This window comes from Candidatus Pelagibacter sp. HIMB1695, from assembly GCF_052047655.1.
In the GTDB taxonomy this organism is placed as follows: domain Bacteria; phylum Pseudomonadota; class Alphaproteobacteria; order Pelagibacterales; family Pelagibacteraceae; genus Pelagibacter.
In genome coordinates this window covers 687,049-917,734 of sequence record NZ_JBNAJT010000001.1, presented here as the reverse complement: position 1 = coordinate 917,734, position 230,686 = coordinate 687,049, and the positions used below count along the sequence as shown (strand labels likewise).

Sequence of the window (230,686 nt, the reverse complement as noted above, 5' to 3'; positions counted from 1 at the left end):
CCTGAGAGAGCTTTATTAAAATTAAGAAAAGAATTAAAATTATTTGCAAACTTGAGACCTGCAATATGTTTTGAACAATTAGTTGGTGCATCAACACTTAAACCAGAAGTGGTTTCTGGTTTAGATATAATGATTGTAAGAGAATTGACAGGTGGAATTTATTTTGGTGAACCAAGAGGTATTAAACCAATAGAAAATGGTGAAAGAAAAGGAATAAACACTCATACTTATACTACTAGTGAAATTGCTAGAGTTGCAAGAGTTGCTTTTGATCTTGCTAGAAAAAGATCAAACAAAGTTACCTCTTGTGAGAAATCTAATGTAATGGAAGCTGGACAACTATGGAAAGAAGAAGTTCAGGAACTTCATGAAAAAGAATACAAAGATGTTGAACTAAGTCATATGCTTGCAGATAACTGTGCAATGCAATTACTTAGAAATCCAAAACAATTTGACGTAATTGTTACTGATAATTTATTTGGTGATATGCTTTCAGATCAAGCTTCAATGTTAACAGGATCTTTAGGATTATTACCTTCTGCATCTTTAGGTGCAAAAAATAAAGATGGCGAAATGAGAGCAATGTATGAACCCATACATGGCTCAGCTCCTGATATTGCAGGAAAAGGGCTAGCAAATCCAATAGCAACAGTATTAAGTTTTGCAATGGCTTTAAGATATTCTTTAGATCTTGATAATGAAGCTGATGCTTTAGAAAATGCAGTACAAGCTGTGTTAAATGATGGCCTAAGAACGAAAGATATCCTTTCTGAGGGTATGAAAGAAGTATCTACTTCGCAAATGGGCGACGCGATAATTTCAAAATTGCAATAAACCTCTAAGTATTCTAAGCTTTTCAAATGCCAAGTTATTCTGCACCTGTTAAAGATATGATGTTTCTCTATGAAAAATTAAGAGATAATAAAAATTATAATGATCTTGAAAGATATGATGAAGTTAGCTCAGATTTGGTTAAAGATATTTTAGAAGAAGCAGCTAAAATCAATCAAAATTTAATTTTACCACTTGCTAAAGCAGGCGATGAAAATCCGGCAGTTTTAGAAAATGGTGTAGTCAGAACACCACCAGGATACAAAGAAGCTTATCAAAAATATATTGAGGATGGATGGACTTCATTGTCATGTGATCCAAAATATGGTGGTCAAGGAATGCCAAAAACAGTGAGTGCTTTTTTTGACGAAATGCTGTCTTCAGCTAGTTTATCTTTTAAACTTTATAGTGAATTAAGTATTGGAGCATACAATTGTATTAATCATCACGCTACTGATGAAATAAAAGATAAATATTTACCTAAAATTGTAGAAGGTAAATGGAGTGGCACGATGTGCTTAACAGAACCTGTTTGTGGTACTGATTTAGGTTTACTTAAAACAAAAGCAGTTAGTCAATCCGATGGAACTTATAAAATAACTGGCCAAAAAATTTTTATCACATCAGGTGATCATGACTTAACAGAAAACATTGTTCATTTAGTCTTAGCAAGATCTACCGACTCTCCTCCTGGAACAAAAGGAATAAGTTTATTTTTAGTACCCAAGTTTTTAGTAAATCAAGATGGATCGGTTGGACAAAGAAATGGTATTTCAACAGGATCTATTGAAACAAAAATGGGAATTAAAGGTTCGGCAACTTGTGTCTTAAACTTTGATGATGCAACGGGATACATGATTGGTCCTAAGGACAAAGGTTTAAATGCAATGTTTACCATGATGAATCTTGAGAGAATTGTAGTTGGTATTCAGGGATTGGGTATTTCAGAAATTGCTTACCAAAATTCACTTGCTTATGCAAAAGAGAGAAAACAAGGAAAAACTAATAATTCTAAATCTTCAAATGGTGCAGATTTTATTATTGACCATGCAGACATAAGAAGAACTTTATTAAATATGAAATCTATAATTGAGGGAGAAAGAGCTTTATGCTTTTGGTTGTCTCAACAAACTGAAGTTAGTCTTCATCATCCAGATGAAAAAATTAAACAGGAAGCTTCTGATTATGTTTCTTTGATGACACCTGTAGTTAAATCTTTATTTACTGATTTAGCTATGGAGATTACGAGTGATGCTATGCAGATTCATGGAGGGTACGGTTATACTAAAGACCAGGGTATTGAACAGTTATACAGAGATAACAGAATTACACCGATATACGAAGGAACTAATTCAGTTCAAGCTGCTGATTTAGTATTTAGAAAATTAATAAATAGAAATGGTGATGTAATTTCTAAATTTTTAGAAATGATAAAATCTGAATGTGAAAACAAACATGAAAAGGTAAAATCTTTTACAAAAGATCTTACATATTATCTTGATATTTTATCAAAGTTCACTGGTTGGATTGTAGATAAAAGTAAAATCGAAAAAGATGATGTTTCTGCAGCTGCAAATGACTATTTAAAAACACTTGGTTATATTTCGATTGCTTTTTCATGGATAAAAATCTTAGAAATCAGTTTTAAAGATTATGAAGAAAATAAAGAGTTTTATTCAGACAAAATTAATACAGCTACATTCTACTTTGAAAAAGTGCTACCAAGAGCAGAATATCATTATAAATCTGCAGTTTCAGGTAGCTCAAATATAATGAAATTTAAATTTAATTAGTAATGAACCACTACGATATTAATCTGGATAGAAATAATGCAAATTATGTTCCATTAACACCACTAACATTTTTACAAAGAGCCAAAGATGTTTATCCTGATTATGAGGCTATAGTTTATGAGGATAGAAGCTACACTTGGAATGAAGTTTATAAAAGAGCAGTAAAATTTGCCAGTGCACTTTCTAAAATTGGTATTCAAAAAGGAGACACAGTATCTTTTTTAGCTTTTAATACTCCTGAAATTTTTGAGGCACACTACTCAGTTCCAATGACAGGAGCAGTTTTAAACACAATAAATATAAGATTAGATGCCAATACAATTAATTATATTTTAAATCACAGTGATGCGAAGGTATTAGTTGTAGATAGACAATTACATGTAGAAGTAAAAAAAGCTTTAAAAAATTTAAATAAAAAAATCACTGTTATAGACATTAACGACAAACATGCTGATCAATCGAAATTGGAAAAAATTGGAGATTTAGAATACGAAAGTTTTTTAAATACTGGAGATGAAAATTTTGATTGGAAAATGCCTGATGATGAATGGCAGGCAATATCTTTAAGTTATACTTCAGGTACAACTGGCAATCCCAAAGGTGTTGTTTACCATCATAGAGGTGCGTACTTAATGTCCACGGGAAGTACTGTTGCCTGGAATATGCCTAATCGTTTAAACTTTTTAACAGTTGTGCCTATGTTTCATTGTAATGGCTGGTGCTATCCATGGACAGTTCCAATGTTAAATGGAAGAACAATTTGCTTAAGAAATATTGATGTTAAGAAAATTTTTGAGCTTATTGATAAATATGACATTACTCATTTTGGAGGAGCACCAATAGTTTTAAATATGATAACTGGAGCTCCCGAAAGTGATAGAAAAAAATTAAAGCATAAAGTTTACGTCTTAACTGCTGGAGCACCTCCCCCAAGTATTATTTTTAAAAAAATGAAATCTCTTGGATTTGAAGTTATGCATGTTTACGGTCTTACAGAAACATATGGCCATGTTACACAATGTGCGTGGAATGATGGATGGAATGATTTGGATGAAGATAAACAAAATGAGATTAAAGCAAGACAAGGAGTGAGGTATCCCAATACAGAAGGAGTAACAGTTTTAGATCCAGAGACGATGAAAGAAGTTCCTAAAGATGGAAAAACTATCGGCGAGATTATGATTAGAGGAAACGTAGTAATGAAAGGTTACTTTAAAGATAAAGAAGCTACCGACAAAGCAATGAAAGATGGATGGTTTCATAGTGGTGACTTGGCAGTTATGTTTCCTGATGGATATGTAAAAATCCAAGATAGATCGAAGGATATTATTATCTCAGGGGGAGAAAATATTTCATCAATAGAAATTGAAAATACATTGTCTAAACATCCTTCAGTTTCAATAGCAGCGGTAGTTGCTAAACCAGATGAAAAATGGGGAGAAGTACCTTGTGCTTTCATCGAGATGGTTCAAGATAAGCCTGTTACTGAAAAAGAATTAATTGATTTTTGTAAAGAAACTTTGGCTGGATTTAAAGTTCCCAAAAAGGTCGTTTTTTGCGAACTACCTAAGACATCAACTGGAAAAATACAGAAGTTTGAACTGAGAAAAAAAGTTTAGGAATCTAATTGATATTTGAAATCGAAAATAAAAGTATTTTTGCTTCAGACAATGGCAAAGGTATAGATAAAAACAGAGATACCATTGTTTTTCTTCATGGAAGTGGCTTATCCCATATTGTTTGGTCATTAAGTGAGCAATTTTTTTCAAATAATAATTTCAATGTATTATCAATTGATTTACCAGGACATGGAAATTCTGAGGGGCCATGTTTAAAAACTATTGAGGAAATAGCAGAATGGTTGGAACTTGTATTTGATGCCTTAGATCTTCAAAATTTAATTTTAGTTGGTCATTCACAAGGATGTTTAGAAATACTTGAGTATTCCCATAGATACAAAGATAGACTAAAAAAAATAGTCTTTGTAGGTGGATCCAACAAAATGCCTGTTCATCCTGATTTGATTGAACTTGCGGAAAATGGAGATTCTGATGCAGTAAAGTTAATGATGAAGTGGGGATATGAAGGCTCAAAAAAATTTATAGGTGGAAATCCAGTTGAAAGAATTATTCAATCTCCAAAAGATATAAGTGAAATACTTGCTGTAGATCTTATAGCTTGTAATAATTACAAAAATGGTTCAACCGCAGCTGAATCTATCGAGGTTCCGTCAATGTTTGTTTTTGGTTCTTTAGATAAGATGGTTAATTTAGAATCTGGAAAAAAATTCTCTCAATTGATTAAAAATTCAACTATTCATGTAATCGAAGGATGTGGGCATATGATTATGATTGAAAAAGCATTTGAAATGCGGGACAAGGTTTTAGATTTTTTAAATAAATGAAAAATTATTCAATAGCAAAATCAAGAAGACTTAGAAGTACACCTTATACTTCAAGAATAGAAAAACAAGGTGTAACAGCTTATACAATCTATAACCATATGTTGCTTCCAGCAGCCTTTGGATCTGTAGAAGACTCTTATCATCACTTAAAAGAACATGTTCAAATTTGGGATGTTGCAGCAGAAAGGCAAGTTGAAATTTCAGGAAAAGATTCAGCTAAATTAGTTCAATTAATGACTTGTAGAGATTTATCTAAATCTAAAGATGGTAGATGTTATTATTGTCCTATTATAGATGACCAAGGTGGATTAATTAATGATCCTGTAGTGCTGAGATTAAGTCAGGACAAATGGTGGATATCCATTGCAGACTCTGATGTAATTTTATTTGCAAAAGGATTAGCAATTGGAAATAAATTTGATGTGAAAATCTTTGAACCAAATGTAGACATCATGGCTGTTCAAGGTCCAAAATCATTTAAGTTAATGGAAAAAGTATTTGGCGAAAAAATAACTAAATTGAAATTTTTTGGATTTGATTATTTTAATTTTGAAGGAGTTGACCATTTAATTGCACAATCAGGTTGGTCTAAGCAAGGTGGCTATGAAATTTATGTTCAAAATACTGAGTCTGGTCAAAAGTTATATGATCATTTATTTGAAGCTGGTAAAGAATTTAATGTTAAGCCTGGATGCCCTAATTTAATAGAGAGAATTGAAAGTGCTCTTCTATCATTTGGAAACGATATGGATAACAATGATAACCCGTTTGAGTGTGGTTTTGATAAGTATATTAACTTAGATAGTGATGCAAAGTTTTTGGGTAAGGAAAAATTAATAAAAATAAAAGAAGAAGGAATTACCAAAAAATTGATGGGTATAAAAATTGATATTAATGAAATCAGTGTAACAAGTTCTCTAGATTTGACAGATGAAAACAATAACCTAATTGGAGAATTAAGATCTGCTTGCTATTCACCTCACTTCAAAAAAGTAATTGGTATAGCTATGATGCAAAAAGGATACTGGAATCCTGAGCAAAATGTAAAAGTTGTTGTAAATGGACATAATTGCGCTGGAAAAGTTTGCGATTTACCTTTCATTTAGTATAACAACCCCATCATGAATATAGCTATAGTCGGAGCCACAGGCAATGTTGGAAGAAAAGTACTAGAAGTACTTGAGAGGAAAAATTTGCCTATTTCAGAAATTTTTTTAGTTGCATCTGCAAGAAGTGCTGGTTCAAAAATTAATTTTAAAGGTAAAGACATAGAGGTTGAAAATTTAGAGACTTTTGATTTTTCAAAAGCAAAAATTACTTTTTTTGCGGCAGGTGGAAAAATTTCAGAAGCTTATGCCTCAAAAGCAGCAAGTCACAGTATTGTAATAGATAATTCTAGTTTTTATAGAATGGACCCTGATGTTCCTTTAATTGTACCTCAAGTAAATGCGGATGACTTAAAAAATATAAAAAAAAATATTATTGCTAATCCTAATTGCTCAACTGCACAATTAGTCTTACCATTAAAACCAATCCATGATTTATTTAAAATAAAAAGAGTAGTTGTAGCTACATATCAATCAGTATCTGGTGGTGGGAAAGCACCAATGGATGAATTAGTAGAACAGACTAAGTTAGCACTAGAAAACAAAGCAATTGAATCAAAAAATTTTACAAAACAAATTTCATTTAATTTAATTCCACATATTGATGTATTTGCTGATGACGGATACACAAAAGAGGAATTAAAAATGACCAATGAGACTAAAAAAATTCTAGATCAAAATATTGAATTATCAGCAACTTGTGTAAGAGTACCAGTTTTAGTTTCTCATTCTGAAGCAGTAAATTTAGAATTAGAAAAAGAATTTACAATTGATCAAATTAAAAAATGTCTTGAGAAAATGGAAGGCTGTAAAGTTATTGATGAGAGACAAGATGGTGGATATTCAACACCACTTGAAGCGGCTGGAAAAGATGAGACATTCATTTCAAGAATTAGAGAAGATAAGACTAAAAAGAATTGCTTAAATATGTGGATTGTCTCAGACAATTTACTTAGAGGTGCAGCTTTAAATGCAGTTGAAATTGCCGAAACATTAATAAAAAATAACTTTTATGGAAAGTAAAAGACCCCTTTCTCCTCATATACAAATTTATAGATGGCACATATCCTCACTTGTATCTATTTCTCATAGAATAACTGGAATAATAAATATCTTAGCAATAACTTTAGTTTGTGTCTGGGTTTCTTGGCTAATTTTAGGAGAACCAAAATATGATTTGATAAACTTTTTTTTTAATTCATTTCTTGGAAAATTTGTTGCAATAGGGTTAGCGTGGTCTTTTAGTTTTCAGATACTTAGTGAAATCCGACATATAATAATGGATATGGGTTATGGCTATGAACTGAAGACTACTCGTATAACAGGTTTGATGGTGATCTTTGGTTCATTGATTTTAACTATTTTATTTTACTTAATTGGAAAAAACTTTTTTTAATATGAATTTAGCTACAAAAAAATGGGTGTTTTTAAAATTATCATCAATAATTTTAGTCCCTTTAATGTTTTGGTTTATAATTAATTTCATATCAGTTTATGATGGAGATTATTCCGAAGTAGTTAGTTTTTTTTCAAACAAAATAAATAAGTTTTTATTTAGTATATTTATAATTTTTGCTTATTTTTTTTCTGCCTTAAGTATTAGTGAGGTTTTTGAGGACTATATTTCTAATGAAAAAACCAAATATGTCGCAAACAGACTTCTCTATATTTCTGCTATAATTATTCCATTATTAACAATAATAATTTTACTTAATCTTAAATAATGAGCGCTTATAATATTATAGATCATGAATATGATGTAGTTGTTTTAGGAGCTGGTGGATCTGGCTTGAGAGCCGCTGTTGGATTAAGCGAAGCTGGATTGAAAACAGCTTGTATTTCAAAAGTATTTCCAACTAGAAGCCACACGTCTGCTGCACAAGGAGGTATCTCAGCTGCACTTGGCAACATGGGAGAAGATGACTGGAGATGGCACATGTATGATACGGTTAAAGGTGCAGACTGGTTAGGAGATCAAGATAGTATTGAGTATTTATGTAAAGAAGCTCCAAAAGCTGTTTTAGAATTAGAAAAATATGGAGTTCCATTTAGTAGAACTGAAGAGGGAAAAATATATCAAAGACCTTTTGGTGGAATGACAAAAAATTATGGAAATGGAATTGTACAAAGAACATGTGCTGCTGCGGATAGAACTGGTCATGCAATTCTTCATACACTTTATGGACAAGCCTTAAAACATAACACTGAGTTTTTTATAGAATATTTTGCATTAGATCTTTTAATGAAAGATGGAGCGTGCAAGGGATTAATTGCATGGAATTTAAATGATGGAACAATCCATAGATTTAGAGCACATACTGTAATTATAGCTACAGGTGGATATGGGAAAGTCTATTATTCAGCTACATCTGCGCATACTTGCACTGGAGATGGAAATGCAATGGTATTAAGAGCTGGATTGCCTCTTCAAGATATGGAGTTTGTTCAATTTCATCCAACAGGAATTTATGGTCATGGCACGTTAATAACAGAAGGTGCTAGAGGTGAGGGTGGTTATCTAACTAACTCTAAGGGCGAAAGATTTATGGAAAGATATGCTCCAAATGCAAAAGATTTAGCATCAAGAGATGTTGTTAGTAGATCAATGTCTATTGAAATAAATGAAGGAAGAGGAGTTGGAAAAGATCAAGATCATGTTCATTTAAACTTAAGTCATTTAGATAAAGATATTATTGAAAGTAGACTTCCAGGAATTACTGATGCTGCAAGATTATTTGCAAATGTAGATGTAACTAAAGAGCCTATACCTGTTGTCCCAACAGTTCATTATAATATGGGTGGTATTCCAACAAATTACAAAGCAGAAGTTTTAACTGTTAATGGTTCAGAAAAAACTGTTCCAGGTCTGATGGCTATAGGAGAAGCAGCATGTGTATCTGTTCATGGTGCGAATAGACTTGGCTCTAATTCATTAATTGATTTAGTAGTGTTCGGAAGAGCAGCAGCAAAAAGAGCAGCAGAATTAGTTAAACCCGGAACTCCTCATGAAGAGTTACCTGAGTCTGAGACACAAAAATGTTTAGATAGATTTGATAAATTAAGAAATGCAGATGGAAATAATAGTACCGCAGAACTTAGACTTTCAATGCAAAAAACAATGCAATCTAAATGTGCAGTATTTAGAACAGAAAAAAATTTAAAAGAAGGCGTTGATGATATTAGAAAAGCTTATGATGGAATGGACTCTATTTCTGTTAAAGATAGATCTTTAGTTTTTAACACTGATTTAGTAGAAACTTTAGAATTTGATAATCTAATTAGACAGGCAGTAACAACAGTTGAATCTGCATATCACAGAAAAGAAAGCAGAGGAGCTCATGCAAGAGATGATTATCCAAAAAGAGATGATGAAAAGTTTATGCAACATACACTTGCTTGGTGTGATGGTAAAAATACAAAAATTAGTTACAGACCAGTTCATAAGTCAACCTTGACTAATGAAGTTCAATACTTCCCACCACAAGAGCGGGTATACTAATGGTACAATTAAATTTACCAAAAAATTCTGAAGTCAAAAAAGGTAAATATTTTAAAGACAAAACAGGTTCTAAAAATCTTAGAAAAGTAAATGTTTATAGATGGGATCCGTCTACCGAAGAAAATCCTAGAATTGATACTTACGAAGTTGATATGGATAATTGTCCATCAAAAGTTTTGGATATTTTAAATAAAATTAAAAACGAAATTGACCCAACATTAGCTTATAGAAGATCTTGTGCTCATGGAGTTTGTGGTTCTTGTGCTATGAACATGGGAGGTAAAAATGGTTTAGCTTGCACAACACCTCATTCAGAAATTGATGGAGATATAGACATATATCCACTACCGCACTTGAAAGTTAAAAGAGATTTAATTGGTGATTTAGACGGATTGTATAAACAGTATCAATCTATCGAACCTTGGCTAAAAAATAATTCAAAAAAAGAAACAACAGAAATTTATCAATCCCAAGAAGATAGAGCAAAACTTGATGGCGCTTATGAATGTATTATGTGTGCATGTTGTTCAACATCTTGTCCAAGTTATTGGTGGAATGGAGATAAATACTTAGGTCCAGCAGTCCTTCTACAAGCTTACAGATGGATAGTTGATAGTAGAGATGAAGAAAGAAAAGCAAGATTAAAAAAAGTTGCTGATGAATTAAAACTTTACAGATGTCATACTATTTTAAATTGTACAAATGCTTGTCCCAAAGGCCTAAATCCAGCAAAAGCAATTGCAGAAATTAAAAAAATGTTAGCTACGGCCAATGTTTAAATAGACTATTAAGTTTTTTTGATTTAAAAGACCGTATTCATGAAATTAATAGAGCACTTCGTTAATGGTAAAATAATTCCAGGTTCATCTGATAGAAAAGGAAAAGTATTTAATCCTGCAACAGGAGAACAAGAATCTGAGGTTAGACTTGCAAGTAAATCTGATTTAAATCAAGCTGTAGAAGCAGCCAAAAAAGCATTTGATACTTGGTCTGCAAAACCTCCTTTACAAAGAGCAAGGATAATATTTAAATTTAAAGAACTAATAGAAAAAAACTCTGATGAGTTAACAAAGCTAATAGTATCAGAACATGGAAAAGTTTTTGAGGATGCTAGAGGATCTTTAACAAGAGGGCTTGAGGTAGTTGAGTTTGCTTGTGGAATTCCTCATTTGTTAAAAGGTGAATATTCAGAAAATGTTGGAACAAATGTTGACAGTTGGTCAATGAGGCAACCTTTAGGGGTAGTAGCTGGAATTACTCCATTTAATTTTCCAGCAATGGTACCAATGTGGATGTTTCCAATAGCAATTGCTTGTGGAAATACATTTATATTAAAACCTTCAGAAAAAGATCCTTCATGTCCACTTAGATTAGCAGAGTTACTTAGTGAAGCTGGATTGCCTGAGGGAGTATTTAACGTAGTTAATGGCGACAAAGAAGCTGTTGATGCTATTTTAGAAAATAAAGATATTAAAGCTGTAAGCTTTGTTGGATCCACTCCAATTGCAAAATATATCTACGAAAATTCAGCTAAAAATGAAAAAAGAGTACAAGCACTTGGAGGTGCAAAAAATCACTTAGTAGTTATGCCAGATTGTGACTTGGATGGTGCAGTAAATGGATTGATGGGTGCAGCTTACGGATCTGCAGGTGAGAGATGTATGGCTCAATCTGTTGCTGTTGCTGTAGGAGATATTGGTGATGAACTGGTTTCAAGACTTTCTAAAAAAGCAGAGGCCTTAAAAGTAGGACCTGGTATGGATAAAACCTCTGAAATGGGACCTCTGGTTACAAAAGAGCATTTAGAAAAAGTAAAAAGTTATGTTGATTTAGGAGTTGAAGAAGGTGCTAAATTAATTGTCGATGGAAGAAACTTAAAACTTCAAGGTTATGAAAACGGATTTTATATAGGTGGTTGTTTATTTGATCACGTTAATAAAGACATGAGAATTTATAAAGAAGAAATTTTTGGTCCAGTTCTATCTGTAGTTAGAGTTAAAACTTTTGAAGAGGCTGCACAACTAATCAATGATCATGAATACGGAAACGGAGTAAGCATTTATACTAGAGATGGTGATGCAGGCAGAACATTTGCTAGTAAAATTCAAGTAGGAATGGTTGGTATCAATGTTCCAATCCCAGTTCCTATGGCCTTTCATAGTTTTGGTGGATGGAAAAGATCATTATTTGGAGACAGCGGCATGCATGGCATGGAAGGAATAAAATTCTATACTAAACTTAAAACTGTAACATCACGATGGCCTTCAGGTGTGCGTACAAACGCAGAATTTGTAATGCCAACAATGAAATAAGAGGAAATAAATGAAAAAAATATCTTTAATTGGCGCGGGCCAAATAGGTGGAACACTAGCACATTTAATTGGAATAAAAGAGCTCGTTGATGAGGTTGTTTTATTTGATGTTGCGAGTGGAATAGCTAAAGGAAAGGCTTTAGATATAGCTCAATCATCATCAGTTGATGGATTTAATGTAAAATTATCAGGTACAGACGATTATAAAGATATTAAAGATTCTGATGTTATCATAATTACAGCAGGAGTTCCTAGAAAGCCAGGAATGAGTAGAGATGACCTTCTTGGTATAAATTTAAAAATTATTAAACAGGTAGCTCAAGGGGTAAAAGAAAACGCACCGAACGCCTTCGTAATTTGTATCACCAACCCTTTAGATGTGATGGTTATGGCGTTTCAAAAGTTTTCAGGTTTGCCTGCAAATAAAGTTGTCGGCATGGCAGGAATTTTAGATAGCTCAAGATTTAAACTGTTTTTATCATTAGAGTTTGGTGTGCCTGTAAGAGAGATTGAAGCAATGGTTATGGGTGGTCATGGAGATACTATGGTTCCAATGCCAAGATTTACAAAAGTATCTGGCAAACCTTTATTGGATCTTGTGAAAGAGGGAAAGATTTCTCAAGAGAGAGTTGAAGAAATTAATCAAAGAACTAGAGACGGTGGAGCAGAAATCGTCAAGTATTTAGAAAAAGGTTCTGCTTTTTATGCACCAGCAGCATCGGGAGTTCAAATGGCTGAATCATATTTAAAAGATGAAAAAAAATTATTACCTTGCGCAGTGCAGTTAAATGGTGAGTACGGAGTTGAAAATGTTTATGCTGGAGTACCAGTTGTAATTGGTAAAGACGGAGTTGAGAAAATTGAAGTAGTGGATTTAGATGAAAAAGAAAATAAGGAGTTTATGCACTCTATTGATGCTGTAAAAGCTCTTTGGGAAGCTGCTTCTAAAATAGATCCAGATCTTTCAAAATAATAATGAACATTCACGAGCATCAAGCAAAAGAAATTTTAAAGAAATATGGAGCAATAGTTCCAGCAGGATTTTTTTCAACAAGTGTTGATGACTTGATTGAAAAAGCAAAAAATTTAAAAACTGAAAAGTATGTTTTAAAGGCTCAAATTCATGCTGGTGGTAGAGGTAAAGCTGGAGGAGTTAAAATTCTTAATACACTTGAGGAATTAAAAAATTCAGCAAATGAGTTGCTTGGAAAAACACTTGTAACTCATCAAACTGGACCAGAAGGAAGAGAAGTTAAGCGATTATATGTTGAAGAATCCTCTAATATAGAAAAAGAATTCTATTTATCATGTTTAGTTGATAGAGCGAGCTCAAAGATTGCATTTATTTCAAGTGACCAAGGTGGAATGGATATTGAAGAAGTAGCAAGCTCAAATCCAGAAAAAATTATTACAACTAAAGTTGATATAGCTGAAGAAATATCAGATGCAGATTGTGAGTCAGTGATTAAAATTTTTGATTTAAACAGTGATGCAAAAGATCAAGCAATTTTACTAATCAAATCGATTTATAAAATGTTTATTAGTACAGATGCTAATATGGTTGAGGTAAATCCTTTAATTTTAACAAAAGAGGGAAAGATTGTTTGTTTAGATGCGAAAGTTAATTTCGACTCTAATGCATTATTTAGACACCCTGAAATTCTAGAATTAAGAGATCTAAATGAAGAAGATCCAACTGAGATTGAAGCTAGCAAACATGATTTAGCTTATATTAAGTTAGATGGAAGTATTGGATGTATGGTTAATGGTGCAGGTCTAGCAATGGCAACTATGGATATCATCAAATTATATGGTAAAGAGCCAGCTAATTTCTTAGATGTAGGAGGTGGAGCCTCAAAAGAAAAAGTTTCTGCAGCTTTTAAAATTATTCTTTCAGATAAAAATGTGAAGGGAATTTTGATAAATATTTTTGGGGGAATAATGAGATGTGATGTACTTGCACAAGGAGTAGTGGACGCTGCAAAAGAAATTAATATTAGTGTACCTTTGGTAGTTCGACTTGCAGGGACAAATTTTAAAGAGGGAAAAGAAATTTTAGATAATTCAGGTTTAAAATTAATTTCAGCAGAGAACTTAGATGATGCTGCTAAGAAAATTGTTGAGGCTATTAAATAAATGTCAGTTTTAGTTAACAAAGAAACTAAAGTAATTTGTCAGGGTTTTACAGGTGCACATGGAACTTTCCATTCAGAGCAAGCAATAAAATATGGAACAAATTTAGTAGGAGGTGTTACTCCTAAAAAGGGAGGTCAAAAGCATTTAGACAGACCTGTATTTAATTCTGTAGCTGAAGCTAAAGATGCAGTCGGGGCAGATTCCACTATGATTTATGTGCCAGCAAAATTTGCTGCCGCAGCAATTATAGAAGCAATCGATGCATCTGTTGAATTAATTGTTTGCATTACTGAAGGTATCCCAATTCAAGATATGCTTAAGGTAAGAAAAAAATTAGATGGGTCTAATAGCAGACTCATAGGCCCAAATTGTCCAGGAATTATAACTCCTGATGAATGTAAAATTGGAATTATGCCTGGTAATATTCATAAAAGAGGTTCAGTTGGAATTGTATCTAGATCTGGAACTTTAACCTACGAAGCAGTTGCTCAAACAACTGAAAATGGATTAGGGCAATCAACATGCATTGGAATTGGAGGAGATCCAATAAATGGTACAAATTTTATAGATTGTTTAGATCTGTTTTTAAATGACGAAGAGACACAATCAATTTTAATGATTGGAGAGATAGGAGGTTCTGCAGAAGAGGAAGCAGCAGAGTTTTTGAAAAACCATAAGATTAAAAAACCAACAGTTGGATTTATAGCTGGAATTACTGCGCCACCAGGGAGAAGAATGGGGCATGCAGGTGCAATTATTTCTAGAGGTAAAGGTGGCGCAGAAGATAAAATAAAAAAAATGGAAGAATGTGGAATTACAGTCGCAAAATCACCATCAATAATTGGTAAAACTTTATTTGATAAACTGTCTAATTGAAAAATATTTTTTAGAGGGATATATTAAATAAAAAAGATGTCATCATCAAAAAATCTCGATTTCGAAAAAAATTCATTTTTACATAAATCAAATAGTGCATTTATTGAGCAAATGTACTTAAAATTTATTAACAAAGACAAAGATCTCCCTGAAAGTTGGTTAAATTACTTTGAAGGAATTGGTGATGAAATAAAAGTTATTGCCAATGAAATAAATGGACCGTCATGGGGACCAGAAAAAACAAAAATAAATATTGATGAGCTTCAAAAGAAAATAGATGAAAATGAAATTACTAATTTAAATAATGAAAAAATAGATACTTCAGAAAAATTTAATTTTCAATTACTTGCAGATTCTAACAAAGATTCAATAAGTGCTGTTGCCTTAATCAGAGCCTACAGATTAAGGGGGCATTTATTAGCTGATCTTGATCCTTTGGGAATGAGAGAGTCCGAATATTTAGATGAACTTCATCCAGAGTTTTATGGTTTTAAGAAAGAAAATTATGAAAGAAAAATTTTCTTAAATGGGGTGATTAACAAAAAGTATGCCAATATTAAAGAAATTTTAAAATTTATGAAAAAAACCTATTGTGGAAAAATAGGTTATGAGTTTATGCATATTTCTAATCCTGATGAAAGAAAATGGTTTAGAGATAGAATTGAGCAAGATGATAAAGCTCTTCAGTTTACTAAAAATGGTAAGGAAGCAATTCTAAATAAATTAGTTCAAGCAGAAGGTTTTGAAAAATTTTTAGCAACTAAGTATGTTGGTACAAAAAGATTTGGATTAGATGGAGGAGAAAGTTTAATTCCTGCACTTGAGCAAATAATTAAAATTGGTGGTCAACAACAAATTAAAGAGGTTAAAATTGGAATGTCTCATAGAGGCAGATTAAATGTTTTGGCTAACGTTTTACAAAAATCTTATAAAAGAATATTTAATGAATTTGCTGGTGAATATAGTGATGACTCTGAGGATAGTGCTGGAGATGTAAAATATCATCTTGGTGCATCTTCTGACAGACAATTTGATGGAAATTCTGTTCATGTTAGTTTGACAGATAATCCATCTCACCTTGAAGCAGTAAATCCTGTCGTTTTAGGACAAACTAGAGCAAAACAATTTTTTCATAAAGATAAAGAGAGAAACAAAGTTATCCCAATACTAATTCATGGTGATGCAGCATTTGCTGGACAGGGTGTGGTAGCGGAATGTTTTGCTATGTCAGGACTACCTGGACATAACACTGGTGGAACTATTCATATAATTGTAAATAATCAAATTGGTTTTACAACGAGTCCTCGATTTGCAAGATCGTCACCTTATCCTTCTGATGTTGCTAAAATGGTTGAAGCTCCAATCTTACATGTTAATGGAGATGACCCAGAAGCAGTTGTTTATGCGACTAGAATAGCAACAGAATTCAGATTAAAGTTTAATAGAGATGTTGTAGTTGATTTAATTTGTTACAGAAGGTTTGGTCATAATGAGGGAGACGAGCCTTCGTTTACTCAGCCTTTGATGTATCAAAAAATCAAATCTCACCCAAGTGTATATAAAATTTATGGGAATAAACTTGTTAATGAAAAATCAATTACTCAAGAATTACTAAACCAAAATGTTAAATCATTTAAAGATTTATTAGATGATCAATATAAAAGTGCAAAAGACTACAAGCCTAAAATAGAATGGTTTGAGGGTACATGGTCAAGATATAAACCTGAGAAAGGGAAAGACAAAAGAGGAGTATCAGGTTTTGATGAGGAGAAATTAAAAATAATTTCAAAAAAAATAAATACAGTACCGTCAGAAAAAAATATTCATAAAACTATTAGTAAAATATTAAATGCGAGAAGAGACTCAGTTGAAAAAGGAGCAGGAATTGATTGGTCATCAGCAGAAGCTCTTGCGTTTGGATCCTTGTTAGTTGAAGGATACCCAGTTCGTTTAGTTGGACAAGACTCTGGCAGAGGAACTTTTAGTCAAAGACATTCTGTACTAAGAAATCAAATTGATAATTCGAGATATATTCCACTAAATAATATTGTCAAAGGTCAAAAACAATTTGAAGTGGTAGATAGCTTTTTGTCTGAACTTGCTGTTTTAGGTTTTGAATATGGTTACAGTTTAGTTGAACCAAATACTCTTACAATTTGGGAAGCACAATTTGGAGATTTTGCAAATGGAGCTCAAGTTGTGATTGATCAATTTATAGCTTCAGGTGAAAGAAAATGGAACAGAGCTTCAGGGATTGTAATGCTATTACCCCATGGATATGAAGGTCAAGGTCCTGAACATTCATCAGCTAGATTAGAAAGATTTTTACAGTTATGTTCAAACGATAATATGCAAGTGATGAATTGTACAACTCCAGCTAATTATTATCATGCATTAAGACGTCAAATGCATAGAGATTTTAGAAAACCACTAATTATAATGACTCCAAAATCATTACTCAGAAATAAATACTGTGTTTCTAACTTAGAAGATTTTAATAAACAAAATACTTTTCATAGAATTTTGTGGGATCATGCGATTGACCCAAAATCAAATGGTTTTATTAAACTTAAAGAAAGTTCTGAGATTAAAAAAGTTATTTTGTGCTCAGGCAAAGTTTACTTTGACTTACTTGATGCTAGAGAAAAATTAAAAAGAGATAATGTAATCATGTTTAGAATAGAACAACTTTATCCTTTCCCAGCAAAAGCTTTAGTAAACGAACTTAAACCATATGCCAAAAATGCTGAATTTTTTTGGTGCCAAGAAGAGCCAAAGAATATGGGAGCATGGTTTTCAGTGAGAGATTATATTCAATGGACATTAGATACTTTAAAGGCTAAATATAATAAAATTTCTTATATAGGAAGAAGCCCTGATGCAACTCCAGCAACTGGATATGCAAAGAGGCATAATTCTCAGCAACAAGAAATAATTAATAAGGTGTTTGATTAAATTATAATGAGTGAAAAAATAGTAGTTCCAGTACTTGGTGAGAGTATTACAGAAGCAACGGTTGCAAAATGGTTAAAAAAAGCTGGAGATACGGTTGAAGCTGATGAACCAATTGTAGAACTTGAAACTGATAAAGTTAATTTAGAAGTTCCATCACCAATAACTGGTGTTTTAACAGAAATTAATTCACAAGATGGTTCCACAGTAGAAGTTGGAGCTTTATTAGGTTCTGTTTCAGAAAACGGCTCAGCAAAAGTGACACCAACTGAAAAAAAAGAGGAACCTAAACAAGTCGAAGAAACTCCTCCTGAAAACAATGTCATTCAGTTAGATACAAATAAAAAAGAACCAGAAATTTTTGAAGATAAAAAAACAGAAATTCAAAAACCTAAACCATTAGTTTTGACAGAGGAAGTAGCACCAAGCCCAGAACCAGTAAGGGAGAATAGAAATGATACTTTGTCTCCTGCAGTCAGAAAAATTGTTACTGAAAATAATATTGATATTGGTTCTGTTCAAGGTTCAGGAAAAAATGGTCAGGTTTTAAAAGGAGATTTAATTGGTTTAATGGGAGCAAATCCAAAACCATCAGAGAGAAAAATTCAATATGGTCAAGAAGAACGAATTAAAATGACCAGATTAAGACAGACAATTGCTAAGAGATTAAAACAAGCTCAAGAAAATGCTGCATTACTTACAACTTTTAATGAAGTTGACATGACAAATATCATGGAAATGAGAAAAGAAAATCAACAAGACTTTCAAAGTAGATATGGAATTAAATTAGGCTTCATGTCATTCTTTGTTAAAGCATGTGTGGTAGCCTTAAAGCATTTCCCTGCTGTAAATGCTGAAATTGATGGTGACGAAATTATATACAAAAACTATTACAACATAAGTTTTGCTGTAGGTACAGACAAAGGTTTAGTCGTTCCAGTTTTAAGAAATGCAGACGAACTTTCGTTTGCTGATATTGAAAAAAATATTAAAGATATTTCTGAAAAGGCTAGAGATGGAAAATTAACAATTGAAGATCTACAAGGAGGAACATTTACTATCAGTAATGGTGGTGTGTATGGTTCAATGTTATCAACTCCAATTCTAAACTTACCTCAATCTGGTGTTCTAGGCATGCACAACATTGTAGAGCGACCAGTGGTAGTAGAAGGTGAAATAAAAATAAGACCTATTATGTATTTAGCTCTTTCTTATGATCACAGAATTATTGATGGCAAAGAATCTGTTTCTTTCTTAAAAATGATTAAAGAAAATCTAGAAGATCCTAGAAGACTATTTTTGGATATTTAAATGTCAGAAAAATTTCAAGCTGTAGTTATTGGAGGAGGGCCTGGTGGTTATGTTTGTGCAATTAGGCTTGCACAATTAGGTTTAAAAACAGCGTGTATAGAGTCTAGAGGTTCACTAGGAGGAACTTGCTTAAATGTTGGCTGTATACCATCAAAAAGTTTATTAAATCTCTCTGAAGAATTTCATAAAGTAAAAAATTTATCCAATAAGGGTATCGAGATAGGTGAGGTAAAACTTAATCTTGAAAAGATGATGAAAAGTAAAGATAAAGCTGTAACAATATTGACCAAAGGTGTTGAATTTCTTTTAAAAAAAAACAAAGTTACTTATTTTAAAGGTCACGGAAGTTTTAAATCAAAAAATCAAATCTCAATTAAAGATGACAAGAATAATGAAACAATTATCGAGTCAGAAAAAACAGTAATAGCAACTGGATCTGTGCCAGTTTCATTACCTGGAATTGATATTGATGAAAAAGTAATTGTTTCCTCTACGGGGGCTTTAAAATTAGAAAAAGTACCAAATAAAATGGTTGTAGTAGGAGGTGGCTACATTGGTTTAGAGATGGGTTCCGTTTGGTCTAGATTAGGTTCAGAAGTTCAGGTCGTAGAATTTTTAGATCATATTACACCTGGAATGGATAAAGAAATTTCATCTGAGTTTATGAAAATTTTAAAAAAACAAGGCATCAAATTTAATATGCAAAACAAAGTTGAAACAATTCAGAAAAATAACAACGGAGCAGTTGTTTCAATAGTAGATAAAGATGGTAATAAAAACAATTTTGAATGTGATGTGGTATTAATTTCTGTTGGAAGAAAGCCAAATACTGATGGATTAAATTTAGATGCAGTTGGAATTGATTTAGATGAAAGAAAAAGAATAAAAACTGATAAAACTTTTAAAACAAATGTCGAAAATATTTTTGCTATTGGCGATGTAATAGTAGGACCAATGCTTGCTCATAAAGCCGAAGACGAAGGAATTGCAGTTGCTGAAAATATTGCAGGTCAATCTGGACATGTTAATTATGATACAATACCTGGTGTTGTGTATACAACTCCAGAAGTTGCATCTATAGGAAAAACAGAAGAACAATTAAAAGAACTCAATCAAAAATATAAAGTTGGTAAGTTTTCATTTATGGCAAATTCTAGAGCTAAAGCAATTGATGATGCTGAAGGATTTGTAAAAATTTTAGCAGATGAGCAAACAGATAAAGTATTAGGAGCTCATATTATAGGTCCTCATGCAGGAGAGTTAATCGCTGAAATAGGTGTAGCTATGGAATTTGGTGCAAGTTCTGAAGATATAGCAAGAACATGTCATGCGCACCCAACATTTTCAGAAGCAGTTAAAGAAGCTGCATTATCAGTAGATAAAAGAGCAATACACTCTTAATTTTTTTTCATATTATAAAAATATGAAATTTCCGATTCTTTTACCTAATATTTTTGATCATCCATTTACTTATGAAAGTAGTATTGATCTTAAATTAGGAGACTATGTGGAAGTTCCTTTTGGCAAATCAAAAATTACAGGTGTAGTTTGGGACGAATTTGAAAAAAATAGCAACAAAACATTCAAAATAAAAAAAGTTTTGAGGAAGTTAGATGTGACTCCTCTAAAAAAAAATACTATTAAATTTTTAAACTGGTTTTCAGAGTACAATATTATTCCAAAAGGAATGGCTCTAAAGCTTATTTTGTTAAGTAGTCATGCAATAGAAAATAAGGAGCTAAGTTCTTACAATAATTTTAAAAGTGAGATTAAAAATACATCTATAAAATTAACCAAAGATCAAATCAAAGCATATGAAGAAATGGTAAGCACTAACCAAAATTTTAGAGTGCACGTATTACAAGGGACAACAGGATCAGGTAAAACTCTTGTATATTTTGAAGCTTTAAAAAACCTTATAAAACAAGGATATCAGGGGTTAATTCTCTTACCTGAAATAGGTTTAACAGGTCAATTTGAAAAAAAATTTAATGAATATTTTGGTTTTAACGCAGCAGTGTGGCACTCAGGAGTTTCAAAAAAAAAGAAAGAATTAATTTGGAGTGGAATATCTAATGGCGAAGTTAAAGCAATTATAGGTGCAAGATCGTCATTATTTTTACCTTTTAAAAATCTAGGTATGATAATTGTAGATGAGGAGCACGATCAATCATTCAAACAAGATGAGGGTGTAACTTATAATGCACGAGATATGGCAATCTCAAGAGCTTCATTTGAAAATATACCAGTTAATTTAGTTACAGCGGTTCCATCAATTGAAACTTTTGAAAATATTCAAAAAGGAAAATATTCCTTATCAAGACTTACAGAGAGATATAAAAATGCTTCATTACCAAATTACGAAATTATAGATCTTAATAAAACCAAACTTGAAAAACAATCGTGGTTATCAGATAAAATAATCGAAAAAGTAAATTTTCACCTTGAGAGAAAAGATCAGGTTTTATTTTTTTTAAATAGAAGAGGTTTTTCACCTCATGCGTTGTGCAAAAATTGTTTAACTAGCTATTCTTGTCCAAATTGTACTATCAACCTTGTTTATCATAAAAATAAAAATAATTTATTATGTCACTATTGTGGTTTTAAAACTGATTTAAAAAGAGATTGCTCAAAAGAGAGTGAATGTAATTTTGTCTTTAGTGGACCTGGTGTAGAGAGGATATCCGAGGAAGTTAAAAAAAAATTTCCTAATAAGGAAGTTGAAATTTTTTCAAGTGATACAATGAATAAAAAAGACTCATCAAGCAAATTAGAAAGAATTATAAATAATCAAACTGAAATATTAGTTGGTACACAATTAATTTCTAAAGGATTTCACTTTCCAAGTTTAAATTGTATTGTTGTTGTTGATATTGATTTATCAGCTAACGGAAATGATTTAAGAGGAGCTGAAAAAAATTTGCAGTTATATCATCAGTTATCAGGAAGAGCTGGAAGAACAGGAAAACCTGCAACAGTATATTTTCAAACCTATAACAATAATAAAAATATGATTTTAGAAATTACAAATAAAAATCCTGATATATTTTTAAAAAGAGAACTAGAAATTAGAAAAAAAAATAAACTTCCACCTTATCAAAGATTTATTTCTCTGATTATGACTGGTGAAAATCAAAAAAAATTAGAAAAAGAGGCTTATGACTTTAAAAATTATTTAGAAAATAAAATTGAGGGAAATATATTGGGTCCAGTTGAGGCTCCTATATTTAGACTAAAAAGAAATTTTAGGGTCAGATTTTTAATTAGAGGTTCAAAATCTATGAAACTACAAAATGCTATTGCAAAATCAGTTCCAAAATACAAATTTTCTAAAGGAATAAAACTTTCAGTTGATGTTGATCCAATTAACTTCAATTAGGCCCAAAAAAGAGGACTTTTTCGTCAATCAGTCACTTGAAGACATAAAGGTCATATGCTAATTAGAGCGTGATTTTTAAATAATCTTCAACATTTTAGAGGTATCAAGTTGAGCAAAGACACAGGATTTTCAATTACTTCAGCAGAAAGGTATTCACTTGCGCTTTATGAATTATCTACTGAAAGCAATGTTACATCCCAAATAGAAGAGCAGTCACTTTCAGTTCTAAAATTGTTAGAACAAAGCCAAGATTTTTCAAATTTAATAAAAGATCCAACTACAAGCCAAGATGATTTATTAAAAGTAGTTAATACAATCTCAGAAAATTATAAATTTGATCAATTGTTAAAAAATTTTTTAAGTTTTTTAATTCAAAAGAGAAGGTTCTTTTTTGTAGAAAGAATTCTTAAAAGTTTCATCGAGATCTGTTCAGAAAAAAGGGGAGAACTAAAAGCCGAATTAAGATCTGCTAAACAATTATCTAATGAAGAAATTAAACAAATTACGGAAGAATTAACTAAAAACTTTAGTTCAAAAATAAAATTAAACTACAAACATGATGAAAGTTTAATAGGAGGTTTAGTAGTACAGGTAGGGAGTACTATGGTTGATACCTCAATTAAAAGTAAATTACAACAAATCGAAAATAGAATGATAGAGGCATAAATGGAAATAAATCCTTCAGAAGTTACAAAAATATTAAAAGAACAAATAAAAAATTTTGGAGATAAAGCAGAAGTTACTGAGGTAGGTCAAGTTTTATCAGTTGGTGATGGTATCGCTAGAATTTACGGTCTTGACAATGTTCAGGCTGGAGAGATGGTTGAATTTTCTGATGGCTCTAAAGGTATGGCCCTAAACTTAGAGAGCGAAAACGTTGGTGTTGTAATTTTTGGTGATGACAGAAATGTTAAAGAAGGTGATGTTGTAAAAAGAACTGGAAAAATTGTTGATACGCCAGTTGGAAAAGAGTTACTAGGTAGAGTAGTCGATGGTTTGGGAAATCCAATTGATGGCAAAGGTGCATTAGATAAAAGTGTACAAAAGAGCAGAGTAGAGGTTAAGGCTCCTGGAATTATCCCTAGACAATCAGTTAATGAACCAATGCAAACTGGTTTAAAATCAATTGATAGTTTGGTTCCAATCGGAAGAGGACAAAGGGAATTAATTATTGGTGATAGACAAACAGGAAAAACTGCTGTTGCAGTTGATGCAATCATAAACCAAAAAAAAATTAATGAATCAGGCGATGAAAAACAAAAATTATATTGTATTTATGTTGCTGTAGGTCAGAAAAGATCAACTGTTAGACAAATTCAAAAAACTTTAGAGGAAGCTGGTGCAATGGAATACACAACAATTGTTGCTGCAACAGCATCAGACTCAGCACCGCTTCAGTTTTTAGCTCCATATACTGGTTGTGCTATGGGTGAATATTTCAGAGATAATGGAATGCACGCGTTGATTATTTATGATGATTTATCAAAACAAGCAGTTGCTTATAGACAAATGTCACTTTTACTTAGAAGACCTCCAGGACGTGAGGCTTATCCAGGTGATGTATTCTATTTACATAGTAGATTATTAGAAAGAGCTGCAAAATTGAGTGATGAACATGGAGGAGGATCTTTAACAGCACTTCCAATTATTGAAACTCAAGGTGGAGACGTATCTGCATTTATTCCAACAAATGTAATTTCAATTACGGATGGTCAGATTTTCTTAGAAACTGAATTATTCAACCAAGGAATTAGACCTGCAATTAATGTTGGTTTATCAGTCTCAAGGGTAGGTTCATCTGCACAAACTAAAGCGATGAAAAAAGTTTCAGGATCTATGAAACTTGAGCTTGCTCAATATAGAGAAATGGCAGCATTTGCTCAATTTGGTTCAGATTTAGATGCTTCTACTCAACAGTTATTGAATAGAGGATCAAAATTAACTGAGCTTTTAAAACAAAAGCAATATTCTCCAATGACAGTTGCTGAACAAGTAATTTCGGTTTTCTGTGGTGTTAAAGGATATCTTGATGATATTGATTTAAAAGATGTTGCAGGTTTTGAAAGTAAAATCATTGAGAAATGTAAATCAGAAAAACCTGAGATTATTGAGTCGATACAAAGTTCAGGAAAACTTGAAGAGGATAAAGAAAAGTTATTAGTTGAACTGATTACTCAACTAAAGGAAACCCTTAAATCTTAATTTGATATGGCAAGTTTGGACGACCTAAAAAAAAGAATAGCCAGTGTAAAATCTACACAAAAGATTACTAAGGCTATGAAAATGGTTGCAGCTGCAAAATTAAGAAAAGCACAAGAAAGTGCTGAAAAAGGACGACCTTATTCAGAAAAAATGAACAATGTAATTTTAAACCTTTCTAGTGGAATTTCAGATAAAGAAAATGCACCAAAGTTATTAGCTGGTACAGGACAAGACAAAGTTCATCTTTGTGTTGTTATGACATCAGATAGAGGTCTATGTGGTGGGTTTAATTCCAACATAATTAAGAAAGCAAAAAGTTACTTTTCTAAAATTTTAGATGAGAATAAAGAGCTTAAAATTATCACTGTAGGTTCAAAAGGCAATGACCAGCTTAAGAGAATTTATGGTGACAAAATAATTGAAAATATTTCATTTAAAGAATCTAAAAATGCAAATTATTTTGATGCAGATAAAGTAGGAAAAATTATTATTGAAAAATTTGAAGCAGGTGAATTTGATGTTTGTACAATTTTTTACAATAAATTTAAAAATGTAATTACACAAATTCCACAGGCTCAACAAATAATTCCTTTAAATGATGAGGGAAGTGAAAATAGTTCAGATGAAAGTTACGAATTTGAACCAGATGAAGATGAAATTTTAAGCAATTTGTTGCCAAAAAATATTTCAACACAAATATTTAAGGCAATGTTAGAGAATTCAGCTAGCGAACAAGGATCCAGAATGAGTGCAATGGATAATGCAACCCGAAACGCAGGTGAAATGGTTGACAAACTTACTATCGAATATAATAGAAGTCGTCAGGCAGCAATTACTAAAGAACTAATAGAAATCATATCAGGAGCAGAAAGTTTATAATTATGAGCAAAGGAATAATCACACAAGTTATTGGAGCGGTAGTAGACGTAAAATTTGAAGGAGAATTACCGGAAATTTTAACAGCATTAGAATGTAAAAATGGTGACAATAGACTGGTTTTAGAGGTTGCTCAGCACTTAGGAGAAACAACTGTAAGAACTATTGCAATGGATGCTACTGAAGGATTAAAAAGAGGAGATGAAGTTGTAAATACGAATGCTCCTATCCAGGTACCTGTTGGACCAGAAACACTAGGTAGAATTATTAATGTAATTGGTGAGCCAATTGACGAAAGAGGTGAGGTTAAAACTAAAGAAAGCTGGCCTATTCACAGAGCTGCCCCTGAATTTAATGATCAATCAACTGAAACTGAAATATTAGTTACTGGTATTAAAGTTATCGACTTATTAGCACCATATGCCAAAGGAGGAAAAATTGGACTATTTGGAGGTGCTGGTGTTGGTAAGACAGTTTTAATTATGGAATTGATTAACAACGTTGCGAAAGCACATGGTGGATTTTCAGTTTTTGCTGGAGTTGGAGAAAGAACTAGAGAAGGAAATGATCTTTACCATGAGATGATGGAATCTGGAGTAATCAAGCAAGATGGCCCTGGTTCTAAAGCTGCATTGGTTTATGGACAAATGAACGAACCCCCAGGAGCAAGAGCAAGAGTTGCTTTAACTGGATTAACAGTTGCAGAATATTTTAGAGATCAAGAAGGACAAGACGTTTTATTCTTTGTTGATAATATTTTTAGATTTACTCAAGCTGGTTCAGAGGTATCTGCTTTATTAGGTAGAATTCCTTCAGCTGTAGGATATCAGCCTACATTAGCTACTGATATGGGTAATCTTCAAGAAAGAATTACAACAACAAACAAAGGATCAATTACTTCAGTGCAAGCGATTTATGTTCCAGCTGATGACTTAACTGATCCAGCGCCTGCAACATCATTTGCTCACTTGGATGCTACTACTGTACTTTCAAGACAAATAGCTGAAATTGGTATTTATCCTGCAGTAGACCCATTAGATTCTACTTCAAGAATTTTAGATCCAAGAATAGTTGGTGACGAGCACTATAGAGTTGCGAGAGATGTACAAAGAATTTTACAATCTTATAAATCACTTCAGGATATTATTGCTATCCTTGGTATGGATGAATTATCTGAGGAAGATAAATTAGTTGTAGCAAGAGCTAGAAAGATTCAAAGATTTTTATCTCAACCATTCTTTGTTGCGGAAGTATTTACAGGTTCACCAGGAAAACTAGTTGATCTTGAATCTACAATCAAAGGATTTGATGCAATCTGTAAGGGTGAATATGATCACTTGCCAGAAGCAGCTTTTTACATGGTCGGTACAATTGAAGAGGCTATTGAAAAAGCTCAAAAAATGGAAAAAGAAGCTGCAGCTTAATGAGCGAAGAATTTAAAATTGAGATAGTAAATCCTGAAAAATCTTTTTTGGTCAAAGAAGATGTATCAGAAGTAGTAGTACCTGCTTTTGAGGGAGAAATGGGGATATTAAAAGATCACATTTCAATTATCTCATTTTTAAAACCAGGTATTATCAAAGTTAGTTCAAAATCTGGTGATGAAAATTATTATGTTGAGGATGGTATAGTAGAGTTTAAAAATAATAATTTATCTATTCTAACAAGCTCAATTTATAATTTGTCTGATATGGATAAATCTGTTCAACAAGATTTACTGAGAAAAGCTGAAGAAGAGGCAGGAAAGTCAGATATTAATGATCAAGCTAAATATTTAGTAGATCAAAAAATTGAAGTTTTAAAAACTCTTAATTAAGAATTTTTTTTACTTTATCTTTAACTTCTTTGTACACGTGTAGTTTAAAATCAACCACCAAGTCTGTTATTTTGTCTAGCTCTACCCATTTCCACTCTAAAAACTCAGGGTGTTTAGTTTTGATATTTATTTCAATATCTGACCCAACAAATCTCATTAAAAACCATTTTTGTTTTTGACCTCTGTACTTTCCTTTCCAAATCAAACCAAGCAATCTATCTGGAAGTTCATAAGTTATAGTCCCGTCTAATTCTTTGATCAATTCGACACTCTTAATACTAGTTTCCTCTTCTAATTCCCTGTAAGCAGCTTTTAAAAAATCCTCACCTTCATCCACACCGCCTTGGGGCATTTGCCAAAAATTTTTAGGGTTATCTATTCTTTTGGCAACAAATACTTTGTTATCATTATTTAACACAACAATTCCAACTCCACTTCTTAGTGGAAGATTATACAAATCTTTTTTCATTTTATCCGTTGAGTAATTTAATTGCGTAATTTAACTGATTATCAGTTTCAGTTCTTATTTTAAAATTATCACCCTCTTCATTCACTTCAATGTCTGGACGTACACCAACCTCAGATATAGATTTTCCAGATGGAAGATAATATTTTGCAACAGTTAATCGTATTGCGCCTCTATTTTTAAGAGGAATAATAGATTGAACTGAACCTTTGCCATAACTGTTTTCACCTACAACAATTGCTCTTTTGTGGTCTTTTAAAGCTCCTGCAACAATTTCTGATGCTGAAGCTGATCCATAATTTATCAGTACTAATAATGTTTTTCCGTCAGTTATGTCTCCTTTTTTTGCAAACCATTTTCTATTATCAGATTCTTTTCTACTTTTAGTGGAGACAATTTCACCATTTTCTAAAAAGAAATCAGATATTCTTATTGCTTGGTTTAGTAATCCACCTGGATTATTTCTTAAATCCAAAATAAATGAATTAAGATTTTTATTTTTTTTTAATTTCTTTATTTGTTTTTCTATTTGATCACTACTATTTTCATTAAATGAAGTTAATCTAATATATCCAATATTTTCTTCTAATAACTCTGACTTAACTGATTGAATTTCAATTATCTCTCTAGTGATATTAAATGTTAGTGCTTTTTTTTCTCCTCTTCGTCTAACTGTTAATTCTATACTTGAACCTACTGGGCCTCGCATTAAATCAACAGCTTCACTTAGAGATTTCCCTTGAACTTGGGTATCATTAATTTTCACAATGTAATCACCAGCTTTTAATCCAGCTTTTGACGCTGGTGTGTCGTCAATAGGTGAAATAACTTTAACAACTCCTGCTTCCATGCTAACCTCAATTCCAAGGCCACCAAATTCACCGCTAGTTTCAGTTTGCATCTCCTCCAGAATTTCAGGAGACATATAAGAGGAATAAGGGTCTAAAGATTGAAGTAAGCCATTGATAGCAGAGTCCATGCTTTCAGATTGATTGATCTCATCAATATATTCTCTATTTATTTTTTCTAAAACCTCGCCAAATAAATCTATCTTTTTGTAAATATCTACTTCAGAAGAGTTTGCTGAACTTAAATAAAAAAATGATAAAAAAATAATTGAGTAATATTTAATTATTTTCATATCATTACTTTTTCTTTAGGAATAAATTCTGACCAGATTTTTTCTAATTCATAAAATTTTCTTTTCTCTGGATGAAAAATATGAACGATTAGATCTATACCGTCTACCAATTTCCATTCACCACTTTCTTTACCCTCAATTTTAGAGTCTTTAATTCCATTATCTTTAAGCTTTTCTAACACTTGTTCAGATAAAGATTGTATATGTCTAGATGATGTACCGCTTGCTATTATCATATAATCTGCCATCGAACTTTTATCTTTAAGATCAATAGTTACTATGTCTTCAGCTTTGTTAAGATCTAATGTGGTAATTACAATTTCTTTGAGATCTGAAATTTTATCCATTAATTAAATTTAGACTATCAAATTTTTCTTAATTGAGAAGATGAAATGTTGACTTTATTAAACTCTATAAATTTGAGGGTGGTATTACTGAGAGCCTTAAATGTCTTTGATTTTAATGAGTTTTTTTTATAGCCATGTCTATCGAAAACTAAAATATTACACTTTTGTGAAATAGATTTTGATTTATACCATTTGTGAAAATTTATTAAGTTATCTGCTCCCATTAAAAAATAGATTTCAATATTTCTATTTTTTTTCAAATAATTAATTAAATCGATTGTTTTATTTGAATTAATTTTATTTTCGTAAAATCTCACTTTTATAAATGAATTTTTACCAATAATTTTTTTACAGAATTTTATTCTTTCAGTAACTGAGGTTTTGCTCTGGTTTTTAAATGGATTTTTTTTTGTGATTGCCCAAATAATGTTTTTAAGCTCAAATCTTTTTTTTGCTTCTTTTGAAATTGCTATATGACCTTTATGAGCAGGATCAAATGATCCTCCTAAAATTCCTATTTTTGTCCTATTTGATTTCAAATTAATTTCTTATTTTACCGTTACTTGTAATTTGATATTTGTATGAAACAAGTTGATTAAGTCCTACAGGCCCTCTTGGTGGTAGTACATTGGTAGAAATTCCAACTTCTCCTCCAAACCCAAATTCACCTCCATCTGCAAATTGAGTTGAAGTGTTATGCATAGCAATAGAGCTTTTGACTTCTTTTAGAAATTGATTAGCTGTTTTTTTGTTTTTTGTAATTATTGAGTCTGTATGCATTGTTCCATACTTATTAATATGACTTATAGCTTCATTGAGGTTGTTTACTATTTTAACAGAAACTGCTGAGCTTAAATATTCTGTAGACCAATCTTTTTCAGTAGCTTTAAAAATTTTACCTTTATAAAATTTAGCCAAAGTCTTTTCTCCATAAATTTTACAACCATTTTTTTCTAAATTACCCAGGATTGTATTGCTAAATTTTTTAACAATATTTTTATGTAGAATAATGGTTTCGGTCGCCCCACATATGCTGGTGTTTCTTAATTTTGCGTTAGTAACAACTCTATTTGCCATCTTTAATTCAGCGTCTTTGTCGACATATGTATGACAAATACCCTCAAGATGACCAATTATAGGAACCTTAGAAAGTTCTTGAACTTTTCTTACAAGATTTTTTCCACCACGTGGGATTATAACATCAATATATTCTTTCATTTTGGAAAGCATTACATCAACCATCTTTCTGTTTTTAGAGTCTATAAATTGTATAAAGTTTTCATCTACTTTATTTTTTTTGAGCGCTATTCTAAAAAGTTTTGATAAAATTCTATTTGAATTGATTGCCTCAGAACCTCCTCTTAAGATTACTGCATTACCTGATTTGAAACATAAACCCGCAACATCTGATGTAACATTTGGCCTACTTTCATAAATTACACCAATAACTCCTATTGGAATTGATACTCTACTAATATTTAATCCATTAGGTCTTTTCCACTTTTCTAGAACATGATTAATGGGATCTTTAAATTTAATAATACTAATAATAGAATTTCTGATGTCGTTTATTTTTTTCTCATTTAAATGAAGTCTATTAATTAAATTTTCTTTTAATCCTATTTTTTTTGCGTAATTAATATCTTTAGTATTTTCTTTAATTATTAAACCTTTGTTTATGTTAAGCATTTTAGCATAGTAGGCTAAAACACTATTTTTAACTTTTGTGTCTATTTTATATTGACTTGCTTTTCTTGCTCTTTTACCGATTAAATTCATATAATTATTCATTTACACTTCTACCATATCATCTTTATGAATAACTTCAGATTTTGCAACATACCCAAGTAATTTTTGAATTTCATTCGAATGGTGTCCCATAATTTTTTTTACTTCATCAGAAGAAAAAGAACTTAAACCCCTAGCACATTCATTATTTTTTTTATCTAAAACTTTTATATGATCACCTTTGTTAAATCTTCCTGATACATTTTTAATACCTGCAGCTAGTAAACTTTTTCCAAGCTTTAACGCTTTTTTGGCTCCATCATCAATTACAATATTTCCTTTAGGTGCAATTGAGCTAATTATCCATTTTTTTCTAGCATGAAGTTTAGAGACCTTTGGGCTGAACCATGTACAATTATTTTTTTCAATAATTTTTGAAATAGGATTTGAATACAGTCCGTTTGCAATAATCATACTGCTGCCAGCTAATTGACAAATTTTAGCAGCTTCAATTTTTGTTTGCATTCCTCCACTTCCATATTCATTAATTCCTTTGATATTAATTTCTTTTAAGTCTTTGTTTATATCATTTACTATTTTTATTAGTTTAGCGTCTTTATTTACTTTTGGATTTTTTGTAAAAAGGCCATCTACATCTGAAAGTAAAATTAATGTATCGGCGTTTGTAATTTGAGCTACTCTAGATGCCAATCTATCATTATCTCCATATTTTATTTCAGTTGTTGCAATTGTATCATTCTCGTTAACAACTGGGATAAATCCAAGCTCGAATAAATTTTCGAATGTTCTTTTGGCATTTAAGGATCTTCTTCGTTCCTCCGTATCTTCTAGAGTTAACAAAATTTGTGAAATATTTAATTTGAATTTTGAGAAGGTCTGAGAGAATAAATTCATTAGTTCAATTTGGCCAATAGAGGCAATTGCTTGACTTTTATCTAACTTAATATTTTTTTTGTTAAAATTCATTTTTTTACATCCAAGAGCGATAGCACCTGAACTAACAATGACTATTTTTTGATTTTTATCTTTTAGTTTTTTGATGTCCCTCGCAAAGCTTGAAAGCCATTTTTTTCTAATTTTTTTATTTTCATCAACTAATAAAGATGAACCAATTTTAATAACAATAATTTTCGAGTTTTTAAGATACATAGGATAATAATTTTGCCTTAATTTTTGAAACCGACTCTTTATTTAAAGTTGTCATAGTCATTATCTCACAATTTTTATCTTTAGAGAAATCATCAATTACATCTTTAGCTGTGTCTTCATCAATTAAATCTATTTTGTTAAACACAATTAACTCTCTCTTTTCAAGCATTTTAGAACTGTAATTTTTAAGTTCATTTTTAACCTGATCATAAGATTCGTTAAGATCAAGATTAGTAATATCAATTAAATGTAATAAAGATTTGCATCTTTCTATATGTTTTAAAAACTGTATCCCAAGTCCAACACCCTCATTGGCACCTTCTACTAATCCTGGTATATCGGCTATTGTGATTTCTTTATCATCATAGCTAGCAACACCTAAGTTAGGATTAAGTGTTGTAAATTTATAATTAGCAATTTTAGGATTTGCGTTTGTAAGTGCTGCCAACAAACTTGATTTTCCTGCGTTAGGTAATCCGATAATTCCGATATCAGCTATTGTTTTAAGTTGTAACCAAATTGTAAACTCTTCTCCCAAAGTTCCTTTCGTAAATTTTCTTGGAGCTCTGTTTGTAGAACTTTTAAATCTAGTATTTCCCAAACCACCTTTGCCACCATTAGCTGCAATGTACTCTTCTCCTTTTTTGTTAAAATCAAATAATAGAGTTTTGTTATCTTCTTCAAATACCTGGGTTCCAAGAGGAACTTTTAAAACCAAATCCTCACCACTTTTACCTGTTCGATTTTGACCAGAACCATTCTCTCCACGCTGAGCTTTATGATGTTGTTGATATCTGTAATCAATTAAAGTGTTTAAGTTTTCTTCTGATTTTAAAATGATAGAGCCACCCCTGCCTCCATCACCTCCATCAGGTCCTCCAAACTCAACATACTTTTCTCTTCTAAAACTTGGTGAACCGTCACCGCCGTTTCCAGCCTTAATATAAATTTTAACTTGATCGAGAAATTTCATAATACAACATTTTCTTGGTTGTACTATTAATTGGGTTTTACTGAAACGTAAGTTCTATCTAATTTAGATTTTTTGAATACAACTTTACCTTTGATAACAGAAAAAATTGAATGATCTTTTCCCATTCCAACATTTTCGCCAGGAAAAATTTTTGTTCCTCTTTGTCTAACAATTATATTTCCAGGTATTACAGTTTCTCCACCGTATTTTTTAACACCAAGTCTTCGACCAGCACTATCTCGTCCGTTTCTCGATGATCCACCTGCTTTTTTTGTTGCCATAATTTACCTAATAACTATTTACTTGCAGCTTCCTTAACTTCTTCTTTTTTGGGAGCTGGTTTAATTTTTTCAGCTTCAGATAATACTTTACCATCTTTTGAAAAAATTTTGTTAATTCTTATCAAAGAAAATTGTTGTCTGTGTCCATTTTTTCTTCTTGAATTTTGTCTTCTTCTTTTTTTGAAAATTAGAATTGTTCTATTTTTACTATTTTTAATTAAATCTGCCTCTACCTTAGCACCTTCAACATTAGGAGTTCCAACCTCAATATTTTTATCATCCCCATATGCTAGGATTTCATTAAATTCTATCTTAGTCTCAGGCTTTGAATCTGGTAATTTTTCAATTTTTAATATCTCACCAGATTTAACTTTGTACTGCTTACCACCTGTTTTTATTACTGCGTATGACATAGTATGAATATTAAATTTAAGTAACCGCAATATAGTTACCGGAAGCCTATAGTCAAGCTGAATTAGTTAGAAATTATCCTTTAAATCCCTTAATTTTGAAAAGGATTTTAGGTCATTAGCTCTTAAAAAAATATTACAATCAATTTCATCTTGTAAGGTTGATGGAATAGTAGGTAAATTATTATTTCTTTGTTGTTTTATAAATTCTATTTTTTTTAACAAAGAAGAGTTTTCAGAATCATGTTTCAAGCAGAATTTTGAATTATTTAAAGTATATTCATGGCCACAATAGATTTTTGTTTCTTTAGGTAAAGATTTTAATTTACTTAAAGAGTTATACATTTGTTCATATGTACCCTCAAAAATTCTACCACATCCAAGTGAGAAGAGAGTATCTCCGGTGAATAGTAAGTTTTCTTCAAAAAAATAAAAACAAATATGTCCTGTTGTGTGTCCAGGGATATGAATAATTTTAGCTTTAAAATTTCCGCTATTCCAAATTTCATTATCTTTTAGCAATATATCAATCTCTGGTATCCTTTTTGCATCTCCATTAAATCCTAAAACAACAGATCCAAATTTTTTTTTTAATTCAGTATTACCCCCAACATGATCATAATGATGATGAGTATTTAAGATATATTTTAATTTAATATTTTTATCGTTTAAGTAATTGATTATTGGTTTAGCTTCACTTGGATCAACAACACATGCTTCCTGTTTTTCATTATCAATAATTAAATAACTATAATTATCTTGTAGGCACGGTATAATTTCAACTTTCATTTATTTTTCTATTAAAAATATTCCAAGATCAGCAAATAAATTTTTAGTTCCTAAATTACTATTTGTTATATTTGAAGTGTTGTTACTATTTAAAGCTAAAGTTTTTATCATTTTAATTTCTTTAAATTTTATAAAATTTACAAAATCTTTAATTGTGCACATATGTAAATTAGGTGTACTGTGCCATTGTTCTGGTAAAGATTTTGTTATTGGCATTGTGCCCTTAAATAATAGATGCAATCTAACTTGCCAATTACCAAAATTTGGTATCGTTACAATTGCTTTTTTTCCAACTCTTAAAAGTTCATCTAAAACAATTTCAGGGCTTAAAAATGCTTGGAGTGTTTGACTCAATACTACATAGTCAAACGATTTATCAGGAAATTGTTTTAAGTCTTTCTCTGCGTTACCTTCTATTACAGTTAATCCTTTTGCAATACATTCTTGTACTTTTTCCTTAGAAATTTCTAGCCCTCTTACATTTATATTTTTATGTTCTTTTAAAAATTGCATCAAAGTTCCATCTGCACAACCTACATCTAGAACTTTTTTATTATCTTCAATTAAATCTGATATTACTTTAAATTCATTTTTCATTGTTTAACTCTGTATAAGATTTGTCTAAGAAATTTTTTAGTGCGTTTAAAAAATCAGGAACATCTAATAAAAAAGAGTCGTGACCTTTATCAGATACAATTTCTACAAAACCAACATCTGCTCCAATAGAATTTAAAGCTATAACAATATCTTTATTTTCTTGGGTTGGATAAAGCCAATCAGAAGTAAAAGAAATGACAAAAAATTTAGCTTTTGTATTTTTAAATGCATCAGATAGATTTCCATTAAATTGTTTAACTAAATCAAAATAATCCATGGCCCTAGTTATGTAGAGGTAGCTGTTTGCATCAAATCTATCTACAAATACAGATCCTTGGTATCTCAAATAACTCTCAATTTGAAAATCCGCATCAAAACCGAATTTCAAATCTTCTCTTTCTTGCAATTTTCTTCCAAACTTTTCCTGCAAACCTTTTTTAGAGAGATAAGTTATATGAGCTGCCATTCTTGCAACAGCAAGCCCTTTACCTGGGTTTGTGTTATTAGCTTCATAATTTCCATCTTTCCAATTGCTGTCAGCAGTGATTGCCTGTCTTCCTAGTTCATTGAAAGCAATATTCTGTGCCGAATGACTTGAAGTTGTAGCAATGGGTATAACCGTTTTAGCTTTATCAGGAAAGTTGGTGATAAATTGAAGAACCTGCATACCCCCCATAGAACCTCCGGTAATAGCAAATAGTTTATTAATTCCAAAGTGTTCAAGTAAATTATATTGTGCATTCACCATGTCATTAATTGTAATAACTGGAAAATCGGTTCCAAAAGTTTTCTGTGTTTCAGGATCTTTATGGCTTGGTCCATAAGATCCCATACATCCACCAATTACATTTGAACAAATAACAAAATATTTATTGGTATCTATTGCTTTGTCTGGGCCTACAGCAAAACTCCACCAACCATCTTTTTTAGTAACAGGATTTAAACCAGTTACAAATTGATCTCCAGTTAGTGCATGAAATACTAATATAGCATTGTCCTTATTCTCATTTAAAGACCCATAAGTTTCGAATGCAATTGGAAAATTGTTTATAGTTTTACCGCAATCTAATTTAAGAGGTTTTTTTATAATTAATGTCTTAATATTTTTTTCTGTATTCATTTTAAAGCCTCTGGATGAATTGTGAGAAAAAAAACTATTTTAGCGGTTTTTTTTAAGCGCTCGCAATTCAGTTAAATCAGCGCACAAATTTTGTACAAGAACTTGTAATTTATGTCAATTTTTTAAAATAAGATCATATTCTCTATAAATATTTGTTTTTTTATCTATAAAGAGCTCATAAAAATAAAAAAAATGAGCACACCTAAATTTAAAAAATTTAACATAGAAGCTTATAAGCCTGGCAAATCTAAAATTAACAAAATTAAAAAGGTCATTAAATTGTCAGCTAATGAGTCTGCTTTAGGGATGAGCCCGTTAGCAAAAAAAGCAATATCTCAAAAAAATTTAGTATTAGATAAATATCCAGATGGAAAGTCTACCAATCTTAAAATGGCAATATCTAAAGCGTATAAATGCAATTTCGATAAAATAATATGCGGAGCAGGTTCTGACGAGGTAATTCAAATGTTATGTCAATTATATCTACATCCAAAGGATGAAGTGATTGTTCCTCAATATAGTTTTTTAATGTACAGGATTTATGCAAAAATTGTTGGCGCAAAAGTTGTATTTGCAAAAGAAAATAATTTTAAAGTTTCAATTGAAGAAATATTGAAAAAAGTATCTAAGAAAACCAAAATAGTTTTTATTGCAAATCCAAACAATCCAACAGGAACATATTTAACTAAAAAAGAGACATTAGAACTTAGAAGAAAATTGAATAGAAATATTTTATTAGTAATTGATGATGCGTACTCGGAATATATGAAAAATGATGATTACAGCTCTGGTTTAGAATTATTTAAAAATAAAGATAATGTATTTATATTGAGAACATTTTCTAAAATGTTTGGTTTGGCCTCATTAAGAATTGGTTGGGGATATGGATCGAAACAAATAATTAGAGCGTTAAATGTTATTAAACCACCTTTTAATGTAAATGGTTTGGCCCAAGTTGCGGCCGCAGAGTCTTTGAAGGATAAGCAATTCATTCAAAAGTCCATTCGACATAATTTAAATTATGCAAATAGACTAAAAAAATTTCTCGAAAAATATAATATTTTTTCAAACGCTGTATCAGCAAATTTTTTACTATTAAATTTTGATGACTGTAAATATTCAGCAAATTTTCTTTACCAAAAATTAAAAAATAAAGGAATTATATTAAGATCTACTGAAGATGGTTATCATATTAAAAACAAATTGAGATTAACTATTGGGTCATCTAGAGAAAATTTAATATTCATGAATGCAGTGAGAAAGATTTTTAATTAAATGAAAAATATTTTAATCATAGGTTGTGGTTTACTTGGATCTTCAGTTTTAAGATCTATACACAAAAATAAATTAGCAGATAAGGTATATATTTATGAAAAGTCAAAAAAGAATATATCAAGAATTAAAAATCTTAAATTACCTGGAAAAGTAGTTAGTTCATTAAAAGAAGCTGTAACAAAATCTAATTTTATTATTTTTTGTACACCTATGAGTGAATACAAAAATATTATTATGAAAATAAATAATTATATTTCTCCTAACACATTAATTACTGATGTTGGTTCTTCAAAAATTGAATCATCAAAAATAATAAAAAAATTTTTAAAAAAAGGAATTGCATGGACTTCCAGTCACCCAATTGCTGGTTCTGAAGTAAGTGGACCACAGCACGGAAAGAGCAACATGTTCGAGGGCAGATGGTGTATTTTAATTAAAGAAAAAAATACAATTAAAAAAAATTTAAATTTTCTGAAAAAATTTTGGGAGAAGATTGGATCAAAAGTAACAATCATGTCACCAGAAAAACATGACAAAATTTTTTCAATAACTAGTCATTTGCCTCACTTAATTGCATATAATTTAGTTAAGTCAGCTCAAGATTTTGAGAAAAAACAAAGCTATGATTTAATCAAATATAGCGCAGGAGGACTAAGAGATTTTTCAAGAATAGCAGCTTCTAATGAGATTATGTGGCGAGATATTTTTTTCAATAACAATAAAAATATTTCAAATGCTATTGATTTATTTATTAAAAATTTGAAATCATTTAAATCTGATATTAATTCAAAAGATAATAAATCTATTATAAACAAGCTTATTCAAACTAAAAAAGTCAGATCAAAAATAATTAAACTCAAACAAGATATTAATAAGCCAGATTTTGGAAGAAGCTAAATTTTAATTTTAGCTATTTTTTTAACTTTAAGTTTTGCTGTATTTTCAATTCTTCTAATTGTCTTAATTATAGGCATGATCAATACTTTTTTTTCAGGGCCATAAGCGTGTATCAATTGCTTGGAATTTAAACACATTGCGACATGTCCTTTCCAAAAAATGATATCTCCCTTTTGATAATTTTTTTTTATGTTTCCTTTTAAATATTTAATTTGATCTTTGGTATCTCTAGGAAAAAACTTATTATTATAAAAGTAAAATATTTGCAATAAGGCTGAGCAATCTATTCCTCTATAACTTTTTCCACCCCAGGTATATTTTATGTTCAAAAATTTTTTAAAGATTTTAATGAAGTTTTTTTCTTTATAATTTATTTTTTTAATATCTTTTTTTTTAATCCACTTATTTTTATCAATTCTGGCAAAATTTTTATTAGTTTCTTTAACTGATAACTTTGATCCAAGAGATAGAAAAATATTAGTTTTTAAATTTGGTTTTTTATAGATATTTGCTTTTAAACTACTTACCTTATAATTAGCTTTAAATTCTTTTAAATAATTTTTATTTTGAATGTACCCAGTATAATTATCAAAACTAGATTTTATTTTTATCCAATTTTTAGTTTTAGATAAAATTTTAAATTTCTCTCCATACAATATTTGTGAAGTTACTTCTGAAAATTTAGAGGATTTCTTATAGATATTAGAAAAACTACCTGTAAAATAAAATTTATTTTGCACCAATTTTAATTTTATTTTTTATCATCCATAGACATATTAGTGAAGGAAAAACCATAATAGTTGTTAGGACAAAAAATGTTCCCCAATCTCCGTTCAACCAATCTACCAAAGCTCCTGATGATGATGCTAAAGTTGTCCTCCCAGCAGTCCCTATAGATGCAAGTAAAGCGTATTGTGTTGCTGTATATGTTCGATCAACCAGTAAAGATATAAATGCTACAAATGCAACAGTTGCAAAAGCTGCAGTAATATCGTCAGCAATAACTGCTATTGCAAATAATAGTTCAGATTTACCAGTCCATGCTAAGACAGCAAATAACAAATTTGTAACCGCCATTAAACCTCCTGCAAAGAACATAGTTTTTATAGTTCCAGCTCTCATGGCCATTACGCCACCAATTAAAGTAAATACGACAGTTGTGATCCAACCCAATCCTTTTGAATAGATTGCTATTTGTCCTTTTGAAAAGCCTATTTCTTTATAAAATACAATCGACATTCTACCCATGAATGCTTCTCCAATTTTAAACAAAAAGACAAACCCTAAAATTCCTGCAGCTATGGCAAAACCATTTTTTTTAAAGAAGCTAATAATGGGTCCACCAATTGTTCCAGTTATATAGGCAACAAAAGTTGTAATAATATTGTTAGATCCTAGTTTACCTTTAATTAGTTTATCAGTTTCCTTTTGCTTTGATTGTCTGTCAGTTTCTACTGGTTCATGAACAAACATCAGAGCAATATTCATTAAAATAATTAGAACACCTAATATTAAAAAAGTTGCTTGCCAGTAATCTTGGATACCAATATTTTCAAAGAACTCTGCAGTAAATAAAGCAACCACACCACCTAATTTGTAACCTGTCCACCAACCAACTACAGCCATTGCAGCACCTGCTGCCATTGATTTTCCCTCATTTTCATTAATTTGTTCAATTCTTAATGCATCTACCGTTATGTCTTGAGTTGCTGATGCTATAGCGATGATCAATCCAACTGTAATTATCAACGCTAAATTTTCTGTAGGATTTATGATACTCCAAACTAGTAAACTTAATAGAATTACTAATTGCATTAAAACAATCCATCCTCTTCTGTGACCTAATTTTTTAGTTAGGAAAGGAATTTGAATTCTATCTATAATTGGTGCCCAAAGATAATTAAAAGCATAAACTCCAAAAATAAGTCCTGCCCATCCAATAGTTGATCTACTTAATCCTTCTTCTTTTAACCAAAGACTTAAACTACTTGCGATCAAGACCCATGGAAATCCGCTGATTGCACCAAGTAATAAAATTCTTAGCATCCGGATATCTTTGTAAACTGAAATAGATTCCAACCATGATGTTTTTTTTATTTCAGACACAATTAATTTTTCCAAAATGATGGTAAAAATAATACTAATATTGCAAATAGCTCAAGTCTACCCAAAATCATACCTACTGTTAAAATCCATTTAGAAAGGTCTGGTAATGAAGAAAAATCTCCATTAGGGCCAATTATTGGACCAAGACCAGGCCCAACATTTGAAATAGATGTAGCGGCGCCTGAAATAGCTGTAATAAAATCTAAACCAGTTAATGATAACAATGCAGTAAGAATAAAAAATATTACGATATAAAAATAAATAAATGAAATAATTGAAGCTATAAACTTTTCATCAACTGCACTTTGATCATACTTAATTACAAATACTCCTTTAGGATAAATTATTTTTTTTAATTGGTTTAGAATAAATAGATAAAGAATTTGAATTCTAAATATTTTTACACCACAAGCTGTAGATCCTGCACATCCACCTATAAACATCAGTGCAAGAAACAGAGTTATAGGAAAACTACCCCATCTATCAAATTCTGCGTTTACGTAACCAGTACCACTCAGGATTGATATGGTATTAAAAAATATTGATCTTAAACTAAAGTTTTCTTGGTTAGAAAATAATAAGTAAATAGATAAAATTATAACAGTTAATATTATAATTTTTAAAAAAGTTTTGATTTGAATATCATTTAAAAAAATTTTTTTGTTTCCACTAATAAATTTAATGTAAGCAATAAAAGGAATACTTCCTAATATAATAAAAAACATTGATGAAATTTCAATTGGCAAACTATTAAAGTATCCAATTGACTCGTTGTAGTTAGAAAAGCCCCCAGTAGCAATTGTAGTCATTGAGTGGGTTAAGCTGTCAAATTTACCCATACCAAATATCCAATAAGTGATTGCACAAAGGCCAGTTAATCCTGAGTAAATATAAATTAATCTAAGTGCTATTTCTTTTGACTTGGGGAGTATTTTTTCTGAAGAGTCATTGCTTGAAATTTTAAATAATTGCATACCTCCAACATTCATTATAGGCATTAAAGTAATCGCCATTACAATTATTCCAATTCCACCTAACCATTGCAAAATAGCTCTCCATAAAAGAAGACCCTTTGGTGCGTTCTCTAAATCTGAGATTATTGTAGATCCAGTTGTAGTAATTCCTGACATACTTTCAAAAAAAGAGTCTGTAATTGAAAGTTCAATACTAGAGAATACAAACGGTAAAGATCCAAATACTGCAATACTAATCCAAGATAGTGCAGTTAATAAGAAAGCTTGTTGTAAATTAAGTTTTTTATCGTGATCTAAATTTGACAAAAAAAATAAAGTTCCAAAGATTATGGTTACAATAGATGAGCCAAAGAAAGATGAGTCTATCTCTGAGTAAAAGAATTGTACTATAATTGGGATGAACATTGATACACCCAATATTATTTGCAGAATTCCAAGCGTAAAAAAAACAGTTTTGTAATTAGACATTTTGAAAGAACAATATTTTATGGTAAATAAATTTCAACTCTATAAGAATTAATATAATCACTAGTTTAAGGTTAAAAAGAGCAATTCATGATTAAAAAAGATGTCCTAGAAAAGACAAGTGCTTGGCCTTTTGTTGAAGCTAAAAAAATGCTTCGTGAAAGAAAAGCTTTTATTGAAAAAAAAGGTAAGATTACTCTCCAAACTGGATATGGTCCAAGTGGATTACCTCATATAGGAACTTTCGGAGAAGTTGCACGAACTTCAATGATGGTTAATGCACTTAATCAACTCACAGATTTACCAACAGAAATTATTACATTTTCAGATGACATGGACGGCTTGAGAAAAGTTCCAGATAATGTTCCTAACCAAGAATTGTTGCAACAAAATCTTCATAAACCTTTAACACAAGTGCCTGATCCTTTTCAAAAATTTAATAGTTTTGGAGAACACAATAATGAAATGTTGAAGGATTTTTTAAACAGTTTTAATTTTAAATATAATTTTAAAAGTTCTACATCTTTGTACAAGGCAGGGTTTTTTAATCCTACTTTGAAAATCATTTTAGAAAATTATGAAGGAATAATGAATATTATTTTACCAACACTTGGGAAAGAAAGACAAAAAACATACAGTCCTTTTTTACCTGTATGTCCTGACACAGGTCATGTTTTAGAGATACCTGTTATAGAAATTGATCAATCTAATTCTAAAATAATATTCGATAATAAAGGTAAAAAATTAGAGAGTAGTATTTTAGGTGGTAATTGTAAATTACAGTGGAAAGTAGATTGGGCAATGAGATGGTTTGCTTTAGACATTGATTTTGAAATGTATGGCAAGGATTTGATTGAAAGTGCAATTTTATCTACAAAAATCATTAATTTATTGGGTAAAAAGAATCCATCAGGATTTGCATATGAACTTTTTCTAGATGAAAAGGGTGAGAAAATTTCAAAATCTAAAGGTAATGGAATAACTATTGATCAATGGTTGAAGTATGCTTCACCAGAAAGTTTATCTCTTTATATGTATCAAAATCCAAAAAGAGCTAAAAAACTTTATAAAGAAATAGTTCCAAAAGCAGTAGATGAATATTTAGATAACATTGAAAAATCTAAAAAGCAGAATGAGCAGCAATTAGTAATGAACCCAGTGTGGCATGTCCACAATGGAAGCATTCCAAAAGAAGACATGATTATGAGTTTTTCAATGTTATTGAATTTAGTCGAAACAAGTAATGCAGATAGTAAAGATTTATTATGGAAATTTGTAAAAAAATACAAACCCAATATTCAGGAAACTAATTTTCCTATTTTTGATGGATTAGTTGGTTACGCAATTAAATATTTTAATGATGTAATTAAGTCTCAAAAAAAATACAAAACACCTTCTGAAGATGAAAAAAAAGCTCTTGTGGCTTTAATTTCAACTCTAGAAAAATGCAATGATCAGATGCCACCAGAAGAAATTCAAACTTTGATTTATTCTACTGGAAAAGAAAATGGTTATGCTGAAAATTTAAGAGATTGGTTTAAACTTATTTATGAGGTAGTTTTTGGTGATGAAAATGGACCAAGAATGGGATTTTTTATAAGTTTTTTTGGTGTTAATGAAACAAAAGACCTTATAATGAGTAAACTCAAATAATGTATTCAAATTTAAGATCTTTAATTTTCAAATTAGATCCAGAAAAAGCCCATACTCTAGCAATTCAATCTTTAAAATTTAATCTAGTATCAAATGTATTTGATGAAAATAAAAATGATCCAATTTTTAAAACACAAATATTTGGCAAAGATTTAAATAATCCAATAGGTATAGCAGCCGGTTTTGATAAAAATGCAGAAGTTTACAATCCTTTGTTTAAACTGGGATTTGGTTTTGTTGAAGTTGGAACTATTACTCCTTTAAAACAATATGGCAATGAAAAGCCAAGAGTATTTAGATTAGTTGAAGATCAAGCGCTAATTAATAGATTGGGATTCAACAATCAAGGATCTGAGACTATTTTAAATAGGATAAAATCAAATAAAAAAAATGGAATACTCGGAGTAAATGTTGGACCAAATAAAGACTCTGATAATAGATTGAATGATTATTTAATTGGATTAGAAAAATTTCATGAAGTTGCTGATTATATTACAATAAATATTTCTTCTCCTAATACTGAAAATTTAAGAAACTTTCATGATGAAAATAAATTAAAAGAATTATTAAAATCAATTAAAGACAAGAAAAATGAATTGAAAACTAACATTCCAATCGTAGTTAAAATTTCTCCAGACATTGATTTAAAGCAAATAGAGTTAATATCAGAGATTCTTTTAGAAAATGATATATCTGCAATAATTATTTCAAATACATCAGAAAGTACTAGAGATGATTTAAAGAATATTCAACGTCATCAAAGAGGAGGCTTGTCGGGAAAGCCAATTGAACAAAAATCAAATTTACTTATTAAACAATTCTTTAAAATGCTAAATGGTAGAATTAAAATAATTGGGGTAGGAGGTATAGACTCAGGAAAGTCTGCACATGATAAATTTTTGTCAGGGGCAGATTATATTCAGTTATATACAGGGATGGTATTTCAGGGACCCAACATTGCAGCAAACATTAAAAAAGAGCTAAAAGAATTACTTCTTAGAGATGGAGTGAAAAATATTTCAGAAATTGTTGGAAATAAAACTCTTTCTTAATTTTAATAAACTTGACGCCTTCAATATCTCCCCTTATATAGGCAATGAAATTATGACAAAAAAATGCGAACTAACTGGTAAAATTCCTATGAAGGGTCATAATGTTAGTCATGCTAACAATAAGACTAAAAGAAGATTTTTACCTAATTTAAAAAAAGTGAAATTTACAAGTGAGCTTGCTGGAAGAAGTTTGAAATTAACAGTTAGCAATTCAGGAGTAAGATCAGTTGATAAAAAGGGAAGTTTTGACGAATTCTTAAAAACTGTAAAAAATAAAAATATATCACCAAGATTAAAAAAACTTAAAAAAGTTATTTTATTAAAATCACCATATCAAAAAAAGCCAGTAGCTAGATCTGCTTAATGAATAAATATTTTATCAGCCTATCTCTAATGATGGGTTTGGTTGTTTTATCATCAAACTATCTTGTTCAATTTCCAATCAATTATTATGGATTAAATGAAATTCTTACTTATGGAGCTTTTAGTTATCCAGTAGCTTTTTTGATAACCGATTTAGCAAATAGATCTTATGGAAAGATAATTGCGAGAAAAATAGTTTATTTTGGTTTTTTTATAGGAATTATTTTTACTTTATTTTTTTCAACAAACTTTGAAGATTTAATATCTATTAGAATTGCAGTTGGATCAGGAGTGGCTTTTCTTACAGCACAATTGCTTGATATTCAAATATTTGATCGTTTAAGAAAAAAACAGTGGTTTGTTGCACCTCTAACTTCATCATTAATTGGTTCAACTATTGATACTTTTTTATTTTTCTCAATAGCATTTTATGGAACAGGAGTTCCTTGGGTTACTTTATCTTTGGGTGATTTGGGTGTTAAAATACTAGTAGCATTAATAATGTTAATACCATTTAGAATGTTATTAAAAATATTTAAGCCAATTAAAGTCTAATATAAAAATCTATAAGATAAAATTTTATAAGCTAATTTAGCAACAAGAAAATTATAGGAGTTAAATCCTTTAATTGGAGAAAGTTCATTAATGTCAGCTCCAACTATATTTGAATTTTTTGCGGCAATTCTAATTATCTCTAATGTCTCGTCCCACAACAATCCACCTGGTTCAGGTGTTCCGGTAGCAGGCATAATACTTGAATCTAATCCGTCTACATCAAACGTTAAGTAAACAGTCTTATTTTTTATTAATTTTTTAAATTTATTTAAATTCCATTTTTTTTTATCTTTTGCCCAGAAGATATCTATTCTATTTGAATTTTTTTTCAAAAAAGGAATCTCACTTTCTGATATATTTCTAATTCCAAAAGAGATTAAAGACACATTTTTATAATCTAAACATCTTCTTATTGCAGATGCATGTGAAAATTTTTCACCATTATAACTTTCACGTAAATCTGCATGTGCATCAAAATGTAAAAGACAAATATTTTTATATTTCTTTGTAAAAGGAACAATGCACCCTGGTGTAATTGAATGTTCACCACCAAAAGTCATTGGAAATAGTTTTTTATCTAAAATTTCCCCATTGATTTTAGAAATTTTATTTAATGCCACTTTGATATTTTTATCAATTTTAAATGGTTTTAATGTTTTGATACCTATTTTTTTGTAAGGTTCACAATTTAGTTCCTCATCATAAAGTTCAACTTGGTGAGAAGCTTTGATAATTTCTTTTGGTCCATTTTTTGTTCCACCGCCATAACTAACAGTTTTTTCAAGTCCAAATGGAACCACTACTACTTTTTCTTTGAAGTTGAATGTATTATCAATTCCCAAGAAACCATGTTTGTTTGATAAATATTTCAATTTTATATAAATAATTTTGAGAAGTTTTTTCGTTCTCTATTTTTCCACTCACCTTTATGATAAGCATCGCTAGCTATTAATGGCAATACACTTGTTGCTTCAGCAAATACCATTTGTTCTTTAGTGATATCCACTTTACCCCAAGAACTTGCTTCTTTTAAAGTAGAACTACTACATGCACCATCTCTGCTATCAGCAACTGTAATTTGTACAGCATACTTATGCATATCTACATTTTTACCAAGAAGCTCAGCACAAATAACAGTGTCTTGAATAAAATTTTTAGGAACTCCTCCACCAATCATAAATAAACCAGAACCTTTTGATTTGATTTTAATTTCAGTTAGTTCTCTAAACTCTCTAACAGAGTCTATAGTCATATGTTTTTTTGGATTTTTTTCTTGGTGCATTACAAGACCAAAACCTGCGCTTGAATCTGTGAAAGCTGGACAAAAAATTGGAACATTATTATCGTATGCTGTTTCAATTAAAGAATCTTTCTTTTTTGAATTTTTTTTTAAATATTTTCCCATTTCTGAAATAAACTCTCTTGAAGTATAACTTCTTGGTTCTAAAGTGTCTGCTATTTCGCAAATAATTTTATCACACATTTGAAGCTCTTCTTCGTCGATATATGTGTCGTAAATTCTATCAATATAGTTGTCTCTTAATTCAGTATCATCTTGAAATTGAGATCCCTGATAATGTTTAAATCCAAGAGCTTCAAAAAAATCCATATCTACAATTGATGCCCCTGTTGCTACAATTGCATCAACCATATTATATTTAACAAGATCTTTATAAATATTCATACATCCTGCTGCAGATGTTGATCCTGCTAAAGTAAGAAAAATTGTACATTCCTTATCTTTAAGCATTTCGTTGTAAATGTTCGCTGCATTTGCAGTTTCTCTAGATACAAATGACATTTTCTCCATTGAAGAAATAATTGTTCTAGAGTCAAATGAAGTAATATCTATATGTTCGACAGGATTTTTTAATAAATCTCTTTTACTATTATGTCCTGGATTTTTTTGGTCTGACATTAAGCAACCATATGAGCGCTGTTAACGTCTTTTTCATACATTGACATTATTGGTTTATCTTCAACTTCATAAATTTCATCTGAATAGTAACCATTGAATTGTGTTCTAAAAGTTAATCCATATGCTCCAAGTTGACCAAGTTCTATGTAATCATTTTCCTTAATATTATTTGGTAATACAAAAGGTCCTTTCATATAATCCATGCTATCGCAAGTAGGACCAAAGAAATCAAAAGCAGTCATTTTTTTTGAAATTATTTTATTTGAATTTTCTTTAATCATTTTAGATGGATAAACTATGTTAGGTGTCCCTGCATCAAATAAGGTTCCATATGTTCCATCGTTTATATAAAGTTTTTGTTTTTTTCTTAAATTAACTTTAACAATTGTTGAACCACTTTCTGCAACCAATGCTCTTCCTGGTTCACAAATTATCTCTGGCAACTTTTCTAATTTTAAATTAGATAAACTTTTTTTAATTTCATTGAAGTATTCATCTAATGATTGAGGAATTAAATCTGGATAAATTGTTGGAAATCCACCACCAACATTTATTGTATCAGGTATTATTTTTGTTTTTTTAATTATATTCCCAATCTCATTTATACCTTTGGCGTATGAAATTGGGTGCATACACTGTGATCCAACATGGAAACTTAATCCAATTTTTTTTGCATATTGTTTTACTAATCTTAGCAATCCCACAGCTTCAGATGTTAGTGCTCCAAATTTTTTAGATAAATCAATTTCAGCATGCTCATTTGAAACAGCAACTCTTACAAATAATTCTAAATCTTTTGCATTATTTGTGCTTTCAATAATTTTAATTAACTCTTCTTTTGTATCTAATGAGAAACTTTTTACACCATAATTAAAATAGGCCTCTTTTATACTTTCTCTACTTTTTACTGTATGCATGTAAGAACATTTTGCATTTTGAGTTATTTTTCTTATGGCCTTAATTTCCTCTATCGAGGCAACATCAAATTGGTTTACACCATTATTTAAAATAGTTTGAATAACTTCAGGATGTGGGTTTGTTTTGACTGCATATAATATTTTTCCAGGGAATTTATCTAAGAAAAATTTAACCGAAGATTCTATGGATTTCTTCCTAATACAATAAACAGGCTTTTCAGGTTTCAGCTGATTTATAAGTTCTTCAACTGACTTAAATTTTTGCATTTCATATGCCTCCAAAAAAAAATTTAATAAAAAAAAGTTTTTAATAAAACTTTAATAATTTGAGGCATATAAAGTAAACGTAGGCAATGTAAAGTAAATAATTCAAGCCTGATATGCGTATTTTTCATGTATTGTAATATTAGATTTAGATCCCATATGTGGATCATGAAAAACGAAGCCAAATTACAAAATTTAAGTGATTTTGAAAATAAATCCCTTCTAATTGCAGATGACGATAATCCTTTTAGAGAAAGACTTGCAAGAGCAATGGAAAAAAAGGGCTTTGAAGTTTTTCAAGCTGAGAGTGTAAAAAAAGGTATTGAGTCTGTTAAAAGTAAAAAACCAGGTTTTGCAGTCGTAGACTTAAGACTTGGAGACGGTAATGGTCTTGAGGTTGTTAAGGAAATTCAATCTTCAAATAATGATAGCCGAATTATAATGCTAACTGGTTATGGAAATATTCCCACAGCAGTTGCAGCAATTAAAGAAGGTGCAATTGATTACTTAGCAAAACCAGCAGATGCAGAAGATGTAGAAAAAGCATTGTTGGCAGATCCAGCTAAAAAAGCAGCACCACCAGAAAATCCAATGTCAGCTGATAGAGTTAAATGGGAACATATACATAGAGTATTTGAATTATGTAATAGGAATGTTTCCGAAACAGCTCGAAGATTGAAGATGCATAGAAGAACTCTTCAAAGAATTCTATCTAAAAGATCTCCTAGATAATATTTCTAATTTTAATTATTTGTTTAGTAACTAAAGCTAAAATAATAATTTTAAATAATTCTGCTAATAAAAAAGGTTTTGCACCTAGTGAGAATATTGGTTTATCCCAACCAATCAAAGTACCTAGCCATATTAAACCCAAGATATAAATCGTAGAGGTTGCAATAACTAATTTAGTTAAAATATTTATTAAACTATCTTTTGTATTAATTTTTGATGCTAAATAACAAGCAGTTAAAAAACCAATTAAATATCCCATCGTTGGACCAGTAAAATAGACTATACCAACTCCTTTTTCTGGGGAGTTTGAAAATACTGGTAATCCTGCAATACCCTCTAACAAATACAAACCTACAGAAGCTAAACCAATTTTATAACCTAAGCTTACACCTAAGAATAACACAATAAATGTCTGCATTGTCATTGGAACTGGATAAAATGGAATCTTAATTTTTGCAGAAATAGTTAAAGCAATTGAACCTAGAATTACTGCTAATAGAGATTTTATGATTTTTGTTTGTGTTAAGTTTTTTGTAAGTTCCATATTAAAATAATACTCAAAATATAAAAAATAATCTAGCTATATTAGCCTTAAGATTTAATTTTATTTTTTTATATACAGAAATTGTTAGCAATGTAATATTTGTTAATCCTCATGAATAAAATACAAAAAACAGATCATTTTTATTTAATTGATGGCTCTGGTTATATTTTTAGAGCTTATTATGCCTTACCACCATTAACTAGAAAAAGTGATGGGCTACCTACAGGTGCTGTTAGTGGATTTTGTAGCATGTTGTTTAAATTATTAGAGGATTCAAAATCTGATCAAAATTTACAAAAACCAACTCATTTTGCAGTAATTTTTGACTCAGCCAGAAAGACCTTTAGAAATGAAATTTATAGTGATTATAAAGCAAATCGATCTGAAGCCCCTGATGATTTGGCACCTCAATTTGAATATATTAGAAAATCAGTTTTAGCATTTAATTTACCTTCTGTGGATTTACCAAACTATGAAGCTGACGATCTAATAGCCACATATGTTGATCAAATTCTTAAAAAAGGAGCTAAAGTTACAATCGTTTCATCTGACAAAGATTTAATGCAGCTTTATAGAAAAGGCGTTCGAATTTTTGATCCCATGAAAAATAAATTTATCACAGAGGACGATGTGATTAAAAAGTTTGGTGTTGATGCTTCAAAAGTTATAGATGTTCAATCTTTAGCAGGCGATAGTAGTGACAACGTACCTGGTGTTCCAGGAATAGGAGTGAAAACAGCCGCAGAATTAATTAATAAGTATGGCACTCTAGAAAAATTATTAGACTCTGCCCATGAGATTAAACAGAACAAAAGAAGAGAAACTTTAATAGAGAATAAAGATAAAGCTTTAATTAGTAAAAAACTTGTGACTCTAGACAACAAGTCTCCAGTAAATAAAAACTTAACAGAATTTAAACTCAAAGAGGTTGATAAAGATAAACTGTATAAATTTTTAAGAGAAATGGAATTTAATAGATTATTAAGTTCTGCAATTTCAGCTTATGGTGAACCAAAGTTATCTGGATCTGAAAATAATTTAAAATCTACTGAAAAACAAAAACCAATAAATAATAAAGACTATCATTTAATTACAGATATTGATGAAATTGATGAGTGGATAGAAGAAGCAGAGGAAGCGGGGGAAGTTGCTGTCGATACAGAGACAAGTTCGTTAGACCCTCATCAGGCTGATTTAGTTGGAATTTCACTTTGTTCAAAAATTGGAAAAGCTTGTTATATCCCAGTTGGTCATAAATCTCAGGATTCTTTAAATAAAGATAGTGTTATCAATAAATTAAAAAATTTATTAGAGGATCCAAGTGTTAAAAAAATTGGTCAAAATATTAAATTTGATTTTATAGTTTTTTATAAACTCGGCATTTCACTTTCATCAATGGAAGATACCATGCTTATGTCCTATGTTTTGGATGCTGGAAAGAACAGACATAATATGGACACCCTTTCGGATATCCATCTTGGACATAAAACAATTTCATTTAAAGAAATTGTTGGTACTGGCAAAAAAGAAATAAATTTTAGTGAAGTAGAATTAGAAACAGCAAAAAATTACGCAGCAGAAGATGCAGACGTTACCTTCAGGTTATATAAAAAATTTATCAAAAGTTTAAAATCTGAAAAATTATTTAATATCTATGAGATTTTTGAAAAACCACTAATTAAAATACTTGCATTTATGGAAATCGAAGGTGTTGAAGTAGATAGTAAATTTTTAAATTCTCTTTCTTCTAAATTTGATAAGAAAATTAAAAAAATTGAAAAAGAAGTTTTCAAGATTTCAAAGAAAGAATTTAACATTGCTTCACCTAAACAATTAGGAGAAATTATTTATAATGATCTTAAGATTGCAGGGACAAAAAAAACAAAAAAGGGAAGTTTTGCAACAAGTGCAAGTGTTTTAGAAGATTTAGCCTTCAAAGGTCATAAATTTCCAAAATTAGTATTAGATTGGAGACAGGTTTCAAAATTAAAAAATACTTACTCTGACGCTTTGCCAGAGCATATTAATCCAAATACAAAAAGGGTTCACACATCTTTTTTATTGGCAGCAACAACAACAGGCAGATTAGCTTCAAGTGATCCAAATTTGCAAAATATTCCAATTAAATCTGAAGATGGAAAAGATATAAGAAAAGCGTTTAAGGCTAAAAAAGATCATCTATTAATATCCGCAGATTACAATCAAATTGAGATGAGAATTTTAGCAGATCTTGCAGATGTTAAAGAGCTTAAAAAAGCTTTTAAAAATAACGAGGATATTCACTCATTAACTGCTAGCCAAATATTTAACATTGATATCAAAAAGGTAAATCAAGACCACCGAAGAAAAGCCAAGGCAATAAACTTTGGAATAATTTACGGAATTTCTCAGTATGGTTTAGCCAAACAAATAAATGTTTCTAATTATGAAGCAGAAGAATTTCTTAATGCCTATTTTGCTAAATTTCCTGAAATTAAAGTTTATATGGATAGCACTATTAAGTTTTGTAGAAAAAGTGGCTATGTGAACAATATATTTGGAAGAAGATCTCATTTTAACGGAATAAATGACAAAAATTTTAATGTTAGAAATTTTCAAGAGAGAGCAGCAATTAATGCTCCAATTCAAGGGTCAGCATCTGAAGTTATGAGATTAGCAATGATCAGATTAGACAAAAAATTAAATGAAGAAAAACATTTGAAATCAAAAATACTTCTTCAAATACACGATGAGCTTATTTTTGAAGTCCCAAAAAAAGAGGAAAAGGCAATGGTCAAGTTAATACAGAATGAGATGACCGGTGTTACTCAAAGTGATTATCATTCGTTTTCTACCCCTTTAACAGTTGATGTAAATGTTGGTGATAATTGGGGAATGCTTCATTAACTATATTCAATTGCCTAATTTAGAACAATTTAATATTTTTATATTTAAAATAAAAATGCAAAAACAAACTATAGCTCTAATTGACGATGATAGAAATATATTAACCAGTCTGAGTATTGCTTTAGAAAAAGAGGGTTTCAAAGTTCAGACTTATATTGATGGAGAGAGTGCATTAATTGGTCTTACTAGAATGCCACCTGATTTAGCAGTCATTGATATTAAAATGCCAAAAATGGACGGCGAAGAATTACTTAAAAAATTAAGAAAAAAAACTTCTCTGCCAGTAATATTTTTAACATCCAAGGATGATGAAATTGATGAGTTACTTGGATTAAAATTAGGTGCAGATGATTTTGTTAAAAAATCTGGTGGATTTTCAATTAAAGTTTTAATTGAAAGAATAAGAGTTCAACTAAGAAAAAAAGACTCAAATAATTCATTAGAGGAAAATAAAAGCTTAATATCACATGGTAGATTAAAACTTGATCCATCTCAGCTTGAGTGTGAGTGGAATGGCAAACAATTGCCAGATAAATTAACAACTACTGAATTTTTGATTGTCAAAGAATTGGCAAAAAGGCCTGGGATCATCAAAGAAAGAGCTCAACTAATGGACATTGCTTACAGAGAAGATACAGATATTGAAGACAGAACTATTGATAGTCACGTCAAAAGAATAAGAAAAAAATTCAAAAAAGTAGATCCTGATTTTTCAGCTATTGAAACTAGATATGGTAGTGGATATAGATGGAATGTTAGCTGATGTTTAGTAAATACTTAAAGACACTTTCTATTCTTAAAAAATTTCTATTTATAAACTTTGTAATATTTACAATTATTGGTTTATTTACACTTATTTATCTTACTAATATTGAACCAAGTTTATTAAAAAAAAAATCTGAAGATCATATTAATATTATTAATAATACTACTGATAATATTAAAAGATTGAATATAAAATTTCAGGAAAATGATATTAGAAAATTTTTATTTTCTACAAGATTTATTTTTCAAAATTTAGACAGAGTCATTTTCTTTGACAATAAATTAAAATTAATTGGCGATACTGATACTTTAGATCTTGATCCACGATCTTTTTCAACACGATTAGATAAAATTGAATTTGAAAGTTTGAGTGAAGAAGTCAATGAAGACAAAAGTAAAGAAAATAATTCTTCTCAAAATAATGAAACAAAGGGTTCATTTAAAGATTTGTTAGAAAGGTATAATAATTCAGATAACTATGGAAATTATTATACTTTTACAGAAGATAATTTAAATCAATTTAAAGTTACAACAGTTAAAAATGTAAAAAGTGATGAAAATAATTTAGGTTTTATAGTTATCTCAGAGAACGCCAATGAGATTAAGACAGCTATAGATGAGAGAAGAGCATTTGTAATTAGAACAGCTATATCAGTTGGTTTTGTAATTTTAATTTTTTCTTTTGTACTTAGCAGATATTTTATTAAACCAATTCAAAACCTAGTTGGGTACACAATCAAAGTAAAAGAAAAAAACCCTGGCAAAACAGGAATTGAAAATTTGAAGAATAGAAATGATGAATTAGGATTATTATCAAATTCAATGGAGGATATGACCAATGAATTGCAAAAACGAATTTCTCATGCAGAAAATTTCTCAACAGATTTAGTTCATGAAATAAGAAATCCACTAGCATCTTTAAAAAGTGCATCAGAAATTTTAAAAGATACAAAAGATATAAATCAAAGAACTAAGCTTTTAGATATTCTTACTCATGACGTGCAAAGAATTGAAAGATTAATTACAGATTATTCACAAATGTTGAAAGATGAAGTTGCTCTTAGTAAAGAGCAAATGAAAAAATTAGATATACAACCAATTATCCAATCTGTTGTTGATGATTATAACAACATTTATAAATTCAAGAAAAATATAAGTATAAACTACAAAAATGATGGAAAGTCAGAGTATCTAATTAATGGAATAGAAAATAGGATTGAACAAATCGTTGCTAATTTATTGGATAATTCTATTTCATTTAGTGAGGATGGAGGTGAGGTAATTGTGTATGTCTCAAATGGATTAGAAAAAAAAGTTATAGTTAAAATTTTAGATGAAGGACAAGGATTTAAAGAGAAAGATACTTCAAAAATTTTTAACCGTTTTTACAGTAATAGACCAGAAAATTTTGGTGAGCATTCAGGATTAGGTTTAAATATTGTAAAAAATTTAGTTGATCTTCATGATGGAAAAATTGAGGCATCTAATAGGCTAGATAAGCAAGGAGCATTGATAGAAATACAATTTCCTAGTTTATAATCTTTAGTTGATAAAATAGAACTTAACTGTATAAAGCTCGCTATGGATGATTTTAAAGTAAAAGATATTTCCCAAGCTGAATTTGGAAGAAAAGAAATTTCTATCGCAGAAAGCGAAATGCCAGGTTTAATGGCATTAAGAGAAGAGTATTCAAAAGAAAAACCTTTAAAAGGTGCTAGAATTATTGGATGTCTTCATATGACTATTCAAACAGCAGTCCTAATTGAGACATTGGTAGATCTTGGAGCAGAAGTAAGATGGTCATCTTGTAATATATTTTCTACACAAGACCATGCAGCAGCAGCAATAGCAAAAGCTGGAATTCCTGTTTATGCCTGGAAGGGTGAAACAGAAGAAGAGTACTTATGGTGTATTAAACAAACAATAGTTGGAAAACCTGATTGGAAACCCAACATGTTATTAGATGATGGGGGAGATTTAACTGCCATCATGCACAATGAATACAAAGATTTAATGAAAGATATAAAAGGTGTTTCAGAGGAGACTACAACTGGAATTAAAGCGTTAAATAAAATGGAGAAAGACAATTCTCTATTAGTTCCTGCAATAAACGTTAATGACTCTGTAACTAAATCTAAATTTGATAACCTATATGGATGTAGAGAAAGTTTAGTTGACGGTATCAGAAGAGCTACTGATGTTATGATGTCGGGTAAAATTGCAATAGTTGCTGGTTTTGGCGACGTGGGAAAAGGAAGTGCTGCATCTTTAAGACAAAGTGGTGCTAGAGTTCTTGTTACAGAAGCAGATCCTATATGTGCACTTCAGGCAGCTATGGAAGGTTATGAAGTAGTTTTAATGGAAGAAGCTATTAGTAGAGCAGACATAGTTGTTACAGCAACTGGAAATAAAGATATTGTTACTGCTGATCACATGAGAGATATGAAGGATAGAGCAATCTTATGTAATATTGGACACTTTGATAATGAAATTCAAGTTGAAGCATTGAAAAATTATAAATGGACAGAAGTTAAACCCCAAGTACACGAAATCGAATTACCGAGTGGAAAAAGAATCATTCTTTTAGCTGAGGGAAGATTAGTTAATTTAGGTTGTGCAACTGGACACCCAAGTTTCGTAATGAGCGCATCTTTTACCAATCAAGTAATTGCTCAAATAGAACTTTGGCATAACTATAAAAATTATGAAAATAAAGTTTATGTTTTACCCAAGCACTTAGATGAGAAAGTAGCAACATTACATTTGAAAAAAGTTGGTGCTAAATTAACAAAATTATCAAAAGAACAAGCAGATTACATAAGTGTTGGAACAGAAGGCCCATTCAAACCAGATGCCTATCGCTATTAAAAATAGCAAGATCGATATAAGTTCAGAAGAAACAACAAAAGTTTTAGCAGAAAGTTTTAAAAATTTTTTGCAAGGTGGAGAAATTATATTTTTATACGGTGAAATGGGTGTGGGCAAAACTACATTTATAAAATATTTGATTAATGAATTTCAAAAAAGTTCAGATTTTCCAATTACAGAAGTTTCAAGTCCAACATTTAATTTATTAAATGAATATCAAGTAGGTCCCAAGAAGATAAAACATTACGATTTATTTAGGATTAAAAATAAAAGAGACACTAATGATCTAAACATATTTGAAAAAGATAATAATTTAATTACTTTTGTTGAGTGGCCAGAGTTAGTTAAAGACATTCAGGAAAAAGTTATTGAATTAAGATTTAACTACGAAAATGAGCTAAATAATAGAAGTGTTGAAATCGCAGGCATTGATTAAAAATATACTAGAATGAAAAATTCAAAAGATTTACAAAAAATTAAAGGAGATGCATCAATACGAACATTTTACAGAAGCAAAAAACGTAATTCAATTTTTGTTTATGCAAAAAAAGAAAAAAATAAACATTTGTTAGCTTATGATTCAGTTAATCAAATTTTAAGGAAACATAAAATTTTAGCACCTAATCTAATTAGTCATAAATATGAAAAAAATTTTATTGAAATTGAAGATTTTGGAGACATCTCACTGTTTAAAGTTTTAAAAGATAAAAAAAATAAGAAATATTTATTTTTTAAAAAAATTATTAATATACTTAATAAATTACAAAGTATAAAAACTAAAAAGATAAAAAATTTTTTAAATCAAAATTACAAACTTGAATTATATAAAAATAAAATTTTATATAATGAAGCAAAACTATTTAGTGACTGGTATGTTGAAAAAAAATTAAATAAAAATAAATCTTTATTCAAAAAAAAATTTAAAAACGAGATAAAGAAATTATTATCTAAACTTAATAATAAAAACGTTACTTTTGTACATAGGGATTTTCATGTTTCAAATTTAATGTATTTTAAAAATCAAATTGGTTTAATTGACAATCAAGACGCTCTTATTGGAAATAAAGCTTATGATTTAGCATCATTGATAGATGATGTTAGATTCAAAACTAATAACAGATTAAAAAAAAAGATTTTTGATTATTATATAAAAACCAATAAAAAAATTAACTTAATTAAATTTAAACAAGACTTTGAAATACTGTCAGTTCTAAGAAATTTAAAAATCATTGGTATTTTCACAAGGCTTGCTTATAGAGAAAATAAAAAAAAATATATTCAATTAATCCCTTATGCATGGGAAATGATAGATTACAGATTAAAACAGAATAAGATTTTTAAGGATTTAAAATTATTATTAAAAAATAATTTTCCAGAGTTTATCAATTAAATTATGAAAATAAATACAGCGTTAATATTATGTGCGGGATATGGAAAAAGATTAAACCCAATAACATTAGATACACCCAAACCATTGTTAGAGTTACATAATGTAACAATGTTAGAAAAATGCATCCAATTGATTAAAAGTTTGGGAATCAAGAAAATTTTAATAAATTCATTTTATTTAAGAGATCATTTTCCAAAATTTTTTAAAGATAAAAATTTTGATATTGATATTGAAATTATAGAAGATGGAAAAGAAATTCTAGATACTGGGGGTGGTATATTAAATTTGATTAAGCATTCTAATGAAGATGATTTTATAGTTTTTAATCCTGATACTATTTGGACAAAAGAGTATTTTGGTGAAATTAATAAAATGGAAGAGTTCTATTTTAGTGAAAAATTAAAAAATATTCTTTTATTGGTAAACAAAAATTTAAGTTTTGATAAAAATTTAAAGGGTGATTTCAATTTAGAAAATAATCTTATTACTAAGGAATTAGATAAAAATTATATTTACATCGGCTGTCAGATATTAAGTAAAGAATTGTTTAAAAATGAAACGAATGAAAAGTTTTCAATTTCTAACATTTGGAACAAATTGATTGATACCAAAGATTTACATGGATATGAAAGCAAACAAAATTTTTATCATTTAACTAATTTGGAAATCTTCAAAAAACTAAAAGATCTTTAGCTCTGTCAGAGTCTAAATATTTAGCACTTAAAACTTTTTTATCTCCATTTACTTCAATAAGTAAAGGATTGCCTGTTGGTATTTCTAATTTTGAAATTACATCATTATCCAAATTAAATAAGTACTTACAAAGAGCTCTAATTGAATTTCCATGTGCAGATATTAAAATATTTTTATCATTTATGATTTCAATTTTCTTTTTGTAAAAATCTATTACTCTTTCATAAGTGTCTTTTAGAGACTCTGTACTAGGTATTTTATCTTCAGGAATATTTTTATAAATTTCTATATTACATGGATGATATGGATTTTGTTTATCTAGAGGATCAGGTCTTAAATCCCAAGACCTTCTAAACTGATGTACCTTATCTTCCCCCAATTTTACCTTCATTTCGTCTTTGTTAAGACCGGTAAGTGCACCATAATGTCTTTCGTTTAATTCCCATGCCTCTCTAGGAACTTTATTGTCCTTTAATTCTCCTTGAATTATTTTTAATGTATTTTTGGCTCTTAATTGAACAGATGAGAAATAAAGATCTATTGTTAGGTTGTTTATATTAATTAATTCACCTGCTTTTTTTGCTTCAGATTTGCCATTTTCTGTCAAATCAATATCTACCCATCCTGTGAATTTTTTTTCTAAATTCCAAACACTTTGACCATGTCTTACTAAAACTAAATAACTCATGTTTAATCTTTTAAATTAATTTGATAAATAAAACTACTAGATTAATGAAATATTTTTTTCAAAAATATAAAAATTTTTTTCTGTTATTTAATTTTATTTTACTTTCTGCTTGCTCATCAATTCCATCTAATACCGCAGATGGTTGCTCAATATTTAATGAAAGATACCTTTGGTATAAGCATGCTAAAAAAGCAGAAGCAAAGTGGGGTACACCTGTGTATTTACAATTAGCTATAATAAAGATGGAATCTAGCTTTGATAGGTTGGCAAAACCTCCAAGACAAAAAATATTTAAAGTTATACCTTACAAAAGACCTTCTAGTTCTTTTGGATACTCGCAAGCAGTCAAAGGTACTTGGAAACAATATAAAGAAGAAACAGGAAATAAATTTGCAACAAGAACAAGATTTAAAGACAGCGTTGATTTTATTGGCTGGTATACAAACAAAACTGAGAAAATTTTAAAAGTTTCAAAGAAAGATGCGTTTAGACAATATGTTGCATACCATGAGGGGTGGGGGAATTACAAAAATTATAAAAAAAATAACAAGGTTATTAAGTTAGCCAAAAGAGTAGAAAAACAGTCTAATATTTATAAAAAACAATTATCAGATTGTAAAAATAAATTAACTACAAGTAAGTATATTGTTTTTTAATTTAATTGTTTTTTTAGCTCTATATCTACGGCATCAATCCGCTTAGTATTTTTTGCTAATGCTAAATACATTGTAGGGGTTACATATAGAGTGAAGAATGTTGAAATAATCATTCCACCTAAAATGGTTGCGCCAACTGCTAATCTTGATCCCTCTCCAGCACCAGGACCTATATTTCCAACAACCAAAGGTATCATTGCAATCATGGTACTTAATGATGTCATTATGATAGGTCTAATTCTTAGTTTACAAGCTCTCAATACTGCTTCTTGAATTTTAACACCTTCTGTTCTTATTTGATTAGCATAATCGACTATTAAAATACTATTCTTAGTAGAAATACCAATAAGAATGATTAAGGCAATTTGTGAAAATATATTTACTGAACTATTTAAGAATAAAATAAATACTAGACCACCAAATACGGCTAAAGGAACTGTCAAAATAATTATGAAAGGGTGTATAAAAGAATTGAATGTTGCTGCCATTACCAGATAAGCAGTCAATAAAGCTAAAGCAAAAATTAAATATATTTCATTTGTAGTTTCTTTTAGTTCTTCTGATTTTCCTTTCCAAGTAATTTGGTTCTGAGGTGCAACTTTTAACATTACATCTTCTAAATATTTAACAGCTTCAGTTAGAGTGTAATTTTCTGATAGTGCAGCTGAAATTGTAACTGCTCTTTGTCGATTATATCTTGGTAATACTTCAGCAGTTCCTTTTTCCTCAAATTCTACAAGACTTGCGACAGAAACCAATTTTCCTGTAGTTTCTGATCTTACAAATATTTTTGATAGACCGTCTTGATCACGTCTATCAGCCAAGTATTGCTGTAAAATAATTGGATATTCTCTACCTTCCTTACTAAATGAAGTAACTCTTTTTCCACCATATAGTGTTTCAAGAGTTCTTCCAATATTCTCAGTAGATACTCCTAAGTCTTTAGCTCTATTTTTGTTAGTAATTAATTTTACTTCAGGTTTGTTTTTCGTGTAATCACTCTCAATTCTAGACATGTTTCTATTTTTTCTTAATTCTCTAAGAACATTATTTTGTATTTCCTCTAACTCCTCATAACTTGAACCATAAATAACCATTTGAACTGGTTTATTGTAACTCGAAACTCTTATTCCTTGTGGAGATATTGGAAATGCAAAAGTTTCTGGAACAGAAACCACTTGTCCAATAGCCTCTCTTAATACAGTTTGACTATTTTTTTCTCTATTTTCCCATTCATCAAGCAAAGCAATAATAATGAACGAGTTATAAGATGTTGCGGATCTTCCAAAGCCAGGAACTCTCATGATTAGTCTTTGATATGGGCTATCTTCTGCTTGTAACAGTTTTAGTATTCTACCTTCTATTATTTGAGCTTTTTCTTGAGTGTACTCAAATGAACTACCCTCATCTGTTGATCCTATAATTAAATAAGACCCTCTATCTTCTATAGGTAGTAACTCTTTTTTTGAAAAATTAAATAGATATGCAGATGTTAAAATAATAAAAATAATAAATATTGAAATTGTTTTCTGCTTATTTATCCAATATTTAAGTGAATCAATATAAAACCCAGTAAAAGATTTAAATGAATTATTAAATTTTTTAACTAAGAAATTAATTTTTTCTTTTTTATTTAAAAATTTACTTCCCAGCATAGGTGAAAGAGTTAGTGCAACAAATGATGATACAATAATTGAAAATGATAATGCAATTGCGGTCTCTTTAAATAATGTCCCAGATATTCCTTTTATGAAAATCAGCGGCAAGAATACTGCAACTAAAATTAAAGTTGTTGCAATGATAGCAAAGGTAATTTGTTTTGAACCTTTATAGGCAGCAACTAATGGTGTTTCACCATTTTCTATTCTTATATAAATAGCATCAGTCATAATGACTGAGTCGTCAGTAATTATTCCTATTGCTAGAATAAAACTTAATAATACAAAAATATTTATAGATAGATCAAAAATATATAATCCAAGAAATGAACCAATTAAACTTACAGGCAAAGCTACTGCAGGTACAATAACTGCTTTAAGATTACCAAGAAAAAGATAAATGATTAAAACTACCAAAACAAAAGCAATAATTAAACTTTTGTAAACTTCTTCGATTGCAGCACCAATGTATGTTGCTCTATTAAATGCTATTTCTAAATTTAGTCCATCTGGGAGCGATTTATTTAATTCTTTTATTTTAGCTTTAATTTGATTTGATAACTCTACTGTTGAAGCACCGCTTTTAGCATATATACCAATACCTACAGTTTTTAAGTTAAGTGCATTTTTACTTTGTGCTTTGAATAAAGTTTTCTCTGAAACAGGTCCAAATTCTATATTTGCAACATCAGAAAGTATGACTACTTTGTCTTTATTTTTTCTAAGAGGAAGTTGTTTTATGGTATCTATATTTGAATAAGACTTATCTATATTTAAAGTTAAATCTTTATTATTTGCTTCTAATGTACCAGCAGGAATATTAAGATTTTCATTTCTTAAAGCTCTCTCAACCTCTTGAATTGTAAGGTTATTGGCTGCTAATTTAATAGGGTCTATCCAAACTCTAACACTAAGCTCTCTCAGTCCACCAACTAAGATCCTTCCAACATTTGGAACACTTGAAAAAGCATCTATTAGATACCTTTCAGCATAATCTCCAAGATCAAGATCATCCCATGTAGGTGATGTGAGAGCTACCCACATAGTAGTTGTGAAACCTGCTGCTTGTTTTAGAATTTGGGGTGGATTAGACTCGCTAGGTAAATTATCAACAACACGAGCAACTCTTTCTCTAATATCATTCGCTGCATCGTCTAAATCAATATCTGTATTAAATTGTATGTTAATTCTACTTCTTCCATTTAAAGAACTAGAGTCTATGTTTTTGATACCTTCTGCACCACCTATTACATCTTCAAGTTTTTGAGTTATTTCTTCATCAACAATCTCCGCTGACGCTGATTTATAATCTGTTTGAACTTGAACTACTGGAGGCTGTATTCCATCTGGAAGTTCTCGAACTGGTAGCTCCGCAAAAACAAATATTCCAAAAATAATTAGAATTAAAGACATTACCCAAGCAACAACAGGTCGTTTAATACTAACTTCGGTTATATACATTTAATTATTTTTTTTCTTTTTCAGATTTTTTAAAAATATTTTTTAACCAATCAAATTTACCTTTTTTTTCTTCAGCTTTTTTAGATTCCTTTTTTTTACCCCAACCAGAATTTCCTTGTTTTTTCTTTGCACCTTTTTCTATAGGTCTGATGGTTAAATTTGGCCTTACTTTTTTTGTGCCCTCAGCAACAATTTTATCTCCTTTATTTAATCCATCTAAAATTTCTACAAATCCTAAATATCTATCACCAATAGTCACATTTGTTTTCATTACTTTATTTTTCTCATCCACTTTATAAATAAATATATTTTCACCCTCGACTATTGTGCTTGTATCAGGTGCACTTAAACCATCTCTAACATTGTATTTAATTGAAATTTCCAAAAATGAACCTGGTAATATTTCTCCAGATTTATTATCCATCTTTATTCTTGTAGCTAATGATCTTGTGTCTTCACTTATTCTGCTTGCAAAAGAATCAACTTTACCTTTGTAAATTTTATTTTTGTATCCAGAAAATTTTATATCAACTGGTAAACCAACTTTTATAAATGGTACAAAAATTTCTGGTATATCTACATCACAATATAGCGAGCTAGTATCTTCTAAATTAATTAATAAAGAAGATTTTGATACTTCTAAATCTTCAGAAAATTCTCTTTTTCCAATAACTCCATCAAACTGAGCAATAATTTTTCTATTCTTAAGATTAGCAACAACATCGCCTTTTTTAACTTTTTTATTAAAATCTATCGGCTTTAATATCTCATACTTTTCAACCTTAAATGACTGAGTTTTAACTGGTGCTGCTGTTCCGTATGTACTTATAATATTTTCAAAAGTTCTCTCTTGTGTTGTGGTTACTATTATTCCAGGAGGAGGTCTTTTACTAAATTTTTTCTTAAAATGATTTCCAATCATTGTTCTGCCAATAATCACTATGGCAATAATTAAAAAGAAGATGACGATTATACTCGTGATTTTAGTTGATGTTTTCATAATTTAAATTCTTCCATATTCTGACCAAGATCCGTCATAAATGGTTGGGAGATATTTAGTATTAACTAAAGAATATGCAAGCGCTAAAACACATGCAGTAACACCAGATCCGCAAGAAAAAATTAAATTTTCCTCAAAATTTTTTGATATTTCTTGAAATAATTTATTTAAATCCTCTTTGTTTTTAAAAGTCTTATTTTCATTTATTACCTCTACAAAAGGTAAACATACCGAATTTGGAATAGAACCACTTCTTACATTTTTTCTTGGATCTGGAGCTTTACCTTCAAATCTTTCTCTGCTTCGCGCATCTACTACTTTGAATTCTTTTTTAGAAATATTTTGATCAATTAAGACTTTATTTTTTACGAGTTTAGATAATTCATTACCTTCATAGTTAGATTTATTTAAATTTGTTGAAATATTTGAGGTCTTTTTATTTTCACTTTTCCATTTTTTAAAACCACCATCAAGGACACTTACTAATTTTGGATCATGACCAAAATAAATAAAATTATACCAACCCCTGCATGAACTTATAACATTTGAATTATCATAAATTACAATTTGATCATCATTTGAAATTCCTAAGTCTGAAATTATTTCATTCCAAGCCACTAAGCTTGGAAGCATATGAGGAAGGTCTGTGTTTTGTTTTGAATTTTTATCTAAATCAAAAAAAATAGCATTTGGGATATGTTCTTTATCAAATTCATCTTGAGCATTTCTATTTTCAGCAGGCATATGCCAAGAACAATCAATTATCTTCACTTTGTCGAGATTTTTCTCTAGCCAATCTGTATCAACCAATGACATACTATCTTTTTTCTAGATACTTTTGGTGATACTCTTCTGCTGTACAATAGTTTTTAGTTAATGAAATTTTTGTTACTACTTTGCCAGATAGTTTAATATTTTCTTTTTCTACCATCTTTTGTGCAATAGTTTTTTGATCATCGTTTGTATAAAAAATTTCACTTCTATACTGAGTTCCAAAGTCAGGACCTTGAGAATTTAATGTAGTGGGGTCATGAAATTTAAAAAAATGTTCAAGAATATTTTCGTAAGAAATTATATTTGGATCAAATTCTAACTTAACTACTTCAGCATGATTGGTTGTACCAGAACAAACTTCTTTATAATTTGTTTTGTCAGAGTTACCTCCACAATATCCTACTTCTGTCTTTGCAACACCATCAAGTTTGTTGAACTTTATTTCTGGTCCCCAAAAACATCCTAAACCTAAAATTGCTATTTCCATTGATAAATACCTTAATTAATCTAAGTTAATCACATGTTGTCAAAAAATCAATTGGGCTTTTTTTATATGTTTATATCTGTATGCGCTTTCTCGCTGATGGATTTAATTGTTAAATGGTCTGATGATTATCCAGTTGGGCAAGTTTTGTTTTTTAGAGGCTTTTGTGGAATAATCCCAATTTTATTCCTTATCCCTAAAGATCGGTATTTTGATTTCTATAAAACAACGCGACCTGTGCTTCATTTTAAAAGATGCTTAGCGGGACTTATAGCTTTAGTTTCTATATTTGTTGCACTTAGAAATTTACCTTTGGCAACTGTTGTAAGTATTTCCTTTGCCGCACCAATTTTTATTACAATTTTTTCAATTTTTTTATTAAATGAAAAAGTTGGTTTATATAGATGGATGGCTGTGATAGTTGGATTTTTAGGAATAATATTCATTACAGAGCCAGGATTTAGTGCTTTAAATGTGTATTATATTTATCCAATTATTTTTTGTTTAGGTCTTTCCTATGTAGCAATTGCTATAAGAAAATTATCATCAACGGAACCTGCCTGGTTGATCAGTTTTTTCTTTTCATTCTCGATAATGCTTCTAAGTTTTTTCTCGTTTTATCAGGGATGGATCTTGCCAAGTTTATTTGATTTATTTTTGCTATCAATGGTTGGTATATTAGGTGGTCTTGCAAATTTATGGCTATCACAATCTTATAAATATTCAGAAGTTAGTTTGGTTTCTCCTCTAAAATATCTTGGATTAGTTTTCGCAATAATATTTGGATATTTTATTTGGAATGAAATACCAACTTCTAAAACTTTGTTAGGTGCTTTATTAGTTATTGTTTCATCTATAATTATATTTAGAAGAGAAATGTATTTGAAAAAAAAACTATCCGTTTCACGTCATGAATAAAACCCCATCATATTGGAATAAAGCAAAAAAGTATTTATCAAAAAAAGATAAAACAATGTCTTTTTTGATTAAAAAATATAAGTCACCATCAGAAACTGTTCTTACATCAAGGCAAGATGTTTTCTTTTCTCTTTGTAAAAGTATAATTGGTCAACAAATTAGTGTAGCTGCTGCTAACTCAGTTTTTTTAAAGTTTAAAAAAAAATGTAAAAACAAAATTAATGCAAAAACAGTGAATAAATTATCAAGCTCTCAATTAAAGAGCTGTGGATTAAGCAGACAAAAAGTTAAGGGTATAAAAAGTTTAGCAGAACAAGTATTAAATAAAACATTTAATCCTAAAGTTATTCCAGGTATGTCTGATGAAGAAGCAATTATTTATTTATCTAAACTAAGACAAATAGGAAGATGGTCAGCTGAAATGATTTTATTATTTACCTATAATCGTCCCAATATATGGCCTGTACAAGATATAGGACTTCTAAGAGCTATTTCAAAAAATTATAATAAAAAATATCTTCCACCAGAAAGCTATGTAAATTTATTGCAAAAAAGATTTTCCCCATATTGTTCTGTAGCCACATGGTATCTTTGGAGAAGTATAGATCCTGAGCCTATTCAATATTAAAAGCCTCGACTATCTGTAAGTTTCTTTCGGTAGTATCTTTTGCGAGGGCCCAACCTTCTTGATATTCTTTAGAGTCATGACACTCCATAGCTTTTTCATAACTAGGAAATTCCCAGATTACTGTTCTTGGGTAAGTTTCTCCTTCTAAAGTATTAAACTTTCCTCCTCTTACAAGTGGTACACCCCCATAATTTTTGATTATATCTGTAACTTTAGCTCCATATTTTTTAATATTTTCTTGGCTATCTATCTTTTTATACAAAGCAATCCAGTAAACCTTCATCATTTCTCCTTTTTAAATTTTTTTACTTATGATACTAAACTTCATGGCTGACAAACTCATAATCTCTTTTGATGAATATACAAAAATTGTTGAGAAACTGGCAATACAAATTCACAAGGAATACAGACCTACAGTTTTAATTGGTATTATGAGAGGTGCTGCACCGATCCTTGATATCTTATCGAGGATTTTAAAATTACCAATAGCCTACATTGTTATTCAAAGTTATTCAGGCGAAGGAATGGAAGATAAGCAAGGTGAACTCATGTTTGCTAGAGAAATAAGCTCATTAGCTAATAACGAGGATTTTAGTAAAGTTTTATTGATAGATGATCTTTCTGATACCGGTTTAACTTTAAATAAAAGTATTGAGTGGTTAAAAAATTATCCTCAAACAAAAGATTTTATAAAAGAAGTTAAAACTGCGTGTCTTTGGAAAAAAAAATCATCAACTTTCGAACCAGATTTCTGTCCTGTAAGACTAGATTCTGATCCATGGATTGTTCAGCCAACTGAACATTACGAAGAATTATCTATTGAAGAATTAATTAAAAGAAATTAGTTAACAGGGCTAGTAAACTAGCCCTGTTAAGATCTTATTTAACTTACAGCAAAACTTACAACACTAAGTATTGCAACTACCCATATTGCTGGAGAAGTGCTTGAAAACTTTCCAGTAAATATTTTAATTAATGCGTAAGAAACAAATGCTAGGGCAATTCCATTACTAATACTATATGTTAACGGCATTGCTATCATTGCAAGTATTGCAGGAGCAGACTCAGAAATATCGTTCCACTCAATATCTGTAATATTTCTTACAAAAAGAACAGACACAAAAAGTAGAGCTGCACCATCAATTTGTTTAGGTAAACTAGTTGCTAAAGGAGCAAAAAAGATACATGCTAAAAACAAAATACCTATTACAAGAGATGTCATTCCTGTTTTACCACCTGCTTTTACACCAGCACCAGATTCAACATAACTTGTTACAGTAGTAGTTCCCATCATTGCACCCGCAACTGTTCCAACACTGTCAGATAACATTGCTTTATTGATATCTTGAACTTTTCCATCTTTACCAACTTTACCCGCAACGTTTGCAACAGAAGTTAAAGTTCCAGCTGTATCAAAGAAGTCGATAAACAATAAAGTAAAGATTACTGTAGACATACTAGCAGTCATTGCAGCAGACAGATCAAAATCAAAAAGATATGTCATTGGAGGAGGCGAACTAGCTAAACCATTAAATTTAGCAAGGCCTGCAGCCCAAGCAATGATACTAAATACCAATATCCCTATGATGATGTTACCTTTTACATTCATTTTTTCTAAAACAATTATTGCTATAAAAGTAGCACATCCTAAAAGAACTAATGGATCTCCAAGATTACCTAATTTAACTAAAGTGACAGGATCATCTACAACTACTTCCATAATTTGTAATCCGATAATCGCTAAAAATAATCCTATACCTGCACCAATTCCTAATTTTAAACTTTTTGGAATTGAGTTAATTAGCCATGCTCTTATTGGCGTTAAAGATATTATTAAGAATAATACACCTGCTACCAATACAGCGCCCAGTGCTTCTTGAGGTGAGTATCCCATTCCTGCACATACACCGAATGCAACGAATGCGTTTATACCCATTCCGGGGGCAAGTCCTATTGGCCAAGTCTTTCCGTAAAAAGCCATAATAAAACATGCTAAAGCTGTGGCTAAAATCGTAGCTGTATATACCGCGCCGAAATCAAAGAAACCTTTTTCGGGTCCGGCGAATTCTCCCGATAAGATAAATGGATTTAAAAACATTATATAAGCCATTGTTAAGAACGTTGTAGTTCCTGCTATGACTTCAGTTTTAAAATCTGTTTTGTGTTTTTTATAATTAAAATAATTATCAAGCATTTGTCCTCCTAATGTCAGATAATTATTTGATTCTGTTGAATAATACTTTGAATAAGTCCATTTTATTCACAAAATTCAACCCATAAGTTTATATTTCTGCCTTAATTGTAATGATAATGTAATCATATGAAAAATTTGAAAACTTTATTCACTATATTTTTTATCTTTTTATTTGTTTCTGGTTGCCAAACAGTTAAGCAAAAAACAGACGCAGCCATTGAAAAAGAAAATAAAAAATTGAGTGAATTTATTGGTCAATCATCTAGCAAATTACAAATGGAACTTGGAAAACCTGACGAAGATTTTGAAAATGAAAAGGGTAATTTTATTTTTATTTATAATACCAAGAAGTATGGCTTTCCATGTGAGAGAAGATTTGAGATTAATCCAGATCAGTTAGTAATTGGATTTGCTTCTAATGGATGTTTTTAAATTTTACCTGCGAGGATAAATCCTCGCAAGTAAGGGTAAACTTATTTAATTTCTATAAGTTTTTTCTTTTTGTGTTCTGGTATAATTCTTTCACAAGATATTGTTAAAAGACCATCTTTAAGTTCAGCACCGTTAACTTTTACATCATCAGCTATAGTGAATGATCTTGCAAATTGTCTTTGAGAAATACCTTTGTGAATTATTTCTCCATTAACTTCATTGTTTTCAGATTTATCAACTTGTTTTGTTCTTACTGTTAATAAATTATCTTCAAACTCAACCTCAACATCATTTTTATTAAAACCAGCTAATGCAACTTCAATTGCATAATTATCCTTACCAGTTTTTCTGATGTTGTATGGAGGGTAGTTTGATTGCATTGTCAAACTTCCGTTACCCAACATGTTTTCAAATTGATCAAACATATCGTCAAAACCAATTGAAAAAGGTCTTAGTGAGTTAAATATAGATAGATCCTTACTTGTCATAATATCCTCCTTTTTTAAGCAAGTTTATTTTATGCAAGCCCCATAAGGCGACTTACATTGTATATTTAGGTATGATTAAAACGATTTCAATATCTGAAAAATTAAATTTTTTCTGAAATTTTTAATGCAAATGCATAGTCGAGTGCAATTTCTTCTATTGCTCCATCTCTTCCAGATTTACCTCCATGACCTGCATTCATTTCTGTTTTGAGAAGTAATAAATTATTATCAGTTTTATAGTCTCTAAGTTTAGCTGTAAATTTTGCAGGTTCATCAAACAAAACCCTGTTATCACTTAAACTAGTTGTTATTAGCATATGAGGATAATCCATTTTTTTTATGTTATTATATGGTGCATATGAAAATATGTAATCAAAGTGCTCTTTGTTTTCTTTAGCATTACCAAATTCATCAAATTCACCAACTGTAAGTGGTAAAGAGTGATCTAGATTTGTTGTTAATGAGTCCACAAAAGGAACAGCCATAATTATACCTAAAAATAATTCAGGTGCCTGATTAACAACAGCTCCCATTAATAAACCACCTGCAGATCCACCCATTCCAATAATTTTTCCTTTTGAGGTGTAGTTATTTTCAATCAAATATTTTGCAGCATAAATATAATCTTCAAATGTATTTTTTTTATTTGTTAGCTTTCCCTCTTTCCACCATTTCATTCCTTTTTCCATTCCACCTCTAATGTGTGCAGTCGCCCAAATAATATCTCTATTTATTAAGCTCAGTCTTGTAGAAGAAAAACTTGGACTCATCGAACTACCATACGATCCGTATCCGTATAATAACAAATTTGCTGTTCCGTCTATTTTTGTATTTTTGTGTCTTGTAATCGTAAGTGGTACCATTCTTCCGTCATGGGATCTAAACTCTATTCTTTCAACTATATAATCATCTGTATTATGGCCTGATGGTATTTCTTGCTCTTTTACAAGTGTTTTAGATTTAGTTTTTAAATTGTATTTGTAAACTCTTGAAGGTGTTTTAGGTGAAGAGTATGAAACATAAACCTCATCTGTATCTCTATTTCTTTGCGTTAATGAAACACCAGGAACACATACTTTTTCGTCAGAAAAAATTAATTCTTCTTCATTATTTGATGAAGCATCAATAACAAATAGTTTATCCATGGCTTCTGATGTTTCGGATCTAATTATCCAGTTATTTAAAAATGAAAGTCCACCAATTAAAACTTCTTTTTTCGCAGGAATAAATGTATCCCAATTCTGATTTTCTAAAGTTTCTGAAATATCTATTTTAAAATCCTCTGCATCTTTATTTGTATGATTATAAAATTTTCCATCCCATGAATTTATAGAATAAAGAATTCCCTTTTCTCGTTTGATTATTAATTTTGGATTTGGTTTTACTTCATTAACATGAAAGTAATATTGCTCTGACGTATTATGATCCGAAGTATTTATGAAATAATATTTCTCATCAGAACTTAATCCAATACTAACAGTGAAAGCTTCACTTTTTTCCTCAAAGATTAGTTCATCTTCACTTTCAAAATCTCCAATTTTGTGTCTATAAATTTTTCTAGCTCTATGATTTTCATCTAACTTTGAATAAAAAAGATACTTATCATCTAAGCTGAAAATTATACTTCCTGATGTTTCTTTGATTTCTTTTGAAATTATTTCATTATTATTAATATTTCTTATATAAATTGTATAATATTCTGAGCCCTTGGTATCTAATGAGTATCCAAGATATTGATCATTATTGCTAACTTCTAGATCTCCAACACCGAAATATTCAACATTTAATTTTTCTTTTTCTTTATCTCCATTCCAAATTTCTTCAATTTCTGATGAACCAATTTTTTTTCTTAGTTTTATTGAATAGTTCCCTTTAGCAGTTGTTTTTGTCCAATACTCATATGAATGATCTTTAAAAGGTAAGCTTTCATCATCTAATTTTATTCTTCCTTTAATTTCATCAAATAATTTTTTTTGTACATCTTTTGTATTTCTCAAATGATATTCAGTGTAATTATTTTCATCTTCTAAATATTTTTTAACCTCTGGTAGGAGTTTAGTTTTATCCTGTAGAACCTCTAAAATATTTTCTTGATGTATCCAGCTATAATTATCTTCCCATTCAGTATTGTGACAAGATTTTAACTCTGGTTTTTTTTTTAGATATGGTACTTTCATTATTAATTGGAAATATATGAATTTTATTATTTATACATTATTAATTTTAGTTGGTTTATATTTTTTATTAAGAATTTTCACTCGAGTTGCGTCAAAAAAAATTTCTAAAGGTTTAAGAGTATTTTTATTTATAATCTTAATTATATTTGCAGTTTTATTTGCAATTGGAGGTAAATTTTTACTTACTTTGCCATTTACTCTTGCGAGTCTTGCTCTTTTAAAATTGAAAGGTATGTCTATTTTTCAATTAATTTCCCTATATAGATTGATCCAAACTTTGAGAAATTCAGGAAGATTTTCTTTCAACAATACTGCTTCAAATTTAAATACAATGTCTACTGAAGAAGCATACCGTATACTTAATTTAAGCCCCTCAAAAAATTTAACTAAAGAGGATGTAAATAAAGCCTACATCAAAATACAAAAAAAAATTCATCCAGATATCTCGCCTGAAACTTCTAGGTTATCTACCTTAGTAAATGAGGCTAAAGAAATTGTTATGAATGATATTAGCTAATTTTTTAATTTATTTATTGTTTCAATTACTCTTTCTACAGAAATAAGATTTGGATCTGCATTTGTACCATGTGTTATTTCCTCAATATTGTACCCATCAGGCACTAACCTAAAATGGTTTTTACTATAATCAGTGTAAGCTTTTGGAGCATCTAATAAAAATACAATACTTTTTTTGCCTGATTGAGAAATTACGTGAGAGCCAAAAGAGTCGTTACCTACATACATGTCTGAAGCACATAAATAGGGCAAAACATCATAAATTTTTTTATCACTTAATGTCATAAAATTATCATTTTCTAAATTTGAAGCAATTTCATTTTCAATTTCTTTTTCATTTGGACCGCATAAAATTAGAAAAAAATATTTTCCTGTTTTATTTAAATTGTTTATTAAATTAGAAAAATTTTTTGAACCCCATCTTGTTGTTGGTCCAGAAGATCCCACACCAAGCACTATTTTAAAATAATCATTTTTTATTTCAGATTTAATTTTCTCTAATCTTTCTTTCTTAACATAAAATTTTGTTTCTGTTGGAGAATTTTTGATATTTAGTATTTTTTCAGTAAATAATTTAGCTGTCTTAATTAAATGTAAATTTTTTTTTTTATAAAATTTATAAGAATAAATATTTTTTATACCTGCAATTTTTGCTGCAAGATAAACTCTTAAACTTGGGTAAAAAATTAATAAATTTTCAAAATTAAATTTTCTTAAAATTTTACTAAGTTTAAATATGTCAAAAAATTTTTTAGTAAATTTATCTAAATAAAATACATTTTCAATTAAAGGATCATCAGCTAGTGCCTCTTTTAAATTTTTACAAAGTGTGATAATTGTAACTGGGCCATATTTTTTCGCTACTTGATGGCAGTACGCAAGATGAATTAAATTTGCCCCTAGTCCAGAATAGCTTAAATATATTCCTGTTTTCATAGAGAATTATACATTTTTCTTACAAGCTTTTTACCAACAATATTAAATTTAAAATTGAATTTTTTTTTTAATAATAAAGAGTTTCTGCTATCGCTAGACAATAATTTGTTTTCTTGTTTTCTAAAATACTTTTTATTTATTGAGAAATATTTTTTATAATCAAGTTTGTTTAAATAATAAGCTGTTTTTAATATTTCTTTCCCAGATAATTTTATTCCTGATGAAATAATTAAATCCTTACTTTTAAGATTTGATACTTTTACTATTAATTTTACAACTTCTGTTATCCATGAGTAATCCCTAAATGTATTTATATTGCCAACTTCGATTTTTCTTTTATGTCTTGCAGCTAAGCAAATTTTTTTGATAAAAAAATCATCAGGTCTTAAAGGTGATTCAATCTGCATAAATACTAGGTTAAATAAATTTAACTTATATTTTCTATAATTTTTTATTAACTTGAATACCTCTTTCTGCGTTTGGATATATGGATTTTTGTTTGTTGAGTATTTGCAGTTGAGATTGACCAGTCCTTTTTTTGGTGAAAATATATATCCAGAGTTTGCTTTAAAAAATTTTGTATCTGACTTTTCTTTTTTTAAAATATCTAAGAAATTTTTAGTTCCAACATAATGAGATGAAAAAGTTGCTTTTTTTAATTTGATACTTTTTGGAATTGAGCTTTGTCCACTAAAATAAAAAATTTTTTTAGGATTATATTTATTTAAAATTTGATTAATTTCTTTCTTATTATTTGTATTTAGTTTTTCAAAATCAACTTTTTTTTGTAATTTCAAATATTCATAATTAGTAAATTTTTTATTTAATATCCTTGAAGTTACAACTACTTTTTCTTTTTTCTTTAAAAGTTCTGCTGATAGATATGCTCCTAATACACCCGATCCAATAATTAAGTTTACTTTTTTATTCATTTTTTTTAAATTATTATATTCTTTTAAAAAATATATGAGTTTATTAAAAGGCATTTATGCTGCATCAATGTCTGTGTTAAATGACGATTTGACATTAAACATTGATAAAACAATTGAGCATTCTGAAATGGTGATTGAAAATGGTTGCCATGGAGCTGCAATTTTTGGAAGTACAGGACAAGCTCAGTTGATTCCAGTTGCTGAGAAAATTAAACTCCTAAATAAAATATCAACTAATAAATACAAAGATAATTTTATTATTGGTACAGGGTTAAATTCTTTAGGAGAAACAATAAATTTAATGAGAGTTGCAACTTCATTAAATTTAGAAAATTTTTTAATTATGCCACCTGCATTTTATAAATATAGTGATGAAGATGTTTTTAATTTTTACTCTAAAATCGTCGAGACAATCCCAAATGCTAAGATTGTATTATATAATTTTGAAAAACTTTGTGGATATAAATTCAGTGTAGAATGTGTTGAAAAATTAGCCAAAAATTTTCCAGATCAAATAGTTGGTGTTAAGGATAGTTCATATAATCTTTTTGAAAATTTAAAGATAGATAATTTTTCTGTTATGCCAGGTTCAGAATCAAAATTATTGAAAGGACTAGAATTAGGTTCTTCAGGAATAATCACAGCAACATGTAACGCAACGTCAAAACTTGCTCGAAAAGTATATGATGATTTTAAAGAAGGAAAAGAACAAGAGGTAAATACCAAATTATGTGATGTAAGAGAGACATTTGAAAAATATAATTTAATTTCTGGACTACATACTTTTTATAAACATAAAGACAGTTCCTATAAAAATTTACTTCCACCTTTAAGAATTTTGAATAAAGATGAAGAAAGCGATCTTTTAAGTAATCTAGAAAAATGTAATTTTTCTCTAAAATCATCAATGGCAGCTTAAAATGCAATTAGCACGGTTCTTAAATAGTGTTTTTAAGAAAGATGGTTTTATTTTAGTTGATGCAAACTCAAAAAATTATATCATTGGAAATCCTGAGAGCGAAAATCCTATAAAAGTAAAAATATTAAATAAAAATCTCCATTATAAACTTTTACTTCATCCTGACCTATATTTTGGAGAAGCTTATACTGATGGAGATATAGTCATTGAGAATGGAAGTCTTACAGATTTTTTAGATTTATCTTTGATGAATTTTGGAAGAGGAGAATTAAATTTTTTTAGTTATTTAATTAATAGATTGAGGGGGTCATATAGATATCTAACAAATTTCAATTTTATCAAAAAATCCAAAATGAATGTTTCACATCACTATGATATCAAAGATGAACTTTATGATTTATTTTTAGATCCTAAAAGACAATATTCATGTGCTTATTTTAAAAATGAAAATGATACTTTAGAGGATGCCCAAAATAATAAAATTCAACACATAATTAAGAAATTAAATATAAAGCCAAACCAAAAAGTTCTTGATATTGGATGTGGATGGGGATCTTTAGCAGTTGATATTGCAAAATCAGCTAATTGTGAAGTAACTGGAGTTACATTATCAGAAAATCAATTAAAATATTGTAAACAAAAAGCTAAAGAACTTAATTTAGAAAATCAATTAAGATTTAGGTTAATGGATTATAGGGAGCTCGATGAAAAATTTGACAGGATTGTAAGTGTTGGAATGTTTGAACACGTGGGGAGAAAATTTTATAAAAAATTTTTCTCGCAGGTTGAAAAACTTCTTAAAGATGATGGAGTTTCTTTAATTCATACAATTGGATCAGTAAATCCTCCAAGAGACCCTCATCCATGGATAACAAAATATATATTTCCAGGTGGTTATACACCCAGCTTAAGTGAAGTAACTACCCCAATTGAAAAAGCCGGCTTAATAGTGGCTGATATTGAGGTATTAAGGATGCATTATTCTCATACGTTAAGGCATTGGAAGGAAAATTGTATAAATAATAAAGATAAAATTATTAGTATGTTTGACGAGCGTTTTTTTAGAATGTGGGAATTTTATTTAGCAGGTTGTGAAATGGCTTTTAAATGGGGAGATCAAGTTGTATATCAATTTCAGCTAACTAAAAACTATACCTCTACACCTGTTACAAGAGACTATATTTATCAATAATTTATTGATAAATAATAAATTCCTGTCAATGAAAAAAATAAAAAAAAAACAAAATAAATCTATTAAAAAAAGTAAAAAAAAATCTCAGTTAAAATTCAAAAGATCTAAAAAAATTTCTAAAGTAAAAAAAATAAAACCTAAAATAAATAAAGGAAATAAAATTAAAACTAAAAAAAAAAATAATTTAAAAGTTAAAACAAAAAAAATAATTATCAAAAAACCCAAAGAAAAAAGTTTCCTTTTAAAAATAATTAATTTTCAAAATTCACTTAAACCTGAATTTAAATTCAGAATAAATATTAATATAGAAAAGTATATCCAAGCATTTTTCGATAAAATATCTGAAACAATTAATAATTATAAACTTCTTAAAAAAGATGAGCAGAGAAGAATTAAACTTGAAAAACAGGAACAAGAAAGAAAGGAAAAATTAGCCTTACAGCAAGAGAAGCAGAAAGAACAAGAATTAAAAATAAAACTAAATGAACAGGTATTGAAAGAAGAAATTAGGCTAGAGAAACAAAGAACAAAAGAAATTAAGTTATTTTTAAGAAAAGAACAGGCGTTGTTAAGAATTGAACAGGCTGAAAAGCAGAAGAAATTTTTACAACAATTAAAATTAGAAAAACAGATTGAAAAATTTAGAGTAAGGGAAGTTAAAGAATTAGAAAAATTAGAAAAAATTTCATTAAAAGAAAAAAGAGAAGACTATGCGGGGCTTCAACAAAGAATTGAAAAGTTAAAAGAGAAATATCGAATAATAAGAGATCAAAAAATAAGAGAGAGAGTAGAGGCTTTAGGAGTTAAAATTCAAGGTGATGAAGATAGAGAAACATTATTAAGGAAAGAAAAAGAATATACTTTAGCAAGGCAAAAAATTGAGTTTGCTCTTGAAAGCTTTTATAGGAGTGCCAGTAGTTTGGTTTTCCAATTAAACAAAAGACACATTACAAGACATATGTCTATTTTTCGATGTATCGATAGAAGATTTGAAACAGGTGAGATATTTGTTAAGTGGGATGAAGCTCCTGATGAGGAATGGTTATTATTAATTTATATTAAAAATAATTCTCCTGATGAAGGTATAGTCATTGAAGATAAAACTAATCCTGAGAAAAACATCTCTCATGAATTTAAAAATAATGAAATATTTAAAGCTTCAGACACGATGGTGGATTCTTTAACTCAATTAATTGCAAGAAAAAGAGCCAAAAATAACAATTAATTATTACGTTTAATTTAAGTATTATTAGTTATGTTTTATGGAATAATTGCGATGGCGATTTTATATGCTCTGTTAAGTTATATTCTTGCTTGGATCAGATATTTTAATAGTCAAGACGAAAGGTTAGGACAATCAACTTGGAGATGGAGTTATGATTATGAAGTTGATGGAGAAAGAGATATATCAGATTTGGATGACAAAAATTTTGTAAGATTAAGAAGAAAAAGAAATAAAATTATTACTCTTATGTATTCTGTAGTTTTAATTATGTTTGTACTCTCAATGTCTTTATTGAGTCAAATTTTGATATTTTTTCTTAATTAATTTTTTAATTGTTTTTTATTTTTCAAATACAAAAAATACGCAACTATTTCATATCCATATTTAAAAATTGTAAAGATGATAGGAAGTTTGAAAAAACTATATAAAAATTTATATTTTGGTATTCTTTTCCAGACATAAAGGAAAGCTTCTGCACCTTCAATTACTTGATCGTTTTCTTTAATGTGCAATCTTCTTAAAAGTTCTTTGTCATTTTTAGAAGTTTCTTTTTCTGCTTCTTTGTTATCCGTAATATCTATCCAATCGATATCTTCAATATTTTCTTTTTTATACATATTGATTTCTGATCTGCAAATTTTACAAGAATTATTAAAATATACTTTCATAAAAGATTATATTAACCTCAAAAGTAAGCATGTAAATGTGCCAAATGATTAGTTGAAAATTAATTATAAAGCACTATCTAAATCCTGTGAGTAATTTTTTTAACAAATCTGATTTAACAATAAAAGATGCTGATTCAATAGTATCCGATACATTACAAAATTGTGATGATGGTGAGCTATATTTGGAGGACACTAAATCCGAATCTATTTTATTAGATGATAATAAAATTAAAAGCTCAAGCTATAGTTCAGATTTAGGTTTTGGATTTAGAGCAATTACAGGAGAGGTTGTTGCATATTCTCACTCTAATGAAATATCAAAAGATTCATTAAAAAAATCTTCTGAAAATTTAAAATCTACACTGAAATCTATGAAAGGTACTTACAATCAAGATATTTCAAGATCTAATAAAAAATTTTATCAGGATATTAATCCTATAGAGCAAAAAACATTAAATTCGAAATTAGAAGTATTAAATAAAGTAAATGAGTATTTAAGAAAAAAAGATCAATCGGTAAAACAAGTTACAACGAGTTTTACAGGTGAACAAAAATCTATTGAAATTATAAGATCAGGTGGTGAAGTATTAACAGATGTTCGGCCATTAATTAGATTTAATGTATCTGTGATGCTAGAAAAAGATGGAAGAAAAGAAACTGGCGTTTACGGAATAGGTGGAAGACAATCTTATGATGAATATTTAAAAAATGATAATTGGAAAAATGTATGTGAAGAAGCTTTTAGAATTGCCTCAGTAAATTTAGAGAGTAAACCTGCTCCAGCAGGAGAAATGAAAGTTGTTTTAGGGCCTGGATGGCCAGCGATTTTAATTCATGAAGCTATTGGGCATGGTTTAGAGGGAGACTTTAATAGAAAAAAAACTTCTGCATTTCATGATCTTATGGGTCAAAAAGTTGCCAGTGATGGAGTTACGATTGTTGATGATGGAACAATTGATAATAGAAGAGGTAGCTTAACTATTGATGACGAAGGTACACCGACAGAAAAAACAGTATTGATTGAAAATGGGATATTAAAGAATTTTATGCAAGATAGATTAAATGCTAGATTGATGAATACCAAATCCACTGGCTCAGGAAGAAGAGAAAATTATAGACACGTTGTTTTGCCAAGAATGAGAAATACAATGATGTTGAGTGGAAACCGAACTCAAGAAGAAATGATCAAATCAGTAGACAAAGGAATTTTTGCAGTAAGTTTTGGAGGAGGACAAGTTGATATTACATCTGGAAAATTTGTCTTTAATTGTACTGAGGCATATGAAATTAATAATGGAAAGATTGGTTCACCAATAAAGGGAGCTACACTAATTGGAGATGGTCCTTCAATTTTAAAAGAAGTTTCTATGGTTGGAAATGACATGATGTTAGATCCTGGTATTGGAACTTGTGGTAAAGCTGGACAAGGTGTTCCAGTTGGAGTTGCTCAACCTTCAATCTTAATTGACAAAATGACAGTTGGTGGGACCAAACTTTAAATTATGGTTAAGGATCAAGAATATTTAAGATCAAAAGCATCATTTTGCTTAGATTTAGCTAAAAAATTAGGTGCAACTGGATCAAGTGTAACAGTAGGTCATTCAATTTCTGAAACTGTAAATTTTAGAAATAATACTTTAGACGAGTCTAATAGATCAGATGGATTAGCAATAAGCATTGAGACTTATTTGGGAAAAAAAAGATCATCAATTTCTTCGTCAAACTTATTAGATGATAATATTAAAACATTAATAGAAAAATGTTTTGAAACCACCAAAAATACTCCTGAAGATGAATTTAATTCTTTACCAGATAAAGATCTTTTAGCTAAAGAAATTAAAAATTTAAATTTATATGATGAAACACACTTTGATAATGAAAAAAAAATTGAATATTTAAAAGAACTTGAGAGCGTTGCGTCTTCAGAAGAAAAAATCATAAATACAGAGTCTAGTTTTACTGAAAATAAATCTAACTTTATTTTAGCAAATAGTGATGGATTTTGTGATGGATACAAATCATCTTCATTTAGTGCATCTTGTGTTACTGTTGCTAAAGATGAAAATAGTATGGAAAGAGACTATGAATTTACAAGCAAACGTCATTTATCTGACATTAAGGGCGCAAAAGAACTTGGTCAAAAAGCTTCTGAACAAACTATAAGAAAATTAAGCCCAAATAAAATTGGAAGTGAAAAAATAAGCATTATATTCGATAAAAGAATTGCAAAAGGGATGTTGGGAGCTTTTGCTGGAGCCATATCGTCATCTGCGATTTCTAGAGGAACATCTTTTCTTAAGGACAAAATCGATGAACAAATATTTACAGAAACAATAAATGTTATTGATAAACCCGATATAAACAAAGGTGTTGGGTCTCAAATTTTTGATTCAGAGGGAGTAAAATCAGATACTCTAAATCTTGTACAAAATGGTGTTTTAAAAAATTATTTAGTCGATACTTACAATGGAAAAAAACTTAACTTAAAATCAAATGGAAGATCTGGTGGTACAACAAATTTATATTTCGTTAATGGAAATATTAGTTTTGAAGATTTATTAAAAAGTAATTCAAAACATATTTATGTAACTGAAACAATAGGCCATGGAAGTAATTTGGTTACAGGAGATTATTCAGTGGGTGCAACAGGCTTCCTAATTGAAAATGGCGAATTTAAATTTCCAGTAAATGAGATAACAATTGCAGGAAATTTCAAAGATATGTTTAAAAATATAACCTTAGCCAGTGATTTAGATTTTGAATATTCCATTAACTCACCAACTATGATGATAGAAGGAATGACAGTTGCAGGTAAATGAGCACTTACTGTGTAATTGGATCTGGAATATCTGGTGCTACAATTTCAAATCTATTAAATAAAAAACACTCTGTAGACCTCTATGACAAAGCAAGAGGTCCTGGTGGGAGATCATCATTTAAAAGGTTAGATAAAAAAATAGGCTTTGATCATGGCGTTCAATATATTTCCCCTAAGACTAGTGAGTTTAAAAAATTCACAACAAAACTCATAGCAAAAAAAATATTAAAAAATTGGAAGGGCCAGCATATTTTTCAAAATAAAAAGATAAAAGAAAATAAAAACCATCAAAAAATAATTGGCAGAAAAGGTAATAACGATATTAGCAAGTATTTATTAAAAAAAATTAATTGTAATTTTCAAAAAGAATTAAAAAAAATTGATTATAATAAAAACAAATGGAAACTTACCTTTTCTGATGGTGATAATAAATTTTATGATAATCTAATTTTAACTTGCCCACATCCTCAATTACTTAAATTAGCAAAAAAATTTATTAATCATTCTTTTATTAAAAAAAAATTAAAAATGGATGCAAATATTACTGTCATGATAAAAATGAAAAAAACAAAAAAAAATATAAGTAGTTTTTTGTTTGATGATCAAATTTTAGGTTGGGCTGCTAGAGAAAATAGTAAGTTAAGATTTAAAAGTATTTATGAATTTTGGACACTTCAAAGCACAGCAATATGGGCAAATAAAAAAATTTTGAAAAATAAAGAAAACAAAGATTTAAATTCAAAAATATTAATTAATAAATTTTTTGATCTTACTGGTATTAAAAAAAGCAACGTTCTTTTTTCTTTAAATCATGGATGGATGTATTCATCAAATTCAAAACCTTTAAAAATTAAAAGTTACTGGAATTCAAAAATTAATTTAGGAGTTTGTGCTGATTGGTTTGTTGGACCTAGGCTAGAAGCGGGATGGATAAGTGCTAATGACCTTTTTAGGAAAATAAACAGATAAAATTACTTAATATTTTTAATTCTATACTCCCAACTTCCCATTCTTTCATAGGTAACTTTAACTATCACTGAAGTTTTTTTATCAAGCCAAATATCAAAATTTAATCTTTTGTCTTCTGGAAGTGCCATATCTTTAGAAGTGAGTTTAAAATGATCAGTATCAAATTCTTTTCCATTGATAGTGATTTTTTCCTTACCGATAAATGTAACTAGTTGTTCTTTTATACTTCCAGAAATAGGACTAATTTGGCTTTCTGCCTGTAACAATTTATGGCTCCACCAACTTCCAATTGTACTTTTCAAAGAAGCTTCACCAGAAAAAGAAGAACCTTGAATATCAAATTTATTAGTTTGATTATTTAATATTAAATTTACAAATTTTTCTTTTTTATTCTGACGTGTTTTAGATTTAAAGGAAATTAAATTATCTCCTAAATATTTTTCTTCTCCAAAACCTTCTACTTCAAAAATAGTTGCTCCAAGTAGTTTTACTGTAAATTTATATTTATTATTTACAGTTGTTTCATTGTCTTTCCTAGAAAAAGAATAATTATTATATCCTATAACTTCATTATTTCTTAAGATTTCAAGTTCAATTTTTTTGAAGTTATTATAATGACCAACATGTGCGTTTGAGTTAAAAGTAAATAAAAAAAATATAATAATAGTGTAAAATTTTTTCATGATAATAATATAAATAAAAATTAAATTAAAAGTATCAATATTTAATGTTCCTATCTATAAAAAATATTCCAAAAGTAAATTGGAGCTCAAACGAAAGTTTGAACTTCAAGCCAAAATTTTCAACATCATTTTTTTTAATTTTTGGTTTAACAATTTTTGGTTTGGGAGAAGGTTTGTTAATTTTATCAGCAACTGGAAACTCACCCTGGTCAGTATTAGCTGAAGGAATTTCACTTAACTCCAGTTTATCAATTGGAGCAGCAACTTTTTTTGTAAGTGTAGGAGTACTTTTTTTATGGATTTTTTTAAAACAAAAACCAGGTCTTGGAACAATATTTAATATCATCGTGATTGCTGCTATGATTGATTTCACTCTAAATTATTTTCAACCACCTTCATCTCTTTTTACAAAATACTTATTAGCAGTTCTTTCAGTAATTTTAGTAGGACTTGGTAGTGGTATTTATTTAGTAGCTAATCTTGGTCCAGGTCCACGAGATGGTTTAATGACAGGACTAACAAAAACAACAAATTTACCTATAGCCTTAGTAAGAGCTTTTTTAGAAATTACTGTTGTAATTATTGGTTGGTATTTAGGTGGGACCGTTGGAGTGGGCACACTTATATTTGCTTTTGGAATTGGCCCTTGTGTAGCTTTAGGATTATTTTTAGTTGGAAAAATATTTAACTAAGCAGCTGCGCTAGTTTTCTCACTTCTTTTTCTTTCATGAGGATCAAGAATTGCTTTTCTCAATCTACAAGACTCAGGTGTAATTTCTAATGCTTCATCACTGTTAAGCATACTTAGTTGTTCAGCTATTGACATTTTTCTAACAGGAGTAAGAACGACGTTTTCGTCTGTTCCTTGTGTTCTCATATTTGTTAATTTTTTTCCTTTCATGACATTTATAATCATGTCACCTGGTTTTGGTGATAATCCAACAATCATACCTGGATAAACAGGATCATTGTGAGTAACAAACATTTCTCCTCTCGCTTGAAGGTTAAAGATTGCAAAAGCTACTGCTTTTCCTTGTTCCATTGCAATTAATGCACCATTTCTTCTACCTTCCATTTCACCTTCAAAAGGACCGTAGTCATGGAAAATTCTATTAATTACACCTTCCCCTTTAGTAAGCGTTAGAAATCTACTTGTGTATCCCATCAAACCTCTCGTAGGTGCATGAAATATCAATCTTTTCTTATTTGTACCGGTATCTTTTAGTTCAATTAATTTACCTTTTCTTCTATTCATTGAGTCGATTACTTTTGAAGAGTGTTCTTCATCTAAATCCATAGTAATTTCTTCAATTGGTTCAAGTTTGTTTCCTTGATTATCAGTTTTATATAAAACCTTTGGTGGACTTACCGTCATTTCAAAACCTTCTCTTCTCATTTGAGTAAGAAGTATTTCCAACATTAATTCACCTCGTCCGCTTACAACGAATGAATCTTTTCCATCATTTTCTGAAAAAGTAATTCCTACATTGTTTTGTGCTTCTTGAACTAATCTTTCTCTAATTTGAGTACTTGTAAGTTTTTTACCTTCTGTACCTGCTAATGGAGAAGTATTAACAGTTATTGTAATCGACATTGTTGGAGGATCAATTGGAGTCGCTGGTATAGGATCATTAACTTCCAAATTACAAATTGTATCAGCAACATTTGCTTTTTCTAATCCTGCTACAACGACAATATCTCCTGCTTCACCAACATCAATTGGAACTTTTTTAGTTCCTTCATATCTAAAAATCTTTGTTAATTTTCCTTCATCAACTTTTTCACCATTTAAATTAATAGCTTTGATTGGTTGGTTTGCTTTTGCTGTCCCTTGTGTAATTCTACCTACTAGACTTCTACCTAAAAAACTGTCTGAATAAAGCAATGTTGATAACATTGCAAAAGGTTTGGTTTTATCTAATTCGGCCGGTTTAACGTGCTCCACAATTAAGTCTAATAAAGGATTTAAATTTTCTCTTGGCCCATCTACCTCATGATCAGCCCATCCAGATCTTCCACTTGCATATAAAACAGGAAAATCTAATTGTTCTTCATTTGCATCTAAACTTACAAATAAATCAAAAGTTTCATCTAAGACCTCATTAGCTCTTTGATCTGCTTTATCCAATTTATTAATAACTACAATTGGTTTTAAACCTTGTTTTAATGCTTTCGATAAAACAAATTTTGTTTGAGGCATTACTCCTTCTGCAGAGTCAATTAACAAAAGAGCTCCATCAGCCATGCTTAAAACTCTTTCAACTTCCGCTGCAAAATCTCTGTGGCCAGGTGTATCTATAATATTTATTCTTGAAGCATTCCAGTTTATCGACGCAGGCTTTGCGAGAATTGTAATTCCTCTTTCTTTCTCAAGTTCTCCAGAATCCATTAGTCTTTCATCAACAACCTCATTTTCTCTAAATGATCCACTTTGTTTCATTAAATTATCAATCAAAGTAGTTTTGCCATGGTCGACATGGGCTATGATTGTGATGTTTCTTATATTGTTGCTCATAAATTGTGGCTCTTATACATATTTAATTTGATATTAAAACTTAAAAAAACTCATGACTGGCTTGATTAATTTAAATAACTTGTGATTAATTAGGCTTTTTTTGTTTATCTTTTTTAAGTTTCCTTTTTTCTTTAAAACTTAATTTGGGTTTCTTTTTTACACTCGAATCCTTAAATGACTTTCCACTGTATCTTTTAGACATAATTTAAATTTGCATAAAAAAAAGGCCATCATGTGATGGCCTTTTAAATTTTAGTTTTAGAGTAGTGGGATTACATTTACTTATAAATTACGCCAATACTCACTTATTTAACTATTTTACTAAAAACTTCACTGCAGAATTGCCCCAAATAGAAAGCAAACAGAAAGGTGACTTCATTTTAGAGTTGAGTTAAATTTGAAAAATACAAAAACTTGAATGACTAGAATTATTTATTTTATCCTTTCTTTCTTTATAATGATCGGCGTAACATTCGCTGGTGAGAAATATGCTTTTAATAGTCACCACAAATATAAAATAGGTGATAAGAAAAATGACACGTATGATTTTGAGTTTGATTTAAAAACTAATCATTTATATGTAAAAGTTAAAGAACAAATATCAATGAAAGATACTGGTTTAGTTTCTTACATCTTATTTGAAAACAATAAAATTTTAGTTGATCAAAATAGAAAAAGTAAATACAAAGGACCTTATCCTTCACATTCCATAGGTAAGTCTTTGGTATCTTTAGTTACAGGTTATGCAATATGTGGTGGTTATATTAATCATACCGTTTATGACAGAATAGATTACCCAACGGTTGCAGGCACTTTATATGAAAATCAAAAATTAATTAACTTACTTAATATGCAGGCAGGTGATGATAAAATAGTAGGACAAAGAATTTACGCATGGGATAACCCTTACAAAGGTAAAGGTCCTAATCTTAACACAATACCAATTCACAAAGTTATGAAGAAATACTTTAAAGGTGTTGATGGTTTAGAACCTGGTACTTATTATAACTATAGTGCCATGACAACCAATGTTATTATGAACTATGTTATTTACAAAACTGGTGATGACTGGAACAAGTTATTACATAAGATATTTGTAGAAGACGCTAAAGTTGCTAAAAGAGTTTATTTTCATAAGACTTTAAATGCTGATAAAGGTAACAGAAAATCTGGTGAGTATGGTAGATATTCTTTTTATGCTGACAGATATGATTATTTAAGAATTGCTAACATGATGATGAATCATTGGAACAATGATACTTGCGTTGGTAAGTATTTAAAAACAATGTATGTAAATAGAGTTGATAAACAATTTGGTGAGTATAGTAAGTTTAGAGGTAACCACAGCGCTACACAAACTTACGGTGGTCAGTTTCACTTTGACCCAATCGGATTAGAAGACAGACCTATTTTAATGATGGATGGTGCTCACGGACAACAAGTGGTTATTGATTTTGATAATAACAGAATTATTACTGCTCATTCTGTTGAAAGAAATTATGACTATTATAGTTTAATATATTTACAGTTGGGTTATAAAGTAAAACCTAAAAAATGTGGAGAGAGAGATTCTATGGGTAGAGTAATAGAATGTCCAAATCCTGCTTAAGAAATTAATTACTCTTTGTTGTTAATAATAAACTAGGGTTGCCCTCAGCACCGTTTTTTGTTTCTAAAAACTTCACTGCACATTCACTGCAAACTTCACTGCAGATTTTTGTTTAAGATAAAAAAAAAGGGCAGTAAAAACTGCCCTTTTAGAATTTTTAAATGAGTGAGAACGATTACATTCCCATTCCACCCATTCCACCCATGCCGCCCATACCACCAGGCATACCACCAGGCATTCCGCCACCAGCAGCATCTTTTTCCTCAGGTTTGTCAGCAATCATCGCTTCTGTAGTTACTAATAATCCAGATATTGAAGCAGCATCTTGTAGAGCAGTTCTTACAACTTTAACAGGATCTATAATACCTTTAGCGAACATATCGCAATATTCTTCGCTTTGTGCATCGTATCCGTGAGTTTTTTTACTTTGCTCTAACAATTTACCAACAACTACTGAACCATCTACACCAGCATTCTTTGTAATTTGTCTGATTGGAGCTTCAAGTGCTTTTCTAACAAGCTCTACACCTGCTTTTTGATCATCACCTTTTGCTTTAACTTTATTTAGATCTTGAGCAGCATAAAGTAATGCACAACCACCACCAGTTACAATACCTTCTTCAACTGCAGCTCTTGTAGCGTTTAAAGCATCTTCAACTCTATCTTTTCTCTCTTTAACTTCAACTTCAGTTGCACCACCAACTTTGATTACAGCAACTCCACCCGCTAGTTTTGCAAGTCTTTCTTGAAGTTTCTCTTTGTCATAGTCAGAAGTTGTTTCATCAATTTGTTGTTTAATTGAAGCACATCTTCCTTCGATATCAGATTTTTTACCACTTCCATTAACAATGGTACTGTTATCTTTATCTACTTTAACTTTCTTACATGAACCTAGGTCATCAAGTTTAACATTCTCAAGTTTAATTCCTAAATCTTCAGAAATAACCTGACCTCCAGTTAAGATAGCAATATCTTCAAGCATTGCTTTTCTTCTGTCACCAAAACCAGGTGCTTTTACTGCAACAACTTTTAGACCACCTCTTAGTTTGTTTACCACTAAAGTTGCTAGAGCTTCTCCTTCAACATCTTCAGAAATAATCATTAATGGTCTACCTGCTTGAACAACAGCTTCTAATAGAGGAACCATTGGTTGCAAGTTTGTTAATTTTTTTTCATGTAAAAGAATGAAAGGGTTATCTAACTCAGTAGTCATTTTATCACTATTAGTAATAAAGTATGGTGATAAATAACCTCTGTCGAATTGCATACCTTCAACTACATCAAGTTCAGTTTCAATTCCTTTATTTTCTTCAACTGTGATAACACCTTCGTTTCCAACTTTTTGCATTGCTTTTGCAATCATTGTTCCAATTTCTTTATCACCATTTGCAGAAATAGTTCCAACTTGTGCAATTTCATCACTATCTTTTACTTTTTTAGCAGATGCTACTAAGTTTTCTTTTACAACTTCAACCGCCGCATCAATTCCTCTTTTAACATCCATAGGATTCATGCCAGCAGTTACATATTTTACACCTTCTCTAACTATTGCTTGTGCAAGAATAGTTGCAGTAGTTGTACCGTCACCAGCTTCATCATTTGTTTTGCTAGCAACTTCTTTAACCATCTGCGCACCCATGTTTTCAAACTTATCTTCAAGATCAATTTCTTTAGCAACAGAAACACCATCTTTAGTAATTCTAGGCGCACCATAAGATTTATCCATCACTACGTTTCTTCCTTTAGGACCTAAAGTTACTTTAACAGTATCAGCTAAGATATTTACTCCTCTAATCATAGCTGCTCTCGCTTCAGCATCAAATTTAACAACTTTTGCCATTTTGTTTTCTCCTTTAAATTAAATTACTTACTTGAAATACCCATAATGTCAGACTCTTTCATTATGCTATATTCTTTGCCATCTATTTTGACTTCAGTCCCTGACCATTTGCCAAATAAAACTTTGTCTCCAACTTTAACATCCATTGGAATTGTTTTTCCATCTTCTGTTTTAGCTCCACCACCAACAGCAACAACTTTTCCCTCTTGAGGTTTTTCTTGAGCTGTATCTGGTATAATTATTCCACCAGCAGTTTTTTCGCTGCTATCTAAAACTTCGATTAATACTCTGTCATGTAACGGTTTAAACTTCATAAATCTCCTTTATAATTCTATATAAATATGAGCCTCATATAGATATTTCGTAGCTTATTTCAAGATTAGAGAATCTTTTCAGAGTAATTATGTTAGGAAAATCTAAATATTATGGTTTATAGGTAAAATAATGACTAAAAATTTAGATCTAGACGGCCTTCAGTCAATTGCTGATAATTATGACCTATTTTACATAGATTTATGGGGGGTCATTCATAATGGTATCAAATTACATAACTCGGCAATAGTAACTCTAAATGAGCTAAAGAAAAAAAATAAAAGTTTTGTTCTTTTAACCAATGCTCCAAGACCAAATAATACAGTGAACAAATTTTTAGAAAAAATGGGCATGAGCGAGGATTTGAGAGAGCATGTTTATACCTCAGGAGAGGCAGCTTTGAATTTTTTAAAAACATCTTTTAAATCTAAGAATTTTTTCCATATAGGACCCCCAAGGGATTTTGATTTATTCAATGAATTTATAAATAATAAATCAACTGAACTAAATAAAAGTGAATATTTACTTTGCACAGGCTTGTTCGAGGATCATGAAGTTGATTTAAATTATTATAAAAATCTACTTGAAAAACACACACAAAAAAAAATGATTTGTACCAACCCTGATTTAATTGTTGATCGGGGAAACATTAGAGAATTGTGTGCAGGCTCAGTTGCTATGGTTTTTGAAAAAATGGGTGGAGAAGTAATTTATTTTGGCAAACCTCATGCTGAGGTTTACAATCAATCTATAGATAATGTTGGTAAGAAAGTTTTGGCAATTGGTGATAATTTAAATACAGATATAAAAGGTGCTAATTTATTAAATTACCATTCCTTGTTGGTTTGCAATGGAATTCACAAAGAAGAGATACAAGATAAAGGAGTTACTGAAGTTTCAAAGGAGTATGAAGCTATCGTTAATTTTACTCAAAGAGAATTAAAATGGTAAAGTTATATAAAAATTTCAATATTAATAATCACCATAAAAATTCAATTATATTAATTGGAAATTTTGATGGTCTTCATTTAGGACATCAAAAATTATTTAAATTAGCTCTATCATATAAAAAAAAATATAATTCAAAAATTGGTGTGATTAATTTTGATCCAATGCCTAAAATGTATTTTAACAATTCATTGAAAAATTTTAAAATTTCATCTGTAAATCAAAAATTAGAATTACTTAAAGAATTAAAAGTAGATTTTATAATTACAAAAAAATTTGATAAAAATTTTTCTAAAATAAAATCAGTTAAATTTATAAAAGAAATTTTATATAGAAAACTCAATTGTAAGTTTATATTTGTAAGTAATAATTTTAGATTTGGAAATAAAAGAGAAGGTGATGTTAAATTACTTATACAAAATGAAAGAAATTATAATTATAAAGTTATTAAACCAAGGCCACTTTTAAAAAGTAAAAAAATAGTATCTTCAACGATAATAAGAAACTTGCTTGCAAAAGGTAATTTAAATAGAGCTAATAAATTTTTAGGAAGAGAATGGACCATTGATGGAATAGTTCAAAAAGGCAGACAAGTTGGAAAAAAAATTGGTTTCCCAACATGCAACATAGATATTAAGGATTATGTCTTAGCACAGCCAGGAGTTTATGCGGTAAGAGTATTAAGAAAAAAAAATCAACAAAAATTGAGTGGTATAGCGAATCTTGGCTATAGACCCACATTTAATCAAAAAAAAATCCTACTTGAGGTACATTTGTTTAATTTTTCTGGAAATCTTTATAATAAGCTTTTATCAGTGCAGTTTTTAAAGTTTATAAGAAAAGAAAAAAAATTTAAGAATGTTGATCAACTTAGAAGGCAAATTAAATCTGATTTAAATATTGCAAAGAAAACTAAATGAGTAAATCTGATATAAATCTACCTAAAACAGCTTTCTCAATGAAGGCAAACCTGCCAACTAGAGAACCAGAAATTCTAAATTATTGGCAAAATATAAACCTGTATGATGAATTGAGAAAATCAAGTAAAGGTAAAGAAAAATTTGTCTTACATGATGGCCCTCCATATGCAAATGGCAACATTCATATGGGGACAGCATTAAATAAAATTTTAAAAGACATAATTGTAAAATTCCATCAAATGGATGGTAAAGACTCAATTTATGTACCTGGATGGGATTGCCATGGTTTACCAATCGAATGGAAAATTGAGGAACAATATAAAAAAAATAAAAAAAATAAAAATGAAGTTCCAGTAGTAGAATTTAGAAAAGAATGTAGATCCTTTGCTGAAAAATGGATTGATATACACAAAATTCAATTTAAGAGACTAGGTGTAGTTGGTGATTGGGACAATTATTATTCAACAATGAGTTTTGATGCTGAGGCACAAATTGTCAGAGAGCTAGGCAAGTTTTTAAAAGAAGGAAGTCTTTATAAAGGATTTAAACCTGTTCTTTGGTCAACAGTTGAAAAAACTGCTCTAGCAGACGCAGAGGTTGAATATCAAGATCATAAATCTGATACAATTTATGCATTATTTCAAGTTAAACATTCAGAGATAGAAGATATAATTGGATCAGATATTGTAATTTGGACAACAACTCCTTGGACAATTCCTGCCAATAAAGCTTTAGCTTACAATGAGTCTTTGGATTATGTTTTAGTAGAAATTAATGATGATGGTGATTTTAAAAACAGAAAAATAGTCATAGCAGATGCTTTGTTAGAAAATGTTGTTAAAGAATGTGAAATTAAAAATTATAAAAAAATTAAATCATTCAAAGGAAAAGAATTTAAAAATACCATCTGCAAACATCCATTTGTTCAGCTAGGATATGATAATGATATTCCAATGTTGGAGGCAAGGTTTGTTACTACAGAGCAAGGTACAGGAATTGTTCACTGTGCACCTAGCCATGGTCCTGATGATTTTAATCTATGTTTAAATAATGGAATGAAAGCTATCGAAACAGTTGATGGTGATGGAAAATATACCAATAATGTAAAATTATTTGAAGGAATTCATATTTTTAAGGCAAACCCGATTGTAATTGAAAAATTAAATGAACAAAAAAATCTCTTGGCTAATGGAGAATTAGTCCATTCCTATCCTCATTCATGGAGATCAAAAGCACCTTTGGTTCATAGAGCTACACCACAATGGTTTATATCTATGGAAAGTCATAATTTAAGAGATAAGGCTCTCAAAGCTATTGATGAAACTACTTTTTACCCAAGTAAAGGTAAAGAAAGATTAAAATCAATGATAGAAACTAGGCCTGACTGGTGTGTGTCAAGGCAAAGAGTTTGGGGTGTACCTCTTCCAATTTTTATTAATAAAAAAACAAAAGAAATTTTAATAGATGATGAAGTAAATGAAAATATAGCTTCAATATACGAAAAAGAGGGATCTGATTGTTGGTTTTCAGATGATCCTCAAAGATTTTTAGGAAGTAGATACAAAGCAGAAGAATTTGAAAAACTTAGTGATATTGTGGAGGTATGGTTTGATAGTGGTTCGACGCATTCTTTTGTTTTAGAAAAAAGAGAAGACTTAAAATGGCCAGCTTCTATGTACCTTGAGGGATCGGATCAACACCGGGGATGGTTTCATTCTTCTTTATTAGAGTCATGTGGAACAAGAGGAAGAGCACCCTTTGATTCCATTTTATCTCATGGTTTTGTTGTAGATGGCAAAGGTTTAAAAATGTCAAAATCTTTGGGTAATGTGATCGCACCAGAAGATATTTTAAAAAAATATGGAGCAGATATCCTTAGAATCTGGGTGGCTTCATCAAATTATTCAGAAGATTTAAGAATTGATTATTCTATTTTAGATCAACATGCAGATTCATATAGAAAAATAAGAAATACTTTTAGATATTTGCTTGGGAATCTTAATGATAATTTTGAATATATAGATTTAGAAAAATTAGACTTAAAAGAACTTCCTGAATTAGAGCAGTTTATTTTAAATAAAATTTATATTTTAAACAATAATTTTCAAAATTATTTTAAAAATTATGATTTTCATAATTTATATAAAGATCTTTTAAATTTCTGCACCGTAGATCTTTCAGCTTTTTATTTTGATATTCGTAAAGATACTTTATATTGTGATAGTTTAGAGTCAAAGAAAAGAAAATCAACAATAACAACACTAAATATTATTTTAAATTCTTTACTTAAATGGTTTGCTCCGATTTTATCTTTTACAACTGAAGAAATTTACAGGTTAATTTTAAAAAATAAAAAGAGTATCCATTTAGAAACATTTCAAAAATTTCCAAAAGATTTTCAAAATGAGAAATTAAATCAAAAATGGCTAGAGTTAATTAAAATTAGAAATTTATGTAATATTAGTATTGAAGAAAAAAGAGCGAGCAAAGAGATTGGATCTAGTTTGGAAGCTGAAATCACAATACATCTTAACACAAAGTTAAAAGAACTTACAAATAATATAGATTTTGCCGAGCTTTGTATAACTTCAAAAGCAGAAATTATATATGGGGAAAATTTAGAAACAAAAGTTGATACTAATAAATCAAAAGGATCAAAGTGCCCTTTATGTTGGAAAATTAAGGAAGGATCTTGTGGTAGAGAACTTTGTCCTAAAAATTTTTAATAGTGTTAAAAAATTTTTTTAAAAATCATTTTTTTGAATTGATAGTTTTATCATTCATTTTCTTGTCAGATAGATTTTCTAAAATTTATATAATTTATTTGGATAAAATAAGTAAAACTTCTGAGATCTACATGTCAAAATTTTTAAATATTCATTTGATTTGGAATGAGGGAATTGCTTTTGGTCTTTTTTCTTTTCAAAAAAGTAACTTATATAATTTTTTAACATTTATAATAATAATTGTGATTTTAATAATAATTTTTATGACCTTTAGAAGCAAAGGGTTAAAAAAATATTCTTTTTTAATGATATTGGGAGGAGCAATTGGCAATGTTTTTGATAGAATAATTTACAATGCTGTTCCAGATTTTATTGATTTTCACATTGGAGAATTTCATTGGTTTATATTTAATGTTGCAGACGTATTTATAAGTTTGGGTATTATTTTTATGATATTTTTAGAATTGATTGATAATAATGACACTAGTAGAGTTAAAAAAATATGAAATTTTTAAATGTTTTTATGTTACTAGTTTTATTTTGTAATCTATCATATTGTGGGAGTGCAAAAAAAGCTTTTTCTAATCAAAAAAAAAATAATAGTGATGAATTTTTGGTAGAAAAAAAATCTCCACTTGTAATGCCCCCAGATTATGGTGAGCTCCCTAAGCCAGATCAGAACATTGATAAGTCTGAAAATAACAATGAAAAAATTAAAGAACTGTTTTCAACTGAAAATAAAGATAGTGAGGGGCAAGAAAATCAAAGTTTAGATATCGAGGAAAATATTCTAAAAAAAATTAAAAAAACTAATGCTAACAAATAGTATTAAGTTTATAAATTTTAAATCAAAAAGAAAAAATAAAAAAATTGAATTAATATTAAATACGATTTTAAAAAAAAATAATCATGTAATCCAATCTTTAAGAAAAACCTATAAAGATAGCTATAATTACAAAAATTTAAGTTCAGTAAACAAAAATTTTGATTATAGAATTATAGGTATGGGTGGATCAACACTTGGAGCTCAAGCAATATATGATTTTCTAAAAAAAAAAATTAAAAAAAAATTCTTTTTTGTTGATAATCTTCAATCAAAGACAAAGTTATCAAATCATAAATCATTTAATAATTTAGTTATATCTAAGTCAGGAAACACAATTGAAACTATTGTAAATTTTAATACCCTAATTAAAAAAGAAGATAAAAATCTAATTATAACAGAGAATAAAAATAGTTATTTAAAACAACTAGCTAATAAACTCCAATGCGAAGTAATTGATCATAATAATTACATTGGTGGTAGATATTCTGTTTTGTCTGAGGTTGGAATGCTACCGTCAGAATTGATGGGTCTAAAGCCAGGAAATTTTAGACAATTAAATAACCTTGTTAAAAATAAAAAATATATGGAGGAATTAATAAAAAACGTTTCAAATATTATTTTTTATTTAAAAAATAAGAAGTTTAATTCCGTAATTATAAATTATGATGAATCTTCGTCTAATCTGTTTAACTGGTATCAACAATTAGTAGCTGAAAGCTTAGGTAAAAAAAAACTTGGTATTTTGCCAATAGTATCAAATATGCCTAAAGATAATCATAGTGTTATGCAGCTTTATTTGGATGGATTTAAAAATAATTTTTTTACAATTTTTTTTGTTAAAGAAAAAAATTCAATAAAAATTAATAATAAAACAATTTTACCAGATTATAAATATTTAAAAAATAAAGATATAAATCAAGTCATGTATGCTCAAAAGAAAGCAACAGAGAATGTATTTAGAAAAAAAAATATTCCTTTTAGAAGTTTTGAAATAAATAGGAGAGATGAAACTACTTTAGGAGAACTTTTTTGTTTCTTTATGCTTGAAACAATCTTAATTGGTAAATGTTTAAATCTAAATCCTTTTGATCAACCGGCAGTTGAACTTATTAAAAAAGAAACGAGGAAAATTTTAATTTAAGAAATATTACAAAACAATATTTTTGAAATACCATATTTTTTTTCCTCTAAGATATTAATTTGATCAGGCAAAATATCAATTTGTTTTTTATGTCTATGAAGAATAATTATCCCATCAATTTTTAAAATTTTTTCATCAATTAAGTATAACAAAACATCTTTTAAATTTTTTTCTTTGTAGGGTGGATCTAAAAAAATAATATCAAATTGTTTTTCAAATTCTTTTAAATTTAAATTATCAAAAATATTTTTTTCAATTATTGAATAATTTGAGTCTAATTTTAAGTCAGCTAGATTTTTTTTTAGTATGGACAATATTTCTTTATAATTTTCCACAAAAGTGACAAATTTTGCTCCTCTTGATAAACATTCTATTCCAAAAGAACCAGTGCCAGAAAATAGGTCTAATATTTCTGAATTCTCAAAATTAATTTTAAATTTATTTGAATGTTGAATAATGTTAAAAATTGATTCTTTAGTTAGATCTTTTAATGGTCTGGTATTTAAATCTTTTGGTTCTAATATTTTTTTACCTTTGAATTTTCCTGAAATAATCCTCATTTATTAATAACTTTAAACGCTATATCTCTTCTATAAAAACCTTTATCCCAATTAAGTTTATTTAAATTATTATGAATATTTTGCCTTGCATTAGTTAAATCGTCTGAAAGTGAAATAAAATTTAATACTCTCCCACCTATTGCAACAATATGATTTTCTTCTCTTTCAGTTCCAGCATGAAATAAATAATTATTTTCATTTAAAATTAATTTATCAAAATTGTTAATTTTAATATTTTTTTCATAATTATCTGGATACCCTTTTGAACATAGAACTACACACAAGCTTTTTTTTTCTTTCCAAACAATTTTTGTTCTTTCCAGTTTTTGTTCAACACATGCTTCTACAATTTCTAAAAAATCAGAGTTCAACTTAGGGAGTATGGTCTGGCATTCAGGGTCTCCCATTCTTACATTATATTCAATTAGATATGGCTCACCATTTACAATCATTAGTCCAGCGTATAAAAAACCTTTATAATTTGTACCTAATTCATCAAGACCTTTTAGTGTTGGTTTAATAATTTTATTTAATATTTTAGTTTCCAATTCATCATTTATTAATCGTGATGGTGAATATGCTCCCATTCCACCTGTATTTTTACCAGTATCACCTTCTCCTACACGTTTATGATCTTGGGCTGTGCCAAAGTTTTTTATAGTTTTTCCATCACTAATTATGAAGTAGCTCATTTCTTCGCCATCTAGAAATTCCTCAATTAATAAATTTTTTGCTTTACCAAATTTTCCATTAAAAATTTCTTCAACAGCAATATTTGCCTCTTTTATATTTTTTGATATGTATACTCCTTTTCCTGCAGCTAGATTATCTGCTTTTATAACTATAGGATAATTAACATTTTTTAAAAAATTTTTAGCATCTTCGATTTTTTCAAAAACACCAAAATCTGCTGTTGGGATATTAAATTTTTTACAAAGAGTTTTTGTAAATATTTTTGAACCTTCTAATTGTGAAGCAATTTTATTTGGACCAAATACTTTTATTTGACGTTCTTCTAAAAAATCTACTATACCATTTACTAGTGGCTGTTCAGGTCCAATAATTACTAAATCAACTTCTTCTTTTTTTAAAAATTTATAAACTTCTTCAAAATTATTTATGTTTATTTTAATATTTTTAGCAACATCTGCAGTACCAGCATTACCAGGTAAACAATAAATTTTTTTAATTTTTTTTGATTTAGATATTGTATATGTTAACGAATGTTCTCTTCCACCACTTCCTAAAATTGCAATTTTCATATATTGTTTATATATCTTAAAAATGAAAAATAAATTAGCTAAATTAAAATATTTGCCAAATAATTTTAGTATAATTGAAGATGGTGATCACGTAATTTGTGCTATCTCAGGAAAAAGAATTTTATTAGAAAATTTAAATTATTGGAACGTTGATACTCAAGAACCATATTTTTCTTATAAAGAAGCCTCAATTAAAAGAGAGAGAGAAAGTAAAAAATAACTATTATTTTTTCCACCTGTCATGTGACCATATCCATTGATCTACATTTTTAAGAATCATTTTTTCTAAAACAACATTTAAAAATAAAGTTATTTCTTTAATAGATTTTGTTTTTTTTATTTTAATTGGTTGAGATACGTACATCTTAAAATAATTATTATTATTTCTTTCAATATAAATAGGCACGACATCACAATTATATTTTTTGATTAATTGAGCGGGTATTGTGGTAGTTGTAGCTAAATTACCAAAAAAATTTACCTTTTCCCCTTCTCTTACTCTTTGATCAATCATTAGTGCAATTGATTTTCCATCCTTCAAGTTTTTAATTATCTCTCTTGTTCCAGCTCTTCCTTTTCTAATTTGAGTTTTACAAATATCTCTAATTCTAATTTTTTCCATTAACTTATTTAAAAAAGGATTATTTAAAGGTCTATATAAAGCGGCACATTCAATACCAGAATTTTCAATTTGCATTGCCATAAGTTCAAAATTATTAAAATGACCAGATATAAATACTACTGGTTTCTTAGTTTTTTTAATGCTTTCAAAATGTTCAACACCTTCAATAGAAATATATTTATTTAATTTATTATTTTTAAAGTTTTTAAGGTGAACATATTCTGCAAGTATTCTTCCATAATTGCCCAGAACGTTTGAAGCTATTATGTCTTGATTTTTATTAATACCAGCTTTTTCTAAATTAGTGATTATTGATTTTTTTGATCTAAAAATTGGACCTAAATATTTTCCAATAATATTTCCTAAATTTGAAGATTTTTTAAATCCTAATATTTTGAAAATTAAAAAAAATATATATATGAAAACATATTGAAGGAAATGATTAAATTTTTTCATTTTATATTTAATAAAATTTTCTTTAATTTATCTAAGCTATTTATTTTAAGTTTTGTTTTTAAAAAAGTAATATTTTTTTTTTGTTTATTATGTAATCTAAGATAATCTTTTTCAGTTGTAATAATACCCAGCCCTTCTTTTTTTGCTAACTTTTTCATTTCGTTGATTTCGTTATCTAATATTTGATAATGATCAGGATAGATAAATTTTCTTTTTATTCTAAACTTAAATTTTGATAATGTATTTTCAAATTCATGTGGGTTTCCAATACCACAAAACATAAGAAATTTTTTTTTTCTATTAATTTCTTTTAAATTTGTTGGGAAGTAATTTGTTTCAAAAATATTTACACTTTTGTTTTTAGATTTTATTTTGTTTATAAGTTTATTATTTTTAATTTCTCCATTAATAAAAATTAAATCACAATTTTTAATTTCATCAAAACTTTCTCTTAAGGGACCAGAAGGTAACACCATGCCGTTTCCAATTCCTTTTTTTGAATTAAAGCACAAAATTTTTAAGTCATAATTAATATTTTTTTGCTGAAACCCATCATCTAATATTGCAACTTCATATCCTTTTTTTTCTGCAATTTTTAATGATTTCAGTCTGTTGTTAGTTGAAATAGTTTGGCCTGAATTTTTTAAGAGTTTTATTTCATCTTTCTGATTTACATAACTTTTTTTAATAAAAACCGTTTTATATCTTTTTTTTATAATATTGTGTATTTCGATTGCTAAAGAAGTTTTTCCCGTTCCACCTATATATATGTTGCCAACACAAATTGTATTAATTTTAAATTTTTTTTTAGGAAATAATTTTTTAATAAAGTTAATAATATGAGTAACTAAAGATAATGGTAAAAGAAAAAAGGAAATAAAATTTTTATCTTGCCAAAATTTTGGTGCATTAAAATTCATTTTATAAATTTATTTATGTAAATCATATTTCCATTTAGTATTTTTTCACCAATTTTAATTATTTTGATTTTATTTAGATTTGAAATTTTCTTGTTTAATTTTTTTTCAGTAATTTTTTGAATTTTATCTAAATTAGACGTGGTTATAGACATATTATTTTTAGATAAAAATTCATATATTTCTTTAAAATTTCCAATGTTTGGACCATTTAGAATATAATTTCCTAATCTTGCTGGTTCTAAAGGATTTTGTCCTCCATGATTAATAATTGAACCACCCATAAAACAAACGTTACTTAAATCATAAAAGTTTGACGCTTCTCCATAAGTATCAACTAGATAGATATCTGTATTTTTATTTATATTTTTGTTTGATGAATGTCTAATAACTTCAAGTTGATTTTTATTCATCAATTCTATTATTTTTTCAACTCGATCAATATGTCTTGGGATTATTATTGTTATTAAATTTTTTTGTTTCCTTTTTAAATTTTTATGTACATTTGAAATTAAAATTTCTTCTCCTTCATGAGTACTTGCTGCACACCAAACTTTAAAGTTTTTAAATTTATTTTTTAAAATATTTTTTTTATTATTATTTATTTTACTTAAACCATAATATTTTAAATTTCCAATAAATTTAATTTTATTTGCACCAAGTTTTTTTAAGAAATTTTTTGTTTCTGTGTTAGAAGGAAGAGCTAGTGATATATTTTTAAAAACTAAATTAGAAAAATTTTTTATCAAAAACCATCTTTTAAAACTTTTTTTTGTAATTCTAGCATTTAGCAATATGACAGGAATGTTACTCTTTTTAAGATTTTTAAACATGTTTGGCCAAATTTCAGAATCCACAAAAAAAGCAGCCTTAGGTTTCCAATAGTTTATAAATTTTTTGTTAAGAAAATCAGTATCTATAGGAAAGTATCTATGAACAATCTTTTTAAATTTTTGTTTTTCAAATATTTTTGCTGAACTAATTGTAGAGGATGTAACAATAATTTGATCTATTTGTTTATTTTTTTCTAATATATTTAATATAGGCAAAATACTCATTAACTCACCAACACTAACTGCATGAAACCAAATAGAGTTTAAATTATTTTTTTTAGAGTAAATACATAACTTTTCTTTAAATCTTATCGGATCTTCTTTACCGTTAAACATTCTTACTAAGAAAATAATTGGAGAGAATAAAAAAACTATAAATAAAAATATATTGTAAACAAAATACATTATTATTTTTTTATTTGTCTTTCATAAAAATTTTTATATGCACTTGAGTTTTTCAATAAATTTTCATGATTACCAGAATCTATAATCTTTCCATTATCCACTACATAAATATTATCTGAATTCAGAATAGTTGATAGTCTATGAGCTATAACTATAGTTGTTTTGTTTTGAGTTAGTTCATTTAGAGCTTTTTGAATTTTGTCCTCTGTTTCTGAATCTAAAGATGCTGTAGCTTCATCAAGTAATATTATTTTACTTTTCTTAAGGAACGCCCTAGCAATTGAAAGTCTTTGTTTTTCACCTCCAGATAATTTCACACCATTTTCTCCTATCATTGTTAGATATCCATCTTCTAAATTATCTATAAATTCTTTGCACATTGCTGAATTAGCAGCCTTATAAACCTCTTCATCAGTTGCTTCTGGTTTTGCGTACCTGATGTTATTCATAACTGTATCGTCAAAAAGTGTAGTGTTTTGGTCCACTATCGATATTTCTTTTCTAAGTGATGATAAATTAATTTCAGAAATATCTTGTTCATCTATTTTTATATTTCCACTATTAGGGAAGTATATTCTTGGTATCATGTTTAAAATAGTCGACTTTCCCGAACCACTATGACCAACTAGTGCAGTCATTTTCCCCCCTAAAAGATTTAAAGATACATTTTTAAGTACTTTGTTTTCCAAATTAGATTTGTAAGAAAAATTAACGTCATCAAATATAATATTACCTTCAGTTATATCTAAACTTTTACTATTTAAATTTTCTTTAATTTGGTTTTCAATATCTATAATAGGAATAATTCTATTAGCTGCTGCTAAACCTTGTCCAATTGCAATATTAACTTTTGTGAGCGCCTTAACTGGTTGATAAGCTAACATCATAGCAGCTAAAAATGAAAAAAAATTGTTAATGGCTAATTCCTCATTAAATATTAATTTTCCAGAATAAAAAATTAATATTGCAATCATAATTCCAGTTAGTACTTCCATAACAGGGGTTGATCTAATATATACCGCAGCAATTTTTTCAGATTTTTCTTTTAAATTTGTTACAAAAATCTCAGATCTGTTTTTTTCGAAATTTTCTCTTTGAAAAATTTTAATTATTTTATGATTTTTAAACAAATCAATAAGATATCTATTCAGATCTCCAGATTTTTCTTGTGCTTGAGTTGAAATTTTATTCATTCTTTTGCCAAGAATTTTTGCAGTTATTGAAGCTAAGGGAATCATTATTATAGCTATTAATGATAATTTCCAATTTTGGGTAAACATGACAATCAATAATCCCAATAGAGTAAGGCCATCTTTAAAAATACTTAAAAAAGCATCTGCAAGCATCCTTGTAATTTGAGTTACATCAAAGTTTAGGTTTGAAATGTAATTCCCTGAATGTTTGTTTTCTATAATCTCAGTATCTGCTTTTATGAATGACTTTAACATGTCAATTTGAATTAATTTCTTAACTTCTTCTGAAACATTAATCATTAAAAGCTTAGCAAAATATAGAGATATACCTTTCGTAGCAAAAGCAATTATAATAGCTACAGGTATTATTAATATTAATGTTTTATCCTTGTTTAAAAAAATCTTTTCAATGGCCGGGTCTAGAAGCCAGGCAGTTGCAGATGTACTTATGGCAACTAAAATTGAAAATATCGCAGCCAAAAGTATTTTGCGAATATATTTTTTTGTATAATCTTTATAAAGTCTTTTGAAAGCTATTGTTTTATTCATTATTTAAATCAATTTACCAATCAGGATATTAGTAAAGACAATTAATCCTAAAATATTATTACTTTTGAATTTAGTTAAACAATCTCTTGTGTCTTCAATTTCTAAGTTTTTAATTTGAAATTTTAAAAGATGAAAAATAGGAATTATTAAAAAAATAAAATAAAAAATTTTAAAACTCATAAGTATTCCAGTTAAAATTAATGAAATTATAAAAATTGAATATGAAGTAACCAAAAACTTTTTTGGATTTTTCTTAAATTTTATTGAGGTTGATTTTACTCCTATAATTTCATCATCTTTAATATCTTGGAATCCATAAATTGTGTCGTACCCTAGTGTCCAAAATATGGCTCCTATATAAAAAACTATTGGAATTACAGAAATTTCATTTGAAATTGAAATCCAGGCCAACACAAGGCCATAATTAAAAGTAATACCTAAAAATAATTGAGGCCAATAGGTTATTCGTTTCATTAATGGATAAGTAAATGCCAAAGGCATAGAAAGCATCGCCATTATAATCGTAAAATTATTAAAATTTATAAGCACAAGAAAAGCGATTGCACATAGAGTTAATGCATAAATTAATGCAAGTGAAACGGATATTTGACCTGAAGCAATTGGTCTATTTTTAGTTCTCTCAACTTTTTTATCAAAATTTTTATCAACAATATCATTTACGATGCAACCAGCAGATCTCATTAAAATTGCACCCGCTAAAAAAAGAAAGCTATAAAAAAAATATTTTTTTAAATCTCCATTAAAGTCGTAAACTATTGTTAAGCCCCAAATGCATGGCCAAAATAAAAGCATAAAGCCAATTGGTTTTTTTAACCTTGTTAACTCAATAAATAAATTTAATTGGCTCATAATTTACTTGTAAATAACAAAGGCTAGTTTCATAATCAATTTGATTCGTATGAATATAGATTACACAGTTACAGCATTAATGTTTCCAGCTATTCCATTGCTAATGAGTGTGTACAGCAACAGATTTCATTCTCTTAGTATCTTAATTCGTCAACTTCATGATGAGCATGTTTATGAAAAGCATATACCACCTGAATGGAAGAAGCAGTTTATTAATTTAAGTGGCAGGATAACACTTCTTAGATGGACAATTTTATTTGCCTCATTTGGCTTCCTATTTAATATGCTTACTGTTTTTGCACTTTACTTAGATGAAGTATTTGCAGCGAGGGTAATATTTGGTTCTTGCTGTTTATCCATGATTATATCAATTATTTTTTTTATTAGAGAAATTCAAATTTCAACAAATGCACTAAAACTCCATATGTCTGATATGGATGTAGATGTAAACTAAGGAAATATTATTGCTGGTCCAGTTAGAACCCTAGACTCTAAATCTTTATGTGCTTGTGCAATATCTTTAAGAGAATATTTTTTTGAAATTTTTATTTTTACTTTTCCACTTGAGGCCATTTCAAAAACTTTATTAGTAGCTTCATCTAGCTCTTCCCTAGTTGCAGTGTATTGCATAATGCTTGGTCTAGTTAAATAAAGAGCTTTAGGTTGAATTGATTTTGCAACGTTTACAGGATCTAAAGGACCTGATGCATTTCCAAATGAAACTAACATTCCTCTTAACTTTAAACATTCAATGGAACCATTAAAAGTATTTTTTCCAACACCATCATAAACAACAGACAATCCTCTTCCCTCGGTAATCTCTTTTACTTTTTCTGCAAAATTATCTTTATTGTAATTAATTACATAATCGTAACTATTCTCTTTCGCTTTTTCAATTTTTTCATCTGATCCAACTGTACCAAATACATTGCAACCTAAACTTTTAGCCCATTGACCAAAAATTTGACCAACTCCGCCAGCAGCTGCATGGAATAAAATATCATCTCCAGGTTTTACAGGATAAGTTTTATGTAAAAGATAAAAGGTGGTTATCCCTTTTGTCATTAATGTTGCTGCAGTTTCTAAATCAACACCGTCTGGAACTTTTACTAAGTTCCTTGTGGGATAATTTCTATGAGTTGAATATGCACCAACAGGAGCTGCACAGTATGCAACTTTATCTCCAACTTTAAAATCCTTAACGTCTGGTCCAATTTTAGTTATCTCTCCTGCTCCTTCCAAACCAATTGGCGAGGGTAGAGTTAAAGGATAAAGTCCAGAACGATGATAAGTATCAATATAATTTAAACCAATTGCATGGTTTTTAATTGTTACTTCATCAGCTTTTGGTTCCTCAAGTTTAAGTTCTTTATATTCTAAAACTTCTGGTCCACCTGCTTTTGATATTATTACTGAATTCATAATTTATTTTACAAACGTACCATTATGATAATCTTGAACAGCTTGCAAGATTTCTGCTTTAGTATTCATCACAAAAGGACCACCTCTTGCAATTTCCTCATTTATTGGTTCTCCAGATATCACAAGAAATTTAGCATCTGTTTTTGCTTTTACTGTAAGCTCTTCACCTTTTGTTAATAATATTAAAGTACTATCTTTAACATCATCATGCTTTTCACTGCCAATTTCAATTTCACCATTAATTAAATAAATAAATGTATTGTGAGTTGATGGAATAATAAAATTAAATTCTTTATCTTTATTTAACTCAACATCAAAATAAACTGGTTTTACATTATGACCTTTTACTGGTCCTTCAGCGTTTTCAAATTTACCTGCTATAACTTTAACTTGTTTTTCATCATCTTTATGAACGCTCATTTTGTCTGCATCTATATAAATGTATTCAGGCTTACTCATTTTTAATTTAGCAGGCATGTTAATCCATAATTGAAAGCCATGGAGTCTACCTTCTTTCATTGCTGGCATCTCTGAATGAATAATTCCACTTCCTGTTTTCATCCACTGAACATCACCCGCAGTCATCCTTCCTTCACCACCAGTGCTATCTTTGTGTTCAAAATCTCCCGCTAACATATAAGTAACAGTTTCAATTCCACGATGAGGGTGTGGAGGAAAACCAGCGATATAATCTTCACTATTTTCAGATCCAAATTCATCTAGCATTAAGAAAGGATCAAAGTAATTTGGTTCAACACCAATACTTCTTTTTAATTTTACTCCTGCACCATCAGAAGCTGGAATAGGATCTATAATTTTTGATACTTCAATTAATTTCATAGGAGCTGATATAATTATCTAATTAGTTATATCAAGTAGATCATTTAAGTTTTTAATTTCATTTTGTGGTGAATAATCAAGTTTATCAAAGATATTATTATTTCTATTTACCCAAATAGAATTGTATCCATAGTTTCCTCCACCAGATACATCCCAAGTATTTGCACTTAAAAAAGCAACTTCATTTTTTTCAATTTTATATTTTTTTATTGGCATATCATAAACTTTAGAGTCAGGCTTAAAAATACCGACTTCTTCGATAGAAAAAATATCATCAAATAAATTATCTAATTTATTGCTGTGTACTAATTCATTTAACAAAGAAGGCGTACCATTAGAAAGTATTGCTAGTTTAAAATTTTTTTCTTTTAAAGATTTTAAAACTTCTGGTACTTCTTCAAAAGGAGAGAGTATTTTGTATAGATTTAATAATTCATCCCTCATTGAATTATCTATTTTAAATACACTCATTGATTTATCTAAACTGTCTTCAGTGATTTGCCAAAAATCTTTATGTCTTTTCATTAAGCTTCTAAGCCATGTGTATTCTAATTGTGTGGTTCTCCAATAATTTGCAAAAGCTTCCCACTTATCACCAATTTTATCTTTGCATTTTTCTGCTGCTGAATTTACATCGAATAAAGTGCCGTAAGCGTCAAAAATTATTGCTTTAATATTTTTCATAAACTAATTTAATAATATGAGTAACATTAGATTATATTTTTCTAAAAGTTTATCTAATAATTTAACTGGCACACTTGATAAATCTCAATCCCATTACTTAAACAAAGTAATGAGAGTTAAAGAAAATGAAATTTTTTCTTTATTTAACAGTAGTGGTGAATGGGAAGCAAAAATTTTAACCATCTCAAAAGGTATTGTTGAATTTAATGTTACAAAACAATTAAGACAAAAAGAAAATCAAAAAGAATTGTGGTTGGCATTTTCTCCAATTAAATCAAATTACTTTAACTTTATGATTCAAAAAGCAACTGAGTTAGGAGTTACAAAATTTATTCCAATTATATTTGATAGAACGATTGTTCGTAAAATTAATAAAGAGCGATTAGAGAAAGTAATTATTGAGGCATCAGAACAATCAAATAGAATTAACGTTCCAGATATTGAAGACCCAAAATCATTAGATGATTTTTTAAATAACAACAAAGTTGATTTAATTTTTACTGATCTAAATTCTGAAAATACTAAAATAGATTTAAAAAAGGTTACAGATAAACCTACATGTGTAATTATAGGTCCAGAAGGAGATTTTTCTGAAGAGGAAAGGGCAAAGATTCTAAAATTTAGTGGAGTTCAACCATTGAAAATTAATGAGAATATATTGAGATCTGAAACAGCTGTAATTTCAGCTATATCGATCATAAAATACGCCATAAATTGATATTTTGTCGCGAAAACTAAAGTGTAATTTTTTTGAAGACGTTCTATATAGGATTAAAAAAATGAAAAAAATTTTATTAACAATTCTTTCAATTTTAACTCCTGCAGTTGCGTTTGCTAACCAGCCAAAAGATTGGCAATTAGGTTTTCAAAAAGCAGCATCAGAGTCTATGAGAGATATTGTTAATTTTCATGACAAATTGTTATTACCAATCATAATTGCGATAAGCGTTTTTGTTTTATTTTTGATGGTCTATGCATGTATCAGATTTAGAGCATCAGCAAATCCAGTTCCTTCAAAAAGAACTCACAACGTTGCTGTAGAAGTTTTATGGACATTAATTCCATGTTTGATTTTAATCGTGATGGCAGTTCCATCGTTTAAAATTTTATATAAACAAGATTCAATACCAAAAGCAGATGTAACAGTTAAGGCAATCGGTTATCAGTGGTATTGGGGTTATGAGTATCCAGACGAAAACATTATTTTCGACTCTTACATGATTGAGGATAAAGATTTAAAAGAAAATCAGCCAAGATTATTAGCCGTAGATAATGAGTTGGTTGTTCCTGTAAATAAAGTAGTTAAAGTTTTAATTACTGCAAATGATGTTTTACATGCTTGGGCTTTGCCATCTTTTGGAGTTAAAAGAGATGCCGTTCCTGGAAGAATAAATGAAACATGGTTTAAAGCAGAAAAAGTTGGAACTTATTATGGACAGTGTTCTGAGCTTTGTGGAATTAAACATGCTTTTATGCCTATTACAGTAAGAGTAGTTTCTGAAGAAGAATATCAAGAATGGCTTACTGGAGCTAAAATAAAATTTGCAAAAGAAATTAATGAAGAAGATCAATTTAAAAAACTAGCGAGTAAATAATATGTATACACAAACAGCATCACACGACGATCATCATACACCAACTGGTTGGAAACGTTGGGCGTATTCAACTAATCACAAAGATATCGGTACAATGTACCTTATTTTTGCAATTGTTGCCGGTGTGATAGGAACTGCATTCTCAGTTTTAATGAGAATGGAATTGATGCATCCAGGTGATGGAATTTTAGGTGGAAACTATCATTTATACAATGTCTTAGTAACAGGTCATGGTTTAATCATGATCTTCTTTATGGTTATGCCAGCAATGATTGGTGGTTTTGGAAATTGGTTCGTGCCAATCATGATTGGTGCGCCTGATATGGCATTTCCAAGAATGAATAACATTTCATTTTGGTTATTACCAACTTCATTCATTCTATTAATCATGTCTATATTTATGGATGGTCCTCCAGGTCAAACTGGCGTTGGTGGTGGATGGACAATCTATCCTCCTTTATCATCTACAGCAGGGCAGCCTGGTCCAGCTATGGACTTTGCAATTTTAAGTTTACACTTAGCAGGAGCGTCTTCAATTTTAGGAGCGGTAAACTTTATAACTACAATTTTAAACATGAGAACTCCAGGCATGACATTGCATAAAATGCCTTTATTTGCCTGGTCAATTTTAGTTACAGCGTTCTTATTACTTTTGTCACTTCCAGTATTAGCAGGTGCAATTACGATGCTATTAACTGATAGAAATTTTGGAACTGCATTCTTTGATGCTCAAACAGGTGGAGATCCAGTATTGTTTCAACACTTATTTTGGTTCTTTGGTCATCCTGAAGTTTACATTTTAATTTTACCAGGTTTTGGAATGATCAGTCATATTGTTTCGACATTCTCTAGAAAACCAGTATTTGGATATTTAGGAATGGCATATGCTATGGTAGCTATTGGAATAGTTGGTTTCGTTGTATGGGCTCATCATATGTATACAGTTGGTTTAAGCACAGATACTAAAGCTTATTTCTTAGCAGCGACGATGATCATTGCTGTCCCTACGGGAATTAAAATATTTTCTTGGATAGCAACTATGTGGGGTGGCTCAATATCATTTAAGACACCTATGGTTTGGGCTTTAGGATTTATATTTTTATTTACAGTCGGTGGAGTTACAGGTGTTGTTCTTGCAAATGCAGGTGTAGATACAGCAATGCATGATACTTACTATGTAGTAGCTCATTTCCACTATGTATTATCTTTAGGCGCGGTGTTCGCAATCTTTGCAGGCTTTTATTACTGGTTTGGAAAAATGAGTGGTTATGAATATTCAGAATGGTTAGGTCAATTACACTTCTGGTTAACATTTATTGGTGTAAACTTAATTTTCTTCCCTCAACACTTCTTAGGTTTAGCGGGGATGCCCAGAAGATATGCAGATTATCCAGACGCATTTGCTGGTTGGAACTATATCTCTTCAATTGGATCATATATTTCTGTAATTGGTTTAGGAGTATTTTTCGCAAATCTAATTTATGCATTTTACAAGAAAAAAGCTGCCGCTCAAAACCCTTGGGGTGAGGGGGCAACAACTTTAGAGTGGACAGTGCCGTCTCCTCCAAATTTTCATACTTTTGATGAATTACCAAAGTTTGAAGATGAAGAGACTGCAGAAAAATCTACTACTTAAAAAGTATTTAGATTTTTTGTCTAAAATTAAATGATTAAGTCTAAGTTAAAAAATAGAAATTTAAGTCAGGAAGACGTTTTCAATTTCTCTGAGTTATTTAAACTTATGAAGCCAAGAGTAATGTCTCTTGTAATTTTTACTTGTGCAGTTGGATTATTAATGGCGCCAAATATTATTCCAACAAAAGATGCAATAATTGGAATTATTTTAGTTTCTATTGGAGCTGGTGCCGCTGGAGCTTTAAACATGTGGTACGAGTCTGATTTAGATGCATTAATGACAAGGACTTGTTTAAGACCTATACCAACTGGGAAGGTTAATAAAAACCAAGCTTTGATTTTTGGTATCGCTTTATCAATATTTTCTGTTGTTGCTTTAGATTATTTTGCAAATACAGTTTCAGCAGCTTTGTTGCTATTTACAATTTTGTTTTATGTGTTGATTTATACTGTTTGGCTTAAAAGAAAAACGCCTCAAAATATAGTAATTGGAGGTGCTGCAGGAGCATTACCCCCTGTAATTGGTTGGACTATAGCCACCAATTCACTTTCACTTGAGCCATTAACTTTCTTTCTAATTATATTTTTTTGGACACCATCTCATTTCTGGGCACTAAGCTTATATAAATCTGATGATTATAAAAAAGCAAATATTCCAATGCTTCCATTGACTAATGGTGTTGAAAGCACAAAATTAAATATATTTGTTTATTCGTTAATAATGTTGCCAGTTATTGTTTTCCCATATGCAATTAATTTTGTTGGTCTAGTATTTTTAATTCCATCATTAATTTTGACAATTTATTATAATTACTTATGTTTTGAACTTTACAAATTTAAAAAGAACAAGTTTGATGCAAAAAAAGCAAAAAAAATTTTTGGATACTCGATATTATATTTGTTTTTAGTTTTTGTATTTTTCTTAATAGACAAAATTTTATGATAACACCCGATAAAAAAACAAAGAAAAAAAATATTATTACTGCTTTAGCAATTTTAGCTTTTATGGTTTTTTTGTTTGTTTTTACATTATATAACGTTGGCGTATTTGATAGGCAGATATGATTAAGAGCAAAACATTAACTCCATTACTTCTAGCAGGTATTTTTTGTTTAATGTTAGGTTTATCTTTTGCGGCAGTGCCCTTATATGATCTTTTTTGCCGTGTAACTGGCTTTGGAGGGACAACCCAAGTATCTAAAGAAGCTCCAAAAATAGTATTAGATAAAGTCGTGAGTGTAAGATTTGATACGAATGTAAACAATCTTACTTGGGATTTTAAAGCTAAGTCAAATGTGATTGATGTTAAAGTTGGTCAAGTAAATAGAATTGAGTTTGAGGTTGAGAACTATGGAGATGAAACAACATATGGAGTGGCTAGTTTCAATGTTTCGCCTGCAAGTTTTGGTAAATATTATAGCAAACTAGGCTGTTTTTGCTTTGAAAAACAGGAACTTAAGGCAGGTGAGAAGGTAACTTATATTATGACTTTTTATTTGGACCCAGAATTGGTAAATGATCCAACAGTTAAAAATTTACAGGATGTAACTATGTCGTATACTTTTTTCTCGACAGATTATTATAAACAATCATAATTAAAAAATATGTCAGCAGAAAAAAAACATGATTATCACTTAGTAGACCCAAGTCCTTGGCCTATATTTACATCTTTTGCATGTCTGGTACTAGCTATTGGGGCAATTTTTTACATGCACAATGACGTATCTTGGGGAATGTATTTAGGATTGGCTCTTGTAATTTATGCAGCTTACATGTGGTTCAGGGATGTTGTGATTGAAGCTGAACATCAAGGTCACCATACTCCAGTCGTTCAAATCCATCATAGATATGGAATGACGTTATTTATTGCTTCTGAAGTTATGTTTTTCGTTGCATGGTTTTGGGCTTATTTTGATATAAGTTTGTTTCCAAATGAGTTTGTTGGAAATGTTTGGCCTCCACAAGACATAGAAACTTTTGATCCATGGGACATTCCATTAATCAATACATTAGTTTTATTATTATCAGGTACTACAGTAACTTGGGCTCACCACTCTTTATTAGAAGACGATAGAAAGGGATTTATTCAAGGATTATCAGCAACTGTTGCGTTAGGTTTCTTTTTTACTTTGTTACAGGCTTACGAATATCATCATGCTACATTTGATTATTCAGGACATATTTATGGTGCAGTATTTTATATGGCAACAGGTTTTCATGGTTTCCACGTAATTGTTGGAACTATCTTTCTAGCTGTTTGTTTATGGAGAGGAAGATTGGGTCACTTTACGAAAGAACACCACTTTGGTTTTGAGGCAGCTGCTTGGTACTGGCACTTTGTTGATGTTGTTTGGCTATTCTTGTTTGCAGCTATCTACGTTTGGGGAAGTTAATATTTAATCCTTGAAGAATAAGCTTCTATTTTCAGTTTTTGTTTATTTTATAATTTTAGTTTTGTTGTCATTAGGCTTTTGGCAATTGTATAGATTGAGTTGGAAATTAGATCTAATCAATCAAATTGAAAATTCTTTAAAGATTGATCCTGTTGCACTTAAAAATGTAGAAAAAAAAAATTATTTAAGAATAAAAACATCAGGACAAATTGATTTTGAAAAACAAATTTATCTCTATAATCTTAACGAAACTGGTAAACCTGGATTTGAAGTTATTAACCCAATTAAAATAGGAAATGAAGATTATTTAATTAATAGAGGCTGGATATCTTTTGACCAAAAAAACAAACCAGAGATTAACGTCGTTGATCAAAAAAATATTATTGGTACTTTAATGCTTCAATCAAAATCAAGCTCATTCAAACCTAAGAATGAAGTAGATAAAAATTATTGGTTTACACTAGATAGAGAAGATATTTTAAAATTTACAGGAAAAAACTTTTCAAAATATATAATTTACTTAAATGGTAATTATGAAAACCCAAGACCAAGAGTAATCACTGCTAAAATTTCAAACAATCACAAAAAGTACGCAATTACTTGGTTTTCGATGGCGATTTCAATCCTTTTAATATATCTATATTTTAGAAAAAAAAATTATTAAATGAGATACGTCAGCACTAGAGATACTTCTAAAACTTACGAATTTAAGGATGTTTTTATCAAAGGTCTTGCTGATGATGGGGGATTGTTCATTCCCAGCTCACTTCCAAGCTATAGTGAAAAAGAAATTCAAGAATTAAAATCACTTAATTATTCAGATTTAGCAAAAAAAATTATCTTTCCTTTTATAGGAAATTTTATGGATAAAAATGAATTGTCTAAAATAATTGATAAATCTTATTCTGTTTTTAGGAGAGAAAATGTAATTGATTTCATAAAAATAGGAGATCGATCAGTCTTAGAGTTATTTCATGGCCCAACACTAGCCTTTAAGGATGTTGCTATGCAACTTCTTGGAAATTTTTATGAATTTTATTTAAGCAAGCAAAAAGAAAAAATTAATATTGTAGTTGCCACATCTGGAGATACAGGGGCAGCAGCTATAGATGCAATAAAAGGAAAAGAAAATTTAAATATTTTTGTACTACATCCTGATAATCGAGTTTCTTCTGTTCAGCGAAAAATAATGACTACTGGAAAACATGAAAATGTATTTAATATCGCTATTAAAGGAAATTTTGATGACTGCCAAAACTTAGTTAAATCAATGTTTTCTGACACAAAATTTTCTCAAGATATTAATATGTCAGGTGTAAATTCAATTAACTGGGCAAGAATTATTGCTCAATGTGTTTATTATTTTTACAGCTATTATCTTATTGAAGATCACACTAAACCCACTAATTTTTCTGTTCCCACTGGGAATTTTGGAGATGTATACGCAGGTTACTTAGCCAAAAAAATGGGTTTGCCCATTAATAAATTGATTGTTGCAACAAATCAAAATGACATTCTCCATAGAGCTATTTCAAACGGAAATTACGAGGCTGAAACTGTTTCCGAAACTATTTCTCCTAGTATGGATATACAGATCGCAAGTAACTTTGAGAGACTTATTTTTGATTTGAATAATAAGAATTCAGAACAAACATCAAAAGACATGATGAAAATTAAAGAAGAAGGAAAATATTCAATTGATAAAGAAAAGTTGAATTTAATTAATCAAGATTTCTTATCAGCAAGAATGAGCGAGACCGAAACACTTGATATTATTAAGTCTGTTTATCAAGAATTTAATATGGTTTTAGACCCTCATACTGCAATTGGTTATGGAGCTTTTGATAAACATAATCTCAATGGTAATAATATTGTGCTAGCAACAGCACATCCATGTAAGTTTCCTGATGCAATTAAAAGTGCTATAAATATTAAAGCTGAGTTACCAAATGAACTTCAATTTATATTAAATGAGAAAGAAAATTATGATATTCTTGAAAATGATATTGAAAAAGTAAAAGAACATATTAAAGATAGATCCAAATGAAAATAAAAGAAAACGATAACCTACCAAATTCAGAAATTTTTGTTCTTCAAGATGGAGAGCCTGTAAAAAAAAATATAGAAGATTTTTTTAAAGACAAAAAAGTTGTAATATTTGGACTACCTGGGGCATATACTTCTGTATGTTCTGCTAAACATTTGCCAGGATATATTAAGATGCATGATCAATATAAAGAAAAAGGTATTGATCATATAATTTGTATTTCAGTAAATGATCCCTTTGTGATGAATGCTTGGGGTAAACAAAATGATGTAGGTGAAAAAATTGTTATGATGGGTGATCCATTTCTTAATTTCACAAAAGAAATTGGCGCAGATGTTGATAAAAGTGGCAGAGGGTTAGGAATTAGATCTAATAGATACACGATGTTTGTTGATAACATGAAGGTTATTAAACTTCAGGAAGAAGCAGATACAGGATCTTGTGAAATCTCAGCAGCAGAAAATTTCTTTAAATTAATCTAGACTAGCAGCTTTTTTAGCTAATAAATCAACTTCTTCATTTAGTGGATTTCCGGCATGAGCTTTAACCCAGTTCCACTTAATCTTAGAATTACTATTCAAATCATGTAATTGAACCCATAAATCTTTATTTTTTACATCGTCTTTATTAGATGTTTTCCAATTATTTTTAATCCAATTGTGGATCCAATCAGTAATTCCATTTTTAACATATTTAGAATCTGTATAGATTTCTATCAAATCTTCAGAATTTACTTCTTTTAATGCATTGATTGTCGCCATTAATTCCATTCTATTATTTGTTGTATCTTTTTCACTTCCACTTATTTTTTTCACTTCATTATCAGTGCATATTATTGCTGCCCATCCACCATTTCCTGGATTTTTTAAACATGAGCCATCAGTATAAATTTTAATCATTAAATCAGATAATCTTTAAAACTATTCAAATTGTTATGGGTAATAAGTTTTTGATAATATTCGTTTGGATCCTTAATTTTGATTAATGCTGTTTTTGGAGTATTTGTATAATCATATAGTCTAGTTAACAGATATCTAAGAGCAGCACCTCTACACAAAATATTTATATTGTTTTTTTCATTTAATTTAATTTTTTTAATGCTGTTGTATCCCTTGATCAATTTATCAACTTTCTTTTTATTAATTATAAATTTTTTATTTTTTTCATCAAAACATAGAGCATTAATGCAGATTGCTATTTCATACATGTAGTAATCATTAGCGGCGAAGTAAAAATCAATAATTCCAGACAGTTTATTTTTGTTAAAAAAAATATTATCTACGAATAAATCACCATGTATAATTCCAGAAGGAAGTTTTTTTGGCCAATTTTTTTTAATATCGTTAAAATTATTATATAAAAATTTTTTTAAATTTGATCCTTTATTTGATTTAAATTTAATACTCTGGAGTAAAGGTTTTAAATATTTTACACCCATTGAATTCTTTCTTGTAAATTTTATCTTCTTAGTAACAAGATGCATTTTAGCTATTACTTTTCCAATAGCATAGCAGTCACTTTCGTTAACTTTCTTTTTATCTTTTCCCCTTAAGAAAGTGACAATACAGGCTGTTTTATTTTTTAGTTTAATTAAATAATTTTTGTTTCTAGTTTTAAGTGGTCTTGGGCAATTAATTTTTGAATCATTTAAATGATCCATTAATTTCATAAAAAAAGGAATCTCTTTTGGAAGAACTCTCTTCTCAAAAATTGTGAGAATAAACTTTTTATTTTTAGATTTTAAAATATAATTTGTATTTTCAATTCCCTTAGTAATTCCTTGGAAACTTAAAATTTTTTCAATATTAAACTTGTTGTTTATTATATCGATATCACTCTGATTTATCTTAGTATATACAGCCATTTAATTTAATTTGTTAGGAACTTTAAAGACTACATTTTCTTTTATAATTTCTACTTCCTCAACATTTATAGAAAATTTTTTTTTTAATTCATTAATAAAATTTTCTACGAGAGTTTCCGGTGCTGATGCTCCTGATGATATACCAATAGTATTTGAATTCTGTATTTGATCAAAAGGAATTACACTTTCAGAATGAAAAAGTTGTGAATTTTGACAGCCTGATTTTTTTGCTACTTCAACAAGTCTAACAGAATTCGAAGAGTTTCTACTACCTATTACAAAAAACATATCACACTTTTTTGCAATATTTTTTACCGCCATTTGTCTATTAGTTGTTGCATAACAAATATCCTCTTTTGCTGGTTCTTTAATGTTTGTATATCTATTTTTCAAAATTTTTATGATTTCTTTAGTGTCATCAACAGATAGTGTTGTTTGAGTTATATAAGCCAATTTTTCTTTATGATTGGTTTTATACTCTATTGCTTCAGCTTCATTTTGAACCAAATCAATAGATCCTTTAGGTAATTGGCCCATAGTGCCTATTACTTCTGGATGGTTCTCATGTCCAATCAAAATAATATGATAACCAGCTTTATTTAAGTTTTCCGCTTCTCTATGAACTTTAGAAACTAGTGGACAAGTAGCATCTACATAAGTCATTTTATAATTTTCAGCATCTTCTGGTATTTTTTTTGGAACACCGTGTGCAGAAAAAATAACAGGTCTAGATTTGTCATTAATTTCCTCCAATTCTTCAACAAAGATAGCACCTTTATTTTTTAAATTATCAACAACATGCTTGTTATGAACGATTTCATGTCTAACATAAACTGGCGATCCATATTTTTGAATAGATTTTTCTACAATCTCTATAGCTCTCTCAACACCAGCACAAAAACCTCTTGGGGCAGAAAGTAAAATTTTAATTTGTTTGTTTTTCATTTTTCTCTAAAAAATATTCCAGCAATATATGTGGAAAGGTTAAAGACGCCAAACCAATAAAAATTAGTTTTAAGATTGCATCATCTATATAATTAACGTCATTTAATAAAAAAAATACAATTATTGAAATAAAGATTGTTAAAAGAGTAAGTGGTAAAGCCTTTAAAATAAATAATTTTAGTCCATTTTGGAGATTGTTTTCATCCAGGTCTATCGCAAGTGAAATAGAGTGCCTCACAGAATGTAAAAAACAAAAATAAATTGTAAAAGCTGTTAAAGGAGTAAAGTAATAATTTAAAATTATAATTGAGAAATAATCAAAAAAAATAGTGAATTTTTTTAACTCAAACTTATCAATAAATAAAAATACACTTGATAATGAACTCAAAATAATTGATATCTCGATTATCTTTTTTTCTTCTAAAAATTCTAAGAATAAATAAAAATTTTCATTAACAACAAGTAATGATTTGAATATTTTCACAGTATCATCAAAATGAAAAAAAAGTGGGGCAAGAATTATGAGCGATCCTTTTAAAAGGTATAATAATTGAATTAAGTACGATTTTTTTTTTATTAAAAATTGCGTATCTTCTTTACCAAAATGAAAAGCTGCCACTATAAGAAAAACTAACAGTGTGGTTGCAGGTAAGAGTGACCAAATAATAATGACGCAAACTGCTATAAAAATATAAAAGATATAGAAAATATATATTCTTTCGAAATTGAATAATTTAAGAAGTTTTTTGCCTTTAATATTGTCTAATGCACCGTGTGAAACTCCAATAGTTAAAATTAAAAATAAGCATATTGATGATGAAATATCTAAATAATTAAATTTAAACATCACGACAGAAAATAGATTAATTAACAAAAAAAATATAAATGAATGATTAAGGTTAATTTTTTTAATTAATTGATTAGTCATTTAAAATAATTCTTTTAAAAATTTCCATTTAGGCATTTTTAAAATTATTTCTAAATCTTCAAAAAAATTACTTTTATTAGATAAGAAATTAATAGCAGTCTTAGGTGAACCATTGAACATTTTAAAGAAAATTTCCCCCATATCTGAAGAGTTATTTCTTAAAACTTTCAAAAAAATATTGTCCAAAAAATCATATTTTTTTTTAATTTTAAACAATTTAGCTTTAGAAATATTATCAATGTTTTCTGCTATATATTTACTGTGTTCTTGAATGTTTAAAAAGGTATAACCCGTGCTTAATCTTGTCATATCACCGGCTGATCCAATATATATTTCATTTAATTTTTTAAGATTTTTATTTCTAAACAAAGGTATAGAGCCCTCTTCTTTAAAATTGATTTTATAATTTTTGATATTCAAATGGTTTTTTAAGTATTGATCTATTTGATTATTATAATCTTTTATACTTTCATTACTTAAATTTGATATCCAGGTAGTTTCTACAAGTGCACTTTTTTTTGAAAAAGGCAAAGTGTAAAAAAAATGAACCTCATTTTTTTGATCACACGCAAAGTCCATTAAATTAAATATTTGGTCATCAAAAAAATCTTTTTCAGTTTCTATTTCCACACCACAAAAATGTTGCCACAAATTATTTGGCTTATTTTCAAAATTTGGAACGCTATTAAAAATTATTGAATTTGATAATTCAACATCATTAATATTTTTAAAAGATTTTATATTTTCATTTAATTTAAGTTTTGAAAGAATTTTGTCATAAAATTTTCCACTATCTATAGATTGATAAGGTGTTAGCTTACAATCAATAAACTTTGTATCATTAGGAATGTTTATGGAAAAATTATACCAACTTTTTTTGACACAATCATCAAAATTGTGTGGAAATACTTTCCAAAATGACCAAGTTTTATCTCTTTTATATTCTTCTCTAGGCTCAATTATAGCTAAAGATTTATTTTTTAATTTATCAGAAATTTCAAGTTCATAAGCCAAAGACAAACCTGCACAACCACCACCGATAATTATGTAATCAAAATCTTTCATTTAAATTTATCTCTTCATTAATTAATGAATGATCATGTTCAATGTTATTATCATTTTTATTTGTAAATGTTAAAATTATTAAATCAAAAATTGATAAAAAAGTTTCAATAATTTTTTCAATTTTTGTTACATAAATTTTTCCAGAGTTTTTATAATTTTCTAAATTATTTTTATTAATTATTTTGTGTCCAATTTTTCTGTAGACTCGTCTTGCAACTAAAATAGAGAATCTGAAACTTAAAGGTATTTCTTTAATTGAGTAAAAAGAATTTTCATAAAATCTTTCAGACAAAGAAATGGTAGATTTGATATCGTTGAAATTTTCATTGATATAAATTCTTTTATTATTTTTATCTTCAATTACGTCTCTTGAAATATTGGTAAGCTGCATTGCTATTCCAAGATCGATAGCTGATTTCAAGGAATTTGTCTTATTAACTTTTAAAATTTTTGCCATCATTAAACCAACTGTACCTGCTACTCTATAAGAGTAAATTAATAATTCTTTTTTTGATTTTAATTCCACTCTTTCTTTAATATCTGAATTAATCCCATCAAATAAATCATTAATTACTTTTGTTGAAATATTAAATTCATCTATAAGTTCCCAAATATTTTTAATAACAATGTTTTGAAAATTTTTATTTAAAAAATCTTTCTTAAAGTTTTCAAATTTAATTATTTTGTCTTCTAATTTTCCTGGATCATCTGCAATATTATCTGCTTCTCTACAAAAATCATAAAGCGCAGAACATTTATCATAAGTTTTTTTTGGCAAAAAAAAACCAGCCCAATTAAATGATTTTGCATAAGTTGCTAAATAATTTTTAGTTAACATTCTAAATCAATTTATCTAATACTTTTGCAGATGAAAGTACTCCTGGTACGCCTGCACCTGGGTGAGTTCCAGCACCAACAAAATATAAACCATCATAAATTTCTGATTTATTATGAAATCTAAAATAAGCTGATTGAGTGAATTTAGGCTGAATTGAAAAACCTGATCCATATTTTGTATTTAGTTCTTTCTCAAAATAATCAGGTGTAAGATAAAAGTCAGATACAATATTATTTCTAAGATTTGGCATTAAATCATTTTCCATTTTATCAACTACAAGATTTTTCATTTTTTCTCCTTCTATTTGCCAATCTATATTTGATTGATTGTTTGGAACTGGCACTAATACATAAAAACAATCACTTCCCTCAGGAGCCATACTCTTATCTGTTGCAGAGGGTCTATGGAGATAATAGCTAATATCGTTATTTAATTTTTTATAATCAAAAATATCATCCAGATGTTCTTTATATTTGTTTCCAAATTTAATTGTATGATGCTCAACGTTTTCATAGACTTTTTTTGTTCCAAAATAATAAACAAATAAACCCATTGAGTAATCCATCCTCTTTTGTTTCCAATCAAACAGCATTGAATTTTTTAAGTTTTTACTAGTCATCTTTTCATAAAAAGCAGGAGGGTCTGCATTACAAATAACATTATCAGCTTCGATAATCTCTTCATTACCAACTACAATACCGCTAATTTTATTATTTTTAGTAATGATTTCTTTTACCTCAGTATTTTTTATTATTTCGATTTCTATTTCCTCCATTAACTTTTCAAATCCTTTAATTATATTTCCCGTACCACCCATTGAATAATGAATGCCCCATTTTTTTTCTAAGTAAAGAATTAGCCCGTAAATTGAGGTAGTTGTGAACGGATTACCACCAACCAAAAGTGGATGCATACTAAGCATCCTTCTTAATTTTTCATTTTTTACATAAGACGATACTAATGAATAAACTGATTTATAACTCTTAAGTTTTAATAATGCTGGTAGCTGTTTCATCATAAAAAAGGGTTTATCAAATGGAACATCTGCAAGTTCTAAAAATCCCTTCTCAAAAATTTTTTTGGTAAAATTTACTAAATCTTCATACCCCTTAACATCTTCTTGATTTAAATTTTCAATTTGTTTTTTCATTTCTATTTCATCACCTGAGTAATTAAATTTAGTTTGGTCCTCAAAAACAAATTGATACCAAATTTTAAGTGGTGTTAGTTTTATGTAGTCCTCAGGATTTTTATTAAACAAACTGAATAGTTCGTTAATTAAATATGGAGCTGTTATTACCGTTGGCCCAGCATCATAGGTAAAACCATCTTTTTTGAAAACTCTAGCTCTTCCACCTAGGTCTGAATGTTTTTCTATTAATTTTACTTTATGTCCTTTGGCTCTTAGTCTTATTGCTGCAGCAATACCACCAAATCCAGATCCAATAACTATAGAATTCATGGCTGTAACTTATAGTTTTTTCAGGAAATTGTAACCGTATTATGAGTTTATTTTTTTTAGCTGTTCTTTAGTTTCTTCTAAATTTTTTTGAAATACAGCATCTAGTTTAGATTTATCAACTGATGTAGTTATGATTTTTTTTACTGAGTCTACTGCTATTTTGATTGAAGCATCTTTTATTTCTTTCAATGCAGCCTCTTTCATTTGGCTAATTTTATTTTCAGCCAAACTTTTTTTAATTTCTGATGATTTATGAAATTTATCGTTTAAATCTATTATTAATTTATCAGATTCTTTTTTTGCATTTTCTAAAATTTCATTACTTACAGAAGAAGCTGTATCTAATTTTTTTTGAGCATTATCGAGTAAAGTTTTTGCTTCTGTTCTCAATTTTTCACTTTCATCTATCTCATTTTTGATATCAGAAATCATACCATCAAGCATTTGAGAAACTTTTTGTGGAATTTTAAAGTAAACTAAAACCCCGATGAAGATTACAAATGAAATTGCTACCCAGAAAGTTGCATCAATTGCCATAGTATTTATCTCCATTTCTTCTAGATAGATCGTCAACAATTGCTGATATACTGCTATTATTTACTTCAGCACCAATAAGTTTTTGAAGTAACTCGGATGACGTTTCTATAGCAATTTTATTTATTTTATCAGGCGCATTATCTCTTAAAGCTTGGATTTCTTTTTCCGCTTTAGTTATTTCGTCATCTATTTGTTTATCAAGAACTTCTCTTTTAGCATTTATATCTTTAACTGCTTTTTCTCTTGCCTGATTAAACATAGCGTTAGCTTCAGTTCTGCTTTTTAAAATTATTTGATCATATTCTTTAAGTTTGGTCTCACTATCTTCTCTTTGTTTTTCAGCTGCCTCAATATTTTCTAGAATTTGAGATTTTCTAGACTCTAAGTTGTTACTAATTTTTGGAAGGATTAGTTTAGATAAAACCAAATACATTATCCCAAAAGTAAGTACCAACCAGAAAATCTGAGAAACCCAAAACTCTGGATTTAATTGAGGCATACCTCCACTTTCAGCGGCAAAAGCTTCTTTAATAAAAAAGAAGCTTAAAAATATTAGATGAAGATATATTTTTTTGACCATTAACTTAAAACGCAAATAAAATAATCAATGCAACAACTAATCCAAATAATCCTGTTGCTTCAGCAAGTGCAAAACCTAAAAGTAGGTTAGGAAATTGTTTTTGAGCTGCTGATGGGTTTCTCATAGCACCTGATAAATAATTTCCAAAAATTATTCCAATACCAACACCGGCACCAGCTAAAGCTATTGCTGCTAAACCTGCTCCGATCATTTTTGCTGCTTCTAATTCCATTATATCCTCCTCTGTTATTAATGGTGTAAATTTAATGCATCATTTAAATAGATGCAGGTTAAAATTGCAAAAACATATGCTTGAAGAAAAGCAACTAATATCTCCAAACCAGTTAATGCAACCGAAAAACTTAGTGGAAGCCATCCACCAACTATTCCAAGACTAATTACAAAGCCTCCGAAAACTTTCATCATTGTATGACCAGCCATCATATTTGCAAATAATCTAACTGATAGACTTATTGGTCTACTTAAATAAGAAATAATTTCAATAACTACTATTAAAGGAAGTAATACTGCTGGTACTCCACTTGGTACAAACAATTTTAAATATCCAAAACCATGTTTAATAAATCCAATTACTGTTACGCCAATAAAGATAAATGCAGCAAGAACAAATGTAACGATAATATGACTAGTTACAGTGAATGTGTACGGTATCATTCCAAACATGTTGCAAAATAAAACAAACATGAACAATGAAAAAATAAATGCAAAATATGGTTTTGCTTTAGAACCAGCTGTATCACTAATCATTTTAGAAACAAAGGTGTAGCTAAGTTCCGCTAATAATTGAATTTTATTTGGTAAGATTGAATTTTTCTTAGATCCTAAATTAAAAATTAATAAAATAGAAACTGTACTAATAATCATAAACAAACTTGCGTTTGTAAAAGATATATCAAATGCTCCAACTTTTATTTCAGGTCCAATTCTGTAAACATCGAATTGGGACATAGGGTTTGCTGCCATAGTACTAACTTATTTTTGCATCTTTTTTGCTGATCTGATCACATTTGTTATTCCAGCGATCACCCCAACAAAAAAAAATATTAATATAAACCAGGGTTTAGTACCAAAGGTCTTGTCAAAAATAAACCCAATAATTGTCCCGACGGCCACTGCAGATACAAGTTCTGTGCTCAATTTGAATGCAGTTCCAATAGGTGAGGGGTTATCCTTCTTGTTATAAAGATTTTTCTTGGAAATCTTGTTTTTTGCAATCTCTAAGCGAGTTTTAAAAGGGTCTTTTCCCATTTATACCGGTTAAGCAACCATACTTTCTGCTTTTTGAAGGTCTACAGCAACCAATTGGCTTATACCTTTTTGTGGCATAGTTACTCCATATAACCTGTTCATTTTAGACATTGTTAAGGCGTGGTGAGTAACAATAATAAATTTCGTGTTAGTAATTTTAATTAATTCCTCAAGCAAGTTACAAAATCTTGTTACGTTAGCATCATCAAGGGGGGCGTCTACCTCATCCAAAACACAAATTGGAGAAGGGTTTGTTAAAAATACTGCAAATATTAAAGATAGGGCAGTTAAGGCCTGTTCACCTCCAGATAGCAAAGTTATAGATTGAAGTCGTTTTCCTGGAGGACTGACTAACATTTCTAAACCAGCTTCTAATGGATCATCAGAATCTACTAATTCAAGTTTTGCATTTCCTCCATTAAAAAGTTTTGTATAAACCTCATTAAATTTTCTGTTAACTTTTTCAAATGCTTCAACCAGTCTTTCTCTTCCTTTTTGATTGAGCTCATTAATACTGTCTTTAAGTTTAACTATTGCAGTAACAAGGTCACTACGATCTTGTTCCATTTTTTTTATTTCTTCTTCATATTTACTAGTTTCTTCATCTGCTTTTAAATTAACTGAACCTAATTGATCCCTCTCTTGTTTCTTTTTATCTAAAACATCTTCTTGATCAATATGATTTGGAAGTTCTTCAACTCCAAATAAATTTGAATTTTCTAAAATATTTTCTTCACTTAAATTTAATTCTGTATGAATTCTATCAAGCAAATCATTTTTTCTTTTTTGTAAACCTTCAACAGTTGCACCAGAGCTTGCTTTTCTTTCTCTAATTTGAATAGATTGTTCTTGGATTTCGTTTAATTGTGCTCTTAGCGTTTCAATTTTTTTATCAGTTTCTTCTATTATTTTTTCATTATCAATTTTTTCTTCATCTGAAATTCTCAAATTTTCTGAAATTTGACCTTTTCTTTCCGCTTGAACTCTTGGTTGATTTTCTAAATCATTTAATTGTTTAGACAATTTATTTTTTCTTTCAGTTAATTCATTAACCATTTTTTCTGAATTAGATAAAAGATTTTTCCAGCTTGCCATTTCAGTCTCTATAGTTTTTATTCTTTCATTTCTTTTGACAGATTCATTTTTTATTGATTGATTTTTACTATATGCATCAGCATATTTTTCTTGAAGAACTTTTATTGTCTTTGATTTTTCATTGACATTTAATAGTTCGGTTCTTGATTTTTCATTTTTTAAATCACTAATAAAATTGTCTAATTCCATTGAACATCTATCTAAAAGAGTAAATGCTTGGTTGATTTCATTTGCATCTATTAATTCTTTAACTCTAGAAATAGAGTTTTTTACATTTTTTATGGGGCCAATACTTATTTTAATTGTATCTTCTGCTATATTATTAACAACTTCATCAACTGCATTCTGTTCTCTTTCAAGTTCATTCTTAGCATTTTCTAGATCTTCGTTTGATAACTTTTCTGTTTCAAAATATTTTGAATCTACTTCAATTAAGTCTGACTTTTCTTCCTTTAATCTTTTTTCATTAGAGTTAGCATCAATTATAATTCCTTTTTCTCTTGCTATATCTTCATCTAAAGTTTGGATTGATTTTTTAATACCTTCAATCTCGTCTTGGATCCTAGTATTTTCCTCATCGAGGCTCTGAAGTTCTAAATTTAATCTTTGTATTCTAGATAAATTCTCAATATTTTTTTCTCTTAGTGGTGCAACCTTATCTGTTGAGATTTTTATTAAGTTTTCAAGCTCAGATATCTGGTTGTTAAAACCTTCTACTTCACCTTCCGCTTCAGCATTGATTTCATTCTCAACTTTAATTTCCTTATCAATTTCCAATAATCTCAAATAATATAATCCAGCTTCTATTTTTTTTATTTCTTCTGAAATTAATTTGTATTTTGTAGCTTCCTCTGCTTGCTTTTGAAGATTTGCTAATTGTTTTTCTTGTTGTCTTCGTAATTCATCAGCTCTTTTTAAATTATTTTCGGCTGCGCCAAGTCTAAGTTCAGCTTCATGTCTTCTTACATGTAAACCAGAAATTCCAGCAGCCTCCTCTAGTATTGCTCTTCTATCAGTAGGTTTTGCTGTCACTAAAGCCCCAATTCTTCCTTGACTAATCATAGAAGGAGAATGTGCGCCCGTTGAAAGATCTGCAAAAAACATTTGAGCATCTCTTGCTCTTACCTCTTTGTCATTAATATAAAATTTAGAACCCTTATCTTTTTCAATTTTTCTTCTAACTTGAATGTTTTCTAATTCACGATACTGAATGGGACCTTCTTTATCTTTATTCTCAACTTCTATGGAAACTTCAGCAATATTTTTTGATGCTTTATTAGATGTACCTGAAAAAATTACATCTTCCATTCCTGAACCCCTCATACTTTTTGCAGAGGTTTCTCCCATTACCCATCTTAAAGATTCTACTATGTTTGATTTTCCACAGCCGTTAGGACCAACTATTCCAGTAAGGCCTTCCTCTATTAAGAAATTTGTTTTTTCAGCAAATGATTTAAATCCATTTAATTGGATTTTTTTAAACTCCATGCACTAACTTATATCATTTTTTCTAGTGCTTTTTTCAAATTTTTATAATTAAGTTTTTTTTCAAATTTTTCGTTGTTTATTATTATCGTAGGGGTTGCGTTTACTTTGAAATTTTTTGCACCCTCTATTCGGTCATTTAACACAAAATCCTCAATATTTTTGTTATTCACACAAGACTCAAAATCGATGGAGAAACCTTCATTTTTTAAAAATATTTGAAGATTTTTATTTGCTTCTTCGATAGAGCTTCCTTTAACCCATTTTTGTTGGTTAGCATATAAACTTTCCAAAATATCAGCATTACCATCATTTTTACATTGAGCAATTTTTGAAGCGTTGAAGGCGGCAATATCTAAAGGAAAGTGTCTAAACTCTATTTTAGCAAGCCCTGTGTCCAGATATTCTTTTTTAAGTTCTGGATAAACGTCTTTATGAAAATTTGCACAATGGCTACAAGTTAGCGACTCAAACGCAATTATAGTTATTTTTGCGTCTTTATTTCCAACGATAATTCTTTTTACTTCTTCAGCATTTAAATTTGAAAAGCTTCCCAAAACAATTATGGCAATTAAAATAATTTTTCTCATTTTTCTTTATAAACTTTTGTTAATTCAGTTAATGATTTTTTAATCTTTTCGTTTTTAACATCTTTAATTTTATCTCGATATTTACTAATTGCCACATTATTAGATTTAATTTCATTCAAACTGCTAGTTTTTTGTTCGTCATCAAAGCTAATAAATTTGAGCTTTTCAACGACATCGTAGCCAAAAAAATTATTCATTTTATCTAAAATGTTTTTTTTTGAATATTCTACATCTACTTCATGGCCCCTTTTAACCATTACAACTAAAGTACTCACGCCAAATCGATTTGAGTTTTTGAATGTTTTTGGGAAACAGACTTTAAACAATTCATTCCCGACTAAATATTTCCAATTACTGAGTGTTTCTGAATAAATATAACCTTTTTTATTAATAATTTTTTTTAGATTTTTTGGCAAAGTGTCTTTGAAAGATCTTAATCCTTGAATGCTAGTATTTCTCTGCTTAGTATTATTTTTAAATTGCATATGAAAGATCTAATAATAACAAATAAAATTCTCAATTGGTACGATATAAATAAGAGATCTTTACCTTGGAGAAATAAGGTTTCACAAGAAAAGAAACAATACTTTACATTGGTTAGCGAGTTTATGTTGCAACAAACTCAGGTTGCTACTGTGATACCTTATTTTAATAGATTTATTAAAAATATTCCTAATATTGAAAAGTTATCAAAATATAATGATAGAAAATTAACCAAACTTTGGGAAGGTCTTGGATATTATTCAAGAGTAAGAAATTTAAAAAAAACTGCTCAAATAATTGTTAAAAAATTCAATAAAAAAATACCTAGAGATTTTTATGAATTAAAATCATTACCAGGTATTGGCGATTATACAGCGAGTGCAATTTCAGCAATTGCATTTAACAAACCAATAATTCCTTTGGATGGAAACATTGAAAGAGTATTAAAAAGATACTTATATTTAAAGAAACAAAGTCAAATTAAAAAAGAATTCTTACAAGATCAAAAAAAAATTTTTGGCACATCAACAAAAAGATCAAGCGACTATGCTCAAGCTTTGATGGAACTGGGTGCATTAATTTGTAAACCTACAAACCCTACATGCAATAAATGTCCATTATCTAATAATTGCAAAGCTTTTAAAAATAAAAATTTTGATTTAGTGAAATTTAAGAAAATTAATAAGGAAACATATTATAAATTAAATGTTTATAAAAAAAATAATCAATATTTATTAATCAAAAATAATAAATTTAATTTTTTGAAAAATTTAAATATTTTTCCAATGGATCAATTAAATAATCCTAAAACTTTTGATAAAGATTTAAATTTTAAAATATCTAATATGAATATGAATATTAAAATTGAATATAAAAAGAAGCATAACTTTGACAAAAATATTAATTGGATAAATCCTGCAAAGCTTGAAAATTATGTACTTCCAACATTTACTAAAAAGATAATAAAATTTTTAGAAAGTCAAAAATGAAAAAAATAGCAATTATTGGCGCAGGTATTTCGGGTCTGTTTATAGCTAACTTATTTAAAGGAAATAAAGATTATCAGGTCACAATTTATGAAAAAAAAACTTCATTAGAAATAGGGGAAGGTTATGGCATTCAATTATCTGTTAATAGCGTAAAGTTATTAAACAAATTAGGTTTCTCTTCCTTGTCAGATAAAGAGAAATTTAATCCAAAAAAAATTGACTTTTATCAAATTAAAAATTCAAAGAAAATTTGTGATTTAAATATTTCAGAATTTAATTCTGATGATAGTAAGTATACAACATTGAAAAGATCAAAATTACTTCAGTTCCTAATAAATCGACTGGATAACAATACAATCCAGTTTAACTGTAGTTTAGACAAGATAGAATACAGTAATGATTCAATAAATTTAACTTTTGATAAAGAAAAAATAACATGTGATCATTTAGTTATTTCAGATGGTGTATTTTCAAAAGGAAAGTCATTAATTTCAAATAATAATTCAGAACCAATTTATAATAACACTATCGCTGTTAGAGCCAGTGTATCTAAAGAAAGTCTTGATAATATAAACGAGGAGAATATTTCTTTATTTTTAGGATCAGATTTTCATTATGTATTATATCCACTTAATAATGATAAAAATTTTAATTTTATTGGGATATTGAAGAATAAGTTAAATTCCGATCAGCAAAAAAACTACAATCTTTGTAATGAAAGTACATTTATTGAGAGCATTAAACAAAAATTATCCGAAAAAATTTCATCAAAAGTATTTCAGAGTCTCGAAGATATTAAATTGTTTCCAGTATTTGTAAGTAAAAATCCATTTATTCCTCCCAAAAATATTTATTTAGTTGGAGATGCTTTTTTTGCATTCTCTCCTTCTTTTGCTCAGGGAGCCTCACAATCAATAGAAGGAGCTAATCAATTACATGAAGTTATAATTAACCAAAAAAATGATTTTTATAATTCTAGATTAGAGAGAGTAAAAATGATTAATAGAAGATCTGATTTTAATCAATTTGCTTTTCATTTATCAAATCCGATTATGATCTTTTTTAGAAATATTTTTTTAAAGCTTTTGACAAAAAATAAAAAATTTCTGCAAAGTTATTTAGGTAAAATTTATAAAGATTAATTTTTAGAAATTAATCTTTGTCTCAAATAATCTATTGGGTAGGTTCGCCCATTAATATCACAATGCCAAAATGTCCAACCATTGCAGCTTTCAGCTCCCAATATAGTAGCTGCAACTTTATGAATAGAACCTTCCGCTTGGTTGTGCTTGATGCTACCATCAGCCATTATTCTTGCTGTTATTTTTTTCTTATTATCAAAAATATTTGTTCCAGGCTTAATTATTCCAAGCTCTACCAACGATCCAAATGGAATTCTTGGTTTTGATCTATTATTTTTAAGTGTATCTAATAAATCATCTTCAATTGGTTTGGTAGCCTTTAAACGTTCCTCAGCAGCTTTAAAATAATTCTTTTCTTTTTCTATACCAAAATAATTTCTCCCTAGTTTTTTTGCAACTGCAGCAGAAGTTCCAGAACCTAAAAAAGGATCAAGAACTAGATCATTTTTATTTGATGTAGCTAGTAAAATTCTATGTAAAAGTGATTCTGGTTTTTGAGTAGAGTGAATTTTTTTTCCATTTTTTTTAAGTCGTTCAGAACCACTACAAATAGGAAGACTCCAATTAGATCTCATCTGAATATCATCATTTAAACATTTCAAAGACTGATAATTGAACGTGTATTTTGATTTTTCACTCTTCGAAGCCCAAATTAAAGTCTCATGAGCATTTGTAAATCTTGTGCCTCTAAAGTTAGGCATTGGATTATTTTTATTCCAGATGACATCATTTAGTATCCAGAAACCTAAATTTTGTATTGCAGTTCCTACTCTAAAAATATTATGGTAACTACCTATAACCCAAATAGCTCCATCTTTTTTTAAAATCCTTTTGCATTCGTTAAGCCATTCATACGTGAACTCATCATATTTTTTAAAATTCTCAAATTGATCCCACTTGTCGTTTACAGCGCTGACCTTTGATCTATCTGGCCTAGTCAATTCACCTTTTAATTGCAAATTATATGGAGGGTCAGCAAAAATTAAATCAAAGGTTTCACTCGGAATTTTTTTTAATTCTTCAAGACTGTCTCCGTTAATTATTTTATTTTTAAAATCAGATTTCATTTGTAAAAATTAATTAGACTCCAAATGGATTCTTCGGTCAACCTGTGATTGAAAAAATTGGATTCGATTTGTGTATCGAATTTTAATGACAACTAGATGTGGTATTAAGTTAATCTAGATATAGGAGAGAAAGTTTTTCTATGATGTTTGGTTATGCCTAGTTTTTTTAATGCTTGTAAGTGTTGTTTGGTGCCATAACCAAAATTTTTATCCCAATGATAACCTTTATTTTTTTTTGATAGTGTAGCAACAAATCTATCTCTTGATACCTTTGCTATTATAGAGGCTGCTGAAATTGAAGGAATTTTTCTATCACCCTTTATGATCGATTTTAATTTATAATTTTTTAATTGTGGAATTTTGTTTCCATCTATCAATACAAGAGTTGGTTTTTTTGTTAATTTTAATATAGCTCTTTTCATAGCAAGTAAACTTGCATTTAGTATATTGAGTTTTTCAATCTCACTAACAGAAGCTTTGCCTAATGACCAAATTGAATTTTTTTTTATATAATTAAAAAGGTATTCTCTCTTTTTTTTACTCAACACTTTTGAGTCTTTTAAAATTTTTGGATCCACAGATTTTTTTAGAATGACAGCAGCGGCATAAACAGGACCTATTAAACTACCTCTGCCGACCTCATCAACACCAGCTATTAATTTCATTAAATTGTTAATTTTAACTCTTTAACTTTTTCTCTTATTTTTTTTAAATCTTCCCAAGAATATTTTTTGTTATCGGGATATCTAATTAAATAAGAAGGGTTAAAAGTTATCATTAAAGGATAAGTATTATTATTTAAAATTATTTCCTTCCATTTACCTCTTTCTGAAGATATTTTTTCATTAATCCCAGTAACAGCTTCCATAGCTGTGCTACCCATTAAAATTATAATTTTGGGATCAATAATAGATATATGTTCTTTTAAAAAGTTTGAGTAACGTTTAATTTCTTGTGAAGTTGGTTTTCTATCTTCTGGTGGTCTAAAATTTATTGCATAACTTGTATAAATATTTTGTCTCTTAATATTTATTGCTATTAACATTTTGTCTAAAAGCTCTCCACTTTCTCCTTTAAAAGGGTTTCCAACTTTTTCTTCAATTTCACCTGGAGCTTCTCCGATTAACATTATAGGACTATCAATATTTCCTTCTCCAAGAACAATATTTTTGGAATTATTTCTTAGTTTACAATTTTCAATTGAATTTAATTGTTTCTTTAGATTTTCTAATAAATCGTGTTTATTTTTTTGACTTATGTCACTTTCTTTTTTGACCTCAGAAAACCTATTAATAGGTTTTTTATCAAATACAAAATTGGCTTCTATTGTATTTATTAATTCTTCGTTTAATTTGTCGTTTTGATTTATCAATTTTTTCACCTTACAAGGATTAAATGATATCTAAAATATTTAAAATCATATTATTATTAGCGTTATCCTATCAGACACCCGTTTATTCTAAAAGTACAAGTTTTAATGATTTCAACTCAAGAGATTTATCTAATTATTTTTCAGGTATTATAGCTTATGAAAATAGAGATAATTCAGAAGCTTTAAAATATTTCAATTTAAGTAAAGTTTTACTAAACAGCCATGACAATTATTTAAAAAGATATGTTAATTCGCTTGTATTAGAAAACAAAGTAGCGCAAGCAATAAATGTTGTAAAAAATAATTCAAAAAAAAGTAACGCTGATTTTTTTGATGCATATGTTTTATTAATAATTGATAGTTTGAAAAAAAATGATTTTGATAAAGCTGATATTTATTTAGATCAAAGTTTGAGATTTCAGGAAGAAAATAGAATTAATCTAGTAATTTTTGAGACTTTAAAGCAGTATATTTACACTTTTAAAAATAAAAAACTTTTACCTAATAAGAAAAATTTTGGAAACTTATCATTAATAGCTGAGGCATTTCAAAGATGTCATTATAATGATCAAAGAACCAGCTCTTTCTTTTTAAATTTAATTAATAATCAACAAGGTGATTATTCAAGATATATATTTTTTTATATAAATTATCTTATTCAGAATAAGGAGTTTGATCAGGCAAAGTCAGTAATTGATCAAATTGATTATATTGGCTCAACACTTTTGTTAACTCAAACCAAAAGCTGGATAGATAATAATAAGTTTAAAAGTTTTGAAAAAATTTTCTCATGTGAAAACCACAACGATATAATTAGTGAATTTTTATTTTTGATATCAAACCTTTATTCGTCACAAGATAATTTTGAAAAATCAAATTTTTATTTAAATTTATCAATATACTTAAATCCTAAATTTGAATTTAATTTATCACTCGTTGCAGAAAATTTCTTTGCAGATGGTGAATACAACAAGGTAAAAAAAATAGTAAGAAAATTTAAAGAGACTGATGAGTTTTATTATTGGTTTAGAGTTAAAAAAGAAGCGCAAATAATAGTGAAAGAACAAAATTATGAAAAGGGCACAAGCCATATCGAGTCTAAATTTAAAAATATTGAAAAACCTAATCCAAAGATGATTTTTGATTTAGCAAATTTTTACAAAAACTCTAAAAATTATGAACTTGCAATCGATTATTATTCAAGATTAATCTCCTCACTAGAGGACACTTCTGTAATTAAATCGGATATTTTATATAGAAGAGGTGGGAGTTACGAAAGATTAGGTGAATATCAGAAATCTGATGAAGATTTACTTCATGCATTAAGAATAAGACCTAATGATGCATACGTCCTAAATTATCTTGCTTATTCTTGGTTAGAACGTGATTACAAAATAGATGAAGCGATGGAAATGTTAAAAATAGCATATGATTTAAAAAGTAATGATCCCTACATTATTGACTCAATTGGTTGGGCATATTTCTTGATAGACGAATATAAAGAAGCAGAAAAATATTTAAAAAGAGCTGTAGAATTAATGCCTGATGATCCAATAGTAAATGATCATTATGGAGATATATTGTGGAAGCTAGATCAAAAAATTCAGGCAAGATATTTTTGGAATAGTGTATTGAACTTTGATGATACAGAAGATGATATGCGAGAAAATATAAATAAAAAATTGATTACTGGCTTAAAATCTATTCAATGAAATTAAATTTAAGGTCTCATGCCAAAATCAATTTAGCTCTCAATGTAACTGGAAAAAATAAATTATTACATAAAATTGAAAGTATCATTAGTTTTATTGATTTGTATGATGTTATTTCAATAAAAAAAACAGGAGGTGAAAAACATAATATTTCTTTTCAAGGGAAATTTGCAAAAGGTATTGGCAAAAAAAATACTGTTCAAAAACTCTTTCAAATACTAGATCGAGAAAAATTATTATTAAATCAAAAATTTAGAGTTTCTATAACAAAGAATATTCCCCAAGAAGCTGGACTTGGCGGAGGTTCTATAAATGCTGCAAGTATTTTAAATTTTTTAAATAAAAAAAAGGTAATTAAAATTAGTGAAAAGAAAATTTTGGAGGTTTGCTCTAAAATAGGGTCTGATGTTATTTTAGGTATAAACCCGTCTAGCTCAGTTTTACTTTCAAACAATAAAATTAAAAAATTTTTTAATTGTCCGACTCTAAATATGCTTTTAATAAAGCCTAATTTTGGTTGTGCGACAAAAAAAATTTATTCTAACGTTAAAAATTTTACAAAACCAAAATTTAATAATCCAAAAAAAAATATGTTTGGTTATAAATTTTTAAAAAATCAAAGTAATACTTTAGAAGATGTTGCAATTTCAAAATACCCACAAATAAAAAAGATTAAGTTATTTTTAGAAAAGACTAATAATCCTGAGTTTGTAAGAATGACTGGGTCTGGATCTACAGTTATTGCATACTATAAATCAGTCAAAGACTGTAATTCAGCAAAAGTTCAATTTAAGAGGAAATTTAAAAATTGTTGGTTGTATGTAGCAAAAACTATATAAATTTATTTTTTTTGTGTTATAGGATCTATAATATTGGGGCGTAGCCAAGCGGTAAGGCACGGGTTTTTGGTACCTGCATCCTAGGTTCGAATCCTAGCGCCCCAGCCATATATATGGATAAATTTTTAGATAAAATTTTTTTTAGGTCCAAAAATCTTAATTACATAAGTAAAAATATAAAAAACATATCCCAGAACACTCCTGCAAAAAAAATTTTTGAAGCAATTAACAATTATTCTAAAAATAGTGAATTAAGATTTGTTGGAGGATGTATTAGAAAAATTATAAATCGAGAAGAAGTAGATGACATTGATTTAGCAACTAACATTACACCAGATGAAGTTTGTGATGCACTAAATAAATATCAAATTAAATTTTTTGAGTCAGGTAAAGAACACGGCACGATAACTGCAGTAATAAATGAAAAAAACTATGAAATTACTTCACTTAGAAAAGACGTTGCTACAGACGGAAGACATGCAAAAGTTGAATTTACTTCTGATTGGAAAGAAGATTCAAAAAGAAGAGATTTTACAATTAATGCTATTTACTCTGATAGTTTAGGAAATTTATTTGATCCACAAAATGGTAAGCTAGATTTAAATAAAGGTGTTTTAAAATTTATTGGAGATCCAGAAAAAAGAATTCAAGAGGATTATTTAAGAATATTAAGATACTTTCGTTTTCATATTAATTACTCAACTGAAAATCATAAAACAGAGATAATTAAAATATTTAAAAAAAATATCAAAGGTATTTCGAACTTATCTGCTGAAAGATTATTAGATGAATTTAAAAAGACAGTTAAATCAAAAAATTTTCTCAAATTATTTGAAGATCAACAAAGTTTAGAAATATTAGAAATAGTATTTCCACAATTTAAAAATATTAATCATTTTAAGAAGCTGAATTCATTTAGTTCCAAAGTTATTAGCAACTTTGACTTTATTTTTGTAATTGCATTGCTGATTATTGATGAAACAGACAATACTGACTATTTCATTTATAAATTTAAAATCTCAAAAAAAGATCAAAAGAGGCTTAAATTAATTCATTATTTTTTCAAAGAAAAGGTAAGTATTAAAAGTTTTACAGAAAAAAACTTTAATAAAATATTTTACTATAATGGCAGACAAACTGTAATTGATATAATTAATTTTAAATTGTTCTATTCAAGTAAGGTGGAGAATAAATTATTGAAACTACTTAAAATTTACGAAAATAAAACATTGCCTGAATTAAAAATTGGAGCAAATATTTTAATGTCTAAGTATAAAATTCCTGAGGGTAAAATTTTAGGTAATAAGTTAAAACTTATAGAAGAAACCTGGGTTCAAAATGGATTTCAAATTTCAGATAAACAGGTTGAAAAAATTGCAAAGAGTTAAATATATTTAACGTCTTTAATTTCAAAATTCTTTATCCCAGAAGGGGTACTTATTTCTACAAGATCACTTTTATTTTTACCTATTAATCCTTTTCCAATTGGGGACTGAAAGAAAATTAATTTTTGTTTTAAGTCAGCTTCATCTTTTCCAACAATTTTATAATTTATTTTTTCTCCACTATCTAAATCTTCTAAATATACAGTTGATCCAAAAATTACTTTGCCCTCATTATTTAATTTAGTTACATCAATTACATTAGCTCTGGCTATTATGTCGTTTATTTCAGTAATCCTACCTTCATTATGAGATTGTTCTTCCTTTGCAGCATGATATTCGGCATTTTCTTTTAGATCCCCATGCGATCTTGCTTCAGCAATTGCGGCAACTATCTCAGGTCTTTTCTTTTCTTTTAAAAAAATAAGTTCTTCCTCTAATTTTTTTAAACCATTTAAAGTAATAGGTTCTTTTTCCATTTTTTTATTTCCACTTAGCTAAAGGAGGTAACGACATTAAAATTCCTTCTACATTACCACCAGTTTGTAATCCAAATTTAGTTCCTCTGTCATACAGTAAATTAAATTCTGCGTAACGACCTCTTTTAATATACTGCTTCTCTTTTTCTTTTAAAGACCATTTTTTCTTAATTTTTTTTCTAATAATTTCATTAAAAATCATTTGAAAAGTAATACCAACATCTCTTACAAATTTAAAATCTTTTTCGAAATTATCATCTTTATAATCAAAAAAAATTCCCCCAATTCCTCTAGCTTCTTTTCTGTGGGGTAAATAAAAATATTCATCGCACCATTTTTTATATTTTTTATAATAATTTTTATTATGTTGATCACACATTAACTTTAAAGTTTTATGAAATTTATTCTTTTCATTATCATCTTTGATGGCTGGGGTTACATCCATTCCCCCTCCAAACCAATTTTTTTGAGTGCTGATATATCTTGTATTAAAATGCATAGCTGGAATGTGTGGATTTTGCATATGCATAACTATTGAAATTCCTGAAGCCCAAAATCTAGGATCTTTCTCAGCTCCTGGTATATTTTTTTGAAATTTTTTTGGAAATTTTCCATATACCTTTGAGAAATTTACTCCTACTTTTTCAAAAATTTTTCCATTTTTTAAAATTCTATATTCACCACCTCCTTCATCTTTTTTAGAGTTTCTTTTCCAAGAAGTTGATACAAATTTTATTTTGTTGTTTTCTAATTCAAGTATGTCATTACAAATTGCATTTTGTAATAATTTGAACCAATTGCTAGCTAGGTCTTTTTTAATTGAATTGTCCATATTACATTAAATTATTTTGTCTTAAACTTTCAGCCAAAACTATTGCAACTGAGGATGCAATATTTAGAGATCTAGCATTTTCATTCATTGGAATTTTTAGACGATCACCAATCAGCTTATGAACCTTCTCTGGAACACCAGCGCTCTCTCTTCCAAATAATATTGTGTCATCAGCTTTAAAATTAAATTTAGTATAATTTATAGAACCCTTTGTTGTCATTAAAACAATTCTTTGATTCTTTTTTTCTTCAAAAAAATGTTCTGCACTTTGGTAGAATTTAATTTTACTATAGTCCATGTAGTCCATGACAACTCTTTTAAACCTTTTGTCAGATAATAAAAATCCACAAGGCTCAATAATTTCTAATTCCGCCCCTAAACAGGCACACGTTCGTATAATTGCAGCTGTATTCTGTGGAATATCTGGCTCGTATAGTGAAATTTTAGGTCTAGGTTTCATCCGTAATGTGTCATTCTTTCAGTAGAAAAATTACTGTTATCTTATAAGAAATCGTATATTAAATTAATTTTTTAACAAAAAACTATTTAAAATGTCAGATAAAAAGCCAAAAAAAAGAAGAGATTTTTTATTTACAGCGACCACAGCTGTAGGTGCAGTTGGAGCTGCAGCAGTAGTGTGGCCCATGGTAGATCAAATGAACCCAGATGCTTCAGTTAAAGCATTAGCAAGTACCGAAGTAGATGTAAGTTCAGTCAAACCTGGAAACACAATTACAGTTCTGTGGAGAGGAAAACCAGTTTTCATCAGAAGAAGAACACAAGAAGAGATCGACGAAGCAAGATCTGTTAAAATGGAAGAATTAATTCATCCAGAAAAAGATGAGGATAGAGCAAAAAATCCTGAATGGTTAGTCATGCTTGGAGTTTGTACTCATTTAGGATGTGTGCCTTTGAATGACAAAGGTGATTATAATGGATGGTTTTGTCCTTGTCACGGTTCTCACTATGATACGTCTGGAAGAATTAGAAAAGGACCAGCTCCTTGGAATATGGAAGTTCCAAAATATGAATTCGTAAACGCAAACACAATTAAAATAGGATAGTACAGTTGTTATGAGTGGTCACGATTATCAACCTAAATCAAAAGTTGGTCAATGGTTTAATGATAGATTACCGTTACTTACTCTTGCAAATCATTTAACGGATTATCCTACTCCAAAAAATTTAAATTACTGGTGGACATTTGGAGGAATTTTAACTTTTTGCTTAATCACACAAATTATAACAGGATTAACTTTGGCAATGCATTACATTGCTCATGCTGACATGGCATTCGAAAGTGTTGAGCATATAATGAGAGATGTTAACTACGGATGGTTAATTAGATACATACATGCAAATGGTGCATCGATGTTTTTTCTTGCTGTGTATATTCATATCTTTAGATCGTTATTTTATGGTTCTTACAAAGCACCAAGAGAAATAATTTGGATTATTGGTATAGTAATTTACTTGTTAATGATGGCAGCTGCATTCATGGGCTACGTCTTACCTTGGGGACAAATGAGTTTCTGGGGAGCAACTGTTATTACAAATTTATTTAGTGCAATCCCGTTAGTAGGTGAGGGAATTGTAACATGGTTATGGGGTGGATACTCAGTTGATAATCCAACTTTAACAAGATTTTTTACTCTACATTATTTAATCCCATTTTTAATAGCAGGACTTGTAATTTTACATATATGGGCTCTGCATGTACCTGGAAATAATAATCCAGTTGGTATTGATATCAAAAAACCATCTAAGGATACTGTCCCATTCCATCCATACATTGTTATTAAAGATGGTTTTGCATTATTAATGTTTATGATTGTTTTTGCATTTTTTGTTTTTTATACGCCTAATATTTTGGGTCACGCAGATAATTATATAGAGGCAAATCCTATGGTAACTCCAGCTCATATAGTTCCAGAATGGTATTTGTTACCTTTTTACGCAATACTAAGATCGGTACCGGATAAACTACTTGGAGTAATTGCAATGCTATCTGCTATTTTAATACTTGCAGCTTTACCTTGGCTAGATACTTCAAAAATTAGATCAGCAGTATTTAGACCTTTGTATAAACAGTTTTACTGGATTTTAGTAGCAGACGTTTTAATTCTTGGTTACATGGGGGCAATGCCTGCAGAAGGTCTTTATTTATTAATTGCAAGAGTAGCCACTGCTTATTATTTCTTACATTTCTTGGTTATTCTCCCTGTGCTTGGATTTAAAGAGAGAACATTACCTGTTCCACTAAGTATAACAGAGCCTATTTTAGGTGGATCACCAAACTTAGCAGCTGCAAAACACAGAGAAAGTAAGATAAAATAAAGTGAAAAAGTTATTTAAACTAATTTTAATACTTTCATTTTTTTCTCTAAATAGTGTCCAAACATTTGCTGCAGAAAAAGTAGATTATCTTAAAACAGATTGGAGTTTTAAAGGTCTTTTTGGAAAATTTGATAGAGCAGCTCTTCAAAGAGGATATCAAGTTTATACGGAAGTTTGTGCTTCTTGCCATTCAATGAAATATTTGAGCTATAGAAATTTATCAGAAGAGGGTGGACCAGAGTTTTCAGAGGCAGCAGCAAAAGCAATCGCTGCTTCTTTTGAAGTTACAGATGGACCAAACGCTGATGGTGAAATGTTTATTAGACCTGGAAAACTTTCAGATAAATTTGTGATGCCATACGACAATGTAAAAGCCGCACAAGCAGCTAACGGAGGAGCTTATCCACCAGATATGTCTGTTTTAGTTAAGGCTAGAGGTGGTGGAGTTGACTATATTTATTCTTTGCTTCAGGGTTATGAAGATCCACCAAGTGGAGTAACTTTGGATGATGGAGTTTATTACAACAAATATATGTATGGTAATAAGATCAGAATGGCAGCACCATTATCTGATGGAATTGTAGAGTACGGGGATGGTACTAATGCATCAGTTGAACAGATGTCAAAAGATGTAACAACATTTTTAATGTGGGCTGCAGAGCCTCACTTAGAAGCAAGACACCAAATGGGATTTAAAGCTATAGTATATTTGATTATTTTAACTATTTTAGTTTACTTAAGTATGAAGAAAATCTGGTCACGTGTTGAATCTGAAGTTTAACACATCTCCATCTTTAACAATATAATCTTTTCCTTCTAATCTCATTTTCCCATTTGCTTTAGAATTTACCCAGCCATCATTTGCTATAAAATCTTCATAAGAAATAGTTTCAGCTCGTATAAAGCCTTTTTCAAAATCAGTATGTATTTCACCTGCTGCCTTAGGAGCTGTACAATTTTTTTTAATTGTCCATGCTCTTGTTTCTTCAGGACCTGATGTAAAATAAGTGTCTAGTTCTAGTATATTGTAACCTTTTTGAATTAACATATTTAATCCAGTTTCTTTTAAACCTATCATTTCCATATAATTTTTTTTCTCTTCAGCAGGTAGTTCATTAATTTGATTTTCAATATCAGCGGATACAATTAGTGTATTTTCATTCCCAAATTTTTCTATGAAATCATTTGTATATTTATTACCGTTCTGAACACTTTGTTCATCAACATTACAGACATATATTTTTGGTTTTATTGATAATAAACCGCTTTGATTTAATTGCTTGGTATCAAATTGTGTTTTTAGAACCGAAATATCTTTGTCATTATTTATGCAATCAAAAGCAATTTCTAAAATTTTAAGTTGTTCCTCATCTACATTTTTCTTGTTATTTTTTTCCAATCTTTTTTGAATACTTTCAAGATCTGCAAGCATCATTTCAGTTTCAATAATTTCCAAATCTCTCACTGGGTTTACATCAGGATTAACATTTTGGATATCATCTGAGTCAAAACATCTAATCATATGAATTACAGCATCAACTTCCCTGATATGAGAAAGAAATTTATTTCCTAATCCTTCTCCTTTTGAAGCTCCTTTTACAAGACCAGCAATATCAACGAATGAAATTGTAGTATTAATTACCTTTTTAGAGTTAGAGACTTTTGATAATTTGGACAATCTTTCATCTGGTACGGGAACTACACCAACATTTGGATCAATTGTACAAAATGGAAAATTAGCTGCTTGTGCTTTACTAGAATTTGTTAGTGCATTAAAAAGCGTAGACTTACCAACATTTGGCAAACCAACAATTCCACATTTAAAACTCATTATTTATTATTAACTGTACTTGAAAATAGATCTAATTTTTTTTCAATTAATATTGGAATTGACTCAGTAATATTATTTGTAATTTTTTCTAATCCAACCATTTCATCTTCATCAAAATTTTGAAGTACAAAATCACTTACTTCCATGTTATCTTTTGGTTTTCCAATACCAATTCTTACTCTAGAATAATCTTTACCAATAAATTTATCTATTGAAGCTATTCCATTATGACCTGCACTAGATCCACCAAACTTAGCTTTAATTTTCCCAAATTCTACATCTAAATCATCATGAAAAACTATGACATCCTCGGCATCAATTTTAAAATATTCTATTAATTCTCTTATACAAATTCCTGAATTATTCATGAAAGTTAAAGGTTTAATTGCATATATTTTTTTGTCTCCAACATTTCCTGTTGTAAGCAAACCTTTAAATTTTGGTTTTTGTTTTGATAGACCAAATTTTTTATTTATCGAGTCTATAATTTTAAAACCTACATTATGTCTATTATTTTCACTATCGGGCGTTGGGTTACCTAGTCCTACAAATAAAAGCATAAAAATTTTTTAATGGAAAACAAACTTCAGTCTAAATAATTTATTTTTTTTCTTCAGCAGGCTTCTCTTCGCCTTCAGCAGCTGGTTTATCGCCTTCAGCTGGTGCAGCAGCCTCGGCACCCGCTTCACCCTCTGCAGCTTCAGCTTCAGCTGGTTTTTCTGGCTCTTTCATTACAGTTGGAGCCGCAAGTGTTGCAATAACGAAATCCCTACCTTGAATAGTTGGTACAACTTCAGGATCTAGATTAATTGATGAAATTTTAAAACTTACTCCAATATCAATACCATCTAAATCAATTAAAAGATTGTCAGGTATTTTTTCACTTGGACATTTTAATTCAACTTTTCTTCTTACAATATTTAATACTCCACCTTTTTTTAATCCAGGTGATTTTTCATGATTAATAAATTTAACTGGAACCTCAATTCTAATTTTTAGACCAGGCACAACTCTTAAAAAATCAACATGTATAGGTTCGTCTGACAAGATGTGATATTTTACTTCTCTTGGAAGTACATTTTGTGGTTTACCGTTTACATTTAATGTAAGAATTGTAGATAAAAAATTTGAGTCTTCTAACATCGACTTTAGCAGTTTCTTAGATATAGAAACTTTTTCATTTTGAGCTTCACCGCCATAAATTATAGCCGGAACTTCTCCATTATCTCTTAGTGAGTTAAGCTCGCCTTTTGTTTTAGTATCTCTGATGTTAGCTTCTAAAGTATTCATAAAAACAAGGGTTTTTAGCTCAAGATCCTTAATAACACAAGGTAATTATTTAAATAAATCAGATACAGAAGTAGAATTTGATATTCTTTTAATTGCTTCACCCATTAGCCCTGAAATAGATAAAACTTCAATGTTTTTTACACCTTTTATTTTGTCACTATTATCAATTGTGTCTGTAATTACTAAATTTTTGATAACAGAATTTTTAATTTTTTTGACCGCTTCGCCACTAAGTACACCGTGAGTAATATAAACGTAAACTTCTTTTGCACCTCTATCTTTTAGAGCTTTAGCTGCATTTACAATTGTTCCACCAGAGTCGATGATATCGTCTACAATTATACATGTCTTACCTTTTACATCCCCAATCACATTCATAACCTGAGATTGTCCTGGCTTAGGTCTTCTTTTATCTACTATAGCTAGACCAACATTTAAAAGTTTTCCAAGAGATCTTGCTCGCTCAGTACCACCCACATCTGGAGCAACACAAATCATATTTTTACTTTTAATTTTTTTCTTAACGTGTCTTGCAAAAATAGGAGTAGCAAACAAGTTATCTACTGGAATATCAAAAAATCCTTGAATTTGTCCTGCGTGCAAATCTACTGTTACAACACGATCTGCTCCTGCTTTTGTAATCAGGTTAGATACTAGTTTTGCTGAAATTGAAGTTCTTGGGACAACTTTTCTATCTTGTCTTGCATAACCAAAATATGGAATTACAGCAGTTATATTTTTGGCAGATGATCTTTTTAAAGCATCTATGCATAATAAAAGTTCCATTAAATTATCATTAGCTGGTGAAGAAACAGATTGAATAATAAAAATACTATTTCCTCTTATGTTTTCATTAATCTCAACATAAATTTCACCATCAGAAAAATTTCTAATACTTGAATTGACTAATTTAGATTTTAAATATTTAGCAATATTCTTACTAAGAGGTTTATTGCTGTTTCCTGATAATAATTTCATGAAAAAACCTAATTAAGCATAATTATTGAAATATTTCTACCATAATCAGCATGATCTAAACTTTTTGATCTTCTAGCACTAAAAAATTTATTTTTAGCATCGAATGTATCAACGTCAATTATTTCTATTTTTTTCACACCAGACTTAAGAATTAATGATTTAACATAACTGGATAAGTTAAAATATAACTTTTCTTTACCCATTTTAAAAAATTTATGACTAGTTTTGTCTTTTCTTATAAATTTTTTATAAAAATCTTTTTGAACTTCATAATTTTTAACTGATATTGATGGACCTATAACTGCAGTAATATTTTTTGTTTTAGACCCTCTCTTAACCATAAATTTAATCACTTTTGATATAATTCCCTTAAAAGCACCCTTCCATCCTGAATGAATTGCAGCTATCATTTTTCTCTGATTATCAAAAACCAGTATTGGCACACAATCTGCGGTCAAAACTGCAATAGGTAAATTTATTTGGTCAGTAATAATTGCATCAGCCTTAGGTTTTATTTTTGGTTTATGCTTTTTGTCAATAAACACGAATTTATTACTATGAATTTGGTTAAGTAAAAAAATATTTTTTGATTTCTTAGAAATTTTTTTTCTAACAATATTTAAATTTTTTTTTACACTTGAACTATTGTCATTTGAACCTGGACCACAATTTAAACTTTTATAAATATTTTTTGATACACCACCGATGCTATTAAAAAAACCATGTTTGATAGCTTTATTTTTTGAAAGCTTTTTAGATTTAATCAATTTGAAAACCTGTTTTAAATTTATTGTTTTTAATTTTAATCAACATTACCTTAAATAACCCTCCCATTTGTTTCTCATCAATTAAACGTCTAATTCTATAAAATAGATCTGTTTTTTGTGAGAAGGCTATATTATTACTTACAATCTCTGCTCTCTGCAAAATTCCCATACTTGTTAAGAATTTTTTTTGATTAGTAATTAGATAATCTAGTTTTTCAAATTGATTAATATAATTAGCATATAAATTAAAATTTAAATTGTATGTGATATCAGAGTCGCCAATATCTTCTAATATGTTTGAGAATTTATGATCTTTTATTGCTTGAATAGTATTTTTTATTTTCAGATCTAAATATCCATAATCAATTATTAAAAGTCCACCATTTCTGTTCTCAATAATTTTACAAATTTTCTCTAGATATTTAAACGCTTCCGGAGAGTATTCAATAATTTCCTGATCCTTAGATATTTCAAATTTAAGTTCTTGCTCTATTATTTTAATATCAACTTCTATATCATTGAACTCAGCTTTTTTATAAGTTTTTAAATTAACATATCTTTCAAACCAATTATTCTCCTTTTTAAAAAATTGCTTTATTGGAAGTGCATCAAAAAATTCGTTTGCAAGATAAATGCAAGGAAATGTGTTATCGATTTCAACTTCATTTACCCAGATTATTTTTTCAGAATTTAAATTTTTTTTTTGTTCATCAATTAAATATGAGCTTTTTTCATGGATCATTAAATTACAGGAGTTAAAACAATCTGGAAAATTCTTTAATGTTTCAGACAGAACTTTCATCATTTCTCCATTACCAGCGCCAAGTTCAATTAAGTTAAATTTTTTAGGTGAACCGATGCTTTTCCAAAAAGTTATTACCCAAATCGCAATTATTTCTGAAAATAGTCTTGTGATGTTGGGAGACGTAATAAAATCACCTTCCTTTCCAAAGGGATTTTTTTTCATATAATAACCATTTTCTTTATCGTAAAGAGCGTGATTTATAAATTGATCTAGAGGTAAATTATTCGACTTGTTCATTTTTTTTCAAAAAGAAAATAATTAATCCAATTATTAAAAAGATAAAACTTATTAACTGACCCATAGTTAAATTGAATATTAGGTATCCCAATTGATCATCTGGAACTCTAAAAAATTCAACAATAAATCTAAAGATTGAATAGAAAATTAAAAATAATCCAGAAATTAATCCAGCTTTTTCAAAATTTCCTCTACTTCTAAAATAAACTAAAATTAAAAATAAAATTAAACCTTCTAATAATGCCTCATAAATTTGTGAGGGATGTCTTGGTTGATTATCTATTTGTATGAAAGTAACTGCCCAAGGTAAATTAGTTATAGTTCCATAAAGTTCAGAATTTATAAAATTTGCAATTCTTCCAAAAAATATTCCAACAGGCGCAACTAGAGCGACGACATCTAAATATAAAAACACATTTTGATTATTTTTTTTTGCAAAGAATATAGTTGCTATAACAATACCAATTACTCCTCCATGAAAAGACATGCCGCCTTCCCATACTTTTAAAATATCTAATAAATTATTGATATAGAATTCAAAATTATAAAATAATACATAACCAATTCTTCCACCTAAAATAATTCCGATGATTAAGTACGTTATATAATCATCAAAGTTTTTATTTATTTCAGAATTCTTTAAGAACAGTTTTTTTGCTATTAACCATCCAAATAAAATACCAGCTATATAAGCTAGAGAATACCATCTAATTTCTAAAGAAAATATTTCTACAGCAACTGGGTCAAAATTATTGATGAACATTTTAAATTATATCTATATTGTATATCTCAAATATGAAAAATTCTAAATTTATAATTGATAAATTTGCAAAACTACTAGAGCAGGGATTAATAACTTCAAAAGATTTATCATCTGAAATCTTAAATATATTTAAATCAAAAAGAGATGAATTTGTTTTTAAAATGAAACTTACTAGTAAGGATGAGTTTGAAATTCTTTCAAAGAGAGTAGAAAATTTAGAAAATAAAATTTCAAAATTAGAAACAAAAAAAAAGAAGAAAACTAGACCGGCAAAAAGATCTTAACTCTTAGCCCATTAAATTTTGATTTTTCCAGCATAATGTTACCACCATGGGATTTGACAATATCAGAAGCAATTGACAGTCCTAGACCAACACTTGATTTCGAGTCGTTTCTTCCTTTGTCCATCTTATAAAAAGGTTTAAATACGTTTTCATGTTCTTTTTTAGGTATCCCTGGACCATCATCATCAATAATTATAAATAGGTTTGTATTTTTTTTGGTTAGGCTTATTTCAACTTTGTTTGCATATTTTAATCCGTTATCAATCAAGTTATTTAAAGATCTATTGATAAGATTCTTTCTGCCATTAATGTAAATTCTAGGAATTAAATTATGAGAAATGTTTTTATTATTATATTTTTTTATAATTTCCTCTATTAGTTCTGAAAGATTAAACATTTCGTCTTTTTCAACATATGACGAGCTTGTAAATTGCAGATATTCATTAAGCATTTTTTCCATTTCGTTAATATCATCTGTTAACTTATCAGCTGTATCTTTATCTTTAAGAAAAGCTAATTGTAGCTTCATTCTTGTTAAAGGAGTTCTTAAATCATGACTAATGCCTGATAACATTTCAGTTCTCTGATTAAGATGTCTTTCAATTCTCTTTCTCATTTTGTCAAATTCATGACCTGCTTGACGTATCTCAAGTGCTCCTGAGGGTTTAAATTCTTCTATATCTTCTCCTTTTCCAAATCTCTCAGCAGCGCGAGCTAAATTTGTAATTGGTCTTGTTTGGTTTTTTAAAAATATTAGTGAAATAATAACCATTATAATTGCAGGAACTGTAATCCATAGTGCAAATATTCTTGCGGCGGTACTAGTGACTCGATCTTTTGGAACTAAAAATTTAAAATATCCATCTTCATATTTTATTCTTAAATCAACTAATTCTTTATAGTTTGTAGTATTAAACCAGAAGATCTCAGGAGAAAATTTAGATTTCAATTCTCGTCTTAAAGTTCGATCAATTGGACTAAACCATCTTTCTTTATTTTGATCACTTAATTTTTCATCAACAACTAATTCAATATTTAAATCTAGAAATAATGAAAATAGGTTTCTCACTTCTTGTTTATCATTTTCCTCATTTTGATAAGCTTCTACAAAAGCACTAATTTCATTTACCAGAGTTCTGGTCATACCTTTATTAGTTTTAATCCACAAACTATCAAAAAAAACAATGGTGATTATTAATTGGATAGTAATTACAGGGACAGCAACAATTAAAAGTGCTCTATAAAATAATCTTTTTGGTAAAACTTTTTTTAAATAATTACTCAATCCAGAGAACATATCCTGCACCTCTAATTGTTTGCAAAAACTTAGGACTTTTTTGATCTATTTCAATTTTTTTTCTCAATCTAGTAATAATAACATCGATAGATCTTTCTTTATCTAGATTAATTAATTTTCCTATATCTTCTCTTGAAAATGTTTTTCCAGGACTATTAATCATTTTTTCTAAAATTGTCTTTTCAGTATTATTAATTTTAAATTCTTTTTGATCTCTAATAATTAAAAGTTTATTTAAGTCGATTTTGACATTTTCAAATTCAATTATTCTTTTTTGCTCAGTTTTTTTTGTTTTACCTAAAATGTTTTTTATTCTTAGAATTAATTCTTTAGGTTCAAATGGTTTGGGTAAATAATCGTCTGCACCAACCTCAAGACCTTCTATTCTTTCCTTGGCTTCTCCTTTTGCTGTAAGAAGTATAATTGGAGTATCTAGATTTTTTTTATTTTCTTCTATAAATTCTAATCCATTCTTTCCAGGCATCATTATATCGAGTACAATTAGATCAAACTTTATTATTTTTATTTTGTCAGAGGCATCTTCAGCACTGTCAGCAGTATTTACTAAATAATTATTTTCGTTTAAAAATTTTTTAACCAATGATCTAATACCATCATCGTCATCAACTACTAAAATATGAGCTAAAAAATTATCCATTAATTATTTTATTTAATACATTGTCAAAATTAACAACTTCTTCTGAAGTTGAATTTAAAAGAGCAGAATAAATTCTTTTTTTTTGTAAATTAAAAATTTCTTCAAATATTTTCTTTCCTTTTTCGTTTAAAAACACATGTTTAACCCTTGTATCCTGATCATTTTTCTTAAATATGATGATATCTAACTTTATTAAATCTTTTAAAACTCTGTTGAGGCTCTGCTTAGTTACTTTTAATTTTTTTAGAAGATCTGAGATAGAAATACCTTCATAAGATGAAATTAGGTGAATAACTTTATGGTGGGCTACACCAATTGAATATTTATCTAAAATTTTTTTAGAGTCTGAAAATGTCTCTCTGTAACTAACAAATAATTTTTCAATTAAACCCTTAAGTTGATCGTCTTTAAGATATAAAAGTTCTTTCATAATGGGTAAGTTATATTGACATATTAAAGATACAAAGATATTTTTCACTGATATTTTAAAATATTTTCACTAATGATACCGTACGATAAAAGATCTGGAAAAATTTGGTACAACGATGAACTTGTTGATTGGGGAGATGTAAAACTACATGTATTAAGTCATGGTTTGCATTATGCAAGTTGTGTATTTGAAGGTGAAAGAGTTTATGATGGCTCTATTTTTAAATTAGAGGAACATACCTCTAGATTTTTTCATTCTGCTAGAAGAATGGGTTTCGAAATTCCTTATACTGAAGAGCAAATAAATACTGCTTCAAATAAAATAATTGCAACTCAGAATGTAGAAAATGGATATGTAAGACCAGTGGCTTGGAGAGGCACTGAAATGATGGCTATCTCAGCACAACAAACAAAAATTCATGTTGCAATAGCAACTTGGGAGTGGGGATCTTACTTTGATCCAAAACTAAAAGTTGAAGGCATTAAATTAAATATTTCAAACTGGAGAAGACCAGCTCCTAATACTATACCTTGGGACACTAAAGCATCAGGTTTGTATATGATCTGCACATTATCAAAACATGAAGCTGAAAAACAAGGTTACACTGATTCTTTAATGTTGGATCACGAAGGAAATATTGCTGAAGCAACAGGCGCCAATGTATTTTTTAAAGATAAAAATGGAGAAATTCATACACCAATCCCAGATTCATTCTTGGATGGAATTACAAGAAGAACTGTAATTGGAATTGCAAAATCAAAAAATATAAAAGTCCATGAGAGAAAAATTAGTCCAACAGAACTTCCTAACTTTGTAGGATGCTTTTTAACAGGAACTGCTGCTGAAGTTACACCTGTATCTTGTATTGCAGAAAATCAATTCAAAGTTTGTGATACCATCATTGATCTTAATGAAAGCTATCAAGCGCTGGTTAGAAAGAAAAAAGCAGCTTAATCTTTGTTATCTTCTGATATTGCGTGATCAATACCCTTTCGTAAATAATCATAACCTGTAAATAAAGTAAGCGCTGCTGATAACCATAAAAGAATAATCCCAATAGTTTGAGCATTATAATCTTCAAAGCTGATTATTTTATTTCCAGTATCTCCTGAAAGCAGAAGACCAATAGCGACCATTTGTAATACTGTTTTAAGTTTAGCAAGATTTGAAACTGGAAGTTTGATCTGACCTTTTGCTAAAAATTCTCGTAATCCTGAAATTAAAATTTCTCTAGTTAAGATTATTATAGCTGCAATAACTTCATAGTTTCTAATTGTTCCATCCATCACCAGTAAAATTAGAGCTGTAGCGACTATAATTTTATCTGCAATTGGATCTAATAGTTCTCCCAATTTAGACTCTTGTCCTAACATTCTAGCTAACATGCCATCTAAAAAATCTGTAAATGAAGCAATTATAAATAAAATTAAAGCAGTTAAATCACCATAAAAACCCGGAAGATAAAATGCTAAAACAAAGAAGGGTACAATTATTATTCTCCCTATTGTCAGAATATTTGGAATTTTTTTTAACATAATTATTCGTGAAAGAAGTTATATATCTTTTTTGCTACTTTTTCTTCTACACCTTCAACAGATTTAATTTCATCTAAACTAGCAGACTCAACAGATCTTGCTGACCCAAAATGGTTTAGTAGCGCCCTTTTTCTAATTGCTCCGATACCTTCAATTTGGTCCAGTAAAGATTTGCTAATTCCTTTTTTTCTCTTTGCTCTGTGGGCACTGATTGCAAATCTGTGTGATTCATCTCTTATCCTTTGAAGGAAGAATAGAGTAGGGTCATTTTTTGAGAATTTATATTCTTTGCCATTGTGAAAAAATGTTTCATTTCCACTATTACGAAATTTACCTTTTGCTATTGCAATAATTGGAATGTCGTGAAGTCCCAACTCATTCAAACTTTCTCTAGCTACTGAATATTGTCCTTTTCCTCCATCTACTAATACTAAATCAGGAAAAGTGAGATAATTATCTTTTTCCTGAACAGCACGTTTAAACCTTCTGTTTAATACTTCTCTCATCATGCCGTAATCATCTTGCTCATTTTTTTTGTGCTTGATGTTGAACTTTCGATATCTTTTTTTAATAAATCCCTCATCACCATATGCAATTAAAGCCCCAACACTATTTGTTCCTTGGATATGACTGTTATCATAAACCTCAATTAAATTTATATTTGTCTCAAGATTGAATTTCTTTGCAACTTCATCAAAAAGTTCTCGATTATTCTGACTTTCATAAAGTTTTCTATTCAAACTATCTTTTGCATTTTTTATTGCTTGATTAACTACTTTTAGCTTTGAACCTTTTTTAGCAACACTGATATTAATTTGTTTTCCCTCTTTTTGAGTTAAAGTTTTTTCAATTAAAACTTTTTCTTTTATTTCTTCAGATAATATTATTGCAGAAGGCACACTTTTATTTTCATAAAATTGTGAAACAAATGAGTTTAAAATATCTCCTAATTTTTCATCTGGGTCATGTTTTGGAAAAAAAGCTTGGTTACCCCAATTTTGCTTTGAACGATAAAAAAATACTTGAATACAAGTTTTGCCAGACTCTTTGTATCCAGCAATAACATCTGCCTCTACTAAATTTGCCTCATTAATTCTTTGAGAAGATTGAATAATATTTAAAGCTTTAATTCTATCTCTTAAAATTACTGCTTTTTCAAAATCCAATTCCTCACTTGCCCTTTCCATTTGACTTGAAAGATTTTTTTGAATTTTCCTTGATTTACCTGATACAAATTCAATGGCATCATCAACTGTTTGTTGATAATCATTTTTTTCAACATAACCAACACATGGACCAGAACATCTTTTAATTTGATAAAGGATACAAGGTCTTTCTCTATTTTTAAAAACAGTATCATCACAAACTCTTAGATGAAAAATTTTTTGGATCATCTTAATTGTCCAGTTAGCCGAACCTGCTGATGCGAAAGGTCCGAAATAAAATCCTTCTTTTGTCTTTTTTCCTCTATGTCTTTTGATTTGTGGCCATTTATCCTTGTTACCAATAAAGATGAATGGAAATGACTTATCATCCCTTAATAAAATATTGAATTTTGGTTTAAATTTTTTAATTAGGTTTGCTTCTAATAGTAACGCTTCACTTTCATTTGAAGTAGTCGTTATCTCTAATTTTCTTGTTTGAGACAACATTCTCTCTGTTCTAATTATGTGATTTTTTTCAGATACATAACTTTTAAGTCTATTAGGAAGATTTTTTGCTTTTCCTACATAAAGAATTTCATTTTTTTCATTTAACATCCTGTAGACACCAGGAAGTTTAGGTACTAGCGAAAGTTCTTTTTTAATTACCTCTTTTCCTATTTCAGAGCTTATCATGACTTCTTTTTTTGGTAATTTGAATACCAACAGATGAACATTGCTTAAGAATTTCTAATTTCTCAATTTTCAGCATTATTTTAGCAATTCTTTGATCTTTGAATAATTCATCAAATACAGCCTCAGCTAATGTTTCAAGAAAGTTGTAATGTTTTTTTTTAACGAGTTTTGTAATTAATTTTACAATTGTTCCATAATTAACAATCGATTTTATATCCTTATCACTTGATGGTTTTTTATCCTCGTAATCAATTTCTAGGCTAAATTTAACTTTTTGAGGCTTTTTCTTTTCAAAGTCATAATAGCCAAGTTTTAAATTTAAAATTAGTTCATTAATTAGAATTTTCTTTTCATAATTAAAAAGACTTTTATTTTTATTTATTCTTACAATCTTAAAATTACTTCTTTTCATTCCTTGCCCATTATATCTGGTGTTTGCCAGTTTAAATTTTGCCCACTATCTATTGCCAAAACTTGACCTGTAATAGATATATTTTTTATAAAAAAGTCAACAGCATTACATATTTGTTCAACATGTACTTGTCTTTTTAGTGGGGTTGCTAAATACTGTTTTCTAAAATGTTTTTCAGATTGTCTTTGATTTTTAATAGTTGGGCCAGGTGCAATACCGTTTACTCTAATCTTTGGAGCTAAACTCATAGCACTAGTTTTGGTTAAAGTATAAAGTCCAGTTTTACTAATTGTGTACGAAAAAAAATATGGAGTTAGTTTGAAAACTCTTTGATCAATTATATTAATTATATTGTTGTTTGTTCCTTTAACATTTTTTGCAAATTCTTTTGATAATAATGCAGGTGTTCTTAAATTTGTTCTTAAATGTTGCCCCCAACTATCTGTTGTAAAGTTTTCTAATTTATCATTTTCAAACAAAGAGGCATTATTAATTAGACAATCAAAATATTTAAGTTTTGATTTTGCATATTTTACAATTTTATTTACATCATTCTCTTTACTCAAATCACCTTTAACCAAGTAAACTTTAGTACCATTATTTGATAGTTCTTTTTTTAACTTCTCAGCTTTTAATTTTGATTTATTAAAATGAATTAAAATTTCTTTATTGGGACCAGATAATTTTTTTGCAATTGCAGCACCAATTCTTGTTGCTCCACCTGTAATAATTATTTTCCGTGCTTCCATTTTTTATCTCTTTTTTTTGTAACTTTTGTTCCAGGCATCCCCATTGTTGATCGACCTTTTGGATAAAGTTTGTTTTTTACATCATACTGCCTTATTTTAGGATTTAATGTAATTTCTAATTCGCTACTTTCCAATTTTCTTATTTCATCTCTAATTTTAGCAGCTTCTTCAAATTCAAGGTTAGATGCAGCTTCTTTCATCTTTTTATCTAGTGCTTTAAGATGTTTCTTTAAGTTTCCCCCAACATTAGAGCCCTCACTTATTTTTACATAATCCTTTTCATAAACACTCTCTAAAATGTCACTTATTTCTTTTTTAACTGATGTAGCACTAATTTTGTGTTTTTTATTGTAAGCTATTTGAATATTTCTTCTTCTATCAGTTTCAGCAACTGCCTTTTTTATACTTTTAGTCTCTTTATCAGCATACAAAATAACTTTTCCATCTACATTTCTTGCTGCTCTTCCTATTGTTTGAATGAGAGAAGTTTCTGATCTTAGAAAACCTTCTTTGTCTGCATCTAAAATTCCAACTAATGCACATTCAGGAATATCAAGACCTTCTCTTAATAAGTTGATACCAACTAAAACATCGAATACACCCATCCTCAAATCTCTCATTATTTCAATTCTCTCTAAAGTATCGATATCTGAGTGAAGGTACCTGACTTTAATTCCATTTTCATGAAGATATTCAGTTAAATCTTCTGCCATTTTCTTGGTAAGAGTTGTGACTAAAACTCGATGATTGTTTTCAATCACTCTTTTGCATTCGTGCATCAAATCATCTACCTGATTTTTTGCAGGTCTAATTTCAACTACAGGATCAATTAGTCCAGTTGGTCTAATAACCTGATCAATAAATTTTCCTTTTGTTTGCTCTAACTCCCATAGTCCTGGTGTTGCAGATACAAATACAGTTTGAGTTCTCATTAAATCCCACTCTTCAAACTTTAATGGTCTATTATCCATACATGATGGCAGTCTAAAACCATATTCTGCAAGAGTACTTTTTCTTGATCTATCTCCTTTGTACATTCCATTAAGTTGTGGAACAGTTACATGACATTCATCAACAAATATCAAAGTGTTATCAGGGAAATATTCAAATAGAGTGGGAGGGGGTTCTCCTGGTTTTCTTCCTGATAAAAATCTTGAATAGTTTTCAATTCCTGCACAAGAACCGGTTGCTTCAATCATTTCTAAATCAAACTTCGTTCTTTCTTCTAACCTTTGAGCCTCTAATAATTTATTTTCTGCTCTATGTTTTTTTAAAGTTATTTCTAATTCTTTTTTAATATTAATAACCGCCTGTTCGATTGTAGGCTTAGGAGTTATGTAATGACTATTCGCATAGACTTTTACTAAACTTAGTTCTCTAACTTTATCCCCAGTTAAAGGATCAAACTCTTCTATCTGTTCTAATTTATCTCCAAATAGACAAAGCCTCCAAGCTCTATCTTCTAGATGGGAGGGAAATATTTCTAAATATTCTCCTCTTGCTCTAAATGTTCCTCTATAAAAATTTTGATCATTTCTTTTGTATTGTAAAGCAACTAAAGATTTGATTATTTCTTCTCTGTTGTATTCATAATTTTTTTGAAGTGTTAGAGTCATTTTACTGTACGCTTCAACAGAACCTAATCCATAAATACATGAAACACTTGCTACAATCAAAACATCATCTCTTTCTAAAAGAGATCTAGTTGCTGAGTGTCTCATCCGATCAATCTGCTCGTTTATTGATGCCTCTTTTTCTATGTAAGTGTCAGATCTTGGTACGTACGCTTCTGGAGTGTAATAGTCATAATAAGAAACAAAGTATTCAACTGCATTATCTGGGAAAAATGTTTTCATTTCTCCATAGAGTTGTGCTGCTAGCGTTTTGTTTGGAGCAAGTATCAATGCAGGTCTATTAGTAGCCTCGATAACTTTTGCCATTGTAAAAGTTTTTCCAGATCCTGTAACTCCAAGTAATACCTGGTTAAATTGATCTTTATTTGCACCATTTACTAATTTCTTAATAGCTTCTGGTTGATCACCTGCAGGTTTAAAATCAGATTTAATTTTGAATTTTTTTCCACCTTCGAGTTTTCCACCAATTTTTGGATTTTTACTCTGAATATCTGTAATTAAATCTTGATAAGTATTTTCCATATATTAAACAGCGTATTAGAATTTATTTATATTTCAATGAGCATAATATCAGACAGTTTAAAAAGAATTAAACCATCACCAACTATTGCAGTTACTCAAAAAGCAAGAGAACTTAGAGCTGCCGGAAAAGATGTAATTGGTCTTGGAGCTGGAGAACCAGATTTCGATACACCAGATAATATTAAAAATGCTGCAATTAAAGCTATCAAAAGTGGAGACACAAAATATACAGCAGTAGATGGAACACCTGCTTTAAAAAAAGCAATCGTAGATAAGTTTAAAAGAGAGAATAAAATTAATTACACCACAGATCAAATCACTGTTGGAACTGGTGGAAAACAAGTTCTTTATAATGCTTTCATGGCAACTTTAAATAAAGGGGATGAAGTAATTATTCCTGCACCTTTTTGGGTTTCTTATCCCGATATGGTTTTATTAGCTGGTGGAAAACCAAAGATAGTTAAGTGCACAGAAGAAGAAGGATTTAAACTTACTGCAAGTAAATTAAAAAAAGCCATTACTAAAAAAACAAAATGGGTGATTTTAAATTCACCTTCTAATCCAACTGGAGCAGGCTACTCAAAAAAAGAAATTGAAGCTTTAGCAAAAGTCTTAATTAGAAATAAAAAAGTTCATATTTTAAGTGACGATATATATGAGCATATAGCATATGATAATTTTAATTTTTATACGATTGCTCAAAATTCTAAATTGAAAGATAGAACTTTGACTATGAATGGCGTTAGTAAATCGTATGCAATGACAGGTTGGAGAATAGGGTATGCCGCTGGACCAAAAGATATAATTAAAGCAATTGGTAAAATTCAATCTCAATCTACATCAAACCCATCATCTATCAGTCAAGCTGCTGCAGTTGAAGCTTTAAATGGAAATCAAGGTTTTATAAAAAAGAGATCAAAAGCATTCAAAGAAAGAAGAGATTTTGTAGTTAAAAGTTTAAACAGTATTAAAGGTATAAATTGTTTAACACCTAACGGAGCTTTTTATGTCTTTCCAAGTTGCAAAGGATTGTTAAATAAACAAACTAAATTGAAAACCGATACTGAGTTTGTTCAAAAACTACTTGAGCAATCTAATGTTGCAGTTGTTCAAGGATCTGCATTTGGTTTGGATGGATACTTTAGAATTTCTTATGCTACTTCAATGCAAAATTTGAAGAAAGCAATGGATAGAATAAAATCCTTTTGTGAAAGCCTCTCTTAAGAAGTGAAAACAGCATTACTATTTGGCTCAACTGGATTAGTTGGAGGCCATGTTTTAAATCAACTTATTCAGAATGATAATTACTCTAAAATTAAAATATTTATCCGTTCTTCAATAGAATTAAATGATCCAAAAATTGAAATTATTCAAACAGATTTTAAAAATCTAGAAAATCATATAGAAGATATTAAAGGAGACGACTGTTTTTTTTGTATTGGAACAACAAAGAAAAATTCACCAGATAAAAATGAGTATAAAAGAGTAGAACTTGAGCTTCCAAAACAAGTTGCTCAAATAGCAAAATCAAATTTAGTAAATTCATTCATTTTTGTTTCATCAGGTTATGCAGATCCAAAAAGTTCAGGAGATTACTTAAAATTTAAAGGATTAACTGAAGAAGACTTAATAAGACTTAACTTTCCAAAAATTGGAATTATGAGACCTTCTTTTTTATTAGGCGATAGACAAGAGAAGAGAGTAGGCGAGAAAATAGGAATTTTTATATTTAAACTATTGTCTCCTCTATTTTTAGGACCTCTAAAGAAAATGAAGCCCATTCATTCAGAAACTGTTGCTAAAGCTATGATAAAAATTGCAAATGAAAATTTAGAAAAAACTATTTTTGAGTCTGATGAAATAGTTGAATTAACTTCAAGCTAAATTTAGTCTTATTACTGATTTTGCTGCATCAACAACTGCAATTTCAGATGCTATGAATTTCATCTGAAGAATCTCTTCTGCGTATCTTTGGTCTGTTTGCATTTTTAGCCCAAGATCTGGAACCATATTTTTAGCACTTGTATCTATATAACTTAAGAGTTTAACCATAAAATTTGGTAATTCTCTTTTAGGAAGTTTTTTTGCATGGCTTGGAATATTTTTTGCCATTATCTGTGATAATTCAAGAATACTTCTTACTTCAGATCCAACAATCAACCTTCTACCACCAGCACTTTTGTTTTTTAAAGATAGAACATGTGCTTTTGCAATATCTTTTACGTGAGATATCATTACTGAAAACTTTGGTGCAGCTGGAAATTTTCCTTGAAGTAATTGCTTGATATATTCCATTGAAGTACAATTTTTTTCATTCAAAAAATCTCCTAAAACAAAGCCAGGATTGATGCACGTAAGACTATTTTTAAGACCTTTACTTTCCATAAGAGCCCACGCAGCTTTTTCAGCTCTTGTTTTGGATAAAAATAATCAGTGGTTTTATCCCAGTCTAAATCAGTCCAATCATTTTCACCAAATGTATAAGGGTTTGACCTGTTTGGTTTTCTGAACATGCATACTATGGAAGAAGTTTTAACAAAATGTTCAACTCTTGCATGTATTCCAGCATTTAAAACTCTTAAAGTTCCATCTTTTGCAGCTGGAGTAAGCGACTCCCTGTCATTTGAAACTTTTAGAGGGAAAGGAGAGGCTACATGAATTATATATTTGCAGCCTTTTGCAGCTTCATTCCAGCCTTCATCTTTTAATAAATCTAATTCTACAAAAGATAAATTATTAATTGCTACATTATTTTCTTCTAATGTTTTTTTTGTTTGTTCAATTGAATTTGAATTCCTGACAGTCCCTAAAACCTCGTAACTTGAATTTAGTAATTCAATAGCAATATGTTTTGCAACAAACCCACTAATGCCAGTGAGTAATACTTTTTCTGACATTTAATTATGTGAAAGATGTTTTTCAGCCTCTAAAGCTGCCATACATCCCATTCCTGCTGCTGTAACTGCTTGTCGAAAAGTTTTATCTTTAACATCACCTGCAGCATAAACTCCAGGAATGTTTGTTTCAGTAGAATCTGGTTTAGTAATCAGGTAACCTTCTTTATCCATTTCTAATTGATCTTTGAAAAGCTGAGTAGCTGGATCATGACCAATAGCAATAAATAACCCATCTAATTTTATTTCTTCTGTTTTTTCAGTTTTTAAGTTTTTAATTTTTATACCCTTAACATTTTTGGGTTCACTATCACCCAAAACATCTTCAACTACAGAGTCCCAAACAATTTCAATTTTTTTATTTTCCATCAATTTCTTTTGAAGCATCTTTTCAGCTCTCAAACTATCTCGTCTATGAATTAATTTTACTTTTGATGCGAATTTTGTAAGAAACATAGCTTCTTCTACCGCAGCATTACCACCACCAACTACCGCAACTTCTTTGTCTTTAAAAAAGAAACCATCACATGTAGCACATGCTGAAACACCAAACCCTCTAAATTCTTGTTCAGACTTTATATTTAGCCATCTTGCTTGTGCACCTGTTGAAATAATTATGCTATCTGCGGTATATTTTTGTCCACTATCACCCACAGCTTCAAATGGTGTAGATTTTAAATTTACTGAGCCGATATGATCTTCAATCATTTCTGTTCCAACAGCTTTTGCTTGATCTCTCATTTGATCCATTAACCACGGTCCTTGAATTACTTCTGCAAATCCTGGAAAATTTTCTACATCAGTTGTTGTTGTTAACTGTCCACCTGGTTGAGCGCCGTGAACAAGAATAGGATTTAACATTGCTCGTGCAGCATAAACAGCTGCTGTGTATCCGGCAGGACCAGATCCAATTATTAACACTTTTGTGTGTTTAGTTGGATTTTGACTCATATGAAAGCTATATAGTGATAAATGTCTAAATTAAAAGGTTTATTATTAACTCAAGGAATGCATGGAATGATTAGTCAAGTCGAGGGACTTGCAAAGGCACTTGATATTGATTTTGTACACCACAAGGTTGAACTAAAAAATATTTGGAAATTAGTTCCTCCTAAATTTACACCAATTTCTCAAAACGTTTATAAAAAAGTTGAAGATAATGATTTTGATATAATAATCTCATGTGGAAGAAAGAGCGTAATTCCATCTATTCACTTAAAAAGTATTTCTAAAAAAAAGGTTTTTAATATTCATATTCAAGATCCAAAAATAGATTTAAAATATTTTGATTTTGTTGTTGCACCCGAACATGATGGAATTAATGGCGGAAATGTTATTAACACTAAAGGAGCAATTCATTATCTTTCAGAAAGAGAAATTGATGAAAATAAAGATTATTTAAAATCATTTATTAAACAAGATGAAAGAAAAATTTGGTGCTTAATTATGGGTGGGCCAACTAAATACTATGATTATTCAACTAAAAATATGAAACATATTTTCTCAATGTTTTATAAATTAATGAAAAAACATGATTTTCAATTAGTAGTAATCCCATCAATGAGAACCCCAATAAATACAATTCATTATGCTAAAGAGTTTTTTGGAGAAAATCACACAGTGATTATGAATGTGGATAAAAATGCATATTTATCTGCATTGGCTTTATCTGAAAATATCATTGTTACATGTGACTCTAGCTCTATGATTTCAGAAGCTGCCTTAACAGGCAAACCAATTTATGTTGCTAATATTTTACCAAAAAAGAATGACAAAAGATTTCAAAGATTTAGAAATTTATTTAGAGAACTAAATATCACTAGAAACTTAGGTGAAGAAATAGAAAATTGGAACTATGAAAAGCTAGATGAAACGAATAGAGTAGCAAAAATAATAAAAGAAAAAATTCAATCTTAATGTCATTTTTAAATTCAATAAAAAATAATTCAAAAAAATATGAAACACCATTTAATCATTGGGAATATAGTGATGCTTTAAATGAAGGAGCAATTGAAGAGATTGTTAAAGCAGATATCCCAGATTTAAGTCAGCATAATTTAAATTATGATGGAACTAGAGCAATAGATGGTGGTGCTGCTGAGTTTAGAGAAGGTATTTCCTCTGGTGGTAAAGCAATTAAATTTAGATGTTTTGTAACTAAAGAAAATAGTTCACAATTTCCAAATCTTGTAAAATTTATTAATGAGCTACAGTCTAAAGAAACACACGAAACAATATCTAAAATGATCAATAAAGACTTATCTAATTCATTTGTTAGAGTTGAAGTAATTTGTGATAGGGAAGGATTTTGGCTGAAACCTCACTGTGATATCAAAGAAAAACTAATGTCAGGATTAATTTTTGTTAATAAAACAAACGAGTCTGAAGATTTAGGGACCGATTTTTATAATGAAAAATTAGAGAAAGTTAAAACACTGCCTTATAGAAATAACTATGGATATCTATTTACTAGTGGACCAAACACCTGGCATGGTATGGAAAAAAAGAGCATTCTAAAAGAAAGGCGGTGCTTACAAGTAAACTATGTGACTTTCGAAACTGATTGGAAAGTAAATAATTAAAATTTATTTAAAGAAATTAGACCAGATTTTGGATCAATAATTTTCTCATTTAAAGTTGCAACTTTACCAACTGCAAAACCAGCATCTTCAATTACTTTTTTAAAGTCATCCTCTGAAAAATTAGGAGTATTTTCAAAGTTTATAAACGCAACTCCTTCAGGCCATGATACTTCAACATTACCTTCACCTGTTGCAGCTTTAAGTTCTTTTTCTACTTTTGCCTGGCATGCCATGCAAACCATGCCGTCAACAACACCTATCATTGCAACTTCAGCTTTAGCTAAATTTTGTATAAACGTAGTTAGAACTAAAATAGTGAAAAGTATTTTTTTCATGATTGTTAACTTACAATAATCACAAAAATTTAACTTTAAAAGACCCCCATTTTGGGGCTTATGATTATTTTAATTTTAAGTATTACTTATACTTTCATCACTTTGTTAACAAAATACTAAGGAGAGAAATGAAAAAATTAAATACAAAAAAAGGTTTCTCATTAATTGAATTACTTGTTGTAATCGCAATTATTGGGGTACTTTCTGCGGTAGGTATCACAGCTTATACTGGATACACTGCAAGTGCTAAAGAACAAGCTGCAAGAACTCAGTTTTCTCAAACTGTAAGTATGATTAATGCTGAAATGGCAAAATGTTCTTTGGGATCAGGTAATTTTGCTTGGCCAGAGGGCGCTACTAAAGATACTTGCTCTGATGGTGTTGATACAGCAACTGATACAAATATAGCATCATACTTAACTGCTACTAATGGCTTAGGATATAAAAACCCTTATGCTCAAGATGAGGCAGCAGGAACATATGCTAAAGCAGTAGACGACGCTACAACTGATCCAAATTCAGATGGTAGAATTACAATTTTTTGTGCTGATGACGGAGATTGCACTGTTAAACAAGATGTTGGTGATACAATCCTAGCTCAGACTATTAGTTCAGCAACTTAATATAATTTCTAATATTTAGGCGTATATATAATTTATACGCCTAAATAATATTTTTTTTTAACACAAGATGATTAATCCACTTATTTGACTTCAAATATTTAGTTTCATCCATTAATTGATCTATAAAGTAGATACCCAAGCCTCCTGGTTTTATATTGTCCAGACTTCTAGGTTTAATATTTTTTTTATTAACCTTAATCCCATTATCATATAAGTGAATTTGAAATTTTTTATTTTTTAACTCTAGTTCAATTTTGATAATGTTGTTTTTGTTATCTCCTTTATAAGCATGTTTAATTATATTTGTGACAGCTTCATCAACTGCAAGCTGGATATTTTTAATTATTTTTAAATCTACTTCGTAAATTTTCAGAAAATCTTTAATTGTAGCTCTTATTTTTTTAAGATTGCTTAATGTTGCGGGGTAAGATTTTTTCATATGTTAAAAGTACTTAATTTTTATAATTATAAAAGGTTTTAGTCTAAATGGTTACCCAAAATGGGGCTATTGCTTAAATTATTTTTAGATTTACACGTATGATCAAATTTTAATTATCATGAAAAATGTTCCAAGAAACAACACTTACTTATTAGTTTTAATTTTTTTCTTTCATGTATTTAGCGCAAATTCACAAATTTCTTTTGAGCAAATTTTAAAAAATCCGAATGATTTAAAATTAAATTTAAAATATGCAAAAGAACAGGAAGATTTAGGGAATTTTAAGTCTGTAATTTCTACACTAGAAAGATTAACAAGTTTATATCCAGAAAATATTGATCTTAAAATGTATTACTTGTCTATTTCTTTGAGGATTGATTCTGTTGAGAGAACAATACAAATAATTGATGAAATAAAGAACAGTGAACAATTAACAGCAGAAATTAACGCTGAGATAGATATTATTTTACAAAATCTAAATAACACAGCTAATGCAAATGAAAATAAGTGGAATGGATATATTGATATTTCTTTAAGTCATACTTATCACACCAATATCAATAATTTATCAGATTCAGGTACATTTTATGTAAGTGATTCTATTAGTAATTACGCAACTAATGAAATTGAAAACGATACATTAGAAATACCAAGTATTAGAATTGGTGGTTTTAAAAAACTAAGTGATAATTCAAATATTAATCTTAATATTGGATTATCAGATACATATCAAAATAAAGACAAATCTGAAGAAAAAGATTTAAATTCAGTATTTTTAAATCATAATTATTTTAAAGATAAAAACTTATTAAGCACAACTTTTAGTTTTAATAAATCTAACTATAGAAACCAAGCAGATATCAATTCTATCAATTTTGGATTACGGGATAAGTTTTCAATAAATAAAAATCATTTTTTAATTGGTGGGATAAATTATACAAAAAATACTTATAATCAGAACAATACTTTTTCTACAACTAGAGAAAAAAATAATTATTTTGTATCAGGTAACATTGGCTATGAATTTATTTTCTCCAATAACAAATTTTTATTTGATTATAAAGATGGAGAATCTAAGGCAATCGCTGATCAATATGGATATAAACAAGAAAAATATTTAATTAGTTATTCTAGATATTTTGATTTTGGAACATTCAATTTGAGCAAATCTTTTACAGAAAATGAATATGAAATTGCAGATACATTTGTACTTTCAAGCACCGTTCGAGATGATGAATTAGATACGACCTCAATTAGTTTAAATGGAGAATTGGTTAATTTACATTTTTTAAATAAATTTAAATTTTTTAAAGATGTTTATTATAATCTTTCTTTTTCAAAAATTGATAGTACATCTAACATCTTAAATTATAATTATGAAAAAGAAATTCATAATATAGGTTTAACAAAAAGGATAAACTTTTGAAAAAAATATTTGTAATAATTCTAATTTTACTTCTACCGAGTAAACTTTTTGCACAAAAACAGGTGATTGGTACAGTCACGTTAGCAATTGGTGAGGTTAAAACTAATGACAATAGAACTTTAACTGCCGGGGATCCAATTTACTTTAATGATACAGTTATTGCAGGTGATAATTCAAAATCTCAAATTATATTGTTAGATGAAACTGTCATGATGATAGGAGCAGGAACTGAACTGATAATTGATGAATTTGTATTTAATCCTGAAGACTTTGAAGGAAAAATAACAACTACAATAAAGCAAGGTAGTATCAAAGTTTTATCAGGCAAAATTAGTGAAACTAACCCTGAAGACTTAGTGGTAAAAACACCTGCTGGAACTATTGGAACTAGAGGAACTGAATTTCAGGCTTTAGTTGATGACGAAGATGGTGATAGCAAAATACTTCTAATCGGGCCTGGCCCAAATAACACATTAGGTTTAAGACCAGGAGAAGTTGAGGTTTTTAATCAATTTGGAAGTGTAATTTTAGATCAACCTTTTTTATTTACGCAATTTACTCAAGATCAAGCGCCTCAAGAACCTATTGTTATTTCAGAACAAGATTTTAATGATTTTGTAAGAATACTTGAGGCTAGAAATGAGATTTCTGAAGATGAACAAATTCAAGAAGCTGTAAAAGAAGGCCTTCTTATATCTGGAAAAGAAAGTGGAAGTGAATTAGTAGCTGAAGTAATTGATATCGTTTTAAAGAAGGAAGATGGTGGCGCAACTGCAGAAACTTTATCTGCAGCTTTAGGTGTTAGCGTCGAGGAGTTATTTGGTGATGAATATAAAGAAGAATTCGAAAGCGAAAGTGAGGCAAATAAAGTTGTAATTGCCAATGGTGAATTCGGTGATGCAATTGCTATGATCACTAGATATGGGGGGACAGATCAGGGTTATTCAACTTATGCAGACCTTGCTGGCATAGCATCTGGAACTTATACTTATGAGGCAACTGGAGTTAACGGAGCTGCAGCAACGGGTGCTGGAAGTGGAACAATAGATGCGTCAGTTGTAATTGATTTTTCAGCAAAAACTATAACACAAACTGTTTCTGGTTCTGTTGCTTTAGGTAGTAATGCAACTCGTACATTTGATAGTATTTCAAAAGCACACTCTTATTCCACTTCCTCAAATTCTGAAATTGCAAATTATCAAAATGTAAATATTGCCAGTAACGGTTCAGCAAGTCTCGACAATACTGATTTTGGTAGCAATTCCCCACAAGCTGGATTGTCAGATAATGCAGCTGGCTATGATAATACTGAAGATAATAATTATTTTTTGAGTAATGATTTCAGAGCAAGCAATATTCAATTAGGTTCGGGAATAAATAATGAACCAATAGCATTTGCAGGTCATATAAATATAGTTGTGGAGGATCTTGATAAAAATGGAGATATGGAAAATCAATTAAGTTTCTCAAGAACTGGGATTACTCCTAAAAAAGATTAGCAAGACCCCCCATTTTAGGGAGTATAATAAAAATCATCAAATATTTAAATTGTAATGTTTGATATGTTTAAAAATATTAGCAGAAGAGATTTTTGTAAGTGTTGTGGATCGATAGCACTATCAACTTTTTTCATTAATTTTGCAAAAGCAAATTCTGATACAAATCAATTAATTTATGGGAATATTGTTATTAACGGTCAAAAAATTGATAAAAATTCAGAAATCAATTTTGATAATTTAAGTGAATTAGAGACAAAAAGCGAATTAGCATTGGTACAAAATAATCAAAACGGTTTTTTAATTAGACCAAATTCAAAAATAAAATTTTTCAAAAATAAAATTCAAGAACTTGTAAAAGGTAGTTTTCATGGAGTGTTTGGTAAACAATCATCAGAGCTACAAATTAAAACTCCAAGAGGTACCATTGGTATTAGAGGTACAGTTACTTATGTTGAATATGAAGAAAATTATGACAGAACTTATGTTTGTAACTGTTATGGAAATACAGTGATTTATAATTCTAAAATGAAAGAATTAATTAGTCTTGAAAGTAAATATCATTCTCCTGTAGTAATAGATAAAAACCAAACAATTAAAAACTCGCCTTATAATATTCCATTAAATCATTATGATGATAATATTAAATCTATTGAAAATAAACTAGGAAGAAAACCAAGATGGAAATTACCAGAAGGTAAAATGATATTTTTTGCACCAACAAAAGAAAAAGTAAAATTTAAGTGAGTAAAAAATTTCTTAGTTTAATAGCGATTTGCTTTCTAATTGTAGTTTATAATTTTGATACTAATTTAAAAAAAAGAATTGGTTTTTTGAATTATGATCTCTATCAAAATATTTTTGAAGAAGATTTTTCAACTAATAAAGTTGTAATTGTAGATATAGATGAAAAAAGTATAGAAAAAATTGGACAATTTCCGTGGAGGAGAGATGTCTATTCAACAATTTTAGAAAATCTAAACTCTGCAGAAGTTTCTGCTATTGCATTTGATATTTTTTTTAGTGAGGAGGATACACAAAATCCTGTAAAAATTTTTGAAGAGTTCAATCTTAATAGTGAAAATATACTTAATAGCGATGAATTATTTTTAAATACTATAAAAAATAGCAATGTTATTTTGCCCCTAGTAGGAGCCACGAAAGAGGTTAAAAAAAATAACTTTTCGCCTAAAGCCAATATTATTGCAAAAGGCGAAGATCCTTTAAATTATTTGTATAACTATCTAGGTTATATCTCTTCTTTGGATAAATTTAATAATGCAGCAAAAGGACTAGGATCAATTTCAATTATAGATAGTGAGGATGGAATACTAAGATATGTACCTTTAATTTTAAACATTGATAACGAAATAATTCCTTCCTTATCGCTTGAAGCTGTTAGACTTTACAACAAAGAGAAAAGTTATCTTATTCAAACAGACCAAAGCGGAATTCAATTAATAAAAACAAGAAGTACAAATTTTTTAACTAATGAAAACGGATTAAACTTTGTTAAATTTAAAAAAATACCAACAAATACCTATGTTTCAGCATCAGATATTTATGAGGATAATTTTGATCAATCAAATCTAAAGGACAAGATTGTTTTAATAGGATCTTCTGCAGAAGGCGTTTTTGATTTAGTTAAAATACCAACAGGTAAAATTGTTCCAGGTGTACAAGTTCACGCAAATATAATTGAAAATATTTTATCTAAAGATTTTTTAAAAATTAATTATGTAACTAAAATTGCTGAAAACATTATTTTATTGATTAGTTTGATAGTGATTTTGATAATTGCGAATTATTTTAAACCGATTTATTCAATATTAAATTATATTTTATTAATAATAATTTTATTCTCGATTAGTATTTTATTTTATAAAGAAAATTATTTTGTAGAAGTTTATAATATTATTTTATTTAACTCCTTATTATTTATTTATCTTTTATATTCTAGATTTGTGGAAGAAAATAAATCCTCAATAGAAAATGAAAAAAAACAATTAGTCTTAAAGAAAGAGCGAGAGATTGCTGGGGAAGTTCAAAAGAAACTATTCCCAATTGAAAAAAATATTGAAAATTTTGTGTATGCTAAAAATGTACCTGCAAGAGACGTATCAGGAGACTATTATGATTATATCAAGGTATCAGATGAAGAAATTTATTTTACTTTAGCAGATGTGTCTGGAAAAGGTATTAAAGCGGGTATGTTGATGGCTAACGCTTCTTCTGTGTTCAAATCTTTTTCAAAATTAAAATTTCCAATTAACCAGCTTGCACAAAATATTAACAATCAAGTAAAAGAGTCTTCTTACAAAGGAATGTTTATTACTGCAGTCATTGGAAAATTAAATATTTCTTCTAAAGAAGTAGAATTTGTAAACTTTGGACATGAAAGTATTATGTGTTTCGATAAAAACAAAAAATCTTTTTCTTATTTAAAAGCAGAAAGACCTCCATTGGGACTTTTAAGTATAAAAGACCCTCAAACTATCAAAACAACCAATATAAATTTAAAAGATAAAAATATTTTTATTTACACTGATGGTGTTACTGAAGGTTATATTGAAGGTGATAATGAATTTACAGTAAAAGGGGTAGAGGATGAAGTTCTAAAAAACAGCTCATCCGATATTAAAGAAATAATTGATCGAATAACTAATAAGTTAAATAATAGAGAAAAATTAAGGGACGATATTACAATGATGGGGCTACAATAAATAAGCAAACTAAAAAAACACTCATAATTGTAAAAACTAATTTCTTTTTAATCGAATCTTTTTCAATCTTTTTTGAATTTAATTTATAAAGCTCATTGATATCTACTTTTTTATCATGAGGAGTAGTGATATTATTTATTACTATTTGATCCCAATTTTTATTCTTTAAAAGTGATTTTTGAATATTATTCATTAATCAACCAACCCTTTTTGCTGAAGTCCTTCGAGGTATTTTTCCATTGTTATCATTCCATCTTGAGCAGATGTTTGAAGAGTTGATGTAATTTGAGCTGTTTTTCCCTCTCTAATAAGGTTTCTTATTGCAGTTGTTCCTGTCATCACCTCAAAACAACCAATTCTTCCTCCACCTTTTTTCTTTAAAAGTTGCTGAGATAAGACCATTCTAATTGATCCAGCTAACATTGATTGAGCTAGCGTTTTTTGAGATGGGGGAAATACATCTAAAATTCTGGTTACCGTAGATGATACATTGCTAGCGTGAAGCGTTCCAAATACTAAATGTCCTGTTTCTGCAGCAGTTAGAGCAAGAGATATTGTTTCTAAATCCCTCATTTCTCCAACTAGGATTACATCTGGGTCTTGTCTTAAAGCAGATTTTAAAGCTCTTGCAAAACTTCCAGTATCTTTTCCAACTTCCCTTTGCGAAATAATACTTTTTTTAGATGGATGCACAAATTCAATAGGGTCTTCAATAGTAATTATATTTTCTGCTCTATTAGAATTTATTTGATCTATCATTGCTGCAAGAGAAGTGGACTTTCCTGATCCTGTTTGACCTGTAACAAGCACTAACCCATTTTTATGTTTGATAGCATCCATTACAGCTGGAGGAAGACCAAGTTTTTCCATTTGAGGTATTTCACTTACAATTTTTCTTAAAACCATACTTGGTCCATTTGTAGTGTAATAACCATTTGCTCTGTATCTGTAATCACCCACAACAACAGCAAAATCTAAATCTCTACTGTTAACAATTTCCTGAAGTTGTGATTTATTTAAGTGACTTTTCCAAAAATTTTCTAATTCTTGACGACTAATAATATCATCTTCAAAAACTAAAATTGATCCATTTTCTCTAAGTGCTAGAGGTTGATTAGATCTTATATGAAAATCTGATAGATCATAGTTAGTTGCATAATTAGAAATTTTTTCATCCAAACTCATAGGATTTAACTTTTTCTATCAATCTTTTTTGTTAAATAGTTACTTTTATCAATAAGATCTATTACTTCAGAAATAATTTTATCTATATTTTTTTTAATCCATTTTTCAGAAACAAATAATCCTTCATCACTTCTAATTAATTCTGAGTTATCTACTAAAGTTAAAATGTTTCTTCTAATTGTTTCTCGTGGAACATCTAAAGACCTCGAGATGTAATTGATAGAGGTAGGGTTAAATTTCTTTTCTATGTCTTTATCATTAAGTTTTTTTAATTCTTTTATTCTAAATTTTTCAAGGTTTTCTATGTTTGCCTTAAATACTGCAACTGTAATGTTTTTTGGACTATGACTTTTTGCTGAAAGTTTAACAAAATAATTTGCATAAACTTCAATAATATCAACATATTGATCTTGAATACTTGAGATTAAATCTGTGGATTGAGGCATAACTTATTTTACAACTAAAATTGTAATATAATTGCTTCGACTACCTAAAATGGGGGGTTATAAGATTAAGATGCCTTCAACTGATTTTGTTCAAGCGCTTGTTTTTCTAGAACTCTGGATAATTTTTTAACTTTCTCTAGTAGAGAGTTAATGTTTGTTAGATTAATCTCTCTCCATTTTTGAGTTACATAAAGCTCTGAATTACATCTAAATACCCAATTTAATTTAATTAACTCTTCAACTTTTCTTCTAGTTGTTTCTCTAGGTAAATTTAGACCTCTTGCAATAGCGTTTATATTTGTACCCAGCGCTGTGTTACAAAAAGTAGTGTTATCACATAACACGTCACTTTCTTTAAACGATCTAAGGTTGACGCTACTTATTATTTTTAAAATAGCCGGGTAATATGATTTATTGCCGAAATTATCTATATCTGTTGAATATATTGTAGCTACAAAATCTTCAATAATCTTATAATTAATTGCATTTATCATACTCAATGTGAGGATACCCAAATTGAGTTTAAATGATAATAAAATATGTATATATAACCAATATACGTATAGAATAATTCTATATTCAAAATACCTATTATGAAAAGTGACTTTTTAAATCCTCGTTTTCTAAGATATTTCATTAAAGTTGCAGATTTAGGTAGCCTTGTATCTGCTAGCAAAGAATTGAATGTAAGCCAACCCTCTATTACTAGAGCAGTTCAGATTTTAGAAAGTAATTTAGGTAAGAAATTATTTTTAAGATCAAAGAAGGGAATGAAATTAACAAAAGAAGGTCAGTTATTTTATTTAAATTCAAAGGCTATACTTTCCTATAATGAAAAAGTTTATGAAAATATCAGCCAGCCTGAATTAAAAGAAAAAAAACAAGAAGAAGAATATCTAAGATTTGGTATGCCAAGAAGTTTATCAACTTCTCATAAAGAAAATTTGCTTTGGATTTTAAAAAGAAATTATGAAAATAAAAAAATAAGAATTGTAGAAGAAGAAAGTAATACTCTTAATAAGCTTGTTTTTGAAAATAAATTAGATTTTGCAATTTCTTGTATACCAGAATTTCATAAAGATTTAACGAAAGTGTTTTTATATAATGATCCATTTTGTGTAGCGTTTTATAAAGGACATCATTTTCAAAATATGAAAGAAATTCCAATAGATGAAATAAGAAAAGAACCAAATTATATTTTTAGAAGAACGTGTGAATTTTTTTATTATAATTACAAGTTAACACACAAAGGAAAATTAGATTATAAAATAATTAACAATATTGTAGATAAAAGAATAAAAAATGGAAAGCATAGAGATGTAATATACACTAATAGCGAAACAACAGCATCTCATTGTATAAAAACTGGGTTGGGTGTTGCAATTATTCCCGAATCTGTCGCAATCGATTATAAATTACTATTTAGAGAAGTTGTGAAACCATCGATTAAAAGAGATATTTATTTTATTTATAGAGATGAAAATAAGGATAAAATTAATTTTGACACTAAAGCTCTTAAAAATGCTCTTTGGTTATAATTAAGGTCTGTAGTAACCTTCAATATTTATATTTCTTGAAGCATTGCCACTTGAAGCATCTCCACCAGTAGATAAAAATACTTGTAGAGGAACTATTTTTTTTCTTTCAGGACCATAACCACAACTTATCACTCTATAAAAAACTCTTCTATCTGTATAAGTATTAACTGTTAAAGTATCTGAGCCCTGAGTAGTTTGAGGAATGTAATTGTATCCATTTAATGTAGTTTGATGTCCAACTCTTTGAACATAAAAATCATAAGTATATCTGCTGTAGTCGGCATCAGAACTAGTTGTTAAATCTTGATTAACTTGACTATAGCTGTACCAAATTTTTTGAGTTGTATCTGTGTAACCATGAAGCCCCAAACAATCTCCAGAAATTGATAGTTTTCTTGTGTTGGTAATTACAATAGGAGAGGTGCCGCCTTTACTAATTTGATCTACTAACCAAAGTCTTCCAGACTCAAGGCCAAATTCTGCAGCTTGAGAAATTGTATTAACTTGATGACTTTTAACTGCTTTTAATGCCCCACTTTGAATAACCTGGAGCATAGCCACACTAAAAGAAGTAAGTGCTAACAGCACAACTAGGGTAAGTGGTAAAACGAACCCATTTTTTTTCTTATATTTTAAGGGGTTATATCGCATATATCTAACATATCTTCATCAGTATAGGTAAAGTCCTTTAGCACAATGTTTTCTTCTAAAAGATAATTTACACAAGCAGCTCTTTGATCAGCATTAGCATTTCCACAAGTATTTGTGCTTACAAAATTAGTGCTAAATTCAATAATATATCCTTTTGTCTGATAAACACCGCTTGATGATCCAACTATAGGTAAATCATTCCAGTCACCATCTGTTTTGTACTGACTATAATGTTCTCCATCACAAACTGTGTCATTAGCAGCTGGTCTTTGCTGACAACATTGATTTGAATCATTTATTTGAAGTTCACAGCTATAGCCATACGCTCCACCTCTAGTTGCTTCTGAATAAAACCATTTTGCACCTCCACTATTATTTGGTTCTGCAGAAGAGCAGTTGCCAGCCCAAGGTATTACCCAACTATCATTTGTACAATTACCATCATCAGAAAAAAATATTTGACCATCTTCAGGTCCTCCCATCCATCTCCATGTGTTTTCGTTTTGTATGTCTGATCCGCCAGTCCAACCTGCTGGATATGTATTGTCAGCTTTTCTTATCCTATCTTTAATATAATTATTTTCTGCAGAGCTTGTTATTGTTGTGAGATATCCTTTCAAGTTATAGTATCTAGCGGCCTCAGCTTCTGCTTCAGCTTCTCCCCACCAATACCATCCATTACCACCTACACCATTATTACCGACATTTCCCCAAGATCCACTACCGCCCGAGGTACGTTCTATGTAATCATAAAAATGGTAGTCTGCTCCTACAGCTCTTGGTATTGGCGAAAATCCTGTTGCACCTAATGCTAGTAGAATTTTTCTATCAGGATCAGCAGAATCTGTTCTTCCTGATGGAGTTGATGCTTTGTTTACATATTTAATTGTTTTAATAAATTTTTCGTATTTATCCCCTGTAGCAGTTCCCGAAATAGTTAATACACCAGTTGTAGTGTTATAACTTACAGTAAGACCATAATCAGAAGCTAAAGTCGTATCCCATTCTAATTTATCTTCAGCTGAAACAAACCCATTTTGAATTACTACCCTAGCACTTGGAATATTTTTACTTGCTGGATTCCAATGAGAGGTATTATTTGACATTACATAATTAGAAAACGGTTCTTTAGCATTTGGACATTTATTATTACAAAGACCGGTGTTTTTAGTTAAATCTCTATTTCTTAAAAATACTCTTTTATTAAAATCTAATTTATAATCGTTTCTATCTCTCGACATAAAATTTATGTCAATGTTAACAATGTCATTTTTAGTAACGCTATCTACAGTTGGTTTTGTGAATGCTATTGTGTTTATATTTGTAGAAACGGGTTGCCAATTATGAACTGTCGATGCGTAATTAGGATCTGATGAAGATATGGATGATGTACAATTATCTGTTCTAATAGTTTTTTTATATAAGGTATTAGTATCTTCTAAACCACTAGTGCCATCTCCTAGTTTGTAGGTAACTCTATATCTATAAGCAACAGTTCCATCACTACTAGGTTTATCAAAGCAGGAGCTAATTTCAGACCCTGATACAATTTTTACAGCATTTTCTGGAGAAATAGTTGCTTTACAGTTTGCAGTATTTGATACATCTCCTCTTATTGGATGAACAAATCCTCCTCTAGCTAAATCTCTTTCAATCATAGAAAAGATAACATTTGCCTCATCCTGCAAATCACTCGTGCTTTCAACTTGGTAAAATGTTCTTAGTCCAGATCCGTATAAATAATAAATCGAAGTTGATATTAGAGAGGCAATAAATAAACCAATCATTAACTCTACTAAACTTACACCTTTAGATTTTTTTGATTTTATTGACATACAGTTGCTGCTGATAAATTTAATGTAACTTTCTTTTTCATTCTTATTCTTGGATATCTTTGATTATTACCTGTGCCAGTTAAATCCATCACTACGGGTACGCTATTTGGAGGTCCTTCATACACAGGCGTTCCTGCTGGCCAACTTTGAGCTCTCATGTCATGATTTACAATAACACTATTAACATTATGTTGTTGCATAGATGTGCCCAATTGTGCTCTAGCTAAAAATCTAATTCTACCTGTTTCAATATTTGTTGATGCTGCAGAATGATAATCAATTTTAAAAACTTCGTTATTAATTTTAACAAAAGCTCCTCTTGCACCTGCAAGTATTGAAGTACCATCCCCTGATGAGTATTCATTTAATGTTTGATCTGTCCAACCTCCAGAGGTACCACTTGATGGTATCTGTTCGCTTATTTTAGCTTTAGGTCTTATTGACCTTTGAGATATTGTTATGGTGTTTGTTGATGTATTGTTTGCATTATATTCAATATACTCGGACCCAACTTGTAAATTTCCATTAGAAGGAAAAATTGAACTATCGTTTAATACCATTGAAGTTCCGGTTGATGACAAACTTGAGGCTAAACTATCTTTTTTAACTGTAATATATTGCCAACATTCATTTTGATCTTCTCTGTCTCTATTATCTCCGTGTGCTGATCCAGTAACATTACTTGCAAGTAAACAACTTGGTTCGTTTTTTAAAACTCTCCAACTTGAAATATCATAAGGGCTAGGGTTTCCTACTAATTCAAGAATTATATCAGACAAATCATTCAAATTACTAGTTCCTAAATGTATTACCATTCCATCGTGTGCATTAGCCCACTGGTATCTTCCTGTACAGGTTCCTCCACTAATATTATTTAGACAACTTTCAGAACTATCATCAAAGACTAGTACTCTTGCATCCGAAGGTAAATTTTTAACTTTAAATTTGAAATAACCTTTACCATTGTAACCGTCAACAACCTGACCAATCTGCGCAGTATCAGTTGTACCTGTACTGTGGTTATATTCATCAAATATGAACCATAATGAGAGATCGTTTTGATTTACTCTAACCCCATCACATTGACCTGACCAAACACTATCATTACAACCAGATGGCCTAACTCTTACATCTGCACCCGTATATCTATATAAAAATACACTAATTGAATTATTCCATGCATAATTTTGTCTACAAGTTGAAGCATGAGTAGATTCACAGGTAATAGTGTTTTCGTCTCTTCCACCACTAGGGGTATCTGAAGTAAGGCTATCAAATTTTTTTGCTTGGCCACTAAAATAGTAATGTTCAGTAGGATTTTCATTATGACTCATTATTCCTGTAACAACAGGGTTTGTTACTCCTGGGAAAGTAAATGCTACAGATTGAGGCAAATCATCAAAAATACAAAGGTCAATTTTTTTTGCTAAACTAATATTATCTGTACCATCTCCAAGTGTAACTGTAACTAACCCATCATCAGCAACATCAATAGTTCTAACCGTTACATCAGAACCAAGTTCAGTATCAATAATTGATTTCCAATGATCAAAAAGATCGCTAACATCATCCGGTACACTTGAACAATTTGTTAGTGAAGCTGGTGCAGAACCAGTTAAATCAAATCCATCAAAACAACTTAGGTCTTCTTTTTTTAGAGCAATAAATGTTAAATTAGATGAAGTAATAGTTGTAGTTGGAAGATTTTCTTCTGTAGTTATTGTAACACTGTCTGGAGTAGTTCCACTTACACTATCAACAGTAAATCGTTTAGAAAGATTATCAATTATAAATATATCTCCTTCTTTAGGTAAAGTTGATACACCAGAAACCGATAGTGTTTTATCGTTTGCAGTAAAAGTTTGAGCATCAGCTGTTATGGATCCATAGGGATTAATTGTTTTTTTTCTATAATCCATCATGTCTTGTAATATTAAATCTGCAATTTGATCATATTTTCCTTTTTCAACAAAAGATTGTTGTGAAGATAAAAATACACTTGTAGAATTTACAAATGTCAATGTAATCATACTTAGCACAAAAAGTGCAATCATTGCTTCAAGCAAGCTAAAACCTTTAGTTCTCTTCGACATATCCTGTTTTATTATGTGTTATAATTGCTGTGTCATCAGAGGCTCCAGTAATTTTAAAATATTTCGTAGTTGGGGCTGAACCGTCATATAAAAAACAAAGCTCAACTGTTTCACTTACTGGTGATGAACATGAATCTGATGTACATGATTTTACATTTAATCCTTCAAGTGTTTCATCATATTCTGCGATAGATGTTAAAGATGACAATGCAGAGTTTGAAAAAGTATTACTGCAATTAGAGTCCCCTGTGTTTACACCGCTATAGCAACCACATCGTCTATTCAAATTTAGATCTCTCCATTTAATATTAGCACTGTCAGGCTCATAAACTTTTAATAACAAATCATCAGATGAATTACTTAATGTTACTTTGTAATGTTTATTATCAGCATGTGCATTAAATCGCACTTTTTGTAAATATTTTAATAGTATAGTTTTGTTACTCCCAAAGTTAGATCCAGAAACAAAACTTTGGTATCCAATTGTGCCAATTGAAGTTAGTATTCCTAATATTGCAACTACAACCAATAATTCAATTAAAGTAATACCTTTAGATGTAGTTAAATGACTCATGTCAAATTACTATAATAAATTCAATGTTATTTGATTATAAGACCCCCAATTTGGGGAGGGTTACAGAGTTTAACGAGTCAATTAGAAGTAAATAATAGTTCTTAGCTAGCAAATATATGAATGAAAAATTAGAAAATTTTAAAAATAGGATATTAAGTTTTCTTTTAAAAATCTTTTCTCCAATTCTAGGAAAACAAGCAATATCAAAGGAAAATCGTTTTGCTATAGAATTGGATGACGAGGGAATTAGTATTTGTAAATACAATCAAGGTTCAAAAACAATTACAAACCTTCATCATGAAAAGTTTAATTTAGCAGGAAACACATCATTATTTAATGAAGATGATCAAGTTTATTATAGTCAGAAAATTGTTCATATTTTAAAAGATCAAAAATTACTCGAGAAGGAAGCAACAGTAATTTTGCCCACCTCCGAAACAATTATTAAAACAATCAATATCCCACTTATGGATCAAGAAACATTTGATCTTCAAACAAGCGATATTGAGTTTTGGAAAACATTTGAAGAATTGTCAGATATTATTGATAACAAGATATTTAGTTTTCAACCTTTAGCAATTAATGATGAAACGCAAGAACAGGAAGTAGTTATCTGTTTAATTGAAAGAGAAAAAGTTGAAAAATTAAATAAAATTTTAAGACAATCAGGTGTTAAACCTACAATTTATGAACCGAAGTGTTTTTCTTTAATTAATACAATTTTTGCAAAACAAAAAGATAACAAATCTAACGAATTTGCTTTTTTGGAATATGGAGAAAAAGAAAATTACTTAATTACAGTTACACAGAATAAATTTATTTTTGCTATAAATAATATTACACGAGCAGACATAATTCTAATTAAGCAATTAGAAAAAATGCCTGATCCATCAGGTCCATTTTGGTCGGAAGTTTTTGAAAGATCTATTCAAGATGTTAGAGGAAATTTAATGGATGATGAGTGGAAGGGAAGTGAAGAAAAAACGACAATATTTAGAAATTTATATGTTCATACTGATCTTGAACAAAGCGAAAAATATCTAAATGGATTACAATCTAAGTTACCTGATTTTACAATTAAACCATTAACACTAAATAATGCAAAAAGTGATGAAAGCAAATTTGAGAACATTTTAACAAATAAAAAAATTAAATTTTCAAAAAAATTAATTAAAAAATTTAATCAAGAATATATTTTAGAGGATAAATTATATCCAGTAATTGGTGCATCCTTAAGATTATTTAACCCTTTCAATATAAAAGAAAATTTATTTTTAAGATTTAAACAAAATTTATATCCGTACAAAGATCAATTGATAAATAACAGAAAGATACAAGCAACAAGTGGATCTTTGTCTATAGTTTTAATATTGCTTTTATTAATTTTTTCATCAATTATTGGTTTAAATATTCCAAAGTATTTAGAGAAAAACCAATTACTGGCCTCACATCCTGCTGTTGTAAATGATTATAACTCTTTGATGGAGGAGATTAAAACTTCTAGTTCTAAGGTAAAAAAAATTGAAAAAGAAAAAGAACTTGCTGAAAAATTAATTGTTAAAACTGACAATTTTTCAAAGATAATTATAGAAACTCCAAAAATTGTTCCTAATGGTGTTGAATTACAAAAAGTAGATTATATCAAAAATGACTCTGTTGTTTTTTACGAAGGCTATGCATTAACAGATTATGATTTAAATTTATTTTTAAATAACATCAAAAAAAGAGTTGGAAATCCTGACATTACTAGCTTGAGCTTAGCGGAACTTACTGAAACTATCGAAATAAACAATGAAGGTGATGAGGAAGATCAACAAATAATCGTACCATCAGAAGATGTTTTAAAACTAAGAAATTTTAAAATTAAGGTGGAACTATGATCAAATTATTAAGAAGTAAAAAACTCAAAAGAGTTAAGAGAGTTCCAAAACTCAAGAAATTTAAATTTGAGGATGAGCAAAAAACTTTAAATTCAAAAAGTAATTATATGAAATTCGTCTATATAATTATTTTGGCTATAAGTTTTTCAGTAGGTAACTTTTTTGTAATTAATCCTACAATTCAAAAAGCAAATTTGATTGAGAGTGATTACAATCAGAAAAAGAATTTTATAAATACTAGTAACGAGTTAAGAGCATCAATTGTAAGTAAAAATAAAAAAGTAGAAAAAGAATTTTCTGAAATTCAAAAATCTTTTTTCAAAAAAGAAGAACAGGAAAAGTTTTACAAATTGTTTTCTGAGCTTGCTATGGATAACAAGCTTAAGATTTTAACTTTAACAAAGGCAAATGAAGATTTTTATAAAGAGCCAAAAAAAGACAATCCAGCTGAATTTAATATTTACAATCAATACACCCAAGTATCTTATGATGTAGAGATTATAGGAAATTTTATAGACTACACGCGATTTGTAGAAGATTTAAAAAATATTAATAAAAGCATGATCACTGACAATGTGCAAATTAACAAAGATGGAGATGGTATAATTAAAATTACTTCTAAAATTTTAATTAACTTTAAAAATTCATGAAAAAATTTTTTATTTTAATTTTTATATTTTTCTCAACAAATGTTTATGCGGATAATCTGAGAGATCCTTTTTATAAAGACTTAAAAAATGAAGTTTTAAAACGGCACAGTCTATCAAGTGCTTCTCCTTATTCTGTTCAATCATTAAAATTAGTTGCAACTTTACTTGCCCCAAAATTTAGTAATTTAGAAACTTTAAGGAAACAAAATAAAATTCCTAAAAATTATTTTAAAAGTCTTGCCCTAATAGAATTACCTGGAAGCGAAGATCATGTTGTTGTTTATGAGGGCCAAAAAATTGGACCAAGGAGTGCAATTATAAAAAAAATAACCAAAGATAAAGTATTTTTAGTTGAAAATAATAAACAAATAATAATGGAGATTGTTCAATGAAGACTATTTTAAATATAAAAATTTTTACGTTAATTTGTCTATTATTTCTGTCAGCTTGTGCTGGTAAAAATGCCAGAAATACTGATGTTCCAAGTGAAATAGTTTTAGAGGAAGTGACAAGAGACGGGCTTACAACTTTAAGTGAAACAGTGAGTTTAGGACCTGATAGTAATTATAATAATGATGTTACAAAACCAAGAAGAGAATTAAAAACATCAATTAATTTAAATGAAAATAAACTAATTCAAAAGCCTGATTTTAATATTTCAATTAGTTTTAAAAATACAAGAGTAACAGATGCCTTACTTGCATTGGGAAATCTTGGTGGAAGAAATATTATTATTGATGAAACTGTAAATGGTTTTTTAAATATTGATATAAACAATGAACCTTGGAATGTTGTTTTCAATTCTATATTAGCTTCAAAAGGTTTGACTTATTCAGGTGATACTGAAAAAGGTTTAATTGAAGTTTTCCCGGATATTCCATCAGAGGAAATTGTATTAAAGAATGAGATCTTTAATATTTATTATGAAACTCCATCGAAAATTAAAACACAAATAGAAAGTTTATTTGCAGGCACAGGTGAAGGTGAAGCAAATTTAATATTAAACGTTGATGATGAAAATAAAACAATAATTGCTCAGGGAACGGATAAGCAGCTAGATGAAATTGAAATTATTCTAAATAAAATTGATGTCAAAAAACCACAAATTTTAATCGAGGCATTCTTAGTTGAGGTTAAACCTACTTTTGAGACAAAATTAGGGTCTAGAATTGGACTTTCTAAGATTTCTGACGGCCAAGGAGGAGCAACTACCACTCAACTTTCAGGTATTATTGGAGGTACTGATGGAGTTGCATTAGGTACAGCTGGAAATAGTGTTTCTAGTTTTTTAGTGGATGGTACTTCTGGATTGGGGATAATTAGAAATGTTGGGTCTAGACAGTTAAAAGTAGAAATAGATGCTCTTGAAAAAGACGGTGACTCTAGAACATTATCTAATCCGAAATTATTTACGATAAGTGGAAAAAACGCAAAAATTACACAAGGAACTAAATTTGGAGTAACAGAAACTACTACAGCTGATGGTGTCACAACATCTGCAACAAAATATTACGATGCAAATTTAAAACTTGATGTAACCCCGGTAATCACTGGTGATGGCAATGTAATGATGAAGGTTTTAATAACGAATGATACAGTTAGTTTTTCAACAACTCCTCCTTCTATAGATAAAAAAGAAGTTAATACCAACCTAGTTTTAACAAGTGGAGATATTGCAGTTGTTGGAGGTATATTGACTGAAACTTTATCTGAAACTAACGCTGGTGTACCAGGTTTAAGAGATATTCCTGGAGTTGGTGCATTATTTAGATCAAAAATTAACAAGGATGATAAGACTGAATTATTAATCTTCTTAGCTCCAAGAGTAATTTAGTATGGAATTAAGTGCAGTAGCTTCTGAAAAAATAGCCTCTTTATTGGCTACAAATGGAATTTTATCACAAGATAGACTAACTAAAATTTCTGTTCAATGCGCACAAAACAAAGAGAAGATAGTCCCAGAATTGTTAAAAAAGAATTATGTGAAAGAAGAGGATATCGTCAAAGTAATTTCAAGAAATTTTGCGATAAAGACAAATGATATTAAGGCAGAAAATATAAAGCCAGATGTATTAAAAATATTACCAGTCGAATTTATTAAAAAAGAAAAAATTGTTCCTTGTGCGATTGAAGGTGGATCACTTAAATTAGTTATAGCTGACCCTAGTAAACTTAATTTTGCATCCAAGATAAAAAATTTCACAAAAAAAAATGTAGTTTTTACAGTAACCACTTTTTCAAATATTGATAAAATTGCTGCTTCAAAAATATGGGATATTGCAAATTCTAAAATTGTTACCAAACCAAAAACTACACCTACACCAGTTCAAAGTGGAAACATAAACATTGTTGAGTTTGTTGAAAGAATTTTTCAAGATGCTTTAAAAAGTGGTACTAGTGATATTCATATAGAAATTTTTAAAGATAACGTCGGACAAGTTAGATTTAGAAATGATGGGATAATGGAAATACAAGATGAATTAAGCCAAATTATTTCCTCCAATTATGTGCCAGTAATTACCAGACTAAAAATAATGGCTGGTTGTGATATTTCTGAAAATAGGTTGCCACAAGATGGAGCTATAACTGTTAAAGATCAGAGTAATGGTGGAATAGATTGTGATGTAAGATTTAATGTATTACCAAGTAAATTTGGTGAAAGAGTAGTGATGCGTTTATTAAGAAGCACCAATGTTATTGGTTTAGATAAAATTGGTATTCCGATGAATGAGTTATCAAAGTTTATAAAAGCAATTGAATCTCCTCAAGGAATGGTTTTAGTAACAGGACCGACTGGAAGTGGAAAAACAACAACGCTTTACGCAGCGCTTGCACATCTAAATAAACCTGAATTAAATATACTAACCGCAGAGGATCCAGTTGAATACACAATGGAAGGTATTGGACAAATTCAAGCTAATGAGGGAATTGGTTTAACTTTTGCAAATATTTTGAGGGCTTTTCTAAGACAAGATCCTGAGGTGATATTAGTTGGAGAGATTAGAGATAAAGAGACAGTCGATATTGCTATTAAGGCTGCAATTACAGGCCATTTATTATTATCAACACTTCACACAAATGATGCAATTCAAACAATCATAAGATTAACCAACATGGGTGTACCAAATTTCATGATAGCTGGAGCTTTGAATACAATTGTTGCTCAAAGACTAGCAAGAAAAATTTGTCCTGATTGTAAAAAAGAAGATGAAAAAATTACCAAAGACCAACTCAAAGAAATTGGGTTTACATTGACTGAGGTTGAAACTTTAAAAGTTTACAAAGGTGCAGGTTGCAACAAGTGCAATAATTCTGGTTATAAGGGTCGACAAGGTATTTATGAAATACTTGATATTAATGGTGAAATTCAATCAGCAATTATTGAGGAAAAACGAGCACCTGAAATTCTACAAATTGCAAAAAAAAATGGTTTTAGAACCATGGATGAAGTTGCAAGAGATCACATTAAAAATGGAGTGATCACTTATGAAGAATTTTTAAGAACAATTACTATTCAAGGGTAATAAATTATGCCTCAATTTTCTTACTCAGGTCTTCAAGCAGGAAAAAAAGTAAACGGTGCAATAGTTGCTAATGATAGAATTGATGCGGGTAAAAAACTAAAAAATCAAAAAATTATAGCTACAAGTTTAAATCAACTTAAAGATAATGATGCTGAAGCTGATCCTGAGATAAAGACTTTCTTAGGAATGCAAATATCATCAGACAAATTGAGTTCTGTAGATATTATGCTGTTCACTAAAAAATTAGAGACAATGATCAAAGCAGATCTTCCAATAATGGAGGCTTTAAAACTTGCAAGAAGACAGGCAACAAAACCAGGATTAATTAAAGTTACAAAAACTATCATTGAGGATTTAAACCAAGGTAAAACATTTAGTTCATCATTGGGTAAATTTCCGCAGTACTTTGATGATTCTTATATCAACATGGTTAAGGCAGGAGAAAGTAGCGGAACTCTCGCTACTTTTTTAAGAAAAATTGTAGATCTAGTAGAAAAAAATATAAAAATTGTAAAAGATATTAAGGGGGCATTAACTTATCCAATAATTTTACTTACGGTTGCTTTATTAGTAACAGTTGTAATGTTAGTAAAAGTTGTTCCAGTGTTTCAAGAAATATATGAAAGTATTGGAGTTGAGTTACCAGCTGCAACACAAAAAGTGATAGGTTTAAGTGAATTTTTACAAGATCCAAGTAGAGGAGGAGTTCTTTTTTTAACTCTAGCAATAATCATTTCTTCTTCAATTTATTTAAACAAAAAAGTTTATGGTGTTAAAAAGTTTTTTCATACTTTGATATTGAAACTTCCTGCTTTTGGTCCTTTGGTAAAAAAATCAATTTATGCAAAAGTTGCTTTAGTATTAGCAAATTTGTTAGGTGCAGGTGTATCAATTATAGAAGCGCTAGAAATTAGCAGCAAAGTAACTAGCAATATATTAGTTAGAGAGGCAATTGGAAGAATTCAAAAAGAGATACTTACAGGTAAAAATTTATCTGCATTGTTTGCTTCAGAAAAAATATTTCCTCTAGAATTTTCTGAATTTATGAAGGTTGGAGAAAAGACAGGAAGTGTTGATGAAATGTTTAATTCAATATCAATTTATTATGAAGCGGAAGTAGATAACGCTGTAGGTGCTCTTAAACAATTTATAGAACCAGTTATGATTGTATTTATTGGAGGTATTATTGCAGGTTTATTATTAACTTTGTATCAACCTATATTTAATATGGGTCAAGTAATTCAATAAAAAATGAGTAAATAAATTTAAATTATTCTAGTAAAATAAAAAATTAAAATAAAAGAAATTCCTAAAGCTGAACCATAAGGTATCTCAAAATTTTCCTCTTTTTTTCCCATTAAAAGATAATAGAAAATGCCTAAAAAGGATGAAATAGAGAGGATATATAGGAATTTTTCAAACCCAAGCCAAACACCTAGTCCTGCTATTAAATATACATCTCCCATACCTAAAGCTTCTACATTTCTTTTCTTTTGAAAAAGATATCTCAATGCAAAAAATAAACTAAATCCAATAATTCCAGTAATCATTGCATTTAAAGTTGATATATTTAGAGGATTTAGTTCAGGAAATATAATTGAAACAATTATTCCAGAAAGTATTAAGAAATAATTCATAAAGTCAAAAATTACTCTTTCCTTAAAATCAATTACAATTATCAATAAAATAATAAAAAAAATTAAACTAAGTGTAATTGATTGACTTAAATTAAAGAGTAATGAGTTGATTAAAAATAATATACCAGTTGATAATTCAATAATTGGATATTGTTTATTTAATTCTTTTCCACAACATTTTGATTTACCAGATAAATATAAATATGAAAAAATAGGAATATTTAAATACCATGCAATTTGTTTGCTACAATGTTGACAAGCAGACCTTTTTAAAAAAACATCCTCATTTTTTGGTAGTCTCAAAATGCAAACATTTGCAAAACTGCCTGCTAAAAATCCAAATATCAAAAATAATATATGGATCATATTTAATAGTTCTAGAAAATATTTTTTAATGCTTCTGATATATAAAAATTAACAATTCCAAGAGCATCAAGTACGATTACGCCTGATATTGTAAATAATAATATGATTAATAATATTAATAAATTTTTATTCTGTGGTTTTTGATTAGTAGATTTAACTTCTTTTTTATTTGAACTTTCATCTTCTTCAATAACTTCAACTTCTAATTCTTTTTCAATTTCTTTAAATCTATCCAATGTCTCATCTATACTTTTAAATCTTTCCTGATAACTTTCATTCGTAGTTTCCAAATCTCTAATTTTTTCTTGTAAGTTTTCTATTTGTACTATTAGATCTGAATTGTCTGGTAAATTATCACCTCTTGGAGCGTTAACTTCTTCCTCATTATCATTTGAAGCTTCTTCAACTTTATTAGAGTTATTCATTTTTTTTAACTCATTTTTAATTTCTTCTAATTGGTCTAATTTTGATAATTGATCTGAATCTTTATCAATTTTTTTTTCAATTTTTGATAAAGTTAAATTTACATCTTTTATTAAATTGTATGGATCTGAGTCCATAGTAGCTAAAGACTCGTTTGCTTCAGCTATTTCATTTATTTCTGAATTACTGTTTTCTTTGACCTCTGAAGAATCACTAAGTAAAGTATCCTCTAAATTTTCGTTATTGTTTTCATCTAATAAAGAAACATCTTCGTTGTTATCATCTGAAAGCAAAGAATCGTTTGAGGTATCACTGTCACTCAAAAGATTATCATCGTCATTTAATAATAAATCTTTTTCGTTATCGTCATTTAAGCTCATAGTCTCTTTTTACACTTTATCTTATATTTATTTTTTTTGAGATACCCATTATGGGTAGGGTAAATTTTTGAGTTTTTTTAAATTAATGCTATACAGCATTATGCCATTTACAGAACAAACTAATGATAAAGGAGCCACAATAGTTCTCGAGGGAGATATTGACCTAGAAAAAACAGAGGAATTAAGAGATCAAGCAATGCAAAGCTTAGACAATAATCATGAATTAGAGTTTGATATGTCTAAAGTGGAGTATATTGACAGTTCTGGGGTGTCTGTTTTAATCGAATTACGTCAAAAAGCTGAGGAACAATCAAAAAAATTTACAATTAAATCTCCAAGCGAACAGGTTTCTTCAGTGCTAAAAATGGCAAAACTTTTTGATTTTTTTACAATAACTTAGTTACTAACTAAATATCCTGCAAAGATTTTACCTCTAATTTTTTAGTCTTTAGAGATTTGATGGCATTTAAACATGCAAGAGCAGTAGACATATTGGTGCAATATGGAACTTTATTTTTAAGCGTTGCTCTTCGAAGAGCAATAGCATCATTTAATCTGTGTTCGCTGTTTCCACCACCTGTATTAATTACAAGTGCAATTTTTTTAGAGTCTAAAACATCAACAATGTGAGGACTACCACTACTTACTTTGTTAATAATTTTACATTTCATTCCATGCTTTTGTATGTATTCAGCAGTACCTTTGGTTGCGCATAATTTAAAATTATTTTTAATTAGCTCTCTTGCAAGATCAATACCTTCATCTTTATGAGAGTCTTTTAAGGATATAAATGCAAGACCCTCTTTTGGAAGTGAATTAGCTGCAGCAATCTGACTTTTAGCAAAAGCCATTCCAAAATCTTTATCAAAGCCCATTACTTCACCTGTAGATTTCATCTCAGGTCCCAAAAGTAAATCGCTATTAGGAAATTTATTAAAAGGAAATACAGCTTCTTTTACTGCATACATTCCTTTTGATTTATCTTTAAGATTAAATTTAGAAAGTTTTTCACCAGCCATTATTCTTGATGCAATCTTTGCAAGTGGAATTCCTTTTGCTTTTGATACAAAAGGTATAGTTCTACTAGCACGAGGATTGACTTCAATAATATAAATTTCATCTTTCTTGATTGCATATTGAATATTCATAAAACCTTTAACTTTAAGTGCTAAGGCAAGTTTTTTAGTTTGATTTTCTATCTCTTTAATTAGATATGGTTTAATAGATACTGGTGGCAAACTACAAGCTGAGTCCCCAGAATGAATTCCTGCTTCTTCAATATGTTGCATGATACCTGCTACATAAACATCTTTTCCATCAGAAATAGCATCCACATCAACTTCCATTGCATGGTCTAGAAATTTATCAATTAAAATTGGATTTTCTTCAGCAGCTTTAAATGCTTCCTCAACAAAGTTTTTTAATTGACTTTTTTCATGCACAATTTCCATAGCTCTTCCACCCAAAACATATGAAGGTCTAACTACTAGTGGTAAACCAATTTTCTCTGATATTTTGATTGCTTCTTTAAAAGTTTTTGCAATCCCACTATCAGCTTGTTTTAAATTTAATTTAATTAATAAATTTCTAAATTGATCTCGATCTTCTGCTAAATCTATTGATTTATATTGCGTTCCTAAAATTGGAAGTTTGTTATCATTTAAAAATTTAGCGAGCTTAATTGGAGTTTGTCCACCAAACTGAGCAATAACACCTATTAAATTTCCTTTTTCTTGCTCTTTTTTAATAATGTTAAATACATACTCTTCCTTCAAAGGTTCAAAGTATAACCGATCACTTGTATCATAATCAGTAGATACAGTTTCAGGGTTACAATTAACCATGATGGTCTCAAAACCTGCGTCTTTCAAAGAAAAACTTGCCTGACAACAGCAATAATCAAACTCAATACCTTGGCCTATTCTGTTAGGGCCACCACCTAGAATTATTATTTTCTTTCTACTTGATGGATCTGCCTCACACTCGGAATTTATTGAGAAATTTCTTTGATAAGTTGAATACATGTAAGGTGTAAATGATTTAAATTCTGCAGCACACGTATCAACTTTTTTGTATACAGGTAGTACTTTTAAAGCTGTTCTTTTTCTTCTTATTATGTCTTCTGATGAATTAGTAAGTTCAGCTAATTTTTTGTCTGAAAAACCAATAGATTTAATTCTATTAAATTCATTATAATCTTTTGGAAGACCTCTTTTTTTAATAACTAGCTCGTTATCAACAATTTCTTTAATTTGTCCTAAGAACCAAGGATCAATTTTAGATAAACTATATATTCTTTTTAAGCTAATTTTTTTTCTAAAGGCCTCAGCTACAAGAAGTATTTTATTTGGAATATGCTCTTTAAGTTTTTTTTCTAACTCTTTTTTGTTTAAATTGTAAATCTGATCCAAACCAGAGAATCCAGTTTCTAGTGAGACCAATGCTTTTTGTACAGACTCCTTGAAATTTCTTCCAATTGCCATTGCCTCTCCAACAGATTTCATTGAAGTACCTAAAGTTGCAGGAGAAGTAGAAAATTTTTCAAAAGTAAACCTTGGTATTTTAGTTACTACATAATCAATACTTGGTTCAAAAGAAGCAGGTGTTACTTTTGTAATCTCATTTTTAAGTTCATCTAAAGTATAACCAACCGCAAGCTTAGCCGCTACTTTTGCAATTGGAAACCCAGTTGCTTTAGATGCAAGTGCTGATGATCTAGATACTCTAGGATTCATTTCAATAACAACCATTCGTCCATTTTTTGGATTAATTGCAAATTGAACATTGGATCCACCTGTCTCAACTCCAATTTTTCTTAAACATGCAATAGAGGCATTTCTCATAACTTGATATTCTTTATCAGTAAGAGTTAAAGCTGGAGCAACAGTTACAGAGTCTCCTGTGTGAATTCCCATCGGATCAATATTTTCTATTGAGCAAATGATGATACAGTTGTCTTTTTTGTCTCTTACAACTTCCATCTCAAATTCTTTCCAACCCTCTAAACACTCTTCCACAAGAACCTGGCTAACTGGTGACTCGTGTAATCCATTTTTTATAATTTTAAGATATTCTTTTTTATTCTTTGCTATTCCACCACCTAGACCACCTAGGGTAAATGCAGGTCTAATGATTGCAGGCAAACCAATTTTATTTAGAACTTTAGAAGCTTGATTGATATTATTAACAATCTCAGATTTTGGTAAATCTAAACCAATATCAATCATATTTTTTCTAAATTTCTTTCGATCTTCAGCATTAGAAATTGCTTTAGAATTTGCGCCAATAAGTTCTATTTTGTATTTTTTTAATATTCCTTTTTTCTCTGCTTCCATTGCAAGATTAAGAGCAGTTTGGCCTCCCATTGTTGGTAGAATTGCATCTGGTTTTTCTTTTATAAGAATTTTCTCAAGAACCTCTAAGGTGATTGGCTCTATATAAGTTTTATCTGCAACATCTGGATCTGTCATGATGGTTGCAGGGTTAGAATTAATTAAAACAACTTTATAACCTTCATCTTTTAAAGCTTTACAAGCTTGTGTTCCTGAATAATCAAACTCACATGCTTGGCCAATTATTATTGGACCAGCACCTACTACTAATATTTTTTTAAGATCTTTTCTTTTTGGCATTTTTTTTCATATTGTTAACAAATTCTTTAAATAAATAGACACTATCTTGTGGTCCAGGGTTAGACTCGGGGTGATATTGAACTGAAAATACGGGTTTATTTTTTAACTTAATACCCTCAATACTATTATCAAATAATGATTTATGAGTGACTTCAATATTTTTCGGTAAAGTTTCTTTAACAACTTCAAAGCCATGGTTTTGACTAGTGATCTCTACATTGTCATGAATTAAATTTTTTACAGGATGATTTGCACCTCTATGACCTAACTTCATTTTTTTTGTTTTACCACCAAGTGCTAAAGCGAGAATCTGGTGACCTAAACAAATACCAAATATTGGAATGTTTTTTTTAATAAGGTTTTTAATTATATTTATCGCATACTTTCCTGTAGCAGCTGGATCTCCAGGGCCGTTTGATAAAAATATTCCATTTGGTTTAAGACTTAAAATTTTTTCAGCAGATGTTTTGCAATTTACTACTGTGACTTTGCAATTAAAATCAGAAAAATATCTTAAAATATTTTTTTTAATTCCATAATCGATTGCAAGAATATGAAATTGTTTTTTTTTATTTTTTACAAATCCATCTTTCTTTTTCCAAGTTTTAAAACCTTTCCAAATATAATTTTTTGGAGTTGATACTTCTATAGCGAGATCTAGATTTTTTAACCCACTCCATTTTAAAGTAGTATTTGTTAGTTTGCTTATATTGAATTTTTGTTTTTTTGAGAAAGCAATCGTTCCTTTTGGTGCTCCTTTATCTCGGATAAAATTAGTTAGACTTCTAGTATCAAGACCAGTGAGCCCTACAATTTTGTTCTTCTTAAGCCATGCATCTAGATGTAAAAAAGCTCTATAGTTTGATGGATCAGTTATTTCTGAATTAAAAATCACTCCCTTAGTCCATATCTTGTCAGACTCTATATCTTCTTTGTTAGTACCTACATTTCCAATATGGGGAAATGTAAAATTGATAATTTGACCTGCATAAGAAGGATCTGAGATTATTTCCTGGTAACCAGTTAAAGAAGTGTTGAAACATACTTCTCCAGTTGCCTCTCCTTCATAGCCAATACCAATTCCTTTGAATACCTTCTTGTTTTCAAGAACTAAAACGCCAGTATTAATTTGATGAATATTTTTTGAGTTTATTTTTTTTGAATTTTTGATCAATTACAACTCATGAGTTAAAGGTTAATACAATAATTGCATTATTATCGCAACAGAGATGTATTATAAAATTGTAAAAAAACAATTTTTCTTTTGAAGAATTTTTTCTATGAAGTAGATTAAAAAAATTATGTCATTAAAGAACACTATCGAAAACGAATATAAAAATGCTCTAAAATCGAAAGATAAAAATAAAATATCAACCTACAGGTTAATTTTATCTTCTATTAAAGATTTAGATATTGCCAATCGTTCTGGCCCCAACAAAAAAGACACAGATGATGAAGATATAAAAAAGCTTCTTAAAAAAATGGTTAAACAAAGGGCCGAATCTATTGAAATCTATAAAAAAAATAACAGAACTGATCTTTTGGAAGTTGAACAAAATGAATATGAAATTTTAACAAGTTTCTTACCTAAACAAATGAGTGAAGAAGATACTAAAAAACTATGTGCAGAATTAATAGCTAAGTTAGGTGCTAGCTCTGTTAAAGATATGGGCAAAATAATGAGTGAGTTAAAGAAATCTCATTCTGATGAAATTGATTTTTCTAGAGCTGGATCAATAATCAAGGAATTATTGAATAGTTAATGAAATACCCTAAAGAGTATTTAGATGAAATTAAGACACGGCTGAAAGTGTCAACTGTTGTTTCAAAAACAGTTTCATTAAAAAAAAGAGGTAAAGAATTTGTAGGTTTATCTCCATTTAAAAATGAAAAAACACCTTCATTTACTGTTAATGATGAAAAAGAATTTTATCATTGTTTTGCTACTTCAGAACATGGGAATATTTTTGATTTTATAATGAAAACTCAAAATTTAAAGTTTGGAGAGGCTGTTAAACATTTGGCTCAACTAGCAGGTATGCAACCATATTTGTTTTCAAAAAAAGATGAAGAGCGAGAAAAAAAATGGAACGAGTATAAATCAATCTATAATGAATATGTTGATTTTTACCATAATGAGTTGATCAAAAACGAACAATATTCAAATGCTAGAGAATATTTAAAAAATCGATCTTTAAGTAAAGAAGACGTAAAAAAATTTAAAATGGGATATGTGGAAAAAAATCCTAATATATATGAACGATTAAAAAATAAATTTAGTGAACAAACTTTAATTGAAACTGGATTATTTTATTTAGATGAGAAAAAGAATACTTATGTAGAAAGATTTAGAGGAAGATTAATTTTTCCAATTAATAATATAACTGGTCAACCAATTGCTTTAGGTGGAAGAATAATAGAAAACCTAGATTATCTTGCAAAATATATTAACTCACCTGAAACTTTATTTTTTAAAAAAGGATCAAATTTATATAATTTAGATATAGCTAGAAAATTATCAAACAAAGTAGATCATATTTATTTGGTCGAAGGTTATATGGATGTTGTTGGGTTAAGCAAAAATGGAATTGATAATTCTGTTGCAAATCTTGGTACCTCACTTACTGATAAACAAATTTTGATACTTAACCAATTTTTTGATGAAATCATTATTTGCTTTGATGGTGATGAAAGTGGTTATAAAGCAGCATTAAGAGCTGCAGAAAATTCAATTAAAGAATTAAAACCAGAAAAACAAATTTCATTCTTATTTTTACCAAACAAGGAAGATCCAGACAGTTATGTGAATAAAAATGGAAAAGTTAATTTTATAGAATTTACAAAACAATCCAAGTTATCAATTCATCAATTTATTTTTAGTCACTACAAAAAACAAACTGAAAACAACCCTTCTTCTATGGCTATTTTTGAAAAAAGATTAAGAGATGTAGCAAATACTATTAAAGACGAATATATAAAAAAATATGTATTAGAATATTTTTTAGAGAAAATTACAGAATTAACTCCTCATTCAAATCAAAAAAATAAAAAATCTTATAAAAAACCAACTAAATCTTTAGATACTACAAAAAAGTATTATAACGAAAGCCAATCTTTATCTGGAGTTGAGCTTAAAGAATTTTCCTTAATTTATTTGGTAATTTATAATTTAAATTTAATGCAATCAAATATTCATTTAATTGAAAATATCAAATTATTTACTGAAGTTAATAAAAAAATCTTTAAACAAATAATTGAAATTTTAAAATCTGAAAATCAAATAGCTGTTCAAGACTTAAATTTGGATAGTCAGCTAATTGAAAAAATAAATAAATTTGCTCCAATAAAATATATCTTAAAAAATAGTTCTGAAGATGAGCAGAAAATCATTGAATTGCTTGAAGATATTTCGCGAGATTTAATGAATTATGATCTTGAGTTTAGAATTCAAGAGTTAGAATCGAAGTTCTCAGTTGATATGAGCGAGAGCACATTTAATGAGCTAAAAGAGCTTAAAAAAAAGCAGAATCTCAATTAATCTGGACAAATTTGTAATGGATTTTTACAGATTTGACATTATATAAGACTTTCAACATTATCGCTGTGGAAAGAATTATAACAAAATCATTCGCTAGATTAATGGGTCGAGGAACCCATAGAGGATTCATAACATATGAAGAACTTAGCAAATCATTAGGTAAAAGAAATTTATCAGATGAAAATCTTGCTCAAGCTTTTATCCACATTTTAGATGAAAATATTTCATTAGTTGAAAAAAAATCAGATTTTAAAGTTCTAAGAAAAAAAGAAAATTCTAATAAAGAAGAAGGTAAAACAATTGAGAAAAGTGATGATCCTATCAGAATGTATCTTCGAGAAATGGGAGGTGTTGAGTTACTTTCAAGGGAAGGTGAAATTGCAATTGCAAAAAGAATAGAGGCTGGAAAGGATGTAATGTTAATTGCATTATCGCAAAGTCCAATAACAGCACAACAATTTTTTGAGTGGAATGAAAAACTTCAAAAAGATGAAATTTTAGTCAGAGAAATAATAGATATCGATACAAACTATATGGAAGATGAATCAACTGGACCAAGTGCTAAACAAAAAAATGCTGGTGAAACAGATAAAGAAGATGGTGCTTCTGATGAAGATGATGATTTCAATCCTACTCTTGCTGCAATGGAGACAGAAATTAAACCTAAAGTTTTAAAAACTGTAAATACATTAACTAAAGAATATACAAAACTAATTAAGTATCAAAAAGAAAAGTTAGATTGTGTTTTAAATTCTCAAAATTTTACACCTGCAAAGGAAAAAGGTTATGAAAAAATTGTAAATGATATATTGGAAAATATTAAATCACTTCAGCTTTCCCCATCTGTTTTAGAAGAACTCGTTCAAAAACATTATGTTGAAAATAAAAAAATAATTTCTTTAGAAGGAAATCTCTTAAGACTTGCTATGGATCAAAAAATACCAAGAAATGAATTTATAAAATTTTATGTTGGTAATGAAATTAATCCAAATCTTAAAAAATTTTTAGATACAAATTTAGTCTGGAAGCAATTTTTTGCAAAAAATAAAGAGGAGTTTAAAAATATTAGAGAGAGACTTATTGAAATTAGTCATAAACTTGGAATTTCTGTTACTGATTTTAAAAAATTAGTAAGTAGAGTCCAGAAAGGTGAAAAAGAATCTAGAATAGCTAAAAAAGAGATGGTTGAAGCTAATCTTAGATTAGTAATTTCAATAGCTAAAAAATACACAAATAGAGGATTGCAATTTTTAGATTTAATTCAAGAGGGTAATATTGGTTTGATGAAAGCAGTTGATAAGTTTGAGTATAGAAGAGGATATAAATTTTCTACTTATGCAACATGGTGGATCAGACAGGCAATTACCAGATCAATTGCAGACCAAGCAAGAACAATTCGTATTCCTGTTCATATGATTGAAACTATTAATAAAATTGTCAGAACTCAAAGATTAATCTTAAGTGAGTTTGGCAGAGAAGCGACGCCTGAGGAGTTAGCGCAAAAATTAAGAATGCCTTTAGATAAAGTAAGAAAGGTATTGAAAATTTCAAAAGAACCAGTTTCACTTGAAAAACCTGTTGGTGATGAAGAAGATAGCAGTTTGGGAGACTTTATCGAAGATACAAAAGCTTTAGCTCCGTTAGAGCAAGCTATAAAATCTAACCTTGGAGAGGCAACTACAAAAATTTTATCTACCCTAACCCCAAGAGAGGAAAGAGTTTTAAGAATGAGATTTGGTGTAGGTATGAATACCGATCACACTTTAGAAGAAGTAGGTTTACAGTTTTCTGTAACAAGGGAAAGAATTAGGCAGATCGAGGCCAAGGCTCTTAGAAAATTAAAGCACCCAAGTAGATCTAAACAACTAAAAAGTTTCTTAGAAAGTTAGATTGGGCCGTTAGCTCAATAGTAGAGTACTGCATTGACATTGCAGGGGTAGTTGGAGCGTAACCAACACGGCCCACCATTATTGATTTATCTTTAATTGATAACTTGATAAAAATGATATAACTAACAAATGTTTTGGGCCTGTAGCTCAGTTGGTTAGAGCAGTACACTCATAATGTATTGGTCCCAGGTTCGAGTCCTGGCGGGCCCACCAAACTTATTTTTTTGATATTCCAGCAAGTTTTTGCAAGAGATATATTTCTTTTTCAGTTAAGCCCTTTTTATTTAATTCAGCAATAATTTCTTTTTTAAGATTTTTTGAAGCTAAAAACGAAATAATTCCAATTGATGATGTAAGTAATGTAATCCACAAATTTGAAAAAGTGACGAATATTGAAAAAAAAGAGATTAAAAACCAAAAGAATATTAAACCTATAACAATAGTTTTTTGACTTTTTAAATCTTTTATTTTTAAAAAAAAAAGAAACATGGAAGTTATAAGCATTAAAATTCCTGAAATTATAAACCACAAAATAATTGAAATATTAGAGGTGCTACCACCTACAAAAGTATCTTCTAATGCTTCATTAACAAAGTATAAAATTATACCTTTATACAAAGCATAAATTAAAAAAGCCGAGGTAGTTAACGCTGAAATTAGTAGTATTGATTTGGTTGTAATTTTCAATCTAATTAACTATTTGAAAACTCTTTTAGTTTTAAAATTAATGCATTGATATCACCATCAGCGCTCAGGATAATAGAGTTAAATTCTTCTTTTTGAGTTCTAGCCAAACTCAAACCTTCAATAATTAGATCTCTAATTACAGGTTGATCTTTGTTTTTAGTGTATATTCTCCAATCTATTTTAACAGCAGGTCTTTTATCTGTAGCAGCGAGTGTACTTGAAACTATTGTATAGTTTTCATTAATTTTATTTTTTGAATCAACATTTATTATTGGATTAGAATATTCAGCTAATCTACTTGAAAAACTTTGTAAAAAATATTCTCTAAATGCTTTTTCATACTCAATTTTTTGATCATCAGATGCGTTTTTTCTATGTGACCCTAATGAATAAAAACCTATACCTCTTATATCAACAGTATCTAGTGCAATTTTTTTTAATTCATCCATTCTTTCTTCTTTTGTTAGACCAGCACCAAGAGTTTCAGCGGCTCTATTTACTGTCGACTGCACAAAGACATCTGCCTCCATAGAGAAAGAGTTTGTAAAATTAAAGTTTAATAATAATAATAAGATAATTATTTTCTTCATATTTTTTTGATTAGTTATTTGTTTGTTTCAATTTCTTCCCAGCCATCATCATCTTCATATATGATTTCTACATTTCCTCTTTGAATATTTTTAATTTTATTTTCTCTATCTTGTAAATATAAACTTCTTACAGAAGCATAAAAATCAATAGCGTTTTCTTCAAGATTTTCAAAAGATTCAATGTTATTAGCTCTAAATTCAACACCGCTTATCGCTTTTGAAGTTAGGTAAACTCTTTCAGTTAAAAATTCGTTATTTCCATGAACTGAAACGTTGTACCATGGGTCACCACCCATTACATTTACAAATGATCCCGTTGTATCTCGAATAGTAGAAGGACCTAAAACAGGAAGCACTATATAACAACCAGGGCCGAAGCCCCATTTACCAAGAGTTTGTCCATAATCCTCTTTTTCATATTTAGGAAAACCCATTTTGTTAGCAACATCAATTGTACCTAAGAGCCCTACCGTTGTGTTAACAGCCAATCGAGCTGTATTTATAATCGCAGTTTTAATATCACCTTGCAAAACATTGTTCGGTATAGTTACCAAGTTAGATAAATTTCTTACCGCATTGGAAGTTCCTTTTTGAAGATTATCCGGCAATTTTCTATACCCTTTTGCTATTGGTTTAATGACTGCTTTATCAAGACCTTGGTTGAAAGCAAATGTTGCTCTATTTAACTTTTCAAAACAATCTTTTGTATTTTGAGCTTCGGTTTTATTTTTTTTTAAAGCCAGTTCTCCGTCTGAACCTGCATTAGCATTAAATACAATTAAGAATAGAGAAAATATTAAAATAGTTATTTTTTTCAACATGACAAATTATATTATATAAAAATTGATATTAAAGTAGAATTAAATTTAAATAGTGACCATAAATTGTTTATAAGTTGCCTAAATTAGTCACCAAAATGAGCATGAAAATAAGTTTCAATTTTTCCCCAAACTTTTATCCACAAAAAAGAAAAAAAAGTGAGATCAAATTTATTGTTTTTCACTACACAGGAATGAAATCTGAAAAAAAAGCGATAGACAAATTATTAGATCAAAACTCCAAAGTTAGCTGTCATTATTTAATTAAAAATAATGGTGATATTATAAAAATGGTACCTGAAACTTATCAAGCTTGGCACGCAGGAATTTCTAGTTGGAAAAAATTTAAATCTTTAAACAAAAACTCTATAGGGATTGAAATAACTAATCCTGGTCATGAATTTAAATATAAAGAATTTCCAAACAAACAAATTTCCTCATTAATAAAGTTGACAAAGTATTTAGTTAAAAAGTTTAAAATTAATCCAAAATCAATATTAGGTCATTCAGACATAGCACCAGATAGAAAGCTAGACCCTGGTGAGAAATTTCCATGGGTCTTTTTATCAAAAAACAAAATTGGAATCTGGCATGAATTGAATCAAGAAAAGATAAAAAAAGAAAGAGGATTAAATATCTCAAATCCATTGAAATTAAAATTTATAAACAATCTTTTCAAAATTGGTTATCCAAGAAATTCAAAAATAAATAAAAATAAATACAATAAAATTATCACATCTGCATTTCAGAGAAGATTTAGACAAGAAATAGTAAATGGCAAAATTGATAAAGAATGTTTATTAATAAGTGAAAACCTAATAAAAAAGCTTAATTAATTTATCTTGTAATTTTAAAGTTTAATAATAAGTTCATCACGCCAGATAAATGACTTATCACTTTAAATTTTTTTAAAGAGGAAAGTCCGGGCTCTACAAGGACACAGTGCCAGGTAATGCCTGGCGGGGGAAACCCTAGGGATAGTGCCACAGAAAATAAACCGCCATAACATGGCAAGGGTGAAAAGGTGTGGTAAGAGCACACCGGTTCTATTGGTAACAATGAACGCTGGAAAACCCCACTGGGAGCAAGACTAAGTAGAGATGACATTGTTGCAAAACTAAAAGCCGTCCTTGGCTAGTCATCAGGGTTAGTTGCTTGAGCTTAAGAGTGATCTTAAGCCTAGACAAATGATAGGTTTAAATGACAGAACCCGGCTTATAGTTTATCTGGCACTTAATAATTCAAAAAAAGAAAAATAAATTATCAATACAATTATTGTTGAGCTAGAAGCATTAAATAAATTGAGTAATAATAAGTGTCCTCATTTTCTCAGCAACCAAATAATAAAAACTTATACTTTTCCATCATAACACAAAATTTTTGATTTAAAATTGACTTTAATTACGCAAAGAATCAGTATTTGACTATAACTCTAAATACCCATATATTCCCATATATTCCCATTTATGGAATTTAAAAAATTAAAAATATATGTTTTTATCAACTTACGAGAACAGATTGGACAAAAAAGGGAGAGTATCTGTGCCAGCTAGTTTCAGATCTCATTTGTCTAATTTAGGATATAATGGTGTTATTTGTTATCCATCTTTTAATAATTCCTCAATAGAAGCATGCTCTCAAGACAGAATTGAAAAAATTTCCTCTGCAATAGACTCTTTAAATCCTTTTGAGGAAAAAAGAGATTACTTTGCAACATCAATATTAGCAGAAAGTACTAATTTACAGTTTGATAGTGAAGGTAGAATTTCTCTTTCATCAAAATTATTAAAACATGCAAAAATAAAAAATAGCATGTTATTTGTTGGTCAAGGTCAAACCTTTCAAATTTGGGAACCAACAGCATTCGAAAAATTTAAGACATCAGCAAGAAAAAAAGCAAATTTAAATCGAGCAAGTCTTAAATGGGAAAAACATTTAAACAACAACGAGGGGAAATAAGATGACAATTAACTTTAAAGCGCCAGAGATAAAAGAACTTCAGCCACGACTTTTAGTTTTAGGAGTAGGCGGAGCTGGAGGAAATGCAATAAATGAAATGATTGATAATAAACTTCAAGGAGTAGAGTTCATTGCAGTTAATACAGATGCTCAAGATTTAAAGTTAAGTAAAGCAAAAACAAGAATTCAAATTGGTTTAAATTTAACAAAGGGTTTAGGTGCGGGTGCAAAATTAGATATAGGACAAGCAGCTGCTGACGAATCTTTAAATGAAATTGTAAATACACTTCAAGGTGCAAATATGGTTTTTATTGCAGCTGGTATGGGTGGTGGAACGGGCACTGGTGCTGCTCATGTCATCGCTAGAGCTGCCAAAGAATTAAATATATTAACTGTAGGTGTTGTGACTCTTCCATTTTTATATGAAGGCCCCTCTAGAATGCGAAGAGCGCAACAAGGATTGGAAGAATTAAGAAAACATGTGGATACTATAATTGTAATTCCAAACCAAAACTTATTTAAAATTGCAAACGAACAAACAACTTTTGAAGAGTCTTTTAATCTTTCAAATAATGTTTTGATGCATGGAGTACAGAGTATTACAGATTTAATGGTAAGACCTGGATTAATTAATTTAGATTTTGCAGATGTTGAAACTGTAATGGCTTCAATGGGTAAAGCAATGATGGGAACTGGAGAAGCTGAAGGTGAAGGTAGAGCACTTAAAGCTGCAGAGATGGCGATTAGCAACCCATTAATTGACGATTACACTTTGAAGGGTGCTAAAGGGTTACTAGTAAATATTACCGGTGGTAAAGATTTAAAACTTTTTGAAGTTGACGAAGCAGTTAACAAAGTAAGAGCAGAGGTTGATCCAGAAGCTGAGTTAATTATAGGAGCAATAACTGATGCTGACTTAGATGGAAAAATGAGAGTTTCAATTGTTGCAACTTCATTAGATGGACAACAACCTGAATCTAAATCAGTGGTAAATATGGTGCATAGAATACAAAATCGTAACCCAGGTTACTCTGATTTTTCAAATATGGGGTCTCCAGCATTTAATTTTTCAAACACATCAAGCCCAATTACTCATGGTGCTAATGCTCTTAAGGTTGAGAATGAGATGGTTCAAGAACAAGAACAAGTAAGTATTGAAAACAATATGATGAACGAAAATTTCGCTTCAGAAAACAGTGCAATAACAGAAAACATTGTCGAAGACAGCACTGTAAATGAAATGGAAAAATCATTTACTCAAGAAGCAGTAGAAACATTTGAAGAAAAAAGTCATGATGAAAATGTTGAAGAAGAACCATCAAATGATCTCAAGGAATTTGGTGTAGACTCAGACTCACCAGATTTATTTAGCTCAGAAAGTGAAAACTCTTCACCTTCAGATTTGTTGAATTCAGAAGATCAAGAAGATGAAGATGATCTTGAAATCCCTGCTTTCCTAAGAAGACAAAAAAATTAATGGTCTTCAAAGAAATAAATGGAAGCCACCATAGTACCGGATTTACACAAACATTATCCAGTACTGCTAAAAGAAATTATTAGCGTTATCACCCCTCAACATGGTGGCACATTTATAGACTGTACATTTGGTCAAGGTGGATATTCAAAAAAAATATTAGAGTTTGAAAATACAAACGTAATAGGACTTGATAGGGATATTGAAAGTCAAAAAGTTGCAAACTCAATTTTAGAAAATTTTGAAGATAGATTTATTTTCAAAAATTTAAAATTTAGTCAATTAACAAATTTAAAAATTAAAAACGAAAATATAAAAGCTGTTATTTTTGATCTAGGATATTCATTAACACAAATGAAAGATCCTAAAAAAGGATTGTCATTCACCTCAAAAACAGATTTAAATATGCAATTGGGTTTAAATAACTATTCAGCTGCTGATGCTATAAATAAACTTGATGCAAAAGAGTTGGAGAAAATTTTTAAATATTTTGGAGATGAAAAAGATGCAAAATATATTTCTAAAAATATTGTAAAAGAAAGATCAAATAAGATAATTGATACACAGGGTTTAATTAAAATTGTTGATAAATCAAAAATAAGAAAAAATTTTAAAGTACATAATTCAACTAAAGTTTTTCAAGCTCTTAGAATTTTTGTAAATAAAGAAATTAGTGAATTAATTTATGGACTGATAAATGCCACAAAAGTACTTAAAAAGGGAGGTGTTTTAGCAGTTGTTACGTTTCACTCTTTGGAAGATAAAATTGTAAAATATTTTTTAAAAAATCTTTCTCAAAATAAAAGTATTTCAAGATACACACCTCAAACAGAACAAAAAGAAACTCTTTTTAATTTAAGTCAAAAAAAACCAATTGTTCCATCTGATCTTGAGATAAAAGAAAACCCACCTTCGAGATCTGCAAAACTAAGATATGCAATTAAGAAAAGTGATTTCTTTAATTTTGATACAGATATAGAGGAAAAATTTAAAAATTTTTTAGAAATTGAAAAGTTTGGAGATAAACTTTGAAAAAATTATTACTAGCATTAACAATTATAATTTTAGTCTTAACTACAGCAATTATCAAAAATACTACAAAAAAAATTGAAGATAAAATATTTGCTCATAAAGAAAGTGTAAGACTTTTAAAATCAGATTTAGAAAATATTCAGTTGGAATATGATTATCTAAGTTCTGCTGAAAAATTATTAGAATATCAATTTTTATATTTTGAAGATCAATTAGTTCAAAAAAAAATAGAAGATATTAAAATTTATAATATTTCAAAAAATGTAAATAAATTAGAGGATTATAAAATAACTAAGGAAAAATGAGTAATTTTAATGAAAGATTAACAATTGAAGATCACAAAAATGATTTTGATTATAAAAAAAGCAATACTGGATTAAATATTCAATTTAATCGAGTAGCTTTTATTTTTTTTGTTTTTTTTATAATTTATTCAATATACACAATACATTTAATTCATTTAGGATCTCGAGAAGTAAAAACTGAAAATACAAGCAACAAACTTACTTTAAATAGTGCTCTTTATAGAGCAGATATTTTAGATATTGATGGAAATTATTTAGCAAAAACAGTTAAATCTATTGATGTTGGCCTTAAAACTTCAGACATAATTAGTAAAGAAAAATTACTGCTAAGTCTAAAAATTATTTTCCCAGATAAAGATTTTAATGAAATTGAAAAAAAAATAGAAAACAAAAAGTTTTTTTATCTAGAAAAAAAAATTTCAGAGGAAAAATATGAACAAATTATGAAGTTGGGAGATAAATCTCTTATCCCTGAAGAAAAAGTGCTTAGAATGTATCCACAGAAAAATCTTTTTAGTCATATTTTAGGACAAATAGATAATGACAATAATGGTATTTCAGGTTTGGAAAAATCGTTAAATGAAAATCTAAGATCATCTAGAGACTCAATTAAATTAACTGTTGATAAAGATATTCAATTTTTAATTAGAAAAGAATTATTAAAATATCAGGAAATTTTTAAAAGCAAAGGAAGTGCAGCAATTTTAATGGATGTTAATAATGGCAATATACTCTCTTTAGTCTCGTTACCTGATTTTAATCCAAATGAGAGAAAAAATATATCGGATGTCAATTATATTAATAGAGTAACAAAAGGCACTTATGAACTTGGTTCAGTTTTTAAAGTTTTTACTTTTGCAAGCGCCTTAAATGAAAAATTAATTGAACCAGATACTGAATTTTTAGATTTACCAAAATCAATTAAGTGTGACCGATACAGAATTGGAGAATATGACAATGAAATACCTTCAGATTTAACTGCTGAGCAAATTTTAGTTAGATCTGGAAACATAGGATCAGTACGAATTGCTCAAAAAGTTGGTCCAGAAAAATTTAAATCTTTTTTAGAGGATATTGGAGTATTGAAACAAATTGATTTTGATATTGAAGAGGTGGCACCCCAAATTGATTATGATTTTGGAAAATGTAGATTAGCAACAGCTTCTTTTGGTCATGGAGTAACAACAACTATTCTTCAACTAGCAAAAGGATATGCTATTTTGGCCAATGGTGGCTATGATGTAAAACCCACATTGGTTTTTAAAGAAGATAACAAAAAAAAATTCAAAAAAAGAATAATTAATAAAGAAATTTCAGAACAAGTTGTTAATGCTTTAAGAAAAATTGTTAATACAGAGGAGGGCACTGCTAGATTTGCAGATGTTCAAAATTATGAAATTGGAGGCAAAACAGGAACAGCTGACCAACCAGAAGGAGGAAAATATTCAGAGGCAAAAATAAATACTTTTAGCTCGGTATTTCCGACATCAAATCCTCAATTTGTATTTGTTTTGATGTTAGATACACCTAAAAAATCAAAAGATTATTATTATAAATATAGGCATAGAAAAGGTGGATGGAAGGGGACACTTTATAATACAGCTGGTTGGACATCAGTAGAGGTAGCAGGAAAAGTAATTGATAAAATTGGGCCTATTTTAGCCACAAAATATATACAGGTTAAATAGTGATGTTACTTGGAAATTATTTTGATGGTGTCCACAAAAATTATAAAAAATTATTTTTTTCAGGCATATCTTTTAATACTAGATCACTAAAAAAAAATAATATTTTCTTTGCAATTAAGGGAAATAGTATAGATGGAAATAAATTCATTTCTAAAGCTATAGAAAAAGGTTCTAAAATAATTGTAACAGAACAAAAAATAAAAGATTATCGAAATGGAATTTTGTTTATAAGAACAAAAAATATAAGAAAATTACTAGCAGAAGTCTCATTTAAAATTTACAACAAAATACCAAAAAATTTAGTTGCTGTTACAGGAACTAATGGAAAATCTTCAGTAGCTGAATTTTATCTTCAAATAATGAAATTAAATAAAAAAAAAGTAGCTTCAATTGGAACATTAGGAGTTAAATCAAAAAATATTAATTTAAATTTATTTAATACAACTATTGATCCAATTAAATTAGGACAGATTTTACAAAAATTAAAAAAAGAAAAAGTTGAAAATGTTATAATGGAAGCTTCCAGTCATGGACTAAAGCAAAATAGATTAGATGGATTAAATTTTAAATCTGGAATTTTTACAAATTTATCACAAGATCATCTTGATTATCACAAAAATTTAAAAAATTATTTAAAAGCAAAACTTTATTTATTTGAGAATTTAATTGAAAAAAAAGGAAATATAATTACAGATAAAAATATACCTCAATATAAAACAATCAAGAAAGTCTCTTTAAAGAAAAAATTAAAATTATCAGCAATAAATGAAAAGAAAAGTAATTTTGAGATATTATCTCATAAATATGATAATGAAAATCAACTAATCAAATTTAAACATAAAAATTTAATTAAGGAAATTAATTTAAATTTAATTGGTAAAATTCAAATAAATAATATTTTGATGGCTGCAATGGCAGCACAAAAAAGTAATTTAAATTTTGAAAATATTTTTAAAGTCTTACCAAAATTAAAAGCAGTTGAAGGGAGATTGGAAAAAATTGGAAAAATTAAAAATAACTCAATTGTTATTCTTGATTATGCGCATACGCCTGATGCTTTAAAAATTTGTCTTTTAAATATTAAGGAGCAATTTCCTGATAAAAAGTTAAACCTTTTATTTGGTTGTGGAGGGAATAGAGACCAAAACAAAAGAATGAAAATGGGTAAAATAGCAAGTATTTATGCAGATAATATCTACCTAACTGATGACAACCCTCGTTACGAAAACCCATTAAAAATAAGAAAAGATATTAAAAAGGGCATCAATGGTAAGAAAATTACAGAAATTTCTAATAGAGGAAAAGCAATATCAGAAGCTATTAAAAATTTGAAAAGTGGAGACGTTTTAGTTGTTGCAGGAAAAGGGCACGAAAGTACACAGGAAATTGGTAAAAAGGAAATTAAATTTTCTGATAGAAAAAAAATTCTAACCGAAATCAAATTAAAAAACAAAAATTTGTCTGATCAATTAAAGATAAATATAATCACAGAACTTTCCAAAACTCAAAAATTATCAAAGTCTATTTCTATAAATAATGCTAGGATTAATTCTAATGAAGTAAGTAAAAATGATGTATTTTTTGCTATCAAAGGAAAAGTCAATGATGGAAATAATTTTGTTTCACAATCATTTAAGAAGAAAGCATCATTAGCAATTGTAAATAAAATTCAAAATAATCTTGATATTAAGAGACAGATAGAAGTTAAAAACACCTTAAAATTTTTAACAAATGTTTCAAAAGTATATAGAAAAAATATAAGCACCTACATTATAGCTATTACGGGTAGTTGTGGGAAGACTACACTCAAAGAATTATTGGGAAGTGTGTTGGGAAAAATTTCAATTACAAGTATATCACCAAAGTCTTATAATAATAAATTTGGAGTTCCCTTAAGTCTTCTTAATATTAAAGAAAATGATCAGTATGGAATTTTAGAAGTAGGAATGGATAAAAAGGGTGAGATTGATTATCTAACAAAAATAATTCAGCCAAATATTGGAGTTATTACAAATATAAATTATGCCCATGCAAAAAATTTTAAAAATATAAAACAGATTGCCTTAGCAAAATCAGAGATTATAAATAATGTTAAATCAAATGGTTTTATTATCTTAAATGCAGATGATAAATTTTTCAAACTTCATAAACAAATTTCTCAAAAGAAAAATCTTAAATTAATTTCATTTGGTATTAAAAGTAATAAAGCAGATATTAAGTTAATTGATATTAAATCGTTTAGAAAAAATTTTAAAATTAAAATTAGATTTATGAATAAAATTAAATATTTTATAATCTCTAATGACTATCAAGACAATATTTATAATATTTTATCTGCATTAGCTGTTATTAGTGTGAATTTAAATATATTTAATTTAAATAAAAATATTTTCTTGAATTTTAGAATTCCTGATGGAAGAGGGGACCATTCAATAATTAAAGTAAATAATAAAAAAATAAATTTAATTGATCAAAGTTATAACTCAAATCCACTATCATTAAGTTCTGCTATTAAAAATTTTGATAAAATAAAATCAAGCAAGTCTAAAAAATATTTGTTGCTTGGTGATATGTTGGAGCTTGGTAGTTATTCCAAAAAACTTCATGAATCTATTGCTCCACTAATAAATCAAACTAAAATTGATAAGGTTTTTGTAAAAGGAAAAATGGCTTCTTTGATATATAAAAAAATATCGAATAGTAAAAAAGGTAAAATATTACGTAATAATTCTCAAATCGATGATTTGATTAGAAATGATATTAAAAACAATGATTATTTAATGATTAAAGCCTCACTTGCGACAGGTTTCAATAAGATAGTTAATGAACTAAAAGGTTTAAACTAAATGCTATACCAGTTTCTGTTAAATTTTGTTGATAATTTTGGCTTTTTAAACGTCTTTAAATATTTAACTTTTAGAACAGGTTTATCTTTTTTTACATCATTAGTGATAGTTCTATTTATTGGCGGACCTTTTATAAAATTTTTTTCAAATCAAAAAATTTTTAATCCAATTAGGGAAGATGGACCTGAAGATCACATAGTTAAAAAAATTGGAACACCAACAATGGGTGGAGTTATTATTTTACTTGGATTAATTATTTCAGTTATTTTATGGGCAGATTTATCAAATAATAATATTTTATTTTGTTTATACATTGCTCTTTCATTTGGATTACTTGGTGCATTTGATGATTATAAAAAAATTAAGCAAAGTAATTCTTCTGGAATTTCATCAAAGTTTAAAATAACTGTACAAATTATTTTAGCGTTACTAGGTGTAGGTCTGTTTGTTTATTTGAATGATTATCAAGATTTAAATAATTTATATTTTCCTTTTTTTAAAAATTTAATAATTAATCTTGGATGGTTTTTTATTCCTTTTGCTGTATTTGTAATAATAGGTTCCTCTAATGCTGTAAATCTTACAGATGGTCTAGATGGTTTGGCAACAGTACCAGTAATATTGGTAGCAGCTTGTTTTGCATTTATAAGCTATGTAACTGGAAATATTGTTTTTTCAAATTATTTACAAATTCCTTACATTGAAGGAACAGGTGAGGTTGCAATTTTTTGTGGCGCGATTATTGGAGCTTGCTTAGGATTCTTATGGTTTAATGCCCCTCCAGCTAAAATTTTTATGGGAGACACAGGCTCTTTATCTTTAGGTGGTTCACTAGGAGCTGTAGGTATTATAACAAAACACGAGATTGTTCTAGCAATAACGGGAGGTCTTTTCGTTTTAGAAGCAGTCTCTGTAATGGTTCAGGTAATTTCATTTAAACTTACAGGAAAAAGAATTTTTAGAATGGCTCCCATACATCATCATTTTGAGAAAAAAGGTTGGCACGAGTCCACTGTAGTTATTAGATTTTGGATTATCTCAATAATTTTAGCAATGATAGGACTTGCTACGTTAAAATTAAGATAATGAATAATAAAAAAAATATTTTTTTAAGAAAAAAAATATTAATATATGGATTAGGAAAAAGTGGAATATCTTCATATAAATTTTTAAAAAAAAAAGCAGATGTTTATCTTTTTGATGATAATCCAAAAATAAGTAAAAAAATATTAAGTTTAAGTGAACTTTCAAAAATAAGTTTTGATGTAATTATTATTAGTCCAGGAATAGATATTTCAAAATGTAAATTATCGATATTCTTGAAAAAAAATTCACAAAAAATTTATACAGATCTTGATGTTTTGTACTCTTTTTATAACAATTTGAGCATAACGATCACAGGTACTAATGGAAAATCAACTACAGCAAAAATACTTCAAAATGCTTTGGTTGATCAAAAAAAAGATGCTCGATTAATTGGGAATATAGGAAACCCAGCACTTGCAGAGAAAAAAATAACAAAAAAAACGATTTTTGTGATCGAAGCCTCCTCGTATCAGCTAGATTATTCAAAGATTTTTAGATCAAAATATGGCTTAATTCTAAATATTTCAGCAGATCACATTGAAAGGCACAAGAATCTTAAAAATTATATCAATGCAAAATTTAAATTAATAGAGTCACAAGTTAAGGGAAATTTTGCATACGTTAAAAAAAATGATTCATTAATTTCAAAAAAAATTAAAAAAAACAAATTTAAGTCAAAAATTTATAAAGTTGATATCTCAAATTTGAAAAACATAATTGATAAGATTAGTAATAAATACTTTGCTTCTGACGGTAATAGAGAAAATCTTTCATTTATTTTTGAAATTGCACCTAAATTGAAACTTTCTAAAAACAGATTAATCCAAACAATTAATAATTTTAAGGGACTTGATTATAGACAACAAATTGTTTTTGATAAAAAAAATTTAACAATAATTAACGATTCTAAATCAACAAGCTTCGCTTCTTCAGAAAATATATTAAATAATTTGAATGATGTTTATTGGATTTTGGGAGGAATACCAAAAAAAAATGATAAGTTCAAATTATCTAAAATCAAATGTAAAAATATAAAAGCATTCATTTTTGGTTCATATCGAAATAAGTTTCATAAAGTTTTGAGAAATAAATTAAAGGTTAAAAAATATAAAACTTTAAATGAAACCTTACGTGCAATTTTCTTAGAGATAAAAGATCAAGAAATTAAAAAAAATATAATTTTTTTTAGTCCTGCTGGTGCATCATTTGATAGTTTTAAAAATTTTGAAGATAGAGGAGATTATTTTAATAAAATAGTTAAAAAAATAATATATGCAAAGTAATAGCATAATTTATAAATTTTATTACCAGTGGTGGAAAAATATAGACAAACCTATATTATTTTTAGTTAGCTTTTTATTCACCATTGGACTTTTTTTCTCTTTAGTGTCAACATCACTCATAGCTTCAGACAAATTAGATACCAACAATTATTTCTTTTTTTTTAAACATTTAATTTATGTAATTATCGGAGTAATTTTTATTTTTATTTTTTCATCTTTAAATCAAGATAATTTGTATAAATTTTCAATAATTCTCTTTTTTATTTCATTATTCTCTTTGTTTTTAGTACCTATAATTGGCATAGAAGTTAAAGGATCAAGGAGATGGATCGATTTATTTTTTTTACCAAGATTTCAACCCATAGAAATAGTGAAACCTTTTTTGATTGTAATTTTTGCAATTATTTTATGTAAAAATGAAACTAATATTTTATTCAAATATTTAGCATCAACAATTTTAATGACTTTAGTTTCTTTGCTACTGATAATTCAGCCAGACATTGGCCAAACATTATTAGTAGTTTTTTTATGGGCTGTTTTGATATTTTGCTCAGGTATTAATTTATATTTTTTCCTCACAATCTCTTCTATTGGATTAATTTTGTTGTCTTATATGATTATTTACATACCAAAATTTAATTATATTAAAGCTAGAATTTTTTCATTTTTTGATAAAGAAACAGGTACTCATAATTTTCAATCAGATAAAGCAATAGAGTCAATAACAAGTGGAGGTTTTTTTGGAAAAGGGATTGGAGAAGGAACACTTAAAAATAGAGTACCAGAAGCGCATACTGATTATATTATTTCAGTAATTTCTGAAGAGTTTGGTGTGATTGCCATAATTTTAATCTTAATTTTGTTTTTAGTCCTAATTTATATGGTTTTTAAAAAAATAAGTTTTGAAACTGAGGAGCAAAATAAACTTATTCTAATTGGATCGGTAAGTTTAATTCTTATGCAGGCCACAATTCATATTGGAGTTAATATAAGATTATTTCCAACAACTGGAATGACATTACCTTTTTTGAGTTATGGTGGCTCTTCAATTGTAAGCACATCAATATTGACAGGTATAATTTTAAACTTAACAAAAAGAAAAATATAATAGGTGAGAGAAAAAGTATTAATTTCCACTGGAGGTTCTGGAGGACATGTAATTCCTGCAGTTACAATTCATGACCATTTAAAAGAAAAATATGACACAATAATCTCAACAGATTCTAGAGGATTAAAATATTTAGAAAAAAATAATTATAGATCTATTTTAATAGATACACCAAAGTTTAATAGCTTAATACTTTTTCCTTTTATATTATTTAAAGTCTTAATATTAACAATTAATTCTCTAAAAATATTAAAAAAAGAAAAAATTTCTTACTTAATTTCAACAGGTGGGTACATGTCCTTACCTTTATGTTTAGCAGCAAAAATTCTAAATATTAAAATTTTTTTAATTGAACCAAATATGGTTTTAGGAAGAGCTAATAAATTTTTTTTAAATTTTTCTAAAAAATTAATTTGTTATTCAACAAACTTAAAAAATTATCCAAAAAAATTTGAAAATCAGAAAAAAATTTCAAAACCTTTAATAAGAAAAAAATATTATGAAGCAAATTTATATAAAAAAGATGTAAATTTATTTACCATTATGATTATTGGAGGTAGTCAAGGAGCTAAAATTTTTGATACACTTATAAATGAATCAATTTTGAGTGTCTCAAAATCTTGCTTAATTAATGTAATTCATCAAACTAGTGAAAAAAACATAAACTATTTAAAAAACTTTTATAAAATTAATAATATAGAAAGCAATGTTTTTAGTTTTGACCAAAATTTAAATGATTTTATGAAACAGTCTGATTTATGTATATCAAGGTCAGGCGCTTCAAGCTTAGCTGAAATGTCATTAATGAATGTTCCTTTTATCGCCATACCACTTCCTAGCTCCAAGGATAATCATCAATATGAAAATGCTAAATATTATTATGATAAAAATTGTTGTTGGATAATTGATCAAAAAAAATTTGATAAAAAGAAATTTGAAGAATTATTGTTGAAAATATCAAAGAAAGATGAAGATTATGTCTTAAAAAAACAAAATCTAAAAAAATTAAATTATCAAAATACTTGGAATAATGTTAATCAAAATTTATTGGAAATTTTAAATGAAAATTGAATTAGCCAAATCAGAAGTTATTCATTTTGTTGGTATAGGCGGGATAGGGATGAGTGGCCTTTCAATGATTATGAAGAGAAAAGGTTTTAAAGTTCAAGGAAGCGATATCTCAAATAATAAAAATATTAATAGGATTAGAAAAGAAAAAATCAAAGTTTACGTTGGACATAAAAAAAAGAATATAAGTAAGGCTACAATTTTGGTTGTTTCTTCAGCAATTAAACAAAATAACCCGGAATTAATTGAAGCAAAATCAAAAGGTCTACCAATATACAAAAGAGGCGAAATGCTAGCAAACATTGTGTCTCTTTCTAAAAATATAGTAGTTGTTGGATCTCATGGCAAAACAACAACCACTTCGTTAATTGCATCAATTTTTCAAAATACAAAAATAGACCCTACGATTATTAATGGAGGAGTTATAAATTCAATCAATAATACAGCAAAATTAGGTAAAAGTGATTGGTCTATTTTGGAGGCAGATGAGTCTGATGGTAGCTTTATATTTATTCCCCCAACTTATTCTATCATAACTAACATTGATAGAGAACACATGGATTTTTATAATTCGATGAAAAAATTAAATAAATATTTTATTGATTTTATTGAGAAGGTTCCACCTTTTGGAAAATCGTTTATCTGTTTAGATGATAAGAATAACAAAAATCTAATAAAAAATATTAAAAAGAAAAATTTCTATACATACGGTGAAGATCCTAAATCAAACTTTTCTATAAAAAATATACATCAATTTAAAGAATTTTCAAAATTTGATTTATTAATAAAATTACCAAATAAAAAAAATCGATATTTAAAAAATATAATAATTCCTCTACTTGGAAATCATAATATTAAAAATGCAGTTGCTGCACTTGCAGTATCGTTGACTGTTGGAATATCAATATTTGACATAAAAAAAGGACTCAGAAATTTTAAAGGTGTTCAAAGAAGATTTAATAAGATTTTTTCTTTTAATAATGTTGATTTTTTTGATGACTATGCACATCACCCAACTGAGATAAGAGAAGTACTTAATGGAGTCATGAAAGTTTATAAAGGATATGAGAAGATATGTATTTTTCAACCCCATAGAATATCAAGAGTAAAAGATTTAAAAAAAGAGTTTAGTTTTGCTTTTAGAGATGCTGATAAAGTAATTTTATTTCCAATTTATAATGCTGGTGAAAAAATGAAACTTGGATTTAGTTATCTAAGTTTTGCAAAACAAATTATTAAAAATTCGAGGGTTGAATTATTAATGATCGAGGATCAATTGCAATTAGCAAAATATGTAAAAAGTAACATTTATGGAAAAAAAATTGTCATTGGTATGGGCGCTGGTTCAATTTCAAGCTGGATGAGAGAATTACCCAAACATTTATAATGAAAACTAATTTGAAAGAACTGTCAGAAGAGTTTGGTCAAAACTTAAAGCTAGACTGTGATTTAAAAAAAAAAAATTGGTTTAATATTGGTGGCAAAGCTAAAATTTATTTTAAAGCAGATAATTTAAAAGATTTAATAAAATTTTTAAAAATTATAGAAAATAAAGAAAATATTTTTGTCTTAGGTGGAGGATCAAACACATTAATAACTGACGATAAATATGACGGTGTAGTAATCAAGCTTGCAAATAATTTTAATAATTTATCAGTTTTGTCAGATGATATAATTATTGCAGGAAGTACTGTTAGTGACAAAGCACTATCAGAATTTGCATTAGAAAATAGTTTAGGTGGTTTTGAATTTTTGTCTTGTATACCAGGTACAGTTGGCGGTGGAATTAAAATGAATGCTGGTTGTTTTAATAGAGAATTTAAAGATATTCTTGTTTCAGTTCAAGCAGTTACTAAAACTGGACAGGTAATAACTATACCTGCAAAAGATATAAATTTTAAGTATAGAGATAGTGGTTTATCTGATGACCTTATTTTTTTAAGCGCCTCATTAAAAGGTTTTAAGAAAGAAAAACAATTAATTCAAAAAGAAATGAGTTTTTTAAAAGAAAAAAAAGAAAAAGCACAACCAACAAGAATTAAAACCAGCGGAAGCACTTTTAAAAATCCTTTAGATCAATCTGAAAAAAAGGTTTGGGAACTAATAAAAGAGTCTGTTCCATTAGATATTTCTTTTGGTGATGCATATATTTCAGAAAAACACTGTAATTTTTTTGTAAATAAAGGTAATGCTAAATTTAAAGACATGAAGAATTTGATCGAATATGTCTCAAAAAATGTCTTTGATAAAACAGGTGTAAAGTTAGAAACTGAAATTAAAATTTTAGAATAAATTGAAAAAAAAAATACTAATACTTTCAGGTGGAATATCAAAGGAGAGATTGATAAGTCTTGATACAGGTAAACAGGTTGCTAAAGAGCTGAAAAAGAATGGTTATAAAATTCAGATTTCTGAACCAGATAGATCTTTATCTTTAAATATCAAAAAATTTAAACCTGATATAATTTTTAATGCATTGCATGGTCAATTTGGAGAGGATGGATATATCCAAAGTATTTTAGAGAAATTTAAAATTCCATATACTCATTCTGGTGTTGTTGCTTCATCTTTAGCTATGGATAAAGAAATCTCAAAAAAAATTTTTATAAAAAATAAAATTAATACACCAAAATTTTTTGTTTATAATTATGGTTATAAATCATCAACCTTAATAAAAAAAATCCAGTCAAAATTAAAATTTCCTGTCGTCATAAAACCTTTAAATGAGGGTTCAAGTGTTAATGTTTTTATATGCAACAAATCTAATCTAACACAAAAAGTAAAGTCATTAAAAGATTACAAAAAAATTATGGTTGAGGAATTTATTGGAGGAAGAGAAATTCAAGTAGCAATTATGGGCAATAAAAAACTTGGAGCAATTGAATTAAAACCCAAAAGAGCTTTCTATGATTATCAAGCAAAGTACAACACAAATGCAAAAACTAAACATATAATACCTGTTGATTTACCAAATAAAAAATTGAAACAAGCATTGAATATTGCGTTTAAAGCACACAAGATTATTGGTTGTTCTGGTGTAACACGTTCAGATTTTAAATATTTTAATGGAAAATTTTATCTTTTAGAAATTAACACACAACCTGGTATGACAAAATTATCTCTCGTACCTGAAATAGCTTCTTATGAAGGAATAAGCTTTTTGAAATTAATTGAATGGATTTTGAAAGATGCATCAAAGAAAAAGTAAAAAAGTCTTAATTTACTTTTTTTTGTTAGTTTTAGTGGGCTCTATAAATAATAATTCAATAAATAATCTAAAATTTCAAAAAATTAAAAATATAAATATTTTTGGTTTAGATGAAGAAGATCAAAAAATAATAATTTATAATTTAAATAATTTAGATTTAAAAAACATTTTTTTTATTAGTAAAAAAAAAATTCAAAATATAATTGAGTCCAATTCATTAGTTGAAGAGTATAATGTTATAAAAAAATATCCTCATTCATTTGATATTAATATTAAGAAAACAAATTTTATTGCTAGGATTAATAAAAATGGAGAGTTTTTTTTATTAGGTAACAATGGCAAACTATCAAATAATGATATTTCAAATATACAACTACCGTACATATTTGGTAACCCAGAGCTAAGTGAGGTAGTTAAATTAAAAAAAATAATTGATCAGTCAAATATTGATTATTCACAAATAAAATCTCTATATTATTTTAAATTAAAAAGATGGGATATAAAATTTACTAACAATTTATTAATTAAACTACCTGAGAAAATTGAAAAAGAAACTTTAGATAAAATATCAACTTTTTTGAAAAATATTAAATTTAAAAATAAAAAAATTGTAGATGCTAGAATAAAAAATCAAATTATAATTTTACATGAATAAAGAAATTAATTTTGAAACTTATTTAATTATCTCTTATGAAAAGTTTGAAATATTTTTATTAGATATTAAAAATCATAAAGATATATATCAGGAAGAACTTAAATTTAGAGATGTTTCAGAAAAACTAGATTTTAATCTTTTAAATGAGTTTTTAGAAAACAATATTTTTAAAATTGAAAAATTAGCTGGAAATTTTATAAACAATATAAATATAGTAATCGAAAATAAATCAATTCTCACATCTAACATAAGTATAAAAAAAAAAAATTATACTGGAGAAATTACTTATGTATTATTGGAAAGTATGCTTACAGATGTCAAAGATTTATTTAAAGAAAATTACAATCAATATAAATTGATACATATGATAATTGATAAATATATAATTGACGGCATAAGTTATTCTTCTTTGCAAGATCAAATTAGTAATAATGAAGTTTGTTTAGAAATTAAACTAATTTCAATATCAAATATAATAATACTTGAAATTGAAAACATTTTAAAAAAATATCAAATACAAGTGAATAATTTCTTAGACAAAGGATATGTAAAAGATTTTTCCTTAATTAAACAATTAGACATTTCTCAAATGGCACATAATTTGAAAAATGGTATGAATAAGAATGAAATTCAAATATCCTCAAAATTCTCGAAGAAACTTGGTTTTTTTGAAAAATTTTTTCAATTATTTAGTTAATTTTGTTTTTTCTCGTAACAATAGTTGTTTTTAATTAATCCAACATTCAAATTAAAAACATGAAGTGTCTTACTTAAACCAAAAAACAATAAAAAATAAAATTTCATTTAGTGGAATTGCTCTTCATAGTGGTCTACATGTAAATGTTTGTATTAAACCAGCATCTCCCAACAATGGTATAGTTTTTAAGAGAGTGGATTTAAAAAGTAATAATTTGGTTTATCCAAATTTTATGAATGTCACCAACACATCTTTAAACACAACTATTGAAAATGAATTTGGAGTAAAGGTTTCAACTATTGAACACTTAATGTGTGCACTATTTGGAATGAGTATAGATAATGCAATAATTGAAATTGATAATGAAGAAGTTCCAATACTAGATGGATCAGCAAAAATCTTCATTGAAAAAATTATTTCAGGTGGAATTGAAATTTCAGAGTCACCAATAAAAATAATTAAAATAAATAAGGAAGTAAATTATTCTGATGGTGAACGTTATATAAATATTAAACCATCAACATTAAGTTTAGATATTGATTTTGAGTTAAAATATAAAAATCCAATTATTGGAAATCAAAGAAATAGATTTAAAATATATGAAGATGATTTGTCAGATGTTTATAACTCAAGAACATTTTGTCTTTATGAAGATATAGAAATGATAAAAAAAAATGGACTAGCAAAAGGTGGAAGTTTAGAAAATGCTATAGTAGTAAAAAATAAAGAAATTTTAAATTCAGAGGGACTTAGAAATAAAAAAGAATTTGTAAACCATAAAATTCTTGATTGCATTGGTGATCTTTATACATCTGGTTATAGAATTTTAGGAAGTGTTAAATGTTCTCAAGGTGGACACCATCTTACAAACCAATTGTTAAGAAAACTTTTTCAAAACAGAGAAAATTTTTCAATAATTGAGATTAAAGAGAAAAATCTTCCACATTCTTTAATCAACAAAAATTTATTAAAATCTATTGCATAAAAATTCTAGATTACTTTTTAATAATCTTTAAAAGTAATAAGTGTTTATGAATTTTAAAAAACTTTTATTTTTAATAATTAGTGCAATGATTATCTCTTCTTGCTCTAAAGATCCAATTACTAATTCTGTAATTAGTGAAAAAAATTTAGATCTTCAATTATTGGAAGCCTACAAAGAAGGAGTTTTGTCTTTAGAGGCTGGAGATGTGTTGTATGCTGCAAAAAAATTTAATGAAGCTGAAACTTTATACCCACAATCTGAATGGGCTCCTAAATCATCACTAATGGCAGCATATTCTTATTATTCACAAGATTATTACTTAGACTCAATTGCTGAATTAACTAGATTTAAAAAAGTGTATCCAAAACATAAAGATTTAGATTATGCTAATTATCTTCTTGGAATATGTTACTATGAACAAATAGTTGATGAAAAAAAGGATTTAAATTCAATAAAGAAAGCTAAAGATCAATTTATATCCTTAATAAATAATTATCCAAATTCAGAATACGCAACAGATGCAGAGTATAAAATTGATTATATAAATGAAATTTTGGCCTCAAAAGAAATGTATATAGGTAGATACTATTTTAACAAAAAAAAATGGATACCAGCAATAAATCGCTTTCGAAACGTCATTGATGATTATTATACTTCAGTATATGTAGAAGAGGCTTTATATAGATTGGTAGAAATTTATTACACATTAGGACTTGAACAAGAAGCACAAAAGTATGCTTTTACATTAGGTTATAATTATAAATCATCTAAATGGTATGAAAAATCTTATGAAATTTTTAATAAAAGTTATAAAATTAAAAAATTCAATAAAAATAAAAAAGAAAACTCAATTTTAAATAAAGTTAAATCTCTAATAAATTGAGATGAACAAGAAAGAAATTAAACTTCAATATTTAAAAAAAATTGAATTAATAAAAAAATATAATGATCATTACTATGATAAAAGTAATCCACTAGTTACTGATCAAGCTTATGATAAATTAAAAAATGAGATTGAAAAACTTGAAATTGATTATAGTTTTTTAAAATCAGAAAGTTCTCCGACCAAAACTGTTGGACATAAACCCTCAAAAAATTTTAGCAAATCATTGCACAAAGTACCTATGTTGTCTTTAGCAAATGCTTTTACAGAAGAAGATTTGGTTAATTTTGAGAAGAAAATTAAAAATTTTTTATCTTTAGAAGATAAAATAAAAATATTTTATAGTGCCGAACCTAAGATTGATGGGATATCAGCATCTTTGACCTATAAAAACAGAAAATTTTATATGGGACTTTCCAGAGGTGACGGTAAAGAAGGAGAGGATATAACTGAAAACCTTGCAACTATAGTTGATATTCCAAAAGTCATCTCCTCTAAAGATTTTCCTGAAGAAATAGACATTAGAGGAGAGGTATTTATTCAGAATAGTGATTTTAAAAATTTAAGAGAAAAATTTGCAAACCCTAGAAATGCTGCATCTGGATCTTTAAGACAAAAAAATCCAAATGATACAAAAAAAATTCCTTTAAAATTTATTGCATACACTTTTGGATATGAAAAAGGTTTGCTAGTAAACAATCAGTCTGACTATATTAAAAAATTAAATGATTGGGGATTTAAAACAAATCCATTTAATAAACTGATTTGGGGAGTTAAAAATTTAATAATTAATTATAATGAAATTGAGAAAAAAAGGGCAAACTTAGACTTTGACATAGATGGGATCGTTTACAAGGTAAATGATTTTGCTATGCAAAAAAGATTAGGAAATGTTGCCAACGCACCAAGGTGGGCTATTGCTCATAAATTTTCATCCTACAAAGCAGTTTCTAAAATATTAGATATAGAAATCCAGATAGGTAGGACTGGTGCCTTAACACCAGTGGCAAAAATAAAACCAATTAATATAGGTGGTGTTATAGTTTCAAATGCAACATTACATAATGAAGATGAAATTAATAGAAAAGATATAAGAGTAGGTGATATAGCAGTTATAGAAAGAGCAGGTGATGTTATACCTCATATACTTTCAACAGATAAACAAAAAAGATCAAAAAATTCAAAAAAATTTGTTTTTCCAAAAAATTGTCCATCATGTGGTTCAGAAACAATTAAAGAATTAAATAAAGTTACAAAAAAAGTTGATGCAGTTAGGAGATGTTCCAGTGAAGGTTATGATTGTGAAAAAATCTCAATAGAGAAATTAAAACACTTTGTCTCAAAAGATGCATTTAATATAGACGGCTTTGGGAAAAAAATAGTTGAAAGTTTTTGGAAGCTAAATTTAGTTAAATTTCCACAGGATATTTTTAATTTAGATTTTTCAAAAATTCAAAATTTAGATGGTTGGGGCAAACTTTCTGTACAAAATTTAAAATATTCAATTGATCAAAAAAAAAATATCTCTTTAGAAAGATTTATATATTCTCTGGGTATAAGACATATAGGTTTAGAAAATGCAAAATTACTTTCTAAACATTTTATATCATTTTCAAAATTTAAAAATTTATCTAAACAAAATGACTATGAAGATTTGTTAAATATTGATGGTATTGGTGAAACACAAATAAGTTCAATTAAGAGTTTTTTTTCAAATAAAACCAACAAAAAAGTTTTAAATGAACTAGATAAGTTTTTAGTAATTAAAGATACTGTCCAAGTCTCAAATGATGGTTTATTAAATAATAAGACATTTTTAGTTACTGGAAAACTAAACGGAATTAGCAGAGCAGAAGTTAAATCACTAATTGAAGAAAATTCTGGAAAAACAATTAGCAGTGTATCTAAAAAACTAAATTTTTTAATAATTGGTGAAAAACCAACTAAAAAGAAAGTGGATTATGCTAAAGAATTAAAAGTAAAAATTATTGATCAAGCTGAATTTTTGAAAATGCTAAATAAAACTAGCTAGCCACTTTTTTTCATTTGAATTTAAATACTTAGATATTTTTGAGTAAACATCTAAATGATATTTGAATAGATAGTTTTTTTCTTTAGCTGTTAATAAATTAAAATTAATTAAATTTTTTTCTATAGGAGCCATTGTTAAATTTTGAAAAAATAAATTTTTCCTTATTCTTTTAACATAAACTAAATTTTCAATCCTAATTCCATATTCATTGGTTTTATAATACCCGGGTTCATTACTTAAAATCATACCTTCTTGTATTTTTATTCTATTTATTTTGCTAATAGATTGAGGTCCTTCATGAACATTAAGAAAAAAACCAACACCATGTCCTGTGCCATGTGCATAATCTAAGTTACTTTTATTTAAAAATTCTCTTGCTCTCTTATCAATTTTTTTTCCTGTATTATCTTTGTTAAGATTAGTTGTAGCTACTGCAATATGACCTTTTAATACTTTTGTAAAAATATTTTTGATACTTTGTTTTTGATTTGAAAAAGATATTGTTCTTGTAACATCAGTTGTACCATATTTATATTGTCCACCTGAATCACATAATAAAATATCTTTTTTGTTAATAGTTCTGCAATTTTCTTTCTTTGCACGGTAATGTACAATAGCCCCATTTTTGCCTGTGCCTGCTATCGTATCAAAACTAGGATAGAGAAAGTTTTTATTTAATTTTCTAAAATTTTCCAATTTCTTAGCCACTTCTACTTCTGTAATTTTTTTTTTATTAGTTTTTTTTATCCAAAATAAAAATTTTGTTAATGCTACTCCATCTAATATATGCGCATAAATCATATTTTTAATCTCAGTTTTATTTTTGATTGCTTTTAAAAGATAAATTGGATCTGCTTTTTCTATGATCTTAAATTTAGACTTAATTAAATTTTCATAAAATATTGAACAAGATTTATCGTCCACAATGAAATTCTTCCCTTTAAGTTTTAAAATCCTTTTTGGTAAATCATTTGTATCTAAAAATTCATCTTTCTTAATAATTTTATCTTTTAGTAAATGCCTACATTTTTTAAGGTTACTTATGAGTAGTATTTTTTTTGATTTAGATATTATCAATCTTGAATTGGGGATAGGACTATTTGGGCCGTCACTACCACGAATATTTAAAGTCCATGCAACATTTTCTGGTGCACTAATAAAAATATAATCTGATTTGTTTTTTTTTAAATATTTAGTTATTTTATTTAATTTAGAATTAATACTTTCACCAACAATATTTTTTTTTAAAGAAAAAAATGGAATAGATTTATGTTCCTTCTGTTTTTTTATTTCATCAATTAAATTTTTTTCAATATGTTTAATTTTATTATATTTTAAAAAATATTTTTTTATTTGAGTATTGGTAAATAATTTTGGATCTATGCCGAGTGTAAGATTTTTAAATAAACTACAATTTATTAATTTTTCAAATCCATAAATTTTAAAATGTTTTCCACTCTCAATTTTACTTTGAATTGTATATCTTCCATCAGTGAACAAATAATTTTTATTTTTAAGAATAATGGCTAAACCTGCTGATCCGCTAAAGTTTGAGATAATCTCTAATCTATTCAATTTCGAATATTCTGTAAAAAAATCATCATTTTTTGGAATTACATAACCATCAATTTCATATTTCTTAAATTTACTTCTAAGTTCTTTTATGTAATTTTTCATTTAATTTTCTTTTGATATCTCATCCAACCAGGACTTCTTGTACCTTCCTCAATTTCAAAATCTTGATTAAACTCAAAATCATCATCATTGTTAATTTCTTCATCAAAGAAAGAATTTTTTTCTAAATGTTTTTCTGGTAATTCATCAATGAAACGTGAAGCCATACTATCAATCCAATCTCCTTGGTAAAATCTATTCATTGAGAAAGAAATTATAGCTTTTTTCTTTGCTCTTGTAATTCCTACATACGCTAGACGTCTTTCTTCCTCTAGGCCATTTTGACCTTTTTCTTCGATAGATTTTTGATGTGGAAACAATCCTTCCTCCCAACCAGGTAAAAATACAACATCAAATTCTAAACCTTTTGCTGCATGCATGGTCATCATGTTAATTTTTTCACCATCCCATTTTTGATCTACAGAGGTTGCTAAAGACACATGTTCTAAAAAACTTTCTAAATTATCAAATTCTTTCATGGCACTTAATAACTCTTTAATATTTTCTAATCTGTTTTCATTATCTAAATCTTTTTTATTTTTAAGCATGGCTGAATATCCTGATTCATCCAAAACAATTTGCAATAACTTTATATGATTTGATTTTTTTATAATTAAATCGTTTCGCCATTTCACAAGTGAATTAATAAACAAATTAAGTCCAATTTTAGCTTTTGGCTTAATTAAATTTTGCTCAAGCATTTTAATTGATGCTCTTTCTAAATTTAAATTTTCTTCCTTAGCAAACTCATGAATATTTTTTAAGGTACTATCACCTATTGATCTTTTTGGATTGTTAACAATTCTTTCAAAAGCTAAGTCATCTTTCTCTTGATGAATTAATCTTAAGTATGCGACACAATCTTTAATCTCAGCTCTTTCATAAAATTTTGTTCCACCTAATATTCTATAGGGCATACCAATTTTCAGAAATCGCTCTTCAAATTCACGTGTTTGAAAAATAGCTCTAACTAAAATTGCAATGTTATTGTAAGAAAATTTTTTTTTTATTTTTTTTTCAACTTCATCTGAAACTCCAATAGCTTCATCTTTACCATTTTTAAAACAGTTTAATTGAACTAAATCACCTTCTTCCATTGTAGTAATCAACGTTTTTCCGACTCTATTTTGATTATTAGAAATAAGGTTTGAAGCAACTGACAATATATTCTGTGAAGATCTATAATTTTGTTCTAATCTTATTACTTTAGTGTTCTCATAAACTTGGTCAAACTCTAAAAAATTTTTAATCTCAGCACCTCTCCAGCTATAAATTGATTGATCATCATCACCAACACAGCAAATATTTTTATTTTTTTCAGATAGAAGATTAAGCCATTTACTTTGAATAAAGTTTGTATCTTGATATTCATCAACTAAGATATATTTAAAATTTTTAGAATATATTTCTCTAATATCAGGATTAAGTTCAAAAATTTTTACTGTATGTAAAATTAAATCACCAAAATCACAGGAATTTAAATCAGTTAATTTTTGTTGGTATATTTTGTATAATGGAAGAACAGTTTTCTCATATATATCTTTTTTATTTATAATTACTTCACCCGGATAAAAACCTTTATTCTTCCACCTATCAATTATTGCGAGTATAAATCTCGGAGATAATTGTTTGATATCAATATTTTCTGCTTTGCATATATTCTTTATTAATCTAATCTGGTCGTCAGTATCTATAATAGTGAAATTCGAGTTTAATCGTGCAGCTGAAGCATGTTTTCTTAATAATTTCGCACAAATTGAATGAAAAGTTCCCAACCAAGAAAGACCAACAGCAGCTGATCCTAAAATCCTGCTCACTCTATTTTGCATTTCTTTGGCTGCTTTATTTGTAAATGTGACTGCTAGAATTTGATTTGGAAAAGCTTTTTTTTCATTAATTATATTTGCTATTCTTGAAGTTAAAACTTTGGTTTTTCCTGAACCAGCACCAGCCACGATTAAAAGAGGACCATCGAGATGCATTACAGCCTCTTTTTGTGCTTCATTTAAATTATTTAAATATTCTCTATTTATCATTCAAAATAATGTTTTATAAGATTATTACTCAAAATGAATAACCCTAAATATATCGCTAGTTTTTTTAAAAAATTCAGTAAATTTATTAATAATCTATTAGAGAAAAATTTAAACAAGTTAAATGTTTATAATTTTAAAAGTTTATTAATTAACAATAAAATATTTTTATCTATTGTCGCACTAGTTATTTTGTTTTTATCATACCTTTCATTCCCAAATATTCACAATAAAGAAGAAGTAGCTTTAGAAATTAAAAAAAATTTAAAAAACAAATTAAACCTGGAGTTTAATTTTCAAGAAGATTTAGATTATAAATTTTTACCAAGACCTCATTTTACTACAAATAATTCCTCAATTAATTTTAAAGGAGACGAAATTACAAAAATAAAAAAACTTAAAGTTTATATCTCTTTGGAAAATTTATTTTCTTTAAAAAATATTAAATTAAATCATGTCATCTTAGAACAAGCAAATTTTAATTTAAATAAAGAAAATTACAATTTTTTTTATAATTTATTAGATGGTAATTTTAGTGATTTTAGATTTGAAATATTAAAAAGTAATGTTTTTTATAGAAGTTTAGAAAATGAAGTTTTATTTATTAATAATATCAAAAATGCAAATTATTATTTCGATCCTAAAGAAATTAAAAATATCCTTGATGCAAATAATGAGATATTTAATTTACCTTATTCAATCAAAATTTTTGAAGATAAAATTGAAAAAAAGGTATATTCTTCAATAAATATAGAAAGTTTAAGACTTAAAATAAACAATCAAACTTCGTATGATCACACAAATTATTTGGGTTTTTCAGAAATAAATTTAATAAACTCAAAAAATTTATTGGAATACCAATTAAAAGATAATTTGTTTGAGTTTAAATTTTTTGATAAATTACAAAATCCAGAGTTTTCTTACATAGGTAAGTTTAATTTTAAACCATTTTACTCAAATATAACAGGTAATACTGATAAAATAAATCTTTCGCCTTTGTTTTCGTCAAGTGCAATTATAAAAGAGCTTCTAAAAACAGAAATTTTAAATAATAAAAATGTTGATTTTAATTTAATAGTTGCTGGAAATAATATTAAAGAATTTGATGATTTTAAAAATGTTTTGTTAAAATTTAAAATTCAAGAGGGTTTAGTTGATATTGATCAATCAAAAATAACTTGGAAAAATAATATTGATTTTGAGTTTTTAGATAGCCTAATATTTGTAAATGAAGGAAAATTAGTTTTAGATTCAAATATCGAAATTGTTATAAATAATCCAAATGAATTTTATAAGTTCTTACTTACCCCAAAAAATTTGAGAAAAAAAATTAGTAAAGTTAATGTTAACTTCACTTATTTATTCGATGAAAAAAATATCAAAGTTAAGAACATTATAATAGATGGAAAAACACTTAAAAAATCTAAATATTCTTTTGATGATATTTTACTAAAAGATAATAATTTACAAAATAAAATTTATTTCAAAAACTTATTGAATGATGTAATAAAAAATTACGTTGGATAAATCATTTTCTTAGGATCAACAATTCTCTCATAGTTTTTTTCACTAATTAATCCTGTTTTTAAAGTTTCATGTTTTAGTGTTGTGTTATTCTTCAAAGCTGTTTTAGCTATTTTTGCAGCATTATCATAACCTATGTGTGGAGCTAAAGCTGTTACTAGCATTAAAGAATTATCTAAATGTTCTTTTATTCTCTTTTCATTTGCTTTAATTCCTTTAACACAATAAAGCGCAAAATTTTTTGTACTGTCTGCTAATAAGTCAATAGATTGCAAAATGTTATGGGCAATTAATGGCTTAAATACATTTAATTCAAAATGACCATGTGATCCAGCCATAGTAATTCCATTGTGATTTCCAATTACATTTGCACATACCATTGTAACTGCTTCACACTGAGTTGGATTTACTTTTCCAGGCATTATCGATGAACCAGGTTCATTTTCTGGTAATATCAATTCTCCATATCCAGCTCGAGGTCCAGATCCTAGAAAACGAATATCATTTGAAATTTTCATTAATGCAACAGCGCATGTATTTAATATCCCAGAGAAATTTACTATTGCATCGTGTGCTGCAAGTTCAGCAAATTTATTTGGTGCAGGTTTAAATTTTATTTTAGTAAATGTTGAAATTTCTTTAACAATTTTTTTATCAAAATTTTTTTTTGAGTTTATTCCTGTTCCAACAGCTGTACCTCCTTGAGCTAAAAATAGAATTTCTTTTAATGCGTATTCGATTCTTTCAATGCATTTTTTTAATTGTGCATGATATCCAGAAAACTCTTGACCAAGAGATAACGGAGTTGCATCTTGAAGATGAGTTCTTCCAATTTTAACTATTTTTTTAAATTCTATAGATTTTTTCTTTAATTCTTTTTCTAAAATTTTTAAACTTGGCAACATTTTAGTTAAAGTTTGTGTTGCTACAGAAATATGCATTGCGGTTGGAAAAACATCATTAGTAGATTGAGATTTGTTTACATGATCATTTGGATGTACAGGTTTTTTAGTTCCTTTCTTTCCTCCTAAAATTTCTATAGCTCTATTTGCAATTACTTCATTGACATTCATGTTTGTTTGAGTCCCGGAGCCTGTTTGCCAAACTTTTAAAGGAAAATTCTCATCTAATTTTCCTTTAATCACTTCGTCTGAAGCTTTGATAATTGCTTTTGAAATCTTACTACTAATTAATTTATCTTTAGCATGAACTATAGCAGCTGATCTTTTAATAATAGCAATAGATTTTATTATTGAAATATTTACTAATATTTTACCAATGTTAAAAAATTTATTTGATCTTTGAGTTGATGCACCCCAGTATTTATCATTGGGTACACTTATATTTCCAATACTGTCAAATTCTTTTCTTAATTTCATTGATTAATTTTTAAGTACAAATAATTATATTAATACAATAAATTTATAAAAACTTACAGGAGCAATATGTCGAATTTTAGTAAAGTTGGAACTTTTATGAAAACTTTTGGTCAAGATGTTAAAACTCAGCCATCTTTTAGCACTGATAAAATAAATAAATTGAGAATAGATCTAATTAAAGAGGAGCTAGATGAGCTTAATGAAGCTATGAATAATAAAGATTTACTAGAAGTTGCTGATGCACTTACAGATATTTTGTATGTAACATATGGAGCAGGACATGCTTTTGGAATAGATTTAGATAAATGTTTTGAAGAAGTTCAAAACTCAAATATGAGCAAACTAGATGAAAATGGAAAACCTATTTATAATGAAGCTGGAAAAGTTATGAAAGGTCCTAACTATTTTAAACCAGATCTATCTAAGTTTGTAAGTTAAATTTCTAGCTTAAAGTCAACTGCAGTAGCACTATGAGTAATGCTTCCTACAGAAATTCTATTTACTCCAGTTGAAGCTATTGCTTTAACAGTTTTTAAATTAACATTGCCTGAAGCCTCTGTTTCATAAAATCTTTTAGCAATTTTAACCGCATTTCTTAAATTTTTAATATTCATATTATCTAGCAGAATAGTATTAAACTTTAATCCTAAAATTGATTTTAGTTGATTAATTGTATCAACTTCTACTGTAATTTTTTTCCCTTTTTTATTTTTAACTGCCTTAATAACCAAAGTTTTTAAATCTGAACTCGCAATGTGATTGTCTTTTATTAAGTATTCATCACTTAAATTAAATCTGTGGTTTGTTCCACCACCTACCTTTACAGCATATTTTTGAATTACTCTAAGGTTCGGAATTGTTTTTCTTGTACAACAAATTTTAGTGTTTTTTCCAGCTAATCTAACAAATTCATTTGTCATAGTCGCTATTCCAGAAATATGAGACAAAAAGTTTAAAGCAACTCTTTCAGCAATTAAAATATTTTTTGCCTTTCCTTTTATCAAAGCAATCAAAGAACCTTTTCTAACCCTCGAACCATCTTTTTTTTTAATAATAAATTTTATTTTATTATCAATTAAGGAAAAGGTTTGCTTAGCAAACAATAATCCAGCAACAACTGCATTTTGATTTGATATTAATTTTACAGTTACAATCTTATCATTATTAATTAAGGCCGAAGTGATATCTCCTGAGGGATAAAGATCTTCGTTTAGAGCTAACTTAACGGTACTTTTAATAAATTCTTTGCTTAATTTAATTTTTGACACTTATATTATCTGCCAATGGCTGCCATTCTCTCTACAGATATTCTGGCTTTATCAATAGTTTCTTTGTCCATTATGATTTCACCAGTCTCATTTTCTAAACAATCTAAAATTTTAGGTAAAGTAATTTTTTTCATGTGTGGACACATATTACATGGTTTAACAAAATCTACATTTGGATTTTCTATTTGAATGTTATCACTCATAGAACATTCAGTTACCATCATTACTTTCTTTGGTTGATTATCTTTTACATATTTTATCATTCCAGAAGTAGAACCTGCAAAATCACTTGCTTCAATTACATCAGGTGGACACTCTGGATGAGCAATAATTTTTATTCCAGGATTGTTTTTTCTAATATCCTCAATTTCTTTTTTATTAAATTGGTCGTGTACTATACAAATTCCTTTCCAGGATATAATTTCTACATCAGTCTGAGATGCAACGTACTTTGCAAGGTAATCATCAGGTAAAAATATCACTCTTTTTACACCAAGTGATTTAACAATTTTGACTGCATTAGCTGATGTGCAACAAACATCTGTTTCAGCTTTTACTTCAGCTGAAGTATTTACGTAAGATACTACAGGAACACCTGGGTACTTCTCTTTTAGTAATCTAACATCTTTACCAGTAATTGAGGATGATAAAGAACAACCTGCTTCCATATCAGGTAAAATTACTTTTTTATTAGGGCTCATTAATTTTGCAGTTTCAGCCATAAAGTGAACTCCTGCCATTAAAATTATATCTGCTGAAGTTTTTGAGGCTTCTATAGCTAGCGCGAGTGAGTCTGCAGAGAAATCAGCAACACCATGATAAATTTCTGGTGTTTGATAGTTGTGAGCTAAAATAACTGCATTCTTTTCTTTTTTTAATTTATTAATTTTATGAATGTATGGCGCATGCACTGACCATTCTATCTCAGGCATCACCTTTGAAATTTTTTGGTAAATTGGATCTGTTGCTTTACGTACTTCTTGTGTAAATTCCATAAAGTTTTTTACCAATTTGATACATACTTGTCATTCATTTATTATGAGACATATCGCGGTCGTGCTGAAATTGGTAGACAGGCACGGTTGAGGGCCGTGTGGACTTAGTCCATGAGAGTTCGAGTCTCTCCGACCGCACCAAATTTCTATTTTTAACTAATCCAATTGGGTTTTTTTACACTTATTGAAGCTTCTTTAGTTTTAAATTCAAGTTTTTCATCAAAGTTTTCATCTAAAAATTTGATTAAAGCGAAGGGGTAATCATTATTTATTAATACTTTACCTATTTCATTTTCATTATTAAAAATACCTTCTCCTTCGTTTAATTTTCCGTAAATTATGTTTATAGGCATTAATCTTTTTGAAAGTTTATTTTTTAATTTAATTCTAGCTGTATTTTCTTGGCCTACGTAACAACCTTTTTTAAAATCAATTCCATTTAGTTCTTCAAAATTACATTCAATACCAAACAATTTATCTTGTAATTTGTTTAAATCTTTTGGAACTATTCCTAGTTTATGACTTAATGAATAGTATTCGTTTACATCTGTATCGTGGAGATCTAGTTTTTTTAAGGATAAGTAAAGTTTTTCTAAATTAATAATTAATCTTGCTCCTAATTGTTTATTTCTTGGATCTAAAAAAATAGGATCTTCTCTGTATTTAATAGTAAATCCTGATTGATTTTTTGCTTCATCAAATTTCAAAAATTTTTCACTAGAAAAAGCTGCTACAACAAATTCATTACTTAGGTTAAGTATTTCAACTTTAGATCTTAGTTTATATAGAGATAACTGTCTAAATAATCCATCTGCTTGATGCTTTTCACAGTCTAAAAGAAATCCTGATTTATGTTTTACAATTATAAATTCATATAAAAATTTTCCCTGTGCAGTTAACAAAGATGCAAAACAACTATTAACTTCATTTACTTTATTTATGTCATTACTAATAATATTTTGTAGAAAATCTTTTGCATCTTCTCCATTTATGTAGAGTATTGATCTATCTTCTAAAATATAAACATTTTTAATATTCATAATTGATTAATTATAGATTGTAATATAATAACAATTTCTCGGAATGTTAGATCTTTTAATCAAAAATGGACAATGTTACATCGATGGTGAATTAAAAGATGTTGATGTTGCAATAAATGATGGAAAAATTCAAAAGATTGGTCAAATTTCAGATGAAGCAAAAGAAACAATTAATGTTGAAGGTCAAACAGTTTTACCTGGTTGTATAGATACCCAAACACATTTTAGAGAACCTGGATCAACTGATACTGAAGATCTTCATTCAGGAAGTAGGGCGGCAATAGCAGGAGGAATTACTAGTGTATTTGAAATGCCAAATACTAATCCTCCAACTTCAAACATGAAAGAATTTCAAAGAAAACTAGATCTTGCAAAAAATAGAATGTATTGTAACTACGCTTTTTACTTTGGCGCAACTGCTGATAATGCAGACGATTTAGCTAGCTTAAAAGATTTAGAGGGTTGTTGTGGAATTAAGCTTTTTGCTGGCTCTTCGACTGGTAATTTATTAGTTGCTGAAGAAGATGATATAGATAAAGTTTTTCAAAACGCTTCCAAAGTCGTTGCAGTGCATTCCGAAGATGAGGCGATATTAAAAATTAATAAAAAATTAATTAAAGAAGGAGATGTTCACACACATCCCGTATGGAGGAGCGCAGAGTGTGCCATAGCATCCACAAGAAGAATAGTTAGAATAGCAGAAAAACATAAGAAAAAAGCTCATGTTCTTCATATAACAACTAAAGAAGAAATTGATTTTCTCTCTCAGCATAAAGGTAACATTACTTTTGAGATAACTCCTCAACATCTAACCCTTTATGCTCCAGATTGTTATGACAAACTTGGAACATATGCTCAGATGAATCCACCAATAAGGGATAAATCTCATTATGATAGATTATGGTATGGGGTCAGAAACAACTTTAATGATACTATTGGATCAGATCATGCACCTCATTTAAAAGAAAACAAAGATAAAGTTTATCCTAATACTCCATCAGGGATGCCAGGTGTTCAAACTTTAATGCCTGTAATGTTAAATCATATTAATGATGGAAAGCTAAGTTTAAATCAATTGATGAATCTTGTTTGTGAAAATCCAATCAAGATTTTTGGTATTAAAAATAAAGGTTTTATAAAAGAAGGGTATGATGCTGATTTTACAATTGTGGATATGAATAAAACAATTGAAATTAAAAATGAAAATATTGAGAGCAAATGTAAATGGTCTCCATTTAATGGATTTAAATTTAAAGGAACACCCACGCATACTATCATTGCAGGAAAAATTAAAATGCAGGATGGTAAAATTTTAGGAGATCCAGAAGGAACTCCTTTGCAATTTAGTTAAGCTTAACTGTAAAGCTATTTACTAGAATTACTCCCAACACAATTAAAAATAATCCTAATACTGCTTGCCAAGCTAAAGTTTGTTTAAAAAATATATATCCCAGTATAGCAATTGTAAAAATTCCTAAACCACTCCATGTCGCGTATACAATTGCAATTGGAAGTTTGTTTACAACAAAAGTTAATAAATAAAATGCACAAAGATAAAAAATTGATAGAGCAACTGTAGGTATAACTTTAGTAAAGTTTTGAGAAACTGGCAGCAACATCGTTCCAGCAACTTCACAAAAAATTGCAGCAATTAAAAATATATAAGTTTTAACCATTATTTAAAATTTTATGATTTACTAAATCATCTTTTATTTCATTTAGTATTGTTGGATCATCTATTGTTGGTGGAATTTTATAATCAACACCATCCGCAATTTTTCTTATTGTTCCTCTTAAAATTTTTCCTGATCTTGTTTTTGGTAATCTTTTTATAACAATAACAGTCTTAAACGCAGCAACAGGACCAATTTTATCTCTTACCATTTGCACACATTCTTTCGAAATAGTTTCATTATCTTT

At 28.7% G+C, this 230,686-nt stretch carries 229 protein-coding genes, 4 tRNA genes, 1 other RNA gene and 1 pseudogene (2 of these 235 running past the window's edge); 126 read left to right on the top strand and 109 right to left on the bottom strand.

Annotated features, from left to right (window positions below; genetic code table 11):
• From leuB to atpC, 23 genes are all read left to right on the top strand, one after another.
• Positions 1-834 carry the 3' portion of a 3-isopropylmalate dehydrogenase gene (gene leuB / locus ACTTAX_RS04970; RefSeq protein ID WP_440693330.1) on the top strand. The gene continues 273 nt to the left of window position 1, outside the view, so only the last 834 of its 1,107 coding nucleotides appear in the window; the start codon falls outside the window, past its left edge; the stop codon is at positions 832-834.
• Positions 835-860: 26 nt separating this feature from the next.
• Positions 861-2,624, top strand: coding sequence for an acyl-CoA dehydrogenase family protein (locus tag ACTTAX_RS04965; protein WP_440693328.1), 1,764 nt, complete (start codon positions 861-863; stop codon positions 2,622-2,624).
• 2 nt (positions 2,625-2,626) lie between these two features.
• A complete protein-coding gene (locus tag ACTTAX_RS04960) occupies positions 2,627-4,243 on the top strand; it encodes an acyl-CoA synthetase (protein WP_262589904.1) in 1,617 nt (538 codons plus the stop codon).
• Between the two features lie 8 nt (positions 4,244-4,251).
• Positions 4,252-5,028 (top strand): alpha/beta fold hydrolase, encoded by a 777-nt coding sequence (locus ACTTAX_RS04955; RefSeq protein WP_440693326.1) that lies wholly within the window; start codon positions 4,252-4,254, stop codon positions 5,026-5,028.
• Positions 5,025-6,134 carry a dimethylsulfoniopropionate demethylase gene (locus ACTTAX_RS04950; protein ID WP_440693324.1) on the top strand — a complete coding sequence of 370 codons (1,110 nt, stop codon included), beginning with the start codon at positions 5,025-5,027 and terminating at the stop codon, positions 6,132-6,134. Before ACTTAX_RS04955 ends, ACTTAX_RS04950 begins: the two co-directional genes overlap by 4 nt.
• Positions 6,135-6,149: 15 nt before the next feature.
• Entirely contained in the window at positions 6,150-7,157 is a 1,008-nt protein-coding gene (locus tag ACTTAX_RS04945) for an aspartate-semialdehyde dehydrogenase (RefSeq protein WP_440693322.1), read from the top strand.
• Positions 7,147-7,530 carry a succinate dehydrogenase, cytochrome b556 subunit gene (sdhC, locus tag ACTTAX_RS04940; protein ID WP_440635419.1) on the top strand — a complete coding sequence of 128 codons (384 nt, stop codon included), beginning with the start codon at positions 7,147-7,149 and terminating at the stop codon, positions 7,528-7,530. Before ACTTAX_RS04945 ends, sdhC begins: the two co-directional genes overlap by 11 nt.
• Before the next feature lies 1 nt (position 7,531).
• Positions 7,532-7,858 carry a succinate dehydrogenase, hydrophobic membrane anchor protein gene (gene sdhD / locus ACTTAX_RS04935; protein WP_440693320.1) on the top strand — a complete coding sequence of 109 codons (327 nt, stop codon included), beginning with the start codon at positions 7,532-7,534 and terminating at the stop codon, positions 7,856-7,858.
• Positions 7,858-9,633 (top strand): succinate dehydrogenase flavoprotein subunit, encoded by a 1,776-nt coding sequence (gene sdhA, locus ACTTAX_RS04930; RefSeq protein ID WP_440693318.1) that lies wholly within the window; start codon positions 7,858-7,860, stop codon positions 9,631-9,633. The genes sdhD and sdhA overlap by 1 nt, the downstream gene beginning before the upstream one ends.
• Entirely contained in the window at positions 9,633-10,412 is a 780-nt protein-coding gene (locus tag ACTTAX_RS04925; RefSeq protein WP_440675733.1) for a succinate dehydrogenase iron-sulfur subunit, read from the top strand. Before sdhA ends, ACTTAX_RS04925 begins: the two co-directional genes overlap by 1 nt.
• Before the next feature lie 39 nt (positions 10,413-10,451).
• Complete coding sequence (locus ACTTAX_RS04920) at positions 10,452-11,945, top strand: CoA-acylating methylmalonate-semialdehyde dehydrogenase (RefSeq protein WP_440693316.1); 1,494 nt, start codon at positions 10,452-10,454, stop codon at positions 11,943-11,945.
• A 10-nt stretch (positions 11,946-11,955) separates the two neighbouring features.
• On the top strand, positions 11,956-12,918 hold the full coding sequence (gene mdh, locus ACTTAX_RS04915) for a malate dehydrogenase (protein ID WP_440635423.1): 963 nt from the start codon (positions 11,956-11,958) through the stop codon (positions 12,916-12,918).
• Between the two features lie 2 nt (positions 12,919-12,920).
• Complete coding sequence (gene sucC / locus ACTTAX_RS04910; RefSeq protein ID WP_440693315.1) at positions 12,921-14,081, top strand: ADP-forming succinate--CoA ligase subunit beta; 1,161 nt, start codon at positions 12,921-12,923, stop codon at positions 14,079-14,081.
• Positions 14,082-14,957: a succinate--CoA ligase subunit alpha gene (gene sucD, locus ACTTAX_RS04905; RefSeq protein WP_440693313.1), complete on the top strand. Its 876-nt coding sequence runs from the start codon at positions 14,082-14,084 to the stop codon at positions 14,955-14,957. It abuts the gene before it with no gap.
• Between the two features lie 36 nt (positions 14,958-14,993).
• Positions 14,994-17,912: a 2-oxoglutarate dehydrogenase E1 component gene (locus ACTTAX_RS04900; RefSeq protein ID WP_440693311.1), complete on the top strand. Its 2,919-nt coding sequence runs from the start codon at positions 14,994-14,996 to the stop codon at positions 17,910-17,912.
• 6 nt (positions 17,913-17,918) lie between these two features.
• Positions 17,919-19,220, top strand: a complete 1,302-nt coding sequence (gene odhB, locus ACTTAX_RS04895; RefSeq protein ID WP_440693309.1) for a 2-oxoglutarate dehydrogenase complex dihydrolipoyllysine-residue succinyltransferase — start codon at positions 17,919-17,921, stop codon at positions 19,218-19,220.
• Positions 19,221-20,621 carry a dihydrolipoyl dehydrogenase gene (gene lpdA, locus ACTTAX_RS04890; RefSeq protein WP_440693307.1) on the top strand — a complete coding sequence of 467 codons (1,401 nt, stop codon included), beginning with the start codon at positions 19,221-19,223 and terminating at the stop codon, positions 20,619-20,621.
• A 22-nt stretch (positions 20,622-20,643) separates the two neighbouring features.
• The gene (gene priA / locus ACTTAX_RS04885; protein ID WP_440693304.1) at positions 20,644-22,599 is read left to right on the top strand and encodes a replication restart helicase PriA; all 1,956 of its coding nucleotides are present in this window, start codon (positions 20,644-20,646) and stop codon (positions 22,597-22,599) included.
• Between the two features lie 108 nt (positions 22,600-22,707).
• A complete protein-coding gene (atpH, locus tag ACTTAX_RS04880) occupies positions 22,708-23,265 on the top strand; it encodes an ATP synthase F1 subunit delta (RefSeq protein WP_075506074.1) in 558 nt (185 codons plus the stop codon).
• Positions 23,266-24,801, top strand: coding sequence for a F0F1 ATP synthase subunit alpha (atpA, locus tag ACTTAX_RS04875; protein ID WP_262589886.1), 1,536 nt, complete (start codon positions 23,266-23,268; stop codon positions 24,799-24,801).
• Positions 24,802-24,807: 6 nt separating this feature from the next.
• Entirely contained in the window at positions 24,808-25,680 is an 873-nt protein-coding gene (locus ACTTAX_RS04870; RefSeq protein WP_075506072.1) for a F0F1 ATP synthase subunit gamma, read from the top strand.
• Positions 25,681-25,682: 2 nt separating this feature from the next.
• Positions 25,683-27,101, top strand: a complete 1,419-nt coding sequence (atpD, locus tag ACTTAX_RS04865; RefSeq protein ID WP_262589885.1) for a F0F1 ATP synthase subunit beta — start codon at positions 25,683-25,685, stop codon at positions 27,099-27,101.
• On the top strand, positions 27,101-27,493 hold the full coding sequence (gene atpC / locus ACTTAX_RS04860; RefSeq protein WP_440693302.1) for an ATP synthase F1 subunit epsilon: 393 nt from the start codon (positions 27,101-27,103) through the stop codon (positions 27,491-27,493). Before atpD ends, atpC begins: the two co-directional genes overlap by 1 nt.
• Here the strand turns inward: atpC and ACTTAX_RS04855 are convergent.
• The 12 genes from ACTTAX_RS04855 to metX all read right to left on the bottom strand — a co-directional run bounded on the left by ACTTAX_RS04855 (position 27,486) and on the right by metX (position 36,515).
• A complete protein-coding gene (locus ACTTAX_RS04855; protein ID WP_440693300.1) occupies positions 27,486-27,962 on the bottom strand; it encodes an RNA pyrophosphohydrolase in 477 nt (158 codons plus the stop codon). The genes atpC and ACTTAX_RS04855 overlap by 8 nt on opposite strands.
• A gap of 1 nt (position 27,963) precedes the next feature.
• On the bottom strand, positions 27,964-29,100 hold the full coding sequence (locus tag ACTTAX_RS04850; RefSeq protein ID WP_440693298.1) for a S41 family peptidase: 1,137 nt from the start codon (positions 29,098-29,100) through the stop codon (positions 27,964-27,966).
• A complete protein-coding gene (gene rsfS, locus ACTTAX_RS04845) occupies positions 29,097-29,447 on the bottom strand; it encodes a ribosome silencing factor (RefSeq protein ID WP_075506496.1) in 351 nt (116 codons plus the stop codon). Before rsfS ends, ACTTAX_RS04850 begins: the two co-directional genes overlap by 4 nt.
• 17 nt (positions 29,448-29,464) lie before the next feature.
• On the bottom strand, positions 29,465-29,992 hold the full coding sequence (nadD, locus tag ACTTAX_RS04840) for a nicotinate (nicotinamide) nucleotide adenylyltransferase (RefSeq protein WP_440693757.1): 528 nt from the start codon (positions 29,990-29,992) through the stop codon (positions 29,465-29,467).
• Positions 29,988-31,238 (bottom strand): glutamate-5-semialdehyde dehydrogenase, encoded by a 1,251-nt coding sequence (locus tag ACTTAX_RS04835; RefSeq protein WP_440693296.1) that lies wholly within the window; start codon positions 31,236-31,238, stop codon positions 29,988-29,990. Before ACTTAX_RS04835 ends, nadD begins: the two co-directional genes overlap by 5 nt.
• Positions 31,239-32,345 (bottom strand): glutamate 5-kinase, encoded by a 1,107-nt coding sequence (gene proB / locus ACTTAX_RS04830; protein ID WP_440613704.1) that lies wholly within the window; start codon positions 32,343-32,345, stop codon positions 31,239-31,241.
• Entirely contained in the window at positions 32,335-33,318 is a 984-nt protein-coding gene (gene cgtA / locus ACTTAX_RS04825; protein WP_440693294.1) for an Obg family GTPase CgtA, read from the bottom strand. The genes proB and cgtA overlap by 11 nt, the downstream gene beginning before the upstream one ends.
• Positions 33,319-33,344: 26 nt before the next feature.
• On the bottom strand, positions 33,345-33,599 hold the full coding sequence (gene rpmA, locus ACTTAX_RS04820; RefSeq protein ID WP_075506491.1) for a 50S ribosomal protein L27: 255 nt from the start codon (positions 33,597-33,599) through the stop codon (positions 33,345-33,347).
• 14 nt (positions 33,600-33,613) lie between these two features.
• Positions 33,614-34,012 carry a 50S ribosomal protein L21 gene (rplU, locus tag ACTTAX_RS04815; RefSeq protein ID WP_440633072.1) on the bottom strand — a complete coding sequence of 133 codons (399 nt, stop codon included), beginning with the start codon at positions 34,010-34,012 and terminating at the stop codon, positions 33,614-33,616.
• Positions 34,013-34,078: 66 nt separating this feature from the next.
• Entirely contained in the window at positions 34,079-34,798 is a 720-nt protein-coding gene (gene gloB, locus ACTTAX_RS04810) for a hydroxyacylglutathione hydrolase (protein WP_262589875.1), read from the bottom strand.
• On the bottom strand, positions 34,799-35,395 hold the full coding sequence (metW, locus tag ACTTAX_RS04805; RefSeq protein WP_262589873.1) for a methionine biosynthesis protein MetW: 597 nt from the start codon (positions 35,393-35,395) through the stop codon (positions 34,799-34,801).
• Positions 35,385-36,515 (bottom strand): homoserine O-acetyltransferase MetX, encoded by a 1,131-nt coding sequence (gene metX, locus ACTTAX_RS04800; protein ID WP_440693292.1) that lies wholly within the window; start codon positions 36,513-36,515, stop codon positions 35,385-35,387. The genes metW and metX overlap by 11 nt, the downstream gene beginning before the upstream one ends.
• Positions 36,516-36,707: 192 nt before the next feature.
• Between metX and hisC the strand changes: the two genes are divergently transcribed.
• Together hisC and ACTTAX_RS04790 are read left to right on the top strand one after the other, a co-directional pair.
• A complete protein-coding gene (gene hisC, locus ACTTAX_RS04795) occupies positions 36,708-37,790 on the top strand; it encodes a histidinol-phosphate transaminase (protein WP_440619040.1) in 1,083 nt (360 codons plus the stop codon).
• On the top strand, positions 37,791-38,687 hold the full coding sequence (locus ACTTAX_RS04790) for a prephenate dehydrogenase (protein ID WP_440693290.1): 897 nt from the start codon (positions 37,791-37,793) through the stop codon (positions 38,685-38,687).
• Here the strand turns inward: ACTTAX_RS04790 and ACTTAX_RS04785 are convergent.
• The 3 genes from ACTTAX_RS04785 to ACTTAX_RS04775 are packed head-to-tail and all read right to left on the bottom strand — an operon-like array spanning position 38,684 to position 42,235.
• The gene (locus tag ACTTAX_RS04785) at positions 38,684-39,427 is read right to left on the bottom strand and encodes a C40 family peptidase (protein WP_440693288.1); all 744 of its coding nucleotides are present in this window, start codon (positions 39,425-39,427) and stop codon (positions 38,684-38,686) included. The genes ACTTAX_RS04790 and ACTTAX_RS04785 overlap by 4 nt on opposite strands.
• Entirely contained in the window at positions 39,417-40,793 is a 1,377-nt protein-coding gene (locus tag ACTTAX_RS04780; protein ID WP_440693286.1) for an AmpG family muropeptide MFS transporter, read from the bottom strand. Before ACTTAX_RS04780 ends, ACTTAX_RS04785 begins: the two co-directional genes overlap by 11 nt.
• A 2-nt stretch (positions 40,794-40,795) precedes the next feature.
• Positions 40,796-42,235: a TrkH family potassium uptake protein gene (locus ACTTAX_RS04775; RefSeq protein WP_440693284.1), complete on the bottom strand. Its 1,440-nt coding sequence runs from the start codon at positions 42,233-42,235 to the stop codon at positions 40,796-40,798.
• Positions 42,236-42,322: 87 nt separating this feature from the next.
• Here ACTTAX_RS04775 and ACTTAX_RS04770 point away from each other — a divergent pair, with 87 nt between their 5' ends.
• From ACTTAX_RS04770 to ACTTAX_RS04755, 4 genes are read left to right on the top strand one after another with little or no spacing between them, the layout of a single operon-like run.
• Positions 42,323-43,885 (top strand): lysine--tRNA ligase, encoded by a 1,563-nt coding sequence (locus tag ACTTAX_RS04770; RefSeq protein ID WP_440693282.1) that lies wholly within the window; start codon positions 42,323-42,325, stop codon positions 43,883-43,885.
• Positions 43,885-44,937: a quinone-dependent dihydroorotate dehydrogenase gene (locus ACTTAX_RS04765; RefSeq protein ID WP_440693280.1), complete on the top strand. Its 1,053-nt coding sequence runs from the start codon at positions 43,885-43,887 to the stop codon at positions 44,935-44,937. The genes ACTTAX_RS04770 and ACTTAX_RS04765 overlap by 1 nt, the downstream gene beginning before the upstream one ends.
• A 52-nt stretch (positions 44,938-44,989) precedes the next feature.
• Positions 44,990-45,301 carry a 50S ribosomal protein L28 gene (gene rpmB, locus ACTTAX_RS04760; RefSeq protein ID WP_440693278.1) on the top strand — a complete coding sequence of 104 codons (312 nt, stop codon included), beginning with the start codon at positions 44,990-44,992 and terminating at the stop codon, positions 45,299-45,301.
• On the top strand, positions 45,301-45,855 hold the full coding sequence (locus ACTTAX_RS04755; protein WP_440693276.1) for a queuosine precursor transporter: 555 nt from the start codon (positions 45,301-45,303) through the stop codon (positions 45,853-45,855). The genes rpmB and ACTTAX_RS04755 overlap by 1 nt, the downstream gene beginning before the upstream one ends.
• Here the strand turns inward: ACTTAX_RS04755 and speB are convergent.
• The 3 genes from speB to ACTTAX_RS04740 are packed head-to-tail and all read right to left on the bottom strand — an operon-like array spanning position 45,852 to position 48,957.
• Positions 45,852-46,727, bottom strand: coding sequence for an agmatinase (speB, locus tag ACTTAX_RS04750; RefSeq protein WP_440693274.1), 876 nt, complete (start codon positions 46,725-46,727; stop codon positions 45,852-45,854). The genes ACTTAX_RS04755 and speB overlap by 4 nt on opposite strands.
• A 2-nt stretch (positions 46,728-46,729) precedes the next feature.
• Positions 46,730-47,773, bottom strand: a complete 1,044-nt coding sequence (locus ACTTAX_RS04745) for a 1,9-bis(guanidino)-5-aza-nonane synthase (protein ID WP_440693272.1) — start codon at positions 47,771-47,773, stop codon at positions 46,730-46,732.
• On the bottom strand, positions 47,773-48,957 hold the full coding sequence (locus ACTTAX_RS04740) for a type III PLP-dependent enzyme (protein ID WP_440693270.1): 1,185 nt from the start codon (positions 48,955-48,957) through the stop codon (positions 47,773-47,775). The genes ACTTAX_RS04745 and ACTTAX_RS04740 overlap by 1 nt, the downstream gene beginning before the upstream one ends.
• A gap of 165 nt (positions 48,958-49,122) precedes the next feature.
• Here ACTTAX_RS04740 and ACTTAX_RS04735 point away from each other — a divergent pair, with 165 nt between their 5' ends.
• A complete protein-coding gene (locus tag ACTTAX_RS04735) occupies positions 49,123-49,686 on the top strand; it encodes an ActR/PrrA/RegA family redox response regulator transcription factor (protein WP_075506503.1) in 564 nt (187 codons plus the stop codon).
• Here ACTTAX_RS04735 and ACTTAX_RS04730 read toward each other — a convergent pair.
• Positions 49,679-50,230 (bottom strand): biotin transporter BioY, encoded by a 552-nt coding sequence (locus ACTTAX_RS04730; RefSeq protein ID WP_440693268.1) that lies wholly within the window; start codon positions 50,228-50,230, stop codon positions 49,679-49,681. The genes ACTTAX_RS04735 and ACTTAX_RS04730 overlap by 8 nt on opposite strands.
• Positions 50,231-50,341: 111 nt before the next feature.
• Between ACTTAX_RS04730 and polA the strand changes: the two genes are divergently transcribed.
• The 7 genes from polA to ACTTAX_RS04695 are packed head-to-tail and all read left to right on the top strand — an operon-like array spanning position 50,342 to position 58,832.
• Positions 50,342-53,116, top strand: a complete 2,775-nt coding sequence (polA, locus tag ACTTAX_RS04725) for a DNA polymerase I (RefSeq protein WP_440693266.1) — start codon at positions 50,342-50,344, stop codon at positions 53,114-53,116.
• Positions 53,117-53,171: 55 nt separating this feature from the next.
• The gene (locus tag ACTTAX_RS04720; protein WP_440677645.1) at positions 53,172-53,879 is read left to right on the top strand and encodes a response regulator transcription factor; all 708 of its coding nucleotides are present in this window, start codon (positions 53,172-53,174) and stop codon (positions 53,877-53,879) included.
• Positions 53,879-55,420, top strand: coding sequence for a sensor histidine kinase (locus tag ACTTAX_RS04715; RefSeq protein WP_440693264.1), 1,542 nt, complete (start codon positions 53,879-53,881; stop codon positions 55,418-55,420). Before ACTTAX_RS04720 ends, ACTTAX_RS04715 begins: the two co-directional genes overlap by 1 nt.
• 42 nt (positions 55,421-55,462) lie before the next feature.
• Complete coding sequence (gene ahcY, locus ACTTAX_RS04710; protein WP_440693263.1) at positions 55,463-56,749, top strand: adenosylhomocysteinase; 1,287 nt, start codon at positions 55,463-55,465, stop codon at positions 56,747-56,749.
• The gene (tsaE, locus tag ACTTAX_RS04705; protein ID WP_440693262.1) at positions 56,733-57,185 is read left to right on the top strand and encodes a tRNA (adenosine(37)-N6)-threonylcarbamoyltransferase complex ATPase subunit type 1 TsaE; all 453 of its coding nucleotides are present in this window, start codon (positions 56,733-56,735) and stop codon (positions 57,183-57,185) included. Before ahcY ends, tsaE begins: the two co-directional genes overlap by 17 nt.
• Before the next feature lie 12 nt (positions 57,186-57,197).
• Positions 57,198-58,139 (top strand): phosphotransferase, encoded by a 942-nt coding sequence (locus ACTTAX_RS04700; protein ID WP_440693260.1) that lies wholly within the window; start codon positions 57,198-57,200, stop codon positions 58,137-58,139.
• A 3-nt stretch (positions 58,140-58,142) separates the two neighbouring features.
• On the top strand, positions 58,143-58,832 hold the full coding sequence (locus ACTTAX_RS04695) for a sugar phosphate nucleotidyltransferase (RefSeq protein WP_440693259.1): 690 nt from the start codon (positions 58,143-58,145) through the stop codon (positions 58,830-58,832).
• Here ACTTAX_RS04695 and ACTTAX_RS04690 read toward each other — a convergent pair.
• Positions 58,810-59,520, bottom strand: coding sequence for a 2,3-bisphosphoglycerate-dependent phosphoglycerate mutase (locus ACTTAX_RS04690; RefSeq protein WP_440693257.1), 711 nt, complete (start codon positions 59,518-59,520; stop codon positions 58,810-58,812). The two genes, ACTTAX_RS04695 and ACTTAX_RS04690, sit on opposite strands and share 23 nt — an antisense overlap.
• Before the next feature lie 44 nt (positions 59,521-59,564).
• Here ACTTAX_RS04690 and ACTTAX_RS04685 point away from each other — a divergent pair, with 44 nt between their 5' ends.
• A complete protein-coding gene (locus ACTTAX_RS04685) occupies positions 59,565-60,176 on the top strand; it encodes a transglycosylase SLT domain-containing protein (RefSeq protein ID WP_440693255.1) in 612 nt (203 codons plus the stop codon).
• Here ACTTAX_RS04685 and ACTTAX_RS04680 read toward each other — a convergent pair.
• From ACTTAX_RS04680 to msrA, 4 genes are read right to left on the bottom strand one after another with little or no spacing between them, the layout of a single operon-like run.
• Positions 60,173-63,295 (bottom strand): efflux RND transporter permease subunit, encoded by a 3,123-nt coding sequence (locus ACTTAX_RS04680; RefSeq protein ID WP_440693253.1) that lies wholly within the window; start codon positions 63,293-63,295, stop codon positions 60,173-60,175. The two genes, ACTTAX_RS04685 and ACTTAX_RS04680, sit on opposite strands and share 4 nt — an antisense overlap.
• Before the next feature lie 4 nt (positions 63,296-63,299).
• Positions 63,300-64,295 carry an efflux RND transporter periplasmic adaptor subunit gene (locus tag ACTTAX_RS04675; protein WP_440693252.1) on the bottom strand — a complete coding sequence of 332 codons (996 nt, stop codon included), beginning with the start codon at positions 64,293-64,295 and terminating at the stop codon, positions 63,300-63,302.
• Between the two features lie 3 nt (positions 64,296-64,298).
• Entirely contained in the window at positions 64,299-65,111 is an 813-nt protein-coding gene (locus ACTTAX_RS04670) for a rhodanese-like domain-containing protein (RefSeq protein WP_440693251.1), read from the bottom strand.
• Between the two features lies 1 nt (position 65,112).
• The gene (msrA, locus tag ACTTAX_RS04665) at positions 65,113-65,556 is read right to left on the bottom strand and encodes a peptide-methionine (S)-S-oxide reductase MsrA (protein WP_440693249.1); all 444 of its coding nucleotides are present in this window, start codon (positions 65,554-65,556) and stop codon (positions 65,113-65,115) included.
• A gap of 33 nt (positions 65,557-65,589) precedes the next feature.
• Between msrA and ACTTAX_RS04660 the strand changes: the two genes are divergently transcribed.
• The gene (locus ACTTAX_RS04660; RefSeq protein WP_440693247.1) at positions 65,590-66,471 is read left to right on the top strand and encodes a DMT family transporter; all 882 of its coding nucleotides are present in this window, start codon (positions 65,590-65,592) and stop codon (positions 66,469-66,471) included.
• A complete protein-coding gene (locus ACTTAX_RS04655; RefSeq protein ID WP_440693246.1) occupies positions 66,464-67,099 on the top strand; it encodes a DNA-3-methyladenine glycosylase family protein in 636 nt (211 codons plus the stop codon). The genes ACTTAX_RS04660 and ACTTAX_RS04655 overlap by 8 nt, the downstream gene beginning before the upstream one ends.
• On the opposite strand, the gene ACTTAX_RS04650 is transcribed toward ACTTAX_RS04655, so the two are convergent.
• Complete coding sequence (locus ACTTAX_RS04650) at positions 67,086-67,382, bottom strand: DUF1330 domain-containing protein (RefSeq protein WP_440693755.1); 297 nt, start codon at positions 67,380-67,382, stop codon at positions 67,086-67,088. The genes ACTTAX_RS04655 and ACTTAX_RS04650 overlap by 14 nt on opposite strands.
• A gap of 28 nt (positions 67,383-67,410) precedes the next feature.
• Between ACTTAX_RS04650 and ACTTAX_RS04645 the strand changes: the two genes are divergently transcribed.
• Entirely contained in the window at positions 67,411-67,944 is a 534-nt protein-coding gene (locus tag ACTTAX_RS04645; RefSeq protein ID WP_440693244.1) for a phosphoribosyltransferase, read from the top strand.
• A 38-nt stretch (positions 67,945-67,982) separates the two neighbouring features.
• On the opposite strand, the gene ACTTAX_RS04640 is transcribed toward ACTTAX_RS04645, so the two are convergent.
• Positions 67,983-69,293 (bottom strand): NCS2 family permease, encoded by a 1,311-nt coding sequence (locus tag ACTTAX_RS04640; protein WP_440693243.1) that lies wholly within the window; start codon positions 69,291-69,293, stop codon positions 67,983-67,985.
• A 126-nt stretch (positions 69,294-69,419) separates the two neighbouring features.
• Between ACTTAX_RS04640 and ACTTAX_RS04635 the strand changes: the two genes are divergently transcribed.
• Positions 69,420-69,725: a hypothetical protein gene (locus ACTTAX_RS04635; RefSeq protein ID WP_440693241.1), complete on the top strand. Its 306-nt coding sequence runs from the start codon at positions 69,420-69,422 to the stop codon at positions 69,723-69,725.
• Positions 69,726-69,766: 41 nt separating this feature from the next.
• Here the strand turns inward: ACTTAX_RS04635 and ACTTAX_RS04630 are convergent, their stop codons facing one another.
• Together ACTTAX_RS04630 and ACTTAX_RS04625 are read right to left on the bottom strand one after the other, a co-directional pair.
• Positions 69,767-70,213, bottom strand: a complete 447-nt coding sequence (locus ACTTAX_RS04630; protein ID WP_440633045.1) for an Hsp20 family protein — start codon at positions 70,211-70,213, stop codon at positions 69,767-69,769.
• Positions 70,214-70,314: 101 nt separating this feature from the next.
• The gene (locus ACTTAX_RS04625; protein ID WP_440693239.1) at positions 70,315-72,390 is read right to left on the bottom strand and encodes a S9 family peptidase; all 2,076 of its coding nucleotides are present in this window, start codon (positions 72,388-72,390) and stop codon (positions 70,315-70,317) included.
• Between the two features lie 16 nt (positions 72,391-72,406).
• Between ACTTAX_RS04625 and ACTTAX_RS04620 the strand changes: the two genes are divergently transcribed.
• The gene (locus ACTTAX_RS04620; RefSeq protein ID WP_440693238.1) at positions 72,407-72,907 is read left to right on the top strand and encodes a J domain-containing protein; all 501 of its coding nucleotides are present in this window, start codon (positions 72,407-72,409) and stop codon (positions 72,905-72,907) included.
• Here the strand turns inward: ACTTAX_RS04620 and ACTTAX_RS04615 are convergent.
• Both ACTTAX_RS04615 and ACTTAX_RS04610 read right to left on the bottom strand, forming a co-directional pair.
• Complete coding sequence (locus tag ACTTAX_RS04615) at positions 72,904-73,842, bottom strand: glycosyltransferase family 9 protein (protein WP_440693236.1); 939 nt, start codon at positions 73,840-73,842, stop codon at positions 72,904-72,906. The two genes, ACTTAX_RS04620 and ACTTAX_RS04615, sit on opposite strands and share 4 nt — an antisense overlap.
• Positions 73,839-74,774 (bottom strand): GDP-mannose 4,6-dehydratase, encoded by a 936-nt coding sequence (locus ACTTAX_RS04610; RefSeq protein ID WP_440693234.1) that lies wholly within the window; start codon positions 74,772-74,774, stop codon positions 73,839-73,841. The genes ACTTAX_RS04615 and ACTTAX_RS04610 overlap by 4 nt, the downstream gene beginning before the upstream one ends.
• Positions 74,775-74,808: 34 nt before the next feature.
• Here ACTTAX_RS04610 and ACTTAX_RS04605 point away from each other — a divergent pair, with 34 nt between their 5' ends.
• The 4 genes from ACTTAX_RS04605 to ACTTAX_RS04590 are packed head-to-tail and all read left to right on the top strand — an operon-like array spanning position 74,809 to position 78,434.
• A complete protein-coding gene (locus ACTTAX_RS04605) occupies positions 74,809-75,693 on the top strand; it encodes a dihydrodipicolinate synthase family protein (RefSeq protein WP_440693233.1) in 885 nt (294 codons plus the stop codon).
• A 1-nt stretch (position 75,694) separates the two neighbouring features.
• A complete protein-coding gene (locus ACTTAX_RS04600) occupies positions 75,695-76,885 on the top strand; it encodes a class I SAM-dependent methyltransferase (protein WP_440693231.1) in 1,191 nt (396 codons plus the stop codon).
• Between the two features lie 28 nt (positions 76,886-76,913).
• Positions 76,914-78,110 carry a hypothetical protein gene (locus tag ACTTAX_RS04595; RefSeq protein WP_440693229.1) on the top strand — a complete coding sequence of 399 codons (1,197 nt, stop codon included), beginning with the start codon at positions 76,914-76,916 and terminating at the stop codon, positions 78,108-78,110.
• A 30-nt stretch (positions 78,111-78,140) separates the two neighbouring features.
• Complete coding sequence (locus ACTTAX_RS04590) at positions 78,141-78,434, top strand: hypothetical protein (protein ID WP_440693228.1); 294 nt, start codon at positions 78,141-78,143, stop codon at positions 78,432-78,434.
• Here the strand turns inward: ACTTAX_RS04590 and ACTTAX_RS04585 are convergent.
• Positions 78,431-78,778: a DCC1-like thiol-disulfide oxidoreductase family protein gene (locus ACTTAX_RS04585; protein WP_440650911.1), complete on the bottom strand. Its 348-nt coding sequence runs from the start codon at positions 78,776-78,778 to the stop codon at positions 78,431-78,433. The genes ACTTAX_RS04590 and ACTTAX_RS04585 overlap by 4 nt on opposite strands.
• Positions 78,779-78,864: 86 nt before the next feature.
• Here ACTTAX_RS04585 and tldD point away from each other — a divergent pair, with 86 nt between their 5' ends.
• Genes tldD through ACTTAX_RS04570 form a run of 3 tightly spaced genes read left to right on the top strand, consistent with a single transcriptional unit; the run spans position 78,865 to position 82,565 of the window.
• Positions 78,865-80,277: a metalloprotease TldD gene (gene tldD / locus ACTTAX_RS04580; RefSeq protein WP_440693226.1), complete on the top strand. Its 1,413-nt coding sequence runs from the start codon at positions 78,865-78,867 to the stop codon at positions 80,275-80,277.
• Between the two features lie 3 nt (positions 80,278-80,280).
• Positions 80,281-81,597, top strand: a complete 1,317-nt coding sequence (locus ACTTAX_RS04575) for a TldD/PmbA family protein (protein ID WP_440693223.1) — start codon at positions 80,281-80,283, stop codon at positions 81,595-81,597.
• Positions 81,594-82,565 (top strand): NAD(P)-binding protein, encoded by a 972-nt coding sequence (locus ACTTAX_RS04570; protein ID WP_440693221.1) that lies wholly within the window; start codon positions 81,594-81,596, stop codon positions 82,563-82,565. The genes ACTTAX_RS04575 and ACTTAX_RS04570 overlap by 4 nt, the downstream gene beginning before the upstream one ends.
• A gap of 2 nt (positions 82,566-82,567) precedes the next feature.
• Here ACTTAX_RS04570 and ACTTAX_RS04565 read toward each other — a convergent pair whose 3' ends face one another.
• Positions 82,568-83,248 (bottom strand): DUF6134 family protein, encoded by a 681-nt coding sequence (locus ACTTAX_RS04565; protein WP_440693219.1) that lies wholly within the window; start codon positions 83,246-83,248, stop codon positions 82,568-82,570.
• Between the two features lie 44 nt (positions 83,249-83,292).
• Here ACTTAX_RS04565 and yczE point away from each other — a divergent pair, with 44 nt between their 5' ends.
• On the top strand, positions 83,293-83,940 hold the full coding sequence (yczE, locus tag ACTTAX_RS04560) for a membrane protein YczE (protein ID WP_440693218.1): 648 nt from the start codon (positions 83,293-83,295) through the stop codon (positions 83,938-83,940).
• Here the strand turns inward: yczE and typA are convergent.
• Positions 83,937-85,763 carry a translational GTPase TypA gene (typA, locus tag ACTTAX_RS04555; RefSeq protein ID WP_440693216.1) on the bottom strand — a complete coding sequence of 609 codons (1,827 nt, stop codon included), beginning with the start codon at positions 85,761-85,763 and terminating at the stop codon, positions 83,937-83,939. The genes yczE and typA overlap by 4 nt on opposite strands.
• Before the next feature lie 418 nt (positions 85,764-86,181).
• Here typA and ACTTAX_RS04550 point away from each other — a divergent pair, with 418 nt between their 5' ends.
• On the top strand, positions 86,182-87,372 hold the full coding sequence (locus ACTTAX_RS04550) for a hypothetical protein (protein ID WP_440693214.1): 1,191 nt from the start codon (positions 86,182-86,184) through the stop codon (positions 87,370-87,372).
• A gap of 175 nt (positions 87,373-87,547) precedes the next feature.
• On the opposite strand, the gene groL is transcribed toward ACTTAX_RS04550, so the two are convergent.
• Together groL and groES are read right to left on the bottom strand one after the other, a co-directional pair.
• Positions 87,548-89,212 (bottom strand): chaperonin GroEL, encoded by a 1,665-nt coding sequence (gene groL, locus ACTTAX_RS04545; RefSeq protein ID WP_440693212.1) that lies wholly within the window; start codon positions 89,210-89,212, stop codon positions 87,548-87,550.
• Between the two features lie 23 nt (positions 89,213-89,235).
• Positions 89,236-89,526, bottom strand: a complete 291-nt coding sequence (groES, locus tag ACTTAX_RS04540) for a co-chaperone GroES (RefSeq protein ID WP_075506443.1) — start codon at positions 89,524-89,526, stop codon at positions 89,236-89,238.
• Positions 89,527-89,656: 130 nt separating this feature from the next.
• On the opposite strand from groES, the gene ACTTAX_RS04535 reads away from it, so the two are divergent.
• The 6 genes from ACTTAX_RS04535 to ACTTAX_RS04510 are packed head-to-tail and all read left to right on the top strand — an operon-like array spanning position 89,657 to position 96,085.
• Positions 89,657-90,475: a TIGR01459 family HAD-type hydrolase gene (locus ACTTAX_RS04535; RefSeq protein ID WP_440693210.1), complete on the top strand. Its 819-nt coding sequence runs from the start codon at positions 89,657-89,659 to the stop codon at positions 90,473-90,475.
• Complete coding sequence (locus ACTTAX_RS04530) at positions 90,469-91,392, top strand: bifunctional riboflavin kinase/FAD synthetase (protein ID WP_440693208.1); 924 nt, start codon at positions 90,469-90,471, stop codon at positions 91,390-91,392. Before ACTTAX_RS04535 ends, ACTTAX_RS04530 begins: the two co-directional genes overlap by 7 nt.
• Complete coding sequence (ileS, locus tag ACTTAX_RS04525) at positions 91,389-94,118, top strand: isoleucine--tRNA ligase (protein WP_440693206.1); 2,730 nt, start codon at positions 91,389-91,391, stop codon at positions 94,116-94,118. The genes ACTTAX_RS04530 and ileS overlap by 4 nt, the downstream gene beginning before the upstream one ends.
• 2 nt (positions 94,119-94,120) lie before the next feature.
• Entirely contained in the window at positions 94,121-94,624 is a 504-nt protein-coding gene (lspA, locus tag ACTTAX_RS04520) for a signal peptidase II (RefSeq protein WP_440693205.1), read from the top strand.
• Positions 94,621-94,944, top strand: coding sequence for a DUF3035 domain-containing protein (locus ACTTAX_RS04515; RefSeq protein WP_440693203.1), 324 nt, complete (start codon positions 94,621-94,623; stop codon positions 94,942-94,944). The genes lspA and ACTTAX_RS04515 overlap by 4 nt, the downstream gene beginning before the upstream one ends.
• Complete coding sequence (locus tag ACTTAX_RS04510) at positions 94,931-96,085, top strand: glucose-6-phosphate isomerase (protein WP_440693201.1); 1,155 nt, start codon at positions 94,931-94,933, stop codon at positions 96,083-96,085. The genes ACTTAX_RS04515 and ACTTAX_RS04510 overlap by 14 nt, the downstream gene beginning before the upstream one ends.
• Here the strand turns inward: ACTTAX_RS04510 and rsmD are convergent.
• Positions 96,082-96,645 (bottom strand): 16S rRNA (guanine(966)-N(2))-methyltransferase RsmD, encoded by a 564-nt coding sequence (gene rsmD / locus ACTTAX_RS04505; RefSeq protein ID WP_440693199.1) that lies wholly within the window; start codon positions 96,643-96,645, stop codon positions 96,082-96,084. The two genes, ACTTAX_RS04510 and rsmD, sit on opposite strands and share 4 nt — an antisense overlap.
• Entirely contained in the window at positions 96,642-97,907 is a 1,266-nt protein-coding gene (gene purD / locus ACTTAX_RS04500) for a phosphoribosylamine--glycine ligase (protein WP_440693197.1), read from the bottom strand. The genes rsmD and purD overlap by 4 nt, the downstream gene beginning before the upstream one ends.
• 22 nt (positions 97,908-97,929) lie before the next feature.
• Here purD and ACTTAX_RS04495 point away from each other — a divergent pair, with 22 nt between their 5' ends.
• The gene (locus ACTTAX_RS04495; RefSeq protein WP_440693195.1) at positions 97,930-98,127 is read left to right on the top strand and encodes a DUF2093 domain-containing protein; all 198 of its coding nucleotides are present in this window, start codon (positions 97,930-97,932) and stop codon (positions 98,125-98,127) included.
• A gap of 3 nt (positions 98,128-98,130) precedes the next feature.
• On the opposite strand, the gene ACTTAX_RS04490 is transcribed toward ACTTAX_RS04495, so the two are convergent.
• The 5 genes from ACTTAX_RS04490 to ubiA all read right to left on the bottom strand — a co-directional run bounded on the left by ACTTAX_RS04490 (position 98,131) and on the right by ubiA (position 103,752).
• The gene (locus tag ACTTAX_RS04490; protein ID WP_440693193.1) at positions 98,131-98,985 is read right to left on the bottom strand and encodes a lysophospholipid acyltransferase family protein; all 855 of its coding nucleotides are present in this window, start codon (positions 98,983-98,985) and stop codon (positions 98,131-98,133) included.
• On the bottom strand, positions 98,982-99,905 hold the full coding sequence (gene lpxK, locus ACTTAX_RS04485) for a tetraacyldisaccharide 4'-kinase (protein WP_440693191.1): 924 nt from the start codon (positions 99,903-99,905) through the stop codon (positions 98,982-98,984). The genes ACTTAX_RS04490 and lpxK overlap by 4 nt, the downstream gene beginning before the upstream one ends.
• The gene (locus tag ACTTAX_RS04480) at positions 99,902-101,071 is read right to left on the bottom strand and encodes a 3-deoxy-D-manno-octulosonic acid transferase (RefSeq protein ID WP_440693189.1); all 1,170 of its coding nucleotides are present in this window, start codon (positions 101,069-101,071) and stop codon (positions 99,902-99,904) included. Before ACTTAX_RS04480 ends, lpxK begins: the two co-directional genes overlap by 4 nt.
• Positions 101,072-101,142: 71 nt before the next feature.
• Complete coding sequence (locus ACTTAX_RS04475) at positions 101,143-102,882, bottom strand: ABC transporter ATP-binding protein (protein WP_440693187.1); 1,740 nt, start codon at positions 102,880-102,882, stop codon at positions 101,143-101,145.
• A gap of 3 nt (positions 102,883-102,885) precedes the next feature.
• The gene (gene ubiA, locus ACTTAX_RS04470) at positions 102,886-103,752 is read right to left on the bottom strand and encodes a 4-hydroxybenzoate octaprenyltransferase (RefSeq protein ID WP_440693185.1); all 867 of its coding nucleotides are present in this window, start codon (positions 103,750-103,752) and stop codon (positions 102,886-102,888) included.
• A 49-nt stretch (positions 103,753-103,801) separates the two neighbouring features.
• Here ubiA and ACTTAX_RS04465 point away from each other — a divergent pair, with 49 nt between their 5' ends.
• Positions 103,802-104,206, top strand: a complete 405-nt coding sequence (locus ACTTAX_RS04465) for a DUF2721 domain-containing protein (RefSeq protein ID WP_075506429.1) — start codon at positions 103,802-103,804, stop codon at positions 104,204-104,206.
• Here ACTTAX_RS04465 and ACTTAX_RS04460 read toward each other — a convergent pair.
• Genes ACTTAX_RS04460 through ACTTAX_RS04450 form a run of 3 tightly spaced genes read right to left on the bottom strand, consistent with a single transcriptional unit; the run spans position 104,203 to position 106,698 of the window.
• The gene (locus tag ACTTAX_RS04460; RefSeq protein WP_440693183.1) at positions 104,203-105,174 is read right to left on the bottom strand and encodes a quinone oxidoreductase family protein; all 972 of its coding nucleotides are present in this window, start codon (positions 105,172-105,174) and stop codon (positions 104,203-104,205) included. The genes ACTTAX_RS04465 and ACTTAX_RS04460 overlap by 4 nt on opposite strands.
• A gap of 3 nt (positions 105,175-105,177) precedes the next feature.
• Positions 105,178-106,014, bottom strand: a complete 837-nt coding sequence (locus tag ACTTAX_RS04455) for a pirin family protein (protein ID WP_440693181.1) — start codon at positions 106,012-106,014, stop codon at positions 105,178-105,180.
• A gap of 18 nt (positions 106,015-106,032) precedes the next feature.
• A complete protein-coding gene (locus tag ACTTAX_RS04450) occupies positions 106,033-106,698 on the bottom strand; it encodes a haloacid dehalogenase type II (protein ID WP_440693179.1) in 666 nt (221 codons plus the stop codon).
• Between the two features lie 16 nt (positions 106,699-106,714).
• Here ACTTAX_RS04450 and ACTTAX_RS04445 point away from each other — a divergent pair, with 16 nt between their 5' ends.
• From ACTTAX_RS04445 to ACTTAX_RS04405, 9 genes are all read left to right on the top strand, one after another.
• Positions 106,715-107,416 (top strand): RsmE family RNA methyltransferase, encoded by a 702-nt coding sequence (locus ACTTAX_RS04445; RefSeq protein ID WP_440693177.1) that lies wholly within the window; start codon positions 106,715-106,717, stop codon positions 107,414-107,416.
• Positions 107,417-107,477: 61 nt separating this feature from the next.
• Positions 107,478-108,293 carry a cytochrome c oxidase subunit II gene (gene coxB, locus ACTTAX_RS04440; protein ID WP_440693175.1) on the top strand — a complete coding sequence of 272 codons (816 nt, stop codon included), beginning with the start codon at positions 107,478-107,480 and terminating at the stop codon, positions 108,291-108,293.
• 1 nt (position 108,294) lies between these two features.
• The gene (gene ctaD, locus ACTTAX_RS04435) at positions 108,295-109,929 is read left to right on the top strand and encodes a cytochrome c oxidase subunit I (RefSeq protein WP_440693173.1); all 1,635 of its coding nucleotides are present in this window, start codon (positions 108,295-108,297) and stop codon (positions 109,927-109,929) included.
• 30 nt (positions 109,930-109,959) lie between these two features.
• Positions 109,960-110,871, top strand: a complete 912-nt coding sequence (gene cyoE, locus ACTTAX_RS04430) for a heme o synthase (protein ID WP_440693171.1) — start codon at positions 109,960-109,962, stop codon at positions 110,869-110,871.
• 118 nt (positions 110,872-110,989) lie between these two features.
• Positions 110,990-111,523, top strand: a complete 534-nt coding sequence (locus ACTTAX_RS04425; RefSeq protein WP_440693169.1) for a cytochrome c oxidase assembly protein — start codon at positions 110,990-110,992, stop codon at positions 111,521-111,523.
• Positions 111,524-111,532: 9 nt separating this feature from the next.
• Positions 111,533-112,321: a cytochrome c oxidase subunit 3 gene (locus ACTTAX_RS04420; RefSeq protein WP_440693167.1), complete on the top strand. Its 789-nt coding sequence runs from the start codon at positions 111,533-111,535 to the stop codon at positions 112,319-112,321.
• A gap of 10 nt (positions 112,322-112,331) precedes the next feature.
• Positions 112,332-112,985 carry an SURF1 family protein gene (locus tag ACTTAX_RS04415; protein ID WP_440693165.1) on the top strand — a complete coding sequence of 218 codons (654 nt, stop codon included), beginning with the start codon at positions 112,332-112,334 and terminating at the stop codon, positions 112,983-112,985.
• Positions 112,986-114,368: a threonine synthase gene (gene thrC, locus ACTTAX_RS04410; protein ID WP_440693163.1), complete on the top strand. Its 1,383-nt coding sequence runs from the start codon at positions 112,986-112,988 to the stop codon at positions 114,366-114,368.
• Complete coding sequence (locus ACTTAX_RS04405) at positions 114,365-114,850, top strand: peroxiredoxin (protein ID WP_440618959.1); 486 nt, start codon at positions 114,365-114,367, stop codon at positions 114,848-114,850. The genes thrC and ACTTAX_RS04405 overlap by 4 nt, the downstream gene beginning before the upstream one ends.
• Here the strand turns inward: ACTTAX_RS04405 and rnhA are convergent.
• Genes rnhA through ACTTAX_RS04330 form a run of 15 tightly spaced genes read right to left on the bottom strand, consistent with a single transcriptional unit; the run spans position 114,842 to position 127,511 of the window.
• The gene (rnhA, locus tag ACTTAX_RS04400) at positions 114,842-115,267 is read right to left on the bottom strand and encodes a ribonuclease HI (protein WP_440693161.1); all 426 of its coding nucleotides are present in this window, start codon (positions 115,265-115,267) and stop codon (positions 114,842-114,844) included. The two genes, ACTTAX_RS04405 and rnhA, sit on opposite strands and share 9 nt — an antisense overlap.
• Positions 115,267-116,232, bottom strand: a complete 966-nt coding sequence (locus ACTTAX_RS04395) for a homoserine kinase (protein ID WP_440693159.1) — start codon at positions 116,230-116,232, stop codon at positions 115,267-115,269. The genes rnhA and ACTTAX_RS04395 overlap by 1 nt, the downstream gene beginning before the upstream one ends.
• Positions 116,233-117,177 carry a 4-hydroxy-3-methylbut-2-enyl diphosphate reductase gene (gene ispH, locus ACTTAX_RS04390; RefSeq protein WP_440693157.1) on the bottom strand — a complete coding sequence of 315 codons (945 nt, stop codon included), beginning with the start codon at positions 117,175-117,177 and terminating at the stop codon, positions 116,233-116,235. It lies immediately after the preceding gene.
• Complete coding sequence (locus tag ACTTAX_RS04385) at positions 117,158-118,105, bottom strand: Brp/Blh family beta-carotene 15,15'-dioxygenase (protein WP_440693155.1); 948 nt, start codon at positions 118,103-118,105, stop codon at positions 117,158-117,160. Before ACTTAX_RS04385 ends, ispH begins: the two co-directional genes overlap by 20 nt.
• Positions 118,106-119,170, bottom strand: coding sequence for a lycopene cyclase family protein (locus ACTTAX_RS04380; protein ID WP_440693153.1), 1,065 nt, complete (start codon positions 119,168-119,170; stop codon positions 118,106-118,108).
• Positions 119,157-120,008 (bottom strand): phytoene/squalene synthase family protein, encoded by an 852-nt coding sequence (locus ACTTAX_RS04375; protein ID WP_440672780.1) that lies wholly within the window; start codon positions 120,006-120,008, stop codon positions 119,157-119,159. Before ACTTAX_RS04375 ends, ACTTAX_RS04380 begins: the two co-directional genes overlap by 14 nt.
• A 1-nt stretch (position 120,009) precedes the next feature.
• Positions 120,010-121,470, bottom strand: coding sequence for a phytoene desaturase family protein (gene crtI / locus ACTTAX_RS04370; protein ID WP_440693151.1), 1,461 nt, complete (start codon positions 121,468-121,470; stop codon positions 120,010-120,012).
• A 39-nt stretch (positions 121,471-121,509) separates the two neighbouring features.
• Positions 121,510-122,022, bottom strand: coding sequence for a F0F1 ATP synthase subunit B family protein (locus tag ACTTAX_RS04365; RefSeq protein WP_440681655.1), 513 nt, complete (start codon positions 122,020-122,022; stop codon positions 121,510-121,512).
• The gene (locus ACTTAX_RS04360; protein ID WP_440693149.1) at positions 121,997-122,587 is read right to left on the bottom strand and encodes a F0F1 ATP synthase subunit B family protein; all 591 of its coding nucleotides are present in this window, start codon (positions 122,585-122,587) and stop codon (positions 121,997-121,999) included. The genes ACTTAX_RS04365 and ACTTAX_RS04360 overlap by 26 nt, the downstream gene beginning before the upstream one ends.
• Before the next feature lie 4 nt (positions 122,588-122,591).
• Positions 122,592-122,819: a F0F1 ATP synthase subunit C gene (locus ACTTAX_RS04355; protein ID WP_006997791.1), complete on the bottom strand. Its 228-nt coding sequence runs from the start codon at positions 122,817-122,819 to the stop codon at positions 122,592-122,594.
• A gap of 17 nt (positions 122,820-122,836) precedes the next feature.
• The gene (locus ACTTAX_RS04350; RefSeq protein ID WP_440693147.1) at positions 122,837-123,571 is read right to left on the bottom strand and encodes a F0F1 ATP synthase subunit A; all 735 of its coding nucleotides are present in this window, start codon (positions 123,569-123,571) and stop codon (positions 122,837-122,839) included.
• Between the two features lie 9 nt (positions 123,572-123,580).
• Positions 123,581-123,856 (bottom strand): AtpZ/AtpI family protein, encoded by a 276-nt coding sequence (locus ACTTAX_RS04345; protein WP_440693145.1) that lies wholly within the window; start codon positions 123,854-123,856, stop codon positions 123,581-123,583.
• Positions 123,857-123,865: 9 nt separating this feature from the next.
• Positions 123,866-126,439, bottom strand: coding sequence for a chromosome segregation SMC family protein (locus tag ACTTAX_RS04340; protein ID WP_440693143.1), 2,574 nt, complete (start codon positions 126,437-126,439; stop codon positions 123,866-123,868).
• An 8-nt stretch (positions 126,440-126,447) separates the two neighbouring features.
• Entirely contained in the window at positions 126,448-127,026 is a 579-nt protein-coding gene (locus tag ACTTAX_RS04335; protein ID WP_440693141.1) for a thioredoxin domain-containing protein, read from the bottom strand.
• Complete coding sequence (locus ACTTAX_RS04330) at positions 127,023-127,511, bottom strand: DUF721 domain-containing protein (protein WP_440693140.1); 489 nt, start codon at positions 127,509-127,511, stop codon at positions 127,023-127,025. Before ACTTAX_RS04330 ends, ACTTAX_RS04335 begins: the two co-directional genes overlap by 4 nt.
• Between ACTTAX_RS04330 and ACTTAX_RS04325 the strand changes: the two genes are divergently transcribed.
• Both ACTTAX_RS04325 and ACTTAX_RS04320 read left to right on the top strand, forming a co-directional pair.
• Entirely contained in the window at positions 127,512-128,498 is a 987-nt protein-coding gene (locus ACTTAX_RS04325) for an A/G-specific adenine glycosylase (protein ID WP_440693138.1), read from the top strand.
• Positions 128,495-129,640 (top strand): salicylate 1-monooxygenase, encoded by a 1,146-nt coding sequence (locus ACTTAX_RS04320; RefSeq protein WP_440693136.1) that lies wholly within the window; start codon positions 128,495-128,497, stop codon positions 129,638-129,640. The genes ACTTAX_RS04325 and ACTTAX_RS04320 overlap by 4 nt, the downstream gene beginning before the upstream one ends.
• Here the strand turns inward: ACTTAX_RS04320 and ACTTAX_RS04315 are convergent.
• The 3 genes from ACTTAX_RS04315 to ACTTAX_RS04305 form a co-directional block, all read right to left on the bottom strand.
• Positions 129,637-130,707, bottom strand: coding sequence for a site-specific DNA-methyltransferase (locus ACTTAX_RS04315; protein ID WP_440693134.1), 1,071 nt, complete (start codon positions 130,705-130,707; stop codon positions 129,637-129,639). The two genes, ACTTAX_RS04320 and ACTTAX_RS04315, sit on opposite strands and share 4 nt — an antisense overlap.
• 104 nt (positions 130,708-130,811) lie before the next feature.
• The gene (locus tag ACTTAX_RS04310) at positions 130,812-131,372 is read right to left on the bottom strand and encodes a ribonuclease HII (protein ID WP_440693132.1); all 561 of its coding nucleotides are present in this window, start codon (positions 131,370-131,372) and stop codon (positions 130,812-130,814) included.
• Positions 131,372-132,088, bottom strand: a complete 717-nt coding sequence (locus ACTTAX_RS04305; RefSeq protein ID WP_440672671.1) for a uracil-DNA glycosylase — start codon at positions 132,086-132,088, stop codon at positions 131,372-131,374. Before ACTTAX_RS04305 ends, ACTTAX_RS04310 begins: the two co-directional genes overlap by 1 nt.
• 14 nt (positions 132,089-132,102) lie before the next feature.
• Here ACTTAX_RS04305 and ACTTAX_RS04300 point away from each other — a divergent pair, with 14 nt between their 5' ends.
• From ACTTAX_RS04300 to ACTTAX_RS04285, 4 genes are all read left to right on the top strand, one after another.
• A complete protein-coding gene (locus ACTTAX_RS04300; RefSeq protein ID WP_440693130.1) occupies positions 132,103-133,791 on the top strand; it encodes a tetratricopeptide repeat protein in 1,689 nt (562 codons plus the stop codon).
• The gene (locus ACTTAX_RS04295; RefSeq protein ID WP_440693128.1) at positions 133,788-134,630 is read left to right on the top strand and encodes a 4-(cytidine 5'-diphospho)-2-C-methyl-D-erythritol kinase; all 843 of its coding nucleotides are present in this window, start codon (positions 133,788-133,790) and stop codon (positions 134,628-134,630) included. Before ACTTAX_RS04300 ends, ACTTAX_RS04295 begins: the two co-directional genes overlap by 4 nt.
• A 34-nt stretch (positions 134,631-134,664) precedes the next feature.
• Positions 134,665-134,738 (top strand) — tRNA-Gln (locus ACTTAX_RS04290).
• Positions 134,739-134,743: 5 nt separating this feature from the next.
• On the top strand, positions 134,744-136,018 hold the full coding sequence (locus tag ACTTAX_RS04285) for a CCA tRNA nucleotidyltransferase (protein WP_440693126.1): 1,275 nt from the start codon (positions 134,744-134,746) through the stop codon (positions 136,016-136,018).
• Here ACTTAX_RS04285 and greA read toward each other — a convergent pair.
• From greA to ACTTAX_RS04270, 3 genes are read right to left on the bottom strand one after another with little or no spacing between them, the layout of a single operon-like run.
• Complete coding sequence (gene greA / locus ACTTAX_RS04280; protein ID WP_075506396.1) at positions 136,015-136,491, bottom strand: transcription elongation factor GreA; 477 nt, start codon at positions 136,489-136,491, stop codon at positions 136,015-136,017. The genes ACTTAX_RS04285 and greA overlap by 4 nt on opposite strands.
• A 4-nt stretch (positions 136,492-136,495) precedes the next feature.
• Positions 136,496-137,323: an oxygen-dependent coproporphyrinogen oxidase gene (hemF, locus tag ACTTAX_RS04275; RefSeq protein WP_440675892.1), complete on the bottom strand. Its 828-nt coding sequence runs from the start codon at positions 137,321-137,323 to the stop codon at positions 136,496-136,498.
• Position 137,324: 1 nt separating this feature from the next.
• On the bottom strand, positions 137,325-137,783 hold the full coding sequence (locus ACTTAX_RS04270; RefSeq protein ID WP_075506394.1) for a tRNA (cytidine(34)-2'-O)-methyltransferase: 459 nt from the start codon (positions 137,781-137,783) through the stop codon (positions 137,325-137,327).
• Between the two features lie 91 nt (positions 137,784-137,874).
• Between ACTTAX_RS04270 and petA the strand changes: the two genes are divergently transcribed.
• Genes petA through ACTTAX_RS04255 form a run of 3 tightly spaced genes read left to right on the top strand, consistent with a single transcriptional unit; the run spans position 137,875 to position 140,441 of the window.
• Complete coding sequence (gene petA, locus ACTTAX_RS04265) at positions 137,875-138,387, top strand: ubiquinol-cytochrome c reductase iron-sulfur subunit (RefSeq protein WP_075506393.1); 513 nt, start codon at positions 137,875-137,877, stop codon at positions 138,385-138,387.
• A gap of 10 nt (positions 138,388-138,397) precedes the next feature.
• The gene (locus tag ACTTAX_RS04260; protein ID WP_440693124.1) at positions 138,398-139,660 is read left to right on the top strand and encodes a cytochrome b; all 1,263 of its coding nucleotides are present in this window, start codon (positions 138,398-138,400) and stop codon (positions 139,658-139,660) included.
• A gap of 22 nt (positions 139,661-139,682) precedes the next feature.
• Entirely contained in the window at positions 139,683-140,441 is a 759-nt protein-coding gene (locus ACTTAX_RS04255) for a cytochrome c1 (RefSeq protein ID WP_440693753.1), read from the top strand.
• On the opposite strand, the gene ychF is transcribed toward ACTTAX_RS04255, so the two are convergent.
• The 7 genes from ychF to lgt are packed head-to-tail and all read right to left on the bottom strand — an operon-like array spanning position 140,418 to position 146,331.
• Entirely contained in the window at positions 140,418-141,491 is a 1,074-nt protein-coding gene (ychF, locus tag ACTTAX_RS04250; protein WP_440693122.1) for a redox-regulated ATPase YchF, read from the bottom strand. The two genes, ACTTAX_RS04255 and ychF, sit on opposite strands and share 24 nt — an antisense overlap.
• On the bottom strand, positions 141,491-142,051 hold the full coding sequence (gene pth, locus ACTTAX_RS04245; RefSeq protein ID WP_440693120.1) for an aminoacyl-tRNA hydrolase: 561 nt from the start codon (positions 142,049-142,051) through the stop codon (positions 141,491-141,493). Before pth ends, ychF begins: the two co-directional genes overlap by 1 nt.
• A gap of 40 nt (positions 142,052-142,091) precedes the next feature.
• On the bottom strand, positions 142,092-142,781 hold the full coding sequence (locus ACTTAX_RS04240) for a 50S ribosomal protein L25/general stress protein Ctc (protein WP_440650963.1): 690 nt from the start codon (positions 142,779-142,781) through the stop codon (positions 142,092-142,094).
• Positions 142,782-142,826: 45 nt separating this feature from the next.
• Complete coding sequence (locus ACTTAX_RS04235) at positions 142,827-143,759, bottom strand: ribose-phosphate pyrophosphokinase (protein WP_440652994.1); 933 nt, start codon at positions 143,757-143,759, stop codon at positions 142,827-142,829.
• Positions 143,760-143,767: 8 nt separating this feature from the next.
• Positions 143,768-144,526 (bottom strand): peptidoglycan editing factor PgeF, encoded by a 759-nt coding sequence (pgeF, locus tag ACTTAX_RS04230; RefSeq protein WP_440693118.1) that lies wholly within the window; start codon positions 144,524-144,526, stop codon positions 143,768-143,770.
• The gene (locus tag ACTTAX_RS04225; RefSeq protein WP_440693116.1) at positions 144,519-145,568 is read right to left on the bottom strand and encodes an SAM-dependent methyltransferase; all 1,050 of its coding nucleotides are present in this window, start codon (positions 145,566-145,568) and stop codon (positions 144,519-144,521) included. Before ACTTAX_RS04225 ends, pgeF begins: the two co-directional genes overlap by 8 nt.
• A complete protein-coding gene (gene lgt / locus ACTTAX_RS04220) occupies positions 145,552-146,331 on the bottom strand; it encodes a prolipoprotein diacylglyceryl transferase (protein ID WP_440693114.1) in 780 nt (259 codons plus the stop codon). The genes ACTTAX_RS04225 and lgt overlap by 17 nt, the downstream gene beginning before the upstream one ends.
• Before the next feature lie 32 nt (positions 146,332-146,363).
• On the opposite strand from lgt, the gene ACTTAX_RS04215 reads away from it, so the two are divergent.
• A complete protein-coding gene (locus ACTTAX_RS04215) occupies positions 146,364-146,615 on the top strand; it encodes a hypothetical protein (RefSeq protein WP_075506383.1) in 252 nt (83 codons plus the stop codon).
• Here the strand turns inward: ACTTAX_RS04215 and ACTTAX_RS04210 are convergent.
• Genes ACTTAX_RS04210 through ACTTAX_RS04200 form a run of 3 tightly spaced genes read right to left on the bottom strand, consistent with a single transcriptional unit; the run spans position 146,593 to position 149,000 of the window.
• Entirely contained in the window at positions 146,593-147,912 is a 1,320-nt protein-coding gene (locus ACTTAX_RS04210) for an ATP-binding protein (RefSeq protein WP_440693113.1), read from the bottom strand. The two genes, ACTTAX_RS04215 and ACTTAX_RS04210, sit on opposite strands and share 23 nt — an antisense overlap.
• Positions 147,893-148,570, bottom strand: coding sequence for a response regulator (locus tag ACTTAX_RS04205; protein WP_440693111.1), 678 nt, complete (start codon positions 148,568-148,570; stop codon positions 147,893-147,895). The genes ACTTAX_RS04210 and ACTTAX_RS04205 overlap by 20 nt, the downstream gene beginning before the upstream one ends.
• A complete protein-coding gene (locus tag ACTTAX_RS04200; RefSeq protein ID WP_440693109.1) occupies positions 148,563-149,000 on the bottom strand; it encodes a MarR family winged helix-turn-helix transcriptional regulator in 438 nt (145 codons plus the stop codon). Before ACTTAX_RS04200 ends, ACTTAX_RS04205 begins: the two co-directional genes overlap by 8 nt.
• Positions 149,001-149,072: 72 nt before the next feature.
• On the opposite strand from ACTTAX_RS04200, the gene ACTTAX_RS04195 reads away from it, so the two are divergent.
• Complete coding sequence (locus tag ACTTAX_RS04195; RefSeq protein WP_075506379.1) at positions 149,073-149,954, top strand: branched-chain amino acid aminotransferase; 882 nt, start codon at positions 149,073-149,075, stop codon at positions 149,952-149,954.
• Here the strand turns inward: ACTTAX_RS04195 and pgsA are convergent.
• The 5 genes from pgsA to uvrB are packed head-to-tail and all read right to left on the bottom strand — an operon-like array spanning position 149,951 to position 155,690.
• Positions 149,951-150,535, bottom strand: coding sequence for a CDP-diacylglycerol--glycerol-3-phosphate 3-phosphatidyltransferase (gene pgsA / locus ACTTAX_RS04190; protein WP_440675911.1), 585 nt, complete (start codon positions 150,533-150,535; stop codon positions 149,951-149,953). The genes ACTTAX_RS04195 and pgsA overlap by 4 nt on opposite strands.
• A 2-nt stretch (positions 150,536-150,537) precedes the next feature.
• Entirely contained in the window at positions 150,538-152,373 is a 1,836-nt protein-coding gene (uvrC, locus tag ACTTAX_RS04185; protein ID WP_440693107.1) for an excinuclease ABC subunit UvrC, read from the bottom strand.
• Entirely contained in the window at positions 152,360-152,785 is a 426-nt protein-coding gene (locus ACTTAX_RS04180) for a dihydroneopterin aldolase (RefSeq protein ID WP_440654787.1), read from the bottom strand. The genes uvrC and ACTTAX_RS04180 overlap by 14 nt, the downstream gene beginning before the upstream one ends.
• Positions 152,782-153,534, bottom strand: coding sequence for an SDR family oxidoreductase (locus tag ACTTAX_RS04175; protein ID WP_440693105.1), 753 nt, complete (start codon positions 153,532-153,534; stop codon positions 152,782-152,784). Before ACTTAX_RS04175 ends, ACTTAX_RS04180 begins: the two co-directional genes overlap by 4 nt.
• Positions 153,516-155,690: an excinuclease ABC subunit UvrB gene (uvrB, locus tag ACTTAX_RS04170; RefSeq protein ID WP_440693103.1), complete on the bottom strand. Its 2,175-nt coding sequence runs from the start codon at positions 155,688-155,690 to the stop codon at positions 153,516-153,518. Before uvrB ends, ACTTAX_RS04175 begins: the two co-directional genes overlap by 19 nt.
• Before the next feature lie 36 nt (positions 155,691-155,726).
• Here uvrB and ACTTAX_RS04165 point away from each other — a divergent pair, with 36 nt between their 5' ends.
• Both ACTTAX_RS04165 and ACTTAX_RS04160 read left to right on the top strand, forming a co-directional pair.
• Entirely contained in the window at positions 155,727-156,914 is a 1,188-nt protein-coding gene (locus ACTTAX_RS04165) for a pyridoxal phosphate-dependent aminotransferase (RefSeq protein WP_440693102.1), read from the top strand.
• 3 nt (positions 156,915-156,917) lie between these two features.
• A complete protein-coding gene (locus ACTTAX_RS04160) occupies positions 156,918-157,574 on the top strand; it encodes an NAD(P)H-binding protein (protein ID WP_440693100.1) in 657 nt (218 codons plus the stop codon).
• On the opposite strand, the gene ACTTAX_RS04155 is transcribed toward ACTTAX_RS04160, so the two are convergent.
• Genes ACTTAX_RS04155 through trxB form a run of 3 tightly spaced genes read right to left on the bottom strand, consistent with a single transcriptional unit; the run spans position 157,566 to position 159,535 of the window.
• Positions 157,566-158,075 (bottom strand): hypothetical protein, encoded by a 510-nt coding sequence (locus ACTTAX_RS04155; protein ID WP_440693098.1) that lies wholly within the window; start codon positions 158,073-158,075, stop codon positions 157,566-157,568. The genes ACTTAX_RS04160 and ACTTAX_RS04155 overlap by 9 nt on opposite strands.
• A complete protein-coding gene (locus ACTTAX_RS04150) occupies positions 158,018-158,587 on the bottom strand; it encodes an NAD-dependent epimerase/dehydratase family protein (RefSeq protein ID WP_440693097.1) in 570 nt (189 codons plus the stop codon). The genes ACTTAX_RS04155 and ACTTAX_RS04150 overlap by 58 nt, the downstream gene beginning before the upstream one ends.
• Positions 158,588-159,535 carry a thioredoxin-disulfide reductase gene (gene trxB / locus ACTTAX_RS04145; protein ID WP_440693095.1) on the bottom strand — a complete coding sequence of 316 codons (948 nt, stop codon included), beginning with the start codon at positions 159,533-159,535 and terminating at the stop codon, positions 158,588-158,590.
• Between the two features lie 21 nt (positions 159,536-159,556).
• Between trxB and ACTTAX_RS04140 the strand changes: the two genes are divergently transcribed.
• The gene (locus ACTTAX_RS04140) at positions 159,557-160,501 is read left to right on the top strand and encodes a mitochondrial fission ELM1 family protein (RefSeq protein ID WP_440693093.1); all 945 of its coding nucleotides are present in this window, start codon (positions 159,557-159,559) and stop codon (positions 160,499-160,501) included.
• Positions 160,501-161,166 (top strand): hypothetical protein, encoded by a 666-nt coding sequence (locus ACTTAX_RS04135; protein WP_440693091.1) that lies wholly within the window; start codon positions 160,501-160,503, stop codon positions 161,164-161,166. Before ACTTAX_RS04140 ends, ACTTAX_RS04135 begins: the two co-directional genes overlap by 1 nt.
• Here the strand turns inward: ACTTAX_RS04135 and ACTTAX_RS04130 are convergent.
• Positions 161,163-161,501 carry a heavy-metal-associated domain-containing protein gene (locus ACTTAX_RS04130; protein WP_440672698.1) on the bottom strand — a complete coding sequence of 113 codons (339 nt, stop codon included), beginning with the start codon at positions 161,499-161,501 and terminating at the stop codon, positions 161,163-161,165. The two genes, ACTTAX_RS04135 and ACTTAX_RS04130, sit on opposite strands and share 4 nt — an antisense overlap.
• Positions 161,502-161,629: 128 nt before the next feature.
• Between ACTTAX_RS04130 and ACTTAX_RS04125 the strand changes: the two genes are divergently transcribed.
• On the top strand, positions 161,630-162,124 hold the full coding sequence (locus tag ACTTAX_RS04125) for a type II secretion system protein (RefSeq protein WP_440693089.1): 495 nt from the start codon (positions 161,630-161,632) through the stop codon (positions 162,122-162,124).
• A gap of 40 nt (positions 162,125-162,164) precedes the next feature.
• Here the strand turns inward: ACTTAX_RS04125 and ACTTAX_RS04120 are convergent, their stop codons facing one another.
• Positions 162,165-162,563 carry an ATP-binding protein gene (locus ACTTAX_RS04120; protein ID WP_440693087.1) on the bottom strand — a complete coding sequence of 133 codons (399 nt, stop codon included), beginning with the start codon at positions 162,561-162,563 and terminating at the stop codon, positions 162,165-162,167.
• A 118-nt stretch (positions 162,564-162,681) separates the two neighbouring features.
• Here ACTTAX_RS04120 and ACTTAX_RS04115 point away from each other — a divergent pair, with 118 nt between their 5' ends.
• The 4 genes from ACTTAX_RS04115 to ACTTAX_RS04100 are packed head-to-tail and all read left to right on the top strand — an operon-like array spanning position 162,682 to position 168,208.
• Entirely contained in the window at positions 162,682-163,989 is a 1,308-nt protein-coding gene (locus ACTTAX_RS04115; RefSeq protein ID WP_440693085.1) for a hypothetical protein, read from the top strand.
• Positions 163,986-165,488, top strand: a complete 1,503-nt coding sequence (locus ACTTAX_RS04110) for a FecR family protein (RefSeq protein WP_440693083.1) — start codon at positions 163,986-163,988, stop codon at positions 165,486-165,488. Before ACTTAX_RS04115 ends, ACTTAX_RS04110 begins: the two co-directional genes overlap by 4 nt.
• A gap of 54 nt (positions 165,489-165,542) precedes the next feature.
• Complete coding sequence (locus ACTTAX_RS04105; RefSeq protein WP_440693081.1) at positions 165,543-166,232, top strand: hypothetical protein; 690 nt, start codon at positions 165,543-165,545, stop codon at positions 166,230-166,232.
• Positions 166,229-168,208, top strand: a complete 1,980-nt coding sequence (locus ACTTAX_RS04100) for a CHASE2 domain-containing protein (protein WP_440693079.1) — start codon at positions 166,229-166,231, stop codon at positions 168,206-168,208. The genes ACTTAX_RS04105 and ACTTAX_RS04100 overlap by 4 nt, the downstream gene beginning before the upstream one ends.
• Here ACTTAX_RS04100 and ACTTAX_RS04095 read toward each other — a convergent pair.
• The 4 genes from ACTTAX_RS04095 to ACTTAX_RS04080 all read right to left on the bottom strand — a co-directional run bounded on the left by ACTTAX_RS04095 (position 168,186) and on the right by ACTTAX_RS04080 (position 170,333).
• On the bottom strand, positions 168,186-168,401 hold the full coding sequence (locus ACTTAX_RS04095) for a hypothetical protein (RefSeq protein ID WP_440672894.1): 216 nt from the start codon (positions 168,399-168,401) through the stop codon (positions 168,186-168,188). The two genes, ACTTAX_RS04100 and ACTTAX_RS04095, sit on opposite strands and share 23 nt — an antisense overlap.
• On the bottom strand, positions 168,401-169,393 hold the full coding sequence (locus ACTTAX_RS04090) for a type IV pilus twitching motility protein PilT (protein WP_440693077.1): 993 nt from the start codon (positions 169,391-169,393) through the stop codon (positions 168,401-168,403). Before ACTTAX_RS04090 ends, ACTTAX_RS04095 begins: the two co-directional genes overlap by 1 nt.
• Positions 169,394-169,398: 5 nt before the next feature.
• Positions 169,399-169,839 (bottom strand): hypothetical protein, encoded by a 441-nt coding sequence (locus ACTTAX_RS04085; RefSeq protein ID WP_440693076.1) that lies wholly within the window; start codon positions 169,837-169,839, stop codon positions 169,399-169,401.
• Positions 169,840-169,904: 65 nt separating this feature from the next.
• Positions 169,905-170,333 carry a hypothetical protein gene (locus tag ACTTAX_RS04080; protein ID WP_440693074.1) on the bottom strand — a complete coding sequence of 143 codons (429 nt, stop codon included), beginning with the start codon at positions 170,331-170,333 and terminating at the stop codon, positions 169,905-169,907.
• Between the two features lie 99 nt (positions 170,334-170,432).
• Here ACTTAX_RS04080 and ACTTAX_RS04075 point away from each other — a divergent pair, with 99 nt between their 5' ends.
• A complete protein-coding gene (locus ACTTAX_RS04075; protein WP_440693073.1) occupies positions 170,433-171,377 on the top strand; it encodes a LysR family transcriptional regulator in 945 nt (314 codons plus the stop codon).
• Here ACTTAX_RS04075 and ACTTAX_RS04070 read toward each other — a convergent pair whose 3' ends face one another.
• The 4 genes from ACTTAX_RS04070 to ACTTAX_RS04055 form a co-directional block, all read right to left on the bottom strand.
• Complete coding sequence (locus ACTTAX_RS04070) at positions 171,378-171,932, bottom strand: hypothetical protein (RefSeq protein ID WP_440693071.1); 555 nt, start codon at positions 171,930-171,932, stop codon at positions 171,378-171,380.
• 77 nt (positions 171,933-172,009) lie between these two features.
• Positions 172,010-173,863 carry a prepilin-type N-terminal cleavage/methylation domain-containing protein gene (locus tag ACTTAX_RS04065; protein WP_440693069.1) on the bottom strand — a complete coding sequence of 618 codons (1,854 nt, stop codon included), beginning with the start codon at positions 173,861-173,863 and terminating at the stop codon, positions 172,010-172,012.
• On the bottom strand, positions 173,854-175,956 hold the full coding sequence (locus ACTTAX_RS04060) for a type IV pilus modification PilV family protein (protein WP_440693067.1): 2,103 nt from the start codon (positions 175,954-175,956) through the stop codon (positions 173,854-173,856). Before ACTTAX_RS04060 ends, ACTTAX_RS04065 begins: the two co-directional genes overlap by 10 nt.
• Positions 175,940-176,530 (bottom strand): type IV pilin protein, encoded by a 591-nt coding sequence (locus ACTTAX_RS04055; RefSeq protein WP_440672886.1) that lies wholly within the window; start codon positions 176,528-176,530, stop codon positions 175,940-175,942. Before ACTTAX_RS04055 ends, ACTTAX_RS04060 begins: the two co-directional genes overlap by 17 nt.
• A 116-nt stretch (positions 176,531-176,646) precedes the next feature.
• On the opposite strand from ACTTAX_RS04055, the gene ACTTAX_RS04050 reads away from it, so the two are divergent.
• From ACTTAX_RS04050 to ACTTAX_RS04025, 6 genes are read left to right on the top strand one after another with little or no spacing between them, the layout of a single operon-like run.
• The gene (locus tag ACTTAX_RS04050; protein WP_440693065.1) at positions 176,647-178,410 is read left to right on the top strand and encodes a hypothetical protein; all 1,764 of its coding nucleotides are present in this window, start codon (positions 176,647-176,649) and stop codon (positions 178,408-178,410) included.
• The gene (locus ACTTAX_RS04045) at positions 178,407-179,060 is read left to right on the top strand and encodes a hypothetical protein (RefSeq protein ID WP_440693063.1); all 654 of its coding nucleotides are present in this window, start codon (positions 178,407-178,409) and stop codon (positions 179,058-179,060) included. The genes ACTTAX_RS04050 and ACTTAX_RS04045 overlap by 4 nt, the downstream gene beginning before the upstream one ends.
• Positions 179,057-179,452: a hypothetical protein gene (locus ACTTAX_RS04040; RefSeq protein ID WP_440693062.1), complete on the top strand. Its 396-nt coding sequence runs from the start codon at positions 179,057-179,059 to the stop codon at positions 179,450-179,452. The genes ACTTAX_RS04045 and ACTTAX_RS04040 overlap by 4 nt, the downstream gene beginning before the upstream one ends.
• Positions 179,449-180,894 carry a hypothetical protein gene (locus tag ACTTAX_RS04035; RefSeq protein ID WP_440693060.1) on the top strand — a complete coding sequence of 482 codons (1,446 nt, stop codon included), beginning with the start codon at positions 179,449-179,451 and terminating at the stop codon, positions 180,892-180,894. Before ACTTAX_RS04040 ends, ACTTAX_RS04035 begins: the two co-directional genes overlap by 4 nt.
• Before the next feature lies 1 nt (position 180,895).
• Positions 180,896-182,584, top strand: a complete 1,689-nt coding sequence (locus tag ACTTAX_RS04030) for a GspE/PulE family protein (protein WP_440693058.1) — start codon at positions 180,896-180,898, stop codon at positions 182,582-182,584.
• Positions 182,585-182,590: 6 nt separating this feature from the next.
• The gene (locus tag ACTTAX_RS04025) at positions 182,591-183,832 is read left to right on the top strand and encodes a type II secretion system F family protein (protein WP_440693056.1); all 1,242 of its coding nucleotides are present in this window, start codon (positions 182,591-182,593) and stop codon (positions 183,830-183,832) included.
• A gap of 17 nt (positions 183,833-183,849) precedes the next feature.
• On the opposite strand, the gene ACTTAX_RS04020 is transcribed toward ACTTAX_RS04025, so the two are convergent.
• Entirely contained in the window at positions 183,850-184,587 is a 738-nt protein-coding gene (locus tag ACTTAX_RS04020) for a prepilin peptidase (RefSeq protein ID WP_440693054.1), read from the bottom strand.
• A gap of 11 nt (positions 184,588-184,598) precedes the next feature.
• Entirely contained in the window at positions 184,599-185,390 is a 792-nt protein-coding gene (locus ACTTAX_RS04015; RefSeq protein WP_440693052.1) for a hypothetical protein, read from the bottom strand.
• A gap of 85 nt (positions 185,391-185,475) precedes the next feature.
• Here ACTTAX_RS04015 and ACTTAX_RS04010 point away from each other — a divergent pair, with 85 nt between their 5' ends.
• Positions 185,476-185,790 (top strand): STAS domain-containing protein, encoded by a 315-nt coding sequence (locus ACTTAX_RS04010; protein WP_440693050.1) that lies wholly within the window; start codon positions 185,476-185,478, stop codon positions 185,788-185,790.
• Between the two features lie 7 nt (positions 185,791-185,797).
• Here ACTTAX_RS04010 and carB read toward each other — a convergent pair whose 3' ends face one another.
• Positions 185,798-189,022 (bottom strand): carbamoyl-phosphate synthase large subunit, encoded by a 3,225-nt coding sequence (gene carB / locus ACTTAX_RS04005; RefSeq protein ID WP_440693048.1) that lies wholly within the window; start codon positions 189,020-189,022, stop codon positions 185,798-185,800.
• Positions 189,000-190,196 (bottom strand): glutamine-hydrolyzing carbamoyl-phosphate synthase small subunit, encoded by a 1,197-nt coding sequence (carA, locus tag ACTTAX_RS04000; protein ID WP_440693046.1) that lies wholly within the window; start codon positions 190,194-190,196, stop codon positions 189,000-189,002. The genes carB and carA overlap by 23 nt, the downstream gene beginning before the upstream one ends.
• 127 nt (positions 190,197-190,323) lie before the next feature.
• On the opposite strand from carA, the gene ACTTAX_RS03995 reads away from it, so the two are divergent.
• From ACTTAX_RS03995 to ACTTAX_RS03975, 5 genes are all read left to right on the top strand, one after another.
• Positions 190,324-190,785, top strand: a complete 462-nt coding sequence (locus ACTTAX_RS03995; protein WP_440693044.1) for a GatB/YqeY domain-containing protein — start codon at positions 190,324-190,326, stop codon at positions 190,783-190,785.
• The gene (dnaG, locus tag ACTTAX_RS03990; protein ID WP_440693042.1) at positions 190,785-192,560 is read left to right on the top strand and encodes a DNA primase; all 1,776 of its coding nucleotides are present in this window, start codon (positions 190,785-190,787) and stop codon (positions 192,558-192,560) included. The genes ACTTAX_RS03995 and dnaG overlap by 1 nt, the downstream gene beginning before the upstream one ends.
• Before the next feature lie 65 nt (positions 192,561-192,625).
• Positions 192,626-194,449 (top strand): RNA polymerase sigma factor RpoD, encoded by a 1,824-nt coding sequence (rpoD, locus tag ACTTAX_RS03985; RefSeq protein WP_440693040.1) that lies wholly within the window; start codon positions 192,626-192,628, stop codon positions 194,447-194,449.
• 3 nt (positions 194,450-194,452) lie between these two features.
• A tRNA-Val gene (locus tag ACTTAX_RS03980) sits at positions 194,453-194,527 on the top strand.
• 58 nt (positions 194,528-194,585) lie between these two features.
• Positions 194,586-194,662: transfer RNA gene (locus ACTTAX_RS03975), tRNA-Ile, on the top strand.
• 3 nt (positions 194,663-194,665) lie between these two features.
• Here ACTTAX_RS03975 and ACTTAX_RS03970 read toward each other — a convergent pair.
• From ACTTAX_RS03970 to ACTTAX_RS03960, 3 genes are read right to left on the bottom strand one after another with little or no spacing between them, the layout of a single operon-like run.
• Complete coding sequence (locus ACTTAX_RS03970; RefSeq protein WP_440693038.1) at positions 194,666-195,136, bottom strand: hypothetical protein; 471 nt, start codon at positions 195,134-195,136, stop codon at positions 194,666-194,668.
• A gap of 5 nt (positions 195,137-195,141) precedes the next feature.
• Complete coding sequence (locus ACTTAX_RS03965) at positions 195,142-195,726, bottom strand: MlaC/ttg2D family ABC transporter substrate-binding protein (protein ID WP_440693036.1); 585 nt, start codon at positions 195,724-195,726, stop codon at positions 195,142-195,144.
• A 14-nt stretch (positions 195,727-195,740) separates the two neighbouring features.
• Positions 195,741-196,547: an MlaA family lipoprotein gene (locus ACTTAX_RS03960; RefSeq protein WP_440693034.1), complete on the bottom strand. Its 807-nt coding sequence runs from the start codon at positions 196,545-196,547 to the stop codon at positions 195,741-195,743.
• 101 nt (positions 196,548-196,648) lie between these two features.
• Between ACTTAX_RS03960 and ACTTAX_RS03955 the strand changes: the two genes are divergently transcribed.
• The 20 genes from ACTTAX_RS03955 (at position 196,649) to ligA (ending at position 218,853) form a co-directional block, all read left to right on the top strand.
• Positions 196,649-197,380, top strand: coding sequence for an N-acetylmuramoyl-L-alanine amidase (locus ACTTAX_RS03955; RefSeq protein ID WP_440693032.1), 732 nt, complete (start codon positions 196,649-196,651; stop codon positions 197,378-197,380).
• Positions 197,381-197,421: 41 nt separating this feature from the next.
• Positions 197,422-197,778, top strand: an RNA gene (gene rnpB / locus ACTTAX_RS03950) — RNase P RNA component class A.
• 257 nt (positions 197,779-198,035) lie between these two features.
• Positions 198,036-198,503 (top strand): division/cell wall cluster transcriptional repressor MraZ, encoded by a 468-nt coding sequence (mraZ, locus tag ACTTAX_RS03945; RefSeq protein WP_440693031.1) that lies wholly within the window; start codon positions 198,036-198,038, stop codon positions 198,501-198,503.
• Between the two features lies 1 nt (position 198,504).
• Positions 198,505-199,980 carry a cell division protein FtsZ gene (ftsZ, locus tag ACTTAX_RS03940; RefSeq protein WP_440693029.1) on the top strand — a complete coding sequence of 492 codons (1,476 nt, stop codon included), beginning with the start codon at positions 198,505-198,507 and terminating at the stop codon, positions 199,978-199,980.
• A gap of 18 nt (positions 199,981-199,998) precedes the next feature.
• On the top strand, positions 199,999-201,009 hold the full coding sequence (gene rsmH / locus ACTTAX_RS03935; protein WP_440693027.1) for a 16S rRNA (cytosine(1402)-N(4))-methyltransferase RsmH: 1,011 nt from the start codon (positions 199,999-200,001) through the stop codon (positions 201,007-201,009).
• Positions 201,006-201,314, top strand: a complete 309-nt coding sequence (locus ACTTAX_RS03930) for a cell division protein FtsL (RefSeq protein WP_440693025.1) — start codon at positions 201,006-201,008, stop codon at positions 201,312-201,314. The genes rsmH and ACTTAX_RS03930 overlap by 4 nt, the downstream gene beginning before the upstream one ends.
• Positions 201,311-203,002, top strand: a complete 1,692-nt coding sequence (locus tag ACTTAX_RS03925; RefSeq protein ID WP_440693023.1) for a peptidoglycan D,D-transpeptidase FtsI family protein — start codon at positions 201,311-201,313, stop codon at positions 203,000-203,002. Before ACTTAX_RS03930 ends, ACTTAX_RS03925 begins: the two co-directional genes overlap by 4 nt.
• A 2-nt stretch (positions 203,003-203,004) precedes the next feature.
• Positions 203,005-205,848 carry a UDP-N-acetylmuramoyl-L-alanyl-D-glutamate--2,6-diaminopimelate ligase gene (locus ACTTAX_RS03920; protein WP_440693021.1) on the top strand — a complete coding sequence of 948 codons (2,844 nt, stop codon included), beginning with the start codon at positions 203,005-203,007 and terminating at the stop codon, positions 205,846-205,848.
• Complete coding sequence (mraY, locus tag ACTTAX_RS03915; protein WP_440693019.1) at positions 205,849-206,934, top strand: phospho-N-acetylmuramoyl-pentapeptide-transferase; 1,086 nt, start codon at positions 205,849-205,851, stop codon at positions 206,932-206,934.
• Complete coding sequence (gene murD, locus ACTTAX_RS03910) at positions 206,934-208,217, top strand: UDP-N-acetylmuramoyl-L-alanine--D-glutamate ligase (RefSeq protein ID WP_440693017.1); 1,284 nt, start codon at positions 206,934-206,936, stop codon at positions 208,215-208,217. Before mraY ends, murD begins: the two co-directional genes overlap by 1 nt.
• Complete coding sequence (locus ACTTAX_RS03905; RefSeq protein ID WP_440693015.1) at positions 208,207-209,325, top strand: FtsW/RodA/SpoVE family cell cycle protein; 1,119 nt, start codon at positions 208,207-208,209, stop codon at positions 209,323-209,325. Before murD ends, ACTTAX_RS03905 begins: the two co-directional genes overlap by 11 nt.
• 3 nt (positions 209,326-209,328) lie before the next feature.
• Entirely contained in the window at positions 209,329-210,396 is a 1,068-nt protein-coding gene (locus ACTTAX_RS03900; protein WP_440693013.1) for a UDP-N-acetylglucosamine--N-acetylmuramyl-(pentapeptide) pyrophosphoryl-undecaprenol N-acetylglucosamine transferase, read from the top strand.
• Entirely contained in the window at positions 210,386-211,780 is a 1,395-nt protein-coding gene (gene murC, locus ACTTAX_RS03895; protein WP_440693011.1) for a UDP-N-acetylmuramate--L-alanine ligase, read from the top strand. Before ACTTAX_RS03900 ends, murC begins: the two co-directional genes overlap by 11 nt.
• On the top strand, positions 211,780-212,685 hold the full coding sequence (gene murB / locus ACTTAX_RS03890; protein ID WP_440693009.1) for a UDP-N-acetylmuramate dehydrogenase: 906 nt from the start codon (positions 211,780-211,782) through the stop codon (positions 212,683-212,685). The genes murC and murB overlap by 1 nt, the downstream gene beginning before the upstream one ends.
• A 1-nt stretch (position 212,686) precedes the next feature.
• The gene (locus ACTTAX_RS03885; RefSeq protein WP_440693007.1) at positions 212,687-213,601 is read left to right on the top strand and encodes a D-alanine--D-alanine ligase; all 915 of its coding nucleotides are present in this window, start codon (positions 212,687-212,689) and stop codon (positions 213,599-213,601) included.
• Complete coding sequence (locus ACTTAX_RS03880; protein ID WP_440693005.1) at positions 213,582-214,256, top strand: cell division protein FtsQ/DivIB; 675 nt, start codon at positions 213,582-213,584, stop codon at positions 214,254-214,256. The genes ACTTAX_RS03885 and ACTTAX_RS03880 overlap by 20 nt, the downstream gene beginning before the upstream one ends.
• Positions 214,249-214,953 (top strand): hypothetical protein, encoded by a 705-nt coding sequence (locus ACTTAX_RS03875; protein WP_440693003.1) that lies wholly within the window; start codon positions 214,249-214,251, stop codon positions 214,951-214,953. Before ACTTAX_RS03880 ends, ACTTAX_RS03875 begins: the two co-directional genes overlap by 8 nt.
• 64 nt (positions 214,954-215,017) lie before the next feature.
• Positions 215,018-215,938: a UDP-3-O-acyl-N-acetylglucosamine deacetylase gene (gene lpxC, locus ACTTAX_RS03870; RefSeq protein ID WP_440693001.1), complete on the top strand. Its 921-nt coding sequence runs from the start codon at positions 215,018-215,020 to the stop codon at positions 215,936-215,938.
• Between the two features lie 46 nt (positions 215,939-215,984).
• Positions 215,985-216,821, top strand: a complete 837-nt coding sequence (locus ACTTAX_RS03865) for an outer membrane protein assembly factor BamD (RefSeq protein WP_440692999.1) — start codon at positions 215,985-215,987, stop codon at positions 216,819-216,821.
• Between the two features lies 1 nt (position 216,822).
• Positions 216,823-218,853 (top strand): NAD-dependent DNA ligase LigA, encoded by a 2,031-nt coding sequence (ligA, locus tag ACTTAX_RS03860; protein ID WP_440692997.1) that lies wholly within the window; start codon positions 216,823-216,825, stop codon positions 218,851-218,853.
• Here the strand turns inward: ligA and ACTTAX_RS03855 are convergent.
• On the bottom strand, positions 218,836-220,530 hold the full coding sequence (locus ACTTAX_RS03855; protein WP_440692995.1) for a M24 family metallopeptidase: 1,695 nt from the start codon (positions 220,528-220,530) through the stop codon (positions 218,836-218,838). The genes ligA and ACTTAX_RS03855 overlap by 18 nt on opposite strands.
• Complete coding sequence (locus tag ACTTAX_RS03850; protein WP_440692993.1) at positions 220,527-222,563, bottom strand: ATP-dependent helicase; 2,037 nt, start codon at positions 222,561-222,563, stop codon at positions 220,527-220,529. Before ACTTAX_RS03850 ends, ACTTAX_RS03855 begins: the two co-directional genes overlap by 4 nt.
• Before the next feature lie 33 nt (positions 222,564-222,596).
• On the opposite strand from ACTTAX_RS03850, the gene ACTTAX_RS03845 reads away from it, so the two are divergent.
• Complete coding sequence (locus ACTTAX_RS03845; RefSeq protein WP_440692992.1) at positions 222,597-224,087, top strand: hypothetical protein; 1,491 nt, start codon at positions 222,597-222,599, stop codon at positions 224,085-224,087.
• Here the strand turns inward: ACTTAX_RS03845 and fumC are convergent.
• A complete protein-coding gene (gene fumC, locus ACTTAX_RS03840) occupies positions 224,075-225,463 on the bottom strand; it encodes a class II fumarate hydratase (RefSeq protein WP_440692990.1) in 1,389 nt (462 codons plus the stop codon). The genes ACTTAX_RS03845 and fumC overlap by 13 nt on opposite strands.
• A 66-nt stretch (positions 225,464-225,529) precedes the next feature.
• Between fumC and ACTTAX_RS03835 the strand changes: the two genes are divergently transcribed.
• Entirely contained in the window at positions 225,530-225,901 is a 372-nt protein-coding gene (locus tag ACTTAX_RS03835; protein WP_440692988.1) for a phosphoribosyl-ATP diphosphatase, read from the top strand.
• Here ACTTAX_RS03835 and nadC read toward each other — a convergent pair.
• Together nadC and nadA are read right to left on the bottom strand one after the other, a co-directional pair.
• Entirely contained in the window at positions 225,898-226,731 is an 834-nt protein-coding gene (gene nadC, locus ACTTAX_RS03830) for a carboxylating nicotinate-nucleotide diphosphorylase (RefSeq protein WP_440692986.1), read from the bottom strand. The genes ACTTAX_RS03835 and nadC overlap by 4 nt on opposite strands.
• A 5-nt stretch (positions 226,732-226,736) precedes the next feature.
• Positions 226,737-227,726 (bottom strand): quinolinate synthase NadA, encoded by a 990-nt coding sequence (gene nadA / locus ACTTAX_RS03825; protein WP_440692984.1) that lies wholly within the window; start codon positions 227,724-227,726, stop codon positions 226,737-226,739.
• 55 nt (positions 227,727-227,781) lie between these two features.
• On the opposite strand from nadA, the gene ACTTAX_RS03820 reads away from it, so the two are divergent.
• Positions 227,782-227,867, top strand: a tRNA-Leu gene (locus ACTTAX_RS03820).
• Between the two features lie 11 nt (positions 227,868-227,878).
• On the opposite strand, the gene ygfZ is transcribed toward ACTTAX_RS03820, so the two are convergent.
• Positions 227,879-228,766 (bottom strand): CAF17-like 4Fe-4S cluster assembly/insertion protein YgfZ, encoded by an 888-nt coding sequence (ygfZ, locus tag ACTTAX_RS03815; protein WP_440692982.1) that lies wholly within the window; start codon positions 228,764-228,766, stop codon positions 227,879-227,881.
• A gap of 43 nt (positions 228,767-228,809) precedes the next feature.
• On the opposite strand from ygfZ, the gene ACTTAX_RS03810 reads away from it, so the two are divergent.
• Positions 228,810-230,117 carry a dihydroorotase gene (locus tag ACTTAX_RS03810; protein ID WP_440692980.1) on the top strand — a complete coding sequence of 436 codons (1,308 nt, stop codon included), beginning with the start codon at positions 228,810-228,812 and terminating at the stop codon, positions 230,115-230,117.
• Here the strand turns inward: ACTTAX_RS03810 and ACTTAX_RS03805 are convergent.
• Complete coding sequence (locus ACTTAX_RS03805) at positions 230,110-230,442, bottom strand: DMT family transporter (protein ID WP_440618775.1); 333 nt, start codon at positions 230,440-230,442, stop codon at positions 230,110-230,112. The two genes, ACTTAX_RS03810 and ACTTAX_RS03805, sit on opposite strands and share 8 nt — an antisense overlap.
• A pseudogene (locus ACTTAX_RS03800) lies at positions 230,435-230,686 on the bottom strand (propionyl-CoA synthetase) (its annotated part continues 1,668 nt past the right edge of the window); the annotation flags it as partial. The pseudogene ACTTAX_RS03800 and the gene ACTTAX_RS03805, both read right to left, overlap by 8 nt.

Excerpts from the sequence above, each read along its gene's own strand:
- ACTTAX_RS04130 (WP_440672698.1), bottom strand. The coding sequence starts at position 161,501 with ATGAAAAAAATACTTTTCACTATTTTAGTTCTAACTACGTTTATACAA.
- ACTTAX_RS04630 (WP_440633045.1), bottom strand. The coding sequence starts at position 70,213 with ATGACAAGTAAGGATCTATCTATATTTAACTCACTAAGACCTTTTTCA.
- ACTTAX_RS04755 (WP_440693276.1), top strand. The coding sequence starts at position 45,301 with ATGAATAAATATTTTATCAGCCTATCTCTAATGATGGGTTTGGTTGTT.
- rsfS (WP_075506496.1), bottom strand. The coding sequence starts at position 29,447 with ATGGATAAAATTTCAGATCTCAAAGAAATTGTAATTACCACATTAGAT.
- ychF (WP_440693122.1), bottom strand. The coding sequence starts at position 141,491 with ATGAGTTTTAAATGTGGAATTGTTGGTTTGCCAAATGTTGGTAAGTCT.
- ACTTAX_RS04445 (WP_440693177.1), top strand. The coding sequence starts at position 106,715 with ATGAGTAACATTAGATTATATTTTTCTAAAAGTTTATCTAATAATTTA.
- ispH (WP_440693157.1), bottom strand. The coding sequence starts at position 117,177 with ATGAAAAACAAACAAATTAAAATTTTACTTTCTGCCCCAAGAGGTTTT.
- murB (WP_440693009.1), top strand. The coding sequence starts at position 211,780 with ATGAAAACTAATTTGAAAGAACTGTCAGAAGAGTTTGGTCAAAACTTA.
- ACTTAX_RS04050 (WP_440693065.1), top strand. The coding sequence starts at position 176,647 with ATGAATGAAAAATTAGAAAATTTTAAAAATAGGATATTAAGTTTTCTT.
- carB (WP_440693048.1), bottom strand. The coding sequence starts at position 189,022 with ATGCCAAAAAGAAAAGATCTTAAAAAAATATTAGTAGTAGGTGCTGGT.
- tsaE (WP_440693262.1), top strand. The coding sequence starts at position 56,733 with ATGCCTATCGCTATTAAAAATAGCAAGATCGATATAAGTTCAGAAGAA.
- ACTTAX_RS03920 (WP_440693021.1), top strand. The coding sequence starts at position 203,005 with ATGTTACTTGGAAATTATTTTGATGGTGTCCACAAAAATTATAAAAAA.
- pth (WP_440693120.1), bottom strand. The coding sequence starts at position 142,051 with ATGCTTTTATTTGTAGGACTAGGTAACCCAACGCCCGATAGTGAAAAT.
- ACTTAX_RS03995 (WP_440693044.1), top strand. The coding sequence starts at position 190,324 with ATGTCATTAAAGAACACTATCGAAAACGAATATAAAAATGCTCTAAAA.
- ACTTAX_RS04775 (WP_440693284.1), bottom strand. The coding sequence starts at position 42,235 with ATGTCTAATTACAAAACTGTTTTTTTTACGCTTGGAATTCTGCAAATA.
- ACTTAX_RS04835 (WP_440693296.1), bottom strand. The coding sequence starts at position 31,238 with ATGAATAATTATATGAATTTAATCGGTAAAAGAGCAAGAAAAGCAAGT.
- polA (WP_440693266.1), top strand. The coding sequence starts at position 50,342 with ATGAATAAAATACAAAAAACAGATCATTTTTATTTAATTGATGGCTCT.
- sucD (WP_440693313.1), top strand. The coding sequence starts at position 14,082 with ATGTCAGTTTTAGTTAACAAAGAAACTAAAGTAATTTGTCAGGGTTTT.
- gloB (WP_262589875.1), bottom strand. The coding sequence starts at position 34,798 with ATGAAAGTTGAAATTATACCGTGCCTACAAGATAATTATAGTTATTTA.
- ACTTAX_RS03925 (WP_440693023.1), top strand. The coding sequence starts at position 201,311 with ATGAGTAATTTTAATGAAAGATTAACAATTGAAGATCACAAAAATGAT.
- ACTTAX_RS04745 (WP_440693272.1), bottom strand. The coding sequence starts at position 47,773 with ATGTCAGACCAAAAAAATCCAGGACATAATAGTAAAAGAGATTTATTA.
- ACTTAX_RS04020 (WP_440693054.1), bottom strand. The coding sequence starts at position 184,587 with ATGATCCATATATTATTTTTGATATTTGGATTTTTAGCAGGCAGTTTT.
- uvrC (WP_440693107.1), bottom strand. The coding sequence starts at position 152,373 with ATGATAAGCTCTGAAATAGGAAAAGAGGTAATTAAAAAAGAACTTTCG.
- rsmD (WP_440693199.1), bottom strand. The coding sequence starts at position 96,645 with ATGAGGATTATTTCAGGAAAATTCAAAGGTAAAAAAATATTAGAACCA.
- ACTTAX_RS04610 (WP_440693234.1), bottom strand. The coding sequence starts at position 74,774 with ATGAATAAAAAAGTAAACTTAATTATTGGATCGGGTGTATTAGGAGCA.
- ACTTAX_RS04600 (WP_440693231.1), top strand. The coding sequence starts at position 75,695 with ATGCAATTAGCACGGTTCTTAAATAGTGTTTTTAAGAAAGATGGTTTT.
- ACTTAX_RS03955 (WP_440693032.1), top strand. The coding sequence starts at position 196,649 with ATGAAAATAAGTTTCAATTTTTCCCCAAACTTTTATCCACAAAAAAGA.
- ACTTAX_RS04360 (WP_440693149.1), bottom strand. The coding sequence starts at position 122,587 with ATGGTCAAAAAAATATATCTTCATCTAATATTTTTAAGCTTCTTTTTT.
- thrC (WP_440693163.1), top strand. The coding sequence starts at position 112,986 with ATGAGATACGTCAGCACTAGAGATACTTCTAAAACTTACGAATTTAAG.
- ACTTAX_RS04535 (WP_440693210.1), top strand. The coding sequence starts at position 89,657 with ATGACTAAAAATTTAGATCTAGACGGCCTTCAGTCAATTGCTGATAAT.
- trxB (WP_440693095.1), bottom strand. The coding sequence starts at position 159,535 with ATGAGTCAAAATCCAACTAAACACACAAAAGTGTTAATAATTGGATCT.
- murD (WP_440693017.1), top strand. The coding sequence starts at position 206,934 with ATGAATAATAAAAAAAATATTTTTTTAAGAAAAAAAATATTAATATAT.
- ACTTAX_RS03865 (WP_440692999.1), top strand. The coding sequence starts at position 215,985 with ATGAATTTTAAAAAACTTTTATTTTTAATAATTAGTGCAATGATTATC.
- hisC (WP_440619040.1), top strand. The coding sequence starts at position 36,708 with ATGAGCACACCTAAATTTAAAAAATTTAACATAGAAGCTTATAAGCCT.
- ACTTAX_RS04595 (WP_440693229.1), top strand. The coding sequence starts at position 76,914 with ATGAAAAAAATAAAAAAAAAACAAAATAAATCTATTAAAAAAAGTAAA.
- ACTTAX_RS04605 (WP_440693233.1), top strand. The coding sequence starts at position 74,809 with ATGAGTTTATTAAAAGGCATTTATGCTGCATCAATGTCTGTGTTAAAT.
- ACTTAX_RS04950 (WP_440693324.1), top strand. The coding sequence starts at position 5,025 with ATGAAAAATTATTCAATAGCAAAATCAAGAAGACTTAGAAGTACACCT.
- ACTTAX_RS04790 (WP_440693290.1), top strand. The coding sequence starts at position 37,791 with ATGAAAAATATTTTAATCATAGGTTGTGGTTTACTTGGATCTTCAGTT.
- ACTTAX_RS04320 (WP_440693136.1), top strand. The coding sequence starts at position 128,495 with ATGAAAAAAATAGCAATTATTGGCGCAGGTATTTCGGGTCTGTTTATA.
- ACTTAX_RS04490 (WP_440693193.1), bottom strand. The coding sequence starts at position 98,985 with ATGAAAAAATTTAATCATTTCCTTCAATATGTTTTCATATATATATTT.
- ACTTAX_RS04675 (WP_440693252.1), bottom strand. The coding sequence starts at position 64,295 with ATGAAAACATCAACTAAAATCACGAGTATAATCGTCATCTTCTTTTTA.
- ACTTAX_RS04260 (WP_440693124.1), top strand. The coding sequence starts at position 138,398 with ATGAGTGGTCACGATTATCAACCTAAATCAAAAGTTGGTCAATGGTTT.
- ACTTAX_RS04870 (WP_075506072.1), top strand. The coding sequence starts at position 24,808 with ATGGCAAGTTTGGACGACCTAAAAAAAAGAATAGCCAGTGTAAAATCT.
- ACTTAX_RS03810 (WP_440692980.1), top strand. The coding sequence starts at position 228,810 with ATGTTAGATCTTTTAATCAAAAATGGACAATGTTACATCGATGGTGAA.
- ACTTAX_RS03880 (WP_440693005.1), top strand. The coding sequence starts at position 213,582 with ATGCATCAAAGAAAAAGTAAAAAAGTCTTAATTTACTTTTTTTTGTTA.
- ACTTAX_RS04925 (WP_440675733.1), top strand. The coding sequence starts at position 9,633 with ATGGTACAATTAAATTTACCAAAAAATTCTGAAGTCAAAAAAGGTAAA.
- ACTTAX_RS04730 (WP_440693268.1), bottom strand. The coding sequence starts at position 50,230 with ATGGAACTTACAAAAAACTTAACACAAACAAAAATCATAAAATCTCTA.
- ACTTAX_RS04680 (WP_440693253.1), bottom strand. The coding sequence starts at position 63,295 with ATGTATATAACCGAAGTTAGTATTAAACGACCTGTTGTTGCTTGGGTA.
- ACTTAX_RS04155 (WP_440693098.1), bottom strand. The coding sequence starts at position 158,075 with ATGGAAAGTAAAGGTCTTAAAAATAGTCTTACGTGCATCAATCCTGGC.
- nadA (WP_440692984.1), bottom strand. The coding sequence starts at position 227,726 with ATGGAATTTACACAAGAAGTACGTAAAGCAACAGATCCAATTTACCAA.
- lgt (WP_440693114.1), bottom strand. The coding sequence starts at position 146,331 with ATGTTCATCAATAATTTTGACCCAGTTGCTGTAGAAATATTTTCTTTA.
- atpD (WP_262589885.1), top strand. The coding sequence starts at position 25,683 with ATGAGCAAAGGAATAATCACACAAGTTATTGGAGCGGTAGTAGACGTA.
- mraY (WP_440693019.1), top strand. The coding sequence starts at position 205,849 with ATGCTATACCAGTTTCTGTTAAATTTTGTTGATAATTTTGGCTTTTTA.
- ACTTAX_RS04960 (WP_262589904.1), top strand. The coding sequence starts at position 2,627 with ATGAACCACTACGATATTAATCTGGATAGAAATAATGCAAATTATGTT.
- purD (WP_440693197.1), bottom strand. The coding sequence starts at position 97,907 with ATGAAAATTGCAATTTTAGGAAGTGGTGGAAGAGAACATTCGTTAACA.
- ACTTAX_RS04375 (WP_440672780.1), bottom strand. The coding sequence starts at position 120,008 with ATGTTAACTAAAAATTATTTAGCAACTTATGCAAAATCATTTAATTGG.
- ACTTAX_RS04385 (WP_440693155.1), bottom strand. The coding sequence starts at position 118,105 with ATGACTAATCAATTAATTAAAAAAATTAACCTTAATCATTCATTTATA.
- ACTTAX_RS04300 (WP_440693130.1), top strand. The coding sequence starts at position 132,103 with ATGATATCTAAAATATTTAAAATCATATTATTATTAGCGTTATCCTAT.
- ACTTAX_RS04030 (WP_440693058.1), top strand. The coding sequence starts at position 180,896 with ATGGAATTAAGTGCAGTAGCTTCTGAAAAAATAGCCTCTTTATTGGCT.
- ACTTAX_RS04055 (WP_440672886.1), bottom strand. The coding sequence starts at position 176,530 with ATGAGTCATTTAACTACATCTAAAGGTATTACTTTAATTGAATTATTG.
- rpmB (WP_440693278.1), top strand. The coding sequence starts at position 44,990 with ATGACAAAAAAATGCGAACTAACTGGTAAAATTCCTATGAAGGGTCAT.
- ACTTAX_RS04615 (WP_440693236.1), bottom strand. The coding sequence starts at position 73,842 with ATGAAAACAGGAATATATTTAAGCTATTCTGGACTAGGGGCAAATTTA.
- greA (WP_075506396.1), bottom strand. The coding sequence starts at position 136,491 with ATGGAAAAAGAACCTATTACTTTAAATGGTTTAAAAAAATTAGAGGAA.
- ACTTAX_RS04365 (WP_440681655.1), bottom strand. The coding sequence starts at position 122,022 with ATGGAGATAAATACTATGGCAATTGATGCAACTTTCTGGGTAGCAATT.
- ACTTAX_RS04315 (WP_440693134.1), bottom strand. The coding sequence starts at position 130,707 with ATGAAATCTGATTTTAAAAATAAAATAATTAACGGAGACAGTCTTGAA.
- ACTTAX_RS04335 (WP_440693141.1), bottom strand. The coding sequence starts at position 127,026 with ATGAGAAAAATTATTTTAATTGCCATAATTGTTTTGGGAAGCTTTTCA.
- ACTTAX_RS04495 (WP_440693195.1), top strand. The coding sequence starts at position 97,930 with ATGAAAAATAAATTAGCTAAATTAAAATATTTGCCAAATAATTTTAGT.
- ACTTAX_RS04565 (WP_440693219.1), bottom strand. The coding sequence starts at position 83,248 with ATGAAAAAATTTTACACTATTATTATATTTTTTTTATTTACTTTTAAC.
- ACTTAX_RS04040 (WP_440693062.1), top strand. The coding sequence starts at position 179,057 with ATGAAAAAATTTTTTATTTTAATTTTTATATTTTTCTCAACAAATGTT.
- ACTTAX_RS04075 (WP_440693073.1), top strand. The coding sequence starts at position 170,433 with ATGAAAAGTGACTTTTTAAATCCTCGTTTTCTAAGATATTTCATTAAA.
- ileS (WP_440693206.1), top strand. The coding sequence starts at position 91,389 with ATGAGTAAATCTGATATAAATCTACCTAAAACAGCTTTCTCAATGAAG.
- ACTTAX_RS04690 (WP_440693257.1), bottom strand. The coding sequence starts at position 59,520 with ATGAGTTATTTAGTTTTAGTAAGACATGGTCAAAGTGTTTGGAATTTA.
- ACTTAX_RS04720 (WP_440677645.1), top strand. The coding sequence starts at position 53,172 with ATGCAAAAACAAACTATAGCTCTAATTGACGATGATAGAAATATATTA.
- ACTTAX_RS04380 (WP_440693153.1), bottom strand. The coding sequence starts at position 119,170 with ATGAAAGATTTTGATTACATAATTATCGGTGGTGGTTGTGCAGGTTTG.
- ACTTAX_RS04640 (WP_440693243.1), bottom strand. The coding sequence starts at position 69,293 with ATGCTTGATAATTATTTTAATTATAAAAAACACAAAACAGATTTTAAA.
- coxB (WP_440693175.1), top strand. The coding sequence starts at position 107,478 with ATGAAAAAAATTTTATTAACAATTCTTTCAATTTTAACTCCTGCAGTT.
- ACTTAX_RS04210 (WP_440693113.1), bottom strand. The coding sequence starts at position 147,912 with ATGTTCTCTGGATTGAGTAATTATTTAAAAAAAGTTTTACCAAAAAGA.
- ACTTAX_RS04010 (WP_440693050.1), top strand. The coding sequence starts at position 185,476 with ATGCTATACAGCATTATGCCATTTACAGAACAAACTAATGATAAAGGA.
- sucC (WP_440693315.1), top strand. The coding sequence starts at position 12,921 with ATGAACATTCACGAGCATCAAGCAAAAGAAATTTTAAAGAAATATGGA.
- ACTTAX_RS04080 (WP_440693074.1), bottom strand. The coding sequence starts at position 170,333 with ATGATAAATGCAATTAATTATAAGATTATTGAAGATTTTGTAGCTACA.
- ACTTAX_RS04035 (WP_440693060.1), top strand. The coding sequence starts at position 179,449 with ATGAAGACTATTTTAAATATAAAAATTTTTACGTTAATTTGTCTATTA.
- ACTTAX_RS04350 (WP_440693147.1), bottom strand. The coding sequence starts at position 123,571 with ATGGCAGCAAACCCTATGTCCCAATTCGATGTTTACAGAATTGGACCT.
- ygfZ (WP_440692982.1), bottom strand. The coding sequence starts at position 228,766 with ATGAATATTAAAAATGTTTATATTTTAGAAGATAGATCAATACTCTAC.
- metX (WP_440693292.1), bottom strand. The coding sequence starts at position 36,515 with ATGAATACAGAAAAAAATATTAAGACATTAATTATAAAAAAACCTCTT.
- groES (WP_075506443.1), bottom strand. The coding sequence starts at position 89,526 with ATGAAGTTTAAACCGTTACATGACAGAGTATTAATCGAAGTTTTAGAT.
- ACTTAX_RS04650 (WP_440693755.1), bottom strand. The coding sequence starts at position 67,382 with ATGAAGGTTTACTGGATTGCTTTGTATAAAAAGATAGATAGCCAAGAA.
- ACTTAX_RS03905 (WP_440693015.1), top strand. The coding sequence starts at position 208,207 with ATGCAAAGTAATAGCATAATTTATAAATTTTATTACCAGTGGTGGAAA.
- ACTTAX_RS04235 (WP_440652994.1), bottom strand. The coding sequence starts at position 143,759 with ATGAAATTATTATCAGGAAACAGCAATAAACCTCTTAGTAAGAATATT.
- ACTTAX_RS04420 (WP_440693167.1), top strand. The coding sequence starts at position 111,533 with ATGTCAGCAGAAAAAAAACATGATTATCACTTAGTAGACCCAAGTCCT.
- ACTTAX_RS04765 (WP_440693280.1), top strand. The coding sequence starts at position 43,885 with ATGTATTCAAATTTAAGATCTTTAATTTTCAAATTAGATCCAGAAAAA.
- hemF (WP_440675892.1), bottom strand. The coding sequence starts at position 137,323 with ATGGACAATTCAATTAAAAAAGACCTAGCTAGCAATTGGTTCAAATTA.
- ACTTAX_RS04325 (WP_440693138.1), top strand. The coding sequence starts at position 127,512 with ATGAAAGATCTAATAATAACAAATAAAATTCTCAATTGGTACGATATA.
- ACTTAX_RS04125 (WP_440693089.1), top strand. The coding sequence starts at position 161,630 with ATGAAAAAATTAAATACAAAAAAAGGTTTCTCATTAATTGAATTACTT.
- pgsA (WP_440675911.1), bottom strand. The coding sequence starts at position 150,535 with ATGTTAAAAAAAATTCCAAATATTCTGACAATAGGGAGAATAATAATT.
- ACTTAX_RS04465 (WP_075506429.1), top strand. The coding sequence starts at position 103,802 with ATGAATATAGATTACACAGTTACAGCATTAATGTTTCCAGCTATTCCA.
- ACTTAX_RS04060 (WP_440693067.1), bottom strand. The coding sequence starts at position 175,956 with ATGTCGAAGAGAACTAAAGGTTTTAGCTTGCTTGAAGCAATGATTGCA.
- ACTTAX_RS04295 (WP_440693128.1), top strand. The coding sequence starts at position 133,788 with ATGAAATTAAATTTAAGGTCTCATGCCAAAATCAATTTAGCTCTCAAT.
- ACTTAX_RS04585 (WP_440650911.1), bottom strand. The coding sequence starts at position 78,778 with ATGAAAGTATATTTTAATAATTCTTGTAAAATTTGCAGATCAGAAATC.
- fumC (WP_440692990.1), bottom strand. The coding sequence starts at position 225,463 with ATGAAATTAAGAAAAGAATTTGACAGTATTGGAAATATAAGTGTACCC.
- ACTTAX_RS04770 (WP_440693282.1), top strand. The coding sequence starts at position 42,323 with ATGATTAAAAAAGATGTCCTAGAAAAGACAAGTGCTTGGCCTTTTGTT.
- ACTTAX_RS04095 (WP_440672894.1), bottom strand. The coding sequence starts at position 168,401 with ATGAATAATATTCAAAAATCACTTTTAAAGAATAAAAATTGGGATCAA.
- ACTTAX_RS04345 (WP_440693145.1), bottom strand. The coding sequence starts at position 123,856 with ATGGGAAAAGACCCTTTTAAAACTCGCTTAGAGATTGCAAAAAACAAG.
- ACTTAX_RS04175 (WP_440693105.1), bottom strand. The coding sequence starts at position 153,534 with ATGGAAGCACGGAAAATAATTATTACAGGTGGAGCAACAAGAATTGGT.
- sdhD (WP_440693320.1), top strand. The coding sequence starts at position 7,532 with ATGAATTTAGCTACAAAAAAATGGGTGTTTTTAAAATTATCATCAATA.
- ACTTAX_RS04460 (WP_440693183.1), bottom strand. The coding sequence starts at position 105,174 with ATGAATTCAGTAATAATATCAAAAGCAGGTGGACCAGAAGTTTTAGAA.
- ACTTAX_RS04165 (WP_440693102.1), top strand. The coding sequence starts at position 155,727 with ATGAGCATAATATCAGACAGTTTAAAAAGAATTAAACCATCACCAACT.
- ACTTAX_RS04270 (WP_075506394.1), bottom strand. The coding sequence starts at position 137,783 with ATGAAACCTAGACCTAAAATTTCACTATACGAGCCAGATATTCCACAG.
- petA (WP_075506393.1), top strand. The coding sequence starts at position 137,875 with ATGTCAGATAAAAAGCCAAAAAAAAGAAGAGATTTTTTATTTACAGCG.
- ACTTAX_RS04225 (WP_440693116.1), bottom strand. The coding sequence starts at position 145,568 with ATGAACAAGTCGAATAATTTACCTCTAGATCAATTTATAAATCACGCT.
- ACTTAX_RS04735 (WP_075506503.1), top strand. The coding sequence starts at position 49,123 with ATGAAAAACGAAGCCAAATTACAAAATTTAAGTGATTTTGAAAATAAA.
- ahcY (WP_440693263.1), top strand. The coding sequence starts at position 55,463 with ATGGATGATTTTAAAGTAAAAGATATTTCCCAAGCTGAATTTGGAAGA.
- ACTTAX_RS04015 (WP_440693052.1), bottom strand. The coding sequence starts at position 185,390 with ATGAGCTTAAATGACGATAACGAAAAAGATTTATTATTAAATGACGAT.
- groL (WP_440693212.1), bottom strand. The coding sequence starts at position 89,212 with ATGGCAAAAGTTGTTAAATTTGATGCTGAAGCGAGAGCAGCTATGATT.
- ACTTAX_RS04285 (WP_440693126.1), top strand. The coding sequence starts at position 134,744 with ATGGATAAATTTTTAGATAAAATTTTTTTTAGGTCCAAAAATCTTAAT.
- ACTTAX_RS04330 (WP_440693140.1), bottom strand. The coding sequence starts at position 127,511 with ATGCAATTTAAAAATAATACTAAGCAGAGAAATACTAGCATTCAAGGA.
- dnaG (WP_440693042.1), top strand. The coding sequence starts at position 190,785 with ATGAAATACCCTAAAGAGTATTTAGATGAAATTAAGACACGGCTGAAA.
- ACTTAX_RS04700 (WP_440693260.1), top strand. The coding sequence starts at position 57,198 with ATGAAAAATTCAAAAGATTTACAAAAAATTAAAGGAGATGCATCAATA.
- ACTTAX_RS04855 (WP_440693300.1), bottom strand. The coding sequence starts at position 27,962 with ATGAAAAAAGATTTGTATAATCTTCCACTAAGAAGTGGAGTTGGAATT.
- ACTTAX_RS04310 (WP_440693132.1), bottom strand. The coding sequence starts at position 131,372 with ATGAAATTAATAGCTGGTGTTGATGAGGTCGGCAGAGGTAGTTTAATA.
- ACTTAX_RS03965 (WP_440693036.1), bottom strand. The coding sequence starts at position 195,726 with ATGAAGAAAATAATTATCTTATTATTATTATTAAACTTTAATTTTACA.
- atpA (WP_262589886.1), top strand. The coding sequence starts at position 23,266 with ATGGAAATAAATCCTTCAGAAGTTACAAAAATATTAAAAGAACAAATA.
- ACTTAX_RS04740 (WP_440693270.1), bottom strand. The coding sequence starts at position 48,957 with ATGCAAAAATTTAAGTCAGTTGAAGAACTTATAAATCAGCTGAAACCT.
- ACTTAX_RS04530 (WP_440693208.1), top strand. The coding sequence starts at position 90,469 with ATGGTAAAGTTATATAAAAATTTCAATATTAATAATCACCATAAAAAT.
- ACTTAX_RS04135 (WP_440693091.1), top strand. The coding sequence starts at position 160,501 with ATGTCATTTTTAAATTCAATAAAAAATAATTCAAAAAAATATGAAACA.
- ACTTAX_RS03960 (WP_440693034.1), bottom strand. The coding sequence starts at position 196,547 with ATGTTGAAAAAAATAACTATTTTAATATTTTCTCTATTCTTAATTGTA.
- ACTTAX_RS04025 (WP_440693056.1), top strand. The coding sequence starts at position 182,591 with ATGCCTCAATTTTCTTACTCAGGTCTTCAAGCAGGAAAAAAAGTAAAC.
- cyoE (WP_440693171.1), top strand. The coding sequence starts at position 109,960 with ATGATTAAGTCTAAGTTAAAAAATAGAAATTTAAGTCAGGAAGACGTT.
- mraZ (WP_440693031.1), top strand. The coding sequence starts at position 198,036 with ATGTTTTTATCAACTTACGAGAACAGATTGGACAAAAAAGGGAGAGTA.
- ACTTAX_RS04660 (WP_440693247.1), top strand. The coding sequence starts at position 65,590 with ATGTTGTCAAAAAATCAATTGGGCTTTTTTTATATGTTTATATCTGTA.
- ACTTAX_RS04195 (WP_075506379.1), top strand. The coding sequence starts at position 149,073 with ATGATACCGTACGATAAAAGATCTGGAAAAATTTGGTACAACGATGAA.
- ACTTAX_RS04105 (WP_440693081.1), top strand. The coding sequence starts at position 165,543 with ATGTTTGATATGTTTAAAAATATTAGCAGAAGAGATTTTTGTAAGTGT.
- lpdA (WP_440693307.1), top strand. The coding sequence starts at position 19,221 with ATGTCAGAAAAATTTCAAGCTGTAGTTATTGGAGGAGGGCCTGGTGGT.
- ACTTAX_RS04850 (WP_440693298.1), bottom strand. The coding sequence starts at position 29,100 with ATGAAAATAATTAAATATTACTCAATTATTTTTTTATCATTTTTTTAT.
- ACTTAX_RS04510 (WP_440693201.1), top strand. The coding sequence starts at position 94,931 with ATGCTAACAAATAGTATTAAGTTTATAAATTTTAAATCAAAAAGAAAA.
- proB (WP_440613704.1), bottom strand. The coding sequence starts at position 32,345 with ATGTATCTTAAAAACTCGAAAATTATTGTTATTAAAATTGGTTCATCT.
- rpmA (WP_075506491.1), bottom strand. The coding sequence starts at position 33,599 with ATGGCAACAAAAAAAGCAGGTGGATCATCGAGAAACGGACGAGATAGT.
- ACTTAX_RS04550 (WP_440693214.1), top strand. The coding sequence starts at position 86,182 with ATGACTAGAATTATTTATTTTATCCTTTCTTTCTTTATAATGATCGGC.
- ACTTAX_RS04695 (WP_440693259.1), top strand. The coding sequence starts at position 58,143 with ATGAAAATAAATACAGCGTTAATATTATGTGCGGGATATGGAAAAAGA.
- ACTTAX_RS03855 (WP_440692995.1), bottom strand. The coding sequence starts at position 220,530 with ATGAAAAATTACATAAAAGAACTTAGAAGTAAATTTAAGAAATATGAA.
- yczE (WP_440693218.1), top strand. The coding sequence starts at position 83,293 with ATGTTCCTATCTATAAAAAATATTCCAAAAGTAAATTGGAGCTCAAAC.
- ACTTAX_RS04045 (WP_440693063.1), top strand. The coding sequence starts at position 178,407 with ATGATCAAATTATTAAGAAGTAAAAAACTCAAAAGAGTTAAGAGAGTT.
- ACTTAX_RS04205 (WP_440693111.1), bottom strand. The coding sequence starts at position 148,570 with ATGGATAATTTTTTAGCTCATATTTTAGTAGTTGATGACGATGATGGT.
- ACTTAX_RS04620 (WP_440693238.1), top strand. The coding sequence starts at position 72,407 with ATGAATTTTATTATTTATACATTATTAATTTTAGTTGGTTTATATTTT.
- crtI (WP_440693151.1), bottom strand. The coding sequence starts at position 121,470 with ATGAATTCTATAGTTATTGGATCTGGATTTGGTGGTATTGCTGCAGCA.
- ACTTAX_RS04140 (WP_440693093.1), top strand. The coding sequence starts at position 159,557 with ATGTCTAAATTAAAAGGTTTATTATTAACTCAAGGAATGCATGGAATG.
- ACTTAX_RS03845 (WP_440692992.1), top strand. The coding sequence starts at position 222,597 with ATGAATAACCCTAAATATATCGCTAGTTTTTTTAAAAAATTCAGTAAA.
- rplU (WP_440633072.1), bottom strand. The coding sequence starts at position 34,012 with ATGTCATACGCAGTAATAAAAACAGGTGGTAAGCAGTACAAAGTTAAA.
- ACTTAX_RS04590 (WP_440693228.1), top strand. The coding sequence starts at position 78,141 with ATGTTTTATGGAATAATTGCGATGGCGATTTTATATGCTCTGTTAAGT.
- ACTTAX_RS04645 (WP_440693244.1), top strand. The coding sequence starts at position 67,411 with ATGATACTAAACTTCATGGCTGACAAACTCATAATCTCTTTTGATGAA.
- ACTTAX_RS03805 (WP_440618775.1), bottom strand. The coding sequence starts at position 230,442 with ATGGTTAAAACTTATATATTTTTAATTGCTGCAATTTTTTGTGAAGTT.
- ACTTAX_RS04150 (WP_440693097.1), bottom strand. The coding sequence starts at position 158,587 with ATGTCAGAAAAAGTATTACTCACTGGCATTAGTGGGTTTGTTGCAAAA.
- cgtA (WP_440693294.1), bottom strand. The coding sequence starts at position 33,318 with ATGAAATTTCTCGATCAAGTTAAAATTTATATTAAGGCTGGAAACGGC.
- typA (WP_440693216.1), bottom strand. The coding sequence starts at position 85,763 with ATGAGCAACAATATAAGAAACATCACAATCATAGCCCATGTCGACCAT.
- ACTTAX_RS04965 (WP_440693328.1), top strand. The coding sequence starts at position 861 with ATGCCAAGTTATTCTGCACCTGTTAAAGATATGATGTTTCTCTATGAA.
- ACTTAX_RS04355 (WP_006997791.1), bottom strand. The coding sequence starts at position 122,819 with ATGGAATTAGAAGCAGCAAAAATGATCGGAGCAGGTTTAGCAGCAATA.
- murC (WP_440693011.1), top strand. The coding sequence starts at position 210,386 with ATGAAAATTGAATTAGCCAAATCAGAAGTTATTCATTTTGTTGGTATA.
- ACTTAX_RS03850 (WP_440692993.1), bottom strand. The coding sequence starts at position 222,563 with ATGATAAATAGAGAATATTTAAATAATTTAAATGAAGCACAAAAAGAG.
- sdhA (WP_440693318.1), top strand. The coding sequence starts at position 7,858 with ATGAGCGCTTATAATATTATAGATCATGAATATGATGTAGTTGTTTTA.
- ACTTAX_RS04065 (WP_440693069.1), bottom strand. The coding sequence starts at position 173,863 with ATGTCAATAAAATCAAAAAAATCTAAAGGTGTAAGTTTAGTAGAGTTA.
- ACTTAX_RS04685 (WP_440693255.1), top strand. The coding sequence starts at position 59,565 with ATGAAATATTTTTTTCAAAAATATAAAAATTTTTTTCTGTTATTTAAT.
- ACTTAX_RS04450 (WP_440693179.1), bottom strand. The coding sequence starts at position 106,698 with ATGAAAAATATTAAAGCAATAATTTTTGACGCTTACGGCACTTTATTC.
- ACTTAX_RS04575 (WP_440693223.1), top strand. The coding sequence starts at position 80,281 with ATGGTTAAGGATCAAGAATATTTAAGATCAAAAGCATCATTTTGCTTA.
- ubiA (WP_440693185.1), bottom strand. The coding sequence starts at position 103,752 with ATGAGCCAATTAAATTTATTTATTGAGTTAACAAGGTTAAAAAAACCA.
- msrA (WP_440693249.1), bottom strand. The coding sequence starts at position 65,556 with ATGGAAATAGCAATTTTAGGTTTAGGATGTTTTTGGGGACCAGAAATA.
- ACTTAX_RS04455 (WP_440693181.1), bottom strand. The coding sequence starts at position 106,014 with ATGAAATTAATTGAAGTATCAAAAATTATAGATCCTATTCCAGCTTCT.
- rnhA (WP_440693161.1), bottom strand. The coding sequence starts at position 115,267 with ATGATTAAAATTTATACTGATGGCTCATGTTTAAAAAATCCAGGAAAT.
- rsmH (WP_440693027.1), top strand. The coding sequence starts at position 199,999 with ATGGAAGCCACCATAGTACCGGATTTACACAAACATTATCCAGTACTG.
- ACTTAX_RS03875 (WP_440693003.1), top strand. The coding sequence starts at position 214,249 with ATGAATAAAGAAATTAATTTTGAAACTTATTTAATTATCTCTTATGAA.
- ACTTAX_RS04115 (WP_440693085.1), top strand. The coding sequence starts at position 162,682 with ATGAAAAATGTTCCAAGAAACAACACTTACTTATTAGTTTTAATTTTT.
- ACTTAX_RS04200 (WP_440693109.1), bottom strand. The coding sequence starts at position 149,000 with ATGAAAGAACTTTTATATCTTAAAGACGATCAACTTAAGGGTTTAATT.
- ACTTAX_RS04475 (WP_440693187.1), bottom strand. The coding sequence starts at position 102,882 with ATGAATAAAACAATAGCTTTCAAAAGACTTTATAAAGATTATACAAAA.
- ACTTAX_RS04090 (WP_440693077.1), bottom strand. The coding sequence starts at position 169,393 with ATGAGTTTGGATGAAAAAATTTCTAATTATGCAACTAACTATGATCTA.
- ACTTAX_RS04405 (WP_440618959.1), top strand. The coding sequence starts at position 114,365 with ATGAAAATAAAAGAAAACGATAACCTACCAAATTCAGAAATTTTTGTT.
- ACTTAX_RS04395 (WP_440693159.1), bottom strand. The coding sequence starts at position 116,232 with ATGGCTGTATATACTAAGATAAATCAGAGTGATATCGATATAATAAAC.
- ctaD (WP_440693173.1), top strand. The coding sequence starts at position 108,295 with ATGTATACACAAACAGCATCACACGACGATCATCATACACCAACTGGT.
- ACTTAX_RS04715 (WP_440693264.1), top strand. The coding sequence starts at position 53,879 with ATGTTTAGTAAATACTTAAAGACACTTTCTATTCTTAAAAAATTTCTA.
- ACTTAX_RS04515 (WP_440693203.1), top strand. The coding sequence starts at position 94,621 with ATGAAATTTTTAAATGTTTTTATGTTACTAGTTTTATTTTGTAATCTA.
- ACTTAX_RS04655 (WP_440693246.1), top strand. The coding sequence starts at position 66,464 with ATGAATAAAACCCCATCATATTGGAATAAAGCAAAAAAGTATTTATCA.
- ACTTAX_RS03835 (WP_440692988.1), top strand. The coding sequence starts at position 225,530 with ATGTCGAATTTTAGTAAAGTTGGAACTTTTATGAAAACTTTTGGTCAA.
- mdh (WP_440635423.1), top strand. The coding sequence starts at position 11,956 with ATGAAAAAAATATCTTTAATTGGCGCGGGCCAAATAGGTGGAACACTA.
- ACTTAX_RS04945 (WP_440693322.1), top strand. The coding sequence starts at position 6,150 with ATGAATATAGCTATAGTCGGAGCCACAGGCAATGTTGGAAGAAAAGTA.
- ftsZ (WP_440693029.1), top strand. The coding sequence starts at position 198,505 with ATGACAATTAACTTTAAAGCGCCAGAGATAAAAGAACTTCAGCCACGA.
- ACTTAX_RS04180 (WP_440654787.1), bottom strand. The coding sequence starts at position 152,785 with ATGAAAAGAAGTAATTTTAAGATTGTAAGAATAAATAAAAATAAAAGT.
- ligA (WP_440692997.1), top strand. The coding sequence starts at position 216,823 with ATGAACAAGAAAGAAATTAAACTTCAATATTTAAAAAAAATTGAATTA.
- lpxK (WP_440693191.1), bottom strand. The coding sequence starts at position 99,905 with ATGAATTTTAATGCACCAAAATTTTGGCAAGATAAAAATTTTATTTCC.
- ACTTAX_RS04240 (WP_440650963.1), bottom strand. The coding sequence starts at position 142,781 with ATGAATACTTTAGAAGCTAACATCAGAGATACTAAAACAAAAGGCGAG.
- ACTTAX_RS04670 (WP_440693251.1), bottom strand. The coding sequence starts at position 65,111 with ATGTCATTGGTTGATACAGATTGGCTAGAGAAAAATCTCGACAAAGTG.
- ACTTAX_RS04215 (WP_075506383.1), top strand. The coding sequence starts at position 146,364 with ATGAAAAATTCTAAATTTATAATTGATAAATTTGCAAAACTACTAGAG.
- ACTTAX_RS04120 (WP_440693087.1), bottom strand. The coding sequence starts at position 162,563 with ATGAAAAAATCTTACCCCGCAACATTAAGCAATCTTAAAAAAATAAGA.
- odhB (WP_440693309.1), top strand. The coding sequence starts at position 17,919 with ATGAGTGAAAAAATAGTAGTTCCAGTACTTGGTGAGAGTATTACAGAA.
- ACTTAX_RS04070 (WP_440693071.1), bottom strand. The coding sequence starts at position 171,932 with ATGCTCCAGGTTATTCAAAGTGGGGCATTAAAAGCAGTTAAAAGTCAT.
- ACTTAX_RS04900 (WP_440693311.1), top strand. The coding sequence starts at position 14,994 with ATGTCATCATCAAAAAATCTCGATTTCGAAAAAAATTCATTTTTACAT.
- sdhC (WP_440635419.1), top strand. The coding sequence starts at position 7,147 with ATGGAAAGTAAAAGACCCCTTTCTCCTCATATACAAATTTATAGATGG.
- ACTTAX_RS04085 (WP_440693076.1), bottom strand. The coding sequence starts at position 169,839 with ATGCCTCAATCCACAGATTTAATCTCAAGTATTCAAGATCAATATGTT.
- ACTTAX_RS04425 (WP_440693169.1), top strand. The coding sequence starts at position 110,990 with ATGATTAAGAGCAAAACATTAACTCCATTACTTCTAGCAGGTATTTTT.
- ACTTAX_RS04480 (WP_440693189.1), bottom strand. The coding sequence starts at position 101,071 with ATGTTTAACGGTAAAGAAGATCCGATAAGATTTAAAGAAAAGTTATGT.
- ACTTAX_RS04635 (WP_440693241.1), top strand. The coding sequence starts at position 69,420 with ATGAAAAATTTGAAAACTTTATTCACTATATTTTTTATCTTTTTATTT.
- ACTTAX_RS04920 (WP_440693316.1), top strand. The coding sequence starts at position 10,452 with ATGAAATTAATAGAGCACTTCGTTAATGGTAAAATAATTCCAGGTTCA.
- atpC (WP_440693302.1), top strand. The coding sequence starts at position 27,101 with ATGAGCGAAGAATTTAAAATTGAGATAGTAAATCCTGAAAAATCTTTT.
- ACTTAX_RS04340 (WP_440693143.1), bottom strand. The coding sequence starts at position 126,439 with ATGGAGTTTAAAAAAATCCAATTAAATGGATTTAAATCATTTGCTGAA.
- metW (WP_262589873.1), bottom strand. The coding sequence starts at position 35,395 with ATGAAAAATGAATTTAAAGTAATATCAGATTTAATTGAAGATAATAAA.
- ACTTAX_RS04570 (WP_440693221.1), top strand. The coding sequence starts at position 81,594 with ATGAGCACTTACTGTGTAATTGGATCTGGAATATCTGGTGCTACAATT.
- uvrB (WP_440693103.1), bottom strand. The coding sequence starts at position 155,690 with ATGGAAAATACTTATCAAGATTTAATTACAGATATTCAGAGTAAAAAT.
- priA (WP_440693304.1), top strand. The coding sequence starts at position 20,644 with ATGAAATTTCCGATTCTTTTACCTAATATTTTTGATCATCCATTTACT.
- ACTTAX_RS04625 (WP_440693239.1), bottom strand. The coding sequence starts at position 72,390 with ATGAAAGTACCATATCTAAAAAAAAAACCAGAGTTAAAATCTTGTCAC.